171 protein-coding genes, 12 pseudogenes and 1 riboswitch (1 of these 184 only partly in view) are annotated in these 230,686 nt (G+C 69.3%); of the genes and pseudogenes, 83 read left to right on the top strand and 100 right to left on the bottom strand.

Features of this window, described 5'->3' with window-relative positions; genetic code table 11:
* Positions 1-289 precede the first annotated feature (289 nt).
* Both OG842_RS33335 and OG842_RS33330 read right to left on the bottom strand, forming a co-directional pair.
* Positions 290-1,936, bottom strand: a complete 1,647-nt coding sequence (locus OG842_RS33335; RefSeq protein WP_266735595.1) for an amidohydrolase — start codon at positions 1,934-1,936, stop codon at positions 290-292.
* Between the two features lie 82 nt (positions 1,937-2,018).
* Positions 2,019-2,459 carry an Lrp/AsnC family transcriptional regulator gene (locus OG842_RS33330; RefSeq protein WP_266735596.1) on the bottom strand — a complete coding sequence of 147 codons (441 nt, stop codon included), beginning with the start codon at positions 2,457-2,459 and terminating at the stop codon, positions 2,019-2,021.
* 204 nt (positions 2,460-2,663) lie between these two features.
* Here OG842_RS33330 and OG842_RS33325 point away from each other — a divergent pair, with 204 nt between their 5' ends.
* Both OG842_RS33325 and OG842_RS33320 read left to right on the top strand, forming a co-directional pair.
* Positions 2,664-3,083, top strand: coding sequence for a hypothetical protein (locus OG842_RS33325; protein WP_266735598.1), 420 nt, complete (start codon positions 2,664-2,666; stop codon positions 3,081-3,083).
* 184 nt (positions 3,084-3,267) lie between these two features.
* Positions 3,268-3,555, top strand: a complete 288-nt coding sequence (locus tag OG842_RS33320) for a hypothetical protein (RefSeq protein ID WP_266735599.1) — start codon at positions 3,268-3,270, stop codon at positions 3,553-3,555.
* Here OG842_RS33320 and OG842_RS33315 read toward each other — a convergent pair.
* Entirely contained in the window at positions 3,518-4,690 is a 1,173-nt protein-coding gene (locus OG842_RS33315) for an acyl-CoA dehydrogenase family protein (protein WP_266735600.1), read from the bottom strand. The two genes, OG842_RS33320 and OG842_RS33315, sit on opposite strands and share 38 nt — an antisense overlap.
* 373 nt (positions 4,691-5,063) lie before the next feature.
* Between OG842_RS33315 and OG842_RS33310 the strand changes: the two genes are divergently transcribed.
* From OG842_RS33310 to OG842_RS33300, 3 genes are all read left to right on the top strand, one after another.
* Positions 5,064-6,335 (top strand): glycoside hydrolase family 18 protein, encoded by a 1,272-nt coding sequence (locus OG842_RS33310; RefSeq protein ID WP_266735602.1) that lies wholly within the window; start codon positions 5,064-5,066, stop codon positions 6,333-6,335.
* 232 nt (positions 6,336-6,567) lie between these two features.
* The gene (locus OG842_RS33305) at positions 6,568-9,897 is read left to right on the top strand and encodes a right-handed parallel beta-helix repeat-containing protein (RefSeq protein WP_266735604.1); all 3,330 of its coding nucleotides are present in this window, start codon (positions 6,568-6,570) and stop codon (positions 9,895-9,897) included.
* Entirely contained in the window at positions 9,894-11,132 is a 1,239-nt protein-coding gene (locus OG842_RS33300) for a S8 family serine peptidase (protein ID WP_266735605.1), read from the top strand. Before OG842_RS33305 ends, OG842_RS33300 begins: the two co-directional genes overlap by 4 nt.
* 70 nt (positions 11,133-11,202) lie before the next feature.
* Here the strand turns inward: OG842_RS33300 and eccCa are convergent, their stop codons facing one another.
* Positions 11,203-15,141 carry a type VII secretion protein EccCa gene (gene eccCa / locus OG842_RS33295; RefSeq protein WP_266737301.1) on the bottom strand — a complete coding sequence of 1,313 codons (3,939 nt, stop codon included), beginning with the start codon at positions 15,139-15,141 and terminating at the stop codon, positions 11,203-11,205.
* A 297-nt stretch (positions 15,142-15,438) separates the two neighbouring features.
* Between eccCa and eccD the strand changes: the two genes are divergently transcribed.
* The 13 genes from eccD (at position 15,439) to OG842_RS33230 (ending at position 40,880) form a co-directional block, all read left to right on the top strand.
* Positions 15,439-16,839 (top strand): type VII secretion integral membrane protein EccD, encoded by a 1,401-nt coding sequence (gene eccD, locus OG842_RS33290; RefSeq protein WP_266735606.1) that lies wholly within the window; start codon positions 15,439-15,441, stop codon positions 16,837-16,839.
* An 18-nt stretch (positions 16,840-16,857) separates the two neighbouring features.
* Positions 16,858-18,411, top strand: coding sequence for a type VII secretion protein EccB (gene eccB / locus OG842_RS33285; RefSeq protein ID WP_266735608.1), 1,554 nt, complete (start codon positions 16,858-16,860; stop codon positions 18,409-18,411).
* Between the two features lie 102 nt (positions 18,412-18,513).
* Complete coding sequence (locus tag OG842_RS33280; RefSeq protein ID WP_266735610.1) at positions 18,514-18,879, top strand: hypothetical protein; 366 nt, start codon at positions 18,514-18,516, stop codon at positions 18,877-18,879.
* 100 nt (positions 18,880-18,979) lie between these two features.
* The gene (locus OG842_RS33275) at positions 18,980-19,303 is read left to right on the top strand and encodes a WXG100 family type VII secretion target (RefSeq protein WP_266735612.1); all 324 of its coding nucleotides are present in this window, start codon (positions 18,980-18,982) and stop codon (positions 19,301-19,303) included.
* Between the two features lie 13 nt (positions 19,304-19,316).
* Positions 19,317-19,760 carry a type VII secretion system-associated protein gene (locus OG842_RS33270; RefSeq protein WP_266735613.1) on the top strand — a complete coding sequence of 148 codons (444 nt, stop codon included), beginning with the start codon at positions 19,317-19,319 and terminating at the stop codon, positions 19,758-19,760.
* A gap of 159 nt (positions 19,761-19,919) precedes the next feature.
* A complete protein-coding gene (locus tag OG842_RS33265; protein ID WP_266735614.1) occupies positions 19,920-22,541 on the top strand; it encodes an AAWKG family protein in 2,622 nt (873 codons plus the stop codon).
* An 8-nt stretch (positions 22,542-22,549) separates the two neighbouring features.
* The gene (locus OG842_RS33260) at positions 22,550-23,044 is read left to right on the top strand and encodes a YbaB/EbfC family nucleoid-associated protein (protein ID WP_266735616.1); all 495 of its coding nucleotides are present in this window, start codon (positions 22,550-22,552) and stop codon (positions 23,042-23,044) included.
* Positions 23,045-23,051: 7 nt separating this feature from the next.
* Positions 23,052-23,396 carry a hypothetical protein gene (locus OG842_RS33255; RefSeq protein ID WP_266735618.1) on the top strand — a complete coding sequence of 115 codons (345 nt, stop codon included), beginning with the start codon at positions 23,052-23,054 and terminating at the stop codon, positions 23,394-23,396.
* A gap of 18 nt (positions 23,397-23,414) precedes the next feature.
* A complete protein-coding gene (locus tag OG842_RS33250) occupies positions 23,415-35,639 on the top strand; it encodes a hypothetical protein (protein ID WP_328512591.1) in 12,225 nt (4,074 codons plus the stop codon).
* A 65-nt stretch (positions 35,640-35,704) separates the two neighbouring features.
* Positions 35,705-36,322: a type VII secretion system-associated protein gene (locus OG842_RS33245; protein WP_266735621.1), complete on the top strand. Its 618-nt coding sequence runs from the start codon at positions 35,705-35,707 to the stop codon at positions 36,320-36,322.
* Positions 36,319-37,728: a hypothetical protein gene (locus OG842_RS33240; RefSeq protein ID WP_266735623.1), complete on the top strand. Its 1,410-nt coding sequence runs from the start codon at positions 36,319-36,321 to the stop codon at positions 37,726-37,728. The genes OG842_RS33245 and OG842_RS33240 overlap by 4 nt, the downstream gene beginning before the upstream one ends.
* 116 nt (positions 37,729-37,844) lie before the next feature.
* On the top strand, positions 37,845-39,293 hold the full coding sequence (gene argG, locus OG842_RS33235) for an argininosuccinate synthase (protein ID WP_266735625.1): 1,449 nt from the start codon (positions 37,845-37,847) through the stop codon (positions 39,291-39,293).
* A 213-nt stretch (positions 39,294-39,506) separates the two neighbouring features.
* Positions 39,507-40,880: an alkaline phosphatase gene (locus tag OG842_RS33230; protein WP_266735626.1), complete on the top strand. Its 1,374-nt coding sequence runs from the start codon at positions 39,507-39,509 to the stop codon at positions 40,878-40,880.
* An 83-nt stretch (positions 40,881-40,963) separates the two neighbouring features.
* Here OG842_RS33230 and OG842_RS33225 read toward each other — a convergent pair.
* Positions 40,964-41,104, bottom strand: a pseudogene (locus tag OG842_RS33225) (peptidase C39 family protein); the annotation flags it as partial.
* Between the two features lie 288 nt (positions 41,105-41,392).
* Between OG842_RS33225 and OG842_RS33220 the strand changes: the two are divergent.
* On the top strand, positions 41,393-41,560 hold the full coding sequence (locus OG842_RS33220) for a helix-turn-helix domain-containing protein (protein ID WP_266737302.1): 168 nt from the start codon (positions 41,393-41,395) through the stop codon (positions 41,558-41,560).
* A 195-nt stretch (positions 41,561-41,755) separates the two neighbouring features.
* Here OG842_RS33220 and OG842_RS33215 read toward each other — a convergent pair whose 3' ends face one another.
* Entirely contained in the window at positions 41,756-43,621 is a 1,866-nt protein-coding gene (locus OG842_RS33215; RefSeq protein WP_266735628.1) for a UvrD-helicase domain-containing protein, read from the bottom strand.
* 188 nt (positions 43,622-43,809) lie between these two features.
* Here OG842_RS33215 and OG842_RS33210 point away from each other — a divergent pair, with 188 nt between their 5' ends.
* The 3 genes and pseudogenes from OG842_RS33210 to OG842_RS33200 all read left to right on the top strand — a co-directional run bounded on the left by OG842_RS33210 (position 43,810) and on the right by OG842_RS33200 (position 46,836).
* The gene (locus OG842_RS33210) at positions 43,810-44,670 is read left to right on the top strand and encodes a tyrosine-type recombinase/integrase (protein ID WP_266735630.1); all 861 of its coding nucleotides are present in this window, start codon (positions 43,810-43,812) and stop codon (positions 44,668-44,670) included.
* Positions 44,663-45,568, top strand: a complete 906-nt coding sequence (locus OG842_RS33205) for a hypothetical protein (RefSeq protein WP_266735632.1) — start codon at positions 44,663-44,665, stop codon at positions 45,566-45,568. The genes OG842_RS33210 and OG842_RS33205 overlap by 8 nt, the downstream gene beginning before the upstream one ends.
* A 40-nt stretch (positions 45,569-45,608) precedes the next feature.
* Positions 45,609-46,836 (top strand): annotated as a pseudogene (locus tag OG842_RS33200) (IS630 family transposase).
* A gap of 24 nt (positions 46,837-46,860) precedes the next feature.
* Here the strand turns inward: OG842_RS33200 and OG842_RS33195 are convergent.
* The 3 genes from OG842_RS33195 to OG842_RS33185 form a co-directional block, all read right to left on the bottom strand.
* Positions 46,861-47,982, bottom strand: a complete 1,122-nt coding sequence (locus OG842_RS33195; protein WP_266735634.1) for an IS630 family transposase — start codon at positions 47,980-47,982, stop codon at positions 46,861-46,863.
* Positions 47,983-48,131: 149 nt separating this feature from the next.
* A complete protein-coding gene (locus OG842_RS33190; protein ID WP_443063954.1) occupies positions 48,132-49,397 on the bottom strand; it encodes an IS701 family transposase in 1,266 nt (421 codons plus the stop codon).
* Positions 49,398-49,537: 140 nt separating this feature from the next.
* Positions 49,538-53,770: a LamG-like jellyroll fold domain-containing protein gene (locus tag OG842_RS33185; protein ID WP_266735636.1), complete on the bottom strand. Its 4,233-nt coding sequence runs from the start codon at positions 53,768-53,770 to the stop codon at positions 49,538-49,540.
* Positions 53,771-55,824: 2,054 nt separating this feature from the next.
* Between OG842_RS33185 and OG842_RS33180 the strand changes: the two genes are divergently transcribed.
* The 12 genes and pseudogenes from OG842_RS33180 (at position 55,825) to OG842_RS33125 (ending at position 74,363) form a co-directional block, all read left to right on the top strand.
* A complete protein-coding gene (locus OG842_RS33180; RefSeq protein ID WP_266735638.1) occupies positions 55,825-62,013 on the top strand; it encodes an RHS repeat-associated core domain-containing protein in 6,189 nt (2,062 codons plus the stop codon).
* A 174-nt stretch (positions 62,014-62,187) separates the two neighbouring features.
* Positions 62,188-63,210, top strand: a complete 1,023-nt coding sequence (locus tag OG842_RS33175) for a HEAT repeat domain-containing protein (RefSeq protein ID WP_266735639.1) — start codon at positions 62,188-62,190, stop codon at positions 63,208-63,210.
* A 189-nt stretch (positions 63,211-63,399) separates the two neighbouring features.
* Positions 63,400-63,798, top strand: a pseudogene (locus OG842_RS33170) (IS30 family transposase); the annotation flags it as partial.
* A 4-nt stretch (positions 63,799-63,802) separates the two neighbouring features.
* Positions 63,803-64,105: pseudogene (locus tag OG842_RS33165) on the top strand (integrase core domain-containing protein); the annotation flags it as partial.
* 413 nt (positions 64,106-64,518) lie between these two features.
* Complete coding sequence (locus tag OG842_RS33160; RefSeq protein WP_266735640.1) at positions 64,519-67,731, top strand: tetratricopeptide repeat protein; 3,213 nt, start codon at positions 64,519-64,521, stop codon at positions 67,729-67,731.
* A gap of 225 nt (positions 67,732-67,956) precedes the next feature.
* The gene (locus OG842_RS33155; RefSeq protein ID WP_266735642.1) at positions 67,957-68,358 is read left to right on the top strand and encodes a hypothetical protein; all 402 of its coding nucleotides are present in this window, start codon (positions 67,957-67,959) and stop codon (positions 68,356-68,358) included.
* A gap of 371 nt (positions 68,359-68,729) precedes the next feature.
* Positions 68,730-69,161, top strand: coding sequence for a DUF7878 domain-containing protein (locus OG842_RS33150; RefSeq protein ID WP_266643999.1), 432 nt, complete (start codon positions 68,730-68,732; stop codon positions 69,159-69,161).
* A gap of 42 nt (positions 69,162-69,203) precedes the next feature.
* Positions 69,204-69,971 carry a transposase gene (locus OG842_RS33145; protein ID WP_266735643.1) on the top strand — a complete coding sequence of 256 codons (768 nt, stop codon included), beginning with the start codon at positions 69,204-69,206 and terminating at the stop codon, positions 69,969-69,971.
* A gap of 365 nt (positions 69,972-70,336) precedes the next feature.
* Positions 70,337-70,674 (top strand): annotated as a pseudogene (locus OG842_RS33140) (tyrosine-type recombinase/integrase); the annotation flags it as partial.
* Between the two features lie 701 nt (positions 70,675-71,375).
* Positions 71,376-72,314: a DUF5655 domain-containing protein gene (locus OG842_RS33135; RefSeq protein ID WP_266735644.1), complete on the top strand. Its 939-nt coding sequence runs from the start codon at positions 71,376-71,378 to the stop codon at positions 72,312-72,314.
* A 371-nt stretch (positions 72,315-72,685) separates the two neighbouring features.
* Entirely contained in the window at positions 72,686-72,904 is a 219-nt protein-coding gene (locus tag OG842_RS33130; protein WP_266735646.1) for an ISAzo13-like element transposase-related protein, read from the top strand.
* Positions 72,905-73,298: 394 nt separating this feature from the next.
* The gene (locus tag OG842_RS33125) at positions 73,299-74,363 is read left to right on the top strand and encodes an IS110 family transposase (RefSeq protein WP_266735648.1); all 1,065 of its coding nucleotides are present in this window, start codon (positions 73,299-73,301) and stop codon (positions 74,361-74,363) included.
* 27 nt (positions 74,364-74,390) lie between these two features.
* Here the strand turns inward: OG842_RS33125 and OG842_RS33120 are convergent, their stop codons facing one another.
* Positions 74,391-76,274 (bottom strand): AfsR/SARP family transcriptional regulator, encoded by a 1,884-nt coding sequence (locus OG842_RS33120; RefSeq protein WP_266735649.1) that lies wholly within the window; start codon positions 76,272-76,274, stop codon positions 74,391-74,393.
* 459 nt (positions 76,275-76,733) lie between these two features.
* Here OG842_RS33120 and OG842_RS45285 point away from each other — a divergent pair, with 459 nt between their 5' ends.
* Entirely contained in the window at positions 76,734-76,901 is a 168-nt protein-coding gene (locus tag OG842_RS45285; RefSeq protein ID WP_443064018.1) for a hypothetical protein, read from the top strand.
* Between the two features lie 460 nt (positions 76,902-77,361).
* Here OG842_RS45285 and OG842_RS33110 read toward each other — a convergent pair.
* The 4 genes and pseudogenes from OG842_RS33110 to OG842_RS33095 all read right to left on the bottom strand — a co-directional run bounded on the left by OG842_RS33110 (position 77,362) and on the right by OG842_RS33095 (position 79,294).
* Positions 77,362-78,008 (bottom strand): annotated as a pseudogene (locus OG842_RS33110) (NAD(P)-dependent oxidoreductase).
* A 73-nt stretch (positions 78,009-78,081) separates the two neighbouring features.
* A complete protein-coding gene (locus OG842_RS33105) occupies positions 78,082-78,693 on the bottom strand; it encodes a DsbA family protein (RefSeq protein WP_266735652.1) in 612 nt (203 codons plus the stop codon).
* A gap of 172 nt (positions 78,694-78,865) precedes the next feature.
* The gene (locus OG842_RS33100) at positions 78,866-79,036 is read right to left on the bottom strand and encodes a hypothetical protein (protein WP_266735654.1); all 171 of its coding nucleotides are present in this window, start codon (positions 79,034-79,036) and stop codon (positions 78,866-78,868) included.
* A 108-nt stretch (positions 79,037-79,144) separates the two neighbouring features.
* A complete protein-coding gene (locus OG842_RS33095; protein ID WP_266735655.1) occupies positions 79,145-79,294 on the bottom strand; it encodes a hypothetical protein in 150 nt (49 codons plus the stop codon).
* Between the two features lie 22 nt (positions 79,295-79,316).
* Between OG842_RS33095 and OG842_RS33090 the strand changes: the two genes are divergently transcribed.
* Positions 79,317-79,622, top strand: coding sequence for a helix-turn-helix domain-containing protein (locus tag OG842_RS33090; protein WP_266735657.1), 306 nt, complete (start codon positions 79,317-79,319; stop codon positions 79,620-79,622).
* Between the two features lie 524 nt (positions 79,623-80,146).
* Here OG842_RS33090 and OG842_RS33085 read toward each other — a convergent pair.
* From OG842_RS33085 to OG842_RS33050, 8 genes and pseudogenes are all read right to left on the bottom strand, one after another.
* On the bottom strand, positions 80,147-80,917 hold the full coding sequence (locus tag OG842_RS33085; protein ID WP_266735658.1) for a class I SAM-dependent methyltransferase: 771 nt from the start codon (positions 80,915-80,917) through the stop codon (positions 80,147-80,149).
* 5 nt (positions 80,918-80,922) lie between these two features.
* Entirely contained in the window at positions 80,923-81,951 is a 1,029-nt protein-coding gene (locus OG842_RS33080; RefSeq protein WP_266735659.1) for a thiopeptide-type bacteriocin biosynthesis protein, read from the bottom strand.
* Positions 81,952-81,990: 39 nt separating this feature from the next.
* A complete protein-coding gene (locus OG842_RS33075) occupies positions 81,991-83,325 on the bottom strand; it encodes a lanthionine synthetase C family protein (RefSeq protein ID WP_266735661.1) in 1,335 nt (444 codons plus the stop codon).
* Positions 83,303-86,476, bottom strand: coding sequence for a lantibiotic dehydratase (locus OG842_RS33070; protein WP_266735662.1), 3,174 nt, complete (start codon positions 86,474-86,476; stop codon positions 83,303-83,305). The genes OG842_RS33075 and OG842_RS33070 overlap by 23 nt, the downstream gene beginning before the upstream one ends.
* A gap of 80 nt (positions 86,477-86,556) precedes the next feature.
* Entirely contained in the window at positions 86,557-86,739 is a 183-nt protein-coding gene (locus tag OG842_RS33065) for a hypothetical protein (protein WP_328512590.1), read from the bottom strand.
* 271 nt (positions 86,740-87,010) lie between these two features.
* Positions 87,011-88,000, bottom strand: a pseudogene (locus OG842_RS33060) (IS1380 family transposase); the annotation flags it as partial.
* Between the two features lie 139 nt (positions 88,001-88,139).
* The gene (locus OG842_RS33055) at positions 88,140-89,036 is read right to left on the bottom strand and encodes a transposase family protein (protein WP_323185867.1); all 897 of its coding nucleotides are present in this window, start codon (positions 89,034-89,036) and stop codon (positions 88,140-88,142) included.
* A gap of 106 nt (positions 89,037-89,142) precedes the next feature.
* Complete coding sequence (locus OG842_RS33050; protein ID WP_266735666.1) at positions 89,143-89,676, bottom strand: GrpB family protein; 534 nt, start codon at positions 89,674-89,676, stop codon at positions 89,143-89,145.
* Between the two features lie 150 nt (positions 89,677-89,826).
* On the opposite strand from OG842_RS33050, the gene OG842_RS45280 reads away from it, so the two are divergent.
* Positions 89,827-90,905 (top strand): IS630 family transposase gene (locus tag OG842_RS45280; protein WP_434350968.1). Its coding sequence is split into 2 segments (ribosomal slippage): positions 89,827-90,328 and positions 90,328-90,905, totalling 1,080 coding nucleotides; the frame shifts between segments, so codons are not numbered across the junction.
* A 61-nt stretch (positions 90,906-90,966) separates the two neighbouring features.
* Here the strand turns inward: OG842_RS45280 and OG842_RS33035 are convergent.
* The 3 genes and pseudogenes from OG842_RS33035 to OG842_RS33025 form a co-directional block, all read right to left on the bottom strand.
* Positions 90,967-91,108 (bottom strand): annotated as a pseudogene (locus OG842_RS33035) (transposase family protein); the annotation flags it as partial.
* Between the two features lie 129 nt (positions 91,109-91,237).
* Complete coding sequence (locus OG842_RS33030; protein WP_266735668.1) at positions 91,238-91,645, bottom strand: GntR family transcriptional regulator; 408 nt, start codon at positions 91,643-91,645, stop codon at positions 91,238-91,240.
* On the bottom strand, positions 91,642-92,400 hold the full coding sequence (locus tag OG842_RS33025) for a hypothetical protein (protein WP_266735670.1): 759 nt from the start codon (positions 92,398-92,400) through the stop codon (positions 91,642-91,644). Before OG842_RS33025 ends, OG842_RS33030 begins: the two co-directional genes overlap by 4 nt.
* A gap of 189 nt (positions 92,401-92,589) precedes the next feature.
* On the opposite strand from OG842_RS33025, the pseudogene OG842_RS33020 reads away from it, so the two are divergent.
* The 8 genes and pseudogenes from OG842_RS33020 (at position 92,590) to OG842_RS32985 (ending at position 99,260) form a co-directional block, all read left to right on the top strand.
* A pseudogene (locus tag OG842_RS33020) lies at positions 92,590-93,706 on the top strand (IS630 family transposase).
* A 441-nt stretch (positions 93,707-94,147) separates the two neighbouring features.
* Positions 94,148-95,062, top strand: a complete 915-nt coding sequence (locus OG842_RS33015; protein ID WP_266735672.1) for a DUF4129 domain-containing protein — start codon at positions 94,148-94,150, stop codon at positions 95,060-95,062.
* Positions 95,059-95,646, top strand: coding sequence for a hypothetical protein (locus tag OG842_RS33010; protein WP_266735674.1), 588 nt, complete (start codon positions 95,059-95,061; stop codon positions 95,644-95,646). Before OG842_RS33015 ends, OG842_RS33010 begins: the two co-directional genes overlap by 4 nt.
* A gap of 10 nt (positions 95,647-95,656) precedes the next feature.
* Positions 95,657-96,664, top strand: a complete 1,008-nt coding sequence (locus tag OG842_RS33005; RefSeq protein WP_266735675.1) for an AAA family ATPase — start codon at positions 95,657-95,659, stop codon at positions 96,662-96,664.
* Positions 96,661-98,004, top strand: coding sequence for a DUF58 domain-containing protein (locus OG842_RS33000; protein WP_266735677.1), 1,344 nt, complete (start codon positions 96,661-96,663; stop codon positions 98,002-98,004). Before OG842_RS33005 ends, OG842_RS33000 begins: the two co-directional genes overlap by 4 nt.
* Positions 98,001-98,603, top strand: coding sequence for a hypothetical protein (locus OG842_RS32995; protein ID WP_266735679.1), 603 nt, complete (start codon positions 98,001-98,003; stop codon positions 98,601-98,603). The genes OG842_RS33000 and OG842_RS32995 overlap by 4 nt, the downstream gene beginning before the upstream one ends.
* A gap of 18 nt (positions 98,604-98,621) precedes the next feature.
* Positions 98,622-98,969 carry a hypothetical protein gene (locus tag OG842_RS32990; RefSeq protein ID WP_266735680.1) on the top strand — a complete coding sequence of 116 codons (348 nt, stop codon included), beginning with the start codon at positions 98,622-98,624 and terminating at the stop codon, positions 98,967-98,969.
* Between the two features lie 36 nt (positions 98,970-99,005).
* Positions 99,006-99,260, top strand: a complete 255-nt coding sequence (locus tag OG842_RS32985; RefSeq protein ID WP_266735681.1) for a hypothetical protein — start codon at positions 99,006-99,008, stop codon at positions 99,258-99,260.
* Positions 99,261-99,358: 98 nt separating this feature from the next.
* Here the strand turns inward: OG842_RS32985 and OG842_RS32980 are convergent, their stop codons facing one another.
* Positions 99,359-100,105, bottom strand: a complete 747-nt coding sequence (locus OG842_RS32980; RefSeq protein ID WP_266735682.1) for a DNA-methyltransferase — start codon at positions 100,103-100,105, stop codon at positions 99,359-99,361.
* 579 nt (positions 100,106-100,684) lie between these two features.
* On the opposite strand from OG842_RS32980, the pseudogene OG842_RS32975 reads away from it, so the two are divergent.
* Both OG842_RS32975 and OG842_RS32965 read left to right on the top strand, forming a co-directional pair.
* A pseudogene (locus OG842_RS32975) lies at positions 100,685-101,674 on the top strand (C40 family peptidase); the annotation flags it as partial.
* Positions 101,675-101,908: 234 nt separating this feature from the next.
* Complete coding sequence (locus tag OG842_RS32965) at positions 101,909-102,844, top strand: ABC transporter ATP-binding protein (RefSeq protein WP_443064075.1); 936 nt, start codon at positions 101,909-101,911, stop codon at positions 102,842-102,844.
* A 147-nt stretch (positions 102,845-102,991) separates the two neighbouring features.
* Here the strand turns inward: OG842_RS32965 and OG842_RS32960 are convergent, their stop codons facing one another.
* Positions 102,992-104,053: an alpha/beta fold hydrolase gene (locus tag OG842_RS32960; protein ID WP_266735683.1), complete on the bottom strand. Its 1,062-nt coding sequence runs from the start codon at positions 104,051-104,053 to the stop codon at positions 102,992-102,994.
* A 429-nt stretch (positions 104,054-104,482) separates the two neighbouring features.
* Here OG842_RS32960 and OG842_RS32955 point away from each other — a divergent pair, with 429 nt between their 5' ends.
* Together OG842_RS32955 and OG842_RS32950 are read left to right on the top strand one after the other, a co-directional pair.
* A complete protein-coding gene (locus OG842_RS32955) occupies positions 104,483-105,517 on the top strand; it encodes a 3-oxoacyl-ACP synthase III family protein (RefSeq protein WP_266735684.1) in 1,035 nt (344 codons plus the stop codon).
* A gap of 169 nt (positions 105,518-105,686) precedes the next feature.
* The gene (locus OG842_RS32950; RefSeq protein WP_443064074.1) at positions 105,687-107,024 is read left to right on the top strand and encodes a glutamine synthetase; all 1,338 of its coding nucleotides are present in this window, start codon (positions 105,687-105,689) and stop codon (positions 107,022-107,024) included.
* A 166-nt stretch (positions 107,025-107,190) separates the two neighbouring features.
* On the opposite strand, the gene OG842_RS32945 is transcribed toward OG842_RS32950, so the two are convergent.
* The 4 genes from OG842_RS32945 to OG842_RS32930 all read right to left on the bottom strand — a co-directional run bounded on the left by OG842_RS32945 (position 107,191) and on the right by OG842_RS32930 (position 111,462).
* Positions 107,191-107,736, bottom strand: a complete 546-nt coding sequence (locus OG842_RS32945) for a GNAT family N-acetyltransferase (RefSeq protein ID WP_266735686.1) — start codon at positions 107,734-107,736, stop codon at positions 107,191-107,193.
* Positions 107,733-109,052 (bottom strand): type III PLP-dependent enzyme, encoded by a 1,320-nt coding sequence (locus tag OG842_RS32940; protein WP_266735687.1) that lies wholly within the window; start codon positions 109,050-109,052, stop codon positions 107,733-107,735. Before OG842_RS32940 ends, OG842_RS32945 begins: the two co-directional genes overlap by 4 nt.
* An 859-nt stretch (positions 109,053-109,911) precedes the next feature.
* Positions 109,912-110,481: a DJ-1/PfpI/YhbO family deglycase/protease gene (locus OG842_RS32935; protein ID WP_266735688.1), complete on the bottom strand. Its 570-nt coding sequence runs from the start codon at positions 110,479-110,481 to the stop codon at positions 109,912-109,914.
* Between the two features lie 72 nt (positions 110,482-110,553).
* On the bottom strand, positions 110,554-111,462 hold the full coding sequence (locus tag OG842_RS32930) for a VOC family protein (protein ID WP_266735689.1): 909 nt from the start codon (positions 111,460-111,462) through the stop codon (positions 110,554-110,556).
* Between the two features lie 1,110 nt (positions 111,463-112,572).
* Between OG842_RS32930 and OG842_RS32925 the strand changes: the two genes are divergently transcribed.
* The 4 genes from OG842_RS32925 (at position 112,573) to OG842_RS32910 (ending at position 114,106) form a co-directional block, all read left to right on the top strand.
* A complete protein-coding gene (locus OG842_RS32925) occupies positions 112,573-112,746 on the top strand; it encodes a CsbD family protein (protein WP_266735690.1) in 174 nt (57 codons plus the stop codon).
* Positions 112,747-112,916: 170 nt separating this feature from the next.
* Positions 112,917-113,126 carry a DUF5133 domain-containing protein gene (locus OG842_RS32920; RefSeq protein ID WP_328512692.1) on the top strand — a complete coding sequence of 70 codons (210 nt, stop codon included), beginning with the start codon at positions 112,917-112,919 and terminating at the stop codon, positions 113,124-113,126.
* Positions 113,127-113,202: 76 nt separating this feature from the next.
* Positions 113,203-113,865, top strand: a complete 663-nt coding sequence (locus tag OG842_RS32915) for a HemK2/MTQ2 family protein methyltransferase (RefSeq protein WP_266735691.1) — start codon at positions 113,203-113,205, stop codon at positions 113,863-113,865.
* 37 nt (positions 113,866-113,902) lie between these two features.
* Positions 113,903-114,106, top strand: coding sequence for a CDGSH iron-sulfur domain-containing protein (locus OG842_RS32910; RefSeq protein WP_266737309.1), 204 nt, complete (start codon positions 113,903-113,905; stop codon positions 114,104-114,106).
* Here OG842_RS32910 and OG842_RS32905 read toward each other — a convergent pair.
* The 11 genes from OG842_RS32905 to OG842_RS32855 form a co-directional block, all read right to left on the bottom strand.
* A complete protein-coding gene (locus OG842_RS32905) occupies positions 114,086-115,084 on the bottom strand; it encodes an iron-containing redox enzyme family protein (protein WP_266735692.1) in 999 nt (332 codons plus the stop codon). The two genes, OG842_RS32910 and OG842_RS32905, sit on opposite strands and share 21 nt — an antisense overlap.
* A gap of 352 nt (positions 115,085-115,436) precedes the next feature.
* Positions 115,437-115,610: a CsbD family protein gene (locus tag OG842_RS32900; protein WP_266735693.1), complete on the bottom strand. Its 174-nt coding sequence runs from the start codon at positions 115,608-115,610 to the stop codon at positions 115,437-115,439.
* A 16-nt stretch (positions 115,611-115,626) separates the two neighbouring features.
* On the bottom strand, positions 115,627-116,034 hold the full coding sequence (locus tag OG842_RS32895; RefSeq protein WP_266735694.1) for a gas vesicle protein K: 408 nt from the start codon (positions 116,032-116,034) through the stop codon (positions 115,627-115,629).
* The gene (locus OG842_RS32890) at positions 116,024-116,272 is read right to left on the bottom strand and encodes a gas vesicle protein (protein ID WP_266735695.1); all 249 of its coding nucleotides are present in this window, start codon (positions 116,270-116,272) and stop codon (positions 116,024-116,026) included. The genes OG842_RS32895 and OG842_RS32890 overlap by 11 nt, the downstream gene beginning before the upstream one ends.
* The gene (locus OG842_RS32885; protein ID WP_266735696.1) at positions 116,269-117,084 is read right to left on the bottom strand and encodes a GvpL/GvpF family gas vesicle protein; all 816 of its coding nucleotides are present in this window, start codon (positions 117,082-117,084) and stop codon (positions 116,269-116,271) included. Before OG842_RS32885 ends, OG842_RS32890 begins: the two co-directional genes overlap by 4 nt.
* Complete coding sequence (locus OG842_RS32880; RefSeq protein ID WP_266735697.1) at positions 117,081-117,533, bottom strand: gas vesicle protein; 453 nt, start codon at positions 117,531-117,533, stop codon at positions 117,081-117,083. Before OG842_RS32880 ends, OG842_RS32885 begins: the two co-directional genes overlap by 4 nt.
* An 81-nt stretch (positions 117,534-117,614) precedes the next feature.
* Positions 117,615-117,866, bottom strand: a complete 252-nt coding sequence (locus tag OG842_RS32875; protein WP_266735699.1) for a gas vesicle protein GvpG — start codon at positions 117,864-117,866, stop codon at positions 117,615-117,617.
* A gap of 10 nt (positions 117,867-117,876) precedes the next feature.
* Complete coding sequence (locus OG842_RS32870; RefSeq protein ID WP_266735701.1) at positions 117,877-118,590, bottom strand: GvpL/GvpF family gas vesicle protein; 714 nt, start codon at positions 118,588-118,590, stop codon at positions 117,877-117,879.
* Between the two features lie 3 nt (positions 118,591-118,593).
* Positions 118,594-119,058 (bottom strand): gas vesicle structural protein GvpA, encoded by a 465-nt coding sequence (locus tag OG842_RS32865; RefSeq protein WP_266735703.1) that lies wholly within the window; start codon positions 119,056-119,058, stop codon positions 118,594-118,596.
* Positions 119,059-119,145: 87 nt separating this feature from the next.
* Entirely contained in the window at positions 119,146-119,541 is a 396-nt protein-coding gene (locus OG842_RS32860; RefSeq protein ID WP_328512589.1) for a gas vesicle protein GvpO, read from the bottom strand.
* 191 nt (positions 119,542-119,732) lie between these two features.
* A complete protein-coding gene (locus tag OG842_RS32855) occupies positions 119,733-120,194 on the bottom strand; it encodes a pyridoxamine 5'-phosphate oxidase family protein (RefSeq protein ID WP_328512588.1) in 462 nt (153 codons plus the stop codon).
* Between the two features lie 226 nt (positions 120,195-120,420).
* Between OG842_RS32855 and OG842_RS32850 the strand changes: the two genes are divergently transcribed.
* Positions 120,421-121,659, top strand: coding sequence for an IS701 family transposase (locus tag OG842_RS32850; protein ID WP_328512691.1), 1,239 nt, complete (start codon positions 120,421-120,423; stop codon positions 121,657-121,659).
* Between the two features lie 340 nt (positions 121,660-121,999).
* The gene (locus OG842_RS32845; RefSeq protein ID WP_229846355.1) at positions 122,000-122,155 is read left to right on the top strand and encodes a DUF6131 family protein; all 156 of its coding nucleotides are present in this window, start codon (positions 122,000-122,002) and stop codon (positions 122,153-122,155) included.
* Between the two features lie 863 nt (positions 122,156-123,018).
* Here the strand turns inward: OG842_RS32845 and OG842_RS32840 are convergent.
* The 3 genes from OG842_RS32840 to OG842_RS32830 are packed head-to-tail and all read right to left on the bottom strand — an operon-like array spanning position 123,019 to position 125,176.
* A complete protein-coding gene (locus OG842_RS32840; RefSeq protein WP_266735708.1) occupies positions 123,019-124,092 on the bottom strand; it encodes an SRPBCC family protein in 1,074 nt (357 codons plus the stop codon).
* Between the two features lie 6 nt (positions 124,093-124,098).
* Positions 124,099-124,983, bottom strand: coding sequence for a histone protein (locus OG842_RS32835; RefSeq protein WP_328512587.1), 885 nt, complete (start codon positions 124,981-124,983; stop codon positions 124,099-124,101).
* A 37-nt stretch (positions 124,984-125,020) separates the two neighbouring features.
* Positions 125,021-125,176 (bottom strand): gas vesicle protein GvpG, encoded by a 156-nt coding sequence (locus OG842_RS32830; RefSeq protein ID WP_266735711.1) that lies wholly within the window; start codon positions 125,174-125,176, stop codon positions 125,021-125,023.
* A gap of 350 nt (positions 125,177-125,526) precedes the next feature.
* On the opposite strand from OG842_RS32830, the pseudogene OG842_RS32825 reads away from it, so the two are divergent.
* Positions 125,527-125,915: pseudogene (locus OG842_RS32825) on the top strand (IS30 family transposase); the annotation flags it as partial.
* Positions 125,916-125,937: 22 nt separating this feature from the next.
* On the opposite strand, the gene OG842_RS32820 reads toward OG842_RS32825, so the two are convergent.
* The 9 genes and pseudogenes from OG842_RS32820 to OG842_RS32780 all read right to left on the bottom strand — a co-directional run.
* Positions 125,938-126,396 carry an SRPBCC family protein gene (locus OG842_RS32820; protein ID WP_266735712.1) on the bottom strand — a complete coding sequence of 153 codons (459 nt, stop codon included), beginning with the start codon at positions 126,394-126,396 and terminating at the stop codon, positions 125,938-125,940.
* A gap of 113 nt (positions 126,397-126,509) precedes the next feature.
* Positions 126,510-126,665, bottom strand: coding sequence for a DUF6131 family protein (locus OG842_RS32815; protein WP_164495245.1), 156 nt, complete (start codon positions 126,663-126,665; stop codon positions 126,510-126,512).
* A 38-nt stretch (positions 126,666-126,703) separates the two neighbouring features.
* Positions 126,704-126,949, bottom strand: a complete 246-nt coding sequence (locus OG842_RS32810; RefSeq protein ID WP_328512586.1) for a hypothetical protein — start codon at positions 126,947-126,949, stop codon at positions 126,704-126,706.
* 187 nt (positions 126,950-127,136) lie between these two features.
* Positions 127,137-127,733, bottom strand: a complete 597-nt coding sequence (gene amaP, locus OG842_RS32805; protein WP_266735716.1) for an alkaline shock response membrane anchor protein AmaP — start codon at positions 127,731-127,733, stop codon at positions 127,137-127,139.
* A gap of 8 nt (positions 127,734-127,741) precedes the next feature.
* Entirely contained in the window at positions 127,742-128,422 is a 681-nt protein-coding gene (locus tag OG842_RS32800) for a DUF6286 domain-containing protein (RefSeq protein WP_266735717.1), read from the bottom strand.
* A complete protein-coding gene (locus OG842_RS32795) occupies positions 128,419-128,703 on the bottom strand; it encodes a hypothetical protein (protein WP_323185870.1) in 285 nt (94 codons plus the stop codon). Before OG842_RS32795 ends, OG842_RS32800 begins: the two co-directional genes overlap by 4 nt.
* 167 nt (positions 128,704-128,870) lie before the next feature.
* The gene (locus OG842_RS32790) at positions 128,871-129,098 is read right to left on the bottom strand and encodes a hypothetical protein (RefSeq protein ID WP_266735720.1); all 228 of its coding nucleotides are present in this window, start codon (positions 129,096-129,098) and stop codon (positions 128,871-128,873) included.
* 38 nt (positions 129,099-129,136) lie between these two features.
* Positions 129,137-129,565 (bottom strand): Asp23/Gls24 family envelope stress response protein, encoded by a 429-nt coding sequence (locus OG842_RS32785; protein ID WP_266735721.1) that lies wholly within the window; start codon positions 129,563-129,565, stop codon positions 129,137-129,139.
* A 611-nt stretch (positions 129,566-130,176) separates the two neighbouring features.
* Positions 130,177-130,455: pseudogene (locus OG842_RS32780) on the bottom strand (helix-turn-helix domain-containing protein); the annotation flags it as partial.
* A gap of 94 nt (positions 130,456-130,549) precedes the next feature.
* On the opposite strand from OG842_RS32780, the gene OG842_RS32775 reads away from it, so the two are divergent.
* A complete protein-coding gene (locus OG842_RS32775) occupies positions 130,550-131,053 on the top strand; it encodes a hypothetical protein (protein ID WP_266735722.1) in 504 nt (167 codons plus the stop codon).
* A 130-nt stretch (positions 131,054-131,183) separates the two neighbouring features.
* Here OG842_RS32775 and OG842_RS32770 read toward each other — a convergent pair whose 3' ends face one another.
* Positions 131,184-132,575, bottom strand: a complete 1,392-nt coding sequence (locus tag OG842_RS32770) for a peptidase C39 family protein (RefSeq protein ID WP_266735723.1) — start codon at positions 132,573-132,575, stop codon at positions 131,184-131,186.
* A gap of 251 nt (positions 132,576-132,826) precedes the next feature.
* Here OG842_RS32770 and OG842_RS32765 point away from each other — a divergent pair, with 251 nt between their 5' ends.
* Together OG842_RS32765 and OG842_RS32760 are read left to right on the top strand one after the other, a co-directional pair.
* The gene (locus OG842_RS32765; protein WP_328512585.1) at positions 132,827-133,456 is read left to right on the top strand and encodes a uridine kinase family protein; all 630 of its coding nucleotides are present in this window, start codon (positions 132,827-132,829) and stop codon (positions 133,454-133,456) included.
* A 361-nt stretch (positions 133,457-133,817) separates the two neighbouring features.
* Positions 133,818-135,731 carry an AAA family ATPase gene (locus OG842_RS32760; protein ID WP_266735725.1) on the top strand — a complete coding sequence of 638 codons (1,914 nt, stop codon included), beginning with the start codon at positions 133,818-133,820 and terminating at the stop codon, positions 135,729-135,731.
* A 114-nt stretch (positions 135,732-135,845) separates the two neighbouring features.
* Here the strand turns inward: OG842_RS32760 and OG842_RS32755 are convergent, their stop codons facing one another.
* From OG842_RS32755 to ribD, 10 genes are all read right to left on the bottom strand, one after another.
* A complete protein-coding gene (locus OG842_RS32755) occupies positions 135,846-136,952 on the bottom strand; it encodes a hemolysin family protein (RefSeq protein ID WP_266735727.1) in 1,107 nt (368 codons plus the stop codon).
* On the bottom strand, positions 136,949-138,298 hold the full coding sequence (locus OG842_RS32750) for a hemolysin family protein (RefSeq protein WP_266735729.1): 1,350 nt from the start codon (positions 138,296-138,298) through the stop codon (positions 136,949-136,951). The genes OG842_RS32755 and OG842_RS32750 overlap by 4 nt, the downstream gene beginning before the upstream one ends.
* Positions 138,299-138,484: 186 nt before the next feature.
* On the bottom strand, positions 138,485-138,949 hold the full coding sequence (locus tag OG842_RS32745; RefSeq protein WP_266735730.1) for a PH domain-containing protein: 465 nt from the start codon (positions 138,947-138,949) through the stop codon (positions 138,485-138,487).
* 35 nt (positions 138,950-138,984) lie between these two features.
* Entirely contained in the window at positions 138,985-139,833 is an 849-nt protein-coding gene (gene hisG, locus OG842_RS32740; RefSeq protein ID WP_266735731.1) for an ATP phosphoribosyltransferase, read from the bottom strand.
* A gap of 70 nt (positions 139,834-139,903) precedes the next feature.
* Positions 139,904-140,176 (bottom strand): phosphoribosyl-ATP diphosphatase, encoded by a 273-nt coding sequence (locus tag OG842_RS32735; protein WP_018524273.1) that lies wholly within the window; start codon positions 140,174-140,176, stop codon positions 139,904-139,906.
* A 34-nt stretch (positions 140,177-140,210) separates the two neighbouring features.
* Positions 140,211-140,696, bottom strand: a complete 486-nt coding sequence (gene ribH / locus OG842_RS32730; protein ID WP_124718909.1) for a 6,7-dimethyl-8-ribityllumazine synthase — start codon at positions 140,694-140,696, stop codon at positions 140,211-140,213.
* Positions 140,697-140,725: 29 nt separating this feature from the next.
* Complete coding sequence (locus tag OG842_RS32725) at positions 140,726-142,024, bottom strand: bifunctional 3,4-dihydroxy-2-butanone-4-phosphate synthase/GTP cyclohydrolase II (protein ID WP_266735733.1); 1,299 nt, start codon at positions 142,022-142,024, stop codon at positions 140,726-140,728.
* Positions 142,021-142,665 (bottom strand): nicotinamide mononucleotide transporter family protein, encoded by a 645-nt coding sequence (locus tag OG842_RS32720; RefSeq protein WP_124718907.1) that lies wholly within the window; start codon positions 142,663-142,665, stop codon positions 142,021-142,023. The genes OG842_RS32725 and OG842_RS32720 overlap by 4 nt, the downstream gene beginning before the upstream one ends.
* Positions 142,662-143,279, bottom strand: a complete 618-nt coding sequence (locus tag OG842_RS32715) for a riboflavin synthase (protein ID WP_266735734.1) — start codon at positions 143,277-143,279, stop codon at positions 142,662-142,664. The genes OG842_RS32720 and OG842_RS32715 overlap by 4 nt, the downstream gene beginning before the upstream one ends.
* A complete protein-coding gene (ribD, locus tag OG842_RS32710) occupies positions 143,280-144,380 on the bottom strand; it encodes a bifunctional diaminohydroxyphosphoribosylaminopyrimidine deaminase/5-amino-6-(5-phosphoribosylamino)uracil reductase RibD (protein WP_266735736.1) in 1,101 nt (366 codons plus the stop codon). It abuts the gene before it with no gap.
* 159 nt (positions 144,381-144,539) lie between these two features.
* Positions 144,540-144,670, bottom strand: a riboswitch (FMN riboswitch).
* A gap of 280 nt (positions 144,671-144,950) precedes the next feature.
* Between ribD and OG842_RS32705 the strand changes: the two genes are divergently transcribed.
* Positions 144,951-147,281: a chitinase C-terminal domain-containing protein gene (locus OG842_RS32705; protein ID WP_266735737.1), complete on the top strand. Its 2,331-nt coding sequence runs from the start codon at positions 144,951-144,953 to the stop codon at positions 147,279-147,281.
* Positions 147,282-147,353: 72 nt separating this feature from the next.
* Here the strand turns inward: OG842_RS32705 and OG842_RS32700 are convergent, their stop codons facing one another.
* Positions 147,354-148,544 (bottom strand): ROK family transcriptional regulator, encoded by a 1,191-nt coding sequence (locus tag OG842_RS32700; RefSeq protein ID WP_266735738.1) that lies wholly within the window; start codon positions 148,542-148,544, stop codon positions 147,354-147,356.
* Positions 148,545-148,717: 173 nt separating this feature from the next.
* On the opposite strand from OG842_RS32700, the gene OG842_RS32695 reads away from it, so the two are divergent.
* Positions 148,718-149,950, top strand: a complete 1,233-nt coding sequence (locus OG842_RS32695; RefSeq protein ID WP_266735739.1) for an MFS transporter — start codon at positions 148,718-148,720, stop codon at positions 149,948-149,950.
* 315 nt (positions 149,951-150,265) lie between these two features.
* Positions 150,266-151,651 carry a uracil-xanthine permease family protein gene (locus tag OG842_RS32690; RefSeq protein ID WP_266735741.1) on the top strand — a complete coding sequence of 462 codons (1,386 nt, stop codon included), beginning with the start codon at positions 150,266-150,268 and terminating at the stop codon, positions 151,649-151,651.
* 117 nt (positions 151,652-151,768) lie between these two features.
* Here OG842_RS32690 and OG842_RS32685 read toward each other — a convergent pair whose 3' ends face one another.
* The 4 genes from OG842_RS32685 to OG842_RS32670 form a co-directional block, all read right to left on the bottom strand.
* Positions 151,769-152,485, bottom strand: coding sequence for a zf-HC2 domain-containing protein (locus tag OG842_RS32685; RefSeq protein ID WP_266735742.1), 717 nt, complete (start codon positions 152,483-152,485; stop codon positions 151,769-151,771).
* Positions 152,482-153,054 carry a sigma-70 family RNA polymerase sigma factor gene (locus OG842_RS32680; protein WP_072489594.1) on the bottom strand — a complete coding sequence of 191 codons (573 nt, stop codon included), beginning with the start codon at positions 153,052-153,054 and terminating at the stop codon, positions 152,482-152,484. The genes OG842_RS32685 and OG842_RS32680 overlap by 4 nt, the downstream gene beginning before the upstream one ends.
* Positions 153,055-153,175: 121 nt before the next feature.
* Complete coding sequence (locus tag OG842_RS32675; protein WP_266735744.1) at positions 153,176-154,174, bottom strand: DUF1996 domain-containing protein; 999 nt, start codon at positions 154,172-154,174, stop codon at positions 153,176-153,178.
* 87 nt (positions 154,175-154,261) lie between these two features.
* Entirely contained in the window at positions 154,262-155,200 is a 939-nt protein-coding gene (locus tag OG842_RS32670) for a CHRD domain-containing protein (protein WP_266735746.1), read from the bottom strand.
* Positions 155,201-155,419: 219 nt separating this feature from the next.
* Between OG842_RS32670 and OG842_RS32665 the strand changes: the two genes are divergently transcribed.
* The 3 genes from OG842_RS32665 to OG842_RS32655 all read left to right on the top strand — a co-directional run bounded on the left by OG842_RS32665 (position 155,420) and on the right by OG842_RS32655 (position 157,053).
* Positions 155,420-155,890, top strand: coding sequence for a COG4315 family predicted lipoprotein (locus OG842_RS32665; RefSeq protein ID WP_266735747.1), 471 nt, complete (start codon positions 155,420-155,422; stop codon positions 155,888-155,890).
* A 126-nt stretch (positions 155,891-156,016) separates the two neighbouring features.
* A complete protein-coding gene (locus OG842_RS32660) occupies positions 156,017-156,349 on the top strand; it encodes a hypothetical protein (RefSeq protein ID WP_266735749.1) in 333 nt (110 codons plus the stop codon).
* Positions 156,350-156,426: 77 nt separating this feature from the next.
* Positions 156,427-157,053 carry a hypothetical protein gene (locus OG842_RS32655; protein WP_266735750.1) on the top strand — a complete coding sequence of 209 codons (627 nt, stop codon included), beginning with the start codon at positions 156,427-156,429 and terminating at the stop codon, positions 157,051-157,053.
* Positions 157,054-157,214: 161 nt separating this feature from the next.
* Here OG842_RS32655 and OG842_RS32650 read toward each other — a convergent pair whose 3' ends face one another.
* From OG842_RS32650 to OG842_RS32640, 3 genes are all read right to left on the bottom strand, one after another.
* A complete protein-coding gene (locus tag OG842_RS32650; RefSeq protein ID WP_266735752.1) occupies positions 157,215-161,621 on the bottom strand; it encodes an FtsK/SpoIIIE domain-containing protein in 4,407 nt (1,468 codons plus the stop codon).
* 107 nt (positions 161,622-161,728) lie between these two features.
* The gene (locus OG842_RS32645) at positions 161,729-162,025 is read right to left on the bottom strand and encodes a WXG100 family type VII secretion target (protein WP_266735754.1); all 297 of its coding nucleotides are present in this window, start codon (positions 162,023-162,025) and stop codon (positions 161,729-161,731) included.
* Between the two features lie 98 nt (positions 162,026-162,123).
* Positions 162,124-168,216, bottom strand: a complete 6,093-nt coding sequence (locus OG842_RS32640) for a beta strand repeat-containing protein (RefSeq protein ID WP_266735755.1) — start codon at positions 168,214-168,216, stop codon at positions 162,124-162,126.
* 159 nt (positions 168,217-168,375) lie between these two features.
* On the opposite strand from OG842_RS32640, the gene OG842_RS32635 reads away from it, so the two are divergent.
* Both OG842_RS32635 and OG842_RS32630 read left to right on the top strand, forming a co-directional pair.
* On the top strand, positions 168,376-169,953 hold the full coding sequence (locus OG842_RS32635; protein WP_266735757.1) for a hypothetical protein: 1,578 nt from the start codon (positions 168,376-168,378) through the stop codon (positions 169,951-169,953).
* A gap of 228 nt (positions 169,954-170,181) precedes the next feature.
* Complete coding sequence (locus OG842_RS32630) at positions 170,182-171,072, top strand: SCO0930 family lipoprotein (protein ID WP_266735758.1); 891 nt, start codon at positions 170,182-170,184, stop codon at positions 171,070-171,072.
* A gap of 35 nt (positions 171,073-171,107) precedes the next feature.
* Here the strand turns inward: OG842_RS32630 and OG842_RS32625 are convergent, their stop codons facing one another.
* From OG842_RS32625 to OG842_RS32555, 15 genes are all read right to left on the bottom strand, one after another.
* Entirely contained in the window at positions 171,108-171,863 is a 756-nt protein-coding gene (locus OG842_RS32625) for a thioesterase II family protein (protein ID WP_266735759.1), read from the bottom strand.
* Complete coding sequence (gene asnB, locus OG842_RS32620) at positions 171,844-173,685, bottom strand: asparagine synthase (glutamine-hydrolyzing) (RefSeq protein WP_266735761.1); 1,842 nt, start codon at positions 173,683-173,685, stop codon at positions 171,844-171,846. Before asnB (OG842_RS32620) ends, OG842_RS32625 begins: the two co-directional genes overlap by 20 nt.
* Positions 173,686-173,722: 37 nt before the next feature.
* Positions 173,723-174,466: a methyltransferase domain-containing protein gene (locus OG842_RS32615; RefSeq protein WP_266735763.1), complete on the bottom strand. Its 744-nt coding sequence runs from the start codon at positions 174,464-174,466 to the stop codon at positions 173,723-173,725.
* Between the two features lie 44 nt (positions 174,467-174,510).
* Entirely contained in the window at positions 174,511-175,284 is a 774-nt protein-coding gene (locus tag OG842_RS32610) for a class I SAM-dependent methyltransferase (protein WP_266735765.1), read from the bottom strand.
* 94 nt (positions 175,285-175,378) lie between these two features.
* Positions 175,379-176,647: an MFS transporter gene (locus tag OG842_RS32605; protein WP_266735767.1), complete on the bottom strand. Its 1,269-nt coding sequence runs from the start codon at positions 176,645-176,647 to the stop codon at positions 175,379-175,381.
* A gap of 22 nt (positions 176,648-176,669) precedes the next feature.
* Positions 176,670-178,490 (bottom strand): asparagine synthase (glutamine-hydrolyzing), encoded by a 1,821-nt coding sequence (gene asnB, locus OG842_RS32600; protein WP_266735769.1) that lies wholly within the window; start codon positions 178,488-178,490, stop codon positions 176,670-176,672.
* Positions 178,490-179,641 carry a GNAT family N-acetyltransferase gene (locus OG842_RS32595; RefSeq protein ID WP_266735771.1) on the bottom strand — a complete coding sequence of 384 codons (1,152 nt, stop codon included), beginning with the start codon at positions 179,639-179,641 and terminating at the stop codon, positions 178,490-178,492. The genes asnB (OG842_RS32600) and OG842_RS32595 overlap by 1 nt, the downstream gene beginning before the upstream one ends.
* Positions 179,638-180,057 carry an aspartate 1-decarboxylase gene (gene panD, locus OG842_RS32590; RefSeq protein WP_266735773.1) on the bottom strand — a complete coding sequence of 140 codons (420 nt, stop codon included), beginning with the start codon at positions 180,055-180,057 and terminating at the stop codon, positions 179,638-179,640. The genes OG842_RS32595 and panD overlap by 4 nt, the downstream gene beginning before the upstream one ends.
* Positions 180,058-180,106: 49 nt before the next feature.
* The gene (locus OG842_RS32585; protein WP_266735775.1) at positions 180,107-185,110 is read right to left on the bottom strand and encodes a non-ribosomal peptide synthetase; all 5,004 of its coding nucleotides are present in this window, start codon (positions 185,108-185,110) and stop codon (positions 180,107-180,109) included.
* Positions 185,107-189,699 carry a non-ribosomal peptide synthetase gene (locus tag OG842_RS32580; protein ID WP_266735778.1) on the bottom strand — a complete coding sequence of 1,531 codons (4,593 nt, stop codon included), beginning with the start codon at positions 189,697-189,699 and terminating at the stop codon, positions 185,107-185,109. The genes OG842_RS32585 and OG842_RS32580 overlap by 4 nt, the downstream gene beginning before the upstream one ends.
* An 81-nt stretch (positions 189,700-189,780) precedes the next feature.
* Positions 189,781-191,556 (bottom strand): non-ribosomal peptide synthetase, encoded by a 1,776-nt coding sequence (locus tag OG842_RS32575; protein ID WP_266735780.1) that lies wholly within the window; start codon positions 191,554-191,556, stop codon positions 189,781-189,783.
* Positions 191,553-192,770 (bottom strand): aminotransferase class V-fold PLP-dependent enzyme, encoded by a 1,218-nt coding sequence (locus OG842_RS32570; protein WP_266735782.1) that lies wholly within the window; start codon positions 192,768-192,770, stop codon positions 191,553-191,555. Before OG842_RS32570 ends, OG842_RS32575 begins: the two co-directional genes overlap by 4 nt.
* Positions 192,767-193,843 (bottom strand): hypothetical protein, encoded by a 1,077-nt coding sequence (locus OG842_RS32565; protein ID WP_328512584.1) that lies wholly within the window; start codon positions 193,841-193,843, stop codon positions 192,767-192,769. The genes OG842_RS32570 and OG842_RS32565 overlap by 4 nt, the downstream gene beginning before the upstream one ends.
* Before the next feature lie 304 nt (positions 193,844-194,147).
* Positions 194,148-194,339: an MbtH family protein gene (locus tag OG842_RS32560; RefSeq protein ID WP_266735786.1), complete on the bottom strand. Its 192-nt coding sequence runs from the start codon at positions 194,337-194,339 to the stop codon at positions 194,148-194,150.
* Positions 194,326-195,756 carry a class I SAM-dependent methyltransferase gene (locus OG842_RS32555; RefSeq protein WP_266735788.1) on the bottom strand — a complete coding sequence of 477 codons (1,431 nt, stop codon included), beginning with the start codon at positions 195,754-195,756 and terminating at the stop codon, positions 194,326-194,328. The genes OG842_RS32560 and OG842_RS32555 overlap by 14 nt, the downstream gene beginning before the upstream one ends.
* Before the next feature lie 401 nt (positions 195,757-196,157).
* Here OG842_RS32555 and OG842_RS32550 point away from each other — a divergent pair, with 401 nt between their 5' ends.
* The 5 genes from OG842_RS32550 to OG842_RS32530 all read left to right on the top strand — a co-directional run bounded on the left by OG842_RS32550 (position 196,158) and on the right by OG842_RS32530 (position 202,168).
* Positions 196,158-197,201, top strand: coding sequence for a MupA/Atu3671 family FMN-dependent luciferase-like monooxygenase (locus OG842_RS32550; RefSeq protein ID WP_266735790.1), 1,044 nt, complete (start codon positions 196,158-196,160; stop codon positions 197,199-197,201).
* Entirely contained in the window at positions 197,201-198,301 is a 1,101-nt protein-coding gene (locus OG842_RS32545) for a hypothetical protein (RefSeq protein WP_266735792.1), read from the top strand. The genes OG842_RS32550 and OG842_RS32545 overlap by 1 nt, the downstream gene beginning before the upstream one ends.
* Positions 198,302-198,343: 42 nt before the next feature.
* Positions 198,344-199,723 (top strand): DUF6002 family protein, encoded by a 1,380-nt coding sequence (locus tag OG842_RS32540; RefSeq protein ID WP_266735794.1) that lies wholly within the window; start codon positions 198,344-198,346, stop codon positions 199,721-199,723.
* Positions 199,723-201,369 (top strand): DUF885 family protein, encoded by a 1,647-nt coding sequence (locus OG842_RS32535; RefSeq protein WP_266735796.1) that lies wholly within the window; start codon positions 199,723-199,725, stop codon positions 201,367-201,369. The genes OG842_RS32540 and OG842_RS32535 overlap by 1 nt, the downstream gene beginning before the upstream one ends.
* A gap of 94 nt (positions 201,370-201,463) precedes the next feature.
* A complete protein-coding gene (locus OG842_RS32530; protein WP_266735798.1) occupies positions 201,464-202,168 on the top strand; it encodes a DUF5995 family protein in 705 nt (234 codons plus the stop codon).
* Between the two features lie 20 nt (positions 202,169-202,188).
* Here OG842_RS32530 and OG842_RS32525 read toward each other — a convergent pair whose 3' ends face one another.
* The 6 genes from OG842_RS32525 to OG842_RS32500 form a co-directional block, all read right to left on the bottom strand.
* Positions 202,189-203,121, bottom strand: a complete 933-nt coding sequence (locus tag OG842_RS32525; RefSeq protein ID WP_266735800.1) for a GNAT family N-acetyltransferase — start codon at positions 203,119-203,121, stop codon at positions 202,189-202,191.
* Positions 203,118-205,289 carry a peptidase C14 gene (locus tag OG842_RS32520; RefSeq protein ID WP_266735802.1) on the bottom strand — a complete coding sequence of 724 codons (2,172 nt, stop codon included), beginning with the start codon at positions 205,287-205,289 and terminating at the stop codon, positions 203,118-203,120. Before OG842_RS32520 ends, OG842_RS32525 begins: the two co-directional genes overlap by 4 nt.
* A 100-nt stretch (positions 205,290-205,389) precedes the next feature.
* Positions 205,390-206,229, bottom strand: a complete 840-nt coding sequence (locus tag OG842_RS32515) for an SDR family NAD(P)-dependent oxidoreductase (protein WP_266735804.1) — start codon at positions 206,227-206,229, stop codon at positions 205,390-205,392.
* A gap of 187 nt (positions 206,230-206,416) precedes the next feature.
* On the bottom strand, positions 206,417-207,262 hold the full coding sequence (locus OG842_RS32510; protein WP_328512583.1) for an amidohydrolase family protein: 846 nt from the start codon (positions 207,260-207,262) through the stop codon (positions 206,417-206,419).
* Positions 207,259-208,446, bottom strand: a complete 1,188-nt coding sequence (locus OG842_RS32505; RefSeq protein WP_266735808.1) for a mandelate racemase/muconate lactonizing enzyme family protein — start codon at positions 208,444-208,446, stop codon at positions 207,259-207,261. Before OG842_RS32505 ends, OG842_RS32510 begins: the two co-directional genes overlap by 4 nt.
* Positions 208,446-209,816 carry an aspartate aminotransferase family protein gene (locus OG842_RS32500; protein ID WP_266735810.1) on the bottom strand — a complete coding sequence of 457 codons (1,371 nt, stop codon included), beginning with the start codon at positions 209,814-209,816 and terminating at the stop codon, positions 208,446-208,448. Before OG842_RS32500 ends, OG842_RS32505 begins: the two co-directional genes overlap by 1 nt.
* A gap of 291 nt (positions 209,817-210,107) precedes the next feature.
* On the opposite strand from OG842_RS32500, the gene OG842_RS32495 reads away from it, so the two are divergent.
* From OG842_RS32495 to OG842_RS32450, 10 genes are all read left to right on the top strand, one after another.
* Positions 210,108-210,965: an IclR family transcriptional regulator gene (locus tag OG842_RS32495; RefSeq protein WP_328512582.1), complete on the top strand. Its 858-nt coding sequence runs from the start codon at positions 210,108-210,110 to the stop codon at positions 210,963-210,965.
* Between the two features lie 229 nt (positions 210,966-211,194).
* Entirely contained in the window at positions 211,195-213,342 is a 2,148-nt protein-coding gene (locus tag OG842_RS32490; protein WP_328512581.1) for a peptidase C14, read from the top strand.
* An 88-nt stretch (positions 213,343-213,430) separates the two neighbouring features.
* Entirely contained in the window at positions 213,431-214,687 is a 1,257-nt protein-coding gene (locus OG842_RS32485; protein ID WP_266735816.1) for a Gfo/Idh/MocA family protein, read from the top strand.
* Between the two features lie 71 nt (positions 214,688-214,758).
* Positions 214,759-216,015 (top strand): ABC transporter substrate-binding protein, encoded by a 1,257-nt coding sequence (locus OG842_RS32480; protein ID WP_328512580.1) that lies wholly within the window; start codon positions 214,759-214,761, stop codon positions 216,013-216,015.
* 109 nt (positions 216,016-216,124) lie between these two features.
* Entirely contained in the window at positions 216,125-217,030 is a 906-nt protein-coding gene (locus tag OG842_RS32475) for a carbohydrate ABC transporter permease (RefSeq protein WP_093541011.1), read from the top strand.
* Positions 217,031-217,032: 2 nt separating this feature from the next.
* Complete coding sequence (locus OG842_RS32470; protein WP_266735820.1) at positions 217,033-217,980, top strand: carbohydrate ABC transporter permease; 948 nt, start codon at positions 217,033-217,035, stop codon at positions 217,978-217,980.
* A gap of 6 nt (positions 217,981-217,986) precedes the next feature.
* The gene (locus OG842_RS32465; RefSeq protein WP_266735822.1) at positions 217,987-219,015 is read left to right on the top strand and encodes an NAD-dependent epimerase/dehydratase family protein; all 1,029 of its coding nucleotides are present in this window, start codon (positions 217,987-217,989) and stop codon (positions 219,013-219,015) included.
* A gap of 8 nt (positions 219,016-219,023) precedes the next feature.
* Positions 219,024-220,079: a dihydrodipicolinate synthase family protein gene (locus OG842_RS32460; protein ID WP_266735824.1), complete on the top strand. Its 1,056-nt coding sequence runs from the start codon at positions 219,024-219,026 to the stop codon at positions 220,077-220,079.
* Positions 220,063-221,085 carry a hydroxyacid dehydrogenase gene (locus tag OG842_RS32455; RefSeq protein WP_328512579.1) on the top strand — a complete coding sequence of 341 codons (1,023 nt, stop codon included), beginning with the start codon at positions 220,063-220,065 and terminating at the stop codon, positions 221,083-221,085. Before OG842_RS32460 ends, OG842_RS32455 begins: the two co-directional genes overlap by 17 nt.
* 48 nt (positions 221,086-221,133) lie before the next feature.
* Complete coding sequence (locus tag OG842_RS32450; RefSeq protein WP_266735828.1) at positions 221,134-221,982, top strand: fumarylacetoacetate hydrolase family protein; 849 nt, start codon at positions 221,134-221,136, stop codon at positions 221,980-221,982.
* A gap of 19 nt (positions 221,983-222,001) precedes the next feature.
* On the opposite strand, the gene OG842_RS32445 is transcribed toward OG842_RS32450, so the two are convergent.
* The 5 genes from OG842_RS32445 to OG842_RS32425 all read right to left on the bottom strand — a co-directional run bounded on the left by OG842_RS32445 (position 222,002) and on the right by OG842_RS32425 (position 228,427).
* Positions 222,002-223,693 carry a flavin monoamine oxidase family protein gene (locus OG842_RS32445; RefSeq protein WP_266735830.1) on the bottom strand — a complete coding sequence of 564 codons (1,692 nt, stop codon included), beginning with the start codon at positions 223,691-223,693 and terminating at the stop codon, positions 222,002-222,004.
* Positions 223,694-223,740: 47 nt separating this feature from the next.
* A complete protein-coding gene (locus tag OG842_RS32440; protein WP_266735832.1) occupies positions 223,741-224,538 on the bottom strand; it encodes a carbon-nitrogen hydrolase family protein in 798 nt (265 codons plus the stop codon).
* Between the two features lie 197 nt (positions 224,539-224,735).
* A complete protein-coding gene (locus tag OG842_RS32435) occupies positions 224,736-225,191 on the bottom strand; it encodes an Lrp/AsnC family transcriptional regulator (RefSeq protein WP_266735834.1) in 456 nt (151 codons plus the stop codon).
* Positions 225,192-225,304: 113 nt separating this feature from the next.
* The gene (locus OG842_RS32430; protein ID WP_328512578.1) at positions 225,305-226,762 is read right to left on the bottom strand and encodes an aldehyde dehydrogenase family protein; all 1,458 of its coding nucleotides are present in this window, start codon (positions 226,760-226,762) and stop codon (positions 225,305-225,307) included.
* Positions 226,763-226,960: 198 nt separating this feature from the next.
* Complete coding sequence (locus OG842_RS32425) at positions 226,961-228,427, bottom strand: GuaB1 family IMP dehydrogenase-related protein (protein ID WP_266735838.1); 1,467 nt, start codon at positions 228,425-228,427, stop codon at positions 226,961-226,963.
* A gap of 307 nt (positions 228,428-228,734) precedes the next feature.
* Here OG842_RS32425 and OG842_RS32420 point away from each other — a divergent pair, with 307 nt between their 5' ends.
* Complete coding sequence (locus tag OG842_RS32420) at positions 228,735-229,757, top strand: terpene synthase family protein (protein ID WP_266735840.1); 1,023 nt, start codon at positions 228,735-228,737, stop codon at positions 229,755-229,757.
* A gap of 91 nt (positions 229,758-229,848) precedes the next feature.
* Here the strand turns inward: OG842_RS32420 and OG842_RS32415 are convergent, their stop codons facing one another.
* Positions 229,849-230,686, bottom strand: the 3' portion of a protein-coding gene (locus OG842_RS32415) for a sugar-binding transcriptional regulator (protein WP_072484555.1). 179 nt of this gene lie beyond the right edge of the window; the window shows 838 of its 1,017 coding nt (coding positions 180-1,017); the start codon falls outside the window, past its right edge; its stop codon occupies positions 229,849-229,851.

Here is a 230,686-nt window from a genome sequence, read left to right as displayed (position 1 = left end):
CTGAAACCTTCCCTCGCCCCCGAGGCGCGGGCGCTGAACCTGGCTGTCAGTGGTGGTGCGCCGGTGCGGCACACCACCCCATGACCCAGCGGCGTTCGACGACTGCGTGGAGGTTTAACCGGTCGGACGTCCTGTGGTGGACTCGGCCGAACCTACCGGCCGGTGGGCGCGTTCTGTCAATAGCCGTCTGACCTGCGATATTTGCGAAACTTGCCTGGTCAGTAGCGAAGATCCGCAGGTCGCGGCGGAACCGGGACCACCGCGGGTGACGATACGAAATGGCCGGACGTCACTCGTTCGGACGCTCGTAGACAGTTCGTCCGAAGACCACGGTCCGAAGACAGACCGGCAGATCGACGCCGGGGGTGAGATCCGGCAGACCGGGCGTGCCCGATCGGGGGTCGGTCGACCAGCGGGCGACCCGGTCGTCCGGGGCCTGGACCACCAGGTCAGCGGTGCGCCAGACCACGTAGTCGGCGAGGGCGCCGGGCACCAGGGTCCCCGCGTCGTCCCGGCCGACGGCCCGCCAGCCGCCCCGGGTGTGGGCGGTGAAGCCCGCCCGAACGGAGATCCGGTGCTCGGGCGTGCGGTGGAAGGCGGCGGCCCGTACGGTGCCCCACGGGTCGAGCGGGGTCACCGGGCTGTCCGAGCCGAAGGCGAGGGGCACACCGGCCCGCAGGAGCGCCGCGTACGGGTTGAGGGTCCTGGCCCGCTCGGCGCCGAGCCGCTGGGCGTACATGCCCTCCTCGCCGCCCCAGGCGGCGTCGAAGGCGGGCTGGACGGAGGCGGTCAGCCCGAGCTCCGCGAACGCTGCCACGGTCTCGGGGGTGAGCATCTCGGCGTGCTCGACACGGTGCCTGGCGCCCCGGATCCGGGGCAGCCCGAGCGTCTCGGCGGCGGCCCTGACCCCGTCCACCACCGCGGAGAGCGCCGCGTCCCCGATGGCGTGGAAGCCGGCCTGGAGCCCCGCCTCGGTGCACGCGGTGACATGGGCGGCGATCTGCGCCGCGTCCAGGTGCGCGGTGCCGGTGCGTCCGGCCGGGCCGTCGGCGTAGGGCTCGTGCAGGCAGGCGGTGTGCGAGCCGAGCGAGCCGTCCACGAAGAGGTCCCCGGCCGCGCCGACGGCGCCGAGTTCCCGGATCCGGCGGGCGTCCTTCTCGTCGGCGACCCGCTCGGCCCAGTAGCCGAAGACCCGCGGCCCGCTCTCGGCGGCGGCGAGCTTCAGCAGTCCGGCGAAGTCCTCCTCGTCGGAGATGTCGGGGCCGCCGCACTCGTGGACGGTGCCGATGCCGAGCGACGCGGCGTGCCGCAGTGCGGCGCGCTGGGCGTCGGCGCGCTGCCTCGGCGAGAGGGCGCCGTGGGCCGCGGAGCGGACCGCGTGGTGGGCGGCGCCGGTCAGCGGGGCGTCGGGGTGGTAGCCGGTCAGCCCGGTGACGCCGGGGACCAGGTCGAGCAGGGCGGTGGTGACGACCGCGGAGTGCACGTCGACCCGGGGCAGGTAGACCGGGTGTCCGCCGGCCGCCGCGTCGAGCTCCCCGCGCGACGGGGGACGCTGCTCCGGCCAGCGGGCGGCGTCCCAGCCGTGGCCGAGGACGACCCGGTCCTCGGGGTGCGCGGCCACGTACGCGCGCAGCAGGCCGAGCGCCTCGTCGAGGGTCCGGGCACCGGACAGGTCGAGGCCGGTGAGGGCCAGGCCGGTCGATGTGGTGTGGACGTGGGCGTCGGTGAACGCGGGGGTCACCAGCGCGCCGTCGAGGTCGACCACTTCGTCGACGCCGCTCGCGAAGGCGTCGGCGGCCCCTTCCGAGCCCACCCAGGCGACGTGGCCGCGTTCGACCACCATGGCGGTGGCGAAGGGGTCGGCGGGGCTGTGGACGTCTCCACCGCGCAGCAGCACGGTGCGGTGTTCGCTCTGGGGGGCGGTGCTCTCGGTCATGGGACCAGTCTCGCGCCTGCCCTCGGCCGCGCCGCCCGCGACCCCCTCGGAGGCTGTCGGGCGACCCCCGGTCGGGCGCCTCTCAGATCCTCGGCGGCCGTGCCTCGTACGGCGTGGACAGGACGACCGTGGTGCGGGTGGAGACACCGGCCAGCGAACGGATCCGGGTGAGCAGGTGCTCCAGTTCCAGCGGTGTCGCGACGCGCACCTTGAGGATGTAGTTCTCGTCACCCGCGACGCTGTGGCAGGCCTCCAGCTCCGGGACGTCCGCGAGCCGCTCGGAGATGTCGTCCGGCGCGCTCGGGTCGAAGGGTTTCACCGAGATGAACGCGGTGAGCGGAAGGCCGACGGCCTCGGGGTCGACGACCGCGGCGTAGCCCCGGATCACCCCACGCTGCTCCAGCCTGCGGACACGCTGATGAACGGCCGATGTGGACAGGCCCGTGGCCTTGCCCAGGTCGGTGTAGCTCATCCGCCCGTCCTTGACGAGCAACTCCACGATCTGTCGGTCCAGCTCCTCCATACGGATCAACCTATTGCCCCAGGTCCCTCCAGGCACAGCGGCAAGAGCCCCGGAAAGGGCACCTGCGGCGAGCATGTGACGAATGCCACAGGTTTACGGGTCGGTAGCCGACCCCCTCGCGGTTACGGCCGACGCGCGACGGGAAGTGCTTGCTGTGGTCGAGGCCGTGTCGCCTGGTCGGCCCACCTGAGGGGGGAATTTCCCATGCAGAGCCTGAAGCTCACCGGACGCCGTACCGGTCCGGAGCCCGTCGAGGACGGCGCTTCCGACGATTCCGTCGAGGACGCCGCTTCCGACGCGTACGACACCTTCGAGATGTACCGGGTGATCTGCCCGGACTGCGCGCAGCCGATCGCGCTGCTGGCGGACGAGGACGTGCTGCCGGAGCACGCGCTGTGCCCGACGCCGTGGAATCCCTTCGTGCTGACCGTGTGCGCCGGCACCGGCCGCCCGGCGGCGCAGTCGCGGCCCGCCGACGAGTCGTTCGACGCCCAGGAGCAGGAGACGGGCCTGCTGTTGACACTCCCCCAGGGGCTCGACTGGCGGATGCAGCCGTTCTCGCACGCCGGCGGCCCCGGCTCACGCCCGCTGCGGGTGCCGCAGATGCGGCGTCACGCCGCCTGACGGCAGCCCCGCACGCGACCGGCCCGGACACCTCCGGGCCCGCCCCGCACATCTGCGCCGCACCACGAAGGCCCGGCCGACGTGGTGCCCGCGGTACGGACCGTCCGCCGCCCGGGGACGGGACGAACGGGCTCTCGAATCGGCCGGACAGTGACCGGGGAACGCCCCGCACCGTTGGCCCGGTATGACCCTGCTGCATTCAACGGCCGGTCCCGGCCGCCGCCGCCTCGCCGCTCCCACCGCCGAAGAATCGGTTCCGCAGCCCATGGCTCCCCGGTCGGTGCCGCGACCGGTGCCGCACTCCACCGATCCGCCCATCTACCGGGCCCTGCTGCGTCACTGGGAGGGCGCGGACCGCACCCTGCCGGGCCGCCACGACCAGGAGTGGAACCGGATCATGGCGACGCCCGTGTGGTCGGACCGGCCGCTGCGGGTCAGCGCGTCTCAGGACCCGCGAGGTGGCGCGCGATGACCATCCGCTGGATCTGATTGGTGCCCTCGACGATCTGCAGCACCTTCGCCTCGCGCATCAGCCGCTCGACGGGGAAGTCGAGGGTGTAGCCGTACCCGCCGAGCACCTGGACGGCGTCCACGGTGACCCGCATGGCGATGTCCGTGCAGAACAGCTTGGCCATGGCCGCCTGGCGCGAGAAGGGCTTGCCCTCGTCGCGGAGCCGGGCCGCCTCCAGGTAGAGCGCCCGGCCCGCCTCGATCTGGGTGGCCATGTCGGCGAGCATGAAGCGCAGCCCCTGGAAGTCCGCGATCGGACGCCCGAACTGCTGCCGCCCACCGGCGTAGCCGATGGCCTCGCTCAGGGCCGCCTGGGCGACGCCGATGGCGCAGGCGGCGATGCCCAGGCGCCCGGAGTCGAGTGCGGACAGGGCGATCGCGAAGCCCTGGCCCTCCTCGCCGATCCGGCGCGCGTCGGAAACCCGTACGCCGTCGAAGTTCAGCTGGGCGGTGGGCGAGCCCTTCATGCCCATCTTCTTCTCGGGGGCGGCCGCGTCGAGCCCCTCGGCGTCGCCGGGGACCAGGAAAGCGGTGATGCCGCGGGGGCCCTCGGCCCCGGTGCGGGCCAGGACCGTGTAGAAGTCGGCGATGCCGCCGTGGGTGATCCACGCCTTGGTGCCGGTGATGACCCAGTCGTCGCCGTCCCGTACGGCCTTCGTGCGGAGCGAGGCGGCGTCGGAGCCGGAGGCGGGCTCGGAGAGGCAGTAGGCGCCCAGCAGGCCGCCTCCCAGCATCGCCGGGAGGTGTTCGGCCCGCTGCTCCTTGGTGCCGTATCCGGCGACCGCGTGACAGGCCAGGGAGTGGACGCTGACGCCGAGGCCGACGGTCAGCCGGGCGGCCGCGAGCTCTTCGAGGACCTGGAGGTAGACCTCGTACGGCTGGTCGCCGCCGCCGTGGGCGGAGTCGTAGGGCAGTCCCAGCAGTCCGGACTCGGAGAGCAGCGAGAAGACCTCGCGCGGGAACCGGCCCGCTTCCTCCTCCTCGGCCGCCCGGGGCGCGATCTCTCGCTGGGCGATGTCGCGGACGAGCGCGACGAGCTGCCTGGACTCCTCGGTGGGCAGACGGCGTTCCACCAAATGCTGGGCACGGTCGGACATGACGGCGCTCTCCTCCCTGTCGGGCGTTGCGGCGGTCGCGCGCGAGGGGTGTGGGCGGCGCCGCCGGGAAATTCCGGGGCTGGCCCGGAGAAGCACTGCTACCCAGCCGACGCCGGCCCCCTCGGATTACGAGAGCTGCTGGCCAGCGGCTGTGGCGGCTTGAGTATGCCCGATCGGACGATATCCGTCACGGGGTCACCGGGCGACTCGGAGCCGGGCACGACGATCACCGGAAATGGTCCGAACCATTGACCTCACTGGTCTAGTCCATCTACGGTCCCAGAGCAACGGCCTTTGCGCGTTCATGCCAAATACATGTGATGGCCGACTGCCCATCCCCACAAGCGAGTTCCCTCCCCCACGAGGAGACAAGATGTTCGGTACGCACCGTCCCCGCGCCCGTTTCCGGGCGCTCGCCGCAGCCGCCTGTACCGCCGCCCTCGGCGCCACCCTGCTGGGTGTCGCGGGCACCGCGTCGGCCGGCACACCCCCCACCACGCGGGCCGCGGGCCCCGCATCCGCCGACGCGGCCCCCACGGCGGCCGGCGACAAGGTGGTCGGATACTTCACCAACTGGGGTGTCTACGGCCGCAATTACCACGTCAGGAACATCGAGACGTCCGGCTCGGCCGACAAGCTCACGCACATCAACTACGCCTTCGGCAACGTCACCGGAGGCAAGTGCACGATCGGTGACTCCTACGCCGACTACGAGAAGGCGTACACCGCCGACCAGTCCGTCGACGGCGTCGCCGACACCTGGGACCAGGACCTGCGCGGCAACTTCAACCAGCTGCGCAAGCTGAAGAAGCTGCACCCGGACCTCAAGATCATCTGGTCGTTCGGCGGCTGGACCTGGTCCGGTGGCTTCGGCGAGGCCGCGAAGAACCCCGCCGCGTTCGCCGACTCCTGCTACAACCTGGTGGAGGACCCCCGCTGGGCCGATGTCTTCGACGGCATCGACATCGACTGGGAGTACCCCAACGCCTGCGGTCTGACCTGTGACACCAGCGGCCCGGACGCACTGAAGGGCCTCACCACCGCGCTGCGCTCGAAGTTCGGCAGCAACAACCTGGTGACGGCCGCCATCACCGCCGACGGATCCGAGGGCGGCAAGATCGACGCCGCCGACTACGCCGGCGCCGCCCAGTCCCTGGACTGGTACAACGTGATGACGTACGACTTCTTCGGCGCCTGGGACGCCAAGGGCCCGACCGCCCCGCACTCCCCGCTCACCTCCTACGACGGCATCCCGAAGGAGGGCTTCAGCAGCGAGGCGGCCATCGCCAAGCTGAAGGCCCAGGGCGTCCCCGCGTCCAAGCTGCTCCTCGGCATCGGCTTCTACGGCCGCGGCTGGACCGGCGTCACCCAGGACGCACCCGGCTCCACCGCCACCGGCGCCGCACCCGGCACCTACGAGGCGGGCATCGAGGACTACAAGGTCCTCAAGAACAGCTGCCCGGCCACCGGCACCGTCGCCGGCACCGCGTACGCCCACTGCGGCACCAACTGGTGGAGCTACGACACCCCGGCCACCATCGCCACCAAGATGAACTGGAAGAACCAGCAGGGTCTCGGCGGCACCTTCTTCTGGGAGCTGAGCGGTGACACCTCCGACGGCGAGCTGATCAAGGCGATCAACTAGTGCGGTAGGAGCACCTGGTCACGGCATCAGGGACGGGGCGGCGGGCCGGTCGGCTCTCCGCCCCGTTTTCGTCCGTGTTGGGGTGATCCGGTGGGGTCCAACAGGACGTGGTTCACGCGGCGTTCCCGCTCCGGCCGATGCGCAAGCGGATCACTCCGGCATGATGGAGCCGCACCCGCTCCGACCATGTGTTCCCAGGACCGCGGTGTGGCCCCGAGGAGGAGGATTCCGCTTGTCACGCCAGGTTCTGACGGTCTGTCCCGAGCGGCCCGACGGCTTTCGAACGATCGGTGAGGCGCTGGCCAGGGCGCGCAACGGCGCCGTGATCAGCGTCCGTTCCGGCACTTACGCCGAGAGTCTGGTCATCACCGTCCCCGTCACCGTCGTCGCCGAGCAGTCCCGCGGCAGCGTCGAGATATGCCCGCCCCACGGCAGCGCGGTGGTGCTCCAGGCCGAAGCCGTGATGCTCACCGATCTGGTGCTGCGCGGCCGCGACGAGGAGCTGCCGGTGGTGGACGCGCCGCGCGGCCAGATCGCGATGGACGGCTGCGACATCACCGGTGCGTCGTGGACAGCGCTGCTGGCCCGCGGGTCCGGCTCGGTGGCGCTGCGCGACTGCCGGGTGCGCAATCCGCGCGGCGCCGGGCTGGTGGTGACGTCGGCGGTGGAGAGTTCCGCCGAGACCTGCACGGTCGAGCACCTGGGCACCTCGGGCGTGGTGATCGGCGAACGCGGCCGGATCACGCTGCGCGGCTGCACCATCCGCGACGCCCGCGCCAACGGGGTGCTCGCCAACGGCGAGGGACAGGGCTCGGTCGAGGAGTGCGACATCTCCTCCACCGACAAGCCGTCCATCGCGCTGGAGGAGCAGAGCACCACCCGGATCCTGCGGACCGTGGTCCACGACACCGGGGTCGGCATCCACCTCTCCTCCACGGCCCGGACGGTGCTGGAGGACATCCGGGTGACCGGCACCAGCGGGCCCGGCATCGTTCTGTCCGGCGGCACCGATCCACTGCTGCGCCGGTGCCGTACCGCTCGTACGAAGGGTCCCGGCCTGCTCGTCTCGGACCGGGCCCGGGGCACCTTCGAGGACTGCTGGCTGGATTCGGCTCAGGAGGCCGCGCTGCACGTGCGGGGCTCGGCCTCCCCGGTGCTGACCGGGCTGACCGTGCGGGACAGCGTGCAGGCGGGTGTGCTGCTGGAGGAGGAGTCGGTCGCCGAGCTGGACCGCCTCGAAGTGCTCGACGCGGGCGACGTGGGCATACGCATACGCAGCGGCGCCAATCCGCTGGTCCGCCGGGCCAGGATCGGCGCGGCCAAGGGGCACGGTGTGGAGGTCGTCAAGGACGGCCGGGGCCGGCTGGAGGACTGCGAGATCGAACGGCCCGGCAGCGCCGGGATCCGGGTCGCCGACGACGGCAACGTCTATGTCGGCGGGGGCGGCGTGCACGGTGCCGAGCACGGCATGTCCGTGGCGGCGGGCGGCAGCGTCGCCGTCCGGGACTGGGACGTCCGGGAGTCCACGGACACGGGTGTGGTGGTCGAGGACGGCGGCGAACTGACCGCGACCCGGCTGCGGATCGCCGCCGCCGCGGGGCACGGGGTGCTGCTGGCCCAGGGCGGCCGGGGCGCCTTCACCGCCTGCGAGGTGCGCGGCTCAGGCCGGGACGGCTTCCGGGTGGAGACCACGGCCGCGGTGTCGGTGGTGAACTGCACCGCGCGGGACAACGAGGGCGGCGGTCTGGTGCAGGCGCTGCCGGGCGAGCGGCTGGCGGTCGAGAACCTGACCAGTACGGACAACGGCAGACGTGACGCCTGGGGGCTCGGCGAGGCCGAGGGTACCGATCCGGCCGGTACGGGCGCTTCGGGCGGCGGCTCCGGCGCTGCCCGTGAGGACGGCCCGCTGGCCGAACTGGACGCGCTGATCGGCCTGGAGAACGTCAAGCACCAGGTGCGGACACTGGTCAATCTGATCCAGCTCGCCCAGCGGCGCGCCCGTCTCGGTCTGCCGGCCCCGCCGATGAGCCGGCACCTGGTCTTCTCCGGGCCGCCCGGGACCGGCAAGACGACGGTCGCCCGGCTGTACGGGGCGGTCCTCGCCGAGCTGGGGGCGCTGCCCTCCGGCCATCTGGTGGAGGTGTCGCGCGCGGACCTGGTGGCGCAGATCGTCGGCGGTACCGCCATCAAGACCACCGAGACGTTCAAGCGGGCGCTGGGCGGGGTGCTGTTCATCGACGAGGCGTACAGCCTGCTGTCGGACGGGCGGGGTTCGGGCGCCGACTTCGGCCGCGAGGCCGTCGACACACTGCTGAAGCTGATGGAGGACCACCGCGACGACGTCGTCGTGGTCGCCGCCGGGTACGCGGACGAGATGCGTGACTTCCTCGGCTCCAACCCGGGGCTGGCCTCGCGCTTCTCCCGGACGGTCGAGTTCGAGAACTACGCGGTGCCCGAGCTCGTCGCGATCATCGAGAGCATGTGCGCCCATCACCGCTACGAGCTCGACGAGTCGACGTTCGGCGCACTCGCCGCGCACTTCGAGCGGATGCCCCGGGACGCCGGCTTCGGCAACGGCCGGGCCGCCCGGCAGGTGTTCGAGGAGATGGTGGACCGTCAGGCGTACCGGCTGGCCGCGCTCCCCGACGCCGACGAGCAGGACCTCACCCGGCTGCTGCCCGAGGACGTCGGCGAGGAGGCCGCCGCCGCGGTGTCCGGGCAGCCGGGCGGCGCCGGGACGGAGAGCGACCCGCTGGCCCGGCTCGGCGACATGGTGGGCCTGGCCGCCGTCAAGCGCGACGTCACCGACCTGGTCAATCTGCTGGCCACCGCGAAGAAGCGGGAGGCGGCCGGGCTGCCCGCACCGCGGATCAGCCACCATCTGGTCTTCACCGGGCCGCCCGGCACCGGGAAGACCACGGTCGCGCGGCTCTACGGCGAGCTGCTGAAGTCGCTCGGTGTGCTGCCGCGCGGCCAGCTCGTCGAGGTGGCCAGGGCGGACCTGGTCGGCCGGTACGTGGGACACACCGCCCAGCTCACCCGGGAGGTGTTCGACCGGGCCAGGGGCGGGGTGCTGTTCGTCGACGAGGCGTACACACTGACGCCGGAAGGTTCCGTGGGCAGCAGCGACTTCGGCCGCGAGGCGGTGGACACGCTGCTGAAGCTGATGGAGGACCACCGCGACGAGGTGGTGGTGATCGTCGCCGGCTACACCGGTGAGATGGAGCGCTTCCTGGCCTCCAACCCCGGTCTCTCGTCGCGGTTCTCGCGCCGGGTGGAGTTCGCCGACTACTCCTCGGACGAGCTGGTCACCATCGTCCGCCAGCACGCCTCCGCGTCCGGATACGAGTGCGGTGCGGGTGCGGGTGCGGTCATGCGGGAGTACTTCGACGCACTGCCCAGGGACCGTTCGTTCGGCAACGCGCGGCTGGCCCGGCAGGTCCTGGAAGGCATGATGACCCGTCAGGCGGGCCGGGTGAGCGCCATGGCGGCGCCCGGTCTGGACGATCTGCGGCTGCTGCTCCCGGAGGATGTCGTACGCCCGCAGGCGGTGCCCGAATGACGCCGGGCAGTGTTGTGCGGCGCGGCCCCGGCCGCCGCACCGGACGGGTTGTGGCCGCGGCGCTCCTGGCCTCGGCTCTGGTGCTGCCGGTGGCCGGTCCGGCCGCCGCGGCCGACGGCGAGAAGGTCAGGCTGCCGGTGATGCCCGCGCGTCTCGATGCCCGTGATCCGTGCACCGGCGGGTCGAAGGCGCGGGCCACGGCGGTGCCGTGGGAGCAGCAGAACCTCCAGCTCGCCCGTACCTGGGAGTTCGGCCGGGGGGCGGGGGTGAAGGTCGCGGTGGTGGACACCGGTGTCTCGATACAGGCGCCGACGCTCGCGGGCCGGGTCTCGGCCGTGGGCCAGGCCGGGGAGGACTGCGTGGGCCACGGGACTTTCGTGGCCGGGCTGATCGCGGCGGCGCCGGCGAAGAACGTGCGCGTCGCGGGGGTCGCCCAGGAGTCCCGGATCATCGCGGTGCGGGGCACGGACGAGCGCGGGACGGCGACCGCGGCCTCGGTCGCCGCCGGTATCCGGGCGGCCGCCGACGCCGGGGCGAACGTCATCCAGGTCTCCCACGCGCTGGCCGCCGACTCGGCCGGGCTCCGTTCGGCCGTGAAGTACGCGGCCTCCCGCGACGCGCTGATCGTGGCCGCCGCGACGCCCGACCCGGCGGGTTCGTCGCCGGGCCGGGAGCCAGAACCGCCGCGCGACTACTGGCCCGCCTCGGCGCCCGGGGTCCTCTCCGTCGTCGACATGGACGCGCGGGGCACCCGCCCGGACACCGCGCCGGCCACCCGCGGCGCGGATCTCGCCGCCCCGGGGGACGGGGTGGTGGGCGTGGGGCCGCGCGGGACGGGGCACTTCATCGGGTCGGGGGCGTCGTTCGCGGCCGCCTACGCGGCGGGCACCGCCGCGCTCGTACGGTCGGCGCATCCGGATCTGTCGGCCGCCGGGACGGCACAGCGGCTGACCCGTACCGCCTATCCGGCGGATGTGCCGCGCCTGGACCCGTACGCGGCCGTCACCTCCGTGCAGGACCCGGCGGCACGCCCCCGGGCGGCGCGGGACGACTCCGTGGTGCTGCCGCCGGGCAACGGCAGCGAGGGCGCGACCCGCAGGGCGGTGTGGATCGCGGTGGCGGGCGGCTCGCTCGCGCTGATGGTCGCGTGGGCGGCGCTGGTCGCACCCCGGGGCCGTTCGCGCGGCTGGCGCCCCGCACAGCGCCGCCGGGCGGCGGACGCTCCGGGCGACTGAGCGGCCGTACGGAACCCGAAGGGCCCCTGGGGCGGCGGGTGCCGCCCCAGGAGCCCTTCGGGGCTGTCGCTCAGCCCGCGAGCGGCTCCCCGGTCTCCCCGGCCAGTGCGGTCTGCACGAGGGTGGCCTTGCGCCGGACGATGTACTGGGCGCGGCCCGGCGGCAGGTTGCGCGGCTTCACATTGCCGAACACATAGCCCTCGGACGGCGGGCAGGACAGCAGCATGCCGGGCGTGTTGACCTCGTCCAGGCGGCGCAGCAACTGGTCGTTGAGGCCGCGGCCGGCGCCGGTGGCCGAGCGGACCGCCACCACGTGCAGACCGACCTCGTAACCGAGCGCGAGATGGTCCAGGAGCGGGGCGAACGGGTGGTCGTAGGAACCGGCGTTGCTGACCATGTCGTAGTCGTCGACCAGGACGAACAGCCGCGGTCCCGTCCACCAGTCGCACTGCCGCATCCGGGACGGGGCGATGTCCGGTCCGGGGAGTCTGGTCTTGATCGCGCGGGCCGCGCCGCCGACCAGTTCACGAAGCGAGTCGATCGCGACGACGTGTCCGAGGCGGTACTCCTCGGGTACGGAGTCGACCAGTTCGCGGCGGTAGTCCACCACCAGGATGCGGGCCTCGGCCGCGGTGTAGCGGGCGGTGATGGAACGGACCAGCAGGCGCAGCAGGTTGGTCTTGCCGCTCTCGCTGTCGCCGATGCCGATCAGGTGCGGAGTGCGGCCGAAGTCGTGCCAGACCGGCGAGAGGGTCTCCTCGTCCAGTCCGATCGGGACGCGCAGCCCCTCGGTGCGCTCGGGCTCGGGGAGTTCCGTGGCCGGGAGGCGGTGCGGCAGCATCCGTACCGGTGGGGCCGGCGGGCCCTGCCAGTGCTCGGCGATCCGGCCGACCAGGTCGGCGACGCCCTCGGCCAGGTCGTCGGCGCTGTCCCGCCCGTCGATGCGGGGCAGGGCGGTCAGGAAGTGGAGCTTGCCCTCCATGGTCAGGCCGCGCCCGGCTCCGCGCGGCACGGTGGCCGCCTTGCGGATGTCGATCATCGAGTCCATCGGGTCGCCGAGCTTGAGTTCCAGACGGGTCAGGGACTGGTCACGGACCTGGGCGGGAAGCTCGATCCAGCGGGAGGTGGTGACGACGATGTGTACGCCGTAGTTGAGGCCGCGGGCGGCTATCTGGTGAAAGGTGGGGATCAGCGAGTCGAAGTCCTGCTTGACCGTGGCCCAGCCGTCGACGACCAGGAAGACATCACCGTGGGGCTCTTCGGGGAACTCTCCGGCGGCCCGGCGGCGCCGGTAGGAGGCCATCGAGTCGATGCCGCGGTCCTGGAAGAACTGCTCCCGTTCGTTGAGCACGGCGGTCACCTCGGCCACCGTACGGCTGATCCGTTCGGTGTCGAGCCGTCCGGCGACACCACCGACGTGCGGCAGCCCCGACAGTGCCAGGAGCGCGCCGCCGCCGAAGTCCAGACAGTAGAACTGCACTTCGCGCGGGGTGTGGGTGAGGGCGAGCGCACTGATCAGGGTCCGTACGACGGTCGACTTGCCGCTCTGGGAACCGCCCGCGATCGCGACATGGCCGCCGGCGGCGGAGAGGTCCACCGTGAGCGGGTCGCGGCGCTGTTCGAACGGCATGTCCACCAGCCCCAGGGGCACCTCGAGCGTGCCCGGCCCCGTCGTTCCCGCCGGGGTGAGGCCGCGTTCCGGGTCGGGCTCGGGCGACGGCAGCAGCAGATCGAGTGCGGGCGGCAGGTCCAGCGGCGGCAGCCACACCTGGTGGGCGGCCGGTCCGGAGCCGCGCAGCCGCTCCAGGGCGACGGAGAGCAGTGTGTCGCCGGCACCGGACTCCTCGGGCGCGGCAGGTTCGGGGGTGCGCGTCGCGGGGGCCCGCGGAACGACCCAGTCGGTGGTCCAGGGCATCACCTGGCTGGCGACCCTGGCCTGGACGGCGGCGCCGCGGCGCTTGCGGTACGGGCCGGAGACGTAGGCCGCCCGGAACCGGGTCAGCGCCTCGACGCCGCTCTTGAGGAAGCCGCTGCCGGGCTGGGAAGGGAGCTGGTAGGCGTCGGGAACGCCGAGCACACCCCGTGACTCCATGGCGGAGAAGGTACGCAGCCCCACCCGGTAGGAGAGGTGGCTCTCCAGCTGGTGCATGCGGCCTTCGTCCAGCCGCTGGGAGGCGAGCAGCAGATGGACGCCGAGCGACCGGCCGAGCCGCCCGATCATCACGAAGAGGTCCATGAACTCGCGGTGCGCGGAGAGCAGTTCGCTGAACTCGTCGACGACGACGAAGAGGCTCGGCAGCGGTGCGAGATCGGCGCCGGCCGCGCGGGCCTTCTCGTACTCCAGCGCGGAGGTGTGGTTCCCGGCGCTGCGCAGCAGCTCCTGGCGGCGGATGAGTTCGCCGTGCAGGGCGTCCTGCATGCGCTCCACGAGGGCGACCTCGTCGGCCAGGTTGGTGATCACGGCCGAGGTGTGCGGGAGTTCGTCGAGTCCGAGGAAGGTGGCGCCGCCCTTGAAGTCCACCAGGATGAAATTGAGTGTTTCGGAAGAGTTCGTGAGGGCGAGTCCGAGCACCAGGGTGCGCAGCAGCTCGCTCTTGCCGGAACCGGTGGCACCGATCAGCATGCCGTGCGGGCCCATCCCGCCCTGCGCGGACTCCTTGATGTCCAGCTCCACCGGGACGCCGTCGGCGCCGACCGCGACCGGGACGCGCAGCCGCGCCGCACCGGTGGAGCGTTCCCAGAGGGTGGCCGGCTCGTGCCGGTACAGATCGGGAATGCCCAGCAGGGCGGTGAGTTCGACGTCGGTGTCCAGTGGCTGCGCGGCGTCCGAGGAGAGACTCATCCGGTACGGCGCGAGCAACCTGGCCAGTGCTTCCGCGGAGCCGGGTCCCATGGCGTCGGGGCGGCCGAGGAGGGTGGTCTGTTCCTTGCGGCTGCGGTCGGTGCGGACCAGGTGCAGGCTGTCCGGCTGGACGTCGAGGCGCAGCGTGGTGCGCCCAGGACGCCAGCTGAGGGCGCCGGACAGGTCGAGCACGACGGCGTTGCGCAGGCCGGGGCCGTCGAGGCGGTGGCCCGCGGGCACCGTGGCGCCGTCGACGACGATCACGGTGAAGGGCTCGTCGCGGCCGGGCACGGCTTCGGGGTCGAAGACGGGCCGCTCGGAGAATTCGGCGCCCAGGAGTCCCTCCAGGTCACGGAAGGTGGACGCGACCAGCCTGGAGGGGCCCGCGCCGTCCTGTTCCTGGGCGTGCTGGCTGTGCGGGAGCCATTTGACCCACTCCCATTCGGCGCGCTTCTCGTCGGCGACGCAGAGGGCGATCCAGAGCTCCTCCGGCGGGTGGAAGAAGGCGAGCTGGGACAGGACCGCGCGGACGTTGTCCCGTACGGCCCGGTCGTCGCCGCGGAACAGGATCCGGGTCCAGGACCGCAGATAGAGACCGGTGGGCTGGTCGGGAACGACTCCGTACGCCTTGATGAAGCGGCGCAGCGCGTGGGCGCAGAGCGGTTCGAGGTCCTCGACGGGTTTGGTCGCCGTGGGGGTGAGGCGCAGCGCGAGCTGCTGGTCGCCGACGGCTATCCGTACCTCGGCGAAGTCGTCGTCGGAGACCCTGCGTTCCCACAGCCGGGTGGAGCGCACCATGGTGCGCAGCACCCTGGGTTCGGGGTGCCGCCAGGCGAGGGCCTCCTGCTGGTCGCTGACCGCCTCGTGGACGCTGCGCCGGATCTGGGACAGATAGCGCAGGTAGTCGCGGCGTTCGCCGCGCAGCCGCTGCTTGCGCTCGCCGCCCTTGCGCATCATCTGGCCGACGAGCATGGCGGCCGAGGCGGTGACCATCATGCCGAGTGCCAGGTACGTGAAGACACTGCTGCCGCCGCCCGGACGCATGAACATCAGCATCATGGACACCGACATCATGGCCATCGGCAGATAGGTCCAGATCGCCGAGGAGTCGGGAACCGTCTCCGGCAGGGTCGGTGGCTCCTGGAGGTTCAGCTCTCCTTCGGGCATGTCCGGGCCGCGACGGCGGGCTGGGCGGCGGAAGAGGACCACGCTCAACGAACAGACTCCTTCGACGACGGCGACGGAAGGCCGCGGACAGCGGCGGACCGCCCGCCGTGACGGGTGGACCGGGCCGGTGGGGCGCACGGGAGTGCCGACCGGCGCACAAGCCGGACGGTTGTGGACCAACAGGGACTGGCACGAGGTCCGTTGACGTGGTCCGGATGATGATCAGTAGTCTGCATCCGATCACCAAGCGCGTCCATGTCGCATCCGACAAGTCCCCCGAGAACGCGAGCCCTGACCTTGACCGACAGCTCCGTGGCGGGCCTGTGCCGCCTCACCATACGTGCCCCCGAAAAGACCATCGACCTTGCGGTGCCCGCCGATGTGCCGGTGGCCGATCTCCTTCCCACCGTGCTGCGTTACGCGGGTGCGGAGCTGGAGGAGAACGGCCTGGACCACAGCGGCTGGGTGCTGCAACGGCTGGGCGGCCCGCCCCTGGACGACGAGGGGACCCTGGAGACCCTCGGTCTCAAGGACGGCGAGGTGCTGTATCTGCGCCCGCACACCGACGCCCTGCCCGAAGTGCGGCTGGACGACCTGGTCGACGGCATCGCCAGTGTGGTGCGCGACCGGCTGCACGGCTGGAACGCCGATTCCAGCAGGCGGCTGCTGCGTGCCCTGTGCGTGCTGACGCTGCTGACCGGACTCGCCCTGCTGGCCTGGCCGGGGGGCCCGGTCGGCGTGCGGGCCGCCGGGGCGGGCGCGGTGGGGGCGTTGTTGCTGGCCGGGGCCGCCTCGGCGAGCCGCGCCGTGGGCGACGCGGCGGCCGCAGCGGTGCTCGGGGCGATGGCTAGCCCGTATCTGGCGCTGGCGGGCTGGCTGCTGCCGGGGGGTGATCTGGGCGGCCCGGATGTGCATGAGGTGCTCGGCGCACGGCTGCTGGCGGCGGGGGCCGCCGGTGCGGGCGGTGCGGTGCTGGGGCTCGCGCTCGCGGCCGTGTCCGTGCCGTTCTTCCTGGCGACTGCGGTGTTCTGGTGCGCCGTCGCGCTGGGCGGGGCGCTCGCCGGGCCCGCCGGTCTGACGATGGACGGGGCGGCGACGGTGCTCGCCGCGCTGGCCGTGGTGCTGGGCGGTTTCGTACCGGCTCTGGCGTTCAAGCTGGCGGGGATGCGGATGCCCGCGCTGCCGACCAACTCCCAGCAACTACAGGAGGGCATCGAGCCCTACGCCGGTGGTGATGTGACCACCCGCACCGAACTGGCGAGTGGCTGGATGACCGCGCTCTACGGGGCGGCGGGTACCGTCTGCGCGGCCTGTCTCGTGGTGCTGGCCGACGGCCCGAACCTGCCGGAGACCCTCACCGCGGCGGTGCTCTCGCTGCTTCTGCTGCTGCACGGGCGCGGCATGGTCAATGTGCCGCAGCGGCTCGCGCTGCTGCTGCCCGGGGTGTGGGGTGCGCTGCTGCTGACCGTGGCGCTGGCCGTGTCCCTGGCCCCCGGCGAGCGGCCGCTGCTGGTCGCGGGGCTGGTGGCGTTCACCGCGCTGCTGGCGATCGTGTCCTGGACGGTGCCGGGGCGGCGGCTGGTGCCGTACTGGGGCCGCGCGGCCGAACTGCTGCACTCGGCACTGGCGATCAGCCTGCTGCCGCTCGCGCTCTGGGTGCTCGGCGTGTTCGCCGCGCTCCGGGCGATCAACGGCTGACCCGGAAGGTATTGCCACATGCAGTCCAAGCGTGACCAGGTCCAGGCACACACCTTCGTGATGGGCCGGCTGACCTCGGGGATGCTGCTCGCCGACCCGGACGCCCCGGAGAGCCCGCTGGGGCGGACCACCCGAGGGGTGCTGATCGGTGTGGTGATCACCGTGCTGGTGGCCGCCGGTTCGCTGGTGTACGGCTTCATGTCCCCCGGTGGCAACGATGCGTGGCGGGCGTCGGGGACCCTGGTGGTGAACCGGGACACGGGAGCCCGTTACGTGTACGTGGCGGGCCGGCTGCGTCCGGTGCGCAACTACGCCTCCGCGCTGCTGGTCGGCGACGGCAAGCTGAAGTCCGAGGACGTGAGCACGGCGTCGCTGAAGGGCACGGCGGTGGGCGCCCCGGTCGGGATACCGGGCGCGCCGGATTCCGTACCGGGCGTGGCGGACCTGGAGAAGGACCCGTGGCAGGTGTGCTCGGTGCTCGCGTCGGAGGCGGGCGCGCAGGACTCCGGCGGTTCCCGTAGCGCGACGGGTGCGTTCACCGCGCTGGTGGCCGGTGCGCCGGTCGAGGGGCGGGGCATGGGAGCGGGGCAGGGTCTGGTGGTGTCGGGGCCGGACCGGGCCCGTTATCTGGTCTGGCAGGGCAGCCGGTTGCGGCTGGACCGGGGCGGGAACGCCGCGGTGTCGCTGGGGTACGGGTCGGTGACGCCCCGGCCGGTGTCCGCCGCGTTCCTGGACGCGCTGGTGCAGGGGCCGGATCTGGTTCCGCCCGCCGTGCCCGGCCGCGGTGGGGCGGGGCCGTCGTTGGGCGGGAAGCCCTCGAAGCTCGGGCAGGTGTTCCAGTCGCGTACGCCGGGGGCGGCGCGCCAGTACTACCTGCTGCGCAAGGAGGGCCTGGTTCCGCTGACGGAGACCGGGGCGGCGCTGGCCCTGGGTTCGGCTCAGACCAAGGACGAGGCGTACGGGGGTGCGGCGCCGGCCGCGGCGGTGATCGGCGCGGCCGAGGTGAAGGCCCGTCTGGCGCCCGGCGCGGAGGGCAGCGAGCCCGTTCCGGCCGGCCTGCCGCGTACGCCGCCGCGCGCCGAGTCCGTACCGGCGGGGTGGGCGGCCTGTGCCCGGGTGCGGCCCGACCGCGGGGACGGCACGCGGGTGACCGGTGCGCTGGTTCCGCTCACCGCGCTGCCCCCGGCTTCCGCGGCTTCGCCCGAGAACATCGTCCCGGCCTGCCTGCCGGTGGACGCGACGGCCGTACGACCGGGGCACGGCGCGCTGGTCAAGGCGCTCGGCGCGGGCGGCACCGATGTCGGCTCCACCACCTACTTCGTCGCCGACAACGGGGTGAAGTACCGGCTGCTGTCCCAGGCGGCGCAGAAGGCGCTGGGGTACGACGGCGCCTCCGTCCAGGCCCTTCCGTCCCCGCTCCTGGCGATGCTGCCGTCCGGCCCCGATCTGAGCACGGAAGCGGCCGCGGCGGGACGCGGCGTGGGAACGACGGCGCCCTCGTGTCCGCAGGTCGCGGGTGGAGGTGGGGACCATGGGGGCAACGGGACATTGCCGTCGGGTAAAGAAAGTTGAGTGATCCTCAGGAAAAGCTCAGATGCGGGCGGGGGCCATTGAGCACACCATGATTCCGATCATAGGATCACGGCCATCCAGCAGTTGAGCATGGGAGACACCGTGGCAGACGCAGGCGCGCAGGCGGGACCGGGCGGCAACCTCCAGCAGTCGAGCGAGAGCTCGACCCGGAACGGCATCCAGGCGCTCGAGGCCGCCTACAGCGGAATCCTCAAGTCCCGCCAGGACGTCGACAACACCCGCAACAACCTGAGCAAGGGCTATCAGGGCAGCGACGGCGGCCAGTACGGCGTCCTGCTGAAGCAGTGGGACGACCAGGTCAACATCATCCTCCGCAACCTGGAGGACATGGTCGACAAGCTCAACACGAGCCTGGTGGAGCACGGCAAGACGCAGGGATCGTCCAACGACGCGATCAACCAGGCGTACAGCGCCTCGCAGAAGGCGTTCGACGACCTGATGGCGTAGGACCGCCGCGGACGGCTTCGTCCCGTCGCCCGTCCCGCACCCCCCTCGCCGCCACCGCGGCGCGGCACCCCTTCCCAGGCAGTGAAGCGAGGTCTCCCCGATGCCCGACAACCTGACAGACGGTTACATCCTGGTCGACTACGGCCACATGAACAACGCCGGCGACGACATGGTCCGCCAGACCCAGGCGATCGCCCGGACGCTCTCGTCCCTGGAGGCGGAGCTCGCCGAGCTGCGCAAGACGTGGTACGGCTCCGACGCCGACACCTACCGTCAGAAGCAGGCCGCCTGGGACCAGGCGGTGCGGAACATGGAAACGCTGCTGAATTCGCACGCGGCCCTGCTGACCGACATCTCGGGCAACTACAAGTACAGCGAGAACTCGCTGTCGCAGATGTGGTCCGAGATCTCCATCGGCCGCTGAGCGGGGGCACCCGATGGCCGATCTGACCCACCTCGACGGCAAGAGCCTCAAGTCGTTCGCCGAGGGCGACGTCACGGACTTCCAGACGGCGTTGGACAAGATCCGCAAGGACGACCCCAACGGCCTCAAGGCGCTCAAGAGCATCCTCGACGGGCGCACCTCGCCCACCACGCTCCAGCAGGACCCGGCACTGGCCATCGGCCTGCTGGGGACGGACGACAGTGTGCACGGCCAGTCCCTGGTGAAGGCGGTCAAGACAGCGGCGGGTTCGGTCGACGGCATCTTCGAGAATCAGCAGACACTCTTCAAGCACATCAAGAGCGACCTGCTGACGACCATCGAGAAGCTGCTCAACACCCAGGGCAAGAGCCTCGAATCGATCGACGGTGCAGCGCTGCTCGACATCTTCTCGGACGTGGACAAGGACCTGAGCCCCACCACCACGACCGGCGCCTGACCCGGCCGCCCCTCCGGGGCGGTCCACCCCCGGCGATCCGCCCGGGCCGCCCTCCCGGCGGTCCGGGCAGACCCGTCTCCGTACAGGCTCCGCCCCTTTCTCCGTACAGAGCCCTCCCCACCCGCCCCGACCCTCTCCCTCGCCCCCGGAGCGTTCCGCATGTCGACCCCGACTTCACAGAGCTACGACGCCGACGACTACTGGGGGCAGGCCGTCACCAAGCTGACCGGCTATCCGATGCCCAGTCGGAAGGGCCTGTTCACCGGCCTGAGCAGCAAGGAGAAGAGCCCGCTCTTCCGGATGAGCCTGGACAAGATCACTGTCCAGTCGGTGGTGGACGCGGCGAAGCAGGGTTCGCTGAAGAGTGACGGACAGGACTACGACCTGTACTTCTACTCCCATGCGAACGGGCAGGTGGAGATGTACCACGCGCGGCTGGTCTTCATCGGCTCGTTCATGTCGGAGAACGGCCGCAGCCGCGGGCTGGACGCTCATGAGTCCCTGTCCGGGGGAAAGTACAAGGGCAAGTACGGCGACGACTTCGACATCGGCCCGCTGGGGCAGTACATGGGCGGCCCGGGAGCGGCCCTGGGCGCTCTGATCGACTCGAAGACCACGCAGGGGGCCTCCTTCAACGGCGCGTCGGTCCCGGACGCCAACGTGGTGGATCTCAATTCCTTCCGGAACACCGCCCAGGCCTTCGACCGGGCCGCCCAGTTCTTCGTGGACCAGACGGAGATCCTCGCGGGGTGGGAGAAGTCGCTGGGCAGCGAGCAGTCCTCCTGGAAGGGCCAGGCGGCGGGAATCTTCTGGCAGTTGATCCATCAGCTGCACGGAAACTACGACAACTACAAGGAGCAGCTGGGCGCGGGCGACAAGTTCGACGCCATCGGGGAACCCGCGTTCACTCCGAAGTCCAACCACTCCAAACAGCTGATGGCCGCGCAGCAGACGCTGCTGACCCAGGGGAAGTCCCTCCAGACGGCGTGGAACGCGTGGATGGGGCGCAATGAGCACGACCCGCACTTCTACCTGATCCAGGTCCTGGACGAGATTCTGACCTGGCTGAGCGCGAATAACATCCCGTACATCTCGGTGACCACCCAACAGACCGGCAAAGAGAGTTACAGCACGACGTACTCCACCAAACCCGGCTTCCAGGAACCTCATCCGGCCTTCGGTAATCTGAACGACATTCAGAACTGGGCCAAGGTGGGCGAGGAGGCCGTACGGCGCTGGAACGAGTTCATCGAGACGCCCCACCCGGACATCGCGGGGCTCGAACTCGGGCTGAACGGCACGGCGCAGAAGGTGCTGTCCGACCTCAACAATGCCTGGATCGACGCCACCACACCGTTCGAGACGCCGCTCACCACCAAGAACACCGGGTCGCTGACCGAGTTCTACACCAAGGAGAAGACCGACAAGGCCAAGGAGGACGCGGACAAGAGCGCCAAGGACCTCAACACCGCGCTGGACAACCTCAACAAGGGCATCGGGGACATGGGGAACAACATCACCCAGTCCCTCAACGACTTCGGGGGCGGGCCGGGTGGCCTCAAGGACCTGTTCGGCAACGGCGACACGAAGGATCTCAACCCCGGGTTGGGCAACGGTCTCGACGGCGGCACCGGCAAGGACCTGACCAGCGACCTCAACAAGGATCTCGGCAACGGGAACAATACGCACACCGGCCCGCTGAATCCGCTGATCCCTCAGCCCAAACTCCCCGACAACACGGTCCTGACGCCTGGTGGCGGGACCACCTCGCTCGACAAGAACCGCAACGTGGTCACGACGTACCCCAACGGCGACCGGGTCACGTACGACCCGAAGACCGGCAAGTACACCGTCACCCCCCACCAGGGGAAGACCACGGTGCAGGACCTCAACCCGGGCCAGAGCGTGACCAACCCGGACGGCAGTGTCACCAAGCTGAACAAGGACGGCACGCTCACCACCACGTTCAAGGACGGCAGCCGGCAGATCGTCGATCCGGAGACCGGCAAGGTCACGACCATCGACAAGAACGGCAAGGAGACGGTCAGCGACCTCAATCCCAGGACCGAGCTCGATTGGCCACCGAGGAGCAAGAACCACTTCACGCCACCGCCCACCCATCAGGACCTCAACCACGACCTGAACCGCGATCTCAACAACGACCTCGACCGGGACCTCCGCAGCAGCCTCGACCGGGATCTCAACTCCCTCGGCGGGAACTCCCACACCTCGTTGAACAACACGTCCGGCGGCGGTCAGAACCGGTCCGGTGAGGGCGACTACGAGGACTACGACAGCACGTTCCACCCGGGCGGGACGCTCGGTGCGCCGCCCGGCGCCACCGACACCCTGCCGGCAGGCGCGGGAACGGGCGCGGGAACAGGTACTGGCGCGTCGTCGGACGGCTCCACCCCGCTCAATCCCATGATGCCGATGGGCGGCATGGGCGGGATGGGTGGCATGGGCGGGATGGGCGCCGGCGGCGGGCAGGCCGGCGGCTCGTCGGGCGAACGCGTCCGCAACGTCCTGACGGAGAACGGCCCCGGTACCCGTGGCGGGACATCGCGTACCGGCGGCCGGCGCGGCGCCGACGAGGAGCGCAGCGCCCGCAGGGCCCGTACGGCCACCAGCTCCACCGCCGTCGCCGGCGGGGCGGCGGGCAGTACCCAGGGCGGGCAGGCGACCGGCAGCGGTGAGCGCGACCGGGTGCACTGGGTGGCCGAGGACGAGGACGTGTGGGGCGCGGAAGAGGGCGGCACGCCCACGGTGATCGGACGGTGAGCGGCGCGATGGACGAGGTTTCGGAGAACTCGGGACGCGGCGAGGTCTCGCCGTACGCCCGGTCCGTGGCGGCCCGGCTCGCCACGGCGATGGCCGAACTGGAGGCCACCGAGAAGGGCGTGGCGAAGGCCGAGGCCGAACTCCGGCAGGCGACACGCACCGTACGGTCGGCAGACCGGTCGGTGGAGGTGACAGTCGGGCCCCAGGGAGAACTGACCGCGCTGCGGTTCCTGGAACAGAAGTACCGGACCATGTCGCCGGGTGAACTGTCCGGTGCGGTGCTGGAGGCGTTCGGACGGGCCCGTGCGGAGATGGCCCGGCAGGTGATGGAGTCGTTCGAGCCGTTCACCCGGCCCAGCAGCGAGGTGCCCCAGTTGACGGGGGTGGACATCGACTGGGCGCGGATCTTCGGGCCCGAGGTGCTCCAGGACCCGGACGAGCGGGCCCGGCAGGAGTCGGGACGCCGATTGCGTGACGAGATCGACGAGGACGAGGAGCGCTGAACACAGCATGAGCGACGGCTACTACGCCGAACCCGCCCGTATCCAGGCAGGGTTGCGGCAGATGTTCTCGATCAGCACCTCGATCGGCTCGATGGTGGACGACTTCGTCATGGACGTGCGGGCGACGCGCGACTGGCCGGGCCAGGACGACAGCTTCGCCAAGGAGGTCATCCCGCAGGAGCAGAAGGAGCGGGAGAGCAGCAGCGAGACCGCGATCGCCCTGTCCGAAGCGGTCAACGGCGTGGCACACGGGACCTCGGTCAACCTGGCCTCGATCAAGTCCAACCAGAACAACATCCTGGACGCCATCCGCGACCACCGGATCAAACCCGACAACAGCGGAAAGCGCTGAGGCAGAGAGCACGGCCCCATGTCGATCAAGGCGACGCCCGAGCTGAACAACCTGCTGTTCGTCCTCATCGGCGAACGGTTGTTGCAGGCTGACGAAGATCTGGCGTACGCCAGCCGGCGGCCGTACCACCGGCTCGCCGACCGGCTCACCGACCTGTCCGGGGAGATCGAGCAGTCGGTCGTCGGGATCAGCAGGTCGCTCCCGCCCAAGGTGGGCGCGAACTACCTCCAGTCGATGAAGCTCTTCATCGACAACGGGGGTACCAACCATCTCCGGGACTTCTCCGACCAGCTGAAGACCATCGGTGACGGGCGCACCGAGACGTCGATGAACATCACCGAGTCCAAGTGGCAGATCATCGCCGAGCTGATCCGGCTGATGATCGAGCTGCTGATCATCGCCGTGATGGCGTTCTTCTCGGGTGGGGCCTCGGCGAGCGACACCGCGGTGGCGAAGGCGCGCAGCCGGGTGGTGGTGCTGACGGTGCTGGACACGCTTTTGCAGCGTACGCATCTGATGCCGAGCCTGAGCGAGGCGTTCCAGGAGGCGTTCCAGACCTTCGCGGTGCGCCTCGCCATGATGATGGCGGGGCCCGACGGGCGGCGGCCCAAGGGTTTCGACTGGAAGGCCATAGCGCAGGACGGTGTCTTCGGCGCGTTCGCGGGGTTCTTCCACGGGGTGTTCTCGTCCGGCCTCGGCAAGCTGCTCAAGAACTTCACGGGCTCGGGCCCGGTAAAGAACCTCACCAAGGACGTGACCGACAAGGCCCCCCGCCCGAAGACCTTCTCCGCGAAGAATCTGGGCAACACCGCGCTGAACGACACGAAGGACTTCCTGACCTCGGGTGGCTCGGAGGCCGTCGCGGAGATCGTGGCCGGTGGCCTGATGACGGGGAACTGGACGACGAGCTGGGATACGTTCCTGGGCTCCGGGATCAGCAGCAAGGCCGAGTCCCTGCTCGGGAGCGGCGCGTCCAAGCCCGGTACCTGGGTGAAGAACAATTTCGCCGGGACGAAGGTGCCGACCGCGAGCCAGACGGACGAGGACGGCACAGGGGCGGGGTCCGGGAGCGGAACGGGGTCCGGAACCGGGAGCGGAGCTGGAACCGGCACCGGGAGCCCGGCCACGACCGGAAAGGGATCGACGACCGGGGCAGGCGGGGCGTCGGGGGGCGGCAAGAACAACAGCACGACGAACGGTGCCGGTTCCCAGGACCAGACGGACTCGACCGAACAGACGGGGCAGAAGGAACAGCCCGAGCAGACGGGGGACGACGAGCGGACGGACCCCAAGTCGACGTCCCCGTCGCCGGGCTCCAAGGGCCCGTCCGGCTCGACCGGACCGGCCACCAAGGGGTCCGTCAACACCTCCAGCAACGACGACAGCACCGACTTCACGGGCGACGCCGACAACGACAGCACGAAGAATCCGGACGACACGGACGACACCGACGACGCCGGCCGCACGAAGCAGGAGACCCAGCAGACCTCCGACGAGCGGACGGTGCCTCCCGCGAGCTCCGACAGGCACACCGGTCCGTCCCACACGTCCGGCACATCCAGCACGTCCAACGCCCCCCACACCGGCAACAACTCCTCCGACAACAACAGCCCCGACGCGTCGCAGGACGAGCAGACATCGAGCAAACAGTCGGACACACAGTCGGACACGGAGAACGGAACGGGCCAGGGCCCGGACAACGACACCGAGCCAAGCACCGGCCTGCTCACCGAGGACGGCACCTCCGACAACGAGCTGCCCCTGCCCGAGACGCAGACCCCGCCCCCGTCGCAGGCAGCCCCCGACACTGTCACGGTGCCGGAGCATCAGCTGTGGTCGCAGCTCCTCGGCACCCCCGGCGAGCCGCCGCACCAGCTGCTGGCCGATATCGCCGCCCACCGTCGGGGTATCGCGCCCTCACAACAGGAGATCGACCTCCGCAGGGAGCTGCGCGACAAGCTGAACGGCGCCGAGGGCGGTGTCACGATCTACATCGACGACGCGGCCAACTTCGGCCACCAGGCAGCCGCAACGATGATGATGGACTCGCTCGACGAGTTGGGCTATACGGGGCCCATCACCGCGATCGCTCCCGACAACGTCCAGCAGAAACTCAAGCTCCTGCTGAGTGACAGCCTCAACGCCCGCGTCAACTGGCAGACCCGGACGTTCGACCCGTACCAGCCGGCGACCGACCCCCGGGCGTCCGGGAAGCCGGGGGCCCAAGGCCTGGTCATGGTCGCGGCGAGTGACCGGCTCGACGACGACCAGGAGGCGGCGGAGCGGTTCCTGAACTTCCTGGGAACCGACCGGGCGATCGTGCTCAAGCCCTATGCCTGGGACACCTCGCACCGCTATCTGTACAGCAGGCCGTCCGCGGACGGCGCAGTCGAGGTCAGGGACCTGGAGAGCACCGAGCCGTCCGAGGACGAGGGAAACGCCCTGGCTTCCGACGCGTTGTTCAACTTCCACACCCCTCTCCTCACCGAGGACGAGCTCACGGACCTGATCGACCGACGGGTCACCGATCCGGCCGTCGCCGCCGGGCTCAAAGCGGTCGCCCGTGCCGTTCACCGGAACGGCACCGAGGTCATGCCGGTCTACGGCCTGCACAACGTCGCCGATCCGGGCCGGGTGTCGGCGCTCACCTCACTGGCCGCCGGGATCACCATGGCCGGGACCGGCAAGCCGTCCGTGATCCTGTCGTTCGGCCGCACCACGGTCGACTACGCCCCCGCCCACACCGATGCGCGCCTGAGCCGGACCGAGATCACCGCCGGGGACCTCGACCAGCAACTTGCCCGGCTCGGGCCGGATGACGTCCTCGTCGTGCAGTCTCCCGGCCTCCCCCAGGACGTGTTCCGGCAGGTCTTCCAGCTCGGCACGCTTCCGGCGGTGCTGGAAGGGGCCAACACCACGAACCTGATGCAGCTGCTGGGCCGCCCGTACTTCTCCGCTCTGACCCATCACACCCCCTACGACAGGCTCGACCCGGTAGCGGCAGATCATCTCGGCCAGGTGACCAAGGCCATCACCCATCCCAGCCAGTGGGGCCGCAGAGCCATGAAGCAGTCGACGCCCGAATGGACGGCGTTCCAGAACGTGCGCACGGCCCAGTCCGTGATGCCGTCGCTGCCCAAGGACGGGGAAGGACGAGTCCTGACGCGGGACGAGATGAACCGCCTCCTGGCAACGGGTGTGCTGAGCACGGAGGACCTGGAGTCGCTGCTCGGTGACGGCGAGAACGTCAAGGCCGTCGTGAAGGACCCGTACACCGGCCTCGGGGTGACCATCACCAAGGATCAGTACGCCTCGGTCCTGACCAAGCTGCAGGAACTCCGGGACGACCATGTCGTCAAGGTCCGCCGCACCATGGACCGCATGTCCGTCGTGCCGGAGGAGAGCGCGACCGAGGTCATTGCGGAAGCCATCGACGAGCTGATGCGGCCCGGCTCCCGGCTGCACACCTACTTCGGGAACCTCCGGGCCAAGGCGCACGATCCGAACAACGACCAGACGCTGCAGGCCCTTCGCCTGGCCCTCACCGATCGTCCGGCGTTGCCCCGGACCGAGTCTCTCGACCACGACGAGAACCAGGAAGACGACGACTCGCAGGATTCGCAGCGCTGGCGGACCGACTGGGACCAGCGGGAAGAGTCCGAGTCCGACGAAGAATCCGACGACGAGACCACCGATGACCGTTCGTCGAGTTCCGACAGCATCCGGACGCGGACCGTGAGCCGGCAGGAGAGCACAGCCGAGGAGCAGAACGAGGACGACGAGGAGGAGAGCCATGGCGAGGGCGAGGAATCCAGGACCACGGATTTCCCGGCCGTGAACGTCGACGACGGCTCCGATATCGACATCAGCCTCGGCCTCTTCGGCGACACCCCCACCACCCCAAAAGCCGACGACGAATCCGAAATCGACATCAGCCTCGGCCTCTTCGGCGACACCCCCACCACCCCAAAAGCCGACGACGAATCCGAAATCGACATCAGCCTCGGCCTCTTCGGCGACACCCCCACCACCCCAAAAGCCGACGACGAATCCGAAATCGACATCAGCCTCGGCCTCTTCGGCGACACCCCCACCACCCCAAAAGCCGACGACGAATCCGAAATCGACATCAGCCTCGGCCTCTTCGGCGACACCCCCACCGAAGCAACGACGGATATCTCACCGGCCGTGGATACCGCCGCCACCAATTCCGCCACGCCACCTCCCCGGCTCTTGCTCAGGTCCGTCCGCTCAGCCGATGACCCCACCGTCGACTCGGACGAAATCGTCCGGCAGACGGTCGCGGACAACACGTCCGACTCGTCGGTCCTCGCCTCGTACACCCAGACGGACTGGGCGCAGCGGAGTGGGCGCTTCAACACCGTCATGACCTCCACGACCTTCCAGGACCACCATCACCAGGAATCGTCGATGTACCGTCGGCAGCGCCAGCTGCCCTGGGGCGGCCAGAAGGTGTCCTTCTTCGCGGCGCACGGCACTCCCACCCGGGTAGTGCTGACGCGGGAGGACGGGACGACCATGGTGATCAGCGGCCGGGAACTCGGCCGCTATCTGGAGCACTCCGCCGACCTCGGTCCGAAGGACCGTCCCATCGTGCTGTACGCCTGCTCCACCGGCGCCTCGCCCACACACGGGGGGCTGTCCGTCGCCCAGCACGTCGCCAATGTGACGGGCAGGACGGTGTACGCGCCCACCACGACGGCGGGCACGGCGATCGGTGCCGATCAGCGGATACGCCCGGTGCTCTTCCGGGACAACCAGGAGAACCCCGGTCACTGGATCTCCTACGCTCCCGAGCCCGCCGGCACCGAACTCACGTCGCTCGCCCGCACGGCGGGTCTGCACCCCCCGGCAGACGTCACGGACGACACGGACGCCGCAGGCGTCGGTAACTCCACCGCGGCCGCGTCCTCCGAGGACACCCCCGACCCCTGGGCCACGACGCGAACGCTCCAGCTGGTGCGCACCCTGCGCGGCACCTTCGGCACACAGATCGCGCAGTCCCCCGACCACGACTCGCTGCTGGCGGCGCTCGGCGCGCTCGACAACGAGCGTTTCGGCGGGAACGACGCCGTCTGGGAGCCGTACCGCGACGGGCGGATGACACCCGATCTGCTGCGTCGCGTCACCGAAGGACTGTCAGGGTCCGACATCCCCGGCCTGGACCGGTACTCCGCCCTGTTCGACCGGGTCAGCGAGGCATCCACCGAGAACGGACCGGCCGCCGCCGCACGGCAGGACGACCTCCGTTCCCCCTCCCACGACGTCACGCAGGACGCGCTCGATCCGCAGCAGACACACCAGGAATCACAGCAGGAGATCCAAGAAGAGAACCAGCAGGAGAACCAGCAGCCGGCATCGACATCCACCACGAACACCGACACCGACACCTCCTCCACCGACGTGGTCCAGCTCGTCGTGGCCAGGCTCGCCGAACAGCGCCCGGCCACCATCGACGACCAGATGACAGAGGCATCGCTCGACAGCGCGGTCCAGCAGTTCCCGGGCGGTCTGAAGCTGCCCACGTACATCACCGGAGACGGTGTGAGCCGCGATTCGGCCTTCACCTACGGTGAGAGCCAGGTGATCCAGCGCGGCGTCGACAACGTACTCACCCGCATTGCCACGTCTGCGCTACCCGTCCCCGCCCGGCGCCCCGGTGTCGTCGCGAACAACCCGCTCGGCGAACTGGAACGGGCCCTGAAGCAGACGCCCCATCTGTTCCACGGGGACGGCTGGCTCTCCGCCCCGTTCAAGGACACCTCGGGACGCGTCCGCCAACTGCGGGTCTCCCAGCGCCCGCAGGCCCCCTGGTCCATGATCACCAATGAGAAAGGGGCGCCGATCACGCTCGACCCGGTGAAGGTGGACCAGATCCATCGCAGCCAGATCACCTCCGGAAAGTCCGAGACGGCCAGTTCCTCCAGGCAGTTCGGTGTTGCGGTCCCGCTGGGCCCGCCCATCGGGTCGGCGAGCATGTTCGGGCGGGTGGGCCTCACCCTGGGCTTCACGAAGTCCGTCGACTTCAACCTCCAGGACCAGACCCTGAGCCAGGTCGAGAGCCGTCATTCCGACGAATCGCATCTGTACCTGGGTGATGTGCTGTACACCGTCGAGTTGACGGACCCGGCGCCCGAGAAGCACGGGAAACTGAAGAGGATCACCGAGCGGTTCGGCCGGCCGGGCACCCGATCCACGGAACAGAACGAGGACGCCCCGATAACGTTCGGTGTGAAGAACGGGCTGCTGCTGCGTCTCCCGGACAACCTGACCGCCGAATACAACCGTGAGCACGCACCTCATGAGATGACACTCGGCGAGCACAGTGACTACCGCACGGTGCACACCGAGGGATACGGCTCGGTCGCGGACATCCACGCATGGGCGGTGAACAACGCCGAAGCCGTCGTCGGCTCGGCGATGCACGCGGAGATCACCCGGTTCTTCAGTTCGGAGAACTTCATCCGGACCGCGGACCGGATGGCGCACGGTCCGGTCACCAGCCAGCCCCTCTTCACGGATTCCGGCGAACCCTCCGGCGTCTTCGTCGTGGACAAGATCGTGCCGGGAAGGGCCACCCACGTCTCGGGGACGAACGCGGCCGAACTGCGGAACGCCATACAGCGGGTCATCAAGAACGACCGCAGTACGTCCACCGCGTACAGCCAGGACCTCCAGTTCACCGTCGGCCCCAGCTTCTCCTTCGACGAGTACGCGACGAGCGCGGCCCAGCCGCGCGTGCAGGTGGCGGGCTTCGCGCAGTTCGGCAACCGCTCCACCCGGACCACCGGCTTCGGCGGTTCGGGCAGCCGCAAGATCGTCGGACGTGCCAAGAAGGTCCGCACCGAGCTGTACCTCGTGGAGAAGCAGGTCCACGTCCGCAGATCCGGAGGGAAAGGCAGCAGCACATTCACCGTACGGACTCTCGACCGGATGACCCGCGCCGAGGCGCGCCGCCTCGCCGGATGGGACGACGGCACGACCCTGCGCACCCGCTCGGCCCAGCTCCCGGCCGGTAATGCCTCCGTAGCCGAGGGGAGCAACAGCGACAGCAACGGCGTCATCACGCCCGTGACGCCTCACACGGGCGAGCCACTGCCTCCGGTCTATCTGCCGGAGGACCATCCGACGCTGCTCGGCATGACCAGGGTGGAGGCGTTCCTCCCCGACAACGACAGCAACAGCAACAGCGGCACTGCCGAGGGCGCGTCCGGGGCGAACACGCCACCGCCCCCGTCCCCCGCCTCGTTCCTCACCGAGCTGACGAACAGTGTGATCGCGGCCGTCGGCGAGCAGCACCCCGGTCTCGTCGCCCCGCTCGCCGACTTCACGGATCCTTCGGACAAGTCGAGGGGGTGGCGGGGCAAGAACCACTTCAACGCCGCTCTGCAGAACACCCTGAGTGTCATGGACGCCCTCAGCCATCACAGCGTGGCGGGACAGCTGGAGTCCTTCGCCGCCGACGGACTGCGCATCCGCCTGGTCGACATCACCGGAACCAAGCGGAAGTACCGCTGGATCCAGGTCAAGGGCGACCTGACCGGACGCCGCTACGAGGGCACGCGCAACGAGCTGATCCTTCGAAGCAGCACACCCGGCACTCAGCGGCTGGACAGCTCGGGCACGGTGTCCCACAGCAGGGAGTTCGGCGTCGACGTCGGGGTTTCGGCACGTGAGAACAACACCGACGCCTTCAAGCAGCCGATCAACAGCGGTGTGATCACACCGGCGGGCCGGTTCGCCTGGCAGAAGGCCCGGAAGACCGGCTCCGGTGCCACCGTCTCTTACGAGCCCCTGCACGCCACGTCGGGGCCGTCGCATGTGTTCAGCTACCAGCTGTCGGTGACCGTCACCAGCGGTGGGTACTGGCGGTTCCGCGAGCCGCTGCGGTTCCTCGGCCTGCTCGGCACGGGGCTCTCCGTCGGTCGCAATGCGGAGATCGACCTCATCGGCGGCGCGGCACGCCGTCCGGCGGTGACCGGTCGGGTGCTGCTCGACGTGCCCGATGAGCACATCCCGCCGAACCCCCCGAACCCGCCACAGGAGCAGGAACGGACGCCGAATCCGGGTCGTCCCGCCCCCACCCTCCTGAGTACCAAGCAGGTTCAGGATCTGCTGAACGGTGACACGGACGAGAACGCTGGCGAAAACACTGACGAAAACTCGGGCGGTGACACGGAGGTCCACGAACTCATCGACCTGACAAGCCCGTTGACCCCGTTCAGCGATCTGCCCCACCAGGTCATCGCCGTCGCCGGCAGCTCCGAGCTGGGACAGGCCCTGGAAACGGCGCTCAAGGACGGCTCCGGCAATGCCTGGCAGTTCAGCCTGTACGGAGCCGCACCGCACGATGCGGTGATACGTCAGTTCCAGCCGCAGGTCCTCGCTTCGTTCCTGGACCAGTCGGTCACCCCCGCGGGCATGCGCATGGTCGAGTTGTTCGGCGCAGGCCCGTACATCAACCGGATCGGCCGGCTCGTCCACCGGGTCTCGTTCGGGAATCCGGTCGTGCAGTCGAAACCCGTCGCGGTGGAGACCGAGTTGACACTCGGCGCCGAGACCCAGGTGTCCCATGCGAAGACCTCGGTCACGGTGGCCAAGCTGAATTTCGGGCTCGCCTACGCACGCAGCCACGACCAGGGGCCTTCGCTGGTCGGCACGTACGGACTGATCCTGAACGGGGCATGGACGAAGGGCCGCACCGCGACGGTGACGAACACGGTCGCGGTGGAGAACGACCGGGACGACGAGAACCTCAAGTACCTGGTCACCGCCGACATCCAGCACGAGGTCGGCTTCACGACAAAGGCCCACGGCCTGTCCGGCCCCCTGCGCGCCCTGCTGCCGATACTGAACACGCACTACGCGGGATTCACGCTGAACGTACCCGGCGGATGGCTCGGCCACATCCCGGAGAAGACCGCACACCGTCTCGGGCTGGTCGGCCAGGGGCTTCCTCCCGTGCCCCTCTACAAGGAGGACTCCTGGTCCCCGGCGCCCTGGCTGAAGGACACACCGTTCGGTTCGTTCCCGGTCAATTCCCTGGACTCCTCCCGGGCCGCCCGGGACTTCGCCGAACTCCTCAAGTCGCAGGGGGTGGACGACGCCGGACGGGACCACATCCTGGACATGGTGTCGCCGCGTGCGCTCCTCGCCCTTCGGCAGCAGATGGCCGCCGCGCGGAACGGGGTCACTGCGGTGACCCGCACCGCCTGGACCAAGCTCGGCCAGGTGTCCATCGGCTCGCAGCGTGCGACGGTACGCATCGAACTCGTCCAGGAGAAGACCGAGTTCGACGGAATCGATCACAGCGTCACGTTCCAGGAGACCCTGGGCATGACCGAGACCGTCGAGGTGAACGGCGTCAAGGCCGTCACCACGACGACGGGCTTCTCGGTCGGCGAAGCGGTGCGGACGCAGAACACCGCCGCCCCCACCGCCGGGCCGAGCCTCTCCGAGTCGCTCGCCGTCACCCAGCAGAGGACTGTCACCACATCGGCGAGCCGTACGAAGAACTACACGTTCTATCCCAACGAGCCCTACGCCGACTTCCTCACCACGTACCGGCTCCGCATGGTGCTGGTGAACTCCGACGGAACGGAGCTCACGTCGGGGGACTTCCCGGTCGGCACCCTGCGCGAGCAGCTTCCGCTCAGCCTGGCCATGCCGGACGTGAACGACGACGCCGACGCCGCACAGGAGAGCGTCTCGTCCTCGACGCAGCAGATCGCCCCGGTCTCGCAGCAGGAGATCACCGTCGAGGAGACAGAGGAAACACAGCCGCTGGAGGACCAGAACCCGTCGCCCAGCATCACGCTCCGGCGAGCAGGACAGCTCACGACCGCGGAGATCGAGGAGTGGCGGCGAGCGGGTGGGACGGAACTGTTCACCATGCCGTCCAACGGCTTCATGCCCCGCCGGATCACCGGCACCGACACGGCACTGGACGCCGCTCACCTCGCCATGGCCAAGGCGTTCAACACCAAGCTCCCGCACCTGCCCAAGTCCACCGATCCCGTCGAGCTCACCGGCCCGCAGCTGACGGAGGCGGCGGCCAAGGCCCGGAGGTCGGGCCTCGCCCCCCAGGGACTGGCCTCGGGGCAGGCGCTGTCCGACGGGCTCGCGAGCACCCAGACGGCGGCCTTCTTCGCCAACACCGCGACGCCCAACGGCTATCTGGCGGCCACGATGCACGATGCCGGTATCGCCCTGGACACCCAGGGCAGCTACCGGCTCTTCTCCCGCCCCCAGCTGAATCAGGCGGTGCTGCTGAGCGTGGCGGCGGACGCCACGATGGAGAGCCCCGAGCGGCAGACCACGAGTTCGGACGTCTCGATCACCGAGACCGGCGCGCAGGGCACGACGCTCGGTACGACCGTCGGCACGTCCGTACCGCCGGTCGGCACCATGTCGCCCGCGCCGACGGGCAGCGGGGGGAACACCGGCGAGTCGGGGACCCTCAAGATCGCCTCGGCCGACGGCACCCAGCAGAACATCAAGCCCAAGACGGGCCGGGCGTTGCTGTTCTCGATACCCACGGACTGGCTGGGCGAGGCGACGATCGTCCACGGCAAGCTCGCCGGCGTCTTCCTTCCGGGAAGCAGGTCACAAGTCGTCGAGTACCGGACCAATGTCCTGGCCTGGGTACGGGAGGACGTGGCCCGCGAACTCGGACTGATCGACGACACGACCTTCCCGGCCGACGTCACCGCCGCCTGGACCTCGGTGGCCGCCGCGAGCAAGGCGTGGGTGGACGCGGACAAGGCGTACTGGAAGGTCCGGCGCGCCGCCACCGAGTCGACGGAAGACGATCAGGCCGCAGCCGGCCGGCCGGCGCAGATGGAGCAGCTGGCCGCCCGCTCGCGCGAGGCGATGCGGGAGTTCCGCCGGGTGCGGGCGGCGACGGACCGGCTCACCCGGTGGTACCACCGCACACCACGCCGAGGCCCCAAGCCTCCCCCGGTGGTCTTCACGGCCCCCGAGTCACCGAAGCCGGAGACCCCCAGGTTCACCGTCCCGGACACGGCGCAGGACTCCTCGAACACCGCGCAGGCGCTCGTCTCCCCGGACGGTGACACGTACACACTGCATGACGTACCCGAGGACGGCGACGCCTTCTTCCACGCACTCGCGGCCGGGCTCCGGAACACCGGCACACCGCCATCGACCCTGACCGGCAACTCCGAGAACACCGCAACGCCCGTCGCCGAGTTGCTCGGACGGATGACGGACACCCTGACGAACGACTCGGGCGACCTGTTGGATTTCACGACTCCGGACCTCCTCGACAGATTCGCTCAGCAGGAACTGGCGAACGGCGGCCCCACGTTCGCCGAAGGGTCACCCGAGCAACGTGAGTTCGACGATCCCGCAGGCACCCTGCCGCTGTACGCGCAGCTGTCGCCCGAAGAGCGCAAGGCACTCGCGCTGGCACAGCTGCGGCGCCCCGGCAACGCACCCGACAACACCGGCTGGGACCACGGGGCCGCTGACCTGCTGCCCGCGCTCGCCGCCCGAACCTTCGGCGTCAGGGTGACGGTCGTCCGGGACGACGGCACGTTCCAGGATTTCGAGCCCGGTACCACCGACGAGCCCACGGGACGAGTCGTGCTGTACCTGAAGGACCGCCATTACCAGGCGGCCCTGTCCCCCGTGCTCACGAGCTCCGAGCCGCAACACTCGCTGGACGACGGCTCGATGCACCACGACGATCAGGACAGCCATCAGGACGACACGGACGCGCGGCAGACCGCCGACACCTCGGTCGACGACCTCGACGCATCGGAGACGGGCGATCTCGCAGACGGCGAGTTGAACCCGCTGGCAAGAGCCACGTCCACGTCCACGTCCAGAGGTGACAACGACGACAACAACGACGACGGCGACGCGGAACAGGACACTCCCTCCCCCGAGTTCCTCGCAGAGGTCCTCGCCGATGTCCTCGAAAGGCACGGGGTGCAGGACATCGTCGTACGGCAGGTGACTCTGCGCCCGCTCAAGGATCCGCTCAAATCCGCGATGGCCACGCTGGAACTCGCGCCCCGGGGGCTGTCCATGGGTGACTTGGGGCTGACCAATATTCAGATGCTGACGGTGCTCGCCCACCACCGTCATCTGTCCATGAAGGCGTGCGATGAGTTGCGCGAATATCCGGTGTTCGCGGCGATTCTCCGGCACACCGACGAGGCTTCTGCGGCGCTGGCACGCATAGCGACGCAATGACGGACACGAACCGAGGCACACAGATGCAGCACACCGACGGACCGGCCGGCCAGGAACTACCGCCCGTGCCCGATCACATCCGCGAGGCCGCACGGGAGGCACCGGACCACTGGATCGGCGTCGTCGATCCCGCATGGACGGACGATGCCGCCCCGCCGCCCTGGGCAGTGGCCGGGGAGTGGCGGTCCGGGCTCGACGGCGAGGTCGTGGAGTGGCAGCCCAACGACGACTACCGCCCGTCCCCGCTCGCCCTGGGCTGGCCCGAACCGACCGATCCGGTCGATGCCGCCGTTCAGCTGGCCGTCACCGGGTACGGCCCGCTGAGCGATGCCGTCGAGGCACTGGCAGCCGCGGAGGCGGCGGTGCTCCGGGCGCCGGACGGAGGCCCGTTGACCGTCGCCGACGCCGACGGTTCACCCGCGATCCCGCTCTTCACCGCCGTGCCCCATCAGCCGTTCGAGGGCGCCCTGGCGCACGACACGGTCGCCGTCGCCGATCTGGTGCGCGGCCTCCCCACGGACCAGGTCCGCCTCTCGGTCAACCCGGCGGGCCCGGCACGCATCCTGCTGGACGCGCGCCAGGTGCTCGACGCCGTCCGGCCCGCCGTCTCCACGCCTGCCACCGTCTCCACCGAATCGTCCCACTCACTCCCCACCAGTCCCGTCACCCAGAGGACCTCATGACCACGTCCAGGAACGAAGAAACCGCGGCCGCCTCCGAGCCGGAGGCCCACGCCACCTCGGAGGCCGCCACGGGCGAGACCTCGGTACGGGCCGCTCGCGCGGCGTCCGCCGGGGGCGGTAGCACGGCAGGGGCCGCAGAGCCGTCCACCGCTCCGGGAGAGTCAGCCGGTCAGGCACCGAAGAAGCCCGGCGAGGCGTCCGCCGAGACCTCCGAAGCGGCGGCAGAACCGGGGCGGAAGCACGAACAGGAGGAGGAGACGGCAAACGGGGCACCGACCACCACCGCCACCGCTGCCGAAGGCGGGACCGCGACCGCCGAGGCGGATGCGGAGTCCGATGCGGAGGCGGAAGCCACCGCGACCATGACCGCCACCACCACTGCTGACGCTCCCGAGAGGACGGGTCGCCCGAACAAGGCGGTCCTGGCGGGCGCCGCCATCGCCGGTGTCCTGCTGGTGGCGGTCCCCTTCCTGGTACATGCCGGTGGAGGCAACGACGGCAAGCGTTCGGCAGGCGGCGGCGAGGCCCCCGGGACCCTGCTGGGTTCCGGCAAGGGAGACATACCCGGCGCATTCGCGTCGGCAGCGCCCTCGCCACGTAAGCCCAACGGCAAGGGGGCGTCCGGTGGCAAGGACGGCGAGAACACCGACGGCGGCGACCCCTCCCCCGACGGCGCTCACGGCTCCACTCCGCTCAACGAGGGCGGCGGCTCCACCGGCGGGACCACCGCGGGCGGCGACAGCTCCACGCGGAAGTCCGGTGGCGGCACGAAGACCACGGCCGGGAAGACCACCACGGACAAGAAGGGCACCGGCACGGGCAGCGCGGCCGGCGGCGCGGCGGGCGGTTCGGGCGGCACCACGGAGAAGGCCGCCCCGCAGTCGACCGTGGTGTACACCGGCGTCGCCGGTCCTGGCTGCCCCACTCCGGCCGGTGGCGGTTACCAGCAGGACGGCTATTTCTCCGAAGGCAGCGCCGGCTGGTACACCCGCCCGTCCGGCGGCTGGTCGGGCAACGGCTGCAACGGCCGCTACGTCTCCGTCCCCATGTCGGGGGACACCGGTGTCGACGCGAAGAGCCGCGTCAAGTGGTGGTGGAAGCCCGGCACCGGGGCACGCACCTGCCAGATCTCGGTGTACATCCCGAACATCAGCAACTCGCTGTACGTGGGCGGGCACCCCACCAAGTACCACGTGCTGGTGAACGCCAACGACCGTACGAGCATGTACAGCAGCTTCACGATCAACCAGGTCGCCCACCGCGGCCAGTGGGTGGACGCGGGCACCTTCGCGCTCAAGGGCTCCACGATCGGGGTGAAGCTGCTCGACCGTGGCGACGACTGGTCGAAGGGATGGGAGAAGGCGCATCACGCCGCCGCCCAGATAAGGGCGACCTGCCGCTCCTGACGATCTGCCGCTCCTGGTGATCTACCGCTTCGGGCCGGCCCCCGCCGGGGGCCGGCCCGCCGTGATCAACAATGACGGATGTTGCATGATCATGCGATGCGGTGCATAATCTTGCCATGTCCAAAGTCCTCACCTCCCTCCCCACCGGCGAGCGCGTCGGCATCGCCTTCTCCGGCGGGCTCGACACCTCCGTAGCCGTCGCCTGGATGCGCGACAAGGGCGCCGTCCCCTGCACGTACACCGCCGACATCGGCCAGTACGACGAGCCCGACATCGCGTCCGTGCCCGGCCGTGCCTCCGCGTACGGCGCCGAGATCACCCGGCTCGTCGACTGCCGTGCCGCGCTGGTCGAGGAAGGGCTTGCGGCGCTCTCCTGCGGTGCGTTCCACATCAGGTCGGGCGGCCGCCCGTACTTCAACACCACGCCGCTGGGGCGCGCCGTGACCGGCACGCTGCTGGTACGGGCCATGCTCGAGGACGGGGTGCAGATCTGGGGCGACGGCTCCACGTTCAAGGGCAACGACATCGAGCGGTTCTACCGCTACGGCCTGCTCGCCAACCCCCACCTGCGGATCTACAAGCCCTGGCTGGACGCGGACTTCGTCACGGAGCTGGGCGGCCGCAAGGAGATGTCCGAGTGGCTGCTCGCACACGGGCTGCCGTACCGGGACTCGACGGAGAAGGCGTACTCCACGGACGCCAACATCTGGGGCGCCACGCACGAGGCCAAGACCCTGGAGCACCTCGACACCGGCGTCGAGACGGTCGAGCCGATCATGGGTGTGCGGTTCTGGGACCCGTCGGTGGAGATCGCCACCGAGGACGTCACGGTCGGCTTCGACCAGGGCCGCCCGGTGACCATCAACGGCAAGGAATTCGCCTCCCCGGTCGACCTCGTCATGGAGGCCAACGCGATCGGCGGCCGCCACGGTCTCGGCATGTCCGACCAGATCGAGAACCGGATCATCGAGGCCAAGAGCCGCGGCATCTACGAGGCCCCCGGCATGGCGCTGCTGCACATCGCCTACGAGCGCCTGGTCAACGCGATCCACAACGAGGACACCCTGGCCGCGTACCACAACGAGGGCCGTCGCCTCGGCCGGCTGATGTACGAGGGCCGCTGGCTGGACCCGCAGGCGCTGATGATCCGCGAGTCGCTCCAGCGCTGGGTCGGCGCGGCCGTCACCGGCGAGGTGACGGTGCGGCTGCGGCGCGGCGAGGACTACTCGGTCCTCGACACCACGGGCCCGGCGTTCAGCTACCACCCGGACAAGCTCTCGATGGAGCGGACCGAGGACTCGGCGTTCGGCCCGGTGGACCGGATCGGCCAGCTCACCATGCGGAACCTGGACATCGCCGACTCCCGTGCCCGGCTCGAGCAGTACGCGGGCCTGGGCCTGGTCGGCAGCGGCCACCCGACGCCGATCGGCGCCGCACAGGCCGCCTCGACCGGTCTGATCGGCGCCATGGACCAGGGCGGCGCCCAGGCGATCGCCTCCCGCGGCGAGGCCACGGACGAGGAGACGATGCTGGACCGCGCCGCGATGGAGTCCGGCACGGACTGACACCGGACCCCGGCCACCGGCCGTACGCATCCGGTCAGCGGGCCCCGGCGGATTTTCTTCCGCCGGGGCCCGTCGGCGTACGGGGAACGGGCACATGCCCCCGATGCCATGTCCCGGCAGGACGGGCGCGGCTTCCACGTCACCGATGGTTCACCCACCGCTGATGAGGTGATCCACGTCGGTGCTCCCCGCCGGCCGGATCAAGGAGATTCCATGCCCAGTCAGCGCCTTTCCCGCAGTCACCTGATGGCCACCGGTGCGGTCGTCGTCGCCACCGCCACCGCCGCGGTCGCCCTCACGGCGACGGCCGGTGCGTCCGGCACGAAGGAACACGCGAAGGACGCCATCAAGGACGGCAAGGCGAAGAACGTCATCCTGCTCATCGGTGACGGCATGGGCGACTCGGAGATCACCCTCGCCCGCGACTACACGGTGGGTGCGGCCGGCCGCCTCGACATGGACAAGTTCCCGCTGACCGGCGCGTACACGACCTACGCCGTGCACGCGGACGGAACTCCCGACTACGTCACCGACTCCGCGGCCAGCGGCACCGGCTGGGCGACCGGCGTGAAGACCGTCAACGGCCGGATCTCCAAGACTCCGGGCACCGACAAGGCCGTACCGACCATTCTGGAACTGGCGCAGAAGGGCGGGTACGCGACCGGCTCGGTGACCACCGCCGAGCTGACCGACGCCACCCCGGCCGTCCTCGCCTCGCACGCCACCGACCGCTCCTGCCAGGGCCCCGCCGACATGGCCAAGTGCCCCACCGACACGATCGCCAAGGGCGGCCCCGGCTCCATCGCCGAGCAGAGCGTGAACCACAAGGTCGACGTCCTCCTCGGCGGCGGCAAGCAGCGCTTCGACCAGAAGGTGACCGAGGGCCGGTACAAGGGCCTGACCGTCACCGAGCAGGCCCGGAAGCTGGGCTACCAGGTCGTCACCGACAACGCCTCCCTGAAGGCGGTCAAGGGCGGCAAGCCGGTGCTCGGCCTCTTCGCGCCCGGCAACGTTCCCACCGAGTGGACCGGCAAGCCCGCCGCGGTCGGCGGGACCGACCCGCAGCGTTGCGTCACCTCCAACCCGAACCGCCCCGCCGGCACCCCCGAGCTCGCCGACCAGACCGCCAAGGCCATCCAGCTCCTGGAGGCGAAGCAGAAGCGCGACCACGGCAAGAAGGGCTTCTTCCTCCAGGTCGAGGGCGCGTCGATCGACAAGCAGGACCACGCGGCCGACCCCTGCGGCCAGATCGGCGAGACCGCCGCGTTCGACCGCGCGGTGAAGACGGCGCGCGCGTACGCCGCCAAGCACCCCGACACCCTCGTCGTCACCACCGCCGACCACGGCCACAGCAGCCAGATCGTGCCCCTGGAGGCCCAGCCGCCCGGCCTGACCTCCACGCTGGTCACCGACGAGGGCCAGCAGATCAAGGTCAACTACTCGACCAACACGCCCGGCCAGTCGCAGGAGCACACCGGTACCGAGGTCCGGATCGCGGCCCAGGGCCCGCAGGCCTACCGGGTCCTGGGCGTCACCGACCAGACCGACCTGTTCACCACCCTCCGCGAGGCGCTCCGGGTGCGCTGAGTCACCCGGGAAGCCGTCCCGCGGCCAGGACGGCCGGGAACGCTGCCGTCAGGTGGTCGAGGCGGCCGTGGCGTCGCACATGCTCACAGCAGGCCGAACGACCTCAGGACGCGACGCTGACTCGGCGCCGGCTTTGCAGGCCAGTACAGGTAGCAGACCCCGCCCGTACCACTCCTGACCTTGCCGTTCGCGTCGTAGCGCTTGGTGCGGAGCCAGATGTTCTCCAAATGGGAGGGCGCCGCTTACCACGCGGTGCCCTCCTGCACAAACATGCAGGTCACAGGCTCGGACCGCGTGAGACGAATCGAGCGCGAACGCGCTGGTGCTGACCTGGTGCTGACTTCCGCTGGCGTCCGTTCCGGTCCGTTCGGGTGCGTCGTGCTGGATCGGTGCTGACTCCGGGCCCCTCGTCACCCGGCAGGCCCCCGCCCGCTTGGTGCGGCCGCCTTTCCCCACTACCGTCCTCGCGAGCAGCTGAAGCAAGCGTAGAGGAATTGTTTGTGAGTGAGCCGATGTGGGACGTCAAGGCGCTTGCCGCCTATCTCGGGAAGCCCACTTCTTGGGTGTACGACAACCATCTCAAGGAGGAACTGCCGAGCTTTCGCGTAGGCCAACAGCTTCGGTTCTCTCCGGCGGAGGTCCGGAAATGGCTGGACGAGCGATGCCGAATGGTCGCATGACCGTCAGCACGAGAAGATGGCGCGGGCGGGACCGCGGTGAACACCTCAAATTCTGATTAAAAGAGGTTCTGACAGCGCGTTCGTACCTTTCAGCGCTGTCAGAACCTTGCCTGCATACGCGGCAGAAAATCCCTGGAACCTCCCCTGCAATGGCGGGCCCGTTCCTCCGATCACAGCAGCATGGAGTCCGACCGACTACAAAGGCAGGAACGGACTGGGATTTCCGTGCCAAGAGATACGCAATGCGTCACGAGCTCGCGTGGTGGCGACGAAGAGTTGGCTGCGGCTCTTCTTGATCTCGCGCTCGTACCGGTTGGGGTCGGTGTTCTCGTACTGCTCGACGAGGGCTGTGCGCGGAAGGATCCCGTCACTCGCGCCGATAATCGCGAGCTTCTGGTATTCGAGCCCCTTGAACCGGTGCATCGTGCCGATGTGAACCTCGCCGCTGCCCTGCGGGCCGTCCTTGGTGAGGGTGGCTATGGTGATGCCGTGCTTCATTTCCAGGTCGGTGGCGACGCGGCCGGCCATCTCGCCGTCGGCCATGGTGCCGCTCGGGTCGCGCACCGTACCGTCCGCGGCGGGCTGGGCAATGTCATCGCGCCACTGCTTGAGAGTTTCGGCGAGCTGGGCGATCTCGTCGGTCCAGTCGGCGCAGGCGACGTACTCGGGGGTGGGGCCGTGCAGCAGGGAGTGGTAGCCATTGAGGGTGTCGGTGCCGTCGTCGAGGTCGTCATAGGTGGCCCCTCGGACGACCTTGGCGGCCTGGTCGAGGATCTCCTGGGTGGTGCGGTAGCTGAGCGTCAGCTTCGAGGCGCGGCCGCGGATGTGGACGCCGACGGTGGAGAGGGTGACCTGCCGGTCATAGATCCGCTGGTGGGTGTCGCTGGCGATGAAGAGGTCGCCCTCACCAGACGCGACCATGGCACGCAGCATCTTCCAGTGGGCGGGGCTGAGGTCCTGGGCGTCGTCGACGACGATGTGCTGGTAGCGATGGCGCAGGTAGCGCATCGCTGAGCTGTTGTCGTCGAGGTGGACCAGGTCTCCGCCGCCGATGTCCGCCTTGCGCTCGGCACGGATCTTGATCTTGTGGGCGCGTTCCATCTCGTAGCGGGCCGCCCGTTCGGCAGCCTGCGCCCAGGTCTCCCGGCCCAGGCCGTTGAGGCGCAGGGTGAACTGGTCGAGCAGCTTCCAGATGGCGGCACGTTCAGGGCGGGCCAGGGCACGTCCCATGCCGGCGCGACGGGCCTTGAAGTAGTCCTGGCGGGTCGCGAGGGACTGACCGAGGACGATCTGTTCCCATTCATCGAAGAGGAACTCGGCGCCCCAGCGCTGCTCGTCGTGCTCGAAGAGAACTTCGCGCAGTACGTCCAGGGCCTGGTCGTCGGCAATCAGGCTGCGCTGCGAGCCGGGCGCAGCGTTCTCCGCGAGGACGCTCTGCGCGAGCTGGTCGATGTGCTTGATGTCGACGCGGCCGAGCAGTGCCGGGTCCATGAGTGAGGCGAGTCGGGAGCGCAGGTCGGCCGTGAGGTTCTTGGTGTACGTGGTCAGCAGGATCGGCTTGTTGTGGCCGGGTGGCAGAGCTGCAGCGAGGCGGGCCACACGATGCAGGGCAACGATGGTCTTGCCGGTTCCGGGGCCGCCGCTGACGCGGGCGGGGCCGCCGTAGTTCCGCTCGACGATCTTGCGCTGAGTGGGGTGGAGGTAGACCTTCCAGGCACGGAAATCGCCCTCGGCGAGGACGTTGCGGATGTCGTCGTCGACCGTGGTGACCGCGGTGCGGATGAGGGCCGCCGCCATGTCGTCCTCGAAGCCCGGCTTGAGTTCGGTGGAGGCGGGCTGGGTGATCTCACGCTCGACCTCGTCCACGGACATGCCAGAGCCGAGGCCGGTGAGGACCTCGGCGGTCAGACGCGGGGCACCGGCAATGAGGTGGTCGAGTTCCTCGTCGGTCGTGACGGTGAGGGCGACGCCGATGAGCACGTCGGCGACGCCGAGCCGGCTCAGGTCTTCGGGGGTACAGCCAGCGAGGAGCGGTTCTGCGGGGACGACCGGTTCCGGCATCGTGACGGGTGCAGGCGAGGGCTCGGCCAGCGCGGTCTGCTCGTCCGGAGCCGGAGTCCTTCCAGGCCGCCTCTCAGCAAGCCAGGTCAGGTGTCACCTATCCGTGCAGCAGTCCCGTCGCGGTGCTGACGGGTTGGCTGCGCTCAGCCGCCAACCCGCAGCGTCAGCGGCACCTGGCCGATGCTCCGGTGGCCGGGACAGTCAATCTCCGCACGGGCAAAGCATCCCTGGGCGCCGGATACGCGCCGCGTACCATCAACCACGCTCTGACGGTGATCAGCGGGTTCTACGAGTTCCACGCGCATCAGGGCCGCGGCCCGGTCGTCAACCCTGTGCCGCACTCGGCTCAGCGGCGCCGCGCGCTGGGGCACCGCAGCCCGCTGGAGCCCACGCCGGTGGTGGGCCGGGCCCGGCTGCGGCAGCGGGTGCCCGACCGTCCGCCGCGGTCGATTCCCGACCGGCTGTGGGACGAACTGTTCGCCGCGATGAACTGCGACCGTGACCGGGCACTGCTGGAGATCTTTGTCTCCAGCGGCGCCCGCGCCAAGGAACTCCTCGGTATCGCCGTCGGCGACATCGACTGGTCCGGCCAGCGGATCTACGTGATCACCAAGGGCACCCGGGCCAGGGAGGCAGTCCCGGTCTCCCCGCAGGGCCTGTTCCGCCTGGCCCTCTACCTCGACGCAGCCGGCGCACCCGTCGATGGCGAACCGGTCTGGCGGGCCCGCCGAGGCCCCGAGCGTCCGCTGAGCTACTGGGCCATGCGCCGAGTCATGCAGCGGGCGAACACGCTGCTGGGAACGAACTGGTCCCTGCACGATCTGCGGCACACCGCCGCCTACCGCATGGCCAACCGTGGAAAGCTCACGCTCCCGGAAGTCCAGACGATCATGCGGCACGCCGACATCCAGACCACCAACCGCTATCTGGCCGTCCACGTCGAGGAACTCTTCGACAAACTCACCGAGCACTACGCCACGCCCCGACCGGCCCGGCACTACCCCGCGGGCTACGCCGCCGCGGACATCGAGGCGGTGTTTGGTGCCTGATCTCGTCCGTCTCACCACCGGAGTCAGCCGCCGCCACACCCACACCGGAGACGAGCCGGCCTTCGCCAGCAACTCCGCCTCCAACCGGATCGAGGCCCAACCGGCCTTGGCGACCATCGTGCCGCGCCCCTTCGGGGATCTGTCCGTCGCCACACCACAGCTCATCGGCCAACTCGCGTACGAAGCCCCGCCGACAGCCGCCGCACGGACCGCCGAACAGCACCGGGCCTCCACCCGGCGCATCCTGGCCTACCTGGGCGGGTTCGAGGGCGGCACCTGGCAACAGCGCTGGGATGCCAGCCCCCTGGGCCGCGGCGAGATCACTGCCGCTGATCTGGGCACCAACCGGACCAGGCAGAAGTACAGCGTCGGCGTCAGGGCGCTGTTCTGCCTCCGTGTCGTCCAGCCGACGCTGCTGGTGATGAAGAAGCACAACTTCAACGGATTCCCCGACCAGTTCATCGCTGCCCAGAACGATCCCCTGCTGGAGAAGTACGCCGCCCAGGTCGCTCACCATGACTTCTCCTGGCCCCACAAACGCGAAGCGCTCTTCGACGTGTGCTGCCTGCTCGCGGTCCAGGGCATCGGCTTCGCCGACCTCACCCCGGCGGCCCTGCTCCACCACGCCCACACCTCGCGCACGGCGAAGGCTGTTCTGCGGCCCGGCAAGAAGGACGCCAACGTGTTCGCCGGGCATGCTGCCTGGAACGTCCTGCACGCCATGGGCCACCTCCCACCCAGCACACCCGCCACCCTGCGTCAGGCCCTGCACCGTGGCCAGCTCACGCTCGAGGAACTCGTCGACCGCCACACCATCCGCAATCAGAGCGTCCGTCGGCTCCTGCTCGACTACTTCCACCGCCGCAAGTCCGACACTGACTACGCCTCCCTAGTGTGATGCGCCAGAAAAGCCGGTCTTAAGTCTGTAGGCTGTTTTTATGTCGCATCGAGGCCCTCGTGCTGTCGAAGTCGTGCTGTCCGCTGAGGAGCGTGCGGAGTTGCTGCGCTGGGCGGGTGGCGGGGTGCCGGCCCGTGTGGCGGAGCGGGCGCGGATCATCCTGGCCTGTGCGGACGGGGCGTCAAATACCGCTGTGGCGGCAGACTGTGGGGTGTCCGTGGAGACGGTGCGCAAGTGGCGTTCGCGGTTCGTGGCCCGGCGGCTGGCGGGCTTGGTGGATGAGCCGCGGCCGGGGCGGCGCAAGCCGGACCTGGTGCTCAGCGAAGCCGAGCGTGCGGAGCTGACGCGCTGGGCGCGGCGGGCGAAGACCGCGCAGTTCCTGGCACTGCGCGCGAAGATCGTGCTGCGGTGTGCGGAGGGCGGGACGAACAAGGAGGTCGCGGCCGAACTCGGCATCGCCCACGCGACGGTGAACCGCTGGCGCTCCAGGTTCATCACCCTGCGTCTGGACGGACTGACGGACGAGCCCCGCCCCGGCAGGCCGCCCTCGGTCCTGCTCGACCAGGTCGAGGACGTACTCGTGGCGACTCTGGAGTCCGTCCCGGGCAAGGACACGCACTGGTCGCGTGCCTCGATGGCGAAGCACAGCGGGCTGTCGAAATCGACCGTCGGGCGGATCTGGAAGAAGTTCGACCTCAAGCCCCACCTGCAGGACTCCTTCAAACTGTCCACCGACCCGCAGTTCGTCGCCAAGGTCGTCGACGTCGTCGGCCTCTACCACCAGCCGCCAGAGAAGGCGGTGGTTCTCTGCGTCGATGAAAAGAGCCAGATCCAGGCACTGGACCGCTCGCAGCCGGTACTGCCGATGATGCCGGGCATGCCCGAACGCCGCACCCACGACTACTACCGGCACGGGATCACCAGCCTGTTCGCCGCCTTCAACATCGCCGACGGCACCGTCATATCGGAACGGCACCGCCGCCACCGCGCCATCGAGTTCAAGAAGTTCCTGATCCGGATCGACAAGGCCGTGCCCATCGGACCAGGTCGAGCGGTGGTTCGGCCTGCTGACTGACAAACTCATCCGCCGCGGCGTCCACACCTCCGTGACAGCCCTGGAGAAGGACATCACCGCCTGGATCGACACCTGGAACGAGAACCCGAAGCCGTTCACCTGGACCAAGACCGCCGACGAGATCCTCAAGTCCCTCGCCGACTACCTCACCAAAATCAGCCCACCCAGCACCGAAAACCAGCGGCAGACTTAAGATCGCCTTTTCTGGCGCATCACACTAGTGTCCCGCGCCGGAGATCCGTTGGCAGAAGCGGGCCAGTGAGTCGAGGATCTCTTCGGCCGTCTTTGTCCAGGTGAACGGTGTTGGGTTTTCGTTCCATTCCTTGACCCAGGCTCGGATGTCGGCTTCCAGGGAACGCACGCTTTTGTGGGATCCGCGGCGGATCTTCTGGTCGGCGAGGAAGCCGAACCATCTCTCCACCTGGTTGATCCAGGACGAACCGGTGGGGGTGAAGCGCAGGTGGAATCGGGGGTGTTTGGCCAGCCATGCCTTGATGGCCGGTGTCTTGTGGGTGCCATAGTTGTCGCAGATCAGGTGGACCTGGAGGTGCCCAGGAACCTCCTTTTCGATCTTGATGAGGAACTTCTTGAACTCCGCTGCCCGGTGTCGACGGTGCAGTGAGGTGATGACTTCGCCGGTCGCGACGTCGAAGGCCGCGAAGAGGGTGGTCAGACCGTTACGGATGTAGTCGGGGGTGCGACGCTCGGGCATGCCCGGCATCATCGGCAGCACCGGCTGGGACCGGTCCAGCGCCTGGATCTGCGACTTCTCGTCCACCGACAGCACCACCGCCCCTTCGGGCGGATTGAAGTACAGCCCGACCACGTCGTAGACCTTCTCCACGAACAACGGGTCCGACGACAGTTTGAACGTGTCCGTCAGATGAGGCTTGAGATGGAACTTCCGCCAGATCCGGCCCACGGTCGACTTCGACAGCCCACTGCGGTCGGCCATCGACTTGCGCGACCAGTGGGTGGCGTTCTTCGGCATTTCCTCCAGCGTGCTGACCACGACCGCCTCCACCCGATCGACGCTGATGGTGGGCGGCCGGCCCGGCCGGGGCTCGTCCACCAACCCGTCCAGCCGGCCGGCCAGGAACCGCCGACGCCACTTGCGGACCGTATCCGCCGCTACCCGAAGATCCCGAGCCACCACAACAATCGGCGGAACGTCAGGACCTGCACACGCCAGCACGATCCGCGCCCGTAACGCCACCGCCTGCGCAGACGTCGCCCGCCGGGCCCAACGCTCCAACACCGCACGCTCGTCAACGGACAACAACAACGGTTCCAGCTTCGGACCACGACGCGGTCCCGGCGCACTCGCAGAAACACTCATACAGGAACTAACGACGGATCTCCGGCGCAGGACACTAGTAGTGCTTGGTCATGTTGGTGCGGGGTCTGGCATGTTGCGGTGACAGGTGGGGCAGGCGCCGGTCCAGATCGCGAGGAGTATCTGCAGCTCGTGGACGACTCGGTAGAGGCTCAGGCCGACGCCGTCTCTTTTGGGGATCGGCTCAGTCGCTGCAGGGTGCAGAAGGCGTGGGCGACCGAGACGAGGGTGACGTGGTGGTGCCAGCCTGGCCAGGTTCGGCCTTCGAAGTGGGCCAGGCCCAGGGCCTGTTTCATCTCGCGGTAGTCGTTCTCGATGCGCCAGCGGAGCTTCGCGGTGCGCACGAGGACGGGCAACGGGGTGGTTGCGGGCAGGTTGGAGAGCCAGAACTGCACGGGCTCGTCCTGGTCGGCGGGCCATTCGGCCAGCAACCAGCGGACCGGAAGCTCGGTGGCGGCCGTGGCCTTGCGGATCTCGCGTCCGGCGGGCCGGATCCGCAGGGCCACGAAGCGCGAGTACATGCGTTTGTGCCCGCTGCGGCCACTGCCCGGCCGTGATCCCTCCCTCCACTGCACCGGCCGCGCGGAAGACTTTCCGGCCGCGATGACCAGGCTCTTCACCCTCCGGGCCGGCTCGGGGTAGGCAGGAACCGGCCGTCTGCCCCGGCCTGTGCAGGCCGGGGCAGACGGCTGTGCGTCCTCGGGCTGTGCGGTGGTCGAGGTCGAGATGCCCACCACGTAATCGAGACCGCGTTCTTCCAGGCCGAGCCGGAAGGCGGCGGTGTCACCGTAGCCGCCGTCGGCGATGACCTGGGGCACCTCGATGCCCCAGGACCGCGTCTCGTCGATCATGTCGAGGGCCAGCTGCCACTTCTCGACATGGCCCACCTGGGCAGGGATGGCGCACTTGCCACGGCGGGCCACTTTGGCCTGATCGGCCTTCGGCGAGGCGGGATCCCAGCTCCCGGGCAGGAACAGACGCCAGTTCACCGCCGCCGAGGCGCCGTTGGAAGCCAGGTGCAGCGACACCCCGGCCTGGCAGTTGGTGACCTTGCCCGCAGTGCCGGTGTACTGCCGGGTCACACACGCCGACGCATCCCCGTCCTTGAGGAACCCGGTGTCATCGATGATCAACGCGGTGGGCTTGACGACCGGCTGCATACGCCAGGCCAGACGGGCCCGCACATGCGCCGCATCCCACGGGCTGGAGGTGATGAAGTGGGCCAGCGCCTGCCGGTTCCCGTCTTCGCCCAGGCGGGCGGCCATCGGTTCCACCGACTTGCGCCCGCCGTCCAGCAGCAGGCCCCGCAGATAGACCCCACCCCACCGACGCTGATCCGCTCGCGCGAACGGCTCGAACATCTCCGCCGCGAAGTCCTCCAGATCACACCGGACCGCAGCCAACTCCCCACTCAGCACGTCCTGTCAACGACACGACCCATCAAGAAGACACGCCATCGCAGACCGCACATGACCAAGCACTACTAGGAATGGTTCAGGCTGAACGGGCGCAATGTCTGGGCGGGGTGCCCGGCGGATCACCGGGCACCCTTGGTGCTTCAGCTGCCGGCGGGCACATCCGTGGGGAGGCCGAAGAGGGCCCCAGCCATCTCGCTGACCTGGCTGTCGTTCAGGGCACCCTGGAACGTCCATACATCATCAACCACGCCAGCGAAATACGCCTGTGGGTTGCTGCTGGCCCGGCCCACCTGCAAGGCTCCACTGGCCTTGAAGGTCAGGACGTTGTCGGCCCGAGCGATCAGGTCCTTGCATGCGGTGTCGTCCGCTTCGCCATTACCGTCCGCGTCGCCGCACGCCACTTCCTGCAGGATGCCATTGACGTAGAGCCGGACTTCCTTGGTGAAGCCGTCGTAGACGACCGCAAGATGGTTCCAGTCCCGCACGTCATCGAATTCAGAGCTGCTGACTTGGGTGACGTTGGCGTCCGCTGCGTCCTTGTCCGGCAAAGTCAGTTCCCAACGCCCCAAACCCTCAGGGTTGGCGACATCAGGTTGGAAGCTCACTTCAAAGGCGCTGCGTTTGGCTCCCTCCGCGCTGAGCAGCGCGATCGGGTGATCGGGGGTCGCGGCGGCCTGTGCCCAGGCGGTGACGGTGAAACTGCCGCTGGTGTCGACGGACAGGGCGTCGGTGGCCGCGTATGCGTCCTTGCCGTTGAGCTCCAGGCCACCGAAGTCGATCCATCCTGAGCCGATCTTAGCTCCGCCGTGCAGGGTCAGTGGCTTCTTGCTCGCTGCGTCGTCAGGTGTGGTGGCCGGGGTTGTTGTGCTGGTTTCCTCGAACATCCAGCGGTTCTTCAATTCCGGGCGTTGCTTGCCCATCTGGAGTACTTCGTCGGCTGCCAGTGGCCGGTCGAAGATGCGGACGTCATCGATCTGGCCTGGGAAGTAGCTGGTCACGTCGGTGCCGTACCGGCCTGCGCCCACCTGCACGGGGCCGCCTGCGTACCAGGCGCCGCCGAGCTTGACCGAGCCGGCTTTGGTGCCGTTGACGTAGAGCGTGAGCGTGTCGGCGACTTTGTCGTGGACACCGACCAGGTGGACCCATTGGCCAGCCTGGGCCTTTACGCCCTCGGCTTGCATGGCCCGGACCGGCGTGGCGTCTGCGGTGTCGGAGGAGTACTGGTTGAACGCCCACCGGTCGTAGGCAGAGGAGTAGTAGAGCTCGAATCCAGGTTTCTGGGTTCCGGCTTGTGCGGCGATGATCGCCGCGTGGTTGGGTTTGGTGGCGGGCATTTTTACCCAGGCGGAGACGGAGAAGCTGCGTTCGGTGTCTGTGTGTGGGGCGGCAGTCTTGCCGAAGTCGTCAACACCGTCCAGAGTCAGGGCGTTGCCGCTGATCCCTTTGTCACCCGTGGTGGCCCCGCCCTGGAAGGTGAGGGGCTGGGTGTCGGCGTAGCCCGAGACCTTGGTGGCACCGGCGGGCTCGTCCAGGGAAAACACCAGACGGGCGGTGCGGCCGTTGCCGATCGGCTGATGCTGGTACAGCTGGGTCACTTCGGTGGCGCTGACCGGCTTGTCGAAGATCCGCACGTCGTCGATGCTTCCGGGGAAGTAGTTCGTCACGGTGCCCCGCAGGTTGGCCGCGCCGATCTGGAGGCCTCGTCGCGCGTTCCACGCGGTGGTGTACGGGGTGGAGCCTGCAAGCGCACCGTTCACGTACAGACGCAGTTCTTTTGCGCCGCCGGAGTACACGCCTACCAGGTGGGTCCACTTGTCGGCGATTGCATCGCCGGCGGTTGGGGCCATGGCTCGGGCGATGCCGGCGTCGGCGGTGTCTGCGGTGTACTGGTTGAAGACCCATCGGTCGTAGCCCTTGGAGTAGTACATTTCGAATCCGGGGCTGTTGTTCCCTGGCTGAGTGGCTACGACGGCTGCGCCGTCGGGAATGTTGTCCAGCTTCACCCAGGTTGAGACGGAGAAACCATTGGCCGTATTGACTGTGGGGACATCGGTGGAGGCGTATGCATCGGTGCCGTTGAAGTGCAGTGCGGCGCCGTTGTCGACGCCTGGTGCACCCGCAGTCACACCGCCGTGGAACTCTGCCTCCCGGGCGGGGGTGGCGCCCTTGGCCTGGTTCGCACCTGCGCTCTCGTCGAATTGCCAGGCGGCGCGCTCAAGTTGGCCCGATGTGACTCGGAAGCGGTACCCCGTGGGCGCGGACCGATTACCCGCCGCGTCCAGGGACGACACGTACAGAGTGTTTAGTCCGATACGTGGCGGCAACGCGCTGATGCTCTTTGCCGCTCCGCTGGTTGTACTGAGAGTGTTCTTGCCACCCGGCTCGACGTTGAAGTCGTACCAGTATTTCGTCACCTGGCTGTCGCCGGCCGTCATGGTGAAGGTGCCGTACTGTCCCATTCCGTCGTACCAGGGGTCGTTGGGATCCGCGGGGTCGGAGGCGGGGTATTCATTTGAGTTGATGGACGGCGACTTCGGCGCTTGAGTGTCGTAGTAGAAGTAGCAGGCGGTTGGATCGCCCGCGTGTGACCAGGGCGAGTACTGCGCCCCGTCATAGGCACGTGCGTACCAGCTCACCTGCTTGTTCTGCGGAATCGACGACGGCAGGCTGATCGAGAAGTCCCGGCCAGACTCCTTCGATGTCGTGCGTGCCGGATTCCATGACCCGCCGTCCCACTTGGCCTGAAATTGCACGGACACACGGTCGCCGTCCGGATCCGTGACGCCGTTGGCGTAGATCTGGCCCAAGGAGCGGACCCGTGCCGCGCTGGCGGGAGCCTTGCAGACTCCGCCGTACTGCATGGTCAACTGCGACATCTTGATCTGCGGCGGCGGGCGGTTGTACTTCACGCGCAGATACGCCTTGTCCGAGAAGCGCTTCCAGCCGTTGGCATCGGTCTCGCTGGATGCCTGCATCCCGAACGTCATCGTCGGCCATTTGCCGTTTGCGGCCTGCTGTACCGCGGACTTCACATCGAACTCTGCGTCCTTGGCGGAGCAACCTGTGTAGCCGTACGCGAACGACTCCGTCTTGAGGTGGTCGATCCAAAAGCCGGTGGCGTTCTGAGAGTTCCAGGTGGTGGAGGAAGAGATGTCCTTGGTCCGCCACAGCTGCACACCGCGTGCCGAGCAGGACGCCGACCACTCGTTGCGCACCACGAATTCCGCCGACAGGATCGACTTGCCCGCGAACTTCGATGTCGGGATGCGGTAGAAGAGCCTCTTGGTGTCGTTCGGCTGGCAGTAGTACCAATTGCAGTACCCCATGCCCGCGTTCGACTCGCCGTTGAACTTCCACTGCGGCGAGGACGCCCAGTATTTCGACGCCATTGTCCACGCCGAGGCCCGCGGCGAGTACCATTGTGGATCGATGAACACCGGATAGGTGGTGTCCTTGCCCTTGAGTACATCGGCGTCCGGGGTGAGAACCAGTTCCTTGCCACCGTCCGGAACGGTGACAGCCACCGGTGCGAGCTTCGCCGAGTCTCCGGCCGCGGGCTCACCGCCGCTCGCATCCGCGGCGGTCGACCGCAGCTTGCCAGAGGCCGTGGCTCCGCTCTCACTGATGCTGGAGTCCCACATCACAGGCTGGGGCGCCTCGAACACAGCGCTCTTGGCGCCGTGATCGACGGCCTGGAGACCACCCTGCGCGGTCTCCTGTACGTCCATGCCGTCCGCGGCGAGCTTCATCCGCACTTGCGCCAGTTCCTCACTGGCAGCCGCCTCGGCCGACCTGACCACCAGCAGCTGAGTAAAGCCGTCCTCCTGCGCCCCCATGCGCAGATCCACATCCGGGAGTACGTCCCGGTAGGTAGCCGTCGCCCCCTCCAGCTGCGGGGCGGGCAGGGTGCCGGGCCACGACAGCGAAAGCTCACGCCCCGCCCTGGTCATCCGCACCAGCGGTGCGTCCCCACCTGCGGAGAACTCCAGCCCCACCGTGGACACCTTCGGGGCAACCGCGCCGTCTGGCATCTTGGCCAGCTCCGTGTCGACCGGCTTCCACTCGCCGCCGACCCGGGCCCGTACCGGCCGCAGATACTCCCGCGCCTCCAGATTCCCGTCGGGGGTCGCGTGGACATCGCTGCTTTCCCCACGCAGGGATGTGACCTCGACACTCTTGCCGGAACGTTTCGCTTCGGCGAGTGCCTCACCTGCCGTCGGTGTTCCCGGACTACCCTCGCCATCGCCCTGCACGGCGGACACTCGCCCGGATGACTGGGCGAATGCTGGCAGCGCAGCTGGCACCAGCCCCACCGTCAGAGCCACGGTCAGCCCAGAAGCCAGTATCCCTGGCCCGGCCCCCCGCCGCCCCATCGCCCGTCTCCGCAAACGAACACCACGGTGCTCTTGCACCCTACTCACTAATCCCACCCCAACCTCACAGAAATCACATAAACGCGCAGAGTCAACCCCTTGATTGAGTACAGGTCAAGATCGCCACATGCCGCAGCATGTGCGCACCGGTCAGAAGCTGCCAGCCGATGTGGAACGGGCGGCAGGGCCATGTGCCACATATGCTTCCAGGAAGTCGGCTCCACTCGACTGCCAGCTTTGGGCTTACCCAGTTGGTCGCGATGCGACGGTGACTACCCTGCGAGTAGCACTGCCTGATCGCCCTGCAGGCTGCGTGACGGGACGTTTGCGCACCGGGCCGGGGGCTGGTCGCGGTGTGACGCTGGCGTAAGCCCGCCTGCTGGGGAGCAGCGGACATTGTCCGCCACGGCTCGCAAGGAGTGGCGCCACGCGTGCAATCAGGGGGCTCACTGTCGCCAAGGTGCAGGGGATCACGCGGAGCCACGGCGAGCCGAACTCGCACTCGTCCGGGTACGTTTAGTTCCGCCAACCCTGCCGGGAGCTGTCGGCACCGCAGTGCGCGCCCACATCGCCAGCAATGCCCGGGTGGCGGCGTCCCGTCACGGCTTCAGGCGGTTGAAGTAGCGTTCGACGACGTTGCACGTCTGCAGCAGCCAGGCACTGCCGCTCTCCTTGCTTGCGCTGGATAACCGTGGCCGAAGGACGCAGTACTGGCGGGACCGTGACGCTTCAACGTCGGCTTCGACGGGACCCCCTCATGCATGCAATGGATCGCCGCATCCGGCTCATCGCCTTGGTGAGACCGCCCATCCTCCGGATCCCACACTCCCTCTGCAGTCAGTGTCGCGGCACCCCGTACACAAGCAAGTGCCCTGAGACTCACACCCCTTGCCCCATTTCATACAGGAAGGTGCGCTAGATCCCTCTGGATATTCACGTGTCCTCTACATAGAGTCCCGCAAGATCCCATTCCTCAGGGGATCTTCATCTCCTCGGGGGGTTGGCGTGGGTTCTACCGTCGGAACGGCGGAGTCGTTCCATGGCGTCGCTGATTTCGTGGAGATGATCGTGCCCGCCATCGCGGCTGAGGACGGATGCTCGGTGCCGGCGTGGGCGGGATCGTGGTGGACGCCAGACGCAGCGGTGATCACCGTCGCACAGCCAGACAGTCGCAGCCTCACCTCCGACCTGTACTGCCCCAAGCCATGTGACCGTTGGCCCTTCAATCAAGACACGTCCCAATTGGCAACCGCAAGAGCCGTGCGGGCCATGGCAGGTACTGCGAACGGGGTGAAGTTGAGGCAGTGGACGCAGTTGGTCAGTGCCTGCAGCTCGGCTTCCAAGAAGTTGAAGCTGTACGTCCAGGGGATGCTGGTCGGCGCGACCCCTTACAGCGCAGCCTCGGATGCCTGCCGGGGGCTGCGGTTGGGGGGAGGGGGGGAGGCTCGCGCAACGGCACTAGAGACGGCCACACTGGCGACAGTGCTTGCCAGGATCTCGTCGCCTGGGCAGATGTCGCACTGAAATCCAGGTCCGACATGACCATGCACGTAGGACTTTCCGTGCCGGATGCCTCACGCGGACACTTCATGGATCCATTGGCGAAATTCGCCCGTTCCAGGGGGCGTTGAAAGGCTGCCGACCCGGCGAAAAGGCCAAATCGCGGTTCGGCGTAGCAACCGTTTAGCCGAGCCGGACGCTGGCCCGACGCCAGCACCTGGCCGGCGTCTCGCTCGCCATCAGAGTCACAAGAACACTCCTCCTTTCAGTCCGCGCCGTAACCGTCCTCATGGGCGTGCAGCGCCCGGCAGTGATGGACACACCACGTGAGACACATATCAAGATTCGCTTTCAGAGACAGAGTGCGCCGACGGACATCGTTGGCGGTTTCCGCAGTGTTGGTGGCCACGCTGCTCCAGGCCGCGGCAGCTCCGGCATCAACGGCTGTGGCCTCGAATCTGCCAAGCCTCCCGAAGGCGGAAGAGCCCGTTGCGGGAAGCAGGGGCATCAAGGTCAAGCCGCGCCCCCGGACCCCAGGGCCGAAGGTCCCCTCGATGGCCCCGAGAGCCAAGCTGCCCGAGCCGACCGAGGCGACGATTGCGGTGCCGGAGGCCGATGCGAAGGGCGCAAAGCGCTTCGCCGTGCCCAAGGGGCAACCAATCGGGATCGGCCGGGCCCAGGTCAAGGGCAAGGGTGCCCCCGGCTCGCGTACGCCTAGCGGCGTGACCTCGCGCGTCCTCAGCCGTCAGCAGGCCGAGCGGGCCGGCGTGAAAGGCGCCCTGTTCACCCTCGCTCCGAAGGCTTCGGATTCCGGAGCGGAGGAGAAATCGATCGCGCTGACCGTCGACTACGGCGCCTTCTCGGAGTTGTTCGGCGGCTCCTATGCCTCTCGTATGCAACTGGTCGAACTGCCCTCGTGCGTACTCACTACTCCGGACATGAAGCAATGCCGTTCCGGTAGAGCCGTTGCTGCCACCAACAACACGGTAGAGCACACGCTGACAGCGGAGTCGGTGAGTCTGCAGGTCGGCGCACCGACAGTGCTGGCCGCGACGGCCTCGGCCGCAGGGGACAAGGGGGACTACAAGGCCACGCCCCTTGCCTCTTCTTCCACTTGGCAGACCAACCTCAGCACAGGTGATTTCGCCTGGTCGTACGGCATTCAGACGCCTGAGGTCCCGGGAGGTTTGAAGCCGAGCGTCGGCCTGTCGTACTCGTCCGGGGCCATCGACGGCCGCACCGGCGGTACGAACAATCAGGGGTCGTGGGTCGGTGATGGCTTTGACCTGTGGCCCGGGTTCATCGAGCGCCGCTACAAGCCGTGTGCGGACGATGGTGTGAAGAATGCCGACGGCAGCAAGCCGGGCGACATGTGCTGGGCCTACGACAATGCGTTCATCTCTTTCAACGGCTCGGGCGGTGAACTCGTTCCTGCGGGCAAGGACGAGTTCAAGCTGAAGCACGACGACGGTACCCGGATCAAGCGTCTGGAGTCCGCCGACCGCGGTAATGGGGACAACGACGGTGAGTACTGGGAGCTGACCGCCTCGGGCGGCACCCGGTACTACTTTGGTTACAACAGGCTGCCGGGCTGGAGTACGGGTAAGGACACCACGGACTCCACCTGGACACTGCCGGTCTACGGCAACGACACTGGTGAGAAGTGCCACGCAGCGACGTTCGCGGACTCCTGGTGCCAGCAGGCGTGGCGGTGGAACCTCGACTACGTCGTCGACACCCACGGCAACGCGATCAGTTACCACTACGCCAAGGAGACCAACTCCTACGGTCGCAACCTCAAGGCGGCTGACGACACCGCGTACACCCGTGGCGGGTACCTGAAGCGTATCGACTACGGACAGAATTCGAATGATCTGTACGCGACGAAGCCGCTGGCACAGGTTGTCTTCAACAGTGCTGAGCGGTGCCTGCCGGAGTCGGGTGTCACGTGCGCTGCGGACACCATCGATGCCAAGTCCTTCTACTGGTACGACACGCCCTGGGATCTGAACTGCAAGGCTGGTACCACCTGCGACAAGGGCAGGCTGTCGCCGTCCTTCTGGACGCGCAAGCGTCTGACCGACATCACGACCCAGGTACTCAAGTCCGACGGCACGTACGGCAAGGTCGACTCCTGGAAGCTCGACCACAGTTGGGGCATGGCCGACACCGACTACCAGTTGCTGCTGGACAGCATTCAGCACACCGGCGAGTCCGCGACACCGACCATCACTCTGCCGAAGACGACGTTCGCCTACGAGCAGCTGGCCAACCGTCTCGACAAGAGCGGCGACGGCTTCGCACCGTTCATCAAGTCGCGGTTGTCCGATGTGGCGGACGAGTACGGCGGTCTGATCAGCGCCAACTACTCGGATCCGGTGTGCGACTGGAACTCCCTGCCGACGCCCGAGACGAACACCACGCGCTGCTTCCCCCAGTACATCGGCGGCAGCGACTCCGACCCAGCCACGCAGCACTGGTTCAACAAGTACGTGACCACATCCGTCACGGCGACGGACCGTATCGGCGGTGCGCCCGACCAGGTCACGCGCTACGACTACCTGGGCAACGCAGCCTGGCACTTCGATGACGACGACGGCCTGACCAAGGAGAAGGAAAAGACCTGGTCCCAGTGGCGGGGCTACGGCCAGGTCCGGGTCCGCACCGGTGGCCAGGGCGGCGACGCCGCCATGAAGACACAGCAGGACTCCTACTTCCTGCGCGGCATGGACGGCGACCGGAAGAACGAGGCCGGCGACACGAAGGCCATCTCAGTCGCTCTAGCCACGGGCGAAGGCGACCCGATCACCGACCACGAGTCCAGCGCAGGGTACCCCTACAAGACCGTCACGTTCGACAAGCCAGGCGGCAAGGTCCTGAGTAAGTCGATCAACAGGCCGTGGCACCACGAGACCGCGAAGAAGGTCCGTGACTGGGGCACAGTCACGGCCAACTTCAGCGGCACCTCCAACACCAAGGAGTGGGTCTCACTCGACGATGGTGCGGGCGCCAGGTGGCGCACCACTTCTACGGCGGTCGAGCGGGACACTGTCGCAGGACGGGTCATCCAGGTCGATGACTTCGGGGACGACGCCACCACGGCCGACGACCGGTGCACACGCACCACGTACCCGGAAGCCACTAGCGCCAACATACTCAACCTCCCCACCCGGGTGGAGAAGGTCACGAAGGCATGCAATGCCACGACCGACCGCTCCAAGGACGTTGTCTCGGACATCCGTACCGCGTATGACGGGGGCGCGTACGGTGCTGCCCCCATCAAGGGCGACGCATCGGCGGTCGCCACGCTGAAGAGCCATGACGGCACCAAGGCCACGTACCTGGAGTCAGGCGCCACTTACGACGCCTACGGCCGTCAGCTGAAGACCACGGACCTGGTTGCCGACGTCACCGTCACAGGCACCGGCACCCCTGTCCGTACTGTTCGTAACGACGGACGCACGACGACCACGACGTACACCCCAGCAACGGGACAGGCCACCGAGATCAAGGTGACCACGCCTCCCGCGAATCCCGCTGACACGGCCTCGGCCCAAACGACGGTCACGACTGTCGATCCTGTGCGCGGTGTTGCGGTGAAGAAGACCGACACCAACGGCAACGTGACCGAACTGGCCTACGACGCCTTGGGCCGATCCACGAAGGTGTGGCTGGCGGACCAAAGCAACACCAAGACCCCCAGCCAGGAATTCGTCTACACAGTCGCTGACAAGACGGTCGCCGTCGCGACCAAGACCTTGAACAACAGCGGCGGCCAGGTCACCTCGTACGCGCTCTACGACGGATTCCTGCGCAACCGGCAGACTCAGACTCCGGGCCCGGACGGCGGCAGCGTCATCACGGATGTCTTCTACGACGAACGTGGGCTGGCCGCCAAGACATTCGCGCCGTACTACACCACGGACAAGCCGAGCACCCAGATCTTCAAGCCGGCCGACGCATTGTCCGTGGAGACCCAGACACGCACCACGTTCGATGGCCTGAACCGGGCCGTAGAAACCCAGCAGATAGCGGGCAACAGCGACGGCGGAAAGGTCCTCAACACCACCAAGACCACGTTCGGCGGCGACCGCACCACCGTTATCCCGCCCGTCGGCGGTACCGCGACCACCACGCTCACCGACGCCCGTGGCAACGCCACTGAGCTGCGTCAGCACCACAGTCGCTCTGCCGATGCCGCCTACGACACCACCATCTACCACTACACGCCGCGCGGCGAGCTGGACAAGGCCACCGACCCCGGCGGCAACAGCTGGAGCTACGAGTACGACCAGCTCGGGCGCCAGACCGTCGCCAATGACCCGGACAAGGGCACCACGAACAGCACCTACGACGACCGGGGCCAGCTGACCTTCGTCAAGGGCTCGCGCACCGATGTCCCGGGCCTGGCCTACCTCTACGACGGCCTCGGCCGACAGACCGAAGTACGCGAGAACTCAGCCACGGGCACTCTGCGGACCAAGCAGGTGTACGACACCATCACCGGCGCGAAGGGGCAACTCGCCGAATCCACCCGCTACGTCGACGGCCAGGCGTACACATCCAAGGTCACTGCCTACGACCGGCTCTACCGTCCCCTCAAGACAGCTCTCGTCATCCCGGCCGCCGAGGGGAAGCTGCAGGGCACGTACCAGGCTGGCACGACCTATCTGCCCTCGGGGCTCACGAGCGCCATCAGCTATTCCGCGGCCGGCTCGCTGCCCGCAGGCTCGACCAATTACACGTACGAGGACGAAACCCTCCGGCCGATCACCGTCTATGGCGGGGGCATGACGGCCAGTGTTTCCTACAGCCGGACGGGCAAGCCTCTGACGTACACGATGGGCTTGACCACCGGGGGCAAAACGACCCAGGTCAACAACGCCTACGAGTGGGGCACTCAGCGGCTCGAAAACTCACGTGTTGAGCGCCAGGACCAGCTCGGTGTCGACCGCAGCGTCACTTACCGGTACGACGAGGCCGGCAACGTCCTGTCGATGGCGGACGTCTCACGCACCGGCACGGACAACCAGTGCTTCATCAACGACTACCTCGGCCGCGTCACCGAGGCATGGACACAGCCCACCACCACCTGCGCGCAGACCCCGTCCGGCAACCAGATCGGTGGCCCCGCCCCGTACTGGCAGAGCTTCACGTACGACAAGTCCGGCAACCGCTCCACCGAAATCCAGCACAACACCGCCGGTGACGCCACCAAGGACACTAAGCGGAACTTCGACTACCCCGCCCCGGGGAAGCCGAAAGCGCACTCCCTAACCTCCGTCACCACGCAGGCGCCGTCGGGGACCACGGTCAACGACTACGCCTACGACGCGGCCGGCAACACCACGGCCCGCCCCGGCCAGAGCCTGACCTGGGATGCCGAAGACCGCCTCGCCTCGGTGACCGAGAACGGCAAGATCACCACCTACCTCTACGACGCTGCGGGCAACCGCCTCATCAGCCGCACCAGCACCGAGACAACGCTCTACCTCGGCAACACCGAGGTCACACTCCCCACCGGGGCCGACAAGGCCAAAGCAACCCGCTACTTCGACCTCGGCGGCGGCCAGACGGCCATCCGTCAGGACGACGGCACCTACACCTACACCATCGCCGACCACCACGGAACCGGCGAACTGGCCGTTCGGGCCTCAGACCTGGCCCTCACCCAGCGCCGCACGCTCCCCTTCGGGGCGATACGTGGCCAGGCCCCCACGTCCTGGCCCAGCACCAAGGGCTTCGTCGGCGGCACCGACGACACCAAATCCACCGGCCTCACCCACCTCGGCGCCCGCGAATACGACCCCGGCCTCGGCCGCTTCATCTCCGTCGACCCGGTCCTCGACCTGACCGACCCCCAGCAGATGAACGGCTACACCTACTCCAACAACAACCCCGCCACGCATAGTGACCCCACCGGACTGTGGATCGACGACGGCACGGGCCACAGCGAACCCACGCCCGACGGCCCCACCGGGCCGAAGAGTCCCACCCCGGGAAAGTCCGGAAATACAGCACCGACGAAGACCGGGAAGGTAACGGAACTAAACCATCCCGAAGAGTCGATTAAGTCCCCCTCCTTTCGGGATGGATTGAATGGGATCGCCGACACCACGCTGGCCGATAGAGCTCGAGAGCAGTTCAGGCAAGCCCTCGAAATGATTCAGGCGGAATACAATAAGAGCAGCTGGAAGTACACACACTTCAACGCGATCGTTTCTACGGTCGACGTCGAGCTCGAAAACGGAAAGAACGTGCCAACAACCATCGTCCTGTTCAGTTACAAGGGATCGACAAATAAATCGCTGACATCCGTCCTGAACAAGCTCGCGGACATCGGAGTCCAAGCGTTTCGGCCGGCTAGCGCGACGGACGGGACCTCCGGCAAGGGGCACAGTGAGGCAGCGGCACGGACGCTTCGAAAGAGCCCAAGGTCTCAGAAGGACTTCTTCGGCGGCAAGCTGGGGAAGGTACAGAATGCCGTCTCTGCAAATACCGTGTGCAGCGATTCGTGCGCGGAAGACCTCGGAGTTTTCACAATGAGGAAGCTGCCCGCCGGATCGAACGGAATTGTAAATGGAACCGTATACAGTAAGGGTATGCGGCAAGACCTGGCAGGTGAGACTGGAACATCTCGGGTGTTTCAACAGCTTCTGCACTTCCTCCGGATCAATCGGCCGATCCCTGGCACGGGAATCCCAGGCGGCAACATGGGGCTGAATGACAGCCCAATCAAATAGATAGACGAAACGTAGGGGCGGTCCGGATTGGGGGGCCGCCCCTACGTTGCGTACGGATCCAACTCCCAGAACCGTGGCAATCAACCGGATAAGGCTGGGTATGGAAAGCATCTCGGTCGGTGAATCCATGCACTTCACATGCGGGTTGATGTGAAGCGCTGGTAAGCTGACGCCATGAAATATTACGGACCACTTCAGGGTGTAGATTCTCACCCCTGGGATGCCTACGGATGTCGCGATATGCCGGAAGTGCTCCTGTCGCTAGCCGGCCCAGACGGCTCCGACGAGGCCATGCCGCGTCTCTATGACTACGTCATGAATGAGGACGTAGTCTATCCAGCGACCATTCCGGCCGTCTCGTATATTGCGAGACTGGCTTCTTCGGGAGTGCACACCCTGGAGCTCCTGTATCTGCTTGGGAGAATCGCGGGCGCCGAACACGGGGTGGGTGTTGCTCCGGCAGAGGCGCGAAGTTCGGTCGCACGTCAACTTCAAATCCTGCTATCGCTATTGGATCACAACGCGCCCGATGTGCGTCAACTCGCCGTATGGGCAGTTGCTCAATGCCAATCACCGAAAGATACCATCCCGGCACTGGAAGACCTGTGGCGCCATGAATCAGCGCCCATGGTGCGAGCGGACCTATTGCTCGCATTCGCCTTCTTGAACCCCGACAAGGGTCTTCGTGTGGCCACCCAGGCTATGAATTCAGACGAAGTTGAAAGTGTTCAGCTTTCTGCAATCCTAGCCTTGGTCAAATCGGGCGCCCCTTGGACAAATGACCTTTGTGTGAAAGCGATCTCAATGCTGCCGACCAGTGGGCGATTCGAGGAATCGGCCTGGACGGACGACCCTCTATTTGACATTGCTGCCTCCCTCGCGGTACGGGGCGAACTCGCGGAGGCATGCCATCTTGTGACGGTTGGACTTGAAAGCGAAGTGGCGCAAGACGAGGAGGCCCGGTTGCAGCTAATCGAGGCCGGTCAGGGCTTGGTCTTGGATTACCCATCCGCTCGCGTAATGCTGTTGCGGGCGTTCCTCCTACACGCGGAAAGCCCTGGCGTCGGTCGAATTATCCGGCGGGAACTGAATCATTGGATTAATTTCACAGAGGTGGAAGTCTCGCTGAGGAGTCTAACGGCCAGTCATGACGCGAATTTGGCCCTTCGTGCGAGGCAGGCGCTGGGAGAGGCGTGAATTTCCTACCCTCACCCGACTGCTGGGACTGGGGCAGTACGCGTGACTGGACAATCGATGCGCGTGTGAGTTCGCCGGAACCAGAGCTGTCGCTTGGTACTCCAGCCCTCGATCCGGCCCGCTCGTTCACCGCAGCAAGGCAGTCACGCTCATCAACCTCCGCACCATGACATTCAGCACGCGCTCGCGGGCCCCTCGCTCGGGGGCTATGACGCGATCGCGATGAACGCGGCGCTCACCACGTCGATGACGCAATTGCCTGAGCAGCTACGTAAGACCCTCACCTGGGACCATGGGAAGGAACTCTCCGGTCATGCTCAGTTCGCTCTCGATACCGGGACGAAGGTGTTCTTCGCCGATCCGCACTCGCCCTGGCAACGACCGACGAACGAGAACACGAACGGGCTGCTGCGCCAGTACTTCCCGAAGGGCACCGATCTCTCCCGATGGTCGTTCACGGACCTCGAAGCCGTCGCCATGGCGATCAACAACCGGCCCCGCAAAGTCCTGGGTTGGCGGACGCCGGCCGAGGTCTTCGAACAGCAGCTACGCTCGCTGCAACAGCCCGGTGTTGCAGCGACTGGTTGAACTCGCCCAGTACACCAGCCGAGCCTTCGCTGACGCCTGCCGCCTCGCCGACATCCGCCAGAGCATGAGCGCGGTCGGCAGCAGCGCGGACAGCGCCGCCGCGGAATCGTGCAACGCGACCTTCAAAATTGAGACGCTGAAGGGGCGAAAGGGCTGGCCAAGCGAACGTGAGGCCCGACTCGACGCCTTCCGATGGCTGTCCCGCTACAACACCCGACGCAGGCATTCCCGGCTCGGCCAGCGCTCCCCGATCGCTTACGAAAACACCTTCCGCCCAACAACAACTACCCTGACCCGAGCCGCATAGACGTGTTCAAGATCCGGGGTCAAGGCCCGATCTTGATCCACCGGCTTCCACAGGCATCCACCGCGAGAACGAAACACCTGGTCAGTGTTGGTGTCGGACGACCATGGCACAAGGCGGACCACCCCAGCTTCCCCGCCAACTGAGACTTAGCAGTCTTGAGACCACTGGCTCCTGCAGAGAGCGGGCCCGGCCTCATCATCAACGATCGCGTTAGCGACGAAGTCCCGATTCCATGCAACTCTCGCCGCCGCTCAGCCGATACTGACCCGACATGGGGAACGCTTACGGTCCATGCTGGAGAGCGAGACATCCAGCCGGCCTGCAGAGAGGACTGAGATGGGGGCACGCAGGAGGCCGTCGGGCAGAGACAGGTCGACGGTCACCGTTCGCCACGAGAGTCGGCGGGTCCTACGGTGACGGACTCCACTTTCCAGGCGATAGGGGCCGGATCCGTCGCCGCCCATCACATCGGGACAGCGATCACCGGCCCGGTCAACGTTCTGACGGCCGAGTTGCTGAACTCGGCGCGCGATGTCCAGGCACCTGCCGGGCTCACCAACCTGCCGCCGCTCCCCCTGTGTTTCGGCCGCACGAGCGAGCTGGGCTGGCTGCGCGACACGCTCGGGCATCCGGCCGCCGGGACTGCCGTCGTCCAAGGCCTCGGCGGCGTCGGCAAGAGCACCCTCGCGCTTACGTATGCCCACAGACACCGTCGCGAATACACCGTGATGTGGTGGATTGCCGCTGCATCACCCAACCACATCGAGCAATCGCTGGCCGACCTCACTCTGCGGCTGATCCCCGTGTGGGCCGGCAGCGCGTCTACCAAAGATCGCGCCGCTTGGGCGATGTCGTGGCTGCAGTGGCATCCGGGGTGGCTGCTGGTCTTCGACAACGTTGAGGATCCGGCCGATCTGCAGCCCTACGTCAGCACGTCTAACGGCCACGTCATCACCACCAGCCGACGATCAGCTAGCTGGCCGACCTCCGTCGCAACGCTGGCCCTCGACGTACTCGACCTGGCTGCAGCGAGTGAACTCCTCTGTAGCCAGGTGCTCGGCGCGACTCCGCCGACCCCCCGTCAGATGCAGGAGAACCGGGCCCTCTCAGCCGACCTGGGGCAGCTTCCCATCGCCCTGATGCAGGCCGGCGCCTACCTCGCGCAGAACCCGACGATCAGCATCGAACGTTACCGCCGAAGGCTGATAGGCGCGTTGGACAAGGCCCCCGAAGGTGTAGACCCAGAGCGCACCGTCGCCCGGATCTGGCGCCAGACGATTAGCACCCTCACTGAGCGCAACCCCCTGGCAGTCCGCGTCCTGTCCACACTGGCATGGCTGGCCCCCGACGACATCCCAGTTGGACTGCTGACCCCTATCACCGACGACAGCGACGACCTTCACGAAGCCCTTGGGGTGCTTGCTGTCTACTGCATGGTCTCCCTCACTCAGGACTCGGTGAGCATCCACCGCCTCGTCCAGACCACACACCGGAACCAGACGCCCATTGGTGACAGCACGCCAACCGGCCGGCTAGAGGCCGAACGGCTGCTGAGCGCTGCGGTCGCCCCCCTGGGAGAACCGCCCGACTCTGGCCGGTCCCCCGCATGGGATCGGCTGCTCCCGCACCTCGTCGCGCTCGCGGCCACCACTCCTGACGGACACGCTGACACCTTTCCCGCCGGACGGTACGCGAGCGCTGCACTCTATCTCCAGGGCCTCGGTCAGGACGCCCGCGCCGTTCCGCTGCTCACGGCGGCCCTCGCCCGCTGTGAAGCGCTCGCTGGCGCCGAGCACGAACTCACCATGAAGGTCCGTGCGAACCTGGGCCACGCCTACCACGGAGCCGGGGACTTCGAACGGTCCATCGCCGCCCTCGAACCGTTGGTCACCCAGTGCGCGCAGGTACTCGGCGACTCGCATCCGGGGACGCTCACCGTCGCCGCTAACCTTGCCAACTCGTACCGTGACTACGGCGATCTGGCCCGTGCCATCACACTCCACGAGGAGACGTTGGCCCGGCGTAGGCACGCACTTGGCAACGATCACCCCGACACTCTCGTCAGCTGCGAGGAACTGGCCCGCACCTACCATGCGTCTGGTGACTTGGATCGTGCTGTCTCGCTGCATGAGGCCACTCTCACGCAGTACCAGCGACTCCTAGGACCGACCCACCCTGCCACGCTGACCTGCCAGCATGGTCTTGGGGCGGTCTATCTTGCTTCAGGCGACCTGTCCCGCGCCATTCCGATATACACCGCCGTCTTCGCACAACAACAGCAGGCGCTCGGCGACAGCGATCCCGGAACCATCACCAGCCGGAACAACCTCGCCTACGCCTACCTGACCGCCGGACGCCCTGACCAGGCAGCGCAGCACCTCAAGACAGCCCTGGCCCGATGCGAAGAGGTGTACGGCGAGGCGCACCCAGAGACCATTGCCATCCGTGCGAACCTCGGCTGCGCCTACCGGGACGCTGGAGACTCCACCCGTTCGCTTCCATTGCTGGAGACCGCGGTCGCGCAGAGCGCCCACCTCCTCGGCGACGCCCATCCCCAGACCTTGACCACCAGGAACGGGCTGGCGCAGGCATACCAGACCGCCGGCCACGCTGGACGGGCGATCACCCAGTACGACACCATCCTCAAGCACCGTGCCGCGCTGCTCGGCGAGACCCACCCCCATACCCTCGCCACCCGAAGCGGCCTCGCGAAGGCTCGCCTCGCGGCGGGCGACCCGGCTCGCGCCGTCCCGCTGTTCGAAACCGTCGTCGCCCAGTGCGCGCAGGTCTTCGGCGAGTCCCACCCGGACACCCTGTCCAACTACATCGGCTTGGCCGACGCACTACGCCAGACGGACGATCCGGCGCGGGCCGTGTCCCTCTCGGAGTCAACGCTGGAGCGGTGCGTCCGTTCACTCGGCGAGGACCACCCGCACACCATGGTGTGTCGGAGCAACCTGGCCCTCGCACACCTCACAGTCGGCGACGCCCCGCGCGCCGTCCAGCTCCTCGAAGCCGCCGTGCGCAACGCCAGCCTCATCTTCGGCGCCACGCACCCGCACACGGTCACCAGCCGGACGAACCTGGCCGCCGCCTACCTGGAGTCCGGCAACGCGGCACAGGCAGTCGCCGTCCTGGAGGACGTCCGCGCCCAGCTGGAGGCCGAACTCGGCCGCGTCCACCCGCAAACACTTCACTGCACCGCCATGCTGGCCCGCGCCCTCGGCGGGTCCGGCGGCCTCCCCCGGGCGACCGAACTGCTGGAACACAGCGTTGCGCTCACCGAGAAGGAACTCGGCGTCACCCACCCAGACACACTCAAGCAACGGCAGTACCTAGCTGAGATCTACCGGGCCAACGACCGACCCGACTTGGCTGTGCCGCTGTATGAAGCCAACCTCACGCACTGGCAGCAGACCCTCGGCGACCACCCGAACGTCCTGAGCACCCAACTCACCCTGGCGGACACCCACCAGGAAGCCGGTGCACACCAAAAGGCGATCGCCGTCTATCGCGTAGCCCTCGGCCGGATCGAGCCCACCCTGGGCCCGGAGAACCCGCTCGTCGCACAGATCCGCGCAAGGATCGACGCAGCCGAGTACGCCACTTCGAGGTCTGACCGTTAGTACTCCATTGAAGCTCTCCGCGTCCCTGGTCAGCGATCTGCCAGTCGGCAGCGTAGCCAGGCGGCGCCAGGGGCGGGAAGGTGTTCGCCGGCTCGCGTGGAGTAAGGCCGGTCGACGTTACGCGAATGCAGAGTTGTCGCGTGCACGCTGGCTGGGCGGCTTAATCTGATGCCCTGGCGTCAGTCATTGACAGGATTTCGGGGGTGGGTTGTGGGAGCGGAGATCGTGCAGTTCCTGGAGCAGGCAGGACCGTATCTAAGCGCGGCTCTGGGTGCCTATGGTGCGGGGGTACTGGCCCGAGCTGAGGACGCTGCGGTGGGAGCCACGGCGAATGCAGGGCGCAGCATCTTGCACGCGGTCTGGCGGCGCCGGAGCCCGGCCGGACGGCCCGAGCTGGAGGCGGCGGTGCGTGAGGCGGCCGAGGAGCCGGAGGACGCCGATGCTGCAGCCGCGCTACGTCAGCAGATCAAGCGGACGCTAAGGGAGAATCCGCAGTTGCTTGCCGAACTGGCCGCCCAGCTTCCCCCGACCGGTGCGGTAACGATCACCGCGTCCGGTGAACGGTCTATCGCCGCACAGACAATCGGCACAGCCGTCACCGGAGACAACACAACGATCCATCCGTGACACCACCCTCATCCCGAACGCGGCGCCGGTCCTACCGCCTCGGGTCACCAACCCGTGGCAACGAACCGAATCGAGGCTGCCACCTGCTACTGAACTGTCGCGACGTCGAAGTTGGTCATCGGTGAGCGCCCTTCCACTCTCTGGGAGGGCGCTCGTGCGTGAACACCGCACAATGAGTTGTCGGATCTTGGTCCACAGATGTTCGCCGACGTCTTCCAGGAAGTAGATCCCCTGATCAGAACGTCTCGCAGACCTAAGGCTTGTCCCGCAAATGGTGTGCCAGGCAGGGTGACCGGCATGACTTGGTACGGTTGTCCGCATTTGCATGGCCTGGAGGTGTAGCGGGCCTCGGATTTCATGGAGGCCGAGCGGTGAGGTTCGTCTGCCGGAGCTTTGGACTGTCGGATCTGCCGCGGCGCGGTCTCGCCACACACGAGGCTCCCCTGGAGCTGCTTCTCCTCGACATAGAGGCAGAGCTGTCCATCTGGGAAGAGGGGAGGGCGGTGTGGTCCGAGGAAGCGTTTCCCGTGGCCGAGCTTGCTTACCACCTGGCGCGCTGGCTCCAGAGTCCGCTCGCCGGCCAGGAGGGTTTCAGGTTCGACTCGATGCAAGCGGATGCGGGACTGATCCGCATCGTGGGCTCTGATGGAGGTTGGCGAGTCGGCTCCGACTTCCAGCCCGACTGCTGGACCTCGCCCATCGTCTGGGATGTTCTCGTGGCGGAGATCAAGGAGTTCGACCGCTCTGTGCGTGAGGGCGTCGCTGCGATGGGTATCGAGCCGTCCTTCATCCCAGAGGTTTGACGGCTCTTCCATCCGGTCGGGACGGGATGGAATGATCATGACGTGGCTGGTGTGATCACGGCGTCAGAGCCGTCTTGGATAGGCCCGTTCACCGGGCTGAGCCCGCGCCAGTTCGCCAAGTTGGTGACCGCGCTTCGGCGCGACGGAGCGGACGCGATCCGCAAGGGGCGTCCATGGGGTCTTCCGCTGGAAGACCGAGCGTTGTTGATCGCGGTGTACTGGCGCACGAACTTGACGATGCGCCAGCTTGCCCCGCTGTTCGGGGTGTCGAAGTCGGCGGCAGACCGCATCATCGACCATCTCGGCCCGTTGCTCGCACTCCAGCCGCGCAAGCGGTTCCGGAAGGACACCGTGCTCATCGTGGACGGCACCTTGGTGCCCACCCGGGACCACACAGTGGCTGAGCAGTCCAAGAACTACCGGTACTCAACCAATCACCAGGTCGTCATCGACGCCGACACCCGGCTCGTCGTCCTGGTTGGCCAGCCTCTGCCCGGCAACCGCAACGACTGCAAGGCATGGGAGGAATCCGGTGCCAAGGCCGCCGTCGGCACCACCACGACGATCGCTGACGGGGGCTATCCGGGCACCGGACTCGTCATGCCCCACCGGCGACGCAAAGGCGAGGACCTGCCCGACTGGAAGCAGGAGCACAACCGTTCACACAAACAGGTCCGGGCCCGCGTCGAGCACGCCTTCGCCCGCATGAAGACCTGGAAGATTCTGCGCGACTGCCGCCTGAGAGGAGACGGCGTCCACCACGCCATGGCCGGCATTGCCCGCCTGCACAACCTCGTCCTCGCCGGATAGGCGAACGGACCGAACTGGGACAGCATCGCGCCTGGCCACTCCGAGATCAATTGCGGGACAAGCCTTAGGCGAACACAGATGGACAACTGCGGATGCGGCAGCAACTGAGACCTCTTCACCCCGGAGCAACCTGATGAAGTCCTCGACCGGGGCCTGGCACCGCCGCCCCCAGGTTGATCACCCCTCGGCATCTGCGGTTGTCCGTGATGGTCTGTCTGCGTGGCCACGCAGACAGACCATCACGGATGCAGCCAGGCAGTCGCCCTTCCGATTCAGGGCTCTAGCGAGACCGGCCAACGACGGCCACACTTGATGCTTCACGAACACCCCTGGCCACGGGCGTTCAGGCTCAGTTGTGGTGGTTGCGCCCGCTCGACCCACGCCAGGACTACGAAGAGTTCAAGGAACTGCTCGCCGAGGCCAGTATCGATGACCGCCGCCTGTACGACGGGAGCCGCCACACCGCCGGGACGATCCTGAACGAGCTGGGCGTCGCGACATGCCCACGATCACGGAGATCCTGCGCCATACCCAGATCAGCCAGACCCGCCGCTACGTGAAGGGCCGATCACACCTGTCGAAGGACGCAATGCGACGCGTCGGCGAGTTCTTCGTACCACCGCCTCAGTCCCCGCCCGAAGCCCCTACTGAGACCGCGAACACCCGCGCGGCTCGCTCCCGCCGTTGCCGCCGCGTCCGCTGAACGGAAGAACCCCAGCTCAGATCACATCTGGGCTGGGGTTCCCGTTGAGCCCCCTGTCGGATTCGAACCGACGACCTACGCATTACAAGACCGTGAGCGTTCATGCTGCGTAATGCCTGGTCGTGCTACTGAGTGACGTTTTCCCTGATCAGAGCACATGTGGTTGATTGAACTGTGTCGCCTCGTATTACGTCGTCCAAAGACGTCCGGCCACCGGCTGGCCACCGGGGGGGCACCGATGAGGACAAGAAGGCTTTCCACACGGTTTGTAAGTCTTCCACAGTGCGTCTTGCACGCCGATCCCATTCCTGGCGGAATCGCGCCCAGGAAGCGGTCCCTCCGTAGCCGATCCGGACCGCCACTCCGGGCAGTGGTCACTGCCCGGCAGGTTCGCGCTCGACTGACCAGCTCCGCTGTCAGGTTCTCGCGTCGTCTGACTCGGGCCGGGGATACCTGCTGCGGCCTTGACCTGGACCACGGCGCCCTCGCTCATCCCCCTTGTGCCGGCCGGGCACTGACGAACGAACCTCGCACCTCGTGGGGCCGACAGTCGCTGGTGCGACGCTGGACTCTTGTCACCATGCGTGACGGCTACACCAGCGGCGTGCGCTGCCCCAAGGCAGGCGGACCTTCCTCTTCTGGAATACCCCTGTGGCCGATTCGATTGCTTCTCTTGTACCGATCGCGGGAGGGGGACGCTGGTGGCCGACCTGATGTTGTTCCGGCAGGATGCCGATGGCCGGGATGTCGAGCTTCGGGGTTCGACGGTGGCGTTGGAGGTGGAGCTGCAGCGGCGGGTCGAGGCGGGGATGGAGTCGATGCTCGGCATCCGGTTCCTGGCTTCGGAGTACCCGACGGGGCCGTGGCACCGAGGTCGGATCGACACGCTCGGGCTCGACGAGAACAACACCCCCGTGGTGATCGAGTATAAGAAGGGCTCGGACAGCGGCGTTATGTCGCAAGCCGTCTCCTACCTGTCGTGGCTGGACTCGGCACGTCACGAGTTCGAGGCCCTGGTCAAGGAGAAGCTGGGGGCCGAGGCGGCCGAGGTGATCGACTGGCGGAATCCGCGGATGGTCTGCATCGCGGCGAGCTTCTCGCACCACGACCGGGTCGCGGTCCACCGCCTGCACGAGCGGATCGACCTGGTGCGCTACCGCATCTTCGACGGTGGGCTGCTGAGCCTGCTGCTGATCGATTCCGTACCTGGTTCTCCGCGCCCCGCTCCGGCTCGGCGGCCCCGACGGGAGCGAGAGGAGGCAGCCCGTGCCGGCGGAGGCAGCGGAGGGCCATCGGTCCAGGCAAGCCCGACCGTGGCTCCTGCTTGCCTGCAGGACCTGTACGTCGAGCTGGACGAGGCGCTCACCGCGTGGGGCGAGGTCGAAGTGGCTGCGCTCAGGCACTACATCGCCTATCGGCGGATGGTGAACGTCGCCTCGGTGATCTTCCGTCCGAAGCACGAGGTGATCCTGGTCTACCTCCGGCTCGACCCGGACGCGGTCGAGCTGGAGGAGGGCTTTACCCGCGACATGCGCGGCATCGGCCACCTCGGGACCGGCGACCTGGAGGTCCGTATCTCGTCGGCGGCCGGCCTGGAGAAGGCGGGCCCGCTGATCAGGCGAGCATTCGAGGCGGCATGAAACCGACGGAGGGGGTGACGCCAGTCTCCCTCGTCGCGCCGCCTCAGGCCCGTCCATGAATTAATGGGTTGCCTGAGGTAGTTGGGGTCGTTGGCATGGTATCGGGCGCTTCGATGAGTTGATTGGTCCGTTGGAGGAGAAGCTCGGGGCAGTGACGCCGCACCTGGACGAGCGGCAGCGCCGAATCCTGTACGCAGCGGAGGCCCGGCAGCTCGGGCACGATGGCATCGCCGCGGTGGTGCGGGCCGCGGCTATCTCGAAGGGCTGCGTCCGTCGCGGTCTGCCCGAACTCAAGGAGGGCCGGGTGCCGGACGGGCGGGTGCCGGACGGGGGCCGGCCGCCCCTCCCCCACGGCGAAGGATCCGGGCCTGGTGAAGGCCCTGCTGGACCTGGTGGAGGACAGTACGCAGGGCGATCCGATAGGGCCGCTGACGTGGAAGACGAAGGACTGCGCCGCTTGGCCAACGAACTCGCCGCGCAGGGGTAAAAGGTGGGCCGCGACACTACTGAAGGCGGCCGGGTTCAGCCTGCGCGGCAACGCCCGGGTGCTGGCTGGAAGCCACCACCCGGACCGGGACGCCCAGTTCTGAGGTTCCCCCGCTGGGCGGGAGTGGATGACTAGCTGGTCAGGGCGGGTTGACGTGGTTTCAGGTTCACTGGTTCGGTCGCTGCCTGGTCGGCGTAGTACTTCTCCTCGAACTCGATCCGGCTGAGGTAGCCGAGCCGTTTCTGGATGCGGCGGGGGTTATAGAAGCCGTCTGTGAGGATGAGGCAGCACCGCTCGAGGGTCTGACCCGATCCCCGATTGACGCTTCGGCTGTCCTCACTCTGAATCGTCGGCCTTCCGAGCGGTGCCAATGCGTGTACCGGCCGGAGATCGTGACCTCATAGAAGCTTGACCCAAGCGGTCCCATCACAGTCGTGTCCGTCTGCCAGCCGGTGCGCGCGAGCCCACTCGCCGCGCACGGAAGGAACCCGGCCACCATGTCACAGCCCATCGAGGTGATCGGCGGGATCGACACCCACACCGACCTCCACCAGGCCGCCGTCATCGACACCATCGGCCGACACCTGGCCACCGAGGCGTTCCCCACAACGCCCACGGGCTACCGAGACCTGCTGGAATGGCTACACTCCCACGGCCAAGTACTGGTCGTGGGCATGGAGGGCACAGGCTCCTTCGGTGCCGAACTTTCCCGCTATCTCCATGCCAACCAGATCACTGTCATCGAGGTGGACCGACCCGACCGTCGTGCTCGTCGCGCGGCTGGGAAGTCCGACCCCATTGATGCCTACGCCGCCGCCACCGCGGTACTCGCCGGCCGCGCCACAGGCACCCCGAAGCACCGCGATGGCGCGGTCGAGGCAATCCGCGGACTGCGCGTGGTACGCGCCAGCGCCGTCAAGGCCCGCACCCAGACCATCAACCAGATCAAATCACTGATCATCACCGCGCCCGCTGCGGTACGCGAAGCACTGCGCTCGCTGACCACCGCCGAGCTGGTCCGACGGCTGGCCGCCAGCCGTCCGGGCACCGACCTGGCTGCCCCGTCCACAGCCGTCAAACTGGCCCTCAAGCGTCTGGCCAAGCGCTACCGGCACTTGAGCGAGGAGATAGCAGACGCGGACGCCGACCTGCGCGTCCTGATCACTCGCACCGCCCCCGGCCTGCTCGCGCTGCCGGGCGTCGGGACCGAGACCGCCGGGCAGCTACTGGTCACCGCCGGCGACAACCCCGACAGGCTCGCTTCAGAGGCCTCATTCGCCCACCTGTGCGCCGCCTCACCCGTGCCAGCCTCATCCGGGCGCACAGACCGCCACCGACTCAACCGTGGTGGAGACCGCCAGGCCAACCGCGCGCTGCACACAATCGTGCTGGTCCGCATGCGTCACGACCCGCGCACCCGCGACTACGTCGCACGACGCACCCTCGAAGGACTCAAGACGAAGGACATCTTCAGATGCCTCAAGCGCTTCGTCGCGCGAGAGGTCTACCGCCACCTCACCAGCGCATTCACCGGCGCCCCCGGGCCGTCTCCTGCAGCTTGACGATCTATAGAAGCTTCAGAGTCAAGCTCAGTAGGATCGGGGACTGGCGCGGTGGCAGATGCTCCGTTTCCAGTCCCCGACCCTACTGAGCTTGACTCTGTCGGCGGACTGCGCGTCGTGGCCACGCTCGGCCGCGAAGAGCCTGACCAGGTCGTGCATGCGGTAGCGGCGGGAGGACTGGCGCTGAAGCAGATGCAGGGCGACAAGCTGGTTCAGCACTGCGAGAGCGCTCGGCACGGGCAGATCCGCGAGCGCCGCCGCCGCGTCCAGGCTGATCTCGGGACCGGGAATCAGCCCGAGCAGTCCGAAGACCCTCGCCTCCTCCGCATCGAGTGCATAGTACGAGGAGGCGAACACGGCGCGCAGGTCCGCCGAGAGATCTCCAGTGTCAAGCGCGTCGAGCCGTGTCGACTCGCTGTGCAGCTCGTCGGCGATCGCGCTCAGCGGGAAGTCCGGACGGGACGTGGCCCGGGTGGCTAGAATACCCAAGGCAAGCGGCAGGCCCGCGCTGTGGGCGAGGAACTCGGAGACCGCGCGCGCCTCGTCCTCGACCCGCCGGTCTCCCAGACGCCTGGCCAGCAGGTCGCGGGCCTCGCCGTCCGCCAGCGGTTCGAGAACGAGGGAGTGCACCGGATGGTGCGTCAACAGGCCAGTCAGGGTATGGCGGCTCGCGATCAGCACCGTGCAGGTGGGGCTGCCCGGCAGCAGCGGGACGATCTGCGCCGTGTCACGAGCGTTGTCAAGCACGATGAGCAGTCGCTTTCCCGCGACCAGGGACCGGTAGAGGCCGGTCTGTGAATCCATGTCGGCCGGGATCTCCGCCGGGGCGGCGCCCAGGGCATCGAGGAGCTGGCGCAGTGCCCCGGCGGGTGTGACGGGGTCTTCGACAGGATCGTACCCTCTCAGGTCGACATGGACCTGGCCGTCAGGGAATCGGTCGAGATGTCGGTACGCCCAGTGGAGCGTGAGCCAGGTCTTACCGACGCCCGCCATACCGGTAACGGCCGACATCGCGAGGGTTCCGCCTGTGCCGGGGGTCTGCACCAGCCCATCCAGGAATGCCAGCTCGCGGCCACGGCCGACGAATGGTGCTGGGGGCAAGGGAAGTTGGCGGGGTACGGTGCGCGGCGGGGCGACCTCCCGGCTTCTGACGGGCCGCAGCTCGGGAGCAGCGGCCCGTACCTGCCGATTCAACTCCTGGAGGTCTGGGCTGGGGTCAACACCGAGTTCATGGGCCAGTCTCCGGCGAAGGCCGTCGTACAGCTCCAGCGCCTCGGCCTGGCAACTGGCGTGGTAGAGCGCCGTCATCAGTTGGGCCGCGAGCCGCTCATCCAGCGGGCGCAGCGCGACAAGGGAACGCAGATTGGGCAGCAGCTCTTCAGAGGCCCCCTGCCGCAGACGGATGTCGTTGAAGCGCAGCAGTGCGGCAATCCGTTCAGCGTTCAGCCGGGCGCGTGTCCCCTCGGCCCAGGCACCAGAAAGCCCGGACAGGGCGTCGTCCTGCCAGAGCGCCAGCGCCTCGCGCAGTAGCGGACAGGCTTCTTCGTCGCTGCGCGCGGCCCGCGAGTCGGAGACGAGACGCCAGAAGCGCTGTACATCGATCTGCTCCGGGTCCGTTTCCAAAACGTATCCGCCAGCATGCCGCGTGACGCCGATCCCGTCCCGCCGCCCGCCGAGCCCGTTCTGCTGGCCGAGAGCGGACCGGAGGCGGGTCACATAGCTGTAGAGCGTTCCCCGGACCGTACGAGGGGGGTCCTCCCCCCACACCCGGTCGATCAGCTGCTCGATGGGCACGACACGGCCGACATCGACCAACAGGGCTGCCAACAGGCAGCGTTGTCGGGCGGAGCCGAGCTCGGTCCGATATCCGTCCGAAAAGCCAACGACTGGACCCAGCAGCTGAAACCTCACGCGATCGCCCCTCCTCGAGGGCGTCTCGAAGCGGCTCCGACCGTGCCGACGATACCGCCCGTCTAATAAAGATCACGATATGCGACGGGCGTTCGGCAGGAGGAGGTGATATGCACGACGAGAGAAAGCCGGGACGCTCGTATCCACCCAGGGTCATTGCATAGTCGAGGTTGGTCCGGTTCACCGGGTTCATGAGTTACATGGCGTCATGCCCGGTGTGCGACGTGGGGCCCGGACAGCAGTGCAGGCACGGCGCTGGTGATCATGTGGTTGGCGAGACCCATGAGAACCGAGCGAGACCGTGCCTGCGCAAATATCATCGCGCCTCCCCACCACGCTGGCGCAACTGGGCCCCAGGCTGCTGCTCTTATCCCGGGCGACATCGCTGACCTGCGTCGATTCCTGACCCGTGTAGCTGATTCCCGTGATGCGCGGGGGAGACGGAATCCAGCGGTCGCCGTGCTCTGTGCAGCTGTCGCGGCGGTGTTGACCGGCGCCCGCTCACTCATCGCGATCAACGAATGGATCGCGGACGCGCCGCAACAGGTCCTAGACGTGCTCGGCTTCGGTATGGGTGAGATCCTCTTTGAAGCGACGGCTCTGCGCCGCGCCGGAGCCGAAGTGTGAGGGCCATGATTCGTCTTCCGCACCGCGCCGCGTTCCTGGCCACGGTGTCGGCCCTGGCCGGGTCCATCCTACCTCTGCACCCGCCCCCGCAACCGCTGTCGTCCCTGGCGCACCCGCGCCCGTCACCATCCGTCAGGTTCCGGCCGCCCGTGAGCTTCAATGGTTATCTAAGGTTGTCACCCTCATCCCCAGGTCAGCGACCTCCGGGGCGTAGTTCGAACCCATCCAGAAGATGTCGGTGGTCAAGGCGGGTGGATCGGACTGGCCGGGCCCTCGAAGCGTGCGGTTGCTGCTCAGCGCCGGGCGTGAGGCGATCGGCATTGGTGCGGGAGAAGACCAGGTCCGCCATATGCTTCGGGGCTTCCGTGCACCGGTCCGGCAGGGGCGGGAGGCTTCCGCGGGCAGGATCATTGCCCTGCCCCTGCCCCTGCCCTCGCGGGGCGGGACGGTCGTCGGCTGATCAGTAGCCGACGGTGAAGCGCTGCTGGTGGTGGCGGGGGGCGATCTCGTCGAGGACGGCGACGGCGTAGTCCTCGACGAGATGATGCTGTTGCCCGCCTCGTCGGCGACGAGGTCGTCCAGGGCTGTGCGGTAGTGGCCGGTGCGTTCGCCGGGGCGATCTTGGCGGCGGGACTGATGTTGGTCCAGTCGACGTCGGTGACGGTCCGGTAGTGATCGAGGGCCCCACCGTGGGCGTGCATGATCTGCAGCAGGAAGTTGGGAAGGCCTGGGGCATCCCAGACCTGCTTGCCGTCGGGGGGTGCGCAGCGAGCCGGCGCCGCCGACCGAGACCAGGCGGGGGGCCTCGTCGCCGAGGGCCCGCAGTCCTTCGGTGAGGGCGACGGCGGAGGGCTGGATGGTGGCGATGTGGCCGGGTCCGCCGCCGCCGCCCACGGTGCTGACGACGACATCCTGGTTCTTCGTCTGGGCGGTAATCGACTTGGGGTCGAGGACGTCGCCGGTGGTGACGGTCAGGTTCGGGTGGCTTTCGATGACCTTGGCGGCGTCGCGGACGACCGTGGTGACCGTGTGGCCTCAGTCCAGCGCCTCGCAGACGACGGCGGAGCCGATGGTGCCGTTGGCGCCGAAGACAGCGATGTTCGTCATGGTCTTGCTCTCCTTCAGGGTTCTTCTTCGTGTTCTTCGTGCGGTGTTTACGGGTGTCGGGGATGGCCGGGTGTCAGGCGGCCGGGGCGAGGTGCCGGTCGAGGCCCTCGGTGAGCGAGGCGGCGCTGGAGACCGGTCCGCCGAGCCGGTGGGTGCCGGTGGGGGTGTGCAGGAGCAGGGTCGGGTAGGCGTCGACGCCGAGCGGGCGCAGTTCCCGGAAGTCGTCCTCCGCCTCGGCGCGGGTCGTCGGGTCGAGGAAGGCGTCGGCATCCAGGCCGTGCTCGGCGGCAATGGCCCAGTGCACCTCGACGTCGGAGAGGCTGCGCCCGTCGATGTACCAGGCGCGCTGGAGGGCGCCGGCCAGCTCCAGGGCCCGCTCGGGGGCCTGGCGGTGCAGCGCGGCCAGGACGGTGGCGGCGGCGGAGTCCATCACCGTGGACCCTTCGTCCAGCATCCGCCGGTAGCCGTCGCCGAACGTGACGCCGGTGAGGTCGGCGATCCGCTGGTTCGCGCCTGGGATGTGCAGATAGGCCGAGACCGGCAGCGCCCGCGGCCCCGAGAAAATGCCGCCGGACAGGACACGCAGTTCGATGCGGTCCGCGTTCTCGGCGGCGAGCTGCCGCGGGGCCTGGCCGAAGCCGTAGCACCAGCCGCAGTAGGCGTAGGTGAGGCGGGCGGCGGCCATCCGGTCCTCCATGGTAGAAGTCAGTCATCGGTCTCGGGAGGGGTGCCCGGCGGCCTTGTGGCCGCTGCGCCCCTTTTCCGACTTCAAATTTAGGAAGGCCAAGGGATGCCGCCCGGACACAGCAAGGTCTGGTCATGGTGAAAAACGGATAGGATCGGATCCAGGAGGTCCCCTACGCTCCGCCGCCGTGGTCGGGATCGAGGTGATGACGATCGCCGAACTGCGCGAGCGTCTGCTCCGCCACGGCGGAACGGAAGGCGCCCGGAACGCCGGAGGCTCCGGCCACCCGCAGCGCCCTGAGTTCCACCTGCTGCTCACCGTGCAGCAGAGGCTGCTGTGGCACACAGTCGACTTCGCGGGCGACGCCCTCAGCGACGGCGCCTGGCTGTGGGTGCGGCCTGGGCAGGTGCAGCGGTTCGGCGACCTAGGCACGGCGTCCGGCACCCTGGTGCTATTCCGGCCCGACGTCCTCGACCCCGCCACCGCGGCGGACGTCCATCTCGACGACCCGTTCGGCCGCACCCTGTGGCAAGTCACCGGCGAGGACGCCACCGCCCTGCACCACGCCTGCGGGGACCACGACGGCCGAGCACGCGGACACCTTCCAGCGGTTCCGCGCAGCCGTGGAGAGGGACTACACCCGGGTCAGGGACGTCGGCCACTACGCCCGCGCCCTCGGCTACGCACCCCGCACGCTGGCCCGGGCCGCGCTCGACGCCGCCGGTGTCGGGGCCAAGAAGTTCATCGACCGCCGAGTCGTCCTGGAGGCCAAACGGCTCCTCGTGCACGGCGACGAACCCGTGGCCCAGGTCGCCGCCCGGGTCTGCTTCCTCGACGCCAGCAACTTCGTCAAGTACTTCACCCAGCGCACCGACACCACACCGGCGGCCTTCCGCACCCGGTTCCGCCCGGGCCCGCGCACCGGCTGAGCTTGTCCTTCACGGTCGGCCCGGCCGCCAGGCGGGAGTTGACTTTCGAACCCGGACGCGCATGCGTATCAGCGTTGCGCCCAGGCCACAGAGCCGCCCTGGCGGGACATCCCGCTTGGGCACCGCACTCACGGCCATGCCCACCGCCGCGACGAGGTCCGCCGGCTCAAGGTCGTCGCGTTCGCGCACATCAAGTATCCCAGGGCCCGCCAGGCCATCCACGTCGTGTGCTGGCGCCGCAACTTGAGTACTGACAAGCTGACGATCGAGCGTGTCTACCTGAGCGTCTTCGACGCCACCTGCACCAAGCTCGCCACCTGGATCAGGGGCACTCGGGAAGGGGCCGTCGGGAAAGGCCCCGAGCCGCGGGCACCTCGTCGGCGGCCTACTTCACTTGGCGGGTGGGGGGCTGAAAACGGAGCCCTCACAGGCCACCGCGCCAGTCCCCGATCCTACTCAGATGCTCGTACGCTGACGTGGCACTACCGTGCCAGAAGCAGAGAAGAAGGAGACTTGCAGAACTCTTAATCCAGTTCGAGCCGGGCCAGGTACAAGTTCTGGCCGAACCATGCCTCGCGCAGTGTCCAAGGTGTGGTCCGCACGATTTCCGCCAGTTCCTCGACGGAAAGGAAGAGGTAGTCGAACCATTCGGTCACCATGTCCCTGTGGCGTACGCGAATGCTCCACTGCCCCGGCATACGCCCCATCGACACGTTCCTTCGCCGGTACGCGACCTCGCGCGGATCGGTCAAACCGACGGGATTCAAGGACGTACCGAAGAGTGAGGCGCCAGGTTCCGCGACCGCGGCGAGCTCGCCGAGAACAACAGCGGCCTGCTGTCGGCTCTGGAGAAGTCCGAATCCGTTGCCCATCATGACGATGCTGTCGAACGTGCCGAAGGTATCGAAGGTGTCGGACCTGCCCTTCAGGGTGGTCACATCAGCGGCACTCGCACGCACGGCCAGCAGTCCGCGCTCCGCGCACAGGCGCACCGCGCCCTGGGAAGGGTCGATGCCGAGCACGGGATGTCCCCGGCCCTGGAGCACGTCCGCCACCCGCCCGCCCCCGCATCCCACGTCAAGCACCCGCCCCCGCACGCGGCCCGGCAGGTATCTCTCCACGTCCGGCCAGGCCTCGGGCCGCGTGAAGTAGTTCCCGGCGTCGGCCCGGATCACCTGGCCGTCATCGCGTTCCAGGACTTCAGAAGTCGTACCGATCCCGGCGCCCGCCTGCCAGCATTCGAGCAGCATTTCACCGAAGGCGTCCCCGACCGTGGGGCCCGTCGTCATGTGCATCGTGATCACACCTCGCTCTCGGTCAGCGGGCCAAGCACAAGCGACTCGCAGATCGCCGTCTGCCAGTCCAGTGGCAGACGGGCCCTGTTCCAGTGGAATACGGTGAAGAACGCTGCGGCCTCGCGGACGCCCACGCGGGCGCCAGACGTCAGGAAATACTCCTCGCGCCACACCTCGCACTCCGCCGCCACGTCCGTCCGGAAGTCGTCGAGAAGGCTCCTCTCGGGTAGTTGGAGCAGCGGACGCAGCTCGGCCGGAAGGCACCAAAGGCGTCGGAGTCCGGCGGAGATTCGCTCCCAGTTCTTCGGCTTGGCCCCGTGGAATTGTCGGTGCGTCTGTCTGCGTAGCCGGTCCCAGATGTCGCGGTCCTCCTGTTCGAGCACACCCAGCTCGCCGAACAGGGACTTGAGGAGGGTGAGTGAGAGAGCCCACGCCGACCCGGAGGGCCTGTCTGCGGACAGATGACGCAGCCAGACCAGCGAGTCGATCGTGAACAGACGATGGACGCTGCGCATGGATGCGGGGCCGCCGAAGATGTATTGCTCCGGTTCATAGACGGAGCTGCACCAGGTCTCGATCAGTCCTCGCGCTTTCAGTGTGTCCAGCCATGTGGCGAGCTGCCCGGCCACAGACTGCTGTGCCACCGGACCCACCTGGAACCTGATCCGTACACCCGGCTCCTTGTGCACGAAGAAGAAGTTCTCCAGCTCGCCGCGGTCCCTCATCGCCGTCACTTGCCGCTGCAGCGCCGCGTACCAGACGACGCGGCGGTCCTCCGGAACAGGCACGCGGTACTCCAGCCACGAGGAATGCATGTGCGCGGAGCGGAGCACCGGCAGACCGGCACCGAGGAAGAGGCTCGTGAGCCGCCGGACTTCCGCCTCCCCAGGCACCTTCCTGCCCTCCAGTTGGTCAGCCATCCGTCGCAGGAACACAGGCAGGGCCAACCGGTCGTCGCCCACGGGGACGACCTCCTGCGTCGGGTTCCCCTCATCCGTATCGAGCACGATGCGCACCACGCTTTCCTCGGTCATCCTCGAACTGCCTCGGTTTCGCCCCGCGCCGCCTGCGGATCACCTCAGCATCAAGGCGGCATCCCAGGGGAAGTCGGTCGGCCGGCCGGCATAGTCGTCAAGCGCCAAGGCCAGCCCGGCGGCGCCCTCCAGAAATCCGGCAGGGCTCACCCCCGTGGCCAAGTTCCCCTCCCCCAGTTCGAAGGCGGGCAGCCCTTCGGCCTCGATTTCGCTCAGCACTCGGTCCGCAATCGCGTCGATGACGTCCCAGACCCGGTCGCCGTGCGGGCCGTCGGTGAAGTACCGAAGAACCTGCATGGTGCCGGCCCAGCCATGGCAGAGCGACCAGTGGGAAACGCCCCAGTCGTCGAGAGGCACCTGGAGAATCGATTCGACCGAACGCTCCGCCATCCGCAGCCACTCGGTGTTCCCGGCGGAGGCCGCCGCCAGCGCCACGGCACGGGAAACCCCGGGAGCGCCATAGCACCAGGAGGCCCGGCCTCTGGAAGCCGGGGAGCTGCCTCGGTCCCACTGTTCAAGGGAAATGGTGTTGGGCCAGTAGATGCCGTAACGGTCTTCCTTGCAAAACTTCTGCAAGATGCCCATCAGCGAACGGATCGCCTCTACCTGCCCGGTGACCGAGATGCCCCGCAACCTGCAGAGCGAGAGCAGCGCCAGCGGACCCGCGACGCCGTGGGCCAGTCCCAGGTTTAGATGACCGAACTCCTGAAGATCACGGTGGGTCTCCGGATTTCTGCTAGGCGGGGTCGTCGACCAGAAGCCGGGGACCAGCAGGCCCTCGTGGGGTACCAGAGCCGTCATGTCGACGAGGGCCGTCAGCACTCGCGCCAATATATCCGGACCGCACCCCCGCATCAGCAGATACCGTCCGATGCCCGCCAGTCCGTCGATCAGGTCATACCGAGCCATGGACCCCAGCGGTGCGGCCTCCACCAGGTCACAGAAGCGCCGCGCACCGGCACACACTTCGGAGTCGAGGGCGCTCAGGGCCTTGGTGTAACCGCCTCCAGTCGCCTGCCGAGCCAGCATGAGGGAGAAGCCGAGGCCACACACTTCGTAGAAGATGCCAAAGGTGCTGGTGCCCCGTTGCCCTTCCAGAAAGGCCGAGGCGCTGGCAAGGTACTGGTGCCCCGCTATCTTGGCGGTGTCACCCTGCTCAGGTATCCGGCCGCTGTATAGCATGGCTACGCCCGCGTAGCCACTCCCCAGGGAGCAGTCCCTCCAGGAGGCCGGGCTGTTCAGACCGTCGGCACCGCGGGCCAGACCTACTCCTTCCCGAGGCCGTAGCACCTCGGCGATCTCGTCCGCGACCTTCTTCGCCCTGACCTCGTGCCGTCCCGCGCGGACCTTCTTACGCCCCATCTTGGTCACCACCTGATCGGTTTCCTGCCCGCTTGTCGTACCGTTCTCGACTCAGCTGCGCTCCGGCCACCCGGACGAGCAGGGCCAGCGTCTCCTTCTCGTTTGAGGGGTCGAGTCCGACGAGCCGGTTGTGCTGCATGTGCAGAAGGCTCAGCACTGACATGTCGTGCCTGGTGCACGCGCTCCCACGGTCCAGCCGGGGAAGAAGGTGCTGCCCCAGGTCGCCGCCGACCACGCCGAGGAGTTCAAGCAACTTGCCGCAACTAGGAGGAAGATGGCCCGACAGAAGCGTGGCGGTCCGGCCGGCTTCAATGAGTCGTGAGGCCAGTTCGGTCTCACTCTTTGCCGGTGGCGGGCCCTGGGGCCGCGGGAGTTTCGCCACCAACCAGTCCCGCCAGTCCCACGCGCCGAGGGCATCCAGCATGCAGCCGTAATGGGCAGCCATCAGGACGTTCCTGGGAATACCGAGGGAACCTCGGGCAAGGAGTCTCAGCTCCTGGGCGACCAGCTGACTGTCCAAACAGAAGAGGCTCTCCGCCGCCGCCATGCCCGCCGGCCCGCCGTAGCGGACCAACTCCGGTTCATAGGAGGCGATGTCGTAGCCCTGGATCAGCTTCGAGCGCGTCATCAACTCGGCAAACTCGAGGAGCCTGGGCCACACCGAATCGCTGAGGTCTTCTCTCTCTCCATGCAGCCGCAGCCGGAGCTGATGGGCCGACTCTTTGTAGCGAATGAAGAACCAGCGGTCTATGTCCCCGGAGACCGTCCTGATGAACTGGGAAAGGTGGCCGGTGATAATCTCCTCGTGTACCTCGGGCAGACTATGGAGCTTGAGGTAGGCCCATTCACCGCCGGGTCGGTGAATGACCCTCGCGACTTTTCTCCCTGGGTCCAGGGAGCGCTCGGCTCGTTCAGGTACGGCAGGAGCCACTCTGTGCAGCGGCACCACAATCTCGTGGCGTCTCCCTGACAGCCAGCCGTAACCCGCCTCGGAGTCACCGACAACCTCAGTGAGTACGATCTTCGACCTGCTCAGATCACGCCGCAACATCTCCCGGTGGAAGGCGTTGTCGAGGTCAATCTCATAAGCCCGGTCGCCCTGTGTCACGTTCACCCGTCGCGAGACCCGCAGGTCGGAAACCCATTGGGCGAGTGTGGACTCCCATTCCTCCCTGTTCGCTGCCGCGGCTGTCAGAGCGGCCGTGGGCCGCCAGGTCAGCGGGGCGAGGACCGTCCTGCCCAACCTGACCCGGGGCAGACAGGGCAACCGGGCGGACTCCGCCCAGTTCCACGGCTGCCATACCTTCACGTCCGCGCAGTATCGCAGCTCCTGGAGGAATCTCACCAGGTTGGGTGCGGCCATGCTCAGGGACACGACATGCGGCACGACCGGCATTACCTCCTGGCCAGTGTCGGGCAGATGGAGTCGCAGCCGGTCCCCGTCCGCCGCCACGATCAGTCCACGCCAGTCGATGTTCCTCGGGTCCCTCTTGTCAGCAGGCGTCCCTACCGGGATCACGTGCTGGAAAAGATCCGGCACCTGCATGACGTTCAGCGCCCTAGGCAACACCGGAAGGAAGGAAACTTGGGCCGGGAGAACGTCATCGTCCGTCCGTCCCATGAGGGAGGCCAGGCCCGTCGTGGTCCCGGTCAGCTCGGCGAATCTCCCCGCAAGTGCCCCCGCCGTGGTCGTTCCCACCGCAGGGGAGAGCGCCAGCCGGAACTGGCCGGCGTCCAGCTCCGAGGTGCTCCTGGCCAGGAGCTGGAAGCAGAGTTCCAAGGATCGGGGCGGGACGCCATCACCGGGCACCCTCATACGGGCGATGTCCTCCTCGGTGAGGCTGAGCTCGCGTTCCGCACTCATGAGTCCCCGGAAGGCGAGAGCGGCGAGGTACTCGGCGCGGTTCTCAGCCTCGGGGGGGGACGACGGGCTTCGCAGGTGGGCAGAAAAGCCACGGCTTACCCGGGGGTGCAGATAGGTGGCAGGGAAGCCCAAGCCGCCGTGCGGGTCGATCAGTTCCGCCAACGGCACCGCCCCGTCCTGACCGTACATGTCCACGAAGGCCCGGCGGTAGAGCTTCATGTGCTCATAGAGGCCGTCTTTCGGGGACATCTCCCAGAGGGCGGAGACACAACTCTCCAGTTCCCGTCCTACTTCGGCGGGGATAGTGACATCCACATCCGCATGCAGGTCGACCTGGGGTGGCACCGACTCCCTGCCGCCCATCCGGGAGGCGGCGTCGATTACGGCCCGCCACTCGTCCTCGCCAGCGCCGGGCTTGGTGGTGGCATAGGAGGCGAGCGCGCTGCGGGCGGCATCCAGTTCGCTGGCGGCGGAGGAACTGCGGGGCAGGACGTCCGCCAGCGAGTCCAGCCACCGGTCATCGAGCCGTACGGCCGACAACTCGGTCAGCAGGACTTCGCGCCGCACGAGGTCGGTGAGGAAGCGGTCCAGGCTCGGTTCGTCATGTTCCGGGAACTCCTCTGCCGCCGCGGCGAGCAAATCCGCGTAGCCCACCCGATCATCGGCTCGCGCAACCACCCAGGCGAGGACGGGAGTGACGCGCAACGACAGTTCGTCACTGGGTCGGGGAACGATCTTCCCGAACGACCGGGGGGCCTCGCGCTGCCTCACGTGCGGCAGGACCAGTCGCTCCCCCCGCAGGTAGCAGAGATCGTTCACTATCACAATGCACGCGTGCCGAATGTCCGGCGACTCCAGCCACTCACAGGCCACTTGATCGAACCAGGCCGCGTCGAAACGGACCGCCTTCTCTCCCGCCCCTAGTATGACGGCCCTGGACCGGTCGGCGACGGACACCGCCGCGACCCCGGAGTGCAGCCCGAAGGGAGTGGGTCGACCGGTGGTCCGCTGGGCGTACCGAGTGACAGACATGGCAGTCCGGATGATCTTCTTCCGGGGCATGGTCTCACCGGCGTCGATTCTTCTCAGCGTCTCGGACAAGTCCTGACTGGAGACGGCGATCGCCTCTCTCAGCAGGGCCACCGAGGTAACGCTCCGGATGTATTCGACAAGCTCTGCGTTCCCCGGCATGCGATGGCGGCCGAACTCGCCGCTGACGTCGTCAAACGTGTCGCCGGGCAGTGACGCAACGCGTATCAGCAGTGGGTCTGCCGCCGTGAAGTGGAGGGGTAGGGGCATGGGGGACGTTCACCTCGCTCGTACGGACCGCTGTCAGGCCGCCGCCCGGGACAGCGGCCTGACAGGGACGGACTGATGGATCAGCAACACATGGGATTGCAGCCATTGGTCAGGTTGCACGAAGTGCCGGTAGCGCCGGTGACATCGCACGTGATGGCCGTGAACATGGCCGGGCGCAGAGGCGCCGCGACATCTCCGGTCACCACGCTCTGGATGTCGAGGTCCAGGTCAGACAGATCCAGTTCAGCTTCTTGATCAACCATCAGAGTTGAGACCACAGGAGGTTTCCCTTCGGTCGGAGGGCGCGACAAAGCGCCCTCCATCAGGCTTGGGCGGAAACAGTCACGTGGTGAATCACCACGGACGGACCATGTCATAGCGAAGCAGAAGGTTCCTTGCAGGTTCCTTGAATCGGCACGTATCACAAAGACGACGCCCCGGCCACGGGCTCCAGTTCTAGGGATCGCATCAAGTCGTGATCAATCTGCGGAATGCCCTTCGCGGCGCGGCCCGCTTTGGTAGACCGGCGTGACGCAGCCGCCACCCGTCCGCATCCGTGAGCCGCAACTGGGCCCCGGGGCACGGCCGTTCCTTCCTGACGATCAGCCGCATGCCCTTGGGCCGGCAGTCCAGGACGTCGCCGGTGAGTTCAGCGGCCCAGGCGCGGTCGCGGATCTCGCCGTCCGCTTCGACGGCCGGTGTCCAGGCCGGGGCCGGAACCCTCAGCACATGCTGGTGGACCTGCTCGTTGATCACCATGCCGACCGAGTAGGACAGCCACCGCCCCCGCCGGGCGAGCCAGGCCACGAAGTCGTGGGTGCCGCCCGCGGAGTCCGTGCGGATCAGGGTCCGGCGCCCGCGCCGGTACTCCTTCGGCAGCTGAGCCAGGGCCAGCCGGGTGGCGGTGATGTGGTCGGCCGCCGTGCTCGATCCCGCGTTGCCCGGCCTGAGCAGGGCCGCGACCGGTTCACCGGTGCCGCCCGGTCCGTGGTCGACGAACCCCATCAGCGGGTGATGGCCATAGGTCCGCTTCCACATGGGTGCGGCGTCCTCCTTGTCGGAGTGCGCGATCACCAGCACCCCGTCGAGATCCACGGTCACCGTCCCGCCCGCATCATGCGCTTCCCGGCCGGCCAACCGTCGGACAAGTTGGCGGACTTCGGCCCGCGCGGCACGGACAGCCCGCAGGGCCTTCTCCCCGGAGGCGGCGAGGGTGTCGATGAGGCGGGAGACCGTCGGGTCGGAGGCCACCGGCCCGAACACGGCCGGCTCGGCCCGCAGCATGCCGACATCCGAGAGGCAGTCCCCGCCCAGCGCGACCGCCATGGCCACGTACAGCAGGATCTTGCCCGGATCGTGCACCGCCCGAGCCTTCCGCCACGGCGTCAGCGCCGCTGATATCGCGGTGTCCAAGCCGGCCTTGCGGACGGTCTCGACCAGCAGCACGCCCCCGGCCTGCGAGACCACCGCCCGGCCACCGCCCTCGATGCGGACACGCGGGTACGACCCGATACGCTTCTTCACCTGGAGAGTGCTTCTTTCCGTGCAGCCAACAGGACCCTAGACAAGTCCGATCGTTGCAGGTCAGGAGCACTCTCCGCTTACGACTCGGTACGCGATTGAGGTCGGGGCGTGCTCGCCTGGCGGGTTGGCTGGTGGGTGATCAGCAGGCGGCCGGGCGCACGAGCACCAGTTCAGTGCTGGTACGTCGTCGGGTGGGCCTGCGCGCCGCGCGGTCGGAGACCAGGCCGGCGATGGCAGCGTGCGTTTCGGCGTAGTACTCGCGCCGTCCGATGTATCGCTGGAGCGGCCGCCACTTCTTCTCCTCGCCGATGGTGTGCTCCACGCAGATCCGTGCCGAGGACTGGCGTCGGCGTTCCTCGCGCCAGGAGTACGTATCGCCGCGTGGTGCTTCGTCCTTCGGCTTGCGTGGCGGAGCCTGCGCCTTGTCGGGGAAGTCGTTGGCCAAGCCTCGATAGCCCTCATCGACCTTCGCCTTGACCTGCGGATGCAGACGCAACTGCTCGGCGATGCCCTCGGTGCGCATCGCGGTCTGGTCATGCATCCGGCCGGGCCGGTCGGCCCCGGACCACAGCAGACGCCCCGAGCCGTCAGCGATGGCCGTGGTCTTGGCGGTGTTCTGCTTCTTCTTTCCGGACACGAACGCCTTGCGTCCGAGGCTTCCGGACTTGGGGCGCCAGACCTGCGTCTCGGTGCCGTCGATCCGCAGCTCGACACCTTCGGCTGCGGCGTAGGCGAAGACATCGGCCAGGGTGCGCAGGCGGATGCCGGGCCGCTGAGGGACGGCGAAACCGCGGGCGGCGAGCAGCGGCCGGATCTCGTGGATGGCGCGGGTGGTGGGGCGGGTCACGCCGTACAGCTCGGCAAGGGCTGCGTGGGGCAGTTGCAGGCGCAGGTAGACCACCGTGACCAGCACCCGGTCGGTGAAGGCCAACTCGTGGTCCGGCCCGGCTCCGGCCGCCCGACGACGGTCGCCGCCTCTGCGCTCGCGCAGTGCGGACTCGCACCGGGCAGTCCAGGGATTGGCCAACTCGATCAAGCCGCCGAGATGTGCACCATCAAGGCCGCAGAAGGCAGGATGGGACAAGGCCGCACGGGCTCGGTAATGCGTCACAACATCACCAACCCGTGCGGTCCGTCTCACGTCACGATCCGCTGGCGGCCCGAGCGGCGTGGCCCTTCGCAACCAGTTCCTCCACCACAGCGCTCTTCGCCGCCGAATAGGCCAGCCTGCCCTCCCTGTCGGCAGGCAACCGCTGCGCCAGGCCCACCTTGAACGCGCTGTAGCGCTGACCTTCATCGGGCCGCTGACGCAGGTAGTCACGGAGTAGGACGTGATCAAGGTGCGGCTTTGAGCCCGCGACCACGCCGTACAGGTGATGTTCGGAAGCCGCAGGAGGGGCTTGGAAAGCCTCCCGCCCCCGAATCCCCAGATCGCCTTCGTGTCGGTAGCCCTGCCCGGCGAGCCGGTAGATCAACTCGGGCATGACAACCTCCTCGGACACCACGATGTCGAGGTCGATGATCGGTTTGGCGGCGCATCCGGGCACGGCCGTACTGCCGACATGCTCGATGGACACAGCCAGATCCGCGACATGAGGTGCCAGCCGCTGCCTCAGATCCTCGAACTGCTCGGGCCATCGGGGGTCGTAGCCACTGACCACGATCAATCGAGTCATATCGGCAGTCTCCCAGGGCCGTCAGGGCTGATCGAACCACCCGGAGAACCCTGGCTATCGCGTACCAAGTCGTTACTGACTTCGGCTCGTCAGGGTGAACTTTCCCGAAGTCCCTGACAGGCTTGGTGTGGTGGCTGTATTCGATGGTGTGTGAGGTATTCGGATGGGGGCGGGCTGACCGTTGCGGGACGGGTGCGTCGGGAGTCGGTGCGGATGCAGGCGGCCGAGCTGTTCGAGCAGGAGGTCAAGCCACCGGAAGTGGCACGGCGTCTGCGGGTGAGTCTGAAGTCGGCTTATCAGTGGCACCAGTTGTGGCGCGAGGGCGGGGTCGGGGCGCTGTCGTCACGCGGTCCGAGTGGGTCGCGGTGCCGGCTGTCTCCGCGCTGCTTGGAGAAGCTCGCCGCGTATCTGGAGCAGGGTCCGGCCGCGCACGGCTGGGTGGAGGACCAGGTGTGGACCGCGGCGAGGGTGGCCATGCTGATCGGGCGGAAGTTCCACGTCTCGTACAGCGTCTCGGGCGCCACGAGGCTGATGCACCGGCTCGGCTTCAGCCCGCAGGTCCCCGCGCGCAGGGTGGCCGAGCGGGACGAGCAGGCCGTCACCGCATGGAAGGAGGCGACCTGGGCGGAGGTAAAAGGGCCCGGGCGGCCTGCGGGGGCTACATCTGCTTCGAGGACGAAGCAGGCTTCACCCGCCGACCGCCCCGAGGCCGGACCTGGGGACGACGCGGACACACCCCGGTCGTGACGGTGAGCGGACGCCGCTCGGGGCGGCTGTCGGTGGCCGGGCTGATTGCGATGCGGCCCGGCTCACGGACCCGGCTGTGCCACCGCCTGCGCACCCACCCCTCGGGCAAGGGCAAGCGCCGCAGCATGAGCGAGCGCGACTTCATCGCTCTGGTCGACGGCGTGCACCAGCTCGTCAAGGCGCCGATCGTGCTGGTCTGGGACCGCCTGAACACCCACGTCTCCCACGCCATGCGCGAGTTGATCGCCGAGCGAGCCTGGCTGACGGTGTTCCTGCTGCCCGCCTACTCGCCCGACCTCAACCCCGTCGAGTGGGTATGGGCGCACGTCAAACGCAGCCTGGCCAACCTCGCCGTCATGGCCCTCGACCGACTCGAGGCCCTCGTCCGCAACCGGCTCAAGCGCCTGCAGTACCGCCCCGACACCCTCGACGGCTTCATAGCCGGCACCGGCCTGACCCTCGACACCCTGACCTCACCCTGACGAGCCGAAGTCAGTATTTGACCAGGCATCGGACACTCCACCTCGCGAAAGCGCGAGGCTAGATCCCGAAGGCGGCTGCGATCTGGGCCAGAGACTCGTGCTTACGCAGGTACACCAGCACGACCAGAGCACACCGGTGCGATGGGAGCTTGCAGCGGCGGTCGCCTTCGCGGCCGACCCACGTTCACCACGAAATCGATCAACGGGTGAGGTGCCCAGCTCTACCCCGGAAGCATTACAACGCTTGCGCTGGTGCGATGGTCTGGGTCAAAGACCTCACCCCGGACCATCCGATGCTCACAACTCGTTACGCGCCCTACCCACCCCCAGCGTTAGGCCCTCTCTGGGGGGCACGGCGTATCGCGGCATGCGAGAGCCTGTCGGATTGCCGCAAGGGTTTCCTCGTCAGTAGCGTTGAGCTGCCTGGCTGCGGCTGCGTAACTGCTTGCGTGTTCCGCGAGTTTCGCCTTGATGTCGGTAGTGGCCTCAGGGGCGACGACCTGAGTACCTGAACCGCGGCGGCTCTTGACCAGGCCAGCAGTCTCCAGCTCGCGGTATGCCCGCACAACGGTGTTGTTGGCCAGCCCGAGGTCGGAGGCAAGCTGGCGCACGGACGGCAGCCTGTCCCCGTGATTCAGCCGACCGATGGAGATCAAATCTGCTAGTTGTGCGCGGAGTTGCTCGTATGACGGGACAGGGGAAGCCTGGTTGACGCTGACGCTGATGCCGTTTGCTGTCATGGTCGAGCCTTGATGTATGCCTGCGGCAGCAACAGGACGCCCAGACAGTGAGACGCGGTCAGTGCGGAGGTGAGAGCCGTGACAGCCAGCCCCCACAGGGCCACGCTCTTCATCCCGCCCGCGCAGGACATGCTCAGCACCACAACGCCCATCGTCAAGGAGACAGCGAAAAGAGGGGCGGTCACCACCACTCCCCAAGCGCCGACCGCTGCCCGGACGCTCGTGCGGCGTTGATCGTCGCTCCCGCGCCGTGCGGTGACGTGACGCAGAAGCAATGCGCAGGCAGCGGTGCCGAGGGCGAGACCGCCGAGGGTCGGCCAGGCATAGTAGGGGCCGGGCCAGGGCGAGAGTAGTTGAGTGCCCTCCGGACACGTGACGGACAAAGCACGTCCTGAACGACCGTCGGCGTCTTCCGAGCCCGTTGTGGCGGCGACGATCAGAAGAACCATCAGGACAACAGCCTGCGTGGCCAGTGCGGCAGTCAGGAATCGGGGCAAGTAGTCCCGGATCCGGCGCGGTGTCACTTCGGCTGCCTGTAGCCGGCCAGGACTCGGGCGCGCGACTACATCTGCTGCGAACACGCCGCCCATGACACACAAACCGAATACGGGGAACCCGTACAGCAGATCCACATCAGGCTCGGGACTGAAGGAGACCAGGGCGTTGATGGCCAGACCGGACGCCGCACCAACCCATCGCACAGGAGTATCGAGCCTCGCCCGCCATGCTCTTTCCGTTTCTGCGGCAACAGACATGGCCGACCCCGTTCCCTCGCGATGTGTATCAACTAAGTGACACACTGCCTGGCAGATCGAAGTGTGTCAAGAAAGCAACACACTTCCCCATCCAGTACCGACCTCCGGCCTCCCGCCCTATCTCGCACCACTCGTTGAGGACGCCGCCAACCTAGTGTCCTGCGCCGGAGATCCATCGTTATTTCCTGTATGAGTGTTTCTGCGGGTGTGCCCGCACCGCGGCGTGGTCCGAAGCTGGAACCGTTGTTGTTGTCCGCTGACGAGCGTGCGGTGTTGGAGCGTTGGGCCCGGCGGGCGACGTCTGCAGGCGGTGGCGTTACGGGCGCGGATCGTGTTGGCGTGTGCAGGCCCTGAGGTTCCGCCGATTGTTGTGGTGGCGCGTGATCTTCGGGTTGCGGCGGACACGGTCCGCAAGTGGCGGCGGTTCCTGGCCTGCCGGCTGGACGGGTTGGTGGACGAGCCCCGGCCGGGCCGGCCGCCCACCATCAGTGTCGATCAGGTGGAGTCGGTCGTGGTCAGCACGTTGGAGGAGATGCCGAAGAATGCCACCCACTGGTCGCGCAAGTCGATGGCCGACCGCAGTGGGCTGTCGAAGTCGACCGTGGGCCGGATCTGGCGGAAGTTCCATCTCAAGCCTCATCTGGCGGACACGTTCGAACTGTCGACGGACCCGTTGTTCGTGGAGAAGGTCTACGACGTGGTCGGGCTGTACTTCAATCCGCCCGAAGGGGCGGTGGCGCTGTCGGTGGACGAGAAGTCGCAGATCCAGGCGCTGGACCGGTCTCAGCCGGTGCTGCCGATGATGCCGGGCATGCCCGAGCGGCGTACCCACGACTACATCCGTAACGGTCTGACCACCCTCTTCGCGGCCTTCGACGTCGCGACCGGCGAAGTCATCACCTCGCTGCACCGTCGACACCGGGCAGCGGAGTTCAAGAAGTTCCTCATCAAGATCGAAAAGGAGGTTCCTGGGCATCTCCAGATCCACCTGATCTGCGACAACTATGGCACCCACAAGACGCCGGCCATCAAGGCGTGGCTGGCCAAACACCCCCGGTTCCAGCTGCACTTCACCCCCACCGGTTCGTCCTGGATCAACCAGGTGGAGAGGTGGTTCGGCTTCCTCGCCGACCAGAAGATCCGCCGCGGATCCCACAAAAGCGTGCGTTTTCTGGAAGCCGACATCCGTGCGTGGGTCAAGGAGTGGAACGAAAACCCAACACCGTTCACCTGGACCAAGACAGCCGAGGAAATCCTCGACTCCCTCGCCCGCTTCTGCCGACGGATCTCCGGCGCAGGACACTAGCCGGACGTGGCCACGGTCCTGCACGAGGCCCCCAAGTAGTTCGCCCTCAGCCGCACCGAGAGCCAACACCTGGCGGCCAGGTAAGTTCGGTCCGACGGGCCGAGGGATGCACTCCAGTTGGTGGCGGCACGTCGGCGACGCTGCTGGGCGGTGATGACCCGCCAGATCATGGACGAGGGCGGCATCGCCGCACGCGCACCTGCAGACAGAGCTCGCCTTCTGCGCGACCACCCCGCCACCGCCACCAGCCCCCGACGCCACCACCGCATTCCGCCCGCAAACCCCCGCCCTCCGACGCCCCCTGCTGACGTGCCAGCAACCGGTGTGCGAAGCTACCGGTGCGCAAGAGAGGGGTGTGGCGTGGGGCGGGTGCGTACGGCGGACGGGCGGCGGCAGCACGGCACGATCGGGGCCGCACAGGCCTTGTTGACGGTACTGGTCATGGGTGGAGCCGCCCTGGGAGCACTGCTGCTGCACCCCGGCACGGGTCTGTTCGTCAAGGGCCGCGGGCCGCTCGGCGGCAACCCTGTTCTCGTGGTCGGCCTCGCCCTGCTGTCGCTCCTCGGCGGCTTCGCATTGCGTGGGAAGTACCTGGAGCAGATCGGCGTCGGCAAGGAACTCAACCCGGTGGAACAGCGGTTGGTGGATAGCGTGAGTCGCGTCCTGCTGGCCGCACCACTGGTCCTCCCGCTGCTCATCCTGGTCCTGCACCGGTTCGGTTCGTCGGCCAGCAGCCCCGGGGCCGGCCACGGGCCATTTCCGTTTCCCTCCGCGCGGCAGGATCCGGTGCGCACCCCGCCACCCACACCAGATGCCGAGCACAGCAGCCAGAGCGCGCACTTCGGGCTGATGCGCATCCTGCTCGGTCTCGGCATCGTCCTGCTCGCCGTAGCCGTCGTACTCGCCGGGCTGCACCTGTGGCGGTATCTGACCCGGCCGCCGGAGCCCGCGGCTGCGACGACGTACGCGACGCTCGACGATGAGCAGGAACGCCTGGCCCAGGCCGTGGACTCCGGGCGCCGCGCCCTGCTGGACGGAACCGACACCCGCGCAGCCGTCATCGCCTGCTACGTTGCCATGGAGGAGTCGCTCGCCGAATCCGGCGTGGCCCGGCGCGCCTCGGACAGCCCGCAGGACCTGCTGGAGCGGGCTGCTGCCGTCGGCCTGCCCGCGAGGGCGGCCACCGCCGATCTCACCGCCCTGTTCCGCGAGGCCCGTTACTCCACGCACCCGATGGACGGCGGCCACCGCGACCGGGCCGCGGCCGCGCTCGCCGAGATCGCCGAGATCGCCGAGATCGCCGACGGTCTACGCTCGCGGGAGTCTGCTCCCGAAGCCGTGGCGGGTGCCTCGTGAAGGCGCTCACACGAATCCGGGACTTTGCCAACTCCGTTCTGCAGAAACCCGGTTCGATACAGCACTCGCTGGCCGTCCTGGGCACCGTCGCGGTCACCGCCGAAGTGCTGCTCGCCCTGGCCGACGGTGCCGCCGCGGCCGCCACCGGCCTCGCCCTCATCACCACTGTTGCGCTGGTCCTGGGGCGCTATGCCGCAGGCGGTGCCGCCCAGGACAGCGGATACCGCAGACCGGTGCGCCTATTAAGCAGACGGGCCCCGGAACTCGGCGGGTGGCAGCGCATCGTGGCCAAGACCCTCGCGGACGACAGCGAAGTGCACCTCCACACCGTCATGCGCCCGGAGTTGCAGCGGCTGTTCGCCGCCCGGCTGGCCGAACGACACGGCGTGGCGATGTACCGGAACCCGAAGCGGGCCCGGGCGCTGGTCGGCGCTGAGCTGTGGCCGTGGATCGATCCCGAGGCGACCGCTCCGCAGCCCACTCTCCCTGAGCCCGTCCTGCGCTCCCTGATCGACCGCCTGGAAGCCCTGTGGTCCAGTGGCGCTGCGGTCGACTCCGCAGCACCCCCTGACCCCGCCCCGTGAGGATCCGATCATGACCAGCTCGCAGCCCAACCCGAACCAAGACATCCTGACTCCTCGGCAGGCGGGCGAACGGGCCGCAGCAGTGCTCGACGAGATCCGCACGGCTGTGGTCGGCAAGACGGAACCGCTGGCGCTGGTGATGCTCGGCATCCTCGCCGGCGGCCACGTACTCATCGAGGACCTGCCGGGACTCGGGAAGACGCTGCTGGCCCGCTCCTTCGCCGCTACCCTCGGCCTGGACTTTTGCCGCATCCAGTTCACCCCCGACCTGCTGCCCTCCGACGTCACCGGCGCTCCGTTCTACGACCAGCGGAACGCCGACATGGTCTTCCGGCCCGGACCGGTCTTCACCCACCTGCTGCTCGCCGACGAGATCAACCGCACGCCGCCCAAGACTCAGGCCGCGCTGCTGGAGGCGATGGCCGAGTCCCAGGTGTCCATCGACGGATGCACCCGGTCGCTGCCTGAGCCGTTCGTAGTCGTCGCCACCGCCAACCCCATCGAATACGAAGGCACGTACACCCTGCCCGAGGCCCAGCTCGACCGATTCCTGCTGCGGGTGCGGATGGGCTACCTGACGGCGTCCCAGGAGACCGGCTTGCTACGCGCGCGTATCGATCGGGCAACGCCCCAGACTGCTTTGCGCACGCTCAGCGGGCCGGGCGAGGTGCTGGCCATGCGAGCCGCGGTCGAGCGCGTCGAGGTGGACAACGACCTGCTGGATTACGTCGTCGCGCTGGTCGGCGCCACCCGGGCCCACCCGCACATCCAGGTCGGTGCCTCACCGCGCGGCGGCCTGGCCCTAGTGCAGCTCGCCCGTGCTCGTGCTGTCCTGGACCTGCGGGACTACGTGACCCCGGAGGACGTCAAGTCCGTGGCGGTGCCGGCGCTCGCGCACCGCGTCACCCTCAAGCCGGAGCTGTGGGTCCGGCAGATCAACGGCGACGACGTGATCCGCGAGATCACGCAGTCCGTGCCCGCCCCACAGACCCTGCCGCCCATGCCGGTCGTGTCATGACGGAGCCAGAGCCGGCCCGCAGAGCGGCAGCTGCCCAACGGGCCCTGAACGGCCGTCAAGACGTCACCGCCGACTCTCCGCCGCCACCCCCGCTCGGCTGGCGCACCGGTGAACGCGCGCTGCGGCTGGGCACGTTGGCCGTTGTCGCGCTGGCTGCCGCGCTGGTCACCGGGCGCCCTTGGGTGCTCGCTCTCGCCGCCGTGCCCCTGGTGCTGCTCGCCCTCGCCCTGCCGAGCGGGCCGAGCCCGGACGCGGTGACGGCCGAGGCCGAGGTGGAGCCGCGGCGGTGCTTTGAGGGCGAGCAGGTGACGGTGCGGATCGCGGTGGCTTACAACGGTGAGACCGGCCGCCTGGACCCCGGCGTCACTCTCGGCTACGGGATGCGACTCGACCACCTCGCGGTCGGCCCACACCGCGTCGATCTCGTCCTGACCGCGCAGCGTTGGGGCCGCTGGACGCTCGGCACGGTCGACGTCGATGTCTACGACCGCGGCGGGATGGCCCGCCGCACCGTGCGGGCCGAGCTCGGCGAGATCGCCGTCTTCCCAGTGCCCGAACACGCCGGTCTCACGCCCGTCCCGGTCCGGCTGCCGCAACGGCTTGGCGAGCACACCGCCGTGCAGCGTGGCGAGGGCGTCGAGGTCACCGGCGTGCATCCGTATGCGCGCGGCGAACGGCAGCGCCGGATCCACTGGCCGGCCACCACCCGCCGCGGCACCCTGCAAGTTCACCAATTCGCCGCAGAGCGCACCGCCGACACCGTGGTGCTGCTGGACGTGCTCACCGATGTGGTCGACCCGGTTACCAGCGCGTCCTCGCTCGACGAGGCCTTCCGGGCCGCTGCCGGGTTGGTCCGCGCCTACCTGCGCACCCACGACCGGGTTGGCATCGTGTCGGTCGGCGGCCCAACCCGCTGGCTGCAACCGAGCAGCGGCCAAGGGTACTTCTACCGCATCGTCGAGAGCGTGCTGGGGGTCCGCAAGGACGGCGCGTACCGCACGGCGGGCCTCAGCCTGCTCCCACCTCCCGCATTGCCCGAAGGAGCGCTGGTGTACGTCATCACGCCACTGACCGACCAGCGGATCTTCGGCATCCTGCACCAGGTGCGCGGACGGGCCAACCCGATGGTCGTGGTCGAGATCCCCACAGGCGACCCGGTCGTGGAACCCGGCGACACCGAGAGCGAACTCGCGCTGCGGCTGTGGCGGGCCGACCGCGACGCCATGCGCTTCGCCCTCGTGGAACGCGGGATCGCGGTCGTCGCCTACCAGCCCGGCGAGACCCTCGACCTCGCCCTTGCGCCGCTGCTGCGCACCCGCATCCACGGAGGGACCCGTTGATAGCCGCCCTCGCCCGGTTCGCCCGGCCAGGCCCACGTCCTGTCGGCAGCCGAGCCGCCTGGCTCATCACACGTCTCACCTCCCGCATCACTGACCGACTGCTCGGAACGGCTCTTGTTATCGCCGCCTTCGACCCGCCGGCCGCCCTGCACGCACCGCTGCCGGTCAGAATGCTGGTGCTCGGAGCGGCAGCGGCCGCGTGGTGGGCCGCTCCGATGGTCGACGCGCGCCCCGTTCTGACCTCCATGCGCTGGTGGACCGCCGCGGCCCGCCGCAGGACGACCGTGCTGCCGGCTGTGGCAATCGCAGTCGCAGCGGCCACCAGCCCTGCGGTCTGGCTGGTCGTCTGCATCGCCGCCCTGCTGCTCGCCTACCTGCTCGTCACCGACGCGTGGACAGCCGGTGTCAACACCCCGCCCGGCCAGCCTCAGGCGACACCCGCACTGGCGGCCGCCGCCGCGACCGCGGTGGTCCTGCTTGCCGCCCAGGCGCCAGTCGCGGGCACCTCATGGGCACGGCTGCCCGCCGCACTCGCTATCGCCGCGACCACGGTTTGCCTGGTACTGGCGCTGCGCACCAGTCTCCGCTCGCCCGGCTGACCGTTAACGCTGGGGTGGTTGGTTTCCGAGGCCCTGGTCAGGGAGAAGCAGGGTGTCGAGGCGGCCGAGGTGATCGACTGGCGGAATCCGCGGATGGTCTGCATCGCGGCGAGCTTCTCGCACCACGACCGGGTCGCGGTCCACCGCCTGCACAAGCGGATCGACCTAGTGCGCTACCGCATCTTCGACGGTGGGCTGCTGAGCCTGCTGCTGATCGAGTCCACACCTGGCTCTCCCCGCGCCGCTCCGGCTCGGCGGCCCCGACGGCGGGAGGAGGCAGCCATGGCCAGCGAGGGCAGCGGAAAGCCGTCGCTCCAGGCGAGCCCGACTGCGGCTCCTGCTTGCCTGCAGGACCTGTACGCCTAGCTGGACGAGGCGCTCACCGCGTGGGGCGAGGTCGATGTGGCTGCGCTCAGGCACTACATCGCCTATCGGCGGATGGTGAACGTCGCCTCGGTGATCTCCCGTCCGAAGCACGAAGTGATCCTGGTCTACCTCCGGCTCGACCCGGACGCGGTCGAGCCGGAGGAGAGCTTTACCCGCGACATACGCTGCATCGGCCACCTCGGGACCGGCGACCTGGAGGTCCGTATCTCGTCGGCGGCCGGCCTGGAGAAGGCGGGCCCGCTGATCAGGCGGGGATTCGAGGCATCCTGACGCAACACGAAGGGCGGCTGGCGCATCGGTTTCTCGATGTACCAGCCGCCCATTTCTGCGTCTGCGGTCCGTCGGCCCCGGTCTGACCGGTCTCATGCTCATGCCTCTGGTCCGGCCAGGACGAAGTCGTCCTGGGTCAGTTCCGCCTGGAGCCTTCGCTCGGCGACGTCGGCATAGTGCGCCGACAGCTCGACCCCCACGAATCGCCGGCCCTCGCGCAGGGCGGCGACGCCCGTGGAGCCGCTGCCGGTGAAAGGGTCGAGGACGGTTCCGCCCTCGGGGCAGATCTGCACGAGCCGCTGCATGATCTCGACCGGCTTCTGGGTGATGTGCACCCGGTCCTTGCGCGGCTGGGAGGCGATGAAGTGGCCAGGCAGGTACAGGTCCCGGTCCTTCGCGAGGCTGCCCTTGACGCCCCAGGTGATGAACTCGGCGGACTGCTTGAACCCTCCCTTGCGAGGCCGGCTGGCGGGCTTGATCCACGGGATCGTGCCGCTCCAGGTCCAGCCCGCCATCTGCAGGGCGTCGGACGTGGTCGGCTCCTGGCGCCAGTCCGAGAAGACGATGGCGACCGAGTGCTCGGTGGAGGCCCGGTACGCCTCGGTGAGCAGGGCGGTCAGCCAGCTCCGGTAGCTCCGCTGGTCCCGGTTCTCTCCGGGGAAGTTCTGCAGGTCGTGCGCGCTGTTGCTGGTGACGTACTTGGCTCGCGCGGTGCGACCGGTGCGGTCCGAACTGGTACGCCCGCCGCTGTTGTATGGCGGGTCGGTGATGACGGCGTTGACGCTCTCGTCCGGGAGGGTCTTCAGCACGGTGAGGGCGTCGCCTCGGTGCAGCGTGTAGCTCATGCGCGGGGCCTCTTTCAGGGACACGGCGGGACTGGGCCCGGCCCGGATGGCGCTCAACAGCGTTCGTTCCGTGCGGGGTTGCGCCGGAGGTTAGCCGCGTATTCCGGCCCGACCTAACGAGCCGTGCCGTGGTCCGGGCCCGGGGCCGGCAGTCGTTTGGTGCGGCCGGGATCCCCGTCTACTGTCTCGCCGTGTCACCGGGCCAGAGCTTCTGCTCCACTCTCGCTGACCTGTGCCTATCCGTGTCGTCTCGTCCAAAAGGACAGTCCGGAAAGCTCATTGCCCCCTTGTTCCACGGCTGCGAGGAGAGCTGGTGTACCGCCTGAGATTACGAGCGCGGCCGGCTGCCGCGCGTGATCCGAGACCGGTGTCCGGGAGCTACCAACTCCTTTGACCCGGGCCCGCCCTGAGAGGCGGATTCACATCGGCGCGGTGCCGACGGCTTTGCACGAGAAGTCGGCACCGCGCCTCCTACGAACCACGAGGAGCCGCTGCGATGCAGCATGCCCTGGTACACCCACGCCCTGTTCCGATCCCATGGCCCAGCCTGGCTGTCCGTCCGCGCGAACGGCTGCGGCGATGAAGAAGTCCACCCACGCCGCCGTCGGTGTTCTCGCCACCGCTCTGCTGTTGCTGGCCCTTCCGATCCTCGCCATCGGCGCCTCCGATGCTTTTGCCTCCTGCTCGACCGGCGGTACACAGGCTGTGGACACCTCGGCCGTTTCCGCTCAGGTGAAGGCGATCCTGGGCGGCGGTAAGGGGAAGGTCTCCGTGCCGGGCCTGGGCAACCCGGCCGAGCAGGTGCCCAACGCCAAGACCATCCAGGCCACCGGCGTCGCGATGAAGATCCCGGCCCGGGGACAGATCGTGGCCCTGGCGACCGCTCTGCAGGAGAGCGGTCTGCGGAACCTGACCTACGGCGACCGCGACAGCTTGGGGTTGTTCCAGCAGCGTCCGTCGCAGGGCTGGGGCACCGCGAACGAGATCCTCGACCCGGTGTACTCCTCGACGAAGTTCTACGAGGGGCTGAAGAAGGTATCAGGCTGGCAGTCCCTGTCCGTGGCTCAGGCCGCCCAGGCGGTGCAGCGGTCCGGCTTCCCCGAGGCGTACGCGAAGTGGGAACCCCTGGCGACCGCCCTGCAGAAGGCCATCGAGCCATTGCTGTCGAAGGCCGGCGGTCAATCGCCGAGCCCTTCACCGTCCGGTTCGGGCAGCACAGACGCCCCCGCGCCGAGTACGGCGGGCAGCTGTACGAGCGGCGGGGACGGAACCGACTTCGGGACCATCCCGGCCGGCGCGGTGCCGGCCGGATACAAGATCCCGGCAGACGCTCCACCGAAGGTCCGGACGGCGATCCGCTGGGCGCTCGGCCAGCTCGGCACCGCCTATCAGTGGGGCGGGAGCTGTACCGACTCCCACGGGCCCGACCCGATGGGCCGCTGCGACTGCTCCTCGCTGATGCAGCAGGCGTACAAGGCCGCCGGGGTCACCCTGACACGCACGACGTACACCCAGGTCAAAGAAGGCAAGGCCGTGACGGTCGATGCTCTGCGGCCGGGTGACCTCCTGGATCCTGTTCATCAGCCACGACGTCGCGCTCGTGGGCGAGTTCTGCGAACGGGTCCTGGTGATGTACGCGGGCACCACCGCCGAGACCCTGCCCGCCGACCGCCTCGCCGACGGTGCCCGGCACCCCTACACCCGGGCCCTGGTCGCATCGGTACCGGACCTCACCGCCGACCGCGGCCGACCGCTGCCGACGGTCGAAGGTGCGCCGCCCGATCCGCTCGCACCCTCACCGGGATGCCCGTTCGAGCCCCGCTGCTCGCGCCGCCGGGACCACTGCGCCGAGCAGGCTCCACCGCTGGAAGACCTCGGTGCCGACCACCGGGTCGCCTGCTGGTATCCGGTACCGGTGGCAGCGGCCCCGGAGACGGCGACCGCGTCATGACCACCCTTCAGGTGACCGACCTCACCGTCCGCCACCCCGGCCCCCGCGGCTCCCTCGCCGCCGTGGACGGTGTCTCGCTGGAGATCCCGTCCGGCACCACGCTCGGTCTCGTGGGGGAGTCGGGCTCCGGGAAATCCAGCCTGGCCCGCGCGATCGTCGGCCTCGTCCCCGTGCACAGTGGCCGGGTCCTGATCGACGGCCAGGAGGTCCGCACCCGCACCGTCCGCGACCGGCGTCGGCTCGGCCGTCTTGTCCAGGTCGTCCTCCAGGACCCGGACACCGCGCTCGACCCCCGGATGACAGCCCGTCAGGCTCTCGTCGAGGCTGCCACAGTCTTCCGCCGACTCGACCGGGCCACCCGCGCCGAGCGCGTCACCGAACTGCTCGGCCTCGTCGGCCTGGACCCCCGGCTCGCCGATCGCCTGCCGCGGCAGCTGTCCGGCGGGCAGCGCCAGCGAGTCGCCCTTGCCCGCTCCCTGTCCGTCGAGCCCGGTCTGCTGATCGCCGACGAGATCACCTCGGCGCTCGACGTCTCGGTGCAGGCCTCCGTCCTCAACACCATCCGCGAACTCCAGCGACAGCTCGGATTTTCCATGCTGTTCATCGGCCACAACCTGCCGGCGGTCTGCCACGTCTCCGACATCGTGGCGGTCATGCGGCAAGGCCGGATCGTCGAGACCGCCCCCACCGAGACGATCCTGCGCACGCCGAAGCACCCCTACACCCGAACGCTGCTCGCCTCCGTGCCGTCCCTGCGCACATCCCCGTCCGAGGAGAGGACGTCATGACCGTCGGGCTTCCGGACGCGGTCACCTGGCCGAGGCCGGCCACGACCACGGCGGCGGCCCCGGTACCGCCGGGAACTCGCCGCAACGTCGTGGACCTGGGTTCCTTCTCCCGACGACGCCCGATCCGGGCCGACTCCGCGCGGACGGTCAGGAGCTGGTCACACCCAGCTCCCGCACCAGGCCCCCGACCACGCCGACCACGAACGCGGGCACCTCGTGCGGGAAGTCGTGGCCCGTTCCCTCCGGCGTATGCACCAGCCGTGACGATGTCGACGTCGCCAGGTACCGGATCCTGCTTCGGAGATAGAAGCGGCTGATCCGCTCGGCCTCGGCTGCGTCCCGGGCGCCGGCCAGCACCGCCTCACCGCCGGTGAGATCCCGGGGTATCACCAGCACCAGCGGCAGGTCCCCGAGATCCCCGTCGTACACCACGGTCTCCCAGCCGACTCTCGCCAACCCGGATGGCGACAGCTCGGCGAAAGCCGACGCGGCGGCGCAGCCCTGCCCGGCCCGGCTCGCCGGGCCGCGGTGGGCACCGAACAACTGCCGCACCGCCGACAACAGGAAGCCGCGACGCATCCGCGCGAGCTGCCGGCTGCGCGGCGCGAAGGCGACGACCTCCGGGGGCGTCGGATCGAGCAGCACGAGACCAGCCACCAGATCCGGCCGACGCCTGGCCGCGTTCGCGACCAGCAACCCTCCGAAGGAATGACCGACGAGCACGAAGGGTGCCCGCTCCCCCGCTCCCTCCAGCGCAGCCAGTAGCTCCTCCGCTTCGCCCGCCGTCGTTCTCGGGAAGGGCCCGACATCGCTCCAGCCCGAACCGAACCGGTCGACCAGCACCGACCGGGCTCGGACCGACAGCATCGTGTGCAGTTCACGAAAGTCCTCACCAGGGGCGTGCCCGCCAGGCATCCACACCACCGTCGGCCCGCCCCCGGCCTCTCCCTCCGCGAAGACGTGCATCCGGTGACCGCCCACACCGACCAGCCGCCCCGGCGGAGGATTCTCCCGCCGCTCGCGGGCCACCAGCACCAGGTGGCGAACGGACCCCGCCGCCAGCAGCACACCGACAGTCATGGCGAGGCCACCGAGCGCCGTGGCCCATGCCGTCCCGACCCCGGTCAACCCTCCACCCGCCCCCGCCACCAGCACCGCGACCGGCACCCCGAGCCAGTCCCGGCTCAACAGCGCGAGCAAGGAGTCCACGACTCGTCCGTCCCGCAGCATCGGCCCTCCGCAAAGGTATTCGAAAACCGATCACTGCCAGTATCCGTCCCCTGCCCACCCGCCCCCACCCGGATTGCCGTGGAACGCGCGCGACCGCCTCATCGGCAAGGTCCTGATCAAGCCGGGACGGTCTTGTGGGGCAGTTTCATGGTCGGCGGTGGATTCGCAGCCCATGCCATCCCGGAGCACGACGAAGAATGTCCAGCACTGCGATGTCAAGCAGCCGAATACTTCATCACGCTCACGGATTACGGCGCGATCTCCCTGCCTTTTTTCCGTGAGACGATGCGGCGACTTTTGAATTCGACGGGTCCGGCGGTGCCGGCCATTCACGAACCGACAGGGAGAGGAACGGAATATGGGAGTTCTTCGAGGCGCACCGATCGCACCCGAGCGGAGCGCCGTGGCATGACCGTCGCCCTGGACCAGACCCTGTTCCACCAGACCGGCGTCGGCCTGTCCGTGCCGTTCGCCATCACCGGAACCGGGATGCACCTGCCACCGGCGGTCGTCACCAACCAGGAGCTCACCCGTACCCTGGACACCAGCGACGAATGGATCACCAGCCGCACCGGTATCCGCGAACGCCGCCGTCTGGCCCCGCACCTGGCGACCTCCGACATGTGCGTCGCCGCCGCCCACCCGGCCCTGGACGCCGCCGGTATCCAGCCCGCCCAGCTGGACGCGGTCATCGTCGCCACCTACACCTGGGACCAGCCGCTCCTGTCGACCGCACTGATCGTCAAAGACGCCCTCGGCGCCCACCGTGCTCTGTCCCTGGACGTCACCCAAGCCGCCTGTGCCTCGGGCATCCAGGCCATGCTGATCGCCGCCCATCTCCTGCAGAACCCCTCCATCACCACCATCCTGCTCCTCGCGGCCGACTGCGCCTCCAGGGTCGCCGATCCCACCGACCGCACCACCGGTGTCTTCTTCGGAGACGCCGCAGCAGCCGTCGTCCTCTCCCGTACCGACACCCCGGGAGCGGGTCTGCTCTCCTACAACCTGGGCTCCCGGCTGTCCTACGACGTCCAGATCCCCGCCGGAGGCTCCCGGCTGCCCGCCAGCACCGCCACCGTCGCCGCCGGAGAGCACTACCTGTACATGGACGGTCGTGCCGTCTGGAACGCCGCGACCACACACCTGCCCGAGAGCATCACCAGCGCCGCCCACCGCGCCGGCGTGCCGATCAACCAGGTCCGGCACTTCTTCCTGCACCAGGCCAACCTGAACATCCTCACCGAGACCATGGCTGCCCTGGGCGTGCCCCGTGAGCGCGCTACCGTCACCATCGACCGACTGGGCAACACCGGATCAGCCGGCGTGTTCACCGCACTCCACACCACCATCACCGAAGGCTCCCTGCTTCCGGGAGACACCTACGTGCTGTCCGGGATCGGCGCAGGCTTCCAATGGGGAACCCTCTGCCTCCGACACGCCTGATCGATCCGCAGGCCTGAAAGGGCGCCATGTTTCACGGGTCGTGGGTCCTGCGGCAGTGGGGACTCACCGGCGCCGAAGTCACCTCCCGGCTCCGGCAGTTCACGGACGAGTGAACTCCCGGCCGTCCCCTGGCGCACCGGCTGCCGCGAACGCCAGCATGGGCGTCATGATCACCACGCACTCCCGGGCCGAACGGGTCGCCCAGGCCCGGGCGGCCGAAGCCCAGCTCGCCGCCGACGGAATCGACGGGGTGGTGTTCGGCTGGGTCGACAACGCCGGGCTCACCCGGGTGAAGTCCGTCCCGCTCACCCAACTCGAACACGCCGCCGCGTACGGTGTAGGCGCCCTACCCTGCTTCGACGTCTCCCTGGTGGACGACTCCTTCACCACCGCGCCTTCGAGTACCGGCCCGATGGGCGACCTGCGGCTCGTCCCCGACCTCGACCGGCTCACCCGGCTCGCCGCCCAGCCCGGCTGGGCCTGGGCTCCGGCCGACCGCTACACGCAGGACGGCACCCCGCACCCCGGCTGCCAGCGCGGCTTCGCCCGCCGGGCCACCGAGGCCGTCGAGCGGCGCGGGCTTTCGGTACGAGCCGGGATCGAGATCGAGTGGGTGGTGGCCGACGCCGCCGGGGACCCCGCAACGGTCGGGCCCGGGTACGGGATGACCCGCTTCATCGAGCACTCCGACTACCTTCGGGAGGTGCTGCGCGCCCTCACCGAGCAGGGGCTGGCCGTGCTACAGCTCCACCCCGAGTACGCCGCCGGGCAGTTCGAGGTCTCGGTCGCCGCCGAGGGGCCGGTCGAAGCGGCCGACACCACGATGCTGGTACGCCACACCATCCGGGCCGTCTCCGCCCGGCACGGCCTGCGGGTCTCGTACGCACCCGTCTTCACCGAGGGCTCGCTCGGCAACGGCGGCCACCTGCACCTCAGCCTCTGGCAACAGGGCCGGAACCTCGGACACGGCGGCCCCGGCCGTCACGGGCTGCACCCCGACGCCGAGCTGTTCCTCGCGGGCGTACTGGCCGAGCTGCCCGCTCTGCTCGCCCTCGGCGCGCCCAGCATCGCCTCCTACCTGCGCCTGGTCCCCTCCCGCTTTGCCGGGGCCTACCGCTGCTGGGGCCTGGAGAACCGTGAGGCGGCGCTGCGTCTGATCACCGGTTCCACCGCCGGGCAGGCCAACGCCGAGTTCAAGTGCTTCGACGCCGCCGCCAACCCGTACCTGGCGATCGGCGGCGTTCTGGCCGCCGGACTCGCCGGTCTCGACGTCGGCCTCGCCCTCCCTCCCGAGACCCGGAGCGACCCTGCCGCCCTCGGGTCCGTCGAGCGCCTCCCGGCCAGCCTGTCGGAGGCGACCGACGCGTTCGAGAAGTCCCCACTGCTGCGGCATGCACTCGGCCCCGAGCTGTACGAGGCCGTGCTGGCCGTCCGGCGGGCGGAGGCCGAGCTGTTCGCGATGCGCACGAATGCGGAGGTCATCGAGGCCGTCCGCTGGAGGTATTGACAGGGTGGCCCGGCGCACCCAGTTGCCCATGGTGCCCCTCTCGCGTTCGCGATGCGAGAGGGGCACCTGGGAGCCCAGGTGGCTTACTGGACTCCGAGGATGAAGTGCAGTGCTCCGATGGCCGGTTGGGAGCGTCGGAACACGTCGGGGACGGGGAATATCCGCATCAGCCCACTTCGGCTCCTGATGAGGACTCAAGAGCCGGATCAGTGCCGGCGGGTTCCAGCGGCTTCGCCATGTAGACCGCCTCGGCACCGTAGCTCGCGGGCAGCCCGATCTCGGGCCGGGCGCGGTAGCCCAGCGCAGTCCACAGCACCTGCGAGCCGTGCACGGCGACCAGAGAGAGCGTCTGATAGCCGGCCGCGCGCCCAGTCTCCTCCAGGTGCTGTTGCATCCGGTGAGCCAGGCCCCGGCCACGTGCCCGCTCGGCGATCACCAGGTCGTGGAGGTGCAGGTTGCTCCCCTGTACCGCGCCTTCCTCGGCCAGGCTCAGGTCCGGACAGCGGGAAAGCGGGTACGGCAACGCGAGCAGGTAGCCGCCGAAGCCGCCCGCGCGCTCCAGCACGAAGCAGGTCGAGGGCGAGGCGCGGTGCCGGGAGCGCAGTACCTCCCGCCCCTCGGACAGGCCGCTCCCCGCATAGGCGCGTTCCTCCAGCGCAACCACCTCATCCCAGTCCTCCTCCCGGAGCAGCCGGATCCGGGTTTCGGTCATGCGCCTCCTCCATCCGGAGCCGGGCCGCCGATGCAGGTGTACGGCAGTGGCGCGAAGCCGTTGAACCCCTGGGTGGCGTAGGCGGCTGAGTACGCACCGCAGGAGTGGACCCAGACCGGGTCGCCGGAGGCAATCGTGCGCGGAACCCGTACCAAGCCGTCCTCCTGGGCGTACGCGTCGTCGCTGTCACAGGTCGGACCGGCCACCACAGCGTTGACGAACTGCCCGCCGGGGTGGGTCGGGAACTCCAGCCGGTACTGCAATTGATCCATCTCGTAAAGCCCGTTGAACTTTCCGCAGCTGAGGTAGAGCCAGTCCTCACGGGAGCCGTCGCGCCGATGACGGGAGGTGAGCCGGGCGACGTGGGCACGGATCGCGCCGTGGTCGGCGACCAGGTGGCGGCCGGGCTCCAGCAGGAAGGCCAGCGGGGCGGCGTTGACGGTGCGCAGCCGTTCCATGCCTTCTCGGATCACCGTGAACATCTTGTCCAGCGGCGGTTCCAGCGGCCGGCCGCGCCGGTCGAGGACGCCGAGCGCGGGCAGCCCACCACCGAGGTTGATCCGGTCCGGAACGATGCCGTGCCAGTTGAGCTCCTCCAGTAAGGCGGCCAGCGTCTCGATCGCCTCGCCCCATGCTTCGGCTGTCATCTGCTGGGAGCCGACGTGCACCGACAGACCGGAGGGCACCAGCCCGGCGGCCCGCGCGGCACCGAGCACGCGCAGGGCATCCTTGGGCGAGCAGCCGAACTTGTGGCTCAGGCCCCACAGCGCGCCATCGCCGGTGGTCGCGATCCGACAGAACACCCGTGAGCCGGGGGCGTGTTCCGCGATCGCGGCGACGTCCTCCCGGCTGTCGGTGGCAAAGTCGCGCACGCCCAGCCGGTATGCGTCGGCGATGTTGCGGTCGGACTTGACGGTGTTGCCGTAGTGGATCAGTTCGGGCGCCACTCCGGTGCGCAGCGCCTGGGAGATCTCCTGTGGGCTGGCCGCGTCGAAGCCGGAACCGAGCCGGGCAAGGTGGTCGAGCACCTCGTCCACCGGGCATGCCTTCATCGCGAACCGGACGTCGACACAGGGCAGTTCGGCGCACAGGGCGGCGTATTGGCGACCGATCCCGTCCAGGTCATAGATGATGGCGTCGTCGGCAGCGGCGGCGAGCGCGTCGCGCAGGGCGGAGTGGTCGGGCCGGCCGAAGAGGGGCGCGGTGGACGCGTGCACGGTGGCCGACGCGGTCAGGGTGCGGTGGCCGGTTCTGCCACGGTCGACTGTCCGGCGCTGTTCGGCGATCTGACGCATGTCGGCGGCCTGAGGCCTCACGTGTGAACTCCCAATCCGACTGGATGATCGATGCCCAGGGCTTTCTGGCACCCATGAGATGAAACGACGGAGTCCAAAGGTCGGTTATGACATTTGATCAAGGTTCCCTCCCCGCCGCCGCACGCTATGGACTTATGGGGCCTTCGCCTGCTGTGCACCCTGTACGGCCGACGAGCACAGACCCTGAATCCTCAAGAGGTGCAGGGCATGTGCTCGAACGAACAGCGGCAGCCCGACCTGACTCGTCCTCTCGCCCGGCACTTCCGGCCGGCCTGCCGCCGGCTGACGCAGTGCATCACCACGTCATCGGTATCGCGCTCGAACCAGGCGGCGGGGACCTCTCGGTCGAATCGAATATCGAACGCGTACTGCACGAACATGTTTGCGATTCTCTCCAGCCGAAATTCGACGGTGGCTGGAAGAACGGGTTCCGAGTGGCCACATAACCGTGAAGCGCAAGGGTCGGCGGACGTCAGGGACCAGGTATTTCTCTACTCAAGCTCTGTCACGGGCCTACCGGCTTGCACGCTGGATCGTCCCGCGAAAGCCCCTCTGACAGAGCTGAAAGCCCCCAGCCCGCTTCTGGGTACCGCGATCGAGGGAGATACAACGAATTCGCAGCCCCCTCTGGACACGTCTGGCAGCACTGGCCCTCGCGGCACGGGGACCGCTGGTCGAGCAGGGGTTACAGGGGCTCGGAGCGAGGAGCTCGCGGAGCGGTGTGCTGGCTGGTCCGAGAGCATTGGCAGGGGAGCTGCCCGCGGTTCGGAACGAGGTGGGAGAGCAGCTACGGGGTACTGCGCTGTGGCATGAACAAGTCTTTCAGCCGGAAGCCGCGTAGCGGCACGACCGGTCACGTTCAGTCAGCGCTTACGGCGAGCGCTGCATCGATCTCCTGGAGGAACGGCTCCAGATCACCTGGGTTGCGCGAGGTGATGAGGGTCCAGCCGCAGGTGTCATCCTTGACGACCGGCTCGTCGGCCCATTCGCCACCGGCATTGCCGATGTCTGTCCTCAGCGAGGGGTAGGAGGTGAGCCTCTTACCTTCGGTGACACCCGCCTCGACCAAGGCCCAAGGTCCGTGGCAGATGGCCGCTACGGGGCGCCCGGACGACGTGAAGGAGCGGACGATCTCCGTCGTCGAATTCTGCAGACGCAGTGCATCGACGTTCAATGTGCCACCTGGTACGAGCAGGAGGTCGTAATCGGCCGGGTCAACGTCGCTCAGAGTGAGTTCGGGTCGGATGGTTTTCCCAGGAGCTTTGTCGCTGACCAAGGTCTGAACGTCGTCAGCCGACACAGCAGCGACGTCCACATCGGCACCCCAGCCCCGCAGGTGTTCGAGAGGCACCAGCAGTTCGTCCTGCTCGACGCCGTAGTTCGTGACGATGGCCAGCACCTTCCGCATACTCACGTCGTTGTCAGACATTCCCAGGTCCTTTCGGGTTGGAACAGTCCGCCGGGAGTGGTTTGGAGTCGCGGGTTCCCTGGATCTTTGCGCTTATGCGGCCTCGCCAGACCTCCCGGCCCGCGGGGACCCATCGGAATCTGCGCCGGGCCGGAGCCCGAACGCCGCGCTGATAATCACGGATCCGCTCGGAGACTCGACACCGAAGACCGCGCCGTGCGGGTCGTGCAGCAGGGCCGTGCGGTGATCACCCGCTACGCACCGGCCGATGGTTCCGCCACCGTACTGGGAGGCCGCCTCCGCTGCCGCGTCAGCATTCGGTACGGGGAAGTAGACGTTCCAGCGCGGACTCGTCCGCTCCCCGCTCAGCGCCGTACCGGCCGGTACTATCCGGGCTGCCACGTTTCCGACGTCCCGGAGCGCGACGCCGCCATGCTCGTAGCGGACCTCGCAGCAACCGTGCCGGGAGCAGGCCCACTCGAGCACCTCGCCGTAGAAGATGGCGGCCTCGAACATGTGTCCCGTGCGCAGCTCCAGTCGCCATGGCCGGTGTGCGCGCCAGGACTCCCAGTCGGCGATCAGCTGCCCTTCCCAGATTCCGAAACGATTGCCCTCACGGTCGGCAGCCAGCACCCCGCGACCGAGGGGAAGGCGAACCGGACCCACCGCGATAGTGCCGGTGCGTTCCACGATGCGGGCCGCAGCCTCGTCGGCGTCTGTGACACAGAAGTAGGGTGTCCAGTCCAGGGCCACCTGCAAGGCCGGTGTTGTGCACCCCAGGCTCGCGGTGGGCACGCCCGCCGAGAGCGCCATCCTGAAGTCCTCACCCAGGGAGGTGCGCCGGAACTCCCACCCGAGTACGGCTCCGTAGAAGTCTTCGGCGGCTCGGGGGTCCGGCGTGGCGAGGCTTGCCCAGCAAGGGGCACCGACAGTGCATCCGGCCAGTTCCGTGGCCTCTGCCGGTGGTCTGTGTGACCGGGGCGGGCTGGGCGTGGAAACCATGGCATTACCTCACGAGGCGGACACGCCCCCTTTGTCAGGATGCACGTTTGGCCCTCCGGCGGCGAGCGTACAGCGGCGGCTGAAGCGGGAAGCCACTGTGCTGTTCCTCCGCCCATGCGCTGAGCAGGCATAAGAGACCTCGGAGAGAACGCCGCGTGCACTCCGTGCCGAGGCCGGACGCGGCCGGCACTCCTACTCCGACGCCGTCTCCCTCCTTGAGCTTCGAGAGCAATCGGGCCGGGGCAGGCCGGCCTGGCCTGACGATCCGAGGAGCCGGGAGCTCGTGCGGCCTCGCCGGAGGCATGCTCGGAGCGTGCGTCGCACGGCAGCTTGAGTGGGCACAGCCACGCGCACCGGGCGAACTTCGGGGCACGGTGGAAGCATGGTCGGAGAGGGCGCGTTCGACGCCCGTGACGAAGACCGACGCACGCAGTCGTTTATGGGCAGCTCCTTCAAAGTGACGCAATCCCGCGACGCCGTCCACTCGCTGCCGCACTTGGACGTCCTCGCCACCGCGCAGGAAGAAGGGACGAGCAGCGAGGATCAGCACCGGTGTTCCCTGCCACGGTGCATCCCCCGGCCGCGCTGCGGGCGAGAGGACCGCGGTCATACGCGGGCCCGGTCCGTTTTGCAGATAGCGGTCCAATTCCTGTACCGACGGTCTCTTCCCCGTGTGAGATGCCGACTGTGGAGCCAGGCCCCTGCCACGTTGCCAGGGACCATTTCCGAGGCGGCCTCGCTCGACTCGCGGTTGGTCCGCTGGGATGTTGGGAAGCACCGAGGCGATAAGGGACGAGAGCGATGACCACAGAACCTTCCCCCAGGGGCCCCGGGCCAGTTCCCAGTCGGCCGGATCCGGTGCCACACGACCCGCAGCCGCCGTGCGAGCCAGGTCCCAGCGAGCCCGAGCCCCAGCCAGACGCGGAGCCGCCCCCGGCGCCGGATCCCGGTTCCCGCCCGGTCCCCGAGCCGCCCGACTGATCGGAGAGTGCCGCTCCTGCGGCTCTTCCTTCCAGTTGCTCGTGAGCGCGACACCTAACCGATTGCGGACTCGGAGTGGTCGACGCAAGGTGGATTACGTCACCCCCCACAGTGAAGGGCAGAATCGTCATGGGTAAGGCAAAGGCGAAGGCCAAGCAGGTCAAGGGCAAGCTGAAGGAAACCGTCGGCAGTGCCACGGACGACAAGGAAATGCAGGCTGAGGGCCGCGGCGAGCAAATGGCGGGCAAGGCCCAGGAGACCGCGGCAAAGGTGACTGAGCGGCTGAAGAAGTCCGGACAGTAGTACCTGCATTGCGGGCCGGGCACCCGGGCGACCGCATCAGGGTTTCACGGCTCTCAAGGCGCGTCCTGGTGCCGGCCGCGCGGCCGGCACCCTGCGTCAGGGTTCGTTGTTCGGTGAAAGTTCGCTGACATTCGGCGCTCCCGGGCCAATGCAACACCGGGTCGCTCAGGCTGATTGCGCCACCCTGCTTTCATCATGTCCCGCACGACCTGGCTGGCCGCCGACACCTTGAGGATGACGCATACACCTTGTGTGTGCTCATGGGGCAGCGCACCACCCGCGATGCGATTTCCGAAGCCGAGTTCTGCCTTGGGTGGGCCCGATCGGTGCTGCCGGCTGCCGTTGTGAGGTCGCGGGACGGCGGAAATTCAGCCTCGTGAGTCCTCGGGCCCGAGCGGCTGGGCGGAGAAGACCCCCCTGCCCACCCTGCGTGATCTCTGAGAGCCGGACGCAACAATGAAACTCCTTCAGCCTCCGGGTGTCTACATGCCACAGGAAGACACAGCCATGCTGATATCCGCTCTGCGGCGCGAGCACCTGTCCCCCGGAGCGGAGGTACTCGACGTGGGTACCGGTACCGGCGCCGTGGCGATCGCCGCCGCCCACCACGGCGCTGCCCACGTGATCGCCATCGACACGTCGGCCGCGGCGGTGCTCACGACACGACTGAACGCACTGCTGTCGGGGCACGCGCGGGCCATCCGGGCCAGCCGCGGTGATCTGACGGAGCCTGCGACCGGCCTGAGGTTCGACCTCGTGCTGGCGAACCCGCCGTACGTACCGTCCGCGAACGTCCGCGTGCCGCGGCGCGGTATTGCTCGGGCCTGGGAGGCGGGGACCGACGGCCGGGCGGTGCTCGACCGGCTCTGCGCCAAGTGCCCCGCTCTGCTGCGCCCCGGAGGTGTGCTGCTCGCGGTCCACTCCGTGCTGAGCAACCCAGCGATGACCCTGGCGCGGCTGGCTGAAGGCGGATTGAACGTGGCTGTGATCGACCGCCGGTTCGTCCCCTTCGGGCCTGTCCTGCGAGAACGGGCCGGCTGGCTGGAGACCCAGGGCCTGATCGAGCACGGCCAGGAGGCAGAGGAACTGGTGGTGATCCGTGCAGAACGACCGCACTGAACCGGAGACCGCACCTCGGGCAGCCGCACGGCGCGTCATGCAGGAGCCGGGCGGACCCATGCTCGTGGAGGGGCCGGTCGAAGTGGTCCAGGAGGACGGCCACATTGCCCGCTCGGACCGGCCTGTCGTCGCACTGTGTACCTGCCGGCGGAGCCTCATCTTCCCCTGGTGCGATACGAGCCACCGCGGTCGGAAGAGGCCGAAAGCCCCACCGCCGGCCTCAGAGCGGCACACAGACTGAGGATTCGCCGCCCCGCCATGCGCCGAGCAACTGCTCCCCGAACCGGTCTTCCAACCATCCCGTGGCTGCGATACCGAAGGCGACGTCCGGTGCCAGATCCGGCTCCTCCTGGAGCAGACCGGCTACGACCTCATGCCGTACGAGCTGCTCATGCACGGCGTCGGCCTCCACATGCTCCGCGTAGAAGTGGATGGCCGCAGGCCCGGCACCGGCCCGTTTCAATGCCTGAGCGAGGCGCCGCGACCCTGGTGGCGATGTGGTCTCCACTGAGGCGAAGTGACCGACCAGCGCACCACGGTGTGAGCGGTGGAGTCCAAAGAGTGACATGAGGTTGACGGTCGCGAGCATCTGCCGAGAGCCGGCGTCGAGGTAGCGGCCGTACGAGGTGTCCAGGTCGAGGTCCGCCATCAGATCGGCGAACAGCCTGGAGTGGACCTGTTCTGCCCGTCCCGCTCCGAATTCGTCGTACTCCACAGCGGCCATTCCTGCCTTGGCCCGGCCCGTCAGGCGCGGGATCACCCACACGTGCGGATCGGCCTCTTTGAGGTGGTAAAGCGAGCGGTGGGCGGCGTACTCACGCAGATGCCACAGCTCGCCCTCGTCCCGCAGGAAGTACGACACGTCGTCGGCGTCCGACGGCTCCAGAACGAGTTCGTCCAGCGCGCTGCCGACGTCCTCGGCCACCGGCACGTCAGCGCGCAAAGCTGCCATGAACTCCCGCTCCAGCGCGGCACGCACCTTGAGCAGTTCCGGATCCCACTCCCAGGCACCGTCCACACCGTCGAAGCCGCGGTAGTGCAACTCGTAACAGAGGTACAGGGCGAGTTGGAGGTCGTCGTCGTACGGGTCGCTACCCGCTACCAGGCGTATGTCGGGCAGGCTGCGCCGACCCGGTTCCCGGCCGAGCGCCTCGATGAGAGCGGCAGACACCTCACCCCGGGTCTCTGGCAGCCTCACGGCACTTCCCCTTCTTGGCATTTGTCTCCATCGCTTGCGACGGGTCTCCAGCTTCGCGGACTCGGAGCAGCCCACAACGGGGACTCTGACGGGCATGTGATTGCCATACCCGTCGGCGATTGGAGAAACGGGCGGCCGGTGGTTGCGGAGACGTTCGCTGGGCACATTCGCTTCAGCGGCCGTTGCATGTCAGGGGCACCCGGACACAGATGAAGCGAGCGCAGACGAACGCCCTCCGCAGCGTCTCGCATACCGAACGCGCACTGTCCCGCCGCCAGCTGCGTCGATTGCAGCCAGCCGATGCTTGCTCCGCTGAACGCCGACCCGCCCGTGTTCGGAGTGTGGCAGCGGGTCAGTGCGGCGTGTCTTTCTTTCAGTGCCTGAAGGTGTCCTTGCCCTTCTCGACGACCTGCTTCACTTTACCCTTCACTTTTTGGGCCCTCCCCTTTCCCTCCAGCCTTTCGTTACCCACGGCCCGCCCGACCGATTCCTTAGTTTTCCCCTCCGCGATTTCGCCAATATTCTTGGACTTCTTTCCGATACCCATTTCTTTCTCCCTGACGTCATTCGGGTGGTGGCAGCAGAGTTCCGAGAGGTCCGAGATCCAAGTTGAGATCTTGCATGGAAAGGTCGTACCGAGAGCAGAGTTCAATCATACGACTGTGCAGAATCATCAAAGTTGCTCCGAGGCGCTCCTCCTGTTCCTCAGTGAGGTCTCCTGCGTCGACCCGCTGAAGGGCTTGGCGTTCCATGAGCTGTCGTAGCAGCTCGACGAGTGTGAGTACGAGCTTGATCAGGTCCCGTTCCACCGTGTCCGGGGCGGTAGTGATCCGATGGGCCGGCCTTCGCGCCTCAGCACCGCCCCGGGGCAGGATGTCCTGCGGCATTGCGGGCAGCATGCGGAAGGCGCGGGCGGCGGCATCGGCGATCTCGTCCAGGCGGCTTCCGGGCGGACGGTCCTTACCTGACATGGTCGTCTCCTGTGGGTGCTGAGATGGCATGCCACGGGGAAGGATTCTGTTCGCTGATGGAGACGATCAGCGCGCGAAGCGATATGCGTACGAGGTCGATATCGGCGATGGAGAGCACGACGTCACCGGTGAGGACCACGCCTCCGCTCAGCAACCGGTCCAGCAGGTCGATCAGTGCGATCTGCCGTTGCGGCAGCGGCTCCTCCGGCGTAGCCTCCGGCCTGCCCGCCGCCCTCACGGCGTGGCCCTCTTCAGCGGTTCGGCTTCGGTGAGGGTGGCGAAGGAGTACGGGGCCCATGGCCCGGTGACTTCGACGCGTACCCCGGGTAGTCCTTCTGCGGCCTGCATGACATCGGCGCGGAAGTCTTCAGCCTGTTGCAGCGGCACGAGGTAGGCGTCGTTGATGACGTTCTCTCCCGGCCCGCGGGCGAGTTCGCCTTGCTGCGGCCGGTGCTGGACGCGATCAACCGCATAAGCGCGGGCGGCGGCCTCGACCCGCTCGGCTGCCTGCTCTGCGTCCCTGTAGGCGTCTTCGCGGGCGTTTCGCTGTGCTCTACGCTGGCTGAGGTAAGCCCGCCCGGGGGTCAGACCCGGATCTGTGGGTGGGCCTGCTGGCCTCTCGGCCTCGGCGGCCGCTTCGACATAGATCTTGACGCCCCACTCCACCTGCGCCGCCAGGTCGGTCAGTCTGTCGGCAAACGCCTCGCGGCGGGCCCGGAGCATGAGTCGCACCCGCTCGTCGTCGAGGTACACCGTGGCCAGACGCAGTGGCAGGACGGCGGTGCGGGCGGCCAAGGCCTCAATCACCCGGTGATGAGCGCGGGCGACTGACTCCAGCCAGTCCAAGTCCTCAAGATGCGCTCGCAGCGCGGCCTCTTGGAAGTCCCGCTCGGGTACCGGGCTCACGGCGACCACCACATCGTCGCTGTGTTCTACACGTACTAGATGCACCGTCGCCTCCGCCACTCCAGGGAGCCCGGACAGAGCTTCTTCCAGCGATCCGTCGGCGTCCCGTGCTACGGCGTACGCATAGGAGACCGTGGCGGTCATGGCTCGTCCCGCCTCTCGCTGCGGGGGCTTGGCTCTGCCCGTTTGGTGCGTGTGGTGCGTGTGGTGCGGCGGGGGGCCGCGGTGCGGCTCTCCTCGTTCTTGGCCGGTGGCAGCTCACGGCTCTCGCGCAGCGCCGTGATCTCAGCCTGCAGCCGTTTGTTCTCCTCGGCGAGTGAGCGGCCGTCGTTGGCGCGTGACGACAGTGAGGGATCGTGCTCCCACCAGTCAATGCCCATTTCCTTCGCTTTGTCCACCGAAGCGATCAGCAGGCGCAGCTTGATGGTAAGCAGTTCGATGTCCAGTAGGTTGATCTGGATATCGCCTGCGATGACGATGCCTTTGTCCAGGACGCGCTCCAGGATGTCGGCGAGATTGGCCGAGGAGCCCTGGCCATACGGGGCGGACCTGGACGGGAGATCGCCCAGCCTCCTGGCGACGGGTTCGGTCACGGCCGCTGCACCTCAATTCCCTGCTGTCCCGGAGCTTCGACGGGAGCGCGTGGTAATGGGCCCGTTCCACCGGCTCCGCGATCAGGTATCGACGCCCTGGACATGGGCCCTGATCTCGTCCAGCCGGTCCAGCAACTCGTCCTCGCGCTGGTCGAAGGTTTCCTCGTCGATTTCTCCCGCCACGAGCGCTCGCTCAAGTGCGGCGAGTTCCCGTTCGACGGGGGCTGGGTCGTAGTACTCGTTCTCCGCGGTCTCGACGACGCGCTCCATGACCCAGGCCACGCCGCGCACGGGCGCCAGCGGAAGAGTTGCGAGTTGAGTCAGCAGTCCCATGAGGAATCCCCTAGACGAAGCTGTAGGCGGGCAGCGGGCCGACCAGTCGCAGGTCGAAGTCCTCGCCCAGTTCCTTGGCGATATCCTGTTCCGCGCCGAGGAAGGTCTTCTCGTTGTCCCGCTCCACAAGGAAGGACACATTCAGGAAGTCGTTCCCGGTCGGCTGCGACGAGCGTTCCTCCCGCGCGAATCCACGCAGCGCATCGAGGACTTCGACGGCGAGCCGTTCCTGCCGCGCTTGCACTTCTTGGGAGACCAGCTCCCCGAGGGCGAGCGGCAGTTCCGGGTTGCTGCGGCCGCTTCTGATCTCCTCGTTGAGTTCGCGCGCCTCGTCGGACTCCCGAAGGATCTGGCGCAACAGCGCATCTTCGTCCTGGGCGGCCTTCAAGTGGTATTCCACGCAGCCCTCCAGCGCCCGCAAGCGTTCGCTGAATTTATCTGTACCGTCCTCCAGGACCGCTCGTACAGCGTCGTCGTCCACGGTGGTGAGGCCGAACTGCAGTGGCAAAACGGTGCCGTCGGCCATCAGCTGTTCCTGGACGGCCTGGTGGGCGCCGAGGTCTCGGCGTTTGGGACGCAGCTCCTCGGGCGCGTCGCTGACGACCGCGGACAGCATTTCGGTGCGCACCGTGCGGAGGGGCGCCGGCGGATCCCCCACCCCGTGGAGGCCGTCCAAGCGCTGCGGATGGGTGGCCAGAACAATGGAGTACACGTATACGGCCATGGTTCACTCCTCGTGGCGTCGGGCGGCAGGCCGACGCCGCGGCCGCTCCCGCCTCTCCTCGGGCTCCTTGCGCCTCTTTTCTGACTGCTCGGCCTCCTCGTCGTCGTGCCCTCCCTTCAGGGCGTCGGTCAGCACGTCAGCGGCCCCGCTCAGCGCACCCTTGGCTTTGCCATGCGCTCCGCCCTCGGTCACCTCGCCGACCAGGTCGGTCAGCTGAGATGGAGCCTTGCGGCCCTCTTCCAGGTCGAGGCGGTTACAGGCCTCCGCGAAGCGCAGGTAGGTATCCACGCTCGCCACGACGATGCGGGCATCGATCTTGAGGATCTCGATGCCCACCAAGGACACACGCACGAAGACATCGATTACCAGGCCGCGGTCCAGAATCAGCTCGAGGATGTCGTAAAGGTTCCCCGACCCTCCTCCGCCGGCCCTGGAAATGGTTCCTCCGCCCTGCGGCACCATAGTCATGGTGCCTCCTTTCAGCAGCTCACACGTGGCTCCGGACGAGGCCGCTTCCGTTCGTCCGTCGAGCGGTGCAGCAGTGGTATTCCGGCCCTAGCCACGCGGGTCGATCTGGGCTCGGGTGTAGCGGCGGGTGCGCTCGTACGCCAGCAGTTCGCCTTCCTCGTCCAGCGTCACCCGGTAACTCGCCATCACGCTGGTCGTGCCGGGGATACGCTCCAGCTCCAAAACTTCCACGTCCGCCTGCCAGCCGTCCTCCGTCGGCTTCAACGCCGAGACGGACTCGGGTGCTCGCCCCAAAAGCTCCTGGAGCTGCTCAGCCGCATAACGCATGGCTCGCGGGGCCGAAACCCGACGTGCCGCACGCTTCGTTTCATTCGTGCCGCTGCTGGCCCGTCCGGTGCTGGTTTTCCTGGTGGTCTTCTTGACCGGCTTCTTGCTGGACGGACGCCGGACGCGCCCTGTCTCGTCCTCTTCGCCTACGGCCATGTTCCCGCTCCGGAATCGGAGACGACATGATGCTGGCGTCACCTTCACAAGACGCCGTTCCATGATATACGGCCTGGGCCGACCGCATCTCGGAGCTCGCACGTTGCTTCAGTGCCGGACGCAGCCTCCTCATACTCCAGCCGTAGATCGTGATCTTGCTGATCGGTAGGGGCGTCAGCCGGGGACGGCCACTATTCCAGCCACGTCCCGTCGCGCATGATGACTCTGCCGCGTAGTTCCGGTACGCCTCGCCAAGCGCGCACGCTCTTCGGCACCACGCGCACGTACAGGAAGGAACCCTCCTCCGCACGCGGGTCCCACCCGAACTTGGCGGCGAACGCCTCCGCCGCGGCTTCGGGCACATCCTGGTCCAGGAAGCTCTCCGCCTCACCTTGAAGAAGCACCACATCGAAGGTGTCGGGCAGCGCCAGGCGCACGCGCGGCTCCTCGCGGACGTTCCGCGCAGTCGCGGAAGTGGCACTGGTGCACATCCACACTGCACGCCCATCCCACAAGAACCAAAGCGGCACCTGGTGCGGCCCGTGATCAGGGTGTGCTGTCGATACCCATACATCCCGCTCGGTAACGAGCCGTTCCATAGTGTCGCGCCTACGCTCCGCCGCCTGGCGGCGAACAAGCCCCGTGGTCTGCATGAGTCCCGACCTTAGCCAGCAGGCTCAAAGCGCACATGAGGCGAGGGACCTACGCCCGGCGACCGATGAACCCCTCAGCCTCTGCCTCGGGACGGCCAGTACAGGCCGGCTGACAGACGGGTACGGCCACCGCTGATCATCGTGTGTTGTGTGGACAAACGAAGAGACCGTGGCCGCAGACCACAGCGTAGACCCTGCCCGCTGGCACGAGGTGTTCGAGGTCCTGATGGGCCGGATAGCGGGCCGGTTTGCGCGGGTTGAGCCCCGGCGCCGGGTGCGAGACCTGGTACTGGGGCTGCTGTCGGACCTGCCGCGCAAGAACTGCTGGTCGATCGCCGAGTGGGTCGGGGAGGCGAGTCCGGACCGCATGCAGCACCTGCTCGGCCGGGCCAGGTGGGACGCCGACGCCGTTCGTGATGACGTGCGTGAGTACGTTCTGGAGCATCTGCACGATGAGGACGCGGTGCTGGTGGTCGACGAGACCGGGGACGTGAAGAAGGGCGCGCACACCGTCGGTGCCCAGCGCCAGTACACCGGCACCGCTGGCAGAATCGAAAACGCGCAGGTCGCCGTCTATCTCGTCCACGCAGGTCGCCGTGGGCATGCGGCGGTGGACCGTGAACTGTACGTTCCGCGCTCGTGGACGTGCGCCCCGGACCGCTGCCGGGCCGCCGGGCTGGAGGAGAACACCGCGTTCGCGACGAAGCCGGAGCTGGCCGCCCGGATGATCGGCCGGTTTCTGGACGCCGGGCACCGTGTGGGCTGGGTCGCGGGTGACGAGGTCTACGAGGGCAATCCGAAGCTGCGGGCCGCGTTGGAGGAGCGCAAGGTCGGCTACGTACTCGCCGTCGCCTGCTCTGCCGAAGTCACCACCGGTGCAGGGAAGTTCCGCGCGGACGCCCTGGCCGCGAAGGCGCCCAGGCGGGCCTGGCAGAAGCTGTCGGCAGGGGTAGGCGCCAAGGGGCACCGTTTCTACGACTGGGCCGTCATCGACCTGGCCGAGCCCCGAGCCGGCAGTCACCGGCTGCTGATCCGTCGTAACCGCACCACCGGTGAACTGGCCTACTACCGCTGCTTCTCACCCGCGCCGGTGCCCCTGGCGACCTTGGTCCGCGTCGCCGGATCAAGGTGGCGGGTGGAGGAGACCTTCCAGTCTGGAAAGGGCCTGGCCGGCCTCGACGAGCACCAGGTCCGCCGCTTCCCTTCGTGGTCCCGCTGGGTCACCCTGGCCATGCTTGCCCACGCCTTCCTCGCCGTCGTCCGCGCCGACGAACACGCCCACCATCCCGCCCCCAACGGGCTGATCCCGCTCACCTGCAACGAGATCCAACGCCTGTTCACGACGCTCGTCGTCCGGCCCGTGCACGACGTGGCCCACCGGCTCCGCTGGTCCACCTGGCGACGCCGCCACCAGGCCCGAGCCCAGGCCAGCCATTACCGCCGACAAGCCGCGAATCAGACATGAAGATCACGATCTACGGCTGGAGCACTAACCGCGCCCTGGCCTCCCCACTGGCTGCATAGCGGCATCGCTGCCGCATAAGAAACGCCGTGAATGGTGGGATGGTGGGCGCACTATCCCCCAGGAAAGAAATCGCTTCCACTGAGGACCTGGGTGCCGATGACGAACTCAAAGGAGGTCAGTATCATGCGCGTTTCGCAAGTGGTGGAACGCCGGGGTTCACTCTTGTTGACCCGTTCCCCGACGGCCCCAAGGCGCGTGTGCCCATTCCCTGAGCAGTTGCCCTTGCGGTGCGCAGGGACCACAGTAAAAAAGGGAGGCATGTGCGAGATCGGAGAACGCTGTGATCATTCTCGGAATTATTTTGCTTGTTGTCGGGTTCGTGACCGGGATCTCCATACTGTGGACGATCGGGATAGTTCTCGCGGTTATCGGGGTTGTCTTGTGGATCCTGGGGTCTCTGGGGCACGCGGTCGCTGGTCGAAGGCACTACTGGTAGCCCGGCAGAGTCTCGCCAGTCGGCGACTTGTACAGGAGCCTTTCTCCGCTGGAGGCGTTTTCTGGCTTTGGTGACGTGGATGAGCACGTTCGGGCGGTCCGCGCCTATGTGGAGGCCGACTCTGGCGAGGCCCCGTCTGCGGTCATGGCGGCGCTGGGGGGCGGATAGCCGGTACGCGGCGTGGTGGCGATCCAGTACGTCGCGTCAACAGTCCGGTGTTCTGCAGCCATGGCTCCTCAGCTTCTGCTTCGACCGGGATACGCGCAGTTGCAAGCGAAGCACGGCGTCCGCAGCGCCGGCTGTACGCACTATGACAACAGGACGCGCTCGACCGGACGGCCGCACTCTGCGCCGAACGGAACGACGCTGACCTGGAGCACTCACCCGCCTGCATATGCCTCGACGCGTCCTCCGTGACCGACACGGAACTGCCCTTCGAATCGAGGTGGCCGGTGCGGTACGCGTGGCGGGGCAGTTGCAGTCCCACCCGCGGAAGTTCCTGGCGTGCCTCTTCCGAAGCAGAGCCACCTTTGGCCCCGGACGGAACCACGGTCGTCAACGGCTGTCCGCGCCACAGCCAAGCCGTGGACGAACTCCACTCCCAGAGAAGCTCGTTGCATGGAATCAGCCGGGATTTTCAGCTCGCCCACTACGCAGGCCGACGCCATGCCAGAATTCCAGATGTCGATGATCTGCTGGTCAAGGTCACCTCCCGCCTGACGCTGCTGGACGACTTCAAGCCGTACAGCTGCAAGAGGTTCACTGGGGGCTTTCACAACGCCAGGCTGCGGCCCGACAAGATTGGTGGTCTGCGGCCCCGAGACGGGTAGGCCCCCTGCCTGAAGGCGACGCCAGTCACGGCGTCACCTCTGTCGCCCCTGCCCCCGGGAGGCGGTTACGTCCTCTTCCTCTCCTTCTTCTTCCTCGTATTCGCCTTCCTCTTCGTCCTCGTCCTCGTCCTCAGGCTCGTCCTCGTCCTCGTAGTCTTCGTCGTCGGGCTCGTCCTCGTCCTCGTAGTCTTCGTCGTCGGGCTCCTCCTCGTAGTCCTCGTCCTCGGGCTCCTCCTCGTAGTCCTCGTCCTCGGACTCCTCGCCTTGTGAGTCCTCCTGCTCGGCGGCCTCTTCTTCCATGGCGTCTTCGTGGGACACGACGACTTCACCGTCCCGGATTTCACCGCGCCAGCCCTCGGGCTCTTCCTGGGCAAGGGTGACGTATCGCTGAAAGTGCTTGAAGTCGAGTCGCATTCGGCGCCCTTGGGCGCGCCACAGGTTGCCCGTCTTCTCGAAGAACCCGGACGGGTAGTACTCCACGACCAGGACGATTCGAGTCAGGCTGGGGGCCAACTCATGGAAACTGACCGCACCACGGGTAGTTCCCTTGGCCCCCTCGGATGTCCAAACGATGCGGTCGTCGGGAATCTGTTCCTGGACAGTCGCTTTGAAGCCGCGCGAGGAAGGGCCGACTTTGACCTTCCAGTCACTGGACATCTCATCGCTCTTCGAGACATCGCGAACACCCTTCGCGAAGCTGCTGAACTGGTCGTACTGCGTCCAGTGGTCGTACGCGACACGCAGGGGCACTCCCACATCGAGAACCTCGATGATGTTCATGACCTTGCCGCCGCTCGACTTGCGCTTCCCCTTCCCGCCACCGAACGCTTCCTTGACCTTCCCCACGACTTTGTCCTTGACACCCTTGGCTTTCTCTCCGACGAATGCCTTCAGCGGGGAATCGCCCTGGAGAATACGGGAACCGATCGCAGGAAGCGATCCGCTCTCGGCCACATCGGTGAGCTGCCCAGTGACATCGGTCAGTTTGTCGCCCGCCTTCTCGGCGAGCCTCTCCACCTGTGCACTGAGGAAGTTGGACGCCTCTTCGCGAAGCCGGTCCGCACCCGACATTTGTGCCGTGGGCTGGTCTGTTTCCGTCCTGGTCATGACTGGCTACCTCCGACGATCGGCGCGCTTGGACGCTGCTCGCTTCGACGACGTCGTCTTCCGTGCGGCCGACTTCTTGGCCGGCGCAGTTTTCTTCGCGGCCGTCTTCTTTGGCGGGGCCGTCTTCCGGGCGGCAGGCTTCTTGGCCGACGCAGTTTTCTTCGCAGCCGTCTTCTTTGCCGGGGCCGTCTTCCGGGCGGCGGACTTCTTGGCCGGCGCAGTCTTCTTCGCAGCCGTCTTCTTTGCCGGGGCCGCCTTCCGCGCGGCAGACTTCTTGGCCGTCCGAGGCTTCTCTCCCTGGGCGGGAGCAGCCTTCTTCCGCGCCGCGCCTCCTCTGGGCTGGGCTGATTGACGAGAACTGCGGCGCTGCTTCGGCTGCCTCGTTTCCGGCTCTTCCTCTTCCTCCTCGTATTCCTCTTCTGGCTGCTCCTCCTCTTCCTCCTCTTCCTCAGCCTGGCCGTCGTCGTACTCGGCCTCCGGCTCTTCCTCTTCCGGTTCCTCCTCTTCCTCGTACTCTGCGCCTCCCTCTTCCAGCTCGTACTCCTCCTCGTCTCCCTCTTCCTCCCCCTCATCCTGCTTCTCACCGAGCCGGGCCGTACGGTCGCTGATGACGTCGGCAAGCGAACTCATGCCCCGGTCGGCGGCGGCAGCCACTGCCTTACGGCCTGCGTCGAAGACTTCCCCTTTCAGCTGCTCCTGCAGCTCGGCGAACTGGGGAATCTCTCCTAGCCTGCGCATCCCTTCGGCTGCAAGCTGTCGGGGTTCAAGGCCGAATCGTCTCCCTGCCAGGTACGTTGCAATGGTCAGGGCCAGCCGTCCCTTTTTCGTCCGGCCCAGCACATAGCCGCCCACTACTGCGGCCGCGAGGGTCACCTTGGCTGTGTCATCCATGAGTGCGTCACCTTCGATCGTTCGGTGCGGGGCCGGCCTAGCCGGTCGAGCAGCCTTTCCTCTTCCCGGTTCGAACTCCCTCCGTGTCGACATATCCGTCTTCAAGTTCCCGTTTCAATGAAGCCAGCTGGGCACGGAGCACTCCTGAGTCGTGCAGTTCGCGCTCGGCAGTGTCGCGGAGCTTCCGCCACATCGATCAGACCGCGGACCGCGGACCGGTGCGATGGGGAGCGTGAGCAGTCCCGTGATCAGCCCCATGGTCAGACTCCGGCGGCCTGAACGTGAGTTCCTGCAGCGGCGACGAATTTGCAACAGGGCAGCGGACCCTCAGGACGCAGCTCGACGTGTTCACGATGCGCGCTTTCAAATCGCTCCGCCGCGCCTCGCAAGTCGTGGCTTTCGCCGCGGGGCTGTCGTTCTTCTGCCATGCATTCAAGTCTGATCGGTATCGGGCGCCTCGCACCTTGAGCGGAGCTAGCGGGCACATCAGCCGGGGTGGGCGGCCGCTGGTGGGGGTCGATGTTCTGGCGGTGCAGCGGACGACGGCACGAGCCCATCCTTCATCTGCCGTGTGGCCACAGCACTCTTGCCCCCCGTAACGCTTTCGCCGTGACCGTTCAATTCCTTCCGCCGCACCTGTGGCGTTCCCTGGCCTGGGGCCAGGGCGTGGAGATGGCTGCTCACCAGGCGTGCACCAAGGCCGCAGACATTCGGTCTACTGCTGCTGAACGGCGAGCCCCTGGCAGCGCGGCTCGAAGGAGAACGCCAACGGCCTTCTGCGACAGAACTTCCCCAAGGACATTGACTTCTCATCGCAGACACCTGAGCGGCCGGAAGTGGTGGCCGCCGGACTCAACAGCCGACCAAGAAAGACACTCGACTGGGAAACCCCAGCCGAGCGTCTTACTGATCTACTGGACCCAGTCAGCTGATGCGCAGTTGGGGCTGATCCTCTCAGCCTTTCGCTCGCCCCGTGTCCTGGGGTACTCCTTCGACGACTTCCGCAAGTCGCCGCAGCATGCTGCGGTGCCGGATCTGCGCAAAGGCGTCTATAACTGTGTTGTGGAGACTCCCTCCCAGGCCGCGCAGCGGATGCTCGTCGAGAATGACCAGGGTCTTGTCGCCCCACGGCCGGATGTCGAAGGCAATCCGCGCCGTACCCAACGGCCCTCCGTGCGCTTCGAGTTCCAGCGCGTGCGGCGCATCGAGGCGACGGACCGTCGTATGTCCGTGGAACTCCTTCAGCCCCACACGCACCGTGTATTTGATCGACGATCCGACTTCCGGCCAACGCCCGTTGCCCGGAGCGGAGTCCAAGGTCCCCACCACCCAGTCCGCGTAACGGCTCTCGTCCTCCAGAACCGCCCAGAGCACCGACGGCTCCCGGGCGATGAGCTTATGACGTACAGCCATGTGTGCTCCCATCCGGGACGTTGAATAACACGCGGCACCCGATCAGACCGGGATCACAGCCGCCGCTGGACATCACAGTGGCCGCGTGCACGGGTTGCCGGAATAAAGCAGCACTACCAATAATGCCGTCGACCGCCCACCGCATGCCCGACAGCACCCAGGATCCAAAGAACAATGCCGATCGCGACGAGCACGATTCCTATCGTCCACAGGATCGATATGCCGGCCACCAAACCGATGACCAGCAGAATGACGCCGAGGATGATCATGGCGTCCTCCGTTCTCCCAGGTCCTTTTAGTATGCGCCTCACACGTATATGCGGCGACGCAGACCGCGCGAGGCGATCGTCCACCAGACCAGGCAAAGGCCATGCCACGAGGGCAGGCACATCCTGCGCTTCCGCCTGACCGTCATCATCGCCAGTGTGCTCGGCACCAGCGACGCCGTATCGCGCCCGTCACCTTCCGGCAGAAGCCTCTGCCGGGCGGTCGAGGCCCGCGGTCCTTCCCCAACAAAGGCCGCGCCGAAGCGCGCACCGAACGCCTTCGACATCACTCGAAGGCAGGCCGTCTCTCAGCGGCCCACCCGATGCCTCAACAACGTGAGCTGCACCGCTCGTTTGGCAGCCCTGCGGGAGAGCCTCCTGCCGGTGGAGGTATCGCAGTCCACACCGAACCAGAAGGCCTCACTCGTTCGAGATCACCACACCCATGCCACACCGATCCCCCATGGACAGACCTTAGGCGACGCGGCGGGAGCGGTGGCGGACTCCCCGGAGCCGGACCTCCGACGGTAGGCGGTCCAGGCCTGCCGAGTCCCGTGCGTTTGCGAGCGTTTCCCCGCTCAGTTGCTCCAGAGTCCGCACCGGTTCTGCATGAGGCTCGAGCAGCAGCCGTACTCGTGCGGCCGGAGCAGCACGCCGACCCGTCAGCCGCACATGAACCTGCGAGATCCCATCCAGCACCTTCGCCTCTTCCTCGATTGCATCCTCCAGCGCACGGCCATTGAGTCGGGCTGCCACCTCACCTTCGCTCTCGATGAGGACCTGGCCCGGCCGGTGTCTGTGCAACTGCGCCAGAAGCCACCAAAGCAGCAGCGCGAGAAGCACGACGAGCACCGCAATGACAGCCGGCCACCACCAGCCCTCCTCCCGCCACCGGGTGCGTCCCCAGGTGCCCAACACGACATCCTCCGGGCCTCGGAAGGGCCACCAGCCCGGCATGTCGAACCCCCAGTGGCGCTGCAGATCCAGCCCGCCGAGCAGCACGCCGCCGCCCAGGGCGAACAGTCCAAGGCCGAGCAGTCCCAGCAACACCCGGTTCACTGCCTTGAGCATGGGACACCTCAACCCTTCTTCGGGCGCCGGACGCGCACGTCCAGCGTGGGCTTCCGGGCGAGACCCAAGTTCGTTACGGCTTCGCTCAGCGCGGCGTCCAGATCCGCGTGGACCTCGTTGAGATCGCGGAAATGTGCCTGTGCCCGGGCTCTGACTTTCCGGCGGCCGAAATCGACCCGTGCCGATTGCACACCGGACACCCGTACGGCCCGGTCGCGCAGATTCAGTGCGGCTGCGTGGCGGTCGAGCCCGGCGTGGACCTCCACTGTTCTGGCAATTCCGGTGGGCTGCCGCATGGGTAGCACTCTGCGCAGTCCCGGCGTCACCGCCAGCAGGAAAAGCAACAGGCCAAGGGCCATCGCCACCGCCGCCCCGACGATCATCCAGATGTCATGCAGCGGTCGTGTGGCCAGTTCCTCGGCGAGCCGCCGTCGCCAGCTCATCCCGGGCTGGTCTGCCCGCACCGAGACCACGTCGTACAGGAGCAGCCCCATGCCTGCGACGGACAGCAGCGCCACAATGGCTGCGGGAATCCGTCGCGCTGACCAGAAGCGGCGCGCCGACCGGCCCGATTCGTGGACCGCTGCTGTCGCGCCCCCAGCGGGGGTACCCGCGGATGAAGTTGCCTGTCCTGTAGCGGAGGGAACGTCACAATCGCCGGTCGGCTGCCGCCTGGTGTTCGCGCTCATCTCACTCTCTCCCGGTCTCTATGCCGCGAGTGCACCGAGTGCAGCCTCTCGACCGACACCGTGAGTTCGGAGACGTCCATGCCGGCCCATGTCCTGAGCTGCTCGATGACCTCGCGGCGCACCGCAGCGCACTGAGCCCCGATGTCGGACGGATAGCCCAACTCCACGGCGATACGCATCCGTACTTCGCCGAGCATGTCCGGACGGCCATGGGTGGTATCGCCGAGTCGTCCTGCGGCGTGCTCGTTCCGCTCCGGTGCCCGCCGCACAGACGTCGTCACGCGTGGTGTCCGGTGGCTGGGCGGTACACGGCGGGCCGAATCGGTGAACCGGCTCAGCGCCTCGCGGGCCACGTGGGAAGCGATCTTCGCGACGGCATGGTCGGAGACGGTGGTCGCACCCCGCTCTCTGCGAGGAATGCCCGGACGACGATCGACGTCACTGGTCACTACCGCCAGTCCCCCTGAGCCTGTCGCCGGCTATCGCGTACCCGCTGGTGGTCGTCATGGCGGCGGCGGATGAAGTCACCCGGCTCGAGATCACCTTCCATCAAGCGCCCGGCGACAAGTCCGACGGCGCCCAGTACCAGCACCAGCAGGAAGGCCCAGAAGCCACCGAAGTACCCGGCGAAGCCCAGTGCCATTCCGGCAATCAAGCCGACCACAGCCTTGCTCATCACGCGCTCCTTCGCTCAAGCGGGCTTCTCCCCCTTGGCTACTGGACCCGCTGTTGCTCCCCCTCGTCCTCCTCGTCGGGCAGCTTCACATCGCTGACCGCGATGTTGACTTCCACGACTTCCAGGCCCGCCATCCGCTCGACTGCGGAGATCACGTTCTCGCGCACGTCACTGGCCACGTCCGTGATTGAGACGCCGTAGTCGACGACGATCTCCAGATCGATGGCCGCCTGCAACTCTCCCACCTCGACACTGACCCCGCGCGTGACGGACTTACCGCTACCTGCGCCGGGCATCCGCTCCCGCATGGATCCCATCGAGCGTGCAAATCCGCTACCCAGGGCATGGACGCCGAGCACATCGCGAGCCGCCATTCCGGCGATCTTCTCTACCACCACGTCGGCGATGGTCGTCCGACCGCGAGAGCCGGGCGCACTGCCGTGCTTTCCGCCGGTGTTCTCAGTCATCGGACTATTCCTCCCTGAAGGAGATCACCTAGCACTCTTTAACCGGATTATATTCGTTTTAGTGGGATCTATCAGAGGTTTGAGTCATGAGACGGAGGGTTCAACGAGTGGTACGAAGTGCCCCTGCCCAGAGCACCTGCGGAATCGGGGCGCACTGCGGGAGGAAGAGAACCGCGGCCATGGAAGAGGGCGAGAGTCCGGTGGACTGAGGCATGGATGCAGGCAGTACGCCGCCACCTCGACCTGGGTCGGCTGCTCCTCTCGGAGGGCCTGACGACGGGACGTGGATCACCGAGCAAGCAGCCGTCCGGGCCCTCGGGCGCACGGCCGCCGAGATTCCCGGCGTTTGGCTGGAAAGCCTGCGCATCGGACCGGCATCGCTCGGGCCCGCGCCCGAGCCGTCCGTCCGTCCGCCGGCCAGCGCGCTACCGCCTGGCCCGCTCAGGATCGAGGCCGCACTCACCGCATTCATGGGGCAGCCACTGCCCCGCACCGCGGAGCAGTTGAGTAGCGCAGTGCTCAACGTGGCCGCTGAGTCAGTTGATCTGCGCGTCACGGATCTCCACGAGGGCCCGGAGAGAGGCGTTCAGGCCACAGACCGCAGAAAACGCCATGGGGAGCAAGGGACCGAGGTGTCTGACGACCCGGTCGGCCGCGGACTTCGATACCCCGAAGAGCGGGGGAAGCTGGCGCAGCGTCAAGTTCGTGCCCCAGTACGTCGTGACCAGTAGCACCCGGTCCTCCAGCGGCAGCCTCCACGGCCGGCCCCGCCGCACCTCATCGGCCCCATCACGGCGCAGTGCGATCACCAGCTTGCCAAGGCAGCGCGGGCTCAGCCCGGTGAACGGGGCTGTCCAGGATGGGGCCGACGCCGTGATCACTCCAGTCACAGCAAGATCATGGCGTCAGGCCGGGGCTTACCCACAGCTGCACCATGCTTAAGGCACCGCCAGAGCGGCACGAGGATCTGATGAGGAGCAGAGCGTGGGAAGTCTGTTGAGGAGCGTCTCCGGGGTCCGCTGGGGAGAACTGCGCGATGCGACGGGAGCTGTGGCTGGCGATGTTCCCACTCTGCTGTCCCGGATCGCATATGGAGATGAGGACACGGCCCGCATCGCCATCGATGACCTGGGCGATGCCATCTGCGCGCTGGGGTTCGTCGTCGGTGAGGCGACAGCTCCCACGGTCCCGTTCCTTCTCGAACTGGTCGGGTCCCCGCACGTGGCCTGCAAGGCCGAGTTGTTGGACCTACTGGGAAGTATCTGCCGGACCGACCAGTGGCACTCCGCCGCTGCGGCGACCCAGGACCGCAAGCACGACACGAGCTACCAGCAGCAAACCGGCTGGGAGGCGGCCGCAAGGGCAGCCGTGTACGCCGGCCGGCCAGTCATCGAGGGTGTTGCCTCCTCCGTACGGCCAAAGGAGGCAACACCTACTCGGAAGTTGTTGCAGGTGATGGACGACACCCCACCGTTCCCGAAGCTATGAGCGGTCATTGCGGGACAGCCCTTGGGGCATCGCTCGATCAAGGTCACGGTGGACAAGTACGGCCACCTCACCCAGGACGGGCGGGAACGCTGCCGTCAGGTGGTCGAGGCGGCCGTGGCGCCGCACATGCTCACAGCAGGCCGAACGACCTCAGGACGCGACGCTGACTCGGTGCCGGCTTTGCGGGCCAGTACAGGTAACAGACCCCGCCCGTACCGCTTCTGACCTTGCCGTTCGCGTCGTACCGTTTGGTCCTCAACCAGATGTTCTCCCACTCCCGGCGCTTGTAGACCCGACGCACCGCCTCGTTGTCCGGCGAGGCCGGGTCGTTCGCGATGATGTCGCCGTCGTCGGTGAACCCGATCACGGTCATCAGATGGCCGGAGGTGCCGTAGCCGGCGCCGGTCAGCTCCTCCTTGAGGAAGGACTGCGACGTTATGGCCGGGATGCCCGCGCGGACCAGTGTCTCCAGGTCCTTGAGCGAGTCCAGCCGGGTCACCACCGAGCTCATCTCGTCGTACGTCGCGGCGTACGCGGCGTTGAACGGCCAGTTGCCGCAGCCCTCGTACTGGTAGTCGTAGGTGAACCGGGCGGCGTGGCAGACCTGGGGGTCGGCCAGGCCGGGCTTGACCCAGGCGAGGTCCTCGGCGGTGGGGCGGCGGCCCCAGTACTCGATGATCATCTGCGAGGAGGTGGGGCTGCACCAGGCCTCGCCGCCGTTGTCGTACTCGGGGTACTGGCCCGCGTGGACGTTCTGCGAGTAGCGCGGGACCCGCAGCTCGCGGGCGAGGCCCGGGGTGCTGGCCGGCACGGTGAAGCGGTCCGGGATGTCGGAGGCCATCGCGCCGATCCGCCGGACGGTGGGCGTCAGGCGGCTGCCCGGGGTGCGGTGGAGGGTGAGCCGCAGCCGGTAGGAGTCCAGTCGCAGTCCGCTCGCCGGGTCGTCCACCGAGAAGGTGTCGGTCCAGATGGAGCTCTTGCCGTCGGTCTGGTCGTCGACGGAGGTACGGCGGATGTCGCCGTCGCCGGCGGCCCAGCGGCCCATGACGTACCAGGGTGTCCAGGTGCCGTCGGAGTAGCTGCCCAGGAGCTCGATCTGGATCCAGGTGCCCGCCGGGGTATCGGCGTTCCAGGAGGCGATCACCTCGGTCGCCGGAACCGAGGAGCGGTGGACCGGCGAGGTCCAGGTCGCGTACTCCCAGGTGGCGGTCGTGCCGGTGTGCGGATCGGTGTAGTCGGTGCGCGCCGTGGCGTGGTCGATCACCAGCCCGGGACGGCGGCCCGCGACGGCCCGCGTCCCGGCTCCGGTGCCGGAGCGCCAGTCGGTGTAGCTGTGCCAGAAACGGTTGTCCACGGCAGGGGCCTTGGCCGAGGGGGCGTGGGGCGGGGTGGCGGAGGGAGCGCCGGCGGACGGCACCGCCCCGACGGCGGTCGCGGAGCCTGCGGACGACACCGCCCCGGCGGTGGCCGCTGCCGCCAGCGCGGCGGTCAGCACGGTTCGGCGTGAGGTCGGTCTGTTCATGGGCGGGACCCCCGGTCGGAAGCGGAATGGGGCTGCTGGGGCCTCTCGTCCGGATCATGCCGGGCTCGCGTGCCCCGGCGCCTGATCCGGCCTGACCCAAACGAAAGACCCCAGGTGCACGACAGTGCGCCAACTATTGCGGGTCACGGCCGGATCCGGCCAGCGATTCGGCTCACGTCGGCAAACCAATATTGGTCTGGACCACTGATATGACCTGCGGTTGCTCCGGAGCGGCTCGTAGGCTGGTGGACATGAACGACCTCTCGCTCCTCGCCGGGCGGCTGCACACCCTGGCACCGTCCTGCGGACCGGTCCGGCTGATCGCCGTGGACGGCCACGCGGGCTCGGGGAAGAGCACCTTCGCCACCCGTCTGGCCGCCGCGCTCGGCGATGTCCCCGTCCTGCACCTGGACGACATCGCCGCGCACGACTCCTTCTTCACCTGGACCGACCGGCTGCGGGAGCAGGTGCTCGCACCCCTGGGGCGCGGCGAGTGCGCGCGGTACGCGCCGTACGACTGGACCGCGCGGAGCTTCGGAACACCGCGCGCCCTGGAGCCCGCACCGGTGGTCCTGATCGAGGGGGTCGGGGCCGGGCGCCGGGCACTGCGGCCGGCGCTGGCCCGGCTGCTGTGGATGGACCTTCCCGCCGCGCGGTCCTGGGGGCGCGGCCGGCGCAGGGACGGGTCGGCGCTCTCGGACTTCTGGGACGGGTGGACGGCGGCCGAGGCACAGCACTTCTCGGCCGACCCTTCCCGCCCCCACGCAGACACTCTGGTACGGCAGTTGCCGGTGGGGTACGAGTTGCTGGAGGGGCCCGGAACGGCAGCAGGAACGGATCATTCCGTCACGGACCGTGAGCGCGTGGCCCCGTCGTCCTGAATGGTGAGAAATCGCCCCGGAAGTGCCCCAACTCTGCTTGACCCGAGGGCGGTACAGGTCTTACGTTCTCAATGTGCGGCTTTTCGAAGCCCCCACAGACGCGAAGCCCCCGGTTGTTCCCCCGTGATCGGGGGCTTCGTTCTGCCCTCGCGCCCCCTCCCCCACACCGGTCCGGCGGATTCCGCTCACCCTGGGTCACGGCCTCCCTTCGGCCTGCGGCGCTCTTAGCCGCACACTCCCTGCGCAGGTACGATGCCTCTCGGTGCGGTCAATTCCCGTCCGTGGCAAAGTGATTCGGCGCCCCCGGGTGGGCAGAATCGTGCGGCGGGACATCCTGGGGGCACGGTTTGTGGGGGACCAGATGGACATCGGCACGCAGGGCGCACAGGCCCCGGCCGACCTCGCCTGGCTGCGCGGCGTGGACGCCTACACCATGGGCGCCTACCCGCAGGCCGAAGAGGAGTTCAGAGCCGCGGTCCGGCTCGATCCCGGCATGGCGGACGGCTGGCTCGGCCTCCATGCGCTGAGGGTCGACACGACGACGGCGCTGCTGCGCATGTACCGCCATCGCGAGCGCTTCGGCGAGCAGCGCACCCGCCACAGGCGCACGCTCAACTCCTGGTACTGGCTGGGCTGGTGGGTGCAGCCGGTGCTGGAGAGCGCACGCGACCTGCTGCTGGCGCACGCCTCGCACTGGCTGGACGGCCGCCACGTCCCCGAGCTGGACCGCGCCCTCGCGGGCCTGCCGCCGGTGGACGCGGACCCGCAGGTGCGCTTTCTGCACGCCTGCCGCTCGTACCTGGTCAAGGACTGGGAGCTGCTCGTACGCAACACCGAGCAACTGGTGGACGATCCGCTGCTCGGCATCGAGGCGGGGCTGTTCGGCGGCATGGCCCGGGTGCGTCTGGAGATGTACGGGCAGGCCGAGCCACTGCTCGCCACCGCGCTGATGCGCTGCCGCAGCGAGCAGCCGCAGCGCAAGGAGCTGCGCTACTGGCTGGCCCGTGCGCACGAGGGCACCGGCCGCAGCGCCGCCGCCCTGCCGCTCTACCGGGCGGTGCACCGGATCGACCCGGCGTTCATGGACACCTCGGCCCGGCTCGCCGCGATCGCGGACTACGACGGCCTGGAGGGCTCCGACGAGGCGGCGGGCCTGGCCGCCGTGTCGCTGGCCGGGCTCGGCACGGACGGCACCGTGTCAGAGGCGCAGCCGGAAGCGGATCCGCTGCTCGGCGCCGATCCGGTGGACGGCCGGGAGCTGCGGCCCGGCGGCGAGACGTCAGGCCTTCCGGGTGTCGTGATGCCGCCGCCGTCCGGCGGGGCGCGGCGCAGGGGCGCGGCGCCCGGACAGCCGCCGGCCTCGTTCCCCGCGGGGCCCAGCGATCCGGTGCTGCTCGCCGAGGCGCTGGCCGAGCTGGAGCGGATGGTGGGACTGGAGCCCGTGAAGCGCCAGGTCAAGGCGTTGTCCGCGCAGCTGAACATGGCGCGGCTGCGGGCCGGTCAGGGGCTGCCCGTGCAGCCGCCGAAGCGCCACTTCGTCTTCTCCGGCCCGTCCGGTACCGGCAAGACGACGGTGGCCCGCATCCTGGGCCGGGTCTTCTACGCGCTGGGGCTGCTCGGCGGCGACCATCTGGTCGAGGCCCAACGGGCGGATCTGGTGGGTGAGTTCCTCGGCCAGACCGCGGTCAAGGCCAATGAGCTGATCGACTCGGCACTCGGCGGGGTGCTCTTCGTCGACGAGGCGTACAGCCTCGCCAACAGCGGCTACAGCAAGGGCGACGCGTACGGCGACGAGGCGTTGCAGGTCCTCCTCAAGCGCGCGGAGGACAACCGGGACCATCTCGTGGTCATCCTGGCGGGCTACCCGGAGGGCATGGACCGGCTGCTGGCCACCAATCCGGGGCTCTCCTCACGCTTCACCACCCGGGTGGACTTCCCGAGCTACCGGCCGCTGGAGCTCACCTCGATCGGCGAGGTGCTGGCGGCGGAGAACGGCGACGCGTGGGACGAGGAGTCCCTGGACGAGCTGCGTTCCATCAGCGGCCATGTCGTCGAGCAGGGCTGGATCGACGAGCTGGGCAACGGCCGGTTCCTGCGCACCCTGTACGAGAAGAGCTGCGCCTACCGCGATCTGCGGCTCTCCGGCTACCCGGGGGTGCCGAGCCGGGACGATCTGGCCACCCTGCGGCTGCCGGACCTGATGCAGGCGTACGGCGAGGTGCTGTCCGGCCGGGGTCCGGTGGACCGGGGGCAGCAGGAGCCGCCGGCCCTGTGAGCCCGCTCGGCCGGAGAGGCATGCCGGAGGGACCGGGCACGGCCCCTCCGGCAGCCGGGAGTACGGCCAGGGCCTCTCGTCCGGATCATGCCGGGCTGATCCGGACGAAAGCCCCTAACGCACCGACGCGGTGAGTTCGCCGTATCCGGTCGTCGTGCTCGCGGGCTCCGCCGCGCGGCGTGGCACCGCCACCCGGTGGGCCGGGTCGCGCACCTCGCCGACGAGCATCTCCAGGACGTCCTCCATGGCGACCAGGCCGAGGATCCGGCCGGAGGCGTCGGCGACCTGTGCCAGGTGCGTGGCCGCCCTGCGCATCACGGTCAGGGCGTCGTCCAGGGGCAGCTCGGCCCGTACGGTCGCCATGGGACGCCATACGTGCTGGGGGACGGCACGCTCGCCGTCCTCCAGGTCCAGCACGTCCTTGACGTGGAGGTAGCCCATGAACGGACCGCCGCCCTCCGCGCACACCGGGAACCGCGAGTAGCCCGTGCGTACGGTCAGCTCCTCGATCCGGTGCGGGGTGACGGACGGGTCCACGGTCACCAGGGAGGCCCGGTGCAGCAGCACATCGGTGACGGGCCTGCTGCCCAGCTCCAGCGCGTCCTCCAGCCGCTCCTGCGCCTCCGGCTCCAGCAGTCCGGCCTGGCCGGAGTCCTCGACGAGCCGGTTGAGCTGCTCGCTGGTGAAGACGGCCTCGACCTCGTCCTTCGGTTCGACGCCGAAGATCCGGAGCACCAGCCGGGCGCAGGCGCCCAGTGCGGCGGTGACCGGGCGGCAGACGCGGGCGAAGCCGACGAGGCCGGGGCTGAGCCAGAGCGCGGTCTTCTCCGGCGCCGCCATCGCGAGGTTCTTCGGGACCATCTCGCCGATGACGAGGTGGAGGAAGACCACTAGGGCGAGTGCCAGGACGTAGCCGAGCGGGTGGATGAGGCCCTCGGGCAGGTGGATCGCCTGGAAGACCGGCTCCAGCAGATGGGCGACGGTCGGTTCGGCGACGGCACCGAGGGTCAGTGAGCAGACGGTGATGCCGAACTGGGCGGCGGCCATCATCTGCGGCAGGTTCTCCAGGCCGTACAGCACCTGGCGGGCCCGGCCCGAGCCGGCCGCCGCGAGGGGCTCGACCTGGCTGCGCCGTACGGAGACGAGGGCGAACTCGGCGCCGACGAAGAAGCCGTTCGCCAGCACGAGGAGCGCGGCGAAGAGCAGTTGGACCAGGCTCATCGCACGGCCTCCAGGACGTCCTGGGCCACCGGGGCCTCTGCGGTGCGTACGAAGCGGACCTTCTCGGCACGGTAGTGGCCGACCTGGCGGACGGAGATCCGCCAGCCGGGCAGCTCGGCCCGGTCGCCGGGGGCGGGGATACGTCCCAGCAGATCGGCGACGAGTCCGGCCACGGTCTCGTACGGCCCGTCGGGGACGTCGAGCCCTATCCGGCGCAGGGTGAGGACCCGGCAGCTGCCTTCCGCGTCCCAGGCCGGGCGGCCGTCCTCCGGGGCGGCGGGTGCAAGCTCGGGCCGGTCGGCGCCCTCGGCGTCGTGCTCGTCCCTGACCTCACCGACGAGCTCCTCGATGATGTCCTCCAGGGTGACGACTCCGGCGGTGCCGCCGTACTCGTCGACCACGACGGCGATCGGCTGCTCGTTGCGCAGCCGCTGGAGCAGCTGTTCGACGGGCAGTGTCTCCGGGACCAGCAGCGGCGGTACGGCGATCCGTCCGGCGGGGGTGCGCAGCCGGTCCTGGGCGGGCACGGCGAGCGCGTCCTTGAGGTGGATCATGCCGACGACCTCGTCGATCCGCTCCCGGTAGACGGGGAAGCGGGACAGGCCGGTGGCGCGGGTGAGGTTGAGGACGTCCTGTGCGGTCGCGGAGGACTGCAGGGCGCTCACCTTCACCCGTGGGGTCATGACGTGCTGGGCGGTGAGTCCGGCGAGCGACAGGGTCCGTACGAAGAGGTCCGCGGTGTCCTGTTCGAGGGTGCCGGCCTCGGCCGAGTGCCGGGCCAGGGAGACCAGCTCGCCGGGGGTGCGGGCGGAGGCCAGCTCGTCGGTGGGTTCGACGCCCAGCAGCCGCACCAGCCGGTTGGCCACGGTGTTCAGCAGGCTGATCACCGGCCGGAACACGGCGGAGAAACGGTGCTGGGGACCGGCGACGAACCGGGCGACCTGGAGCGGCCGGGAGACCGCCCAGTTCTTGGGCACGAGTTCGCCGATCACCATCTGGACGGCGGAGGCCACCATCATCCCGATCACCACGCTGATGCCGGGGACGGCTCCGTCGGGCAGCCCGGTCGCGGTGAGCGGCCCGTCGAGCAGCTGGGCGAGGGCCGGTTCGGCGAGCATGCCGACGACCAGTGAGGTGATGGTGATGCCCAGCTGGGTGCCGGAGAGCTGGAAGGAGAGTTCTCGCAGGGCTTCGACGACGGTACGGGCCCGCCGGTCGCCCTCGGCGGCGGCGCGCTCGGCGTCCGGCCGCTCCACCGTGACGAGCCCGAATTCGGCTGCCACGAAGAATCCGTTGGCGAGGATGAGAAGGAATGCCGCGCTCAGAAGCAGCAGGGGGGTGGTCATGCCGCCGCCTCCGGAGAAGGGGCGGCGCAGGTACTACCGGACGATCCGTCCATTGCTGGAAGGAGTCACTCCTTGGGTCGCAGGAAAGCCCCGCCGGTCTCGTGGACCTCTGGGTGCGGGGCGGGGTGCACAGGGGCACCGCCGCCCTCCAGAGTAATCAAGAAGAGGCCGTACGGGGCAGGGGGCTCAGCCGATGTCCGGTCCGGTGCCGCGGCTCTCGGCGAGGGCGCGGAGCGTACGGGCGTCACGGATGGCCTGCTGTTTGGCGATTCCCGGCTGGATGCCGAGGGCGGGCATGCTGGTCCCGTCGCTGAGGTCCAGAAAGACCCAGGGGTCGCCGACGCGCAGGTTGACCCGGAGGATCTCCGCCCAGGACAGCCGGCGCGTCCGGGTGAGATTGACCACGGTCACCCCGTCCTCGTTCGCGACGACCTTCGGGCGGCTGAGCAGGGCGAGCACTCCGAAGAACAGCAGTGCCGTGAAGACGAAGCTGGCCCGCTCCCCCGGACCGAGCTGCTCCAGGGTCAGCGCGACGGCGGTGATGACGACGAACATCACCGCCCCCACGGTCAGCAGGACCACCCGGGTCCGGGTCGGCCGGAACGTGACCGGGAGGGTGGGGAGTTCGGGCCGGGATGCGGGGGCGGACATGGTGTTCTTCTGTCTTCCGGGTGGTCGCCGGGCCGTCAGAGGCGGCAGGCGTGGATGGCGGTGGTGAGGATGGCGCGGGCGCCGAGGTCGTACAGATCGTCCATGATCCGCTGGGCCTCCCGGGCGGCGACCATGGAGCGGACGGCGACCCAGCCCTCGTGGTGCAGCGGCGAGATGGTAGGCGACTCCAGGCCCGGGGTGAGGGCGACCGCGCGCTCCAGGTGCTCGACGCGGCAGTCGTAGTCCATCATCACGTAGGAGCGGGCGACCAGGACGCCCTGGAGGCGGCGGAGGAACTGCTGCACCTTGGGGTCGTCGTCCGGTGCGCCGGTGCGGCGGATGACGACGGCCTCGGACTTCATGATCGGCTCGCCGATGACTTCGAGTCCGGCGTTGCGCAGGCTGGTGCCGGTCTCCACCACGTCCGCGATGACCTGGGCGACACCGAGTTCGATGGCGGTCTCGACCGCGCCGTCGAGGTGGACGACGGAGGTGTTGACGCCGACGTCGGCGAGGTGCTTGGCGACGATGCCCTCGTAGGACGTGGCGATCGTCATGCCGTCGAAGTCCTGCGGGCCCTTGGCCGTGCCGGGCTTGGTGGCGTAGCGGAAGGTGGAGCGGGCGAAGCCGAGCTGGAGGATCTCCTCGGAGTCCGCGCCGGAGTCCAGCAGCAGGTCGCGGCCGGTGATGCCGATGTCGAGCCGGCCGGAGCTGACGTAGATCGCGATGTCGCGCGGCCGCAGGTAGAAGAACTCGACCTCGTTCTCGGGGTCGACGAGGACGAGTTCCTTGGACTCCTTGCGCTGCTGGTAGCCGGCCTCATGGAGCATCGCCATCGCAGGCCCGGAGAGTGAACCCTTGTTGGGGACGGCGATGCGCAGCATGAGGTCAGGTTCCTTTGCGAGGAGGGAGTGCCGGTGCGGATGTGCGGACGTACTGGTGCGGAGGTGGTGCTCAGAGGTGGGCGTAGACGTCGTCGAGCGAGATCCCGCGGGCGACCATCATCACCTGGACGTGGTACAGCAGCTGGGAGATCTCCTCGGCGGCGGCGTCCTTGCTCTCGTGCTCGGCGGCCATCCAGACTTCGGCGGCCTCCTCGACGACCTTCTTGCCGATGGCATGGACGCCCTTGTCCACGAGCTCGGCGGTACGGGAGGTGGAGGGATCGCCGTTGGCGGCCTTGAGCTGCAGCTCGGCGAAGAGCTCTTCGAAGGTTTTGTTCGCCATGATGGTCTTAGAGTACGGGGTCGGTACCCGGTGCTCAGCGCCAGGGCTCGCTGACCGTGCGCAGCGTGGCGGCGGTGGCGACGGCCGCGGTGACCGCTTCGTGCCCCTTGTCCTCGTTGGACCCTTCGAGGCCGGCCCGGTCGAGTGCCTGCTCCTCGGTGTCGCACGTGAGTACGCCGAAGCCGACCGGTACCCCGGTGTCGACGGCGACCTGAGTGAGGCCGTTGGTGACGCCGTGGGACACGTATTCGAAGTGCGGGGTGCCGCCGCGGATGATCACGCCGAGCGCGACGACCGCGTCGTAGCCGCGGCCCGCGAGGACCTTGGCGACGACCGGGAGCTCGAAGCTGCCGGGCACCCGGAGCAGGGTCGGCTCGTCGATGCCGAGTTCGTGCAGGGCGCGCAGGGCGCCGTCGACGAGGCCGTCCATGATCTTCTCGTGCCACTGCGCGGCGACGACCGCCACGCGCAGGTCACCGCAGTTACGTACGGACAGTTCGGGTGCGCCCTTGCCGCTCATTTCTCTCCTGTCGCTCGTTTCCGTGATCGTTACTGGTTGCCGCAGGTCGACGCCGTGGCGGTGTCGAGCCAGGGCAGGTCGTGTCCCATGCGGTCGCGCTTGGTGCGCAGGTAGCGCAGGTTGTGTTCGCCGGCCTGGACGGGCATCGGCTCGCGGCCCGTGACGGCGAGCCCGTGCCGCAGGATCGCGGCCGTCTTGTCGGGGTTGTTGGTCATGAGCCTGAGGCTGCTGACGCCGAGGTCCTTGAGGATCTGGGCGCCGGCCGCGTAGTCCCGGGCGTCGGCGGGCAGGCCGAGCTCCAGGTTGGCGTCGAGGGTGTCGATGCCGCGCTCCTGGAGTTCGTAGGCGCGCAGCTTGGACAGCAGGCCGATGCCCCGGCCCTCGTGGCCGCGCAGGTAGACGACGACGCCGCGGCCCTCCTCGGTGATCCGGCGCATGGACGCGTGCAGCTGGGGACCGCAGTCGCAGCGCTGGGACTGGAAGATGTCGCCGGTCAGGCACTCGGAGTGGACGCGGACCAGGATGTCGTCGCCGTCGCCGAGGTCGCCGTGGACGAGCGCGACGTGCTCGACTCCGTCGGTGGTGGAGCGGTAGCCGTACGCGGTGAACGCGCCGAAGGCCGTCGGCAGCCGTACTTCGGCCTCGCGGCGGACGGTCGGCTCGGAGCTGCGGCGGTAGGCGATCAGGTCCTCGATGGAGATGATCGTGAGGCCGTGCTTGCGGGCGAACGGGACGAGCTGGGGCAGCCGCAGCATCACGCCGTCCTCGCCGGCGATCTCCACGATGGCCCCGGCGGGCCGCAGTCCGGCGAGCCGGGCGAGGTCGACGGCGGCCTCGGTGTGGCCGTTGCGGACCAGTACGCCGCCGGAGCGGGCGCGGAGCGGGAAGATGTGGCCGGGCCGTACGAAGTCGCCGGGGCCGGCCTCGCCGCCCGCCAGCAGCCGCAGGGTGGTGGCCCGGTCGGCGGCGGAGATGCCGGTGGTGACGCCGTGGGCGGCGGACGCGTCGACGGAGACGGTGAACGCGGTGCGCATCGACTCGGTGTTGTGGGCGACCATCTGCGGGAGTGCGAGCCGTTCCAGCTCGTCGTTCTCCATGGGTGCGCAGATCAGGCCGCGGCACTCGCTCATCATGAACGCGACGATCTCGGGGGTGGCCTTCTCGGCGGCGATGACGAGGTCGCCCTCGTTCTCCCGGTCCTCGTCGTCGACGACCACGACGGGCCGCCCGGCGGCGATGTCACGGATCGCCTGCTCGACGGGGTCGAGGCGGAGGTCCTCGGCGGCACCTTCGTGTTCCCGGTGCAACCAGGTGGGCTGGGCAGTCATGCCGTGGCTCCTTCCAGAGCGGGTGTCCGCGAACGCAGCCACCAGTCGCGCATGCCCCACAGGACCAGGGCGCCGTACACGACGTAGATGAGACCGGAGAAGGCGAGCCCGCTGTGGAAGTTCAGCGGTACGCCGACCAGGTCGACCAGCAGCCAGGCGAACCAGAACTCGACCATGCCGCGGGCCTGGGCGAGCATCGCGACGAGGGTCCCGGCGAATATGTACGCGTCCGCCCACGGGCTCCAGGACAGCGAGGGGAACGCGGTGAACAGGCCGCCGACCGCGAGGGTGCCGAGCGCGGCGCCGCCCAGCAGGTAGCCGCGCTCGCGCCAGGTGGCGAACCGTACGGCGATGGAGCCGTCCTGGGCCTGCTGCCTGCCCCGGGTCCACTGCTGCCAGCCCCAGACGGCCACGGCGATGACGACGAGCTGCTTTCCGACGCTGCCCGCCTGGTGCACGGAGGCGTTGGCCGCGACCAGGACGACGCCGGACAGCAGCTGGGCGGGCCAGGTCCAGATCGAGCGGAGCCAGCCCAGGGTCAGGGCGATCAGGCCGACGGTGTTGCCGATCATGTCGGACCAGATGATGTGCTGCCCGAAGACGGTGAACGCCTCCGAGTTCAGCCAGTGCAGGGCGGTCACCGGACCGGCTCCTCGGGCGTCTGCGCGGTGTTGCCGAGCAGCCGCTCGACGTACTTCGCGATGACGTCCACCTCCAGGTTGACCGGGTCACCGGGCTCCTTGATGCCGAGCGTGGTCAGGGCGAGGGTGGTGGGGATGAGGCTGATGGTGAAGTAGTCGGGTCCGGCGTCCACGACGGTGAGGCTGACGCCGTCGACGGTGATGGATCCCTTCTCCACCACGTAGCGGCTCAGGTGCGCGGGGAGGGAGACCTTCACGATCTCCCAGTTCTCGGAGATCCTGCGCTCGACGATGTGCCCGGTGCCGTCGACATGGCCCTGGACGATGTGTCCGCCGAGTCGGCCGCCGACCGCCATGGGGCGTTCCAGGTTGACCCGGGAGCCGGTGTCCAGCGCGCCGAGGCTGGACCGGTCGAGGGTCTCGGCCATCACGTCGGCGGTGAACTCGCCGTCGCCGAGGTCGACGACGGTGAGGCAGACACCGTTGACGGCGATGGAGTCGCCGTGCTTGGCGCCTTCGGTGACCACTCGGCCGCGCAGGCGGAAGCGGGAGGCGTCGGCGAGCTTCTCGACGGAGGTGACTTCACCCAGTTCTTCGACAATTCCGGTGAACACTCAGTTTCCCTTCCGGGCAGGGCCGGGGACGGCGGTGATGCGCAGATCGGGGCCGATGCGGACGGTCTCGGTCACATCGAGGCGCAACGCCTCGGCGATGGTGGAGATTCCGGCGTCGGCGAGGGCCGCGGGGCCTGCGCCGAGGAGTACGGGGGCGAGATAGCCGACGACCTTGTCGACCGTTCCCGCGGCTACGAAGGCCCCGGCCAGGGTCGGGCCGCCTTCGAGGAGTACGGAGCGGACGCCGCGCCCGTGCAGGGCACGGAGCAGGGCGGGGATGTCCAGGCCGGGGCCGGTGGCAGCGCGCGGCAGCCGCAGGACGGCGGCTTCGGGCAGGTGCCCGGCGTCGGCGTCCTCGGCGACGGCGACCAGGGTGGGCGCGGTGCCGTCGAGGACCCGGGCGCCGGGGCGTACGGCGGTGGCGCCGGTGTCGACGACCACCCGCAGCGGCTGCACGGCGCCCTCGACGCCTCGTACGCCGAGCTGCGGGTCGTCGGTGCGGGCGGTGCCGGATCCGACCACCACGGCGTCGGCCTCGGCGCGCAGCCGGTGGACGTCGGCGCGGGACTCGGCGGAGGTGATCCAGCGGCTGGTGGCGTCGGCGGCCGCGATCCGGCCGTCCAGGGTCGCCGCGTACTTCCACAGGACGTACGGGCGGTCCAGGCGCACCGAGGTCAGCCAGACCGCGTTGCCCGCCTCGGCCTCGTCCGCGAGGAGCCCCTGCTCGGCCTTGATCCCGGCCGCGCGCAGGGTGTCGCCACCGCCGGTGGCCTGCGGGTCCGGATCGCCGACTGCGTAGACGACGCGGGCGAGGCCGGCCTCGATGAGCGCCTGGGCGCAGGGGCCGGTGCGGCCGGTGTGGTTGCAGGGTTCGAGGGTGACGTAGGCGGTACCGCCCCGGGCCCGGTCGCCCGCCTCGCGCAGGGCGTGGATCTCGGCGTGCGGTCCGCCGGCCCGCTGGTGGAAGCCTTCTCCGGCGTGGCGGCCCGCGGCGTCGAGGATGACGCAGCCGACCACGGGGTTGGGGCTGGTGAAGCCGAGACCGCGGGCGGCGAGCGTGATCGCACGGCGCATGGCGGTGATGTCGGCTGCGGTGTCCACCGGGTCCTCCTGCCTCTTCGGGCACGGACTCCGGGGCCTGTCGATGACGACAGATGAAGCGGGAACGCCACGGGGGAACGCCGGAAATGCCGGAAAACACGGATGGATCGGTCGCCCGAAAACCATCCGCCGACGGCGGCGTACCCGCGAAACGGCCCGCCGCGCACTGCCTCCCATCCGGACTTTAACCGTCGGTCCAGGAATCCCACCTGGTCAACCGGCCGCTGGATGCGGACGGGTCGCGGACTATAACCGCCGGTTCGGAATTGCACCGACCCCGGAGTGCGCTGCTGCTGGTACACGATCAGTGTGCCACGCCGAGCGGTGGGCCATGCGGGTGAGTATCTGTGGACTGGCTCACAGGGCGGCCGGGGCGAGGGCCCTCTTCTGGATCGAGCCGAAGAAGTTGACACCTAAAGGTCCAGACCTATTGACGCAGTGGTCTAGTCCTTTTAATCTCTGCGTCACCTCCGAGGAGCGGTCCCGCGGTGTGCGCACACCCGGGGCACCAACACGACCCACCCCTTTGCCAGTTGTGTTTCCGCCGAACCTCCCCAGGAGGAACCGAACGTGCTGTCCCCCACCCGTGCGAGAGCCACCCTGCTCGCAGCCGGCGTAGCCGTCGCCGGACTGCTGATGGGCTCGCTCGCCGCCACCCCGTCGGCCGCCGCCGACCAGGAGTCCTGTCGCCCCGACGGGCTCTACGAGACGCCCGGTGTCTCCGTGCCCTACTGCTCCGTCTACGACACCGAGGGCCGCGAGAAGATGGGCGCCGACCACCAGCGGCGGGTCATCGGGTACTTCACCGACTGGCGGACCGGCAAGGACGGCAAACCCGCTTATCTCGTCCCCGACATCCCCTGGGACAAAGTCACCCATTTGAATTACGCGTTCGCCCATGTCGACGGCGGCAACAAGCTCTCGGTCGGCGCCGACGGGCCGGACAACGCCTCGACCGGCATGACCTGGCCGGGTGTCGCGGGCGCCGAGATGGACCCGGATCTCCCCTACAAGGGCCATTTCAACCTGCTCAACAAGTTCAAGAAGAAGCACCCGAACGTGAAGACCATGGTGTCGGTGGGCGGCTGGGCCGAGACCGGCGGCTACTTCGACGACAGCGGCAAGCGGGTGGACTCCGGCGGCTTCTACTCGATGGCGACCAACGCCGACGGCTCGGTCAACCAGGTCGGCATCGACGCCTTCGCCGACTCGGCCGTCGCGTTCGTCAAGAAGTACGGCTTCAACGGCGTCGACATCGACTACGAGTACCCGACGACCATGAAGGACTCGGGCAACCCGCTGGACTGGACGCTCTCCAACGCGCGCCGGGCCGGTCTGGTCAAGGGCTACGCCGCGCTGATGAAGACGCTGCGCGAGAAGCTCGACCGGGCGTCCGCCGCCGACGGCACGCACTACCTGCTGAGCGTGGCCGCGCCCTCGTCCGGCTACCTGCTGCGCGGGATGGAGACCTTCCAGGTCCAGAAGTACCTGGACTACGTCAACATCATGTCGTACGACCTGCACGGCGCCTGGAACGAGTACGTCGGTCCCAACGCCGCCCTCTTCGACGACGGCAAGGACGCCGAACTCGCCCAGGCGAGCGTCTACTCGACCTCGCAGTACGGCGGCACCGGCTACCTCAACACCGACTGGGCGTACCACTACTTCCGCGGTTCGATGCCGTCCGGCCGGATCAACATCGGCCTGCCGTACTACACCCGCGGTTTCAAGAACGTGCAGGGCGGCACGGACGGGCTGTGGGGCCGGGCCGCCACCACCGACTGCCCGGCCGGCGCGGGCCTGACCAAGTGCGGTGACGGCGCCGTCGGCATCGACAACCTCTGGCACGACAAGGACACCAACGGCAAGGAATCACCGGCCGGTTCCAACCCGATGTGGCATGCGAAGAACCTGGAGAAGGGTGTCGTGGGCGACTACGTCACCGACTACGGATTCCCCGCCGACACCGAGCTGACCGGCACCTACGCCCGCAAGTACGACTCGACGCTGGTCGCGCCCTGGCTCTGGAACGCCGAGAAGAAGGTCTTCCTGTCCACCGAGGACGAGCAGTCGGTCGCCGCCAAGGCGGACTACGTCGTCGACAAGGGCATCGGCGGCACCATGATCTGGGAGCTCGCGGGCGACTACGGCTGGAACGCGGCCAAGGGCCAGTACGAGCCGGGCTCCACCCTGACCTCGACGATGTACGACAAGTTCAAGTCGGCCACCCCGTACGGTGCGAAGCGGTCCACCATCGATCTGCCCACCGAGGCGCTCGACATCGATGTGTCCTTCGGCCAGTTCCCGCTCGGTGACTCGAACTACCCGATCAGCCCCAAGCTGAAGATCACCAACAACACGAAGACGGCGCTGCCCGGCTCCACGGAGTTCCAGTTCGACTACTCGACCTCCGCGCCGGCCAACGCCAAGGACCAGTCGGGCTTCGGCACGACGATCGTACGCAGCGACCACACCGCCGCCAACAACATCGGCGGGCTCAAGGGCGACTACAACCGCGTCTCGCTGAAGCTGCCGGCCTGGCAGAGCCTGACCCCCGGCGCCTCGGTCGAGCTCGACTTCGTCTACTACCTGCCCACCTCCACGCCGTCGAACTGGACGGTGACCTTCGGCGGGAAGTCGTACGCCCTCGCCGCCGACCTGACGCGCGGCACCACCCTGGTCGACCCCGGCACAGGCACGTCGACACCCTCACCGTCGCCGGACCCGACGCCCGGTGGCGGCGGCTGCACCGCGCCCGTCTGGAGCGCGGGCTCCGAGTACGGCGCCGGTACGACGGTCGCCCACGGCACGCACCAGTGGAAGGCCAAGTGGTGGACGAAGGGCGAGGAGCCCGGCTCCACCAGTGACTGGGGCGCCTGGCAGGACCTCGGGGCCTGCTGACGCCCCTCCCACTGCCGCCCGGCGGTGACCGGTTCGCCCCCGGTCACCGCCGGGCTCCGCCATGCCCGGGGGCTACCCGGCCGGTGTGAACAGCTCGTCCTGGGCCGCGTCCCGGGCGGCGAGCAGCGCGCCGCGCAGCACCGCCGCACCGCCCAGCCGGCCGGCCCTGACCTCGGTGCGCAGCGGTGACATCAGGGTCAGCCGCTCCTCGACCCGTGCCGCGAGCGCGTCGCCGCCCGCGTGGCCGACCTCGCCCGCCAGCAGCACGCAGCCCGGGTCGAGGACGGCGGCGATGGCGGCGGCGCCGAGCGCGAGACGGCCGGCCAGCGCGTCCAGGAACCCCTCACCGTCCCCCTCGCCCGCCAGCGCGGCCCGCACGGCCGACGCGGCCCCCGGTTCCTTGTCGCCCTCGGCCGCGCCCGGGGGCACGGCGATGCCGTGGGCGGCGGCCAGTTCGCAGACCGGGGCGGAGCCGACCAGGGAGTGGAAGCCGCCGTCGCAGTTGAGCGCCGAGGGTGCACCGGCCGTGCCGGGCACCGGCAGGAAGCCGATCTCGCCCGCTCCGCCGGAGGCTCCCCGGCGGAGCTTCCCGTCCAGCATGACGGCGGCGCCGACACCGTGGCCGAGCCAGAAGAGCACGAAGGTGTCGTGGTCGGCGGCCGCGCCGCCGCGGTGCTCGGCGACGGCGGCGAGATTGGTCTCGTTCTCGACCAGCACGGTCGCGGGCAGCCGCTGCTGGAGTACCCGCACCAGCCGCCGGTGCCAGGCGGGCAGTCCGCTGGTGTCGCGCAGCTCGCCGGTGACCGGGTCGATCAGCCCGGGTGCGCCGATGCCGACCCTGTGCAGCGGACCGGCGCCGGCCTCGCGCGCGGTGCGCTCCAGGAGTGCGGCGGCCTGTTCGGCTGCGGCCTCGGTGCCGGTGTCGCTGCCGATGGGCAGGGTCGCCTCGGCGAGCGTGGAGCCGAGGAGGTCGGCGACGACCACGGCGACGCTGCCGGTGCGTACGTCGAGTGCGGCGAGGTGGGCGCGGTCGGCGGCGATCCCGTACAGCCGGGCGTTGGGGCCGCGGCGCTCGGCACCGGCCTCGCCGACGACCCGGATCAGACCGGCTCCCTGCAGGCGCTCGACGAGGTCGGCGACGGTGGGCCGGGAGAGGCCGGTCAGGGTCTTCAGCTGCGTGGCCGTCAGCGGGCCGTCCTGCTGGAGCAGTCGCAGGGCGAGCCGGTCGTTGATGGCCCGTGCGGTGCTCGGTGATGCGGGCATGCCGGGATCCTTCCAGATCGCTGACGTACTGATCGCTGACGTAGTGGACGCACCGGCGCACTATTTATCAGGCAGGGTTCCTGATAGTTTACTGCGCGCACCGTGGAGACGGGCACCGGGACCACCGGGGACAGCGGATTCCGAGAGAATCTTTCAGGGGAGGGCACGGCGGTATGACAGCGGATTCCACAGACGCGGACTTCGGCATGGCGCAGGTGAGGCGGGCCAGGTTCGCCGTCGCCGCGGTCTTCACCGTGCACGGCGCGGTGACCGGCAGCTTCGCCACCCGGGTGCCCTGGATCCAGGACCACGCCGGGGTCAGCGCCGGTCAACTGGGCCTGGCTCTCGCCTTCCCGGCGATCGGCGCCTCGCTCGCGATGCCGCTGGCCGGCGCGATCAGCCATCGCTTCGGCGCGAGAACCGCACTGCGCGGGCTGCTCGCCCTGTGGACACTGGCGCTGGTCCTGCCCGCGCTGGCACCCAACCTGCTGACGCTGTGCGCCGCGCTCTTCGTGTACGGGGCATCGGCCGGCATGTCGGACGTGGCGATGAACGCCCTCGGCGTCGAGGTGGAGAACCGCCTCGACAAGTCGATCATGTCCGGGCTGCACGGGATGTGGAGCGTGGGCGCCCTGATCGGTTCGGCGGCGGGCACGGTGGCCGCGCATCTGGGCACCGACGCCCGGCTGCATCACACACTGGCCGCCCTCGTGCTCACCGCGCTCGGCCTGATCGCCTGCCGGGGCGTACTGGATCTGCGCAGCGAACCGGACGAGGAGCCGCCGCCGCGCTTCACGCTGCCGCCGAGGTCGGCGCTGATCATCGGCGCGGTGGGCTTCTGCGCGGTTTTCGCGGAGGGCGCCAGTCTGGACTGGTCGGCGGTCTATCTCCGGGACATCATGGACACCTCCGCCGGGCTCGCCGCGGCGTCCACGACGGCGTTCGCGCTGACCATGGCGGTCGCCCGGATCGCCGGTGACAAGGTCGTCGACCGCTTCGGCGCGGTCAGGACCGTACGGTTCGGCGGTGTCCTCGCGACGGTCGGCGGACTGCTCGTGGTCGCCTCGCCGAACGCGGTCCTGGCGATGTGCGGCTTCGGGTTCCTCGGGCTCGGTGTGGCCGTGGTCGTCCCGCTCGCCTTCGCGGCGGCCGGGCGCAGCGGGCCGAACCCGAGCCAGGCGATCGCGGGTGTCGCCACCATCACGTACACCTCCGGGCTGATCGCCCCGTCCGCGATCGGCTCGCTGGCCGAGGCGACCTCGCTGGTCGTGTCGTTCGGCCTGGTGACGGTCCTGGCGTTCGGCCTGGTGCTGGGGGCCGGGGTACTGCGGGCGGGCGACCGCAGGCCGGTGTCGCCCTCGGACGCCGGCGCCCCGAGCGCGGCGGCCGTCGAGCAGCGTCCCTGATCCCTCGCACCGGCGGACGGCCGGTGCGTCGCTCCCGGTCCCCCGCCTCACCTGCGTCGTCCGTGCTCAGGACGCCCGGCCCGGCCGCGAACACTCCGCGGCCGGGCATTAGCATGACGCTGCTCATTTCCGCGGCGGCGACGCAGCCCTCAGGGCCGCGGAGCACGACGACGCGGGTCGGATCCCCACCCTCATGGCCCGTCCTGTCGGCATGCGCCGGAACTGCGTGTTCCGCTAGTCATCGAGCAGCCATCGGGCCCCGGTCCGGCCGGCGGATCTCGGCACCACCCCAGCAACACATCGAGGAGCAAGACCATGGCGGGCTTCGGCTGGAAGCTGCACGGCGACGGCAAGAGCCTCGCACCGGGTGAGGTCGTGAGGCCGGACGAGCGGCTCACCTGGGGGCGCACGGTCGGTCTCGGCGCGCAGCACGTGGTCTCCATGATCGGAGCCTGCTTCGTCGCCCCCGTCCTGATGGGGCTCGACCCCAACCTCGCCGTGATGGCCTCCGGCGTGGCCACCATTCTCTTCCTGCTGATCACCCGGGGCCACATCCCCAGCTACCTGGGCAGCAGCCTCTCGTTCATCGGTGTCGCCGCCGTCATCAGCACACAGGGGGGTGACGCGGCGACCCTCACCGGCGCCCTGCTCGTCGTCGGCGCGGTCCTCTTCCTGTGCGGGGCGGTCGTCCGGGCTCTCGGGGCCCGCGTCATCCACGCGGTACTGCCTCCGGTGGTCACGGGTGCGGTGGTCATGCTGATCGGGTTCAACCTGGCGCCGGTCACCGCCGGCACCTACTGGCCCCAGGACCAGTGGACAGCGCTTCTGACCATGCTGTTCACGGGTTTCGCCCTGGTCGTGCTGCGCGGCTTCTGGTCCCGTATCGCGATCTTCCTCGGGCTGGCCTTCGGGTACGTCGCCTCATGGGTCTTCGACCGCGCGTTCGGCAAGATCCACTCCCCCGCGGGCGGCGCCGAGGCGGTCGACCACTGGCGCCTGGACCTCTCGGGCGTGTCCAAGGCGGACTGGATCGGCCTTCCCGACCTGCATGCCCCGAGCTTCTCGCTCTCGGCCGTTCTGGTCGCCCTGCCCGTCGTCATCGCCCTCGTCGCCGAGAACGCGGGACACGTCAAGGCGGTCGGTGAGATGACGGGCGAACCGCTCGACGACCGGCTCGGTACGGCGATCATGGCCGACGGTGCGGCGACCGTGCTGTCGACGTCCGTGGGCGGCCCCGCGACCACCACGTACGCCGAGAACATCGGTGTCATGGCCGCCACACGTGTCTACTCGACCGCCGCCTACTGGTGCGCGGCGGGCTTCGCGATCCTGTTCGGGCTCTGCCCCAAGTTCGGTGCCGTCGTGGCCGCCATTCCCGGCGGTGTCCTCGGCGGCATCACGGTCATCCTCTACGGCATGATCGGCCTGCTGGGCGCCCAGATCTGGGTCCGTTCCCGGGTCGACCTCTCCAACCCCCTGCACCTGGTGCCGGTGGCCGCGGGTCTCATCGTCGGCATCGGCAATGTGAGCCTGAAGCTCACGGACAACTTCCAGCTCAGCGGCATCGCGTTGGGGACGCTGATCGTCCTCATCGGCTACCACGCGCTGCGCGTCATGGCTCCCGCCCACATGGCGGACGAGCCGCCGCTCCTCGAACCGGACAATGTGGGGTACGACCGAGGCGTGCCGGGCGGATCGTGATCGCAGGCGCCGCCGTCAGTGAGGCCGCTCCGACGGGGAACGGCCTCACTGATCTGTTCGCCACACCGATCCGTACGCCACCCGGCAGGTCGTGGTCCACGTCCGGGCCCGCGGGGTTCAGACGTCGGCGGACACGTACTCCTTGCCCTTGTCGTTCTCGATCACGACCTTCTGTACGTCGTCCATGGGGACGGCCGCCGAGCCGTCGAGGTTGGCACCCTTCTTCTCGTCGGCGACGAGCCAGCTGCCCGCGATCTCGCGGCTGCCGTCCTTCGCGACGACCACCACACGGCAGCGCTCGCCCGCCGGGATGCCCGTGACCGAGGCGTTGAGGCGGATCCAGTCGACGGCCGGGGTCACCCGGAGCCTCATCTCGCTGCCGGTCGAGGGGCTGCGGCCCTCGACGACCTTCATGCCGCCCGGCTGAGCGGGTGGCGCGGTCGCCGTGACCGAGGGGACCGGGGGTGTCGCCTCATGGGTGCGTTCGCCGGTGTTCTGGCCGATCAGGACGCCGCCGCCGAGGACGGCTGCCGCCGCGACCGCCGCAACCGCGCCCAGGACCGCTCTTCGCCGCAGCGTCTGCCCGGCGCGCTCGTTGCGGACCTGCCTCAGCGTGCGCTGGAGCAGCAGGTCACCGCCTTCCGGGGGCCCGTCGAGGAAAGCCTCCGGGGGTACTTCGCCGAGCGCGGACTCCATGTCCCGCAGCCCGTCCAGTTCGTCGCGGCACTCCTGGCACGACGCCATGTGTTCGTCGACGGTTCGCACCTCCTGCTCATCGAGCGCGCCGAGGACGTAGGCGCCGAGCAGTTCGCTGTCATGTTCCCTGGTGCTCACACCGCCACCCCCTTCAACGCCACCAGCTTCACTGCCTTCGGTCTGTCCGCGTACATGTCCCGCAGGGCCTTCAACGCATAGTGTGACCGGGACTTGACCGTCCCGGGTGGTATCCCGAGCCTGTTCGCCGCCTCGGCGACGCTCCTGCCCTGGAAGTAGATTTCCATGAGCACGTCCCGGTGGTCCGGGGAGAGCCGGTCGAGCGCCTCCATGACGACCATCGAGTCGACCACGGCGTCCGCGTGGTCCTGCTCGACGGGCTGGGTGGTCACCGACTCGGCGACCTCCGTGGGGCGCGCAGCCTTGGCCCGGTACCGGTCCGTGATGATGTTGCGGGCCACGGTGAGCAGCCAGCCACGTACCGAGCCCTTGCCGTTGACCAGCGCGTCCGGGTGTTTCCAGGCCCGGATCAGGGTTTCCTGGACCACGTCCTCGGCGGCGCTGCGATCGCCGGTCAGGCGTTGCGCGTACGCGAGCAGGGCTCTGCCGTGTTCCTCGTAGAGGGACCGGATCAGCGCCTCGTCACCGGTGTCCTGTCTCTGCCGGCTGCGGGACCACAATGCCGCCATCCATCTTCTCCGTCCTCTCCTGGGCCGATGCGCTGAACACGGACGGCGGGCCGGGCCGGTTCAATCCCGGACGGATGTGAGCTGAATCACAGGTCGGCCGGGGGCATGCGAGGGGTCCTGGTCACCCGGCCTTGCACTGCCGGTCCTCGTTGATGCAGCGCACCAGCTCCGCCATGCGATCCCCGGTCATCACGTTCACGAACATCGCGTGGTCGGTGATCGGATCGCGCAGTTGCTCCGGGAAGGAGTCGACGGCGAACGGCGTGCCCTCCGGGAGTTCATAGGTGAGGGTGACGCGCAGTTGCGGCACGGGGAACGTGGCCCGCGGGCAGGTGCCGTCGGCGGCGGGGAACTGTGCGTGCGTACGGTGGTCGGGGCTGTCGGTGGCGAGGCCGTTCCAGCAGCTCGGGAAGTCCAAGGTGCGGGTCGGTCCGCTGCCCTGCGGGCAGCGTGCGTAGTTCCGGGTGAACCGGTCCGGGTAGCCGGAACAGCCCCACTGCGCACGGGCGTTCCCGCTGTCCGTGGTGGCCGCGACCGGGTCGCCCGTGACCAGCCGCAGGAAGCGGGGCATGCCGACGACCGAGCTGACCGGGTTGCCGCGGAACTCCACCCGCACCGAGGAGGCGGTGACGACCTCACCGGTGTTGCCGTGGGCGCCGACGCCTGCCTTGTGGGCATCGCCGGTGCGGTCGAGGCGGCGCAGCACCGGCCAGTAGTACGTGGACCGGTCGCCGCCCGCGCAGGTGGTGTCGGCGGCGGCCAGACTCCGGTCGGTGGACAGGGCGTCGGTGGAGAGATTGCCGACGTAGTCGTGGGTGTGGTGGGCGCCGTTCACGACGCCCGGGGAGGTCACGACGTTGTCCATGTTGTAGTGGCCCTGTTCGTTGCGGCCGCAGTCGACGGTGTACGAGCCGGTGGACGCGTCGGGTCCGGCCGCGGGCGCCCGGGCCGGCACAACGGTCCCGATCTCCACGTACTTGTCGTCGGCGGGTGCGCCGGACACCGTGGCGGCCCTGTCGGCGCCGAACGTCATGACGCCCAGGAGCACGATCAGCCCGAGCGTCACGGGCAGAATCCCCCAGAACAGAGGGGAGTTGGGGAAGGGCAGCTTGATCCGCACGGAAGCAGGGTGTCACCAGGGGCCGGGGCAATCAAGATTGCCCACAGGCCGCCCGCGAAACCTCCGTCACCCCCTTGCCGGTGAACGTCAGCGGAACAACTGCCCTCGTACGGCGCCGTCGGGGAACTCCCGGGTGTGCAGGTTGGAGTAGAAGCCGGTCGGGCTCCCCTTGAGGCGTGCGATGACCTCGGCGTCGGGGACGCTGACGCTGCCGGAGATCGCGAAGACGTTCTTCGGTACGGGAGTGACGAACAGCGGGAGCCGTACGTCGCCGTTCTCGCCGAGCACCCCCTCGTGGATGTGTCCGGCCAGCGGCGCCCCGATGTTCACCCAGGCCATGGAGTAGTCGACGCGGTCCGTCCTCGGGTGCAGGAACGTGGTGCTGTGCCCGTCCGGGTCGCCCGCCTTGCCGGGGTCGTCGGCCGGGACCTCCTGGCCGCCGTCCGCGAGCGCGCGCAGCTTGCCGCCCCTGATGATGCTGAGCGGGTTCACCGGTTTCTCCAGGAGCCGGAGCCGGCCGCGCACCGCGCCACCAGGGAACTCCTCGGAGTGCAGGTCGATGTAGAAGCCGCCGGGGTCGGTGCGCAGTTGTCGGGCGAGCGCGGCGGAGGACATCGAGGTCTGCCCGGCGGCGGAGTTGACCGAGGCGGGCATGGCCGTGCCGAACAGCGCGGCCTTCACCCCGCCGTCGCTGCCGGGCCGGCCCCGGTGGAGGTGGCCGCGCGTCGGCCTGCCGATGCCGTTCCAGGTGAGGGCGAAGGTGACGCGGTCGCCCTTGACCTTGACGAGCACGACGGCCTTGCCGTCCTGGTCGCCCGCGGTGGGCCCGTCCTGGTCGCCGGTGAGCCGGGCGATCAGGGAGACGGCCGGTGCCTGCGCCGCTTCGGCGGTGGCCGCTGAGACCCCGGTGCCACGGGAGCCCCCGGCGTCGGGGCCGTCCTCGGCCAGCGCCGGACTCGTACCGGCGAAACCGGTGAGACCGGCGAGGAGCACGGCGGCGGCCGCCGCAACAGTGAGCCTGCGCATGTCTTTCGTCCTTCCGGGAGTGGGGCTTCCAGTCGGGGCCCTTCGCGTCGACGAACGGACGAACGGCCCGAGCGGTTCAACGCCGCCCGCGAACCGGGCTGTCGGGGGCCGAAGCGCTGAAGGGGGCGGATGCGCACTGAACCCGATGCGCAGGGAGCACGTGTGGGCACGGGGAACTCACCCCCTCGCGTTTCACGACGTACGAGAGAGGTCATCACCATGCGTGCACGCAAGGCTCTTTTCGCGATCCCGCTGGCCCTGGGACTTGTCGCCTGCGGGGCCGGGAGCGACGGCGACACCGACGACGGCAGGAGGCCGGTCAAGGCCGCGCCCGGCACCGAGGTCACCGTGGCGGACGTCGGGCTCGGCTCCATCCTGGTCGACGGCAAGGGCCGCACCCTGTACGCCTTCACCAAGGACAAGGACGCCGCGAGCAACTGCGACGCGGAGTGCATCGCCGTATGGCCCGCGCTGACCAGCCCCGTACCCGCCACCGCGGGCCGGGGCGTCAGGAAGTCGCTGCTGCGCGAGGCGAAGCAGTCCGGGGGTGCCGTCCACGTCACGTACGGGGACTGGCCGCTGTACTACTACGTCGGTGACATGGCGCCCGGTGACGTCAACGGGCAGGGCCTGGACGGCGAGTGGTTCGCCGTGGCACCCGACGGCAAGCTCGTCCGCAAGGCCGCGTGACCCTCCCTGCGGCCCCGACGCCCGTACGCCCTTGATCCGGCGGGCCGTTGAACCGTCCCGCGTCCGCCGTCGTTCCTGGAGCGGGGCGGGACCTGCCCGCCGGACGACGCGTACGAGGGAGGAGCCTTGGCCGAGATCGAGATGCCGGGAGACGAGGTGCAACGTCTCGGTGAACTCCTGGGCCGGGTGATGGATCTCATCGACACCCGGCCCTCGGGCTACGCCCCCGAGGACGTCGGCCCGCCACTGGTGCGCCCCGGCACCAACTTCGACGAGCAGTGGAAGGACGGGCGCGTGCAGGTCAAGCGGAACAGCAAGGACCTCAAGGACGCCTGCGAGGCCATCGTGAAGGCCTTCGACGACTTCGACACCAAGATGGGCTCTTCGCTGAAGGAAAGCGGCGGGCAGGGCGGTGGCGGCGACGCGACACCCGCCGGGAGTGGCACCCGGCCGTCCTAGGACGACGGCCTGATCGATCCCCCATCGGCCCGGCCCGAAACGAGCCCGGCCCGAAACGAACTGAGGAGCACGGTCCCATGACCACTGGTTCGCACACCTTCGGGATCGCCATCCCGGAGAACTGGACGGAGTACGACCTGCACGGCGACACGCTCGCCGAGCGCCGTGCCGAGATGCTGCGGCACGCCCCGCAGAAGGAGACCCGGGACGCCATCAACCACACGTTCCGCAGCGCGCGGCGCATCATGGAGGGCGCCCGCAGGCGCGGCGCCGTCTATGCGGCGGGCACCACCGCCATGTACGAGGACGGCCTGCTGATGGCCGGGCTCATGGTGTTCAGCGTGACGCCGCCGCCCGGTGAGGACTTCTCCGCCAAGGGCATCGCCGAGCAGTTCTCGGCCACCGGGGGCCGCCGCCGCGAGAACACCACCCGGACCCTCACGACGGCGACGCTGCCGGGCGTCGGTCCGGTCGGCCGGATGGCCGGCATCGAGGAGACGGAGATCGCCGACGGTGTCTCGTACAAGATGGTGGTGACGCACACGTTCGTGCCGGTCCCCGGTGGCGAGCGGGTCCTGATCATCACCTGCTTCAGCCCGAACATCCCGCTCGCCGAGCCGCTGAACGACCTCTTCGACGCCATCACGTCGACGTTCGCCTTCGGCGACAAGGAGCCGGTGGCCGTCGGCGCGGCGACCACCTGACCGGCGCCGGCCTCGCGGAGGGCCCGGCCGTTCCTGGGAGGAACGGCCGGGCCCTCTTCTTCGCGTGTGCCGGAGGCCGGAAGGCCTCCGCTCCCCCGGTGACCGGACGGGAGCGTAGGCCTTCTCGCCTTGCTCTGTGGTGCCGTACGCCGCGCGGTCGGTCAGTCCACCGTCGTCGCGGGCACGCGGACCGTGGTGAAGCGGCCGTCGCCGAGCTGCAGGTGGGCGCGGCCGGGTTCGCTGTCCTGTCCCATCAGGCCGCGTGGCAGACGGGCGCCGACGAGTTCGCCGTCGCCCATCAGCCGGGGCGCGAGCAGGGCGCCGCAGCGGTTGCGGCGTACGGCGGCCTGCCAGCCGCCGATGCCGCCGAGCAGCGCCTCGTTGTTGCCGGCCATGATCAGGCCCCAGCCGTCCCCGGCGCTGCCGCGGGCGAGCGCGACGAAGTCGGTGTCCAGCTCGGAGTTGATCATCATCTCGGCATCGTCGACGAGGATGGCTCCGGCGGGGCTGTCCACCTTGCCGAGTGCGGCGCGGAAGTCGGCGACCGCGACGTCGGCGTCGGTGAAGACCTCCACGACGCCGGGCTGTCCGGCGAGGTGGCGCAGCGGCGAGTTGCGCGGCGCGATCGCCACGATCTTCGTGCCGGCCGCGGTCAGCGACTTCGCCATGGTGAGCAGCACCGTGCTGCGGCCCGACCTCGGCGGGCCGGCGACCACGAAGGACGGCACCTGCGACAAGTCGGTGCCGATGGCGGCGAGTTCGTCGCCTCCGACGCCGACCATCGCCCACAGCGGGGAGACGGTGTGCGGCCTGCGGGCGAGGGCGTCCGCGAAGTCCAGCTCGTCTGGCAGGACGTCCACGCGGAACGGCCTGCGCTCGGTGGGCACCTCGGCGTCGCGTTCCCCGACCCGTTCGGCGAGTACGCCGAGTGCCAGGGCCTGGCCCGCGCCGGTGGCGTCGGTGCGGGCGCTGCCGTCGCCGCCGTCGCCGCCCGGGATCAATGCGATCTGAGCGCTGTTGGTGTCCTTGGCGAGGACACCGCGACCGGCCGGGAGATCCTCGGGGACGTCGCGGGAGTGGAGGCCCACCATGGAGTAGTCGGTGCGGTCGTTGAGGCGCAGGACCAGCTTGTCCTCGGTGGTGGAGGAGAACCGGTTCTGACCGAGGATGCGGTCGCCGGTCATGACCAGGTGCAGGCCGACGCTCGCGCCCTCGCGCATCAGCAGGGTCATGGCGTCCATCAGGCTGCCCTGGTCGTAGTTGGCGAAGTCCCGCTCGAACGCCTCGAACCGGTCGACGAGCAGCAGGATGTGCGGGGGCCGCTCCGTCTCGGGCAGGACGCGGCGCAGCTCGGTGAGGTCGGCGACGCCCCGCCTGCCGAGAAGTTCACGGCGCCGCCCGACCTCGGCGACCAGGCGGTTCAGGAGGCGGGTCACCCGCTCGACCTGGCCCCGGTCCACCACGGCCCCGCAGTGCGGGAGTCCGCCGAGGGCCTGGAGGGCGCCGTTGCCGCAGTCGAGTCCGTACAGGTGGACGTCGGCGCAGCGGTGCGCGCCGGTGAGGGCGGCGGCGAGGGTCCGTAGCGCCTGCGAGCGGCCGCTGCGCGGCGAGCCGATGATGTACAGATGGCCCATCTCGTCGAGATCGAAGGCGAGTTGACGCTGCGCCTGCTCGGTGGGCACGTCCACGAGGCCGTACGCCACCGGGGTGAGCCGCCCGTCCTCGGCCGCCTCGGGCCGCGCGGGCAGGTCGGCGAGAGTGAGGACGCCGGGCAACGGGGGCAGCCAGGGGCGCCGGGCGGGCGGTACGGAGAGCTGGGTGGCCGCGTCGCGTACCGCCTCGACCAGGACCGACAGGTCGGTGACCGGCTGGAAGGTGTCCTCCTGCACCTCCGGCCTCGGTATCGGGGCGCCGAGGGCCTCCCAGTGGAGTTCGGTGAGCACCGGCGCCGGGCGGTCCTCGTCCGTGTTCGAGGCGTCGAGGCGGCGGCCGCCGATCCGACCGGTCTGGAACGGCAGCAGCGCCGCGTGGCCGAGCCTGGCGTGGGCGCGGCCGGGAGTGCGGGGCGAGAGCTGCCCTGAGTCGGGGGCGTCGATGATGTCGCGGCTCTCTCCGGTGTCGGTGGTGCGCAGCGCGATCCGCAGGTTGGTGTTGGCGCGGATGTCGGCGGTGACCGCGCCGGAGGGCCGCTGGGTGGCGAGGATCAGGTGGATGCCGAGGGAGCGGCCCCGCTGGGCGATGTTGACGAGTCCGGAGACGAAGTCGGGGAGTTCGCGCACCATCGACGCGAACTCGTCGATGACGAGGACGAGCCGGGCCATGGGGGCGAGTTCGGGATGGCGGGTGCGTTTGTCGGTGTAGTCGTCGATGTCCTTGGCCCCGGCCTCCGCGAGGATGTGCTCGCGTCGCTTCAGTTCGGCGCCGAGGGACACCAGGGCCCGCTCCACGAGGTGGGTGTCCAGGTCGGTGACCATGCCGACGGTGTGCGGCAGGTCCTCGCACTCGGCGAAGGCGCTGCCGCCCTTGTAGTCGACGAGGACGAAGTTCAGCTCGTCCGGCCGGTTGGCGACGGCGAGGCTCGCCACGAGGGACTGGAGCAGTTCGGACTTGCCGGATCCGGTGGTGCCCGCGATCAGGCCGTGCGGCCCGTCGGCGGCCAGGTCGACGGCGAACGGACCATCCACGCCCTCGCCGAGCACGGCGCGGGTGCTGCGGGCGGCGATCACCCATCGCGCGGCGACGGCGTCGGGGGTGGGCGGTTCGAGACCGAGTACGTCCAGGAGCCGGGCGGAGGCGGGCAGCAGGTTCTCGTCGGCGTCGTCGCCCACGTCGCGGATCGGCGCGAGCGCGCGGGCCACGCCCACGCACCAGGACCGGGTCGGCGCGTCCATGCGGACCTCGTCGACGGGGTCGGCGCTGTCCTGCTCGGCGCGCAGCCACTTCGGCCCGGCCACGGCCACGGCGCGGCACTCCTCGGGCAGGAGCCGGGCCTCGTCGTCCACGCACAGCGCGTACACGCCGACGGCCGGTCCGTCGCGGAGGATCTGGATGACGCCGGGCAGGGAGCGCAGTCTCCGGGCGCCGTCGAGGACGACCAGGACGTCGGGCTCGCCCGCGGCGCCGCCGCGCGGTGCCCGGTCGCCGGCCGCCTGCCGGGCGGCGACCACGGCGGTGAGTTCGGCGATGCGGCGGCCCACGGACTCGGCGCTCGCGCCGACCAGGGAGATGGTGTCCTCGCCGAGGGGCGCGCAGTGCGGCAGCCAGTGCACCCAGGACCAGCGGTCCGCGCCGCCGGTGCCGGACAGTACGCAGATCCGCAGGTCGGAGGGGCTGTGCAGGACGGCGGCCTGGGCGATCAGCCAGCGCACCAGCGGCTCGGCGGTGGCGCCGCCGGCGACGCCCATGACGCCGCAGGAGCGCAGCGGCACGGTCACGGGCACGGCGTGCGTGGTGCGGTCGACCCTGCGGCGGTGTTCCGGCTCGGCGGGGTCCTGGAGCTCCACGTAGGCGGGACGGTCGGCGACGCCGAGCCGCATCAGCAGGAAGTCGCTGTCGCGCCAGCGGCGCTCCCAGAGCCGCTGACGCGGGCCGGTGGCGATCAGGAGGGCCGACGCCGGGTCCGGGGCGGCGAGGCGCCGGGCGTGCTGTTCGGCGAGCACCGCCTCGTCCACGTCCTGTTCCAGTGCGGCCTTCTTCTCCTCGTACTCCTTGAGCTGGTCCTCGTAACTCTCCTTGCCCCGGCGCTTGTTGGAGAACTGGGAGATGAGGGCGACGACTGGGGAGAGGACACCGAAGACCAGGAACCTGGGGTTGTTGAAGATGACGAACGAGACGCCGGCCATCATCAGCGGTGCGAAGATCATCACGAGCTGGAGCTTGTTGCGGATGGGTTTTCCGGGCGGCACGGGGAGCTGGAAGCGGTTGTTGACGGGCGGGGGCAGCAGCCGGGGCGGCCGGTTGTAGTCGAGCCCCACGCCGTCGTCGGAGGGCTGGAGGGCGGCGTCGGGCACGGAGGGCGTGGCCAGTTCGAGCAGGGCCGGGCCGATGGTGAGGACGCCGCCGAGCGGCCATGGGGTCCAGTCCCGCGCCCCGGTGCCGTCCCGGGTGACGCCGTCCTGGTCGACGGAACGTACGGTCGCGGTGGCGTCGGCGTGCACCTTCAGGCGCGCCGCGGTCTTCGCGAGCCCTTCGGCGCGGAGCTGGATGCGGCAGGACGCGGCGGAGCCGATCTCGTAGTCGCCGGGCGGCAGCCGGAACACCACTCCCGCGTCGGCGCCGCCGACGCCGCGCAGTTCCACGACGCCGTCCGGCTCCGGGCCCGCCTCGGGCGCGGGAGCGTCCAGGGACAGCAGGCTGCCGGAGCGCAGGGCGGCGGCGGCCATCGGCTGGTCGGCGGGGAGCGGGGTGGCCCCGTGGTACAGAACGGGCGGTGCTTTCGGTGTGCCGCCGCGCAGCCGCCGGTGCAGTTGCTCGGCGAGTTCGCCCGCGGGGGCCTCGGGGTCGGTCTCGATCATGATGTCCGCGGTCTGACCCTGCTCCGGGTCGACGGCGGTGACGGTCAGACGCATCGTCAGTGCTCCTTGGGCACGGGGATCACCAGGGGTTGCCAGGGGTGCGGGACAGCCGGCCGGGCCGGACCGGAGAGTGGACCGGCCCGGCCGACGTCCGGGCGGGGTCACTTGCGGAGGCTGGAACCCATCTCGGAGTCGAACTGGGTCATGCCCTCGCCGTACTTCTTGATGTACTCGGAGATGCCCGTGAGACCTTCGGTGACCTTGCCGTAGTTGTCCGTGTACTCCTGCACGAAGGGCTGGAAGTCGTTCCTCGCCGACGGGGTGTTGTAGCCGTCGGCGGTGAGCGCGTCCAGGTCGGCCTTGATCTTGTTGAGCTGGGCGACCGCGATCTCGTACTCGTTCATGGTCTGCGTGGCGGCGGCGCCGGTCTTCTCGTCGTTCACGATGTAATCGGCCATCGGAATGTCTCCCTTTTCCAAGTCGGTGGTGCGGATGGGTGTTTCATGGACCGTTTCGTGGACCAGCGCCCTACACACGACGGGTGCGGTCATTCGGTTCAGACCTTGATGGGGGCTTCTTCCGGTGGATTCGCCAATTCGGTGTCCTGGTTGGAGTTGACGGCTCCGATGGTTTTCGTGGGAAGCGAGGCAAGGGGTACCTCGGGTCCCTTGGTCTTGAATCCGTGGTCGTTCTCGACCTTCTTGCCGGCCAGGGAATTGCCTACGCCGTAGCCGAGTTTGATGCCCGCGTTCTCCAGGGTGGTCTGCGCGTCGGCGCCGTTGGCGCCCACCTCGTAGCCGACGCTGACGGCTTGGCCGACGGCGCCCTTGAGGATGCTGGTGAGGGCCTCGTAGCCGTATTCGTGGAGCTCGGTTACGGATGTGGGGCCACCCGCGTAAGCGTGGTAGTCGTGGATCGGGGTGTGCTGCTCGTTGAAGGAGCCGTTCGCGTCGACCTCGGTGAGGGTCTTGCCGTTGGCGTCCTTCACCTGCACGGAGCCGTTGTTGTTGACCAAGACGTCGAACGTGGTCTGGTTGCCGTTGTTGTCAGTCGTGGTGACGGTGCCTTCCACGCCGTCCTTGGTGACGGTGAACGTGGTGTTCTCGCCGCCCGCGGTGTTACTGAACGTGGCGCTGCCGTCGGGGTTCTGCGTGATGGTGACGTTGCCCGCCTGGTCGGTGGTGGTGGCGGCGCCGTTGGCGAAGGTGGTGGTGGCGCCGCCGCCGTCGGGGGTGACGACGGGCGCCGCGCCCGGTCCGCCGGTAACGGTGGTGTTATTACTGAACGTGACCTGCGGGGGCCTGGCGGGCCCCTCCTGTCCTGCTCCGGGTTGCGCTTCCGGAACCACGCCGGGCCCGGTGAGGGTGCCGTCCGGTCCGACGGTGACCTTGTCACCGGGCTGGTTGCTACCGGACACGGACACGTCGAAGGAGCCGTCGCCGTTGGCCTTCACGTCGAACGGGCCGTTGTGGACGGTGGAGTCACCCTTGCCGCCGACCGGGACGTCCACGGAGGGCCCGCCGCCGTTGCCGCCCACCGTAAAGGTCTCGGGGCCCGGCGCGGGGTCGCGGTTGAAGGGGTTGTGCGGGCCGTCCAGGATGTCGGACTTCTGGCCCGGCGTACCGGCGTTCTCCACGTCGCCGGGGCTCTTGCCGAGGGTGCTGTTGTTGGTGTCGACGCCGGTGTTGCCGCCGTAGAAGCCGTCGTGGTGCACGACGGGGCCGCCCCCGGGCGTGGGCACGGTGATGCCGCTGTTGCCGTCGCCGGTGACGGTGCTGATGGTGGTGTCGCCGGGGTTGTTGCCGATGGGGTTGCCCGCCGTGTCGACGGGAAGGTTGGTGGCCGGGTCGACGTGGGTGCCGGAGGGGCCGAGACCGGTGACGCCGCCGGGCGCGAAGGTGCCGGTGGCCGGTCCGTACGTGACGGAGAACTCGCCCTCGGGTCCGCCCGCGTTCGGGCCGTGCACGACGGTGCTGCCGGGCTCGTGGACCGGGTCGGCACCCTGCGTGGTGATCGTGGGGCCGTCCGGGCCGTTGGACAGGGTGTTCTGACCGCCCGTCATCTCCGGTGAGCCGAACAGGCCCCAGCCCTCCTGCTGCGGGGTGTTCACCGTCACCTGGGTGTTGGTGCCGGTGATGCCGGCGCCGCTCGGCGAGTTGTTGACCGTGGCCTGGCCGTTGTTGTCGACGGTGTGGCTGACGCCGGAGTCGTGGTGGAGTGTCGTGGTGGCCGGGCCGGTGCCGTCGTTGCCGATGGTGGTCGTGAACCCGTCGTTGGTGAATGCGGTGGTCTGCCCGTCCGTCGAGAGGGTGGCGCCGTTGTTGTTGGTGATCGTGCTGGGGGCCGGTGCGGGCGCAGGTCCGCCGCCTGCGGGGTTCGGGCGTGGCGGCACCTTCGCCTCGGCCCCGTCGGGGGTCTGTGTGGTGATCGTGCCGTCCGCGCCCGAGTTGACGGTCGTGGGCGGACCGCCGGGTGTCTGGTGGTGGGTGACGGTGACATCGCCGCCCGGGTCGACCGTGGTGTCGACGCCCTGGGTGCTGACGCCGTTGGTGCCGACATCGGCCTGCGCACCGCCGGCTCCGGTGTCGGTGAAGGTGGCCACGGGGTTGTTGGCGGCGTCGGTGTTGGCGGTGATGGTGACCGGGCCGTTGGTGACGGTGCCGGTGTTGTCCACGCCGAAGTTGCCGTTGTTGTCGGCGGCGGTGGTGCCGTTCGGTCCGGTGGTGACCGTGCTGTTGGGGCCCGCCGGCGCGTTGTTGCTGATGGTGCCGTCGTTGTTGATCGTGCTGTTCGCGGTGTTGGTGCCGTTGACGTCCGTCTGGGCGCCGTTCCCCGTCAGGGTGGTGTTGCTGCCGCCTGAGGTGGTGACCTGCGTCGGGTTGGCTCCGTCGGCCGGGTTGACGGTGACCGAGGCGGGCCCGCCCTGCGGACCGACCGTGGTCGGGCCGTTTCCGCCCGTACTCACCGACGTACCGTTCTGACTGACGGTCGTCACGCCGTCCGGGCCCTGGCCGACCTGGACCGGGTTGACGGTGCCCACGCTGCCGCTGATGCCGTCCGGGCCGTGACTCGCCTGGATCGGGCCGTTGCTGACGGTCGTGGTGCCGTTGTCGCCGACCGTCACCGTGGTGTTGCCAGGACCGCCCGTGTTGACCGTCTGGCTGCCGGCTCCCGCGGGCGCCGACTTGGTGACGGTGCCGTCGCCGTGGACGCTGGTGGTACTGCCATCGGCGGTGGTGACCTGGGCGGGGTCCTGGCCCGTGGGCGGTTTTACGGTGACCGAGGCGGGCCCGCCCTGCGGACCGACCGTGGTCGGGCCGTTTCCGCCCGTACTCACCGACGTACCGTTCTGACTGACGGTCGTGACGCCGTTCGGGCCCTGGCTGGCCTGGATCGGATGGCCGGTGCCCACGCTGCCGCTGATGCCGTTCGGGCCGTGGCTCGCCTGGATCGGGCCATGGTTGACGGTCGTGGTGCCGTTGCCGCCGACCGTCACCGTGGTGCCGTTCTGGCCGTGGACGGTGACCGAGTGGCCGCCGCCGTTGTCCACGGAGATGGTGGTGTTGCCCGCGTTCACCGGATTTCCGGGGGTCGGCTGCGGCACGGCCGGCGGGACCGGGTTGCCCTGCGCGTCGTTGGCCGTGATGGTGCCGTCGGCGCCGACGTTGATCTGCTGGTCACCGTGGGCGATGCTCGCCGAGCCGTCTTTGCCGACCGTGGTCGAGCCGCCGATGGTGACGCCGTCCGCGCCGTGGCTGATCCCGTCGACGTGGAACTTGCCGTTGGGGTTGATGGTGAACGTCGTGCCGTCCGGGGCGCTGAACTTGATGTCGAGCGGCGAGAAGTCGACCTGGCCGCCGGGGCCGGTGGCCGTGCCGCCGCCGTTGCCGTCCGTGGTGATGCCGTTGACGGAGACGCCGCCGTCCGGGCCGGCCGAGACCTGTGGGTGACCGCCGGGCGGTGTCACGTCGAGGCCGCCGCCGGGCTTGGTGGTGACGGCGGTGCCGTCGGGGCCGTTGAAGGTGACCGGGGCCGCGCCGGACGGGCCCACCGCGATGTCCCCGTTCGGGTTGACGGTGACCGGCGGCTGGGCGCCGGAGGGGTTCAGGTCGAACTGGCCCTGCGGGTTGACGGCGATCGTCCCGCCGTCGGGCGTGCTGAACTTGATGTCGGTCGGCGAGAACGCCACGTTCCCCCCGCCGCCGGTGGCCGTACCGCCGCCACCCCCGTCGGTGTTGATGTTGCCGGTGGTGATGGAGCCGTCCGGGCCGACCGAGACCTGCGGCTGACCGCCGGGCGGCGTCACGTCGAGCGAGTTCCCCGGCCCGTTGAACTGCACCGTGTCGGGGGTGGGGCCGCCGGTGTTCACCGTGAACCCGGTGTGGTCGAGCGTGGTGGCGGGGCCGCCCGGCGTGGCGATGGTGGCGCCGCCGGCCGGAGGGATGCTGGTGCTGACGTTGGTGTCGGTGAAGGTGACCGGGCCGCCCGCGTTGGCCGGGGGCAGGTTGACGTTCTGGCCGCCGCCGTCTCCGTTGACGACGCTCACGTCGCCGTTGTTGCCGACGTTGGCCTGCGTGCCGTCCGGCAGGGCGAATCCACCCCCGGGGTTCCCCGTGTTGCCGTTGAGCGTGGTGTTGCCGAAGTTGATGTCGACGTTGCCGTCGGCGGGGTTGTGGGTCACCACCGGCTGGCCCGCCGGGGGGCCGTTGAAGACCGAGTTGACACCGTTCTGGTTGTCCGTGGTGAGCCCGCCACCACCCACCGTCGTGGAGCCGCCGTTGTCGGTCAGGGTGAGGCCGTTCGGGGTGGAGATCGTGTTGTTGTTCACGGTGAACTCCGGCGTGGGACCACCGCCGTCACCGCCGGGCGAGCTGAACGTCGTGGTGCCGTCCGGCCCCTTGGAGACCTCGCCGAACGGTCCCGAGGTCGTGAAGCCGCCGTTCGGGCCCAGCTCCGTGGAGAGCGCGGGCTTCTCCGACTGCGCGGGCGCGAACTCGCCTCCGAGCCCGCCGAGGATCTGCTCCTTCGTGGTCGGGCCCTGAATCGGGGTGCTGATCGTCGTCGTGTTGCCGTTCGAGGTGATGACGTCCCCGTCCGGGCTCTTGATGGTGTTCGTGCCGTTCGCGGTCTTCGACGTGAACCCGTCCGGTGTCGTGGTGGTCGTCGACGTCTCGGGCCCCGGGACTCCGAAGGGCAGGTCGTCGGGGGCCTCGACCTGGTCGGCCTTGGGACCGGGCGGGGTGATCTTCGTCTCGGTCTTCGCGCCGTCCGGGGTCGTGACCTTCGTCTTGACCTCGCCCGTGGCGGGGTCCGACTTGGTCGTGCCGTTGATGCCGTGGAAGCCGGTCTTCTGCGCGCCCTTGGTCTCGGAGAACAGGACGTTGCCGGGTTTGAACTTGCCGTCGACGACACCGAGGCTGTTCACGGAGAACGCCTTGTCGATGTTGCTCTTGAACTTGCCCTTGGTGGTGAAGGCGTCCTTGATGCTGGTGGCGAACTTCGTCCCGCCGAACAGGGTGAAGGCACCGGCCGTGGCGGCACCGAGCGCGGCGCCCTTGGCGGCCGAGGCCGCGTCGAACTTCTTCCCGTCGATCACCGCCGTGATCCCGCTCGCCAGGAAGCCGAGGGAGAACTCGGTGGTCACGTCGATCGCGAACTTGGCGCCGAGGGCCAGACCGGGGGACGCCTTGAGACCCACGAGTCCCTTGGACAGCGGGTCGATGATCTTGCGGACGAACGTCGAGTTCTTCAGGGCCGCCGAGACCGCCCCCGAAGCGGTCCCGACGCCCTTGCCCACCTTGGCCAGGAACGGCGCGAACTTCGCCAGCTTGCCGGCCGCCCCGACGATCTTCCCGAGCCCGCCGAGCAGCACTCCACCGGGTACGAGGGTGAGCAGGCCGATGATGATCTCACCGGCGTCGATCTTGCCCTGCGACACCATCCGGATCACCGACACCGCGAACAGGATCGCGCCCAGGATGAGACCCACGACCGGGAAGAACACGGCGACGATGCCGATGATGACACCGGCGATGATCTCCACCAGCGGGTTGTCCGCGAGGAAGTCACCGAACGCCTTCACGAAGTCCCTTGCGGGGATGGCCTGTTCGGCGGCGTCGTCGAGGACGATCGTGGCCCTGTCGGACCCCTCCTCGCGTATCCGCTGCGCCATGCGGCCGAGCTCCTCGGCGGCGGACAGCGCCTCCTTCGCGGCGTTCACCTCGCCCTGCTGCGTCTGGTGGGTCTCGGCCTGCTCCGGGGTGGCGTCCGCCGCGAGGGCCGGGACCTCCGTCTTCGCGGCGGCGGCGACCTCCTGGCCCTGGTCGATGGCCCGGTCCAGCAGGTCCTGGGCGCTCGTCAGGGTGTTCGCGTACTCGTCGTAGGCGCCCGCGGCGGTACGGAAGGAGTCCCTGGTCTTCTCCAGGAGCCCCGGCAGGTCCTTGGTGATGCGCGTCTTCAGGGCGTCCATCGCCTGGCCCTTGCCGCGGCGCAGCGCCCCGTCGTCGCGCAGCAGCTCGACCGCCTCGCCCGCCCCTTCGCTCAGCTCCTGATAGGTCTTGGCCAGTGTTCTGATCGCCTCCGGGTTCCCGGGGGTCGGGTCCTCCCCGAACCCGAGCACCTCCCAGCCCGTGGCATGCCGACGCGCCATCTCCAACTCCTCCCGGCTACAAGCCCGTTCGGCACCTCCTAACGGGGTGGTCGGCGTTTCGGTTCAGCTCGTTGAACCGACCCGGGGCTCCACGCGTGTGACGGCCGACGCAATCAGCAGTGCGCGTCACCAGGCCCCGTACGGAGGAGGACGAGAAAGATGCGCGACGCCCCGAGGACGACGAACGAAGCGCGGCGGCCGGCGCCGTGGCGCACGACGGCACGGGTGACGGCGGTGTGCGGTCTGGTGGCCGTCGCCTGGCTGGCGCTGCCCGCACCCGCGCAGGCTCTGGGGCCGGTACGGGCTCCGGCCTCCGCACCGGTTCCGGCAGCCGTGCAGGCGCAGCCCTTCCGGGTGCTGCGGGCCGATGAGGTGACGAAGTACTACGTGGTCAGGTCCGCGCAGGAGAACGGCGGCGAGCAGGAGACGCTGTTCGGGATCGCACAGCGCACCCTCGGCGACGGCGACCGGTTCGAGGAGATCCTGGTCCTCAACAGCGGGCGCCAGCTGCCGGACGGTTCGGCTTTCGTGAGTCCCGACCAGCTGACCCCGGGCTTCCCGCTGATCCTGCCGGAGGACGCGGACGGGTCCGGCGTGGAGTTCGGTGTCCTGCCCGAGGAGAACGCCGATGCGGCGAAGCCCCCCGCACGGAGCGCCTCCCCCGCGCCCCGCGCCGCGGCCGGCCGGGGCTCGGGACCGTTCGCCGGGCTGGGCGACCGGCTCGGGTCGCCCTGGCTGATCGGGGGTGTTGCCGGCGTCACCGCACTGACCGTGGTGATCGTCGCGCGGCGCCCGATCGGCCGGGCCGTGCGCGCCACCGGCTCCGGGATCGCGCGGGCCGCCCGGGTGCTGCGGCCGCGGCTGCCGCGCGGCCTGGCGCTCGCGCTGCGGCGGCGTCGGCGGGGCGCGCTCGCGCGGCGGCTCGCGGCGGACACCCGTACGCCGGCGGTGGTGCGGCAGGCGCTGCGCGAACTGATCCCCGCCGACGCGGCGGAGGCGGAGCGCCCGGTACGGGTCTACAGCGTCCTCGCCGAACCCACGAAGCTGCTCGCGTCGGTGTCGGGGGCACACACGGCACCCGCGCCGTGGACCGCGCTCGAACCGAATCGCTGGGAGCGCACCGGACTGCCCTCCGTCATCGAGGGCGATCCGGCGGCCGAAGTGACGCTCGCACTGCCACACCTCGCCCGGATCGGGGTGAGCGAGCGGGGCGCGCAGGTCATGGTGGACCTCGGGCAGATCAACGGCGCGCTGAGCGTCAGCGGTGACCTCGTCGTCGCCCAGGACACCGTGGCGGCGCTGGTGCGCGGGCTGCTCGAACTGCCGCGGCAGAGCACGGTGGTGGTGTCGGTGGACCCGGGCGCGAGCGCCCTGCCCGGCCTCAACGGTCTGGTCCGGGTCCGCTCCGTGTCGGAGGTGACGGGCAAGGCCCCCGAGGAGATCCTCAACTCCGCCGAGGAACTGGGCGTCGGCCTGGTGCGTGGCGCCGCCCGTACGGGCGAGGTCACCGGCTTCGTCGTCCTCCAGGACGCGCCGACCGCCGAGGAGGCGCGAACGCTCGCGGACCTCACCGGGTCGGAGGGCGGCGGGTGGATCGTGCTGACGGTGGGCGACGTACCGGGGGCGCACTGGCGGTGGTACGCGGAGAACGACGGCAGCGTCGACCTGGGCGTACTAGGTCTGCGGGTGGTCGTTCCCACGCAGACGTTGGCGGGGGCGGGCACCGGGCGGGTCTGACCGCTCGCGACCCGGAAAAAGAACTTCCCGGGAATTGAACCACCCTGCCACAGCGGCCGTTCTCACAGTGACAGTGACCGGCCAGAAGGAATTCCGGGACCAGAAACTCCGCCCCGGCAGTCGGCCGACTCCTCCCCTGCTGCCGGGGCGGGCCATTACTTCAGTACTTCAGCACTTAGCACTTCAGCGAAAAGCAAATTCCCCAAGATTTCCGAAAGAGGGATACCCATGCGTAAATTCACCTACGTCCCGGTCGTATTCACCATCGCCGCGGTCATGCTGACGGCGGCCTGCACTAGCTCCCAGGGCACGGCGGCGACCACCACCGGATCCGCCGGGCGCGCCGCCTCGACGGGCAACGGTGCGCAGCCCTCGCAGGCGGGCCGCCTCAGCGTCTGGCAGAGCAAGCAGCTGGGCCCGGTCGTGACGGACGGCGCGGGCTTCACCCTGTACCGCTTCGACAAGGACACGGCGAAGCCGCCCGCTTCCAACTGCGCGGGCGACTGCGCCAAGGCCTGGCCGCCGGTGCTCGCCGACGGTGCGAAGGCGGGCCGCGGCGTGGACCCCGGGCTGCTCGGCTCGGTGAAGCGCGCGGACGGCACGAGTCAGCTGACGCTCGCGGGATGGCCGCTGTACCGCTACGCGCAGGACACGGCGCCCCGGCAGACCCGCGGGCAGGGCGTCGGCGGCACCTGGTTCTCGGCCGCACCCGACGGCACGAAGGCGAAGGCATCGGCGCAGGAGGCCCCGAGCGAGCCGAAGGACCTGCCCGCTCTGTCCACGGTCGACGACGAGGAGCGCGGCACGATCATCCGCGACGGCAAGGGGCGCACGCTCTACCGCTTCACCAAGGACACCGCCTGGCCGATGAAGTCCAACTGCAAGGGCGCCTGCCTGGAGAAGTGGAAGCCCGCCGGGCTCGTCGACAAGAAGGACATCAAGGGCATCGACCCGAAGCTGCTCACCCCGTACACCCGCCCCGACGGCACGAAGCAGCTCAGCATCGACTGCTGGCCGCTCTACTGGTACACCGGCGACGAGCAGCCCGGTGACACCAACGGCCAGGGTGTGAACGGCACTTGGTTCACGGTGCGGCCCAACGGCAAGCTGGCCAAGTAGTCGTGCCGGCCCGGTCCGGGACCGGGCCGGCACGCTCAGGACACCGGGTCGTCCTCGGCACGCCCGGCCAGGAGCGCGCCGAGCTCCCCGGCCAGCCGGTCGGTGTGGGTCATGTAGAAGTAGTGGCCCCCCGGAACGACACGGAGCGTGAAGGAGACCGAGGTGTGCGCGCCCCAGTCCGATAGTTCCGGGACGGTCACCCCCGGATCGTCCATGCCCTGGTAGGCGATGACCGGCACGGGAAGCGGGCCGCGGGGTTCGTACACGTACCCGACGCCGAGCTCGTTGTCGCGGCGCGTCTGGCGGAGCAGGATGTCGTGCAGGGCCTTGGGCATGGACTCCCAGTCGAGTTCCGACGGCCAGAAGCGGCGCATCCCGCCGAGGACCTCTTCGTCCGAGAGCTTGTCCAGGGCTTCGAAGGGCGGGGCCACGTCGGGCGGCTGCCGGCCCGAGACCAGCAGCGCGCGGGTCGGCGGAAGGCCTCGTTCCAGGAGCTGCCAGACGAGTTCCAGCCCCACGATGGTGCTGAAACAGGTCGCGAACACGGCGTACGGGCGCCCGGCGATGCGCGGTTCGAGTTCGGCCGCCAGCTCGGCTGAGAGGCCGGGCACGGTGAGTTCGCGCGGCGCCCGCGTGCGGCGGCCCCGGCCCGGCAGGTCGGGAACCACCAGTCCGGTGCCGGCGGGCAGGGCCTTGCGCAGCTGGGCGAACATGCCCGCGCCCCCGCCGCCCGCAGGGAGCGCCACGACCAGCGAGGTCTCCTCGGGCGCGTCAGACGTCGAGAGCGACATCGTAGGTTTCGAGCCAGTTGTTGATCTCGACGAGACCCTCCAGAACGATGCGTCCCCCCGCGAGGGAGTCCGGTCCTTCGGCGCCGAGCTCCGCGACCGCCGCCGGGTTGAGCAGCGCGGTGAGCGGCGCGTCCGGCCGTCCGGCGATCTTGCCGAACTCGGCGATGACCGAGGCGTCGTAGGCGGGATCCTGGGTGCGCGGGAAGTGGCTCTTGCGCCGGCCGAGCACCGTGCCCGGCAGCAGATCGCGGGCGGCGGCCCGCAGCAGGCTCTTCTCGTGCCCGTCGAAGGACTTGAACTTCCACGGCACGTTGTAGACGTACTCGACGAGCCGGTGGTCGCAGAACGGGACGCGGACCTGGAGTCCGGCGGCCATGCTCATGCGGTCCCGCCGGTCGAGCAGGATCTGGGAGAAGCGCGTGAGGTTGAGGTAGGTGATCTCGCGCATCCGCCGCTCCGGGCGGCTCTCCCCCGCCAGGACGGGCACCTCGGACAGGGCCTCCTCGTAGCGGCGGGCGTGGTAACCGGTGATGTCCAGCTCGGCGTAGAGGGAGGGGTCCATCAGGCCCGCTCCGGAGGCGTCGTCCTCGGAGTGCCGGGCCAGCCACGGGAAGGTGTCGGCCTCGACGACGGCGGGGTCCTGGAACCAGCTGTACCCGCCGAAGAGTTCGTCGGCGGACTCGCCGGAGAGGACCACCGCGCTGTGTTCGCGGACCGCCCGGAAGAGCAGGTATCCGGAGGTGCTGAGGTCGCCCATGCCCATGGGCAGGTCCATCGCCCGCAGGACGCCCGCGCGGGCGTCGGCGTCGGTCAGGCTGGAGCTGTCGAGCACCAGGGTGGCGTGCTCGGTTCCGCAGTGGTCCACGACGTCCCGGATGAACGGTCCGTCGGGTGTGGCCCGCATGTGGCTGGCGCGGAAGTGGTCGGCGTACCCGACGAAGTCCACGGAGAACGTGGAGAAGGGGCCCCGGCCCTGCTCGGCTGACCAGGAGGAGGCCAGCGCGGTGAGCGTACTGGAGTCCAGTCCGCCGGAGAGCAGCGAGCAGACCGGGCCGTCGGCCACCAGCTGCTCTCCGACGGCGTCGACGAGCAGCTCGCGCACGGTACGGACGGTGGTGTCCAGGTCGTCGCCGTGCTCCACGGCGGTCAACTGCCAGTAGCGGCGGGTCCGGACGCCGTCCCGGCCGATGCGCAGCAGATGACCGGGGCGCAGCTCGTGCAGGCCGTCCATGATGGCGTGGCCGGGGGTCTTGCCGGAGGAGATGATCTCCCGGAGCCCGTCGGCGGTGAGCCGCCGCTCCAACCGCCCTTGCTCGAAGACCGCCTTGGGCTCGGACCCGAAGACCAGGAAGGAGGCACCCCTGTGGTAGTAGAGCGGCTCCACCCCCATCCGGTCGCGGACCAGCAGCAGTTCCTCGGTGCGCAGGTCCCAGAGCGCGACGGCGTACATGCCGACCAGACGGTCGACGAACGACTCGCCCCACTCCAGGTAGGCCCGGGCCAGCAGTTCGGCGGTGCCCTCGGTGCGCAGCCGGTGCCCGCGGCCCCTCAGTTCGGCCCGCAGGTCTCCGGCGTTGAAGACGGTCCCGGTGCAGACGCCCGCCACCAGCTCGGCGCCGTCCTCGGCGACGACGGTCACTTCGCCGCTCCCGCCCGGGTCGGCGGCTGCGAGCCGGGTCCGGCCGAGCGCCGCATGGCCGGTGGTCCAGTGGCCGGAGCCGTCGGGACCGCGGTGGGTCAGACTCTGTGTCATCCGCCGGACGGTGCCGTCCTCGGCGGTGAGGTCGCGGGTGAAGTCCACCCAGCCGGTGATGCCGCTCATCTGATTCCTTCAGCAGTGTCGAAAAAGGGGCCGTGCGTCACTTGAGCGCCAGGAATCCCTCGAAGCAGACGTACTTCTGGACGGTCATCACATCGACGAATCCGGCCCGGGAGAGCAGATCGAGGTTGCCCTGCGTGGAGAACGGCTCAAGGACCCGCTTGAGGCTGCGGCTCTTGCCGACGATGTCGTCCGGGGTGTAGCCCTGTTCGAGTTTGTACTCGGTGTAGAGCTGGGTCATCACGTCCTGGAAGCGGGCGTCGGGGCCGCGGACCTTCTCGAACATCAGGAGTGCGCCGCCCCAGTTGAGGGCCTGATAGATCTCGTCGACCACCGTCTGGCGGTACTTGGGCGGCACGAACTGCAGCGTGTAGTACATGACGACGAGGTCCGCCTTCTCCCAGGTGACCTGGGAGAGGTCCTGGTGCTGGATCTCGATGCTGTCGATGTCGCGGCACTTGCGCCGCGCGATGGTCACCATGTCCTGCTCGCAGTCGACGCCGATGATGCGCGGCGACTTGTGCGCGTGCCTGCGGGCGAGACGCTCGGTGAGGCTGCCGGTGGAGCAGCCCAGGTCGTAGACGGTGCTGTCGGGGCCGACGAAGAAGTCGGAGAGCCGCTCGACGAGTTCGTGGCCGGTGTCGTACAGCGGAACGCTCTTGGAGACATGGCCGTCGAAGTTCTTGCTCGCTTCGCCCGCGAAGTTCCAGCCGGCGTTGGACGCCTGTATGCCGTCGCCCACGACGGCCGCGGCGGGTCCGTTCAGTTCGGTCGGTGCGGTCATTTCGGTACCTTCCGTTGAGGGGGTGGAGCAGAACGCGCGGGAACTCAGTCCTCCTTGGTCGCGACCCAGATGAGGTGGTTGGAGGCCGACCCGAAGGGCCGCTTGTCGTAGCCGCCGTAGGTGCGCTCCAGACGGAAGCCCGCCTGCTCGATCAGCCGGCGCAGTTCGGCGGGGTGGCGGTAGTAGAGCGTCTGCGTGGAGTGCCGCCGCTCCAGCACCAGGCCTTCTTCGTCGAGCGTCTCCGTGATCCGTCGCCGGGTGGCGATCTGCCGGACCTCGTCGATGCTGGACGCGTCCCAGATCGCCACTCGCTGCCCGGTGACCGGGTGGCGCACCTCGCAGGTGAAGTGGAGCCTGTTCTGCATGTCCGCCGCGGCCGGTGCCCGCAGTACGGGCACGCCCGCCGCCCAGCGGCCGCCGGGGGCGACATGGGCGCGGACGGTCTCCAGAGCCGCGCTCAGCGCGTCGTCGTCCTTGAGGAAGAACAGCGGCTGGCCGCCCATCATCACGAGCGGGAACTCCCGGTCCAGGCGCGCCGTGCACATGTCGCCCTCGATGAACGACACGGCTGCCTCGAGGCCCTCGTCCTTGGCCTTGGCCCGCGCCCGGCCGAGCATCGCTGGGGCCAGGTCGAGGCCGACCGCCTCGCCCGCCGCACGGGCGAGAGGCAGGGTGATCCGGCCGGTGCCGCAGGCGAGTTCGAGGACCGGGCCCCCGGCCTCCTTCGCCAGGTCGACGAAGAACCCCACGTCGGGCTGGTCGACGCGGAAGGGCAGTACGTCGTAGACCTCCGCCTCCAGGGCGAATGCCGCAATCATGTCCGAGCTCATTGTTCCTCGTTCCTCCGAGTTCCTGTGCGTCCGTGGCAAGGGCTTGCGGGCAGGGCTTGCGGGCGACCCGGCGCCGCGCGGGTCACGCCTCCTGGGCGGGCATCTTCCGCAGGCCGCGCAGCGGCGACAGAATGCTCCAGACCATGGCGGTCATGGACCCGATCGCGCCGACGAGAAGGGTGGTGCGCAGGCTGGCCGCCTCGCCGAGCAGACCGCCGGCGAAGACGCCGACCGACACCAGCCCGTAGCCCAGGAAGCGGTACGTCGCGTTCACCCGTGCCAGGAAGGCCCTGGGGGTGTAGGCCTGCCGGACGCTGGTGATCATGATGCCGCCGATGGTCCAGCCGTACCCGGCGACCGCGAAGCACGCGATGAGCCAGGGAATCGCGATGGCGTGGCGCTCCGGGCTGAACGCGACCAGCGCGAACGGGATCGAGGCGATCACCGAGGAGGCGATGATCACGCGCCCCGGTCCGATGCGCTCGCTCAGCCGGCCCACGGTCATCGAGCCCACGAGTCCGCCGACCGCGGCGGCGGAGACGACGGCGCCCATCGTTCCGGCGCTCAGGCCGATCTCCCGGATGGCGAACAGCGGGAACATGGCCACGACCCACTGGCTGAACATGTTGAAGAGCGCTCCGATGCCCACCAGCGAGCGCAGCACCGGATCTCCGAAGGCCATGACGAGCCCCTCCTTGAGGGAGGTGAGGCCGTTGGGCCTGTGCTCGGGCTGCTCGGGAACCTTCTCGTCGATCCGGATCGCGGCCAGGCAGCCGCCCGAGACGAGGAAGCTGAGCGCCTGTCCGAGCAGGGTGACCGGCGCGGTCAGCCACTGCACGAGCACACCGGCGAAGCCGGGTCCGCCGACCTGGGCCACCGAACCCGATGCCTGCAGCCATCCGTTGGCCTTCACCAGCTGTTCCTGCGGTACGACGCTGGGGAGCACAGTGGTGTAGCTGATGTCGAACATCACCGTGCCCGCGCCGAGCAGGAAGACCGCGGCGATCAGTATCGGCAGCGTCAGCAGGTCCGTCAGCGCGAGCGACACCACGGCGATCATCAGCGCCGCGCGGGTCAGGTCCGCCGCGATCATCACGGGTATCCGCCGGCGCCGTTCGATCCAGACACCGGCCCACAGCGAGAACAGCAGGAACGGCAGCCAGCGGGCCGCGCCGATGATGCCGAGTTCCCCCGCGTCGGTCTCCAGGACCAGGATGGCCAGGAGCGGGAGCGCCATCTCGCTGATCTCGTAACCGATGAGCGCCGCAGACTGTCCGGTCCAGAGCTTCACGAAGTTGCCCTGCCGGGTCAGCGGCGGGTGGGCGGGTTCGATGCTCTTCTCTTCTTGCACTGCAGTGGCTCCAGGTGGATGGTCAGTCGGTGAACGAGACGTTGTACGTACGCAGCCACCGGTCGACCTCGATGAGTGGCAGCAGGAAGTGCAGGTTGTCGGCCATGGTCAGCATCTTGGTGTCCCCGTAGGCGAGTTCGCGCACCTTGGCACCGTCCAGCATTCCGGCCAGGGGTGAATCGCGGTCCGCCACGAGCGCGTCGAGGGCGGCACGCTGTGCCTCGGCGTGGGCCGGGGCGAAGGTCGCCGGGTAGCCGCTCTTGCGCCGCATCAGCACCGACTGCGGCAGCAGGTCCTCGGTGGCGGACCGCAGCAGACTCTTCTCCCGCCCGTCGGAGACCTTCATCTTCCACGGGACGTTCCATACGTATTCCAGGAGCGTGTGGTCGCAGAACGGGACCCGCACCTCCAGGCCGACGGCCATGCTCATCCGGTCCTTGCGGTCCAGGAGGTAGAGCAGCGGGCCCTGCAGGCTCAGGTGGAGGACCTCTCGCATCCGCGCCTCCAGGCCCGACTCCCCCGGGAGCCTCGGCACCCGGGACAGCAGGGTGCGGTAGCGGTCCTGCTCGTCGTCCTGCGGGCGGATCCGCGCGGTCACGTCGGGGGCGAGGCAGTCGGTGAGCCTGGGCGCATTGCCGAGCCAGGGGAAGGTGTCGCCGAAGACGCTCGCGCGGTCGAAGAACCACGGGTAGCCGCCGAACACCTCGTCGCCCGCTTCGCCGGACAGGGCGACCGTCGAGGTCTTCCGGATCTCCTGGAAGAGCAGGTACATGGAGGTGTCGAACTGACCGAGGCTGGGCATGTCGCGTGCCGCCAGCGTGGCGGGCACGTAGTCGGGCAGGACCGCCGGGTCCAGCGTCACCATCGTGTGGTCGACGCCCAGGTGGCGGGCGGCGGCCAGCGCGAAGGGGGTGTCCCGTTCGGGGCGCAGGGCGGTGGCGCGGAAGTCCTCCTCGGCGCCCTCGAAGTCGACCGAGTACGAGCGCAGCGCGTCCGGTCGGTTGCGGGCGGCGAGCGCGGTGATGGCGCTGGAGTCCAGACCGCCGGAGAGCAGGGAGCACAGCGGTACGTCGGCCACCATCTGGTGGGCGACGACATCCTCCAGGATCTCGCGCACCCGGCTCACGGTGGTGGGGTAGTCGTCCCGGTGCTCACGGCTGACCAGCCGCCAGTACGGGGTCTCGTGCGCCCCGGAGCGGTCGACGCGCACGAGGTGGCCCGGCTGGACCTGCCTCATGTCCGTGAACGGCGTCTCCCAGGGCATGGCCAGGCGCGGGTTGAACAGGATGGGCAGCTTCGCCTCGCTGGTGCGGGCGGTGAAGAGCGGGTTGGCGAGGATCGCCTTGGGCTCGGAGCCGAAGAGCAGCCCGCCCTGGTAGGCGTGGTAGTAGAGCGGCTTCACACCGAGCCGGTCGCGGACGAGGATCAGCTCCTCGCGCCAGGCGTCCCAGATGGCGAACGCGTAGATGCCCTGGAGCCGGTCCACGAAGCCGGCCCCCCACTCCAGATAGGCGTGCAGCACGACCTCGGTGTCGGAGGAGGTGCGGAAGCGGTGGTTGCGGCCGGTCAGTTCGGCCCGCAGCTCGCGGAAGTTGTAGAGCTCGCCGCTGTACGTCAGCACGACGGGCGCGTCGGAGCCCCGGCGCTGTGTCTCCATGGGCTGGGCGCCGCCCGCCGGGTCGACGACCGCGAGCCGGCGGTGGCCCAGGGCCACATGGGGGCCGAGCCAGATGCCGGAGTCGTCGGGGCCGCGCCGGTGCATCGAGCCGGTCATGGCCTCCAGGGTCGTGCGCTCGAGACCGAGATTCCGGGTGAAGTCGATCCAGCCGGTAATGCCGCACATCACAGAGCCCCTTCGCTGCGTTTGAGTACGTGGCCGCTCTGCCGGGCCGGCAGCCCGGTCAGGAAGGCGTCGAGATGGACGAGGCGCTGGCCGTCGACACCGGGGCACTGCCAGCGCAGGTCGAGCCGTGGCGGCCGCTCGTCGTCGTGGAAGTGGACGGCCTGGAGTGCGCCGCCCTCGTCGAGGGTGAGCATGGGGTTGGCGACCAGGAAGTCGCGCACCTCGGGGCTGTCGCGCAGGACCCGCACCAGCAGCCGCCGGTCGCGGAAGTGGTTGGGCGGCAGGGAGACGTGCGGGTGCATCTTCCGCTTGAACTGGAAGGTGCCCTTGCTGAGGAACGGCTCGCCCCCGGACAGGTCGACCCGGGTGAAGCCGTGCTCGGCGGCCCACTGGAGGATCAGGATGAACAGCGCCATGTAGGTGCCGGAGCGGTACGCCTCCTCCGAGCCGCCGTCGACCCCGGCGAGGCGGATGACCAGGGTGCGCCCCTCCAGCCGGCAGAGCATGCCGGCGACCCGGCGGCCGGACTCGCACAGGAAGAACATCGCGCCGTGCCGGAAGATGCACGTCCGGGCGCTCTCCTTGGCCTCCGAGCGGGCGGCGTCGCCGTGCCGGCGGCCCATGGTCGGCAGGTGCATGTGGTCGTAGAAGGAGTCGAAGTCGGCCTCGTCCCGCGAGACTTCGAGGGTGCGGACCCGGGAGCGCAGTTCACGGGCGTGCTGCTGGCGGGCCTTGCGGGAGATCCGCCGGAGCACGGCGGCAGCGGGGTCGTCCGAGGCGTCCAGGGGCACGGTCAGCGTGATCCTGAACGGCAGCAGCAGGCTGTGCCGCGGCAGTTGGGCGGGCACCCTGCGCCGGTGGTGGCCGACGGCGAGGATGTCCGTCTTCGCGGCGGCCCGGCCGTCCGCCAGTTCCGCCCAGGAGGTGCCGGTCCGGGTGCGGACCGAGGGGGTTCCGCGCCGCTGCTCCAGGAAGGGCAGTACGTACGTCAGCTCGTGCTCCAGGCCCGCGTACGCCAGCACCGGCCCGCGGCCCTGCGGCACCGAGAGGGTGAGCCGGGGCCGGGCCAGCGCCTCGGCCGCGCCCCGGGCCGCCCGGACGAGCGGACCGCCGCCGTTGTTCCAGACGTACCGCCAGGAGTGTGGGATCACCGACTCTCCACAACGTCGCCCGCTGTCAGACCGTGGCCCTCGGGCACCCCGGACAGGGACGGTTCGAGGGAGTCGACCCGGTTGTCGGCGTCCACGAAGACCACGCTGGGCTTCATCGAGCGGGCTTCCTCGTCCGTGACCTGGGCGTACGAGATGATGATGACGAGGTCGCCCTTCTGCACGAGCCGGGCCGCCGCGCCGTTGACCCCGATGACGCCGCTGCCGCGCTCGCCCTCGATGACGTACGTCTCCAGGCGGCTTCCGTTGTTGATGTCGACCAGGTGGATGAGTTCGCCGGGCAGCAGGTCGGCGGCGTCCATGAGGTCGGCGTCGATGGTGAGCGAGCCGACGTAGTTCAGGTCGCACTGGGTGACCGTGGCTCTGTGGATCTTCGACTTCAGCATCGTCCGGAACAAGGCGGGCGTCCTCTCGAATTCACTGCGGTTTCCATGGGGTTGGGCCGTGTCACTCGGTTGTCAGCAGGAGCCGCACCTCTTCGTCCGACATGCGCAGGATCTCCAGCGCCGCCGCCGCCCGCCCCTTCAAGTAGCCGCGCGGGGCGAGTTCCTCCAGCGCGGACGCCACACCGCTGGGGGTGGGGTCGGAGTACAGCGCCCTCAGCGGCAGGGTCACCGCGAGCAGGCGGTTGATCCGGACGAGGAGCCGGGCCGCGAGCAGGGAGTGGCCGCCGAGGGCGAAGAAGCTGTCCCGGGTGCCGACCGGGCGGGCCGGCGAGAGCACTTCGGTCCAGAGCGTGACGAGCAGCTCCTCCAGGGCGTCGCCGGGCGGCGGGCCGCCGGCCGCGGTGCCGGTCCCGGTGTCCGCGGGGGCGGGCAGCGCCCGGTTGTCGACCTTGCCGTTGACGGTCAGGGGCAGGGCGTCCAGGGCGACCAGCGCGGACGGAACCATGTAGTCGGGCAGCCAGGTGTGCAGCTCGCGCAGCAGGTCCTCCTCGGACGGCGCGGCGTCCGCGGGGGTGTAGTAGCCCACCAGGCGCTTGTCGCCGGGCACGTCCTCGCGTACGAGGACCGCGCAGCCGGTCACGCCCGGCAGGCGGGCCAGGGCGGCCTGCACCTCGCCGAGCTCCACCCGGAAGCCCCGCAGTTTGACCTGGTGGTCGCCTCGGCCGAGGAAGAGCAGCTCCCCGTCCGGGAGCCTGCGTACCTGGTCGCCGGTGCGGTAGAGCCGTCCGCCCACGGCACCGCTGAGGGTGTCCGGAACGAACTTCTCGGCCGTCTGCCCCGGGCGTGCCAGGTAGCCGCGGGCGAGGGCCTGCCCGCCGAGGAGCAGCTCCCCGGCGACGCCGACCGGGACGGGACGCAGCGCCTCGTCGACGACGTACACCGGGCAGCCGGCCAGCGGGCGGCCGATGGTGGGCGGTCCGTCGCCGGTGACGAGGCGGCCGGTGACGTTGTTCGTCTCGGTGGGTCCGTACACGTTGTACGCCCGCCAGGGGCCGGCGGCGAGGCTGCGCCACAGGCTCTCGGAGACCGCCTCGCCCGCGACGATCACCCGCATCGGGTGCGGGACCCGGCCGAGGCCGTCGGCGAGGACGAGCAGCTCGGCGTGGGACGGCGTGCAGTCGAGGATGTCGATGTGCTCGCGGGCGAGCAGTTCCACGAAGCGGTCCGGGTCCTCACGGACCTCGTCCGGGACGATGACCAGCGTGGCGCCGCGGAACATCCAGCCCAGCTGCTGCACCGAACCGTCGAAGAACACCGGCGCGTTCATCGTCACCCGGCGCGGCGGTTCGCCGTCCCGGCCCAGCAGCGTGCCCAGGGCGCGGAACATCCGGGTCTGGGCGCGGTGGCCCATGGCGACGCCCTTGGGGGTACCGGTGGAACCCGAGGTGTAGATCACGTACAGCAGCCGGTCGGGGGTGCCGCGGGGGGCGGGGCGCGTGGGCGGGTACGCCGTGAAGTGCTCGTCGGCGTCCAGGCGCAGCTCGGGGCAGTGGCCGGCGAACCGGCCCTCGTGCCGGGCCTGGGTCAGGACGGCGGTGGCCTTCGCATCCTTGAGCATGAAGCTCAGCCGGTCGGTCGGCAGCGACGGGTCCAGCGGCAGATAGGCGCCACCCGCCTTGAGCACGGCGAGGAGGCCCACGATCATCTCCACCGACCGCTCCAGGCAGAGCGCGACGACGGTCTCGGGTCCGGTTCCGAGCCCGATCAGCCGGCCGGCCACCCGGTTGGCGCGTTCCTCGAGCTCCCGGAAGGTCAGCGTGTCCGCCCCGCAGACCACGGCGACCGCCTCCGGCGTCCGGTCGGCCTGCTCCTCGAACAGCTCGTGTACGCACTTCTCCTCGGACAGGTCGAGGTCCTCGGCGTTCCACTCCACCAGGAGCTGTTCGCGTTCGGCGGTGCCGAGCATGTCCAGTTCCGGCAGCGGCGCGTCGATGTCGTCGGCCAGCGCCGTGAGGAGGCGGACGTAGTGCCCGGCCATTCGGCGGGCGGTCGCGGCGTCGAACAGGTCGGTGCTGTAGTTGAGCGCGCCCCTGACCTCGTCCCCTTCCTCCTTGATGTCGAGGGTGAGGTCGAAGCGGGCTGTCCGGGGGCGGATGTCGAGCACGTCGAGGGTCAGTCCGCCGCCCTGCGCCGATGAGGCGGGGAAGCTCTCGAAGTCGAACATCACCTGGAACAGGGGGCTGCGGCCGAGGTCCCGTTCCGGCTGCAGTTCCTCCACCAGCCGGTCGAAGGGGACGTCCTGGTGCTCGTACGCGTCCAGGCAGCCCTCCTTGACCCGGGCGAGGAAGGAACGGGCCGTCGGGCTGCCGGTCAGGTCGGCGCGCAGGACCAGGGTGTTGACGTAGAACCCGATGAGAGGGTCCAGTTCGCTGCGCGAACGGTGCGCCACCGGGGTGCCGACCACCAGGTCGTTCTGTCCGGTGTACCGGGCGAGCAGGAGCTCGAAGCCGGCGAGCAGGACCATGAACAGGGTCAGCCCCTCGGAGCGGCAGATCTCCCGCAGCCGGCCGACCAGTTCGGGCGGCAGGACGAATTCCTCGTCCCGGCCGTGGAAGCCGGGCTCGGCGGGCCGCGGCCGGTCCGTGGGGAGATCCAGCAGCGGGGGAACTCCGGCGAGCCGCTCGCGCCAGTGGTCGAGCTGGGCGGCGACCTGGGCGGAACCCTGCCGGTCCGCTTCCCACAGGGCGTGGTCGGCGCATTGCACGGGCAGTGCGGGCAGCGCCGCGCCGCCCGCATAGAGGTGTGCGAGCTCCTGGACCAGGATGCGCACCGACCAGCTGTCGAAGACGATGTGGTGGACGGTGAGCAGCAGTACGTGCTCGCTGGCACCGGTCCGGAGCAACTGGGCGCGCAGCAGCGGGCCTTCGGCCAGGTCGATGGGGACGAGGACGGCCGCGTCCACCCGGCGGCGCAGCTCCGCCTCGTCCAGCTCCGGTACGTCCTCGACGGGCAGCGGCACCGGGGCCGGGGCGGTGACGACCTGGTGCGCGGTGCCGTCCACCGCCGGGAACACGGTCCGCAGGGCCTCGTGCCGCGCGACGATCTCCGACAGGGCCGTGCGCAGCGCCTCCGGGTCCAGTTCGCCGCGCAGCCGGATCGTCAGGGGCAGGCGGTAGGCGGGGCTTTCGGGCTGGAGCTGGTCCAGGAACCACAGCCGTTCCTGGTTGGCCGTCAGGGGCACCGGCCCGGTGCCGGTACGCGGCAGGACGGGGTGCGTGGCGGCGGTGCCGGCGGAGTGGACGAGGGCCGCGAGGTCCCCGACGCGGGGGGTCTCCAGCACCGTGCGCGGTGTGATCTCGGCACCGAACTCGCTGCGGATGCGGGCGGCCAGCCGCATCGCCAGGAGGGAGTGGCCGCCGAGGGCGAAGAAGTCGTCGTCCGGTCCGATGTCCTCGATGTCCAGGAGTTCGGCGACCAGTGCGGCGGGCCGCTCATGGGCCGGGTCCGCGAAGCCGGTCCGGTTCCCGTCCGCCGGCCTGTCCGGGGCGGCGCCGGGGGCGGGCAGACGGTCACGGTCGATCTTGCCGATGCCCGGATGCCGCGGCATGGCGTCGAGGGTCACCACCGTCGCGGGGATCATGTAGGCGGGCAGCCGGCCGGCGAGCGCCGTCCTGATCTCCTCGGCCCGTACCGGTGTGCCGTCGGTGGTGACATGGGCGATCAGCCGTGCCGTGCCCGCGTCGCCGTGTGCGACGACCGCTGCCTCATCGATGTACGGCAGCCGGGTCAGGGCGTGCTCGATCTCGCCGAGCTCGATGCGGTAGCCCCGGATCTTCACCTGCCGGTCCAGGCGGCCCTCGTACTCGATGGCGCCGTCCGCGCGCAGGTGGACCAGGTCCCCGGTGCGGTACAGGCGCGCGCCCGTCTCGCCGCTGAACGGATCGGGCACGAAGCGCTCGGCGGTGAGGGCGGGGTGGCCCGCGTATCCCCGGGCGAGTCCGGTGCCGCCGATCAGCAGCTCGCCGCGGCCGCCGGGGGCCACCCGGCGCAGCTCCTCGTCGACCACGTAGGTCCGTACGTTGGTGATCGGCTCCCCGATGGGCACGGACGGCCCGTCGACCGGGCGGTCGGCCGCGTACGAGGTGGCGTTGACCGTGGCCTCGGTGGGTCCGTACACGTTGTGGAACGCGACGCCGGGCAGCATCTCGCGGCACCGCAGGACGAGTTCGTCGCGCAGCACCTCGCCGCCGGTGAGGATCCACCGCATCGCGGTGCCGTCGAACTGCCCGGTCTCCAGCAGGGTGGAGACCACCTGCGGGGTGAGGTTGACCGCCTCGACCCGGTGGGCGATCAGCAGGTCCCGCAGTTCGAGTCCGGCCGCGGTCAGGTCGGGCGGTGCCATGACCACGGCACCGCCGTTCGCCAGCGGGGCGTACAGGTCGATCATCGCCGCGTCGAACGCCGCGGAGACGCCCTGCAGGAATCGGACCGGGTGCCCGGCCAGCAGCTCGGTGGTGATCCAGCCCACCTGGTTGACGATCGCCTCGTGGGTCACCATCACACCCTTCGGGACGCCGGTGGACCCCGAGGTGTAGATCAGGTATGCGAGGGAACCGGGCAGCGCGTCGCCGGCGCACCGGTCGGCGGGTTCGTCGGCCGGTCGCGGCTCGTCCTGGTCCATGAAGATCACGGCCGGTGCGTGCAGGCCCTCGGCGAGGCCCTGCCGGGTCACCACGAGCCGTGCCCCGGCGTCCGCGAACACGAAGGCGGCCCGGTCGGCGGGCGTGAGCAGCGGATCGACCGGCAGGTAGGCGGCCCCGGCCTTGAGGACGCCGAGCATCGCGACGACCAGGTCCAGCGACCGTTCCAGGCACAGACCGACGACGTCCTCCCGGCCCATGCCCTGTCGGCGCAGCCGGTGGGCCAGCCGGTTGGCGCGTTGCTCCAGTTCCCGGTAGGTGAGCTTCTCGTCGTCGCAGATGACGGCGACGGAGTCGGGCGTGCGGTCGGCCTGGCGCTCGAAGAGTTCGTGCAGACAGCCGGCGGCGGGGCGTTCGTCGGTCACCGCGAGATTCCGTTCAGCTGGGAGAGAGGTGCGTCCGGGGCCCGCAGCATCTCCACGATCACCTGGGTGTAGTCGGCCAGCAGACGCCTGGCCGTGGCCGGTTCGAAGAGGTCCGTGCAGTACTCCAGTGCCACGGCGATCACGTCGTCCCGCTCCTTGACGAGCAGTGACAGGTCGAAGCGGGCCACGCCCTGTTCGGCGTCGAACTGGTCGACGGTGAGCCCGGTCAGCTCCGGTTCGTGGTCGGGGGTGTTGGCCAGGGCGAACATGACCTGGACGAGCGGGGAACGGCTGGGGTCGCGCGGCGGCCGCAGTTCCTTGACGAGCTCCGCGTACGGCATGTCCTGGTTGGCGTACGCGCCGATCGCCGTGTCACGCACCCGGTCCAGGACGTCGAGGACCGAGGGGTCGCCGCTCAAGTCGGTGCGCAGCACGAGGGTGTTGACGAAGAAGCCGATGAGCGACTCGATCTCGACGCGGTTGCGGTTGGCGACCGGGGTGCCGACGACCACGTCCTCCTGGCCGCTGTAGCGGGCGAGCAGGATCTTGAAGGCGGTCAGCAGGACCATGAACATGGTGACCTCCTCCCGCTTGCACAGCTCCCGCAGCCCCTCGGTGAGGTCCGCGGGCAGCACGGTGGCCTCGTGCACGCCCCGGTGCGACTGGACGGCGGGGCGGGGGTGGTCGGCGGGCAGCTCCAGGACCGGCGGCGCGCCTTCGAGCGTCTCGCGCCAGTAGTCGGCCAGGTCCTCCAGCACCCCGTCGGCGAGCCACTCCCGCTGCCATACGGCGTAGTCCCCGTACTGCACCGGAAGGTCGGGGAGCTTCGGACCGCGGCCCTCGGTGCGGGCCGCGAAGCACTCCTCGAGCTCACGCAGGAGTATCCCGAGCGACCAGCCGTCGAACACGGCATGGTGGATCGTCAGGACCAGGACGTGGTCCTGCGGCGCGACCCGGAGCAGACAGGCCCGCACCAGCGGGCCCTTCGCCAGGTCGAAGGGGGCGCGGGTCTCCTGTTCGGCGCGGGCGATCAGCGCCTGACGGTCCGCGCCCGGCATGTCCACCACGGACCACGGGAGGGCGAAGGCCTCGTCGACCACCTGGCGGGGCCTGCCTCCCACGGAGGGGAACGTGGAGCGCAGCGCCTCGTGCCGGGCGACGACGTCCTCCACCGCGCCGCGCAGCAGCCCGGCGTCGAGCGCGCCGCCCAGGCGCAGGACCAGCGGCTCGTTGTACGCGGCCGTGCCGGGGCGCAGCTTCTCGAAGAACCACAGGCGTTCCTGGGCGATGGCCAGTGGCAGCGGAGCGTCGCGCGGGGCGCGCGGAATGGCGAAGAAGTCGAACTCGTCGGGGCTGTCGGCGCCCGCACTCTCCACGGGCCGGCCGGCCAGCACGACGGGCAGGAACGCGGCGACGGTGCGCGCGGTGAACAGGGCGCTCAGCGGCAGGTCGACCCCGAAGGCGGAGCAGACCCGGGAGATCAGCGCGACGGCGAGCAGCGACTGTCCGCCGAGTGCGAAGAAGTCGTCATGGACGCCGATCCGCTGTGCGGGCAGGTCCAGGACGTCGGCGAACAGGTCGACGAGCTTCTGCTCCTGGTCGGAGCGGGGTGCGACGTAGGCGTCGTCGGAGCCGGAGCGCTGCTCGCCGGGGACGGGCAGCGCGTTCCGGTCGATCTTGCCGTTGGCGGTCTGGGGCAGTGCGTCGAGCTGGACCAGCAGTGCGGGGACCATGTACTCGGGCAGCCGTTCGGCCAGCCACTGGCGCAGCCCGGCCGTGCGGAGCTCGGGCTCGTGGGCCGTGATGTAGCCGATGATCCGGGCGTCGCCGGGCCGGTCCTCGCGCAGCACCGCGACGGCGCTGTCGACCTCGGGGTGCTGGAGCAGCACGTTCTGGATCTCGTTGAGCTCGATCCGGAAGCCGCGCAGCTTGACCTGGTGGTCGGAGCGGCCGAGGAACTCCATGCGGCCGTCCGGGCGGTACCGCACGATGTCGCCGGTCCGGTAGAGCCTGCCGCCGTCGCCGCCGTACGGGTCCGGCACGAAGCGCTCGGCGGTCAGGGCGGGCAGGCCGACGTAGCCGCGGGCGACGCCCCGGCCGCCGATGCAGAGTTCGCCGGGCACGCCGAGGGGAACGAGCTCCATGGCCCGGTCGACGACGTAGGCCCGGGTGTTGGCGAGGGGCCGGCCGATCGGGACGGTGGCACCACCGCCACAGGACCGGTCCAGGGCGGTGGCCAGGGACCACACCGTGGTCTCGGTCGGCCCGTAGACGTTGTGCACCCCGGCGACGAGCGGTAGCAGCCGGTCCAGCAGTTCCGGTGGCAGGGCCTCGCCGCCGCACAGCACCCGCACCTTCGGGTCGCCGGCCCAGCCGCTGTCCAGGAGCATCCGCCACAGCGAGGGCGTCGCCTGCATGACGGTGGCGCCGCAGGCGGTGATGAAGGGGCCGAGGAGGCGGCCGTCCGAGACGGTCTCGCGGTCGGCTAGTACGACGGTCGCCCCGCGGGCGAGCGGGCCGAGCAGTTCGAGCGCGGCGATGTCGAAGGCAGGGGTGGTGACGGCGAGCAGCCGGTCCCCGGGGCCGAGGCCGATGTCGTCGCAGAGGCCCTGGATGAGGTTGACGACGGCCCGGTGCTCGATCGCGACGCCCTTGGGCACACCGGTGGACCCGGAGGTGTAGATGACGTACGCGAGGGAGCCGGCGCCCGCCGTGTCGGCGGGGGCCGCCGTCGGCGACGGACCGTCGTCCCTCCGGTCGACGCTCAACGTGGCCGCGTCCTCGGGGAGTTGCGCGGCGAGCCGGTCCTGGGTGAGGACGAGGCGGGTGCCGGAGTCGCGCAGCATGTGTGCGAGGCGCGGCTGCGGCTGGGCGGGGTCGAGCGGGAGATAGGCCGCACCGGCCTTGAGGACGGCCAGCAGGGCGGTGATCAGCTCGGGGCCGCGGTCGCAGTACAGGCCGACGACGGACTCGGGGCCCACGCCCCGCTCGGACAGTCGGCGGGCGAGCCGGTTCGCGGCGGCGTCGAGCTCCCGGTAGGTGAGACCGACCTCGCCGTGGACGACGGCGGTGGCGTCCGGAGTACGGGCGGCCTGGGCCTCGAACAGCCCGTGCAGGGTCTCGGGGGCGCCGGGCCAGGTGCGCTCGGTGGCGTTCCAGCCCTCGGTCAGCAGGCGCCGCTCGCCGTCCGGGATCAGCGCGAGGGAGGAGGTCCGCGCGCCCGGCTCGGCGTCGGCCAGGGACCGCAGCAGCATCAGGTAGTGGTCCCAGAACCGCAGCACCGTCTCGCGGTCGAAGAGGTCGGTGGCGTACTCCAGACCGCCGACGACCTCGTCGCCCTCCTCCCGCAGGAACGCGGACAGGTCGAACTTGGCGACGCCCGGCTCGACCGAGAGCGGCCGGACGGTGAGTCCGGTCAGCTCCGGGTCCTGCTCGGGGGTGTTGGCCAGGGCGAACATGACCTGGACCAGCGGGGAGCGGCTGAGGTCGCGCTCCGGGCGCAGCTCCTCCACCAGCCGGGCGAACGGCAGGTTCTCGTTGGCGTACGCGCTGATCGCACTGGTCCGGACCCGGCTCAGCAGTTCGCTGACGGTGGGGTCGCCGCCGATGTCGGTACGCAGTACGAGGGTGTTGACGAAGAAGCCGATCAGCGGCTCGATCTCGGCGCGGTTGCGGTTGGCGATCGGGGTGCCGACGACGATGTCCTCCTGGCCGCTGTAGCGGGCGAGGAGTACGTCGAAGGCGGCCAGCAGGACCATGAACAGGGTCACGTCCTCGCGGGCGCACACCTCCCGGAGCCCGCTGACGAGGTCGGCGGGCACGGCCACCAGCTCGTGGGTGCCCCGGTGGGTCTCCACGGCCGGGCGGGGTCGGTCGGCGGGCAGTTCGAGGACGGGCGGCGCGCCGTCCAGGGCCTGCCGCCAGTGGTCGATCAGCTCCCGGAGGACGTCGCCGTCCAGCCAGTCGCGCTGCCACTCGGCGAAGTCCCCGAACTGGATGGGGAGTTCGGCGAGGGCAGGCAGGCGGCCCTCGGTGCGGGCCGCGAAGTACTCCGACAGCTCGCGGGTGAACACGCCCACCGACCAGCCGTCGAAGACGATGTGGTGGAAGGTCACGACCAGGACGTGGTCGTCCGCAGCCGAGCGCAGCAGGCAGGCCCGCACGAGCGGCCCCTTCGCCAGGTCGAAGGAGGTGCGCGACTCCTCCTCCGCCCGGGCCAGTACGTCCTCTTCGCCCAGCCCCGCCACGTCCACCACGGTCCACGGCAACTCCGCGTCGTCGCGGATCACTTGGCGCGGGCGCCCGGCCACCGAGGGGAACACCGACCGCAGCGCCGCGTGTCGCGCGACGACGTCGCCCAGCGCGGCGCGCAGCACCTCCGCGTCCAGCGCGCCGCTCAGGCGGAGGGCGAGTGGCACATGGTAGGTGGGCTGCTCGGGGTGCAGCTGTTCCAGGAACCACATCCGTTCCTGCGCGAGGGAGAGCCGGCTCTCGCTCCTCGCGGACTTTTCGATCGGCGCGTCACTGGGCCGGTCGAGCCCGCGGCTGCGGAGCAACTGCAGAAAGAGTGCGTCGCGGTCCTGGGACATGGCCAGGGCTCCTTTCGTCGTGCGCTGATGGACCGGCCCGGCCCGTCCTCGGGACGGGCCGCCGGGGTGGGGCGGACGGGCTCAGTCCGCCGTCTTCTCCCCCAGCGCCGAAGTCGCCAGGGCGACCACGGTCCTGACGGTCGGCTCCTCGAAGAACTCGCCCAGGGACACCTCGATGCCCAGGTGCTCGCCGACCTCGCTGACCATCTCGACGGCGAGCAGCGAGTGCCCGCCGAGCTCGAAGAAGCTCTCGTCCGGCCCGAACCCGTCGACGTCCAGGTAGGTGCGCCAGAGCCCGGTGATGAACGGTTCGACGCCGTCCTCGGCCGTGGCGGGTTCCTCGCGCCGGGCGCTCCTGGCCCCGCGTTCGCGCAGGACGAGTTCGCGGACGGCGGCCCGGTCGGTCTTGCCGCTGGGCAGGAGCGGCGGGCGCTCGCCCAGGAAGACCTGGTCCGGCACGAGGGCGGCGGGCAGCCGGCGCTGGGCGGCCCCGCGGACCTTGGCCGGGTCGACCACCGCGCCCTCCGCCGCGAAGACCATCGCGACGAGCGCCGGGCTGTCGTCGCCGACGACCGCGGCGACCGCGGCGACGACGTCGTCGTCCAGGGCCAGGACGCTCTCGACCTCTTCGAGTTCGACCCGGATGCCGCGCAGGTTCACCTGGAGGTCCGCACGGCCGCGGAACTCCAGGGCTCCGTCCCCGCGCCGTACGACGAGGTCGCCGGTGCGGTACATGCGCGCGCCCGCCTCGCCGCGATACGGATCGGGCAGGAACCGTTCGGCGGTGAGGCCGGGCCGTCCGAGGTATCCGGTCGCCACGCCCGGACCGGATACGTAGAGCTCCCCCTCGGTGCCGTCCGGCACCGGGGCGAGTGCCTCGTCGAGCACGTACAGCCGGGTGTCGTCGATCGACGTGCCGATGGGTACGGAGCCGGCCGCTTCGTCCGCCTCGTAACGGTGGAACGTCGAGTCGACGCAGGTCTCGGTGGGGCCGTACTGGTTGTAGAGGGTGGCGTCCGAGAGTGAACGCACCCGCTGTGCCAGGTCGTTGGTGAGGGTCTCGCCGCCGGAGAAGAGGACGGAGAGCGTGTCGCAGCCGGCGAAGGCCTCACGCCCGGTCACGCCGGCGAGCACGGACGGCACGAAGTGCGCGTGGGTGATCCGGAGCCGCCCCAGCGATTCGGCCAGCTCGTGGAAGTCCGGGTAGTTGGCGAGCTCCGGGGCGACCAGGGTGGCGCCGTGGGAGAGGGTGGCGAAGACCTCCCACGCGGAGAAGTCGTAGATGTAGCGGGTGTGGTGCAGGACGCGGTCCCCGGCGCCGAGCGGGTAGACCCGCTGGCCCCAGGCGACGCGGTTGGCCAGGGCCCGGTGCGGGATCAGTACGCCCTTGGGCCGGCCGGTGGAGCCGGAGGTGTAGATCACCGAGACCGGGGATTCGGCCGGAACGGGAACCGGGGGCTGCGACGTGTCGTGCGCGGAGTCGTCGAGCACGGGCAGGGCCGGAACGCCGAGCGTGGCGAGCGGGGCGGTGGCCCCGGTGTGCACCAGCAGCCGCGCGCCGGAGTCCTCGACCATGGCGCGCAGCCGGTCTCCGGGCAGTGAGGGGCACAGCGGTACGTACGCGGCTCCGGCCATCGCGACGGCGACGAGCGCGATGACGCCTTCCTGGGAAGGGCTCGCCAGGACGGCGACCGGTGCTCCGGTGGCGACGCCGTGGGCGCGCAGCCGGGCGGCGAGCGCTTCGGCCCGGAGGCCGAAACCGGCGTAGTCGAGGGCGCCTGCCGGGCCCTCGATCGCCGTGCTCCCGGGGGATTCGGCGATGGTCCTGCGTATCTGGTCCAGGACGGATCCGCTCATCGCTGCCCCCGCACGTAGTCGAGGACGTCGTCCAGGGCGGCGAACAGCACGTCGATGTCATCCCTGTCGTTGTAGAGATATCCGGAGACGCGGAGCACCTCGTCGTCGGTGAACCGGTCGACGAAGGGCTGGGCGCACAGGTGGCCGGTGCGGCACAGCACCCCGTAGGAGTCGCTGAGGATCTTCGCGATCTCCTTGAGGTTGTGGACGCCGTCGATGGCGAAGCTCAGGATCGCGGCGCGGTCGGCCGGCTCGCTCGGGCCGAGTATGCGCAGGTGGGGACGTTTGAGTGTCTCGCACAGCATGGCATCGGCGAGTTCGGCGTCGTGCCGGGCGAGTTCGTCGAAGCCGATGCCGCTCAGGTAGTCGATGGCGGCGTGCAGTCCGTAGGCCTCGGCAATGGCGGGGGTGCCGGCCTCCAGAGAGTGCGGGACCTTGCGGATCGTGTGGCTCTCGGCGTCCACCCAGTCGACGACTCCCCCGCCCAGGGCGGTCGGGCGCAGCTTCTGGAGGTGCTCATGGCGTCCGCAGAGCACGCCGATGCCGGTCGGGCCTAGCATCTTGTGCCCGGAGAAGGCCAGGAAGTCGATGTTCTCGCCGCCGATCCGGCGGTGCCCGGCGGACTGCGCCGCGTCGACGACGGTGAGCGCGCCGGCCTCCTTGGCCATCGCCGCCATCTCGGCGACGGGTGCGTAGACACCGGAGACGTTCGAGCAGTGGGTGAGTACGACGACGGCGGGGCGGGCCCGCAGGAGTTCGGCGTACCGGCCGAGGTCGACGGCCCCGGAGCGGTCGACGGGGATGGCACGTACGTCGGCCACCCGCCGCCACGGCAGCAGGGCCGAGTGGTGGGCGTCGAACGGGACGAGAACGATGTCGTCACGGGTCAGTCCGAGGCCCGAGGCCACCGTGTTGATCGACGCGGTGGTGTTGGCCGTGAAGACGACCTCGCTGCTGAGGAAGCCGGTGAACTGGGCGGTACGGGTCCGGGCGGCTTCGTAGTCGTCCGAGGCCTGCTCGGAGAGGAAGTGCTTGCCGCGGTGGATGTTCGCGCCGACCTCGTGGTAATAGCGGACCATCTCGTCCGTGACCTGGCGGGGCGTCAGGCTGGTGGCGGCGCTGTCCAGGTAGACGATGCGCCGGCCGTCGATGGTCTGCCGAAGGAGCGGGAAGTCGTCACGACATCGCTCGGCAGGCGTGGGCTCAATGCTCATTGCTCTCCCCCGTTGGAAGCCGGCTGAGTGACCTCTGAGACGCAGGAGGCGAATTTGCCCGTGCGGGCCGCCGGAATGTACGTCACCGACTCGATCGCGAGCGAGGTCGTCGTGCCCAGCATGTCCAGGAGGCGCTCGCGCAGCGCCTTCTCGTCGACCCGCGCCCCGGCGCTGGGGATGTAGCGGAACTCCATTTCCCCGCTTGCCGGTTGACGCAGCTGGTACACGTCGATGGTCAGGTCGGCGCCGACGGCGCGGTCCACGTCCCGGGGGCTGATCAGGGCCGGGGCGCCGTCCTTGACCACCTTGATCATGGTGGTCAGCCGGCCCTCGTGGGTGGCCTGCGGCAGGTCGCTGCCGCAGACGCACGGCTGCTCGCCGAGCGAGTAGATGTCGCCGGTGCGGTAGCGCAGGTGCGGGGAGATCCGGTCGCCGAGGCTGGTGGCGACGAGCTCGGCGCGCTCGCCCGGCCCGGCGGGCCGGCCGTCCACCAGGAACTCGGCGAAGAAGGTCCGGTTGTTGACGTGCATGCGCCCGACCGGGCACTCGATGGCCACCCAGCCGAGTTCGGTCATCGAAACGATCTCCGCCATCGGCATGTCGGCGCCGAAGAACTCCTGGAGCTGGCGGCGTGCGACACCGGTGACCAGGGTGTAGGTCAGGGCGACGGCCGAGACCTGCGGCGGCTTGAGCCCGCGGGCCTTCAACTGGCGTACCAGGAAGGCCAGGTGGGTCGCATCCGCGTAGAACCAGTGCGGATCGAACTCCTCGGTCTCGTCGATGGCCTGCTGCACCAGCTGGTCGGGGGTGGCGAGCACATCGTGCGACACCGGCAGGACCAGCGTCCCGTCCGGGAGCGTGCGGTCCTGGATCGTGGTGAACGGGGTCGCGCATTCGACGTCCGAGCAGTTCGGTGCCGCGTAGCGGATCGGGCGGTGCGAGCGGCACCGTGCCAGGGCCTCCCCCAGCACCTTGTTGGCCAGGAGGGTCGCCCGCATGCGTTCGGCCAGCGCGTAGGTATGGGTGATCGTGGTCAGCCGCTCACCACCGGTACCGGAGCTCTGGCTCTTCAAGGTCAGCGGATCTCTGAGTGTCTTGCCCCGGGCGAGTACGCCCTGGGGAAAGTTCCGCCGGTAATCGATCTTCTGCGTGGTCGGAATCCGGCGAAAGTCGTCCGCTGTCCGAACGTCCGCCAGGCTGATGCCCGCCTCATCGAGGTGTCCGGCAAAGAAGGGAACCTGCTCGTGGGCGAACGCAACCTCCGCCAACGCCTTCTTGAAACTGCTCGGCCGAAATCCGATGTCCGTCACTGATGCCAAAGCCGTGCTCCCACTTCTGAAAGCCCACTGATGTCAGGTCGTCCGGCACCGGCCGGCGTCACTCGCCCATCTGCCTGACGAGGCTCAACGGGCGCAGGTCGGTCCAGATCTCGCCGATGTGGGCGAGGCACTCGTCCTTGGTGCCGTGCGTGCCTTCGTCGGACCAGCCCGGTGCGAGTTCCCGGTCGACGGGCCAGATGCTGTACTGCTGCTCGTGGTTCACGACCACTCGGTAATCAGCCCCGGTCATCAGGAATTTCCTCCGTTATCACAAACGTGGTCTGGGGAAGCGGGATGTTCTCGAACATCTTCGCCAGATATGCCTGGAGCGATGCCGCGTATATGGCGGTGCTCTCGCTGTCGAGGACAGAGGCACTCTGCTCGGAAGAAGACGCGGAACCGGCAGCGGAGGGGCTCAGGGAGAAATACGTGTCCGCTGGAATACGGGAAGGAAGAGCGAAAGCGACATCGAAGTCACCATCTGCGTTTCCGGCCGACCAGGTTGTCCGCACAGCATATCCGAGGCGCTTTCCCAGCGTATGACATTCTTCTGGGTCGAGCCCGGATCCCGGTGCACGGGTATCGCGCAGTATTTCCATGACAGAACTCATGGACGCGCCCTCTTCGAGAGCCCGTAGGGCACCGGTCTCGCTCCTGACCCGCGCATTGGGTATGCCGTTCAGGCGCAGCAGGGCGGGATTCTCCCGGGTGAGGAAATTTTCCAGTTCGGCGATACTGCCGATCTCCGCTCCCCACGTCGGCCGGACCGAATTATCGAGTGGGAGCGCCCGGGCCGGACCGCGGCCGATGAGCACATCGTATCGATAGCGGGTCAGTTCATTGTGATGGATTCCACGGCGCAGCCGGACATCGACCAGGGAAACATCCTCGAACCGGGCCGGCAATCCGGTGAAGAACTCCGGGTCCAGGAGGAGCTCGCGCTCCTTCAGCAGCTGCTGTTCCATGGCGCGCCGGACGCTCTCGGCGGTGGCGCCGGGGCCGGACCGGTAGAGCTCGGCGGCGGCGTACAGGCTGTGCCGCAGTCGGCGGTTCCTGACGTCGCCCAGCAGGATGAACCCGCCGGGGGCAAGGGCGGCGAGAGCGCCCTCGATCACATCGGCGAGGTAGTCGGCGTCGGGAAAGTACTGGATGACCGAATTGAGGACGACGGTGTCGAAGTAGCCGGACGGGAGGCCAGTGAAATCGTGCGCCGGCTGGTTCCTCAGTTCGACCACGCCGCTGAGCTGCGGGTTTCTCCCGACGGCACGGGCCAGGATGTCCACCGCGTCGCGGCTGAGGTCGGTGGCCCAGTAGCTCTCGCACCGGGGTGCCACCCGGGAGAGGATCAGCCCGGAGCCGGCGCCCATCTCAAGGACCCGGCGGGGCCGCATCCCCAGAATGGTGTCGACCGTACCGGCACGCCACTCCTCCATCTCCGTGCGGGCTATGGGCTGCCGGTCGTAACTGCTGGTCCATTCCGAGAAGTTCTCACCGAATTCCTGAGAATCCGGCTGAGCCTCATAGACCGAACCGTAAATCATGCGCCACTCGTCGAGGCGACGCTCCTGAACGGATCTGCGCATCTTCTGCAGTGCGCGTTCGGCCGGGACCACCGATACCTGAAGGCGTTGCCCGCCCCCACCGTCCGGCTCTTCCGCAATGGCCACCTTCGCGACGCCCGCATGCCGTAAGAGAGCGGATCTAATGTTCCGAGGATCAAACCCTAAGCGGGTGCGACTCCCCCGGCCTATACGACCATCCCCACTCAAGCTCGCCCCCAGTTACTCAAGCTTTCACGAAGTCGAAATAAACGTGGGCCCAGTGTTACTTCGGGCCAGAAGCCCTGTCAAGCATCGACCTGTGGCACCGGCATACGCCCACCGCGCAAACGGAACGGTTAATTCATTTCCACTTCGGCCCGTACGTCCCCCTTCACCCGTTTACACCCATTTGGAACCATCGCCGGAAACCCCTTGACGTGCCACTACGAACTACGCCAAGATCTTTCTCCGTTACGGAGAATGTCCCGCATCCGCCCCGCAGCGGCACAGTCGCAAGGAACGGCCTAATGGACTTCAGCCTCTTCTATTTCTCTGCCGATAGTGCCGGAAGCGAACAGGACCGCTACGAGTTACTCCGTGAAGGTGCGCGGTTCGCCGACACACACGACTTCTCAGCGGTATGGACACCGGAACGCCACTTCCATCAATTCGGTGGGCTCTACCCGAACCCGGCGGTGACCGGCGCGGCCGTCGCCGCCATGACGGAGCGGATCGGGATCCGGGCCGGCAGCGTCGTGGCCCCGACCCACGAGCCGGCCCGCATCGCCGAGGAGTGGTCCGTGGTCGACAACCTCTCCCGCGGCCGGGTCGGTGTCTCCTTCGCCTCCGGCTGGAGCGCCATCGACTTCGCCTTCACGCCCGACAACTATCCGCGGCGCAAGGACCTGATGTTCGAGTACACCCAGGAGGTCCGCCGACTGTGGCGCGGCGAGCCGCTGTACGTACTCGACGGGGCCGGCGACCCCACCGAGGTGAAGGTGTTCCCGCCGCCCGTCCAGCCCGAGCTTCCGGTCTGGATCACCAGCAGCGGAGACGTGGACACCTTCCGGCGCGCGGGGCAGATCGGTGCCGGACTGCTCACGCATCTCCTGGGGCAGGACCCCGACGAACTGCGCGGCAAGATCGAGGAGTACCGCGCCGCGTTCCGTGAGGCCACCGGCGGCGGCCGCGGCCATGTGGCCCTGATGGTGCACACCTTCCTCGGCGATGACGAGGACGCGATCCGCGAGCAGGTCCGGGGCCCGCTCTCCGACTACCTGCGCAGCTCCCTCGACCTGTTCGTGGGCTCCCGCAGCGTCGCCGCCCTCAAGCTCGACCCGTCGGCCATGCGCTCGGCCGATACCGACTTCCTCGTCGAGCGCGCCTTCGAGCGGTACTTCAACGAGAGCGGCCTGCTCGGCAGCGTGTCCAAGGCACAGCGCGTCGTCGAGCGACTGCGCGGAACCGGGGTGGACGAAATGGCCTGCCTGATCGACTTCGGACTGCCCAACTCCGATGTCCTCGACGGTCTCAAGCACCTGGACCAGCTCCGCCTGGCCTGTACCGCCTGATGCCGGCCCAGGGGGAAACGTCGCCGCACGGGCCGACCGTCGCCGTCATCGGAACCGGCGGGCTGGCCCGCGCGGTCTGTTACGCGCTCGCCGCGGGCACCCGGCCCGTCCAGGTCCTGGTGCTGGGCCGCGACCCGGTGAAGACCGCCGAGATCTGCTGGATCAGCGGCGCCCGCGCGATCGGCACGGGCGACAGCCCGCCCGCGGTCGCCTTCCGGCCGGTGACCGTCGACCCGGCCGCCGCCGGAGCACTTGCCGAAGCCCTCGCCGAGGCCCGCCCCGCGGCCGTCCTGGTCGCGGCCTCCCTCCAGTCGCCCTGGGAGCGGATCAGCGCCCCGTCGGCCTGGACCGCGCTGATCCAGCGTGCCGGCTTCGGGCTGACCCTGCCGCTCCAGGCGGTGTTCGCGCGAGAGACGGGCCGGGCACTCGCCGAGCACCACCCCTCGGGATGGCTGCTCAACGGCTGCTTCCCCGACGCCGTGAACCCGGCCCTGGCCGGCCTCGGCATCGCCCCGCTGTGCGGGATCGGCAACGTGGCACTCACCGCCACCGGTCTCCAGGAGGCCCTCGCCCTCCCCCAGCGGCACCGGCTGCAGGTCCTGGCCCACCACCTGCACCTGCACTCCCCGCCGCCCGGCGTCGAGGAGGTCCGCGCCTGGGTCGACGGGGAGCCCGTCCCCGGGGTCGCCGGCCTGCTCGGACAGCAGCGCGCGGCCTCCCGCGCAGAGCTCAACCACGTCACCGGATTCGTCGCCGCCCGGCTGCTGACCGAACTGCTCGCGGGGCACGAGGTCCGGGCGAACCTGCCCGGCCCGCTGGGCCTGCCCGGCGGCTACCCGGTACGGATCACGGCCGACGGCCCCACCCCGCGCGTCGAGCTGAACCTGCCGGAGCAGGTGAGCCGCGCCGAGGCCGTCGCGTACAACGAGCACGCCGCCCGCCACGACGGCGTCGTCATCGAGGACGGCCGCGTCCACTTCACCCGCACCGCACCCGGTGACCTTCCCTCCGAGCTGTCCGGCGGATTCCCCGTCACCGACCTGGAGGAGGCCGCCCACTGCCTGGCCGCCTTCCGGGACCGCCTGCGCGACCGCGCCTGAGGGCCGCCCCTCAGAGCCCTCACCACCTACCTAGGAGCCAGCATGTCCGTGACCAGCTTCGACGGGTCCGCTTCCGCACGGTCGGCCAACCTCATTCTCGACCACTACGCCCAGGTCGGACGGGCGATCGGGGGGATCGTCGGCGACATCGGTCCGGCACGCGACGACGCCGCCTCGTTCAAGCCCGGCTTCCGGCTGCCCGAGCTCGACGACGACCTGCGGCGCTTCTTCGCCGCCGCCACCGTCGAGTGGCACGAGCTGGGCGGCTACGGCGAGCACCGCCTGCACCTGATGGACCTGACCGGCAACCCCGGCACGGGCACCACCAAGACATTCCCGTCGCTGCTGATGGTGGCGCGCGCGGTCGAGTACATCCGCCGCTACGACGAGAGCGTCACGATCTTCTCCCCGACGTCGGCCAACAAGGGCACCGCACTGCGCGACGCGGTACTGCGTGCCATCGACGCCGGTCTGGTCACGCCGGAACAGCTGCGCGTGGTCATCGTCGCCCCGGCCTCCTGCCGGTCGAAGCTGCGCGACAGCCGGCTGTCGCAGGACCCGACGCTGCGCGCGCTGAACCCGATGTTCCTCTACACCGGACAGGAGTCCGAGCAGGTCAAGGCCGTCGGCCGGGAGTTCGTCGACATGTACGCCACCGAGGCGTCCAAGCACCTCGACACCCGCCTCTGGTACTCCCTGGAACTGTCCAACTACCTGGTCGCCGACACCGCACGGGCCTTCTTCGAGCAGCGGGCCCTCCCGGACGGCGGGGCCGGCCGGGTCCACGCGCACGCCGTGTCCAGCGCCTTCGGCCTGCTCGGCTACCACGAGGGCCGCGCCGCACTGGAGCGGGCCGGGCTGGCCGACGAGAGCGCCCGGCCGGAGAGCCTGCTCGTCCAGCACCTGGGCACCCCGGACATGGTGCTGAACCTGGCGCACGGCGACTTCAGCCGCGACGGCATGCCCGCCTACGAGCTCAGGGACGGTCTGTACCACCAGTCCGCCGACCCGCGCTTCCCCCAGGTCACCGCCGACCCCGGCGAGGTGCTCGACCCGACCTTCTACACCCACCGTCCGGTCACCTCGCCCGCCATGAACGAGCTGATCCGCCGGTACGGCGGCAACGGCATCGTGGTCTCCGGCGAGGAGTGCCGGGAGCGCTACGAAGGGCTGCGGGACCGGCTCTCCGGCACCGGCTGCGCACTGCCCGCGGACCCCGCGGCGCTGCGTGAGCAGTCACTGGTCATGGCCCTGACCGGAGTGATGAACGCCGTCGACCGCGGCCTGATCGGCGGCACCGGAAAGGACATCGTCGTGCACGGATCGGGTGCCTACTCCACGTCCGACTACCAGCCACTGGAGCACTTCACCGAGATCTCCGGCCCGCAGGACATCGCGTCCGCCCTCTGCGGCCGCGCGTGATGTCGCGAACGCCGGACGAACTCCGGCTCCTCGCCGCGGATTTCTGGCACTGGCGGGCGGCGACCGCTCCCGACTCCGGCGACGACCTGCCGCGTCTGGAGCGCCCGCCCGGCTGGGCACCCGACTGGTCGGCGGGCGCCGTCGCGGACCGCCGACGGCGCATGGAACAGTGGTACGAGCGCCACCGCCGCCTGGACGTCGCCGATGAACCGGTCTCCGTACAGGTCGACTTCCGCCTCCTGGGATGCGCGCTCGACCGGGTGCACTGGGAGCTGGAACTGCTGCGTGGCTGGCAGCGCGATCCCTGTTTCTACATCGACCAGAGCCTGGTCCCCGTCTACAACCTGCTGCTGGTCTCCACACCGTTCACGGCCGAACGGACGGACGCTGTGGTCCGGTTGCTGCACCACGTGCCGCAGGTGCTGCTCCAGGCGCGGGAGAACCTGGCGGACACCGCGGCCAAGCCGTTCGCGGTGGCCGCCCTGCGCAAGCTCGCCGACGCCGACAGCGCGCTCACCACCGCGATGAGCGCACTGGTCCCGTACCTGCCGGCCGCGCAGGCGGCCGGTCTGCCCGCCGCCGCCGAGCGGGCCGCCACTGCGGTCCGGGAGTTCGCCGGCTGGCTGCGCGAGGCCCTCGACGGGTTCAATGCCGAGGGTGCGGCGGGGCGTGCGGCCGTCGAGTTCCTGCTGCACCGCGTCTCGCTGCTGCCGTACGGTGCGGACCGGCTGCGCGAGCAGGCCAAGCAGGAGTGGACCCGCGCCGTGGCGACGGAAGCCGTTCTGCGGCAGCGGCTGCGCGGCCACGCCGGGACCGAGAAGCAGCACAGTGCGGCCGAGCAGCTCACGCTGGCGCGGACCCAGGAGCACGAGATGCGCCGCTTCTACCGCGAGCGCGGTCTCCTGGGCCAGCCCGAGTCCCTGCGCCATTACCGCTTCGCGGTCTGCCCTCCCTACCTGGCCCCCCTGACCTGGCTCGGCGTCCCCGACGACCTGACCTCGCCGTCGCGCGCCCATGAGGACGCCGTACGTTACGTCCCCGCCGATTCGGACACGGAACTGCCGTACTTCGAACGGGCCGCGGCGATCGACCCCCGGACGGCGATCGTCCACGAGGGCGTCCACGCTCAGCAGTTGGCCCTCTCCTGGGCCCACCCGAATCCGGCTCGCCGGCACTTCTACGACTCCGTGCCCAACGAGGGGGTCGCGTTCTACAACGAGGAGTTGATGCTGCTCTCGGGCGCCTGCGACGCCAGCCCGACCGGCACCGAGTTCATCGCCAACGCCATGCGCCTGCGATCGCTGCGGGTCGAGATCGACCTCGGTCTCGCCCTCGGCGAGCTCACCATCGACGAGGCCACCGGTCTGCTGTGCCGACTGGTGCCGATGGACGAGGCGACGGCCTGGGCCGAGGCGGTGTTCTTCCTCGGCAACCCGGGCCAGGGGCTGAGCTACCAGACGGGAAAGCTGCAACTCCTGGAACTGCTCGCCGAGGCGGCGGGGCGGGACGGCTTCGGCCTGGAGGAGTTCCACGACCGGCTGTGGCGGGAGGGGAACACTCCCTTCGCGCTCCAGCGCTGGGAGCTGCTCGGCCTGAGGGATCAGCTCGACGCGGCGGACCGCCTCGCCGGCGCCACCGGTGACTGACTGACCTGGGGGCTGTGTCACGGCCGTTCGCCCGTTCCGATGAACCCCGGACCTGTCGGCGTCGTCCCGGCCCCGGGGCTGGGACGCTGCCCCCATGGCGCAGTTCGAGCAGTTGCACAGCTCCGTCCCCGGCATCGCCTCCGTGATCGAGCGGATGCGCGCGTTCAGTTCCGCCTGGGCGCCGGTGGGCGGGGCCGAGGACGGGGTGGCGGTCTTCAACCGCATCTATCTGGCGGTCACCGAGACCGTCCGGCAGCAGATCGACGGCGGCGCGTTCCCCGACCGGCGGGCCGCCGAGACGCTGGATGTGCGGTTCGCCGAGCGCTATCTGTCGGCGGTCGACGCCTCGGCGGCGGGAGAGCGGACGCCCGACTGCTGGCATCCGCTCTTCCGGTACCGGCACCGTCCCGGTGTACGGCCGCTGCAGTTCGCCCTGTCCGGCATCAACGCGCACATCGGCCACGACCTGCCGCTCGCCGTCGTGGACACCTGCCGCACGCTCGGCTGCGCCCCGCCCGATCTGGAGGAGGAGTACGACCGGGTGGGCGATCTCCTGCTGATGCTGGAGGAGCGGATCCGGGAGGACCTGATGCCGGGCCCCGACCTGCTGGAACTGGCGGACCCGCTCACTCATCTGTTCGGCTCGTGGAGTCTGGAACGGGCCCGCGAGGCGGCCTGGTCGGCGGCGCTGGTGCTGTGGCGGCTGCGTGACGTGCCTTTGCTCGCCGAGGAGTTCCGCCGCCGCCTGGACGCGGGGGCCGGTCTTGTGGGGCGCTTCCTGCTCACTCCCTGCCGCTGAGAGCGCCCCGTCCCCTTCCTCTAGAAGCAGTCGCCGTACCAGTGGACGGCTCCGGGCGCCGTGACCGTGGCCCGCACCGACTCCTCGGTGGCGAGCAGCGGGCGCGCCATGCCCACGTGCTCCGTCACCTGCCGGGCGTCCGCCATCAGGGCCGGCAGCGCGGCCCGGACCCCGGGGCCGTCGGGGAGCCGGACCCGGACCCGGCTCAGCCCTGTCTCCCGGCCCCGTTCGCCCGCGGCGGCGTACAGCTCGCCCAGGCACTCCGGGGTGCCGGCGAACTCCCGCACCTCCAGGTACTCCCCCTCGTGCTGGGTCACGAGCATGCCGACGAGCGCCCCCGACGCCGGGTCCTGCGCCACGAGCGAGCGCTCGACCGGGCCGTACCAGGCGGGCACCCGCACCGCCCAGTCCTCGGCCGCCCGCACCGAGCTGAGCGGCCGGGCCGCGTTGTACGCGTGGTGCAGCGCGGCCAACTCCCCGGCGTCCCGCGCGGTGGCGGCGCGGATCCGGAACGTCCCGGCGGCGGGCGAGGGCGCGAGCCGCCCCTCGGTGTACGTACTGCCGAACTCCTGCCATCCCGAGCCCCGGTAGACGCCCGGCGTCCCGGTGAACAGCAGTGACCAGGCACACTGTTCGGCCGTCATCGTCTGCTCCGCCGCCACCAGCAGCCGCCGCACGAGACCCTGGCCGCGGGCCTCGGGACGGGTGGCGACGCTGCCGATGCCGCCGACCCGCTGCGGGGTGCCGTGCGCGTCACGGATCCGCCTCGGTACGTAGACGACGACCGCGTCGATCCCGTCGCCCGCGGCGTTCTGCGCGACGAAGGTGTGCCGGTGGCGGTGCGGGTCGAGGGCGTGCAGGTCGACGATGTGCGGGGCGTCGAAGCAGCGCCGCCACAGGGCGGCCAGTGCCGGGTCGTCGGCCGGGGTGGCGGTGCGGATCGTGGCGGTCACAGGGTCAGGTTCCCGTCCGTGCGCGCCTTGTCGCCGTTGGCGGGCATGGCGGTGCGCTCGGTGCCGTCCTCCACGCAGGTGGTGTGCAGAACCGAGTCCAGGGCGTCCGGGGCGAGGTGGAGGGTGCCGCCGGTGAAGCGGCTGCCGGTCGCCGCGTAGTGGTTGGTGCCGTCGGCGATGCGGACATGGGCGGTGTCCGGGCCGGAGGCGGAGCTGCTGAGACCGCTGATGTCCCAGGTCAGCTTCCCGGCGCCGGCGGCCCGGCCGAGCAGCGCCTTGGCCTTGTTGCTGCCGGTGAGGCGGGCGCCGCCGGTGACGGTGATCCGCTGGTCGCGCACCGCACTGAGCTCGATGCCCGTGTTGTCGTAACTGCCGCCGTCGATCCGGAGCTCGGCCGATCCGACCGAGAGCGGGGCCGCGTTCTCGGCACCGGTGACCGTGCAGTCGGTGAAGTGGACGGGTCCCGCGCCGCGCAGGATCGCGCCGTCGACACCCTTGAACGTGCAGCGCACGAAGTGCACGGGCGCGGTGACCGGGGTCTGGACGAGGACGGCTCCGGCGGGCGGCTCGAAGGAGCAGTCGCTGACGGTGGTCGGCCGGGTGGAGCGGGCGGAGCGCTGGGCGACGGCGAAGGTCTTCGCCGTGCAGCCGCGCACCTGGGCGCCGTCGGCGTTGACGGTGAGGGTACCGGCCTGGTCGAAGGTGGGGCGGGCGATCACCGTGATGTCCTCCAGGGTCAGATCGGTGATCTTGGTGTTGGCGGTGAACCAGGAACAGACATGTCTGCGTACGGTGATCCGCTTCGCCGAAATACCCCACTGTGCGCCGGAGTTGGCGATGTCCATCAGTCCGGAGTTGCCGTCGAAGAGCAGATCGTGCTCGTACTGCCCGTGCGTCGTGAAGGGGTTGCCGCCCGCGTCGTCGCCGTCGCCGTGGCAGTTCACGACGGTGCAGTAGGCGGAGGCGGTGAGGTCGTTGAGGTGGCGGACATTGCTGGTCGTGCAGTCCGCGACCCGCCCGTACAGGCAGTAGATCTGCTGGGTGAGGTAGCCCGCGCCGCCGTACTCGACGGTGGGCGGGTTCTTCAGGGAGCAGTCCTCGGTGCGGAAGCGGGTGCACCAGCGGCGCATGATGACCGGCCAGAAGGTGCCGGTGGCGTGGATCCCGGAGACGTCGCAGCCCACGGCGTACTCGAAGCTGACGGGGTGGGAGCCGGTGTACTCGTCGGGGCCCGCGCCCTCGAAGACCATGTTGCGGATGTGGGTGGACCGGACCGGTTCGATCCGGGTCCAGGTGAGCCTGCGTCCCTCGGCGAGCTCCCAGCCGTTGAGGTAGCCGATCCGGATGTGCCCGGCGTCGACGATCTCGGTGATCTCGACCAGCTTCTGCAGCTCGCGTTCGTCACCGCCGCCGCCCGCGACCGGGTCCACCTGCACGGACCACCACTGGCCGACCTCGAACGCCTTGGCGTCGGGGACCGGGAAGGTGTCGGTGAGCTCGATGACCTTGCCGGAGAGCGTGTGCTTGACGGTGGTGTCGGTGACGGTGCCGCGGAAGGAGAGGACGGCGCCGAAGGGGTTGTCGTGGGTGTTCTTCTCGATGCCTTCGGTGCGTATGAGGTGGCCGCCGAAGTCGAGTTCGATGTTGGAACGGTCGAAGAGGTGGCGTTTGGTGAACAGGAGGTCGGTGTGGGCTTCGATGCGGTGGACGCTGTTGTCGGCGATCATGGCGTCGAGTGCGGCGTCGGCGGGGGTCTTGGCGTCGAAGTGGCCGAAGGTGCGGAAGTCGAGGGTGCCGGTGTGGAGCTGGTGCCAGCGGCCGGTCCTGGTGTTCTGCGGGGCGATGACGGTGCCGCCGTTGTGGGCGGCGGTCGACTTCTTGTCCCAGCGCACGGCCATGCCGCCGCCGTCGCCGGGGGTGCGGTAGCCGGCGATCAGGACCTGGGTGCCGTCGTCGAGGGGTTTGGTGTTCAGTGCGCGCAGTGCGGCGACGGTATCGGCGCGCAGGACGTCACCGGTGTGTGCGGGGGCGGCCTGGGCCGAGCCGGCGGCCACGGCCGAACCGGCCATGACCAGACCGGCCAGACCCGAAGCCCGCAGCAGATTCCGGCGGGACGAGGCCGGGGACGGCTCGGGGGACGAAGCCGGGGACGAAGCATTGACGGACATGACGGAGGCGCTCCTCGCGTTGTCGATGCGTGCGATGCGTGCAATGCATGGGATGCGTGCTCGGTGAGAACCGGCTGTCGCGGCTGCCGGTCGGTCGCGGTCAGATCGTGTTGCGGTACGGCGGCATGAAGCGCATCCGCGGCATCTGGTCGGCCAGCACTCCCCCGTCGACGACGATGCGCGCCCCGGTGAGGTACGCCCCGGCGTCCGAGGCGAGCAGCAGCAGCGCGCCCACGCATTCGTCGGGCCGCGCGTACCTGCCGAGCGGGATGCGCTCGCGGTACGCGGATTCGAAGGCCTCCCGGTCGAAGGGGAATTCGCCGTCGATGGGGGTCTCGACCATGCCGGGGGCGAGGGTGTTGGCGGTGATGCCGTGCGGGGCGAGTTCGACCGCCAGGGTCTCGGTGAGCAGTTGGGCGGCGGCCTTGGAGGCGTTGTAGTGGGCCAGGCCGGCCTCTGCCACCAGGGCGTTCTTCGAGGTGATGGTGATGATGCGGCCCGCGACCGAGTCCGCCGTCATGTGTTCGGCGATGCGCTGGCTGAGGAAGAAGACGGCGTCGACGTTGACCCGCATGATGTGCGACCAGCTCGCGGGGGTGATCTCGTTGAAGCGTTCCAGCGCCGCCGTGCCGGCGTTGTTGACCAGGATGTGCAGCGGGCCCGCCTCGGCGCGTACGGCGTCCACGAAGCCGGGCAGCGCGTCGATGTCCGCGAGGTCCTGGCCGTACGTCCGGCAGCCGCGGCCGAGTGCCTCGATCGCCGCGGCGGTCTCGGCGATGCCCTCGGCGCCGGGCAGGTCTACGAGGACCAGATCGGCGCCCGCCTCCGCGAGGCCGACGGCGAAGGACCGCCCCAGGCCCCGGGCGGCCCCGGTCACGACCGCGGTGCGGCCGGTCAGATCGAAGCGGTCGGTTCCGCTGGGCGGGACGGCTGCGGTCATGGCGGGGTTCCTCCAGGCGGAGCGGTACGGAGAGGGGTGGGTCGGGTCCGGTCCTGATCGCCGGAGGGGTCCGGGCCGCCGCGCAGGGACACTTGGGTGGTGGCGCGGCGGCCCGGCTGCCGGTCGGTACCGGGCGACAGGGGGATGAGCCCGGCGCCGTACCGGCAGGTTCGGAGGAACGGCCGGATCAGCCGTTCAGGCCCAGCAGGTCCAGCGACGGGCGGTGGATGATCTCCTCCACCGCGTCCGCGTCGAGCGGCGGCAGCCCGGGGATGCCGGGGATGCGGGCGATCTCCCGCAGCCCCTTCACCGAGTCGTCGACCGTCGTGAACGGGTAGTCGCTGCCGAACAGCACCTTGTGGAAGACCCCGTAGTCCTGGACCAGCCGGAGGCTGTGCCAGAGCTGGAAGGGCCGGTAGTGCAGGGCGCTGAGGTCGGCGTACACGTGCGGGTGCTTGCGGATGACCGCGATGCACTCGCCCTCGAAGGGGTGGCCGAGGTGGGCGAGGACCATCCGCAGTTCCGGGTGGCGGATGGCGACCGCGTCCAGGTGGCGGGGCATCGCCCACTCCAGCGGTGCGCTCGACACGAAGGTGGTGCCGGTGTGCACCAGGAGCGGGAGGCCGTGCCGTTCGGCGTACGTGTACAGCTCGTCGTACTCCTCGGCCGCCGGGTCGAAGCCCGCGTACATCGGCATCAGCTTGATGCCGCGCAGGCCCAGTTCCTGGTGGCCGTAGCGGAGTTCGTCCTGCCAGCCGGGCTGGGTGGGGTCGAGCGAGAGGTATCCGATGAGCCGGTCGGGGTGCGCTCCGGCGTACGAGGCGACGGCGTCGTCGTCGACCCAGAGGCCGCTGCGCCGCGCCTTGCCGCCGACGACGATCGTGCGGGTGCCCTCGGGGGCGGTGGCGGCGTACTCCTCCCACTTCACCGTGAGGTCGACCTCGCCCGCGTGGGCGCGGGCGGAGTCGGACTTGAACGGGTCGGTGAAGTCGTGGCTGTGCCGGAAGAGATGGGAGTGGACGTCGACGATCATGTCCGGTTCCGCTTCTCCCAGCCGTCCGCGAACATGTTCCAGAAGCGGTGGCTGGGCGGGTGCTCCTCGAAGACCTCGTCGACGAGCTCGACACCGAGACCCGGGGCGGTCGGCAGGCCGATGCGGCCGTCGACGATCGGGAGGGTGCCCTTGAGGGCGTCGAAGACGTAGTCCTCCAGGAGCCCGTCGAAGGTTTCGAGGATCTTGAAGTTGGGGATTCCGAGCGTCGCGTGCACCGAGACGGTGGTGCAGAGCGGCGAGTTCGAGTTGTGCGGCGCGACGAGCATGCCATGGGTATCGGCGATCGCGGCGAGTTTCCTGACCTCGGTGAAGCCGCCGGCCATGGAGAGGTCGGGCTGGATGATGTCGACCGCGTTGGTGGCGAAGAGCTGCTTGTACTCGTAGCGGTTGTGGAAGTGCTCACCGCCGGAGATCGGGAACGCGGCGCGCTGCCGCAGTTCCGCGTACCGCTCGATGTGGGTCCACGGCATCGGCTCCTCGAACCAGCCGATGTCGAAGGGCTCCAGCTCCCGCACCAGCCGGGCCGCGGTCGGCATGGCGAACCGGGCGTGGCCCTCGATGAAGAGGTCGACATCCGGTCCGATGGCCTCGCGGACGGCGGCCACGAGGTCGACGGAGCGACGCAGTTCGGGGCGCTCCAGCTCGTGCAGGCCGGGGCCGAACGGGTCGAACTTGAGGGCGGTGAAGCCCTTCGCCACGGTCTCCTTGGCCTTGGCCGCGAAGGTCTCGGGCTCGCGCTCGCCGGTGTACCAGCCGTTGGCGTAGACGCGTACGTCGTCGCGGCAGGCACCGCCGGTCAGCCGGTAGGCGGGGACGCCGAGCGCCTTGCCCATCAGGTCGTACATGGCCTGGTCGAGGCCGGACAGGGCGACGCCGCCCATGTCGCCGCCGCGCAGGAAGTCGCCCTGGTAGACGCGGAGCCAGAGCTCCTCGATGTCGAAGGGGTCGGCGCCGATGAGGTGGCGCCGGGCGATCGCCTCGGTGAGCTCGCAGACCTCGCGGACGCGGTAGGGGTGGGTGATCTCGCCGATGCCGGACAGGCCCTCGTCGGTGTGGACCCGGACGTAGCCGAAGTCGCGCCAGGAGGTGCCGAGCATCAGGGTCTCGACGCGGGTGATCCGGCCTGCGGGGCCCGCCGGGCGGGTGCGGTTGACAGTCAGCATCAGCGGGTCGCCCCGCCCATGGTGGAGGTGTTCTCCAGGTCGCGGGCGCCGCCGTCGGCGAGCACGGCCTTGACCGCGGCCTCGGTGCCCTCGATGAGACGGTCCACGTCGGCATCGGTGTGGGCGTAGCTGATGTGGCTGCGCTTGAGGTTGAGCGGCAGCTCGAACAGGCCGTGGTCCAGGAGCTTGCGGCGGTAGCCGACGAAGAGCGAGGCGTCGTTGTTCAGCAGGTCCGCGTAGGTGCGGGGGGCCTCGCCCGGCATGAAGTAGCTGACGAAGACGGAGCCGTAGCCGGTGACGACGGCGGGAACGCCGAGGCGCTCGTACAGTCCGGTCAGCTCGGTGCGGACGCGCTCGCCGAGCCGGAAGACGTGCTCGTGGACGGGCTCCTCGCGGAGCTTGCGCAGGGTGGCGAGGGCGGCGGCGACGACGGAGGGGTGGCCGTTGTACGTGCCGGCGAAGAAGGCGGGGGCGCCGGGGCGGGTGGAGAAGAGGTCCATCAGGTCGGCGCGGCCGCCGATCGCGCCGACGGGCGCGCCGTTGGCGATGGCCTTGCCGAGGGTGGTGAGGTCGGGGGTGACGCCGGAGATCTTCTGCCAGCCGCCGATGTCGTGACGGAAGCCGGTGATGACCTCGTCGAAGATCAGGACGCTGCCGGCCTTCGTGGTCTCCTCGCGCAACGTGGTGAGGAACTCCTGGTACGGCAGGAGCGCACCGACGTTGTGCGGGACCGGCTCGACGATCACGGCGGCGATGTCGGAGCCGTGCTCGGCGAAGGTGCGCCGGACGGCCTCGCTGTCGTTGAACGGCAGGACGAGGGTGGCTTCGAGGACCTCGGGCAGGATGCCGGTGGAGATCGGGTCGTGGCCGCCGACCTTCTCGGGCGCGGAGATGACGTTGAGGCTGACCGCGTCGTGCCAGCCGTGGTAGCAGCCCTGGAACTTGACGACCAGGCGGCGGCCGGTGGCGGCGCGGGAGACGCGCAGCGCGTGGAAGGTGGCCTCGCTGCCGGTGCTGGTGAGCAGCACCTTCTCGATCGAGGGGATCAGCTCGGTGAGCTGTTCGGCGAGGAGGACCTCGCCCTCGGTGACACCGACGCCCATGTGGCCGAGGGTGGCACCGGCCTCCGCGGTGGCCCGGGCCACGTCGGGGTCGTTGTGGCCGAGCAGGGGCGGTCCGAACGCCGAGTGGAAGTCGGTGTACTCGCGTCCGTCGGCGGTACGGAACCGTGCGCCGTCCGTCCCCGTGACGACCAGGTCGGTCAGTCCGGGAACGCTGCGCTGACCGCTGTTCACGCCGCCGGGTACGACCTGGCGGGCGCGCTCGGCGAGTCGGGCTCCGGATTCGTTGCCCACCGGGCCTGAACTCATATCGATTGCTCCTTGCGTCGAGAGTCGTCGGTCTTCACAGGCCCTGCCCGGCCCGTGAATCCCTGGCGCCATCCGCCCGGCAGTCGCCGCAGGAAGGGAATGATCCGTGGTGCTTGGGTGGTGCGTCTTGCATTTTCCGAACGCTGTTCTGTAGAGCAGAACAGTGCCTGGATATTACGTCCGGCTTCGGGGCGGGTCAAGACCTTTCCGGGCCCCGGAAGGCCCGTTTTCGCGTCTTCTTCACAGAGAACGCGCCTTCCGAGCCACATCGAGGGACTAAGCTGTTCTGCTATGACGAACAGTGCTGCCCCAGAAGAACCGAAGTACTGGGTCAAGAGCGTGGCCAGGGCAGCGGACATCCTCGAGGCGCTCGCCGCCCCCGCACAGGGCAACGGCCTGAGCGTCACGGAAGTCGGCCAAGCCTGCTCCATCTCCAAGAGCGCCGCCTTCGGCATGCTCCAGACCCTGCGCGCGTACGGCCTGGTCTCGGACGACGGCGAGGGCATGAACCGCCGCTACCGGCTCGGCATGAGCCTGGCCAGGCTCGGCGACCGGGCACGCTCCCAGGTGTCCCTGCGCGGCGTCGCCCACCCGGTGCTGCGCGAGCTGACCCGGACCACCGGGATGGCGTCCAGGCTCGCCGTCCCCGAGGACGGCCACGCGGTCGTCGTGGACCAGGTCGAGCTCGACCAGCGCGTCCGGCTCGATCTGCGGATGGGGCAGCGCGAGCTGCCGCACTGCACGGGCCTGGGCAAGGCACTGCTATCCGCCGTGCCGCAGAGCGAGGCGGCCGCGGTCGTCGAGCGGTTCGGGCTGCCCCGGCGCACCTCCCGCACGATCACCGACCCGGCGACCTTCCTGTCGCATCTGCGCGACATAGCCCGGGTCGGCTACGCCCTGGACGACGAGGAGGACGCCGAGGGCATCATCTGCATCGGCGCGCCGGTCTTCGACGACCGTTCGGTGTGCGCCGGGGCCGTCTCCATCACCGGTCTGAAGCTCGGCCTGCCGGCCTGGCGCTACCAGGAGCTGGGCGGCCAGGTGCGGGACGCGGCCCGCCGGATCAGCGTCTCGCTCGGCTGGGTCGACGACGCGGACGAGGCCGCATCCGACACCGACACGTCGCAATCCGACGGATTCGGGTCTTGACCAAGACGGATTCGGGTCTTGACCAAACGGCTTAACCCGCCGTAGGTTCCCTGCCAACCGCGGTGACATTCCATGGTCACCGGCGTTTTACCCTTTCCGGCCTGGTTCCGGCGCCTGCCCATCGCGCCGTGAGCACTCGAAGGCCGGACCTTTTCAGCCATCCGCCTCATGGCAGTCCCCCGCAGGAACGCTCCCTCACTTATCGCACTTCTCGGAAGGCGAAGTCCGCATGAGCGTTCCGCACCACCACAACTCCGCCTCGTCCCGCCGGAATCTGCTGCGGGCTTCGGGTCTGGCCGGTCTGGTCATGGCCGGTTCGGCCGTGGCCGCCGGCTCGGCCCAGGCCGCCCCCGCACACACCGGTGACGTCCTGCGCGCCGGCACCGTCGCCGCACTGCGCGCACTGAACACCAAACCCCTCGACGACGGCACCCAGGTCCTGATCGCCGGCTACCACACCCCCGGCGACGGCGGCGGCATGGCCGTGCGCTGGGACAAGAAGTCGACCGCCGCCCACAACGGCGGCACCGTCATCGCCCCGCAGAACACCAGGACCGGCCGCTGGCACCAGCTCCACACCGGCACCCTCGACTTCCGCACCTTCGGCCACTTCGACGCCAAGACCCCCGCCGACGCCGCACTCGACGCCATGATCGCCGACAACAGCGTCCACCGCATCGAAGCCCACACCGACCTCCTGTTCACCAAACGCCACCTCTTCGACCGCTCCAACATCGAACTCGACTTCGGCGGCCACCTCATACGCACCGAAGGCATCGAGAAGAACACCCACGACAACCCCTTCGGCGCCGTCCTCTCCTTCCGCGGCACCGTCACCGACACCACCGTCGAACACTCCCTGAGCGCGGCGATGCCGGACCTCTCGGACCTCTTCGAGGTCGGTGACTCCTCGAAGTTCGCCGTGGGCCAGTGGTGGGCCGTGGAGATCAACGCCCTGGCGGGGAAGTACGAGAAGGAGATCCAGCGGCTCGTCCAGGTCACCGATGTCGTCGACGCGACGCACATCCGGGTCAACTACCAGATCGGCTGGGACCTGGCCGCGGGCCGCACCCTGACCTGGACCCGCGTCGAGCCCGTCGAGCGCGCCCACGTCCGCAACATGGTCTTCGAGGGCTGGGGCGAGGACGAGATGACCGGCTCGCACCCGGTCGCGTACGAGTACGCGGTGCGCTGCGACGTCTCCGGGATCGAGGCCATCGGCACCTTCTGGCCGGTCGTGATGCGCCGCTGGTGCACGTACTACCGCACTGAGCAGTGCTCACTGACCAACCCGAAGTCCGTCACCTACGGCGGCGCGGGCTACCTCACCCAGCAGATCTACTGCCTGTACGGGCACGTCGAGGACTGTCACACCTCCAACGCCCGTCACCTCAACGACTTCACGGCCTCCGCCTACTGCTACGTCACCAACTGCCACGGCGACGGTGACGACGAGGGCCCGTTCGTGACGCACGGCCAGTTCGAGCACGACCTCGTCTACACCGGCAACTCCGGGCTGATGACCTTCGCCAACTCCGGTGCGGCCTGGGGCGGCAGGGCCAAGCGGATCACCGTACGCCGGCACGCCTGCTCCTGGTTCGTGGCCCGGGTCAAGATCACCGATCTGACCCTGGAGGACGTCCTGGTCATCGGCAAGAAGTCCCTCGCCGGTTCCGGAATGCTCTGGGTCAACGCCGACGGTGTGCAGATGCGCGGCTGTACGGCCACCGGGCCGTTGATCGTCTCCCGGGCCTCGGACCTCTCCGCCCGGCCCAATGTGATCGCCGACTCCTCGTTCGCGTTCGCGGCGGGCGCCGAGGTCACCCAGGCCAACGTCACCGCCCCGCTCACCGTCCAGCGCAGCGTCCTCAAGGGCGTCGACGGCGCGGTGTTCAACGGCACCGGCCCGCTCACCCTGGACCAGTGCACGCTGACCGGCTCCAAGGACACCGCCCCCGTCTCGCTCGCGCACACCGACATCACCGTGCTCGGCGGCGAACTCCGCGACACCGGGCTGAAGCTGACCTCGGCGAAGGACCAGCGGCTGCGTGTCGACGGCACCCGGCTGAGCGGCACCAACAAGGACGGCGCGCTGCTCGCCCGCACCGGCTCCGGACGGACCGTCGACTGGCAGCTCACCGGCCTCGACTCGACCGCGCCCAAGGGCACCGCCCATGTGCTGGTCACCGAAGGCCCCAACCGCTACCGGAACACCGGCTCCACCTTCACCGGCGGCCGGCTCGAACTGCGGCCCGCGGCGTTCACCGGCGACAGCCATCTGCTGCACACCGGTTGCGTCGAGGACGGCACCGAGCGCACCGCGCTGCCGGACGAGGGCGACCGCGTCGCCCACACCGCGGCCACGCTGCGCATCTGACCACCTCGGGCCTCTCGTTCGGATCAGGCCGGGCTCGCGGGGCCTGATCCGAACGAATACCCCAACCCATCGAGCACCAGGGATTCCCGTGTCCACGCATACCCCGATCACCGGCCGGCCCGTACGGGTCGCGCTCGTCGGCGCCGGCAACCGCGGTCTGACGTACGCCGAGTGGATCAAGGCGCACCCCGAGCGCGCCGAGCTCGTCGCCGTCGCCGACCCGCGCCCCGCGGCGCGGGCCGCGGCCGGCGCACCCGTCGAGTTCGACGACTGGCGGCCGCTGGTCGAGAACCGCATCGCCGACGCCGTCGTCGTCGCCACCCAGGACCGCTTCCATGTGGAGCCGGTGCTGGCGCTGGCCGAGGCCGGATACGCGATCCTCGCCGAGAAGCCCCTCGCCCCGACCGAGGAGGAGACCAGGCGGATCGTCGAGGGCGTGGAGCGGTCCGGGGTCCTGTTCGCGGTGTGCCACGTCATGCGGTACACCCCCTACACCGACCTGGTGAAGGAGGTCGTGGACTCCGGCGTGCTCGGTCAGCTGGTCTCCCTCGACCATCTGGAGCCGGTCGGCTGGTGGCACTACGCCCACAGCTATGTGCGCGGGCCGTGGCGCAGCGAGAAGGACTCCTCGCCGATGCTGCTCGCCAAGTCCTGCCACGACCTGGACTGGATCACGTACGTGATGGGCGGCCGGATCGAGCGGGTCTCCAGCTTCGGCTCCCTGAAGCACTTCCGGCCCGAGAACGCCCCGGCCGGATCCGCGGAGCGCTGTCTCGACTGTGCGGTCGAGTCCGACTGCCCGTACAGCGCGCTGAAGCTCTACATGCCGACGCTGCGCGAGAAGGGCGCGGTCTGGCCGGTCACCCATGTCACCGAGGCGACCGACGAGGCCGGTCTCGTGCAGGCGCTGCGCGAGGGCCCGTACGGCGTCTGCGCGTACCGCGGCGACAACGACGTGGTCGACCACCAGGTCCTCGCCATGCAGCTGACGGACGGGGTGACCGCGACCTTCCAGATGGTGGCGTTCACCGAGCAGACGCACCGCCAGACCCGGATCTTCGGCTCGCACGGCTGGCTGATCGGTGACGGCGAGCGGGTCACGGTGCAGGACTTCCGTACCGGCGAAACCACCGTCCATGAACTCGGCGCCTCCGGTTCGAACGCGGCGGACGGGCACGGCGGCGGGGACGCCGCGCTCGTCGAGGCGTTCGTCACCGCCGTCGCCACGGGTGACGCCGGGGCGGTCCGCTCCGGTCCCGCCACCTCGCTCGGCAGTCATCTCGCGGCGTTCGCCGCCGAACGCGCCCGCCACACCGGCACCGTGCAGACGGTCCCGGCGCAGTGACTCCCTCTTCTCCCGGCCCAGTGACTCCCTCTCTTCCCGGCCCCACCCTCACGTCCTCGGAGGACCACACCATGTCCCGTCTCCTCACCTGCCGTTCCAGAGTCCGCGCCGTCGCCGCCCCCGTGCTGGCCACCGCGCTCGCCGCCGGTGTGCTGGCCGGCTGTTCCGGCAGCGGCAGCGACGACAACACCGTCACCATGTGGACCTACCCGGTCATCTTCGACGAGGCCAAGAACAAGGCGTACTGGGACGGCCTGGTCAAGGCGTTCGAGAAGGAGCACTCGGGCGTCAAGGTGAAGGTGGAGACCTTCCCGTGGGCCAACCGCGACACCGCGCTGGCCACCGCGATCGCCTCCGGCAAGGGCCCGGACGCGGTCTACCTGATCCCGGACCAGCTGCCGAAGTACGCCAAGAGCATCGTCCCGGCCGACGACTACATGCCGGCCGACGCCAAGTCGGACTACACCGACTTCGCGCTGAAGTCCGTCACGATCGACGGCAAGGCGCTCGGCACCCCGGTCCTGACCAGCGCCAACCCGCTGATCTGCGACAAGCGGGTGTTCGCCGCCATCGGTGAGAAGACCTACCCGACGAGCTGGGCGGAGCTGGAGGCGCTGGCCCCGAAGCTGAAGGAGAAGGGCTACTACGCCACCAGCTACAGCGGTGACACCCAGCAGACCCTGAACATGACCTTCTACCCGCTGCTGTGGCAGGCCGGCGGTGACGTGTTCTCCGAGGACGGCAAGACCGTCACCTTCAACGACGCGGCCGGCGTCAAGGCGCTGACGTACCTGAAGAAGCTGGTCGACGGCGGCTACACCGACAGGGACCTGGTCACCACCACGCCCAAGCTGGAGCAGACTCCGACCGCCAAGGGCAAGGTGGCCTGCACCTGGCAGAACACCCCGGCGGACGTCGAGCCGTTCTGGGGCAAGGAGAACATCGTCGTCCAGCCGCCGCTGAAGGACGCGAAGTCGGTCGGCTACGGCACGGTCGGCGCGCTGTCGATGCTGAAGGGCGCCGACAAGAAGAACACCGGCGACTGGCTGAACTTCGTCGCAGAGTCGAAGAACGCGGCCGGCCTGCAGAAGGGCGCGGGCTACTTCCCGGCCCGCAAGTCCGGCGGCGACCTGTACCCGGGCGACGCCCTCCAGACCGCGGTCGGCGCCACGCTGCCGACCATGGACGTGGGCCCGCTCCAGGACAAGGCCCGTGAGGTCCAGGGCGTCCTCGCACCGGAGATCCAGGCGGCACTGCTGGGCAAGAAGAGCCCGCAGGAGGCGCTGAACGCCGCGCAGAAGGCCGCGCAGGCGATGCTCGGCCGCTGACCGACCGGGCGCGGTGCCGGGTCCGGCCGCACTCGGACCCGGCACCGCCCCTTCCCCGGGGCACTCCCCCCGACCCCCCGCAATTCCCCCGTACCGCAAGGAGATCCCCGTGGCAGTCGTCGCGGAACCAACCCGCCGGGGCCGTCGCAGCGGGCCGCAGGCGCGCCGCGAGGCCCGGATCGGCCTGCTCTTCGTCCTTCCGTGCTTCCTGCTCTTCCTGGCGTTCCGGTTCGGTCCGGGCATCGCCGGGGTGCTGATGAGCTTCACCGACTACTCCCTGACGGGCGGCGGCAGCTTCATCGGGCTGGACAACTTCACCCGCCTGTGGGACGACCCGCTGTTCTGGCAGGCGCTCAAGGTCACGGTCCTCTACACCGTGCTCGCCGTGCCGGGCACGCTGATCGCATCGGTGTCCCTGGCCCTGATCACCCGCCGCGCGTTCCGCGGCGCCAAGTTCTTCCGTTCGGTGTTCTTCCTGCCGGTCGTCACCTCGCTGGTGCTGGCCGCCACCGTCTTCGTCTGGATCTTCTCGACCGGTGGGCCGTGGTCCACCCTGATGAGCTGGTTCGGGATGTCCGAGGGCTCCTGGCTCTCCGACGACGTGCTGGTGCTGCCCGCGCTCGCGATCGTCGGCGTCTGGTCCCGCTTCGGGTACGGGATGCTCATCCTGCTGGCCCGGATGCAGGACATTCCGCGTGAGCTGGAGGAGGCCGCGCTCACCGACGGCGCGGGCCCCTGGCAGCGGTTCCGGTACATCGTGCTGCCGCAGCTCAAGCCCGCCCTGTTCTTCCTCGCCGTGATCGAGACGACGGCCTCGTTCCAGGTCTTCGACGCGGTCTACACCATGACCGGCGGCGGCCCCGCCAACGCCAGCTACACGCTCGTCTTCCAGCTCTACGACGCGGGCTTCAAGTACTTCGACCTGGGTTACGCCTCCGCCATCGGCGTCGCGCTCTTCGCGCTGACCGTGGTGGTCGCGGTCATCCAGCGGCTCGTGATCGGGAAGGACCAGTGACCATGACCGCAGCACCCGCCCAGACCGAGACCCCGCCCGCGCCGAAGGCCCCCGCGGCCCCCGACCGGGCCGGGCGCCGCGCCGCGCGCAAGCTGCGCAAACTCTCGGAGCAGGACACCGTCCCGCACGGCATGCGGCCCACCCGGGCCGGCCGGATCGGCCGCGCCGTGCTGCTGACGGTGGCCGCGATCGTGACGATCTTCCCGTTCTACGCGATGGTCGTGCTCTCCCTGAAGCCGTCCGCGGCGGTCGAGTTCCCCGGCAGCCTGCTGCCGTGGCCGCTGACCGGCGAGGCGTACGACACCGTCATGAACGCCCAGGACGTGCCGCGCTGGCTGTTCAACACGCTGATCTACTCGGTCGTCTCGGTCGTCGGCGTGCTGCTGCTCGCCTCGCTCGCCGGGTACGCCTTCGCCAAGAAGCGCTTCCCCGGCCGGGAGACGATGTTCTGGTCGTTCCTGTCGATGGTGATGGTCCCGTACCACGTCACGATGATCCCGACCTTCGCGATGATCGCGAAGCTGGGCGGCGTGGACACGTACTGGGGTCTGATCGTGCCGACCCTGGCCAACGCCCAGGCGGTGTTCCTGATGCGGCAGTTCATCCAGGGGCTGCCGGACGAACTCTTCGAGGCGGCCCGGCTGGACGGCTGCAACGAGTGGCAGATCTTCTACCGGATCGTGCTGCCGCTGCTGAAGCCGATCCTGGCCACCCTCGGTGTCTTCGTCTTCCTGTGGCACTGGAACGACTTCCTGTGGCCGCTGGTCATCGGCCAGTCCACCGACATGCGCACCCTGACCGTCGGCATCGCCTCGCTCCAGCAGCAGAACGTGCCGCTCAATGTGGTGCTCTCCGGCTCCGTCATCGCGTTCGTGCCCATCTTCGCCGCGTACATGGTGGGCCAGCGCTACTTCACCGAGGGCGTCACCGCGTCCGGAATCAAGGGATAGCAACCAATGTTCACCGATGAGGCCGCGCTCGAAGAGCGGCTCGCCACCCCCTCCCCCGCGCTCGTCGCCGATCTCGGCCGTCTCGAAGGCGATCTACTGGTGCTCGGCGCCGGCGGCAAGATGGGCCCCAGCCTGTGCCGGCTGGCCCGCCGCGCGCTGGACGCCGCGGGCCGCGAGGACGTGACCGTGTACGCGGTCTCCCGCTGGTCCGACAGGTCCGCCGCCGACGAGCTGGAGGCCGCCGGGGTCTCCACCGTGGCCTTCGACCTGATGGACCCGGCCGCCGACCTGGCCGAACTGCCGGACGCCGGGAACGTCGTCTTCATGGTCGGCGCCAAGTTCGGCTCCGCCGGGGCCCCTTCGCACGCCTGGGCGGTGAACGCCGCGATGCCGGACCGGGTGGCGCGCCGCTGGTCGGGGGCGCGGATCGCCGCGTTCTCCACCGGCAACGTGTACCCGCTGGTGCCGGTCTCCTCCGGCGGCTGCACCGAGAGCGACCCGGTCGGCCCGGTCGGCGAGTACGCCATGTCGTGCCTGGGCCGGGAGCGGATCTTCGGCCACGCGGCGCTGACCCGTGGCACCAGGGTCGCCAACATCCGCCTCAACTACGCGGTCGACCTGCGCTACGGCGTCCTCGCCGACATCGCCTACCGGGTGCGGGCGGGGGAGCCCGTCGATGTGACGACCGGTCACGCCAATGTGGTGTGGCAGGGGTACGCCAACGAGGTCGCGCTGCGTTCGCTGCTGCACGCCACCGACGGCGAGGCGTTCACCCTCAACCTCACCGGCCCCGAGACCGCTTCGGTGCGCCGCATCGCCCGGTGGTTCGGCGAGGAGTTCGGCAAGGAGCCGGTCTTCGCCGGCGAGGAGGCGCCCACCGCGCTGCTCTCCGACGCGAGCCGCTGCCACGCGCTGTTCGGGTACCCGGACGTCGCGCTGCGCACCCTCGTCGAGTGGCAGGCCGACTGGCTGCGCCGCGGGCTGCCGCTGTCCGGCAAGCCCACCAAGTTCCAGGTCCGTGACGGAAGGTTCTGATCCACTCCATGTCCACTCCCTCCCTCGCGCCGACCCCTGCCCTGGACGCGCTCGCCCACGGTGCGGTGATCCCCGCGCACCCGCTCGCCCTGCACGACGACGGCTCCTTCGACGAGCGCCGGCAGCGTGCGCTGACCCGCTACTACCTCGCCTCGGGCGCGGGCGGCGTCGCCGTCGCCGTGCACACCACCCAGTTCGAGATCCGCGAACCGGAGGTCGGCCTGTTCCGGCCGGTCCTGGAGCTCGCCGCCGAGACGATCGACGCCGAGGCCGGCCGGCCGTTCATCAAGGTCGCCGGTGCCTGCGGCTACACGGCGCAGGCCGTCGCCGAGGCCGAGACCGCCGCCGAGCTCGGTTACGACGCGGTGCTGCTCAGCCCGGCCGTGCCCGGCGCGGACGAGAAGGGCCTGCTGGACCGGGCGCGGGCGGTCGGCGAGGTGCTGCCGGTGATCGGCTTCTACCTCCAGGAGGCGGTCGGCGGACGCTACCTCTCGCCGCACTTCTGGTCCTCGTTCACCGATCTGCCCAACACGGCCGCGGTGAAGATCGCCCCGTTCGACCGCTACCGCACCGCCGATGTCGTACGGGCCGTGGCCGCCGCCGACCGGGCCGACGAGGTGGCGCTGTACACCGGCAACGACGACGACATCATCGGTGATCTGCTCACCCCGTACGAGACTGCGGGCGGCGGGCCGCGCTGGTTCGCGGGCGGGCTCCTCGGCCAGTGGGCCGTGTGGACCGGCTCCGCGGTGACCCTCCTCGACGACGTCCGCAGGGCGCGCGGCGGGGACCACGAGGCGATGGTGCGCTGCCTGGCCCGGCGCCCCGAACTGACCGACGCCAACAGCGCGGTCTTCGATGTGCGCGGCGCGTTCCGCGGCTGCATCGCCGGGGTCCACGAAGTGCTGCGCCGCCAGGGCCTGCTGGCGAACATCCGGTGCCTGGACCCGGCCGAGACGCTCTCCCCCGGACAGGCCGAGGAGATCAGCCGGGTGGCCGCGGCCTACCCTTGGCTGACCGATGACGCCTTCGTTGCGGAGCACCTCGATGCCTGGCTCTCCTGATCCTGCCGACCGCTCCCGGGTGGTCGTCGCCGTACCGCCGGGCCTGCGGGCCCAGTTCTTCACCGCCGAGGTGTGGCGGGAGCTGGAGCGGGCGGCCGAACTCACCGTCATCGACGACCACTGGGACCGGGCGGCGGTCGCGGCCGCGCTGCCCGGAGCCCGTGCACTGATCACCTCGTGGCGGGCGCCCAAGGTGGACGCCGGGCTCCTCGGATCGGCCGACCGGCTGGAGCTGGTGGCGCACACCGGCTCGGCGGTCGCGCCCTATGTCACCGAGGAGGTGTTCCGGCGGGGCATCCTGGTCACCCAGGCCGGTGACGAGATGGCCCGCCCGGTCGCCGAGGTGGCCCTCGCCTTCACACTCTCGCTGCTCCACCGCATCCAGCGCTTCGACCACGCCCTGCGCGGCGGGCTGAAGTGGGCGGCGGCGAGCGAGGCCCCGCCGCGCCACGAGATCCACGGCAGCCGCATCGGCGTGATCGGCGCCTCCCGCACCGGGCGCGCCTACATCGCCCTGGTGCGGGCGATGGGGGCGCGGGTGAGCGTCACCGACCCGTACCTGTCCGCCGCCGACGCCGAGGAGCTCGGCGTGGAGCGCGTACCTCTCGAAACTCTGCTCCCGCAGAGCAGGATCGTGGCCGTGCACGCACCGGTCACCGAGGAGACCCGCCGGATGATCGGCGCCGGACAGCTGGCGCTGATGCCGGACGGGGCGGGCCTGGTGAACACCGCCAGGTCATGGCTGGTCGACGAGGACGCACTCCTCGCCGAGCTGGCCACGGGCCGGCTGGACGCCGCGATCGACGTCTTCGACGACGAGCCGCTGCCCGCCGACCACCCGTTCCGTGCCCTGCCGAACGTGCTGCTCACCCCGCACCAGGCGGCGGGCAGCGTCGAGTGCCGGCAGCGCCTGGGCGCCAGCGCCGTCGACGAGGTGCTGCGGCTGCTCGGCGGGCGACCCCCGGTCCACACCGTCACCGCCGACGCCCTGACCCGCCTGCACTGAGAGCTCGCGGAGCCCCCAACCCCCGTACCGTTCAGGAGATTTCACCACATGCGACTGATGCGCATCGGCGAGCCGGGCCACGAGCGCCCGGTCCTCGTCTGCCCCGAGGGCCGTCACTACGACCTGTCCGGCATCACCGACGACATCGACGGCGCGTTCCTCGCCGCGCTCGCCGACAACCCGCACCTTGTGCCCGCCGAGCCGGTGCTCCCGGAGACCGACATCACCGGCCAACGGATCGGCGCCCCCGTGGCCCGGCCCTCCGCGCTGCTCTGCATCGGCCAGAACTACGCGGCCCACGCGGCGGAGTCGGGTGCCGAGCCGCCCGAGCAGCCGATCCTCTTCTACAAGTCGCCGAACACCGTCGTCGGCCCGTACGACGACGTGCTGATCCCGCGCGGCTCGAAGAAGACGGACTGGGAGGTGGAGCTGGCCGTCGTCATCGGCCGCCGCGCCTCCTACCTGGACTCCCCCGCCGACGCCGCCGCCCACATCGCGGGCTACGCCGTCAGCAACGACGTCTCCGAACGGGCCTTCCAGCTGGAGGAGTCGGGCGGACAGTGGTCCAAGGGCAAGAGCTGCGCGACGTTCAATCCGCTGGGCCCGGTGCTGGTGACGGCCGACGAGGTGGGCGACCCGCAGCAGCTGCGGCTGCGCAGCTACGTCAACGGTGAGTCCCGGCAGGACTCCTCCACCGCGGACATGATCTTCAGCGTGGCGCACCTGGTGCACCACCTGTCGCAGTACTTGGTGCTGGAGCCCGGCGACATCATCAACACCGGCACCCCGCAGGGCGTGGCGCTGTCCGGCCGCTTCCCGTACCTGGGTCCGGGCGATGTGATGGAGGTCGAGATCTCGGGCCTCGGCCGGCAGCGCAGCGTCTGCCGGCCCGCGTAACGGAAAGCCGTAACGCCCCTCAGTCCTCCGGGAGTTCGACCGGGGCGATGTCGTCGAAGACGTCGCCGGGGCCGGGGTTCGTCGCATCGGTCGCGCCGCCGAACCGGGTCATCACACCCCAGACGGCGTTGAGCGCGGTCTGTACGGCGCCCTCGGCCCAGCCGGCCGTCCAGGAGATGTCGTCGCCCGCCAGGAACAGGCCCCGGCGGTCGGCGGGCAGCCGGTCCTGCATGAAGTGGGTGAACAGCCGCCGCTGGTAGCGGTAGTGGCCCGGCAGGTTGGCCTTGAACGCGCCCATGAACCACGGCTCGTTCTCCCAGGACACCGTCACCGGGTTGCCGATGATGTGCTTCCTGATGTCGACGTCCGGGTAGATCTCGCCGAGCGACTTGAGCATGACGTCCATGCGCTCGTTCGGGGAGAGCGGCAGCCACTTCAGGCTGTCGTCGCACCAGGTGTACGAGAGGCAGATGACAGCGGGCTTGTCGGGGCCGTCGTCCAGGAGGTACGTCCCCCGGGTCATCCGGTCCGTGAGCGTCATCGACATGGTGTCCCGCCCCGTGGCCTCGTCCTCGTCGAGCCAGAACGGCCGGTCGACGGGGACGAAGAGCTTGGACGACTCCATGTAGTGGGTGCGCTCCATCGCCGTCCAGTGGTCGATCGGGAACAGCGCGTCGTCGCAGTCGATCTTCGAGAGCAGCAGCCAGGACTGCCCGGTGAAGATCGCGGCCGGGTAGGTGCGGATGTCGCCGGTGGCGTCGGTGACGGTGATCCGGTTGCCGGCGGTGCGGGTCAGCCGGGTCACGGCGGGGCGCGGCTCGCCGTTGTGCAGCGAGGACAGCGACGTACCGAGCGGCCAGTGGACGATCTTCTGCGGCTCGCGCTCCCAGAGCCGCAGCGGGAGCTGCTGGCTGCCGCCGACGATGCCCCGGTGGTGGTCGTCCGCCTCGGTGTAGACGACGCGGAGGATCTCCAGGATGGAGTTGGGGAAGTCGGTGTCCCAGCCGCCGGTACCGAAGCCGACCTGGCCGAAGATCTCCCGGTGCCGGAACGACTTGAAGGCGTCGGAGTCGCAGAGGAATCCGTAGAAGGTCTGGTTGTCGAGCTTCTGGACGAGCTTCGCCCAGATCTCCCGGATGCGCGGCACGTCGCGCTCACGCATCGCGCGGTTCATGTCGGAGAAGTCCGCGCCCTCCTCCAGGCAGCGGTTCCAGGCGTCCATCACATCGCGGTAGACCTGCGGCAGGTCGTCGATGGTCCGCGCGTAGTGGGACTCGCCCTTGAGGTCGACGACGGTCGAGGGGGTGGCCGGGGAGAGCGGGTTGGGGAACGGCTTCGTCTCCAGGCCGACCAGGTCGATGTAGTGCTGGAGCGCGGTGGAGGAAGGCGGGAAGCGCATCGCGCCCATCTCGGCGGTGAGCTGCGGATCGCAGCCGTCGAAGCCGACGGTGCGCAGCCGGCCGCCGATCTCGTCCGCCTCGTACACGACGGGCCTGAGCCCCATCTTCATCAGCTCGTACGCGGCCACGATGCCGGAGAGCCCGCCGCCGATGACGGCGACCTCGGTGCCGTGCTCGGTCGCCGGTATCTGCCCGATGCCGGCGGGGTGCGCCAGGAAGTCGTCGTACGCGTAGGGGAAGTCCGGCCCGAACATGGTGATCGGCTCGGCGGCGTCGGTGTGCTGGACGGCGTTGGGCACCGTGGACGTCATGGGGTGGGGACTCCTTGCGCGAATGACAGTGGAACGGTGGGGCGGGCTCAGACGAGTGAGCCGTACAGGCCGGGGCGACGGTCGTGCAGATACGGGTTCACGGCCCGCGAGGCGCTCAGCAGCGCGGGATCCACCTCGCCGACGACCAGTTCCTTTCCGCGTCCGGCGCGGCTGCGGACGGCGCCGTCGGGACCCGCCAGGCAGCTCAGCCCGACGAACTCGAACTCTCCCTCCGGACCGGTCCGGTTGACGTACGCCACGTACATCTGGTTCTCGAAGGCGCGGACCGGCACGAGGGACTCGGCGACGAACTGGAAGGGGTGCATCTGAGCGGTGGGCACCAGGAGCAGATCGGTGCCGGCGAGTGCGTGGGCGCGGACGTTCTCCGGGAACTCGACGTCGTAGCAGATCATGATCCCGATGCGTACGCCGTCCAGCTCGGCCTGGACCACGGCCTGCTCGCCGGGGGTGAACCACTCGTGCTCGAAGGAGCCGAAGAGATGGGTCTTGCGGTAGTTGGCGAGCGGTGTCCCGTCCGGGCCGACGAGCTGTGCGGCGTTGAAGATCTGCTCGCCGGCACGCTCGGGGTACCCGTAGAGGACGGCGAGTCCGTGCCGGGCGGCGATCTCACCGACGGCCAGGGCGGACGGCCCGTCGGCCGGCTCGGCCAGCCGGGGCACCTCGGCCCCGATCGCGTAACCGGTCAGGAAAAGCTCGGGGCAGACCAGGAGCCGCGCCCCGGCGTCCGCCGCCCGCCGCGCCGCTCCGTCGAGCACCTCGATGTTCTCGGCCACGTATCCGGGTCGTCCGGAGTTCTGGAGCAGGGCGGTGCGCAACGGCGGCATGGCTGACCTCGGGCGGTGCGGGCTGGCGGGGACGTATCGAAGGTACGGTCCGCCGATCACGCCGGACAAGGCGCGAGCGTTGCGCGTGCACCGTCGATCCATTGCGCGCCGAAGGCCACCGGCGGCGATTCATTGCGTAGGACGTCTGCGCAGGTCAAAAGGGTGACCTGGGTCTCACCAGGACCGGCGCTCGGAACCTACTCCGGCGCGCCCGAGGAGTACCGCCGCAGCAGCGGCGACAGCACCAGCACGGACTTCGTCCGCTCCACGTACGGCTCGCCCGCGATCCGTTCCAGGACCTGTTCGAAGTGGCGCATGTCGGCGGCGAAGACCTGCACGACCGCGTCGGCCTCCCCCGTCACCGTGGAGGCCGAGGCGATCTCCGGGTAGCGCGCGAGCCCCTGCTTGATCGCCTCCGGCGAGGTGTTGCGGCTGCAGTAGATCTCGATGAACCCCTCGGTCTCCCAGCCCAGCGCCGCCGGGTCGACCCGGACCGTGAAGCCGGTGATGGCGCCCTCGGCGCGCAGCCGGTCCACCCGGCGTTTCACGGCGGGCGCGGACAGGCCGATCATCGCTCCGATGTCCGCGTAGGAGCGTCGGGCGTCTTCGGCGAGGGCGTGGACGATGCGTTCGTCGAGGTCGTTCAGGCGCACGTCGGGCGGTTCACTTCTCTGCGATGGCCGGTTCCGGGGGCGGCACGGGCCGCCCCCGAAGTAGACCACGGCGCCGCCCGCTCCCGGGCGCGCCCACGGCAGTGTGCGACCGGTCAGAACGGGAACTGCGAACGGCCGTGCTGCACCGAGATCCACTTCTGGGTGGTGAAGGCCTCGACCATGGCCTCACCGTTGAGCCGGCCGAGGCCGGAGCTCTTCTCGCCGCCGAAGGGGACGATCGGCTCGTCGTGGACCGTGCCGTCGTTGATGTGGATCATGCCGGTGTGGATGCGCTGCCCGACCCGTACGCCGCGCTCGACGTCGCCGGTGTGCACCGCGCCGCTCAGGCCGTACGGGGTGTCGTTGGCGATCCGTACCGCCTCGTCCTCGCCGTCGAACGGGACGACGAGCGCGACCGGCCCGAAGATCTCCTGGGACAGGACGGGGGAATCGGCGGCCAGCCCGGTCAGCACGGACGGGCTCACCAGATTGCCGTCGGCCCGGCCGTGCAGCAGGGCCGTCGCGCCGGCCGCCACGGTCTGGTCGACCAGCGAGGAAATGGCCTCGGCCTGCGAGGAGTTGATCAGCGGGCCGATCACGGTGTCCGGCTCGGCCGGGTCCCCGACCTTGAGCGAGGCGACCTTGGCGACGAACTTCTCGGTGAACTCCCGCTCCACCACCCGGTCTACCAGGATCCGGTTGGCGGCCATGCAGACCTGGCCCTGGTGCACGTACCGGCTGAAGACGGCCGCGTCCACGGCGTAGTCGAGATCGGCGTCGTCGAGGACGATCAGCGCGCTGTTGCCGCCGAGTTCGAGCACGGCGCGCTTGAGGTTCGCCGCGCAGACCGTGGCGACGTGCCGCCCCACCTTGTCCGAGCCGGTGAAGGAGATGACCTGCGGAACGGGGTGCTCCAGCAGGGCGTCGCCGATCTCGGCGATGTCGGTGACCACGACGTTGAGCAGGCCGGCCGGCAGCCCGGCCTCCTCGAACACCTTCGCCACCAGCGTGCCGCCGCAGACCGGGGTGTTCTGGTGCGGTTTGAGCACCACCGCGTTGCCGAGCGCCAGGGCGGGGGCGACCGACTTCAGGGACAGCAGGAACGGGAAGTTGAAGGGGCTGATGACGCCCACGACGCCGACGGGCACCCGGTAGACGCGGTTCTCCTTGCCCTCGGTCGGCGAGGGCAGGATCTGTCCGGAGGGCCGCAGCGCGAGCTGGACCGACTCCCGCAGGAACTCCTTGGCGAGGTGCAGCTCGAAGGCCGCCTTCAGCCGGGTGCCGCCCAGCTCCGCGACGATCGCGTCACCGATCTCGGACTCGCGCTCCTCGACGACTCTCAGCGCCCGCTCCAGCACCGCCCGCCGGGCGTACGGGTTGGTGTCGCCCCAGGCCCGCTGGGCGTCCTGCGCGCACCGGTACGCCTGGTCCACCTCGTCGGCCGTGGCGACCGTGATCGAGGCGAGCTTCTCACCGTTGTACGGGTTGAAGTCGATGATGTCCCAGGACCCCTTGCCCGGCCTCCACTCTCCGTCGATGTACTGATGGGCCAGGTCGGTGAAGAAGGACATGAGATCCCTTACCACGGAGGAACGGGCGGCTGACTGGGGTTCATGTTACTTATATTTCAACGGGGTTGAAGCGGGCCGGTGCGCCGCCGGACGGCCGGAAACGGCCATCCGCACGACCCGTCGCAGCCGCCCGAAACGCCGGTGCCCCTCCGGGCCGAAGCGGCCGGGAGGGGCACCGGAATTCATCGGGCCGCGGGATCAGCTCCAGCTGGCGTGCAGCGGCTTGCCCTCGGCGTAGCCGGCGGCGCTCTGCACCCCGACGACCGCCTTCTCGGCGAACTCCGCCAGGGAGGCCGCACCGGCGTAGGTGCAGGAGGAGCGGACACCCGCGATGATCGAGTCGATCAGGTCCTCGACGCCGGGCCTGGCCGGGTCGAGGAACATCCGCGAGGTGGAGATGCCCTCCTCGAAGAGCGCCTTGCGGGCCCGGTCGTAGGCGGACTCGTCCGACGTGCGGTTCTTCACGGCGCGCGCGGACGCCATGCCGAAGGACTCCTTGTAGAAGCGGCCGTCGGCGGACTGCTGGAGGTCGCCGGGCGACTCGTACGTACCGGCGAACCAGGAGCCGATCATCACGTTGGACGCGCCCGCGGCGAGCGCCATCGCGACATCGCGCGGGTGCCGGACACCGCCGTCCGCCCAGACGTGCTTGCCGTACTTCTTCGCCTCGGCGGCGCACTCCAGGACGGCGGAGAACTGCGGCCGGCCCACACCGGTCATCATCCGGGTGGTGCACATGGCGCCGGGGCCGACACCGACCTTGATGATGTCCGCGCCGGCCTCGATGAGGTCGCGCACACCCTCGGCGGCGACGATGTTGCCCGCGACGATCGGGACCTGCGGGTCGAGCGCGCGGACGGCCCGGACCGCGTCGATCATGGACTCCTGGTGGCCGTGTGCGGTGTCCACGACGAGCGTGTCGACGCCCGCGTCCAGGAGCTGCTTGGCCTTGCCCGCGACATCGCCGTTGATCCCGACGGCGGCGGCGATCCGCAGCCTGCCCTCGGCGTCGGTGGCGGGCGTGTACAGGGTGGCGCGCAGGGCGGCCTTGCGGGTGAGGATGCCGACGAGCCGGCCGTCCGCGTCGACCGCGGGGGCGAGCTTGCGGTTGGCGCCGTCCAGCTTGTTGAACGCGTCGCGCGGGTCGATGTCCGCGTCGAGCAGCACCAGGTCCTTGGACATGACCTCGGAGAGCTGGGTGAAGCGGTCCACGCCGATCAGGTCGTGCTCGGTGACGACGCCGAGGGGCCGCTGCTCCTCGTCGACGACGACGCCCGCGCCGTGCGCGCGCTTCGGCAGCAACGACAGGGCGTCGGCGACCGTCTGGCCCGGGGCCAGCACGATCGGCGTGTCGAGCACCAAGTGGCGCGTTTTCACCCAGGAGATGACGTCGGTGACGACCTCGATCGGGATGTCCTGCGGGATGACGACGATGCCGCCGCGGCGGGCGATCGTTTCGGCCATCCGGCGGCCCGCGATGGCCGTCATGTTCGCGACGACGAGGGGGATGGTGGTGCCGGTGCCGTCGGGCGAGGAGAGATCGACACCCTGGCGGGAACCGACTGCCGAACGGCCCGGGACCATGAAGACGTCGTCGTACGTGAGGTCGTACGGGACCGAGGGGGACTCTGTGTAACGACCAGTACCGGGCTCAAGGAAACGCATAACGCTCATTTTTTCACACGAAACGGAGCAGGTCGCTTCCACGAAGACACAGCAGTACGCACCCGCGTTCGTATGTTCCTCCGAGGGAATCGGACGGGCGTCCCGGGCAGGTGGAGCCCGCCTTGCCCGCGGACCCTACCCGAAAGGCATTCGAATCATTCGCGATCATCTTCCCTGGACCTGGTGACAAGGGGTCGGGTAGCTTCAAACCCGCAGGTCCCGTGGGTCTCGACTACGCCCCGGAGGAACAGCCGGAAGGGTCACAACTTCCGTCACCCGTACGACCGGAGAGGATCACGACCCACTCGTGGAGAGCGAACTGCCGGACATCTACTGCCCGTTCCCCCAGCGCACCAACCCGAACGTCGGAAACACCCGGGCCCATCTCGACGAATGGACCCGCAACACCGGTCTGGTGCACCGCGATTCGGCCAGGGACCGCTTCGAGCAGGCGGACTTCGGCTCCTTCGTCGGCATGGTGTACCCGACCGCCGACAGCAAGAGTCTCGACCTCGTCGCGGACTGGTTCGTTTGGCTGTTTCTCGTCGATGACCAGCTCGACGACGGCCACCTCGGCCGCAGCCCCGAGCGGGTGCGGGACGTGGTCGAGCTGATGCGGACCGTCATCGCGGGCAAGGAGCCGGTCCCGCTGCCGGACGGGCGGCTGCCCGCCGCCGTGGTCGCCCTGGCCGACCTGTGGGAACGGACGACGCCGGCCGCGGCCCCGCACTGGCGCACCCGGTTCGGGTGGCACCTCACCACGTATCTCATGACGACGACCACCTGGGAGGCGGGGAACCGGGCCGCCGGGGTGGTGCCGTCCGAGGAGACGTACATCGCCAAGCGGCGCCACACCGGCGCGATACATGTCTGCATGGACCTGATAGAGATCGTGGCCGGGATCGAGGCTCCCGAGTCGATCCACAACGACTCCCGGTTCATCACCGCGCTGGAAGCCTCGTGCAACGTCGTGTGCTGGGCCAACGACGTGTACTCGTACGAGAAGGAGCAGGTGCTCGGCGAGATCCACAATCTCGTCCATCTGGTCCGGCACCATCGCGGCTACGGCGAGCGGCAGGCGCTCGAACACGTCTGCGCGGAGATCGCGAGGGAGACGGAGCGCTTCCTCACCGCCGAGGCCGAGCTGCTGGCGGCGTACCCGCAGCTGTCCTGGATGCTCACCCCGTACCTGGAAGGCATGCAGAGCTGGATGCGCGGCAACCTGGACTGGTCGCGGCAGACCCCGCGCTACAACCCCGCCGATGTGAGCCAGTACGAGGAGCCCGAGGAGTACCTGGAGGCGACGGTCCTGGGCACGGTCCGGGACTGAGCCGCCGGACAGCACGACGCCCGGACGACGTGTGCGCCGTCCGGGCGTCGTGCTGTCCGGGGGTCGTGCCGTCCGGGCGTCGTGCAGCCGCTCAGTCGCCGTCCGGGTCGGCCCGCTCCAGCGCCGGCCGCTGCGGTGCAGCCGACTCCGTCAGCAGGTAGTCGGCCGCCGCCGTGTCCGTCACCAGGCTGGTGACCAGCCCGGACCTCAGCACCGCCCCGATCGCCGCGGCCTTGCGCTGGCCGCCCGCGATCGCCACCACCTCGGGGATCCGGCGCAGCCGGTCGGCCTCGACCGTGATGCACCGCTCCCCCAGGTCCCGGCCGACCCGCCGTCCCTCGGTGTCGAAGAGGTGCGCCGACATCTCGGCCGCGACGCCGAGCGAGGCGTAGTGCGCCCGCTCCTCGTCGCTGAGCATGTCGTGCACGGTCGAGATGCCCGGCTCCCAGGAGCCGATGGAGACCGCCGCGACGGTCACCTTGTCGAAGTACTCGAAGGCGCGGGCGATCCCGGTCTGGTGGCGCAGCGCGGCGGCCGTCGCGGGGTCGGGCAGCAGCATCGGGGCGTAGATGGGGTGGGCCTCGCCGCCGGAGACCTGGGCGGCGCGCCGGACCGCCTCGACGGAGCCGCGCTCGGCCGTCCCCGCGTCGTACACCCCGGTGAGCTGGACGACCGTGCACGGCGGCAGCCGGTCGAGCGCCGCGGCCATGTGGATGGTGGACCGGCCCCAGGCCAGCCCGAGCACATCGCCCTCGTTCACCAGTTCGCCGAGGAGATCGGCCGCGACCTCGCCCAGGTTCTCCGGGTCCGGTGCGTCGTCCTGCTCCTCGGCCGGGGACTCGACGACGACCGCGTGGCGCAGTCCGTAGCGGGCACGGAGCGCGTCGGAGCGCTCTGCGTCCAGTTCGGCGGGGACGCGGATCTCGATC

The sequence above is a fragment of the Streptomyces sp. NBC_00376 genome (genome assembly GCF_036077095.1).
In the GTDB taxonomy this organism is placed as follows: Bacteria; Actinomycetota; Actinomycetes; order Streptomycetales; family Streptomycetaceae; genus Streptomyces.
The sequence above is the reverse complement of the archived record's forward strand: the minus strand, read 5'-3'. Positions and strand labels throughout refer to the sequence as shown.

Bases quoted from the DNA above. Each gene is read 5' to 3' on its own strand.
- OG842_RS32670 (WP_266735746.1), bottom strand. From the start codon at position 155,200: ATGCGCAGGCTCACTGTTGCGGCGGCCGCCGCCGTGCTCCTCGCCGGT.
- OG842_RS32580 (WP_266735778.1), bottom strand. From the start codon at position 189,699: ATGTCCCAGGACCGCGACGCACTCTTTCTGCAGTTGCTCCGCAGCCGC.
- OG842_RS32885 (WP_266735696.1), bottom strand. From the start codon at position 117,084: ATGACCGCCACGGTCTCCTATGCGTACGCCGTAGCACGGGACGCCGAC.
- OG842_RS33070 (WP_266735662.1), bottom strand. From the start codon at position 86,476: ATGCCCCTACCCCTCCACTTCACGGCGGCAGACCCACTGCTGATACGC.
- OG842_RS32465 (WP_266735822.1), top strand. From the start codon at position 217,987: ATGTTCACCGATGAGGCCGCGCTCGAAGAGCGGCTCGCCACCCCCTCC.
- OG842_RS32630 (WP_266735758.1), top strand. From the start codon at position 170,182: ATGCGTAAATTCACCTACGTCCCGGTCGTATTCACCATCGCCGCGGTC.
- OG842_RS33000 (WP_266735677.1), top strand. From the start codon at position 96,661: ATGACGGAGCCAGAGCCGGCCCGCAGAGCGGCAGCTGCCCAACGGGCC.
- OG842_RS32500 (WP_266735810.1), bottom strand. From the start codon at position 209,816: ATGAGTTCAGGCCCGGTGGGCAACGAATCCGGAGCCCGACTCGCCGAG.
- OG842_RS32925 (WP_266735690.1), top strand. From the start codon at position 112,573: ATGGGTAAGGCAAAGGCGAAGGCCAAGCAGGTCAAGGGCAAGCTGAAG.
- OG842_RS32915 (WP_266735691.1), top strand. From the start codon at position 113,203: ATGAAACTCCTTCAGCCTCCGGGTGTCTACATGCCACAGGAAGACACA.
- OG842_RS32560 (WP_266735786.1), bottom strand. From the start codon at position 194,339: ATGACCGGGGCTGATTACCGAGTGGTCGTGAACCACGAGCAGCAGTAC.
- OG842_RS32495 (WP_328512582.1), top strand. From the start codon at position 210,108: ATGACGAACAGTGCTGCCCCAGAAGAACCGAAGTACTGGGTCAAGAGC.
- ribH (WP_124718909.1), bottom strand. From the start codon at position 140,696: ATGAGCGGCAAGGGCGCACCCGAACTGTCCGTACGTAACTGCGGTGAC.
- OG842_RS32510 (WP_328512583.1), bottom strand. From the start codon at position 207,262: ATGATCGTCGACGTCCACTCCCATCTCTTCCGGCACAGCCACGACTTC.
- OG842_RS32690 (WP_266735741.1), top strand. From the start codon at position 150,266: ATGGCGGGCTTCGGCTGGAAGCTGCACGGCGACGGCAAGAGCCTCGCA.
- OG842_RS32770 (WP_266735723.1), bottom strand. From the start codon at position 132,575: ATGAACAGACCGACCTCACGCCGAACCGTGCTGACCGCCGCGCTGGCG.
- OG842_RS33320 (WP_266735599.1), top strand. From the start codon at position 3,268: ATGACCCTGCTGCATTCAACGGCCGGTCCCGGCCGCCGCCGCCTCGCC.
- OG842_RS32745 (WP_266735730.1), bottom strand. From the start codon at position 138,949: ATGTCCGCCCCCGCATCCCGGCCCGAACTCCCCACCCTCCCGGTCACG.
- OG842_RS32815 (WP_164495245.1), bottom strand. From the start codon at position 126,665: ATGATCATCCTCGGCGTCATTCTGCTGGTCATCGGTTTGGTGGCCGGC.
- amaP (WP_266735716.1), bottom strand. From the start codon at position 127,733: ATGCTCAAGGCAGTGAACCGGGTGTTGCTGGGACTGCTCGGCCTTGGA.
- OG842_RS32645 (WP_266735754.1), bottom strand. From the start codon at position 162,025: ATGGCCGATTACATCGTGAACGACGAGAAGACCGGCGCCGCCGCCACG.
- OG842_RS32695 (WP_266735739.1), top strand. From the start codon at position 148,718: ATGACAGCGGATTCCACAGACGCGGACTTCGGCATGGCGCAGGTGAGG.
- OG842_RS32610 (WP_266735765.1), bottom strand. From the start codon at position 175,284: ATGATTGCGGCATTCGCCCTGGAGGCGGAGGTCTACGACGTACTGCCC.
- OG842_RS32505 (WP_266735808.1), bottom strand. From the start codon at position 208,446: ATGCTGACTGTCAACCGCACCCGCCCGGCGGGCCCCGCAGGCCGGATC.
- OG842_RS32860 (WP_328512589.1), bottom strand. From the start codon at position 119,541: ATGGCCGTAGGCGAAGAGGACGAGACAGGGCGCGTCCGGCGTCCGTCC.
- OG842_RS32430 (WP_328512578.1), bottom strand. From the start codon at position 226,762: ATGTCCTTCTTCACCGACCTGGCCCATCAGTACATCGACGGAGAGTGG.
- OG842_RS32945 (WP_266735686.1), bottom strand. From the start codon at position 107,736: ATGACCGAAACCCGGATCCGGCTGCTCCGGGAGGAGGACTGGGATGAG.
- OG842_RS33230 (WP_266735626.1), top strand. From the start codon at position 39,507: ATGCCCAGTCAGCGCCTTTCCCGCAGTCACCTGATGGCCACCGGTGCG.
- OG842_RS32820 (WP_266735712.1), bottom strand. From the start codon at position 126,396: ATGGCTGTACGTCATAAGCTCATCGCCCGGGAGCCGTCGGTGCTCTGG.
- OG842_RS33330 (WP_266735596.1), bottom strand. From the start codon at position 2,459: ATGGAGGAGCTGGACCGACAGATCGTGGAGTTGCTCGTCAAGGACGGG.
- OG842_RS32515 (WP_266735804.1), bottom strand. From the start codon at position 206,229: ATGACCGCAGCCGTCCCGCCCAGCGGAACCGACCGCTTCGATCTGACC.
- OG842_RS32855 (WP_328512588.1), bottom strand. From the start codon at position 120,194: ATGCAGACCACGGGGCTTGTTCGCCGCCAGGCGGCGGAGCGTAGGCGC.
- OG842_RS32750 (WP_266735729.1), bottom strand. From the start codon at position 138,298: ATGACCACCCCCCTGCTGCTTCTGAGCGCGGCATTCCTTCTCATCCTC.
- OG842_RS33325 (WP_266735598.1), top strand. From the start codon at position 2,664: ATGCAGAGCCTGAAGCTCACCGGACGCCGTACCGGTCCGGAGCCCGTC.
- OG842_RS32935 (WP_266735688.1), bottom strand. From the start codon at position 110,481: ATGTCTGACAACGACGTGAGTATGCGGAAGGTGCTGGCCATCGTCACG.
- OG842_RS33315 (WP_266735600.1), bottom strand. From the start codon at position 4,690: ATGTCCGACCGTGCCCAGCATTTGGTGGAACGCCGTCTGCCCACCGAG.
- OG842_RS32790 (WP_266735720.1), bottom strand. From the start codon at position 129,098: ATGAGCAAGGCTGTGGTCGGCTTGATTGCCGGAATGGCACTGGGCTTC.
- OG842_RS33030 (WP_266735668.1), bottom strand. From the start codon at position 91,645: ATGACAGCAAACGGCATCAGCGTCAGCGTCAACCAGGCTTCCCCTGTC.
- OG842_RS33005 (WP_266735675.1), top strand. From the start codon at position 95,657: ATGACCAGCTCGCAGCCCAACCCGAACCAAGACATCCTGACTCCTCGG.
- OG842_RS32625 (WP_266735759.1), bottom strand. From the start codon at position 171,863: ATGTCGCTCTCGACGTCTGACGCGCCCGAGGAGACCTCGCTGGTCGTG.
- OG842_RS33270 (WP_266735613.1), top strand. From the start codon at position 19,317: ATGGCCGATCTGACCCACCTCGACGGCAAGAGCCTCAAGTCGTTCGCC.
- eccB (WP_266735608.1), top strand. From the start codon at position 16,858: ATGCAGTCCAAGCGTGACCAGGTCCAGGCACACACCTTCGTGATGGGC.
- OG842_RS32965 (WP_443064075.1), top strand. From the start codon at position 101,909: ATGCCCGTTCGAGCCCCGCTGCTCGCGCCGCCGGGACCACTGCGCCGA.
- OG842_RS32425 (WP_266735838.1), bottom strand. From the start codon at position 228,427: ATGCGTTTCCTTGAGCCCGGTACTGGTCGTTACACAGAGTCCCCCTCG.
- OG842_RS32490 (WP_328512581.1), top strand. From the start codon at position 211,195: ATGAGCGTTCCGCACCACCACAACTCCGCCTCGTCCCGCCGGAATCTG.
- OG842_RS32865 (WP_266735703.1), bottom strand. From the start codon at position 119,058: ATGACTATGGTGCCGCAGGGCGGAGGAACCATTTCCAGGGCCGGCGGA.
- OG842_RS32545 (WP_266735792.1), top strand. From the start codon at position 197,201: ATGCCGGCCCAGGGGGAAACGTCGCCGCACGGGCCGACCGTCGCCGTC.
- OG842_RS33125 (WP_266735648.1), top strand. From the start codon at position 73,299: ATGTCACAGCCCATCGAGGTGATCGGCGGGATCGACACCCACACCGAC.
- OG842_RS33105 (WP_266735652.1), bottom strand. From the start codon at position 78,693: ATGGCCGCCGCCCGCCTCACCTACGCCTACTGCGGCTGGTGCTACGGC.
- OG842_RS32900 (WP_266735693.1), bottom strand. From the start codon at position 115,610: ATGGGTATCGGAAAGAAGTCCAAGAATATTGGCGAAATCGCGGAGGGG.
- eccCa (WP_266737301.1), bottom strand. From the start codon at position 15,141: ATGCCCGAAGGAGAGCTGAACCTCCAGGAGCCACCGACCCTGCCGGAG.
- OG842_RS32840 (WP_266735708.1), bottom strand. From the start codon at position 124,092: ATGACCAGGACGGAAACAGACCAGCCCACGGCACAAATGTCGGGTGCG.
- OG842_RS32445 (WP_266735830.1), bottom strand. From the start codon at position 223,693: ATGACGTCCACGGTGCCCAACGCCGTCCAGCACACCGACGCCGCCGAG.
- OG842_RS33220 (WP_266737302.1), top strand. From the start codon at position 41,393: ATGTGGGACGTCAAGGCGCTTGCCGCCTATCTCGGGAAGCCCACTTCT.
- OG842_RS32535 (WP_266735796.1), top strand. From the start codon at position 199,723: ATGTCGCGAACGCCGGACGAACTCCGGCTCCTCGCCGCGGATTTCTGG.
- OG842_RS32875 (WP_266735699.1), bottom strand. From the start codon at position 117,866: ATGGGACTGCTGACTCAACTCGCAACTCTTCCGCTGGCGCCCGTGCGC.
- OG842_RS33215 (WP_266735628.1), bottom strand. From the start codon at position 43,621: ATGCCGGAACCGGTCGTCCCCGCAGAACCGCTCCTCGCTGGCTGTACC.
- OG842_RS32895 (WP_266735694.1), bottom strand. From the start codon at position 116,034: ATGTCAGGTAAGGACCGTCCGCCCGGAAGCCGCCTGGACGAGATCGCC.
- OG842_RS32440 (WP_266735832.1), bottom strand. From the start codon at position 224,538: ATGCCGCCGTTGCGCACCGCCCTGCTCCAGAACTCCGGACGACCCGGA.
- OG842_RS33025 (WP_266735670.1), bottom strand. From the start codon at position 92,400: ATGTCTGTTGCCGCAGAAACGGAAAGAGCATGGCGGGCGAGGCTCGAT.
- OG842_RS32955 (WP_266735684.1), top strand. From the start codon at position 104,483: ATGACCGTCGCCCTGGACCAGACCCTGTTCCACCAGACCGGCGTCGGC.
- OG842_RS32640 (WP_266735755.1), bottom strand. From the start codon at position 168,216: ATGGCGCGTCGGCATGCCACGGGCTGGGAGGTGCTCGGGTTCGGGGAG.
- hisG (WP_266735731.1), bottom strand. From the start codon at position 139,833: ATGCTGCGCATCGCCGTCCCCAACAAGGGTTCACTCTCCGGGCCTGCG.
- asnB (WP_266735761.1), bottom strand. From the start codon at position 173,685: ATGAGCGGCATCACCGGCTGGGTGGACTTCACCCGCGACCTCACCGCC.
- OG842_RS33175 (WP_266735639.1), top strand. From the start codon at position 62,188: ATGAAATATTACGGACCACTTCAGGGTGTAGATTCTCACCCCTGGGAT.
- OG842_RS32725 (WP_266735733.1), bottom strand. From the start codon at position 142,024: ATGACTGCCCAGCCCACCTGGTTGCACCGGGAACACGAAGGTGCCGCC.
- OG842_RS32930 (WP_266735689.1), bottom strand. From the start codon at position 111,462: ATGGTTTCCACGCCCAGCCCGCCCCGGTCACACAGACCACCGGCAGAG.
- OG842_RS33240 (WP_266735623.1), top strand. From the start codon at position 36,319: ATGACCACGTCCAGGAACGAAGAAACCGCGGCCGCCTCCGAGCCGGAG.
- OG842_RS32615 (WP_266735763.1), bottom strand. From the start codon at position 174,466: ATGACCGCACCGACCGAACTGAACGGACCCGCCGCGGCCGTCGTGGGC.
- OG842_RS32520 (WP_266735802.1), bottom strand. From the start codon at position 205,289: ATGTCCGTCAATGCTTCGTCCCCGGCTTCGTCCCCCGAGCCGTCCCCG.
- OG842_RS33255 (WP_266735618.1), top strand. From the start codon at position 23,052: ATGAGCGACGGCTACTACGCCGAACCCGCCCGTATCCAGGCAGGGTTG.
- OG842_RS33085 (WP_266735658.1), bottom strand. From the start codon at position 80,917: ATGCACATGACGACGGGCCCCACGGTCGGGGACGCCTTCGGTGAAATG.
- OG842_RS32765 (WP_328512585.1), top strand. From the start codon at position 132,827: ATGAACGACCTCTCGCTCCTCGCCGGGCGGCTGCACACCCTGGCACCG.
- OG842_RS32680 (WP_072489594.1), bottom strand. From the start codon at position 153,054: ATGGCGGCATTGTGGTCCCGCAGCCGGCAGAGACAGGACACCGGTGAC.
- OG842_RS32850 (WP_328512691.1), top strand. From the start codon at position 120,421: ATGGGCCGGATAGCGGGCCGGTTTGCGCGGGTTGAGCCCCGGCGCCGG.
- OG842_RS32980 (WP_266735682.1), bottom strand. From the start codon at position 100,105: ATGAGCTACACGCTGCACCGAGGCGACGCCCTCACCGTGCTGAAGACC.
- OG842_RS33080 (WP_266735659.1), bottom strand. From the start codon at position 81,951: ATGACCGAGGAAAGCGTGGTGCGCATCGTGCTCGATACGGATGAGGGG.
- OG842_RS33015 (WP_266735672.1), top strand. From the start codon at position 94,148: ATGGGTGGAGCCGCCCTGGGAGCACTGCTGCTGCACCCCGGCACGGGT.
- OG842_RS33275 (WP_266735612.1), top strand. From the start codon at position 18,980: ATGCCCGACAACCTGACAGACGGTTACATCCTGGTCGACTACGGCCAC.
- OG842_RS32450 (WP_266735828.1), top strand. From the start codon at position 221,134: ATGCGACTGATGCGCATCGGCGAGCCGGGCCACGAGCGCCCGGTCCTC.
- OG842_RS33195 (WP_266735634.1), bottom strand. From the start codon at position 47,982: ATGAGTGTTTCTGCGAGTGCGCCGGGACCGCGTCGTGGTCCGAAGCTG.
- OG842_RS33335 (WP_266735595.1), bottom strand. From the start codon at position 1,936: ATGACCGAGAGCACCGCCCCCCAGAGCGAACACCGCACCGTGCTGCTG.
- OG842_RS33180 (WP_266735638.1), top strand. From the start codon at position 55,825: ATGGCCCCGAGAGCCAAGCTGCCCGAGCCGACCGAGGCGACGATTGCG.
- OG842_RS33250 (WP_328512591.1), top strand. From the start codon at position 23,415: ATGTCGATCAAGGCGACGCCCGAGCTGAACAACCTGCTGTTCGTCCTC.
- OG842_RS33300 (WP_266735605.1), top strand. From the start codon at position 9,894: ATGACGCCGGGCAGTGTTGTGCGGCGCGGCCCCGGCCGCCGCACCGGA.
- OG842_RS32905 (WP_266735692.1), bottom strand. From the start codon at position 115,084: ATGCCAAGAAGGGGAAGTGCCGTGAGGCTGCCAGAGACCCGGGGTGAG.
- OG842_RS32530 (WP_266735798.1), top strand. From the start codon at position 201,464: ATGGCGCAGTTCGAGCAGTTGCACAGCTCCGTCCCCGGCATCGCCTCC.
- OG842_RS32655 (WP_266735750.1), top strand. From the start codon at position 156,427: ATGACCACTGGTTCGCACACCTTCGGGATCGCCATCCCGGAGAACTGG.
- OG842_RS32570 (WP_266735782.1), bottom strand. From the start codon at position 192,770: ATGAGCATTGAGCCCACGCCTGCCGAGCGATGTCGTGACGACTTCCCG.
- asnB (WP_266735769.1), bottom strand. From the start codon at position 178,490: ATGTGCGGCATTACCGGCTGGATCGACTTCACCCGGAATCTCGGTCTC.
- OG842_RS32665 (WP_266735747.1), top strand. From the start codon at position 155,420: ATGCGTGCACGCAAGGCTCTTTTCGCGATCCCGCTGGCCCTGGGACTT.
- argG (WP_266735625.1), top strand. From the start codon at position 37,845: ATGTCCAAAGTCCTCACCTCCCTCCCCACCGGCGAGCGCGTCGGCATC.
- OG842_RS33185 (WP_266735636.1), bottom strand. From the start codon at position 53,770: ATGGGGCGGCGGGGGGCCGGGCCAGGGATACTGGCTTCTGGGCTGACC.
- OG842_RS32650 (WP_266735752.1), bottom strand. From the start codon at position 161,621: ATGCGTCTGACCGTCACCGCCGTCGACCCGGAGCAGGGTCAGACCGCG.
- OG842_RS32870 (WP_266735701.1), bottom strand. From the start codon at position 118,590: ATGGCCGTATACGTGTACTCCATTGTTCTGGCCACCCATCCGCAGCGC.
- OG842_RS33265 (WP_266735614.1), top strand. From the start codon at position 19,920: ATGTCGACCCCGACTTCACAGAGCTACGACGCCGACGACTACTGGGGG.
- OG842_RS32835 (WP_328512587.1), bottom strand. From the start codon at position 124,983: ATGGATGACACAGCCAAGGTGACCCTCGCGGCCGCAGTAGTGGGCGGC.
- OG842_RS32550 (WP_266735790.1), top strand. From the start codon at position 196,158: ATGGACTTCAGCCTCTTCTATTTCTCTGCCGATAGTGCCGGAAGCGAA.
- OG842_RS32455 (WP_328512579.1), top strand. From the start codon at position 220,063: ATGCCTGGCTCTCCTGATCCTGCCGACCGCTCCCGGGTGGTCGTCGCC.
- OG842_RS32760 (WP_266735725.1), top strand. From the start codon at position 133,818: ATGGACATCGGCACGCAGGGCGCACAGGCCCCGGCCGACCTCGCCTGG.
- OG842_RS32460 (WP_266735824.1), top strand. From the start codon at position 219,024: ATGTCCACTCCCTCCCTCGCGCCGACCCCTGCCCTGGACGCGCTCGCC.
- OG842_RS33065 (WP_328512590.1), bottom strand. From the start codon at position 86,739: ATGGTTGATCAAGAAGCTGAACTGGATCTGTCTGACCTGGACCTCGAC.
- OG842_RS33050 (WP_266735666.1), bottom strand. From the start codon at position 89,676: ATGACTCGATTGATCGTGGTCAGTGGCTACGACCCCCGATGGCCCGAG.
- OG842_RS32785 (WP_266735721.1), bottom strand. From the start codon at position 129,565: ATGACTGAGAACACCGGCGGAAAGCACGGCAGTGCGCCCGGCTCTCGC.
- OG842_RS32830 (WP_266735711.1), bottom strand. From the start codon at position 125,176: ATGTGGCGGAAGCTCCGCGACACTGCCGAGCGCGAACTGCACGACTCA.
- OG842_RS32735 (WP_018524273.1), bottom strand. From the start codon at position 140,176: ATGGCGAACAAAACCTTCGAAGAGCTCTTCGCCGAGCTGCAGCTCAAG.
- OG842_RS32470 (WP_266735820.1), top strand. From the start codon at position 217,033: ATGACCGCAGCACCCGCCCAGACCGAGACCCCGCCCGCGCCGAAGGCC.
- OG842_RS32810 (WP_328512586.1), bottom strand. From the start codon at position 126,949: ATGTCGAAGGCGTTCGGTGCGCGCTTCGGCGCGGCCTTTGTTGGGGAA.
- OG842_RS32800 (WP_266735717.1), bottom strand. From the start codon at position 128,422: ATGAGCGCGAACACCAGGCGGCAGCCGACCGGCGATTGTGACGTTCCC.
- OG842_RS33260 (WP_266735616.1), top strand. From the start codon at position 22,550: ATGGACGAGGTTTCGGAGAACTCGGGACGCGGCGAGGTCTCGCCGTAC.
- OG842_RS33310 (WP_266735602.1), top strand. From the start codon at position 5,064: ATGTTCGGTACGCACCGTCCCCGCGCCCGTTTCCGGGCGCTCGCCGCA.
- OG842_RS32480 (WP_328512580.1), top strand. From the start codon at position 214,759: ATGTCCCGTCTCCTCACCTGCCGTTCCAGAGTCCGCGCCGTCGCCGCC.
- OG842_RS32910 (WP_266737309.1), top strand. From the start codon at position 113,903: ATGCAGGAGCCGGGCGGACCCATGCTCGTGGAGGGGCCGGTCGAAGTG.
- OG842_RS32700 (WP_266735738.1), bottom strand. From the start codon at position 148,544: ATGCCCGCATCACCGAGCACCGCACGGGCCATCAACGACCGGCTCGCC.
- OG842_RS32755 (WP_266735727.1), bottom strand. From the start codon at position 136,952: ATGAGCCTGGTCCAACTGCTCTTCGCCGCGCTCCTCGTGCTGGCGAAC.
- OG842_RS32635 (WP_266735757.1), top strand. From the start codon at position 168,376: ATGCGCGACGCCCCGAGGACGACGAACGAAGCGCGGCGGCCGGCGCCG.
- OG842_RS32540 (WP_266735794.1), top strand. From the start codon at position 198,344: ATGTCCGTGACCAGCTTCGACGGGTCCGCTTCCGCACGGTCGGCCAAC.
- OG842_RS32575 (WP_266735780.1), bottom strand. From the start codon at position 191,556: ATGAGCGGATCCGTCCTGGACCAGATACGCAGGACCATCGCCGAATCC.